176 protein-coding genes and 6 pseudogenes (2 of these 182 only partly in view) are annotated in these 230686 nt (G+C 59.9%); 83 read left to right on the top strand and 99 right to left on the bottom strand.

Annotated elements, in window-relative coordinates; genetic code table 11:
* A protein-coding gene (locus tag K0P33_RS16050; protein ID WP_242149458.1) for a 5-oxoprolinase subunit PxpA crosses the window boundary here: on the bottom strand, positions 1-81 show its 5' end (the start). 678 nt of this gene lie to the left of the window's left edge; the window shows 81 of its 759 coding nt (coding positions 1-81); its start codon is at positions 79-81; its stop codon lies off the left edge, out of view.
* A gap of 142 nt (positions 82-223) precedes the next feature.
* Here K0P33_RS16050 and K0P33_RS16045 point away from each other — a divergent pair, with 142 nt between their 5' ends.
* A complete protein-coding gene (locus tag K0P33_RS16045; protein ID WP_242149454.1) occupies positions 224-1141 on the top strand; it encodes a LysR family transcriptional regulator in 918 nt (305 codons plus the stop codon).
* 876 nt (positions 1142-2017) lie between these two features.
* Here K0P33_RS16045 and K0P33_RS16040 read toward each other — a convergent pair.
* Both K0P33_RS16040 and K0P33_RS16035 read right to left on the bottom strand, forming a co-directional pair.
* A complete protein-coding gene (locus tag K0P33_RS16040; RefSeq protein WP_242149451.1) occupies positions 2018-2974 on the bottom strand; it encodes an alpha/beta hydrolase in 957 nt (318 codons plus the stop codon).
* 26 nt (positions 2975-3000) lie between these two features.
* The gene (locus K0P33_RS16035) at positions 3001-3750 is read right to left on the bottom strand and encodes a 3-oxoacyl-ACP reductase family protein (RefSeq protein ID WP_242156056.1); all 750 of its coding nucleotides are present in this window, start codon (positions 3748-3750) and stop codon (positions 3001-3003) included.
* A 197-nt stretch (positions 3751-3947) separates the two neighbouring features.
* Here K0P33_RS16035 and K0P33_RS16030 point away from each other — a divergent pair, with 197 nt between their 5' ends.
* Positions 3948-4883 (top strand): LysR family transcriptional regulator, encoded by a 936-nt coding sequence (locus K0P33_RS16030; protein WP_242149448.1) that lies wholly within the window; start codon positions 3948-3950, stop codon positions 4881-4883.
* Here K0P33_RS16030 and K0P33_RS16025 read toward each other — a convergent pair.
* The gene (locus K0P33_RS16025) at positions 4865-5227 is read right to left on the bottom strand and encodes a hypothetical protein (RefSeq protein ID WP_242149446.1); all 363 of its coding nucleotides are present in this window, start codon (positions 5225-5227) and stop codon (positions 4865-4867) included. The two genes, K0P33_RS16030 and K0P33_RS16025, sit on opposite strands and share 19 nt — an antisense overlap.
* 300 nt (positions 5228-5527) lie before the next feature.
* On the opposite strand from K0P33_RS16025, the gene K0P33_RS16020 reads away from it, so the two are divergent.
* A complete protein-coding gene (locus K0P33_RS16020) occupies positions 5528-6589 on the top strand; it encodes an SDR family oxidoreductase (protein WP_242149445.1) in 1062 nt (353 codons plus the stop codon).
* A 144-nt stretch (positions 6590-6733) separates the two neighbouring features.
* On the opposite strand, the gene K0P33_RS16015 is transcribed toward K0P33_RS16020, so the two are convergent.
* The 3 genes from K0P33_RS16015 to K0P33_RS16005 all read right to left on the bottom strand — a co-directional run bounded on the left by K0P33_RS16015 (position 6734) and on the right by K0P33_RS16005 (position 9093).
* On the bottom strand, positions 6734-7411 hold the full coding sequence (locus K0P33_RS16015; RefSeq protein ID WP_242149442.1) for a glutathione S-transferase N-terminal domain-containing protein: 678 nt from the start codon (positions 7409-7411) through the stop codon (positions 6734-6736).
* On the bottom strand, positions 7408-8043 hold the full coding sequence (locus K0P33_RS16010; protein ID WP_242149441.1) for a TetR/AcrR family transcriptional regulator: 636 nt from the start codon (positions 8041-8043) through the stop codon (positions 7408-7410). The genes K0P33_RS16015 and K0P33_RS16010 overlap by 4 nt, the downstream gene beginning before the upstream one ends.
* Positions 8044-8220: 177 nt before the next feature.
* Positions 8221-9093: a patatin-like phospholipase family protein gene (locus tag K0P33_RS16005; protein ID WP_242149439.1), complete on the bottom strand. Its 873-nt coding sequence runs from the start codon at positions 9091-9093 to the stop codon at positions 8221-8223.
* Between the two features lie 322 nt (positions 9094-9415).
* Between K0P33_RS16005 and K0P33_RS16000 the strand changes: the two genes are divergently transcribed.
* The 3 genes from K0P33_RS16000 to K0P33_RS15990 all read left to right on the top strand — a co-directional run bounded on the left by K0P33_RS16000 (position 9416) and on the right by K0P33_RS15990 (position 11188).
* The gene (locus tag K0P33_RS16000) at positions 9416-10054 is read left to right on the top strand and encodes a cytochrome b/b6 domain-containing protein (RefSeq protein ID WP_242149437.1); all 639 of its coding nucleotides are present in this window, start codon (positions 9416-9418) and stop codon (positions 10052-10054) included.
* Positions 10051-10836 (top strand): molybdopterin-dependent oxidoreductase, encoded by a 786-nt coding sequence (locus tag K0P33_RS15995; RefSeq protein WP_242149436.1) that lies wholly within the window; start codon positions 10051-10053, stop codon positions 10834-10836. The genes K0P33_RS16000 and K0P33_RS15995 overlap by 4 nt, the downstream gene beginning before the upstream one ends.
* Before the next feature lie 70 nt (positions 10837-10906).
* Positions 10907-11188: a pentapeptide MXKDX repeat protein gene (locus tag K0P33_RS15990; protein ID WP_242149434.1), complete on the top strand. Its 282-nt coding sequence runs from the start codon at positions 10907-10909 to the stop codon at positions 11186-11188.
* An 89-nt stretch (positions 11189-11277) separates the two neighbouring features.
* Here K0P33_RS15990 and K0P33_RS15985 read toward each other — a convergent pair.
* From K0P33_RS15985 to K0P33_RS15975, 3 genes and pseudogenes are all read right to left on the bottom strand, one after another.
* Positions 11278-11800: pseudogene (locus K0P33_RS15985) on the bottom strand (OprD family outer membrane porin); the annotation flags it as partial.
* A gap of 84 nt (positions 11801-11884) precedes the next feature.
* Positions 11885-13390, bottom strand: a complete 1506-nt coding sequence (locus K0P33_RS15980; RefSeq protein WP_242149433.1) for a M81 family metallopeptidase — start codon at positions 13388-13390, stop codon at positions 11885-11887.
* Between the two features lie 26 nt (positions 13391-13416).
* Positions 13417-14826, bottom strand: a complete 1410-nt coding sequence (locus tag K0P33_RS15975; protein WP_347341780.1) for an MFS transporter — start codon at positions 14824-14826, stop codon at positions 13417-13419.
* Positions 14827-14875: 49 nt separating this feature from the next.
* Here K0P33_RS15975 and K0P33_RS15970 point away from each other — a divergent pair, with 49 nt between their 5' ends.
* A complete protein-coding gene (locus K0P33_RS15970; RefSeq protein ID WP_242149431.1) occupies positions 14876-15763 on the top strand; it encodes a LysR family transcriptional regulator in 888 nt (295 codons plus the stop codon).
* Positions 15764-16098: 335 nt separating this feature from the next.
* Here the strand turns inward: K0P33_RS15970 and K0P33_RS15965 are convergent, their stop codons facing one another.
* From K0P33_RS15965 to K0P33_RS15950, 4 genes are all read right to left on the bottom strand, one after another.
* Positions 16099-19689, bottom strand: a complete 3591-nt coding sequence (locus K0P33_RS15965; protein ID WP_242149429.1) for a patatin-like phospholipase family protein — start codon at positions 19687-19689, stop codon at positions 16099-16101.
* A gap of 405 nt (positions 19690-20094) precedes the next feature.
* Positions 20095-21447, bottom strand: coding sequence for a hypothetical protein (locus K0P33_RS15960; protein ID WP_094951077.1), 1353 nt, complete (start codon positions 21445-21447; stop codon positions 20095-20097).
* A 420-nt stretch (positions 21448-21867) separates the two neighbouring features.
* On the bottom strand, positions 21868-23238 hold the full coding sequence (locus K0P33_RS15955; RefSeq protein ID WP_094951076.1) for a heavy metal sensor histidine kinase: 1371 nt from the start codon (positions 23236-23238) through the stop codon (positions 21868-21870).
* On the bottom strand, positions 23235-23906 hold the full coding sequence (locus K0P33_RS15950; RefSeq protein ID WP_242149427.1) for a heavy metal response regulator transcription factor: 672 nt from the start codon (positions 23904-23906) through the stop codon (positions 23235-23237). The genes K0P33_RS15955 and K0P33_RS15950 overlap by 4 nt, the downstream gene beginning before the upstream one ends.
* A 146-nt stretch (positions 23907-24052) precedes the next feature.
* Between K0P33_RS15950 and K0P33_RS15945 the strand changes: the two genes are divergently transcribed.
* From K0P33_RS15945 to K0P33_RS15920, 6 genes are all read left to right on the top strand, one after another.
* Positions 24053-24556 carry a heme-binding protein gene (locus K0P33_RS15945; RefSeq protein ID WP_094951074.1) on the top strand — a complete coding sequence of 168 codons (504 nt, stop codon included), beginning with the start codon at positions 24053-24055 and terminating at the stop codon, positions 24554-24556.
* A 10-nt stretch (positions 24557-24566) separates the two neighbouring features.
* Complete coding sequence (gene uraH / locus K0P33_RS15940; RefSeq protein WP_242149424.1) at positions 24567-24977, top strand: hydroxyisourate hydrolase; 411 nt, start codon at positions 24567-24569, stop codon at positions 24975-24977.
* 389 nt (positions 24978-25366) lie between these two features.
* On the top strand, positions 25367-25831 hold the full coding sequence (locus tag K0P33_RS15935; protein ID WP_242149422.1) for a DUF393 domain-containing protein: 465 nt from the start codon (positions 25367-25369) through the stop codon (positions 25829-25831).
* 154 nt (positions 25832-25985) lie between these two features.
* Complete coding sequence (gene folE / locus K0P33_RS15930; protein ID WP_094951071.1) at positions 25986-26546, top strand: GTP cyclohydrolase I FolE; 561 nt, start codon at positions 25986-25988, stop codon at positions 26544-26546.
* Between the two features lie 36 nt (positions 26547-26582).
* Complete coding sequence (locus K0P33_RS15925; RefSeq protein WP_094951070.1) at positions 26583-27293, top strand: SDR family oxidoreductase; 711 nt, start codon at positions 26583-26585, stop codon at positions 27291-27293.
* A gap of 68 nt (positions 27294-27361) precedes the next feature.
* The gene (locus K0P33_RS15920) at positions 27362-27820 is read left to right on the top strand and encodes a PAS domain-containing protein (RefSeq protein ID WP_094951069.1); all 459 of its coding nucleotides are present in this window, start codon (positions 27362-27364) and stop codon (positions 27818-27820) included.
* Positions 27821-27870: 50 nt separating this feature from the next.
* On the opposite strand, the gene K0P33_RS15915 is transcribed toward K0P33_RS15920, so the two are convergent.
* Complete coding sequence (locus tag K0P33_RS15915) at positions 27871-28179, bottom strand: hypothetical protein (RefSeq protein WP_242149419.1); 309 nt, start codon at positions 28177-28179, stop codon at positions 27871-27873.
* 213 nt (positions 28180-28392) lie between these two features.
* Here K0P33_RS15915 and tssA point away from each other — a divergent pair, with 213 nt between their 5' ends.
* The 19 genes from tssA to K0P33_RS15820 all read left to right on the top strand — a co-directional run bounded on the left by tssA (position 28393) and on the right by K0P33_RS15820 (position 55248).
* Complete coding sequence (tssA, locus tag K0P33_RS15910) at positions 28393-29925, top strand: type VI secretion system protein TssA (RefSeq protein WP_263272782.1); 1533 nt, start codon at positions 28393-28395, stop codon at positions 29923-29925.
* Positions 29926-29978: 53 nt separating this feature from the next.
* Positions 29979-30476, top strand: coding sequence for a type VI secretion system contractile sheath small subunit (gene tssB, locus K0P33_RS15905; RefSeq protein ID WP_083358409.1), 498 nt, complete (start codon positions 29979-29981; stop codon positions 30474-30476).
* A gap of 4 nt (positions 30477-30480) precedes the next feature.
* Positions 30481-31968, top strand: a complete 1488-nt coding sequence (tssC, locus tag K0P33_RS15900; protein ID WP_242149412.1) for a type VI secretion system contractile sheath large subunit — start codon at positions 30481-30483, stop codon at positions 31966-31968.
* Positions 31969-32050: 82 nt separating this feature from the next.
* Positions 32051-32470, top strand: coding sequence for a type VI secretion system baseplate subunit TssE (gene tssE, locus K0P33_RS15895; protein ID WP_242149410.1), 420 nt, complete (start codon positions 32051-32053; stop codon positions 32468-32470).
* A gap of 7 nt (positions 32471-32477) precedes the next feature.
* Positions 32478-34190 carry a type VI secretion system baseplate subunit TssF gene (tssF, locus tag K0P33_RS15890; RefSeq protein ID WP_242149407.1) on the top strand — a complete coding sequence of 571 codons (1713 nt, stop codon included), beginning with the start codon at positions 32478-32480 and terminating at the stop codon, positions 34188-34190.
* Positions 34187-35167, top strand: coding sequence for a type VI secretion system baseplate subunit TssG (gene tssG / locus K0P33_RS15885; RefSeq protein ID WP_242149404.1), 981 nt, complete (start codon positions 34187-34189; stop codon positions 35165-35167). Before tssF ends, tssG begins: the two co-directional genes overlap by 4 nt.
* Entirely contained in the window at positions 35164-37785 is a 2622-nt protein-coding gene (gene tssH / locus K0P33_RS15880; protein ID WP_094951064.1) for a type VI secretion system ATPase TssH, read from the top strand. Before tssG ends, tssH begins: the two co-directional genes overlap by 4 nt.
* Before the next feature lie 91 nt (positions 37786-37876).
* Positions 37877-40444, top strand: a complete 2568-nt coding sequence (gene tssI, locus K0P33_RS15875; protein WP_242149402.1) for a type VI secretion system tip protein TssI/VgrG — start codon at positions 37877-37879, stop codon at positions 40442-40444.
* 14 nt (positions 40445-40458) lie between these two features.
* Positions 40459-42861, top strand: a complete 2403-nt coding sequence (locus K0P33_RS15870) for a DUF2169 domain-containing protein (protein WP_242149399.1) — start codon at positions 40459-40461, stop codon at positions 42859-42861.
* Positions 42854-43801: a pentapeptide repeat-containing protein gene (locus K0P33_RS15865; RefSeq protein ID WP_094951061.1), complete on the top strand. Its 948-nt coding sequence runs from the start codon at positions 42854-42856 to the stop codon at positions 43799-43801. The genes K0P33_RS15870 and K0P33_RS15865 overlap by 8 nt, the downstream gene beginning before the upstream one ends.
* 10 nt (positions 43802-43811) lie before the next feature.
* Positions 43812-44462 (top strand): DUF3540 domain-containing protein, encoded by a 651-nt coding sequence (locus tag K0P33_RS15860; protein WP_083358417.1) that lies wholly within the window; start codon positions 43812-43814, stop codon positions 44460-44462.
* A gap of 9 nt (positions 44463-44471) precedes the next feature.
* Positions 44472-44879, top strand: coding sequence for a DUF4150 domain-containing protein (locus tag K0P33_RS15855; RefSeq protein ID WP_242149397.1), 408 nt, complete (start codon positions 44472-44474; stop codon positions 44877-44879).
* Positions 44876-45523: a type VI secretion system lipoprotein TssJ gene (tssJ, locus tag K0P33_RS15850; protein WP_094951059.1), complete on the top strand. Its 648-nt coding sequence runs from the start codon at positions 44876-44878 to the stop codon at positions 45521-45523. Before K0P33_RS15855 ends, tssJ begins: the two co-directional genes overlap by 4 nt.
* A 40-nt stretch (positions 45524-45563) precedes the next feature.
* Positions 45564-46949 (top strand): type VI secretion system baseplate subunit TssK, encoded by a 1386-nt coding sequence (tssK, locus tag K0P33_RS15845; protein WP_242149394.1) that lies wholly within the window; start codon positions 45564-45566, stop codon positions 46947-46949.
* Entirely contained in the window at positions 46946-47614 is a 669-nt protein-coding gene (locus K0P33_RS15840) for a DotU family type IV/VI secretion system protein (protein ID WP_242149391.1), read from the top strand. The genes tssK and K0P33_RS15840 overlap by 4 nt, the downstream gene beginning before the upstream one ends.
* 1 nt (position 47615) lies before the next feature.
* A complete protein-coding gene (locus tag K0P33_RS15835; protein ID WP_242149388.1) occupies positions 47616-51293 on the top strand; it encodes a type VI secretion protein IcmF/TssM N-terminal domain-containing protein in 3678 nt (1225 codons plus the stop codon).
* Positions 51290-53995 carry an ATP-binding protein gene (locus K0P33_RS15830; RefSeq protein ID WP_242149385.1) on the top strand — a complete coding sequence of 902 codons (2706 nt, stop codon included), beginning with the start codon at positions 51290-51292 and terminating at the stop codon, positions 53993-53995. Before K0P33_RS15835 ends, K0P33_RS15830 begins: the two co-directional genes overlap by 4 nt.
* Positions 53996-53998: 3 nt before the next feature.
* Positions 53999-54643, top strand: coding sequence for a two component system response regulator (locus K0P33_RS15825; protein ID WP_094951054.1), 645 nt, complete (start codon positions 53999-54001; stop codon positions 54641-54643).
* 116 nt (positions 54644-54759) lie between these two features.
* Complete coding sequence (locus K0P33_RS15820) at positions 54760-55248, top strand: Hcp family type VI secretion system effector (RefSeq protein ID WP_083358425.1); 489 nt, start codon at positions 54760-54762, stop codon at positions 55246-55248.
* A gap of 23 nt (positions 55249-55271) precedes the next feature.
* On the opposite strand, the gene K0P33_RS15815 is transcribed toward K0P33_RS15820, so the two are convergent.
* The 5 genes from K0P33_RS15815 to K0P33_RS15795 form a co-directional block, all read right to left on the bottom strand.
* On the bottom strand, positions 55272-55907 hold the full coding sequence (locus K0P33_RS15815; protein WP_083358426.1) for a dTMP kinase: 636 nt from the start codon (positions 55905-55907) through the stop codon (positions 55272-55274).
* Between the two features lie 174 nt (positions 55908-56081).
* Entirely contained in the window at positions 56082-57314 is a 1233-nt protein-coding gene (locus tag K0P33_RS15810) for a phosphopentomutase (RefSeq protein WP_242149382.1), read from the bottom strand.
* Positions 57311-58618 carry a thymidine phosphorylase gene (deoA, locus tag K0P33_RS15805; RefSeq protein ID WP_242149379.1) on the bottom strand — a complete coding sequence of 436 codons (1308 nt, stop codon included), beginning with the start codon at positions 58616-58618 and terminating at the stop codon, positions 57311-57313. The genes K0P33_RS15810 and deoA overlap by 4 nt, the downstream gene beginning before the upstream one ends.
* Positions 58619-58628: 10 nt before the next feature.
* On the bottom strand, positions 58629-59894 hold the full coding sequence (locus K0P33_RS15800; RefSeq protein ID WP_242149376.1) for a NupC/NupG family nucleoside CNT transporter: 1266 nt from the start codon (positions 59892-59894) through the stop codon (positions 58629-58631).
* Between the two features lie 54 nt (positions 59895-59948).
* Positions 59949-60347 (bottom strand): cytidine deaminase, encoded by a 399-nt coding sequence (locus K0P33_RS15795; RefSeq protein ID WP_094951049.1) that lies wholly within the window; start codon positions 60345-60347, stop codon positions 59949-59951.
* 281 nt (positions 60348-60628) lie between these two features.
* Here K0P33_RS15795 and K0P33_RS15790 point away from each other — a divergent pair, with 281 nt between their 5' ends.
* Positions 60629-61171, top strand: a complete 543-nt coding sequence (locus K0P33_RS15790; protein ID WP_242149373.1) for a hypothetical protein — start codon at positions 60629-60631, stop codon at positions 61169-61171.
* Positions 61172-61410: 239 nt separating this feature from the next.
* Here K0P33_RS15790 and K0P33_RS15785 read toward each other — a convergent pair whose 3' ends face one another.
* The 3 genes from K0P33_RS15785 to K0P33_RS15775 all read right to left on the bottom strand — a co-directional run bounded on the left by K0P33_RS15785 (position 61411) and on the right by K0P33_RS15775 (position 64159).
* Positions 61411-61656: an Arc family DNA-binding protein gene (locus K0P33_RS15785; RefSeq protein WP_242149371.1), complete on the bottom strand. Its 246-nt coding sequence runs from the start codon at positions 61654-61656 to the stop codon at positions 61411-61413.
* A 203-nt stretch (positions 61657-61859) separates the two neighbouring features.
* On the bottom strand, positions 61860-63179 hold the full coding sequence (locus K0P33_RS15780; RefSeq protein ID WP_242149369.1) for an LLM class flavin-dependent oxidoreductase: 1320 nt from the start codon (positions 63177-63179) through the stop codon (positions 61860-61862).
* Between the two features lie 23 nt (positions 63180-63202).
* Positions 63203-64159 (bottom strand): ABC transporter substrate-binding protein, encoded by a 957-nt coding sequence (locus K0P33_RS15775; protein WP_242149367.1) that lies wholly within the window; start codon positions 64157-64159, stop codon positions 63203-63205.
* 318 nt (positions 64160-64477) lie between these two features.
* On the opposite strand from K0P33_RS15775, the gene K0P33_RS15770 reads away from it, so the two are divergent.
* Genes K0P33_RS15770 through K0P33_RS15755 form a run of 4 tightly spaced genes read left to right on the top strand, consistent with a single transcriptional unit; the run spans position 64478 to position 71286 of the window.
* Entirely contained in the window at positions 64478-66085 is a 1608-nt protein-coding gene (locus K0P33_RS15770; RefSeq protein WP_256589322.1) for an efflux transporter outer membrane subunit, read from the top strand.
* Between the two features lie 16 nt (positions 66086-66101).
* Positions 66102-67289: an efflux RND transporter periplasmic adaptor subunit gene (locus K0P33_RS15765; protein ID WP_242149361.1), complete on the top strand. Its 1188-nt coding sequence runs from the start codon at positions 66102-66104 to the stop codon at positions 67287-67289.
* A gap of 9 nt (positions 67290-67298) precedes the next feature.
* Positions 67299-70364: an efflux RND transporter permease subunit gene (locus K0P33_RS15760; RefSeq protein WP_242149359.1), complete on the top strand. Its 3066-nt coding sequence runs from the start codon at positions 67299-67301 to the stop codon at positions 70362-70364.
* A gap of 22 nt (positions 70365-70386) precedes the next feature.
* Positions 70387-71286: a LysR family transcriptional regulator gene (locus K0P33_RS15755; RefSeq protein ID WP_242149356.1), complete on the top strand. Its 900-nt coding sequence runs from the start codon at positions 70387-70389 to the stop codon at positions 71284-71286.
* 523 nt (positions 71287-71809) lie between these two features.
* Here K0P33_RS15755 and K0P33_RS15750 read toward each other — a convergent pair.
* Complete coding sequence (locus K0P33_RS15750; protein ID WP_242149353.1) at positions 71810-72751, bottom strand: cupin; 942 nt, start codon at positions 72749-72751, stop codon at positions 71810-71812.
* A gap of 279 nt (positions 72752-73030) precedes the next feature.
* Between K0P33_RS15750 and K0P33_RS15745 the strand changes: the two genes are divergently transcribed.
* The 3 genes and pseudogenes from K0P33_RS15745 to K0P33_RS15735 form a co-directional block, all read left to right on the top strand.
* A complete protein-coding gene (locus K0P33_RS15745; protein WP_094953879.1) occupies positions 73031-73900 on the top strand; it encodes an oxaloacetate decarboxylase in 870 nt (289 codons plus the stop codon).
* 550 nt (positions 73901-74450) lie between these two features.
* Positions 74451-75731 (top strand): terpene synthase family protein, encoded by a 1281-nt coding sequence (locus tag K0P33_RS15740; protein WP_242149349.1) that lies wholly within the window; start codon positions 74451-74453, stop codon positions 75729-75731.
* 162 nt (positions 75732-75893) lie between these two features.
* A pseudogene (locus K0P33_RS15735) lies at positions 75894-76004 on the top strand (OprD family outer membrane porin); the annotation flags it as partial.
* Between the two features lie 237 nt (positions 76005-76241).
* Here K0P33_RS15735 and K0P33_RS15730 read toward each other — a convergent pair.
* Positions 76242-77102: a LysR family transcriptional regulator gene (locus tag K0P33_RS15730; RefSeq protein ID WP_242149346.1), complete on the bottom strand. Its 861-nt coding sequence runs from the start codon at positions 77100-77102 to the stop codon at positions 76242-76244.
* 113 nt (positions 77103-77215) lie between these two features.
* Between K0P33_RS15730 and K0P33_RS15725 the strand changes: the two genes are divergently transcribed.
* The 6 genes and pseudogenes from K0P33_RS15725 (at position 77216) to K0P33_RS15700 (ending at position 83480) form a co-directional block, all read left to right on the top strand.
* Positions 77216-77629 (top strand): VOC family protein, encoded by a 414-nt coding sequence (locus tag K0P33_RS15725; RefSeq protein ID WP_094953848.1) that lies wholly within the window; start codon positions 77216-77218, stop codon positions 77627-77629.
* A 205-nt stretch (positions 77630-77834) separates the two neighbouring features.
* Positions 77835-78008, top strand: a pseudogene (locus K0P33_RS15720) (amino acid ABC transporter substrate-binding protein); the annotation flags it as partial.
* Positions 78009-78144: 136 nt separating this feature from the next.
* Entirely contained in the window at positions 78145-79428 is a 1284-nt protein-coding gene (locus tag K0P33_RS15715) for an amidase (protein ID WP_242149343.1), read from the top strand.
* Between the two features lie 94 nt (positions 79429-79522).
* Positions 79523-79681: pseudogene (locus tag K0P33_RS15710) on the top strand (beta-ketoacyl-ACP synthase II); the annotation flags it as partial.
* Positions 79682-79752: 71 nt separating this feature from the next.
* A complete protein-coding gene (locus K0P33_RS15705; RefSeq protein WP_094953846.1) occupies positions 79753-80133 on the top strand; it encodes a RidA family protein in 381 nt (126 codons plus the stop codon).
* Between the two features lie 1367 nt (positions 80134-81500).
* A complete protein-coding gene (locus tag K0P33_RS15700; RefSeq protein WP_242149339.1) occupies positions 81501-83480 on the top strand; it encodes a U32 family peptidase in 1980 nt (659 codons plus the stop codon).
* On the opposite strand, the gene K0P33_RS15695 is transcribed toward K0P33_RS15700, so the two are convergent.
* The gene (locus tag K0P33_RS15695) at positions 83458-84363 is read right to left on the bottom strand and encodes a DMT family transporter (protein WP_242149336.1); all 906 of its coding nucleotides are present in this window, start codon (positions 84361-84363) and stop codon (positions 83458-83460) included. The genes K0P33_RS15700 and K0P33_RS15695 overlap by 23 nt on opposite strands.
* A 109-nt stretch (positions 84364-84472) precedes the next feature.
* Between K0P33_RS15695 and K0P33_RS15690 the strand changes: the two genes are divergently transcribed.
* Positions 84473-84916: an Lrp/AsnC family transcriptional regulator gene (locus tag K0P33_RS15690; protein ID WP_094950531.1), complete on the top strand. Its 444-nt coding sequence runs from the start codon at positions 84473-84475 to the stop codon at positions 84914-84916.
* Between the two features lie 157 nt (positions 84917-85073).
* Here the strand turns inward: K0P33_RS15690 and xylB are convergent, their stop codons facing one another.
* The 6 genes from xylB to K0P33_RS15660 all read right to left on the bottom strand — a co-directional run bounded on the left by xylB (position 85074) and on the right by K0P33_RS15660 (position 91783).
* Complete coding sequence (gene xylB, locus K0P33_RS15685) at positions 85074-86534, bottom strand: xylulokinase (protein WP_242149333.1); 1461 nt, start codon at positions 86532-86534, stop codon at positions 85074-85076.
* Between the two features lie 16 nt (positions 86535-86550).
* Positions 86551-87543 (bottom strand): LacI family DNA-binding transcriptional regulator, encoded by a 993-nt coding sequence (locus tag K0P33_RS15680; RefSeq protein WP_242149331.1) that lies wholly within the window; start codon positions 87541-87543, stop codon positions 86551-86553.
* A gap of 21 nt (positions 87544-87564) precedes the next feature.
* Entirely contained in the window at positions 87565-88497 is a 933-nt protein-coding gene (locus K0P33_RS15675; RefSeq protein WP_094950534.1) for an ABC transporter substrate-binding protein, read from the bottom strand.
* 34 nt (positions 88498-88531) lie between these two features.
* Positions 88532-89524 carry a ribose ABC transporter permease gene (locus K0P33_RS15670; RefSeq protein WP_094950535.1) on the bottom strand — a complete coding sequence of 331 codons (993 nt, stop codon included), beginning with the start codon at positions 89522-89524 and terminating at the stop codon, positions 88532-88534.
* The gene (locus tag K0P33_RS15665; protein ID WP_094950536.1) at positions 89517-91049 is read right to left on the bottom strand and encodes a sugar ABC transporter ATP-binding protein; all 1533 of its coding nucleotides are present in this window, start codon (positions 91047-91049) and stop codon (positions 89517-89519) included. The genes K0P33_RS15670 and K0P33_RS15665 overlap by 8 nt, the downstream gene beginning before the upstream one ends.
* Positions 91050-91231: 182 nt before the next feature.
* Positions 91232-91783 (bottom strand): cytochrome b, encoded by a 552-nt coding sequence (locus tag K0P33_RS15660; protein ID WP_094950537.1) that lies wholly within the window; start codon positions 91781-91783, stop codon positions 91232-91234.
* Between the two features lie 157 nt (positions 91784-91940).
* Here K0P33_RS15660 and K0P33_RS15655 point away from each other — a divergent pair, with 157 nt between their 5' ends.
* From K0P33_RS15655 to K0P33_RS15625, 7 genes are read left to right on the top strand one after another with little or no spacing between them, the layout of a single operon-like run.
* Positions 91941-92618 carry a thermostable hemolysin gene (locus K0P33_RS15655; RefSeq protein ID WP_094950538.1) on the top strand — a complete coding sequence of 226 codons (678 nt, stop codon included), beginning with the start codon at positions 91941-91943 and terminating at the stop codon, positions 92616-92618.
* Positions 92608-94086 (top strand): AMP-binding protein, encoded by a 1479-nt coding sequence (locus K0P33_RS15650; protein ID WP_242149328.1) that lies wholly within the window; start codon positions 92608-92610, stop codon positions 94084-94086. Before K0P33_RS15655 ends, K0P33_RS15650 begins: the two co-directional genes overlap by 11 nt.
* Entirely contained in the window at positions 94083-94757 is a 675-nt protein-coding gene (locus K0P33_RS15645; RefSeq protein WP_094950540.1) for an iron-containing redox enzyme family protein, read from the top strand. Before K0P33_RS15650 ends, K0P33_RS15645 begins: the two co-directional genes overlap by 4 nt.
* Positions 94744-95553 (top strand): SDR family oxidoreductase, encoded by an 810-nt coding sequence (locus K0P33_RS15640; protein ID WP_242149327.1) that lies wholly within the window; start codon positions 94744-94746, stop codon positions 95551-95553. Before K0P33_RS15645 ends, K0P33_RS15640 begins: the two co-directional genes overlap by 14 nt.
* Positions 95550-96194 (top strand): tetratricopeptide repeat protein, encoded by a 645-nt coding sequence (locus K0P33_RS15635; protein WP_242149324.1) that lies wholly within the window; start codon positions 95550-95552, stop codon positions 96192-96194. The genes K0P33_RS15640 and K0P33_RS15635 overlap by 4 nt, the downstream gene beginning before the upstream one ends.
* A gap of 11 nt (positions 96195-96205) precedes the next feature.
* The gene (locus tag K0P33_RS15630; protein ID WP_242149321.1) at positions 96206-96868 is read left to right on the top strand and encodes a response regulator; all 663 of its coding nucleotides are present in this window, start codon (positions 96206-96208) and stop codon (positions 96866-96868) included.
* A complete protein-coding gene (locus K0P33_RS15625) occupies positions 96865-98241 on the top strand; it encodes an ATP-binding protein (protein WP_094950544.1) in 1377 nt (458 codons plus the stop codon). The genes K0P33_RS15630 and K0P33_RS15625 overlap by 4 nt, the downstream gene beginning before the upstream one ends.
* Positions 98242-98295: 54 nt before the next feature.
* On the opposite strand, the gene K0P33_RS15620 is transcribed toward K0P33_RS15625, so the two are convergent.
* The gene (locus K0P33_RS15620; RefSeq protein ID WP_094950545.1) at positions 98296-99369 is read right to left on the bottom strand and encodes an NAD(P)-dependent alcohol dehydrogenase; all 1074 of its coding nucleotides are present in this window, start codon (positions 99367-99369) and stop codon (positions 98296-98298) included.
* A gap of 363 nt (positions 99370-99732) precedes the next feature.
* On the opposite strand from K0P33_RS15620, the gene K0P33_RS15615 reads away from it, so the two are divergent.
* The 3 genes from K0P33_RS15615 to K0P33_RS15605 are packed head-to-tail and all read left to right on the top strand — an operon-like array spanning position 99733 to position 102713.
* On the top strand, positions 99733-101082 hold the full coding sequence (locus tag K0P33_RS15615; RefSeq protein WP_242149318.1) for a PAS domain-containing sensor histidine kinase: 1350 nt from the start codon (positions 99733-99735) through the stop codon (positions 101080-101082).
* Positions 101067-101450 carry a response regulator gene (locus K0P33_RS15610; RefSeq protein ID WP_242149316.1) on the top strand — a complete coding sequence of 128 codons (384 nt, stop codon included), beginning with the start codon at positions 101067-101069 and terminating at the stop codon, positions 101448-101450. The genes K0P33_RS15615 and K0P33_RS15610 overlap by 16 nt, the downstream gene beginning before the upstream one ends.
* Before the next feature lie 9 nt (positions 101451-101459).
* Positions 101460-102713 carry an EAL domain-containing response regulator gene (locus tag K0P33_RS15605; RefSeq protein ID WP_242149312.1) on the top strand — a complete coding sequence of 418 codons (1254 nt, stop codon included), beginning with the start codon at positions 101460-101462 and terminating at the stop codon, positions 102711-102713.
* 65 nt (positions 102714-102778) lie between these two features.
* Here the strand turns inward: K0P33_RS15605 and K0P33_RS15600 are convergent, their stop codons facing one another.
* Positions 102779-103777, bottom strand: a complete 999-nt coding sequence (locus tag K0P33_RS15600; protein WP_242149310.1) for a succinylglutamate desuccinylase/aspartoacylase family protein — start codon at positions 103775-103777, stop codon at positions 102779-102781.
* A gap of 103 nt (positions 103778-103880) precedes the next feature.
* Here K0P33_RS15600 and K0P33_RS15595 point away from each other — a divergent pair.
* Positions 103881-104420, top strand: a pseudogene (locus tag K0P33_RS15595) (TetR family transcriptional regulator C-terminal domain-containing protein); the annotation flags it as partial.
* Here K0P33_RS15595 and K0P33_RS15590 read toward each other — a convergent pair.
* From K0P33_RS15590 to K0P33_RS31335, 5 genes are read right to left on the bottom strand one after another with little or no spacing between them, the layout of a single operon-like run.
* On the bottom strand, positions 104376-105374 hold the full coding sequence (locus K0P33_RS15590; protein WP_242149307.1) for a DMT family transporter: 999 nt from the start codon (positions 105372-105374) through the stop codon (positions 104376-104378). The pseudogene K0P33_RS15595 and the gene K0P33_RS15590 sit on opposite strands and share 45 nt — an antisense overlap.
* Positions 105371-106069, bottom strand: a complete 699-nt coding sequence (locus tag K0P33_RS15585; protein WP_094950552.1) for an ABC transporter permease subunit — start codon at positions 106067-106069, stop codon at positions 105371-105373. Before K0P33_RS15585 ends, K0P33_RS15590 begins: the two co-directional genes overlap by 4 nt.
* A 6-nt stretch (positions 106070-106075) precedes the next feature.
* On the bottom strand, positions 106076-106780 hold the full coding sequence (locus K0P33_RS15580) for an ABC transporter permease subunit (protein ID WP_242149305.1): 705 nt from the start codon (positions 106778-106780) through the stop codon (positions 106076-106078).
* A complete protein-coding gene (locus K0P33_RS15575) occupies positions 106780-107634 on the bottom strand; it encodes a transporter substrate-binding domain-containing protein (protein WP_176462924.1) in 855 nt (284 codons plus the stop codon). The genes K0P33_RS15580 and K0P33_RS15575 overlap by 1 nt, the downstream gene beginning before the upstream one ends.
* 24 nt (positions 107635-107658) lie before the next feature.
* Positions 107659-109653, bottom strand: a complete 1995-nt coding sequence (locus K0P33_RS31335) for an aminotransferase class I/II-fold pyridoxal phosphate-dependent enzyme (protein ID WP_277933780.1) — start codon at positions 109651-109653, stop codon at positions 107659-107661.
* A gap of 203 nt (positions 109654-109856) precedes the next feature.
* Here K0P33_RS31335 and K0P33_RS15560 point away from each other — a divergent pair.
* From K0P33_RS15560 to K0P33_RS15550, 3 genes and pseudogenes are all read left to right on the top strand, one after another.
* Positions 109857-109996: pseudogene (locus tag K0P33_RS15560) on the top strand (LysR family transcriptional regulator); the annotation flags it as partial.
* Positions 109997-110154: 158 nt separating this feature from the next.
* Positions 110155-115149, top strand: a complete 4995-nt coding sequence (locus K0P33_RS15555) for a glycosyltransferase (protein WP_242149303.1) — start codon at positions 110155-110157, stop codon at positions 115147-115149.
* A gap of 71 nt (positions 115150-115220) precedes the next feature.
* Complete coding sequence (locus K0P33_RS15550) at positions 115221-116573, top strand: sodium:proton antiporter (RefSeq protein WP_242149300.1); 1353 nt, start codon at positions 115221-115223, stop codon at positions 116571-116573.
* Here K0P33_RS15550 and K0P33_RS15545 read toward each other — a convergent pair.
* From K0P33_RS15545 to K0P33_RS15535, 3 genes are all read right to left on the bottom strand, one after another.
* Positions 116564-116701: a hypothetical protein gene (locus tag K0P33_RS15545; protein ID WP_176462925.1), complete on the bottom strand. Its 138-nt coding sequence runs from the start codon at positions 116699-116701 to the stop codon at positions 116564-116566. The genes K0P33_RS15550 and K0P33_RS15545 overlap by 10 nt on opposite strands.
* Positions 116702-116712: 11 nt before the next feature.
* Positions 116713-116925 carry a hypothetical protein gene (locus tag K0P33_RS15540; RefSeq protein ID WP_242149297.1) on the bottom strand — a complete coding sequence of 71 codons (213 nt, stop codon included), beginning with the start codon at positions 116923-116925 and terminating at the stop codon, positions 116713-116715.
* A gap of 79 nt (positions 116926-117004) precedes the next feature.
* Positions 117005-117550 carry a hypothetical protein gene (locus K0P33_RS15535; protein WP_094950559.1) on the bottom strand — a complete coding sequence of 182 codons (546 nt, stop codon included), beginning with the start codon at positions 117548-117550 and terminating at the stop codon, positions 117005-117007.
* 463 nt (positions 117551-118013) lie between these two features.
* Between K0P33_RS15535 and K0P33_RS15530 the strand changes: the two genes are divergently transcribed.
* From K0P33_RS15530 to K0P33_RS15520, 3 genes are all read left to right on the top strand, one after another.
* The gene (locus K0P33_RS15530; protein ID WP_242149295.1) at positions 118014-119423 is read left to right on the top strand and encodes a circularly permuted type 2 ATP-grasp protein; all 1410 of its coding nucleotides are present in this window, start codon (positions 118014-118016) and stop codon (positions 119421-119423) included.
* Between the two features lie 2 nt (positions 119424-119425).
* Positions 119426-120376, top strand: coding sequence for an alpha-E domain-containing protein (locus K0P33_RS15525; RefSeq protein ID WP_094950561.1), 951 nt, complete (start codon positions 119426-119428; stop codon positions 120374-120376).
* A gap of 108 nt (positions 120377-120484) precedes the next feature.
* Positions 120485-120913 (top strand): nuclear transport factor 2 family protein, encoded by a 429-nt coding sequence (locus tag K0P33_RS15520; protein WP_242149292.1) that lies wholly within the window; start codon positions 120485-120487, stop codon positions 120911-120913.
* Between the two features lie 242 nt (positions 120914-121155).
* Here the strand turns inward: K0P33_RS15520 and msrA are convergent, their stop codons facing one another.
* From msrA to msrB, 3 genes are all read right to left on the bottom strand, one after another.
* Positions 121156-121851 (bottom strand): peptide-methionine (S)-S-oxide reductase MsrA, encoded by a 696-nt coding sequence (gene msrA / locus K0P33_RS15515; protein WP_242149288.1) that lies wholly within the window; start codon positions 121849-121851, stop codon positions 121156-121158.
* Positions 121852-121997: 146 nt separating this feature from the next.
* On the bottom strand, positions 121998-123758 hold the full coding sequence (locus tag K0P33_RS15510) for a cytochrome c biogenesis protein DipZ (protein WP_242149285.1): 1761 nt from the start codon (positions 123756-123758) through the stop codon (positions 121998-122000).
* Between the two features lie 35 nt (positions 123759-123793).
* Positions 123794-124294 (bottom strand): peptide-methionine (R)-S-oxide reductase MsrB, encoded by a 501-nt coding sequence (gene msrB / locus K0P33_RS15505; protein WP_242149282.1) that lies wholly within the window; start codon positions 124292-124294, stop codon positions 123794-123796.
* 376 nt (positions 124295-124670) lie between these two features.
* Between msrB and K0P33_RS15500 the strand changes: the two genes are divergently transcribed.
* Together K0P33_RS15500 and K0P33_RS15495 are read left to right on the top strand one after the other, a co-directional pair.
* Positions 124671-125381, top strand: a complete 711-nt coding sequence (locus tag K0P33_RS15500; RefSeq protein WP_094950567.1) for a response regulator transcription factor — start codon at positions 124671-124673, stop codon at positions 125379-125381.
* On the top strand, positions 125378-126844 hold the full coding sequence (locus K0P33_RS15495) for a HAMP domain-containing sensor histidine kinase (protein ID WP_094950568.1): 1467 nt from the start codon (positions 125378-125380) through the stop codon (positions 126842-126844). Before K0P33_RS15500 ends, K0P33_RS15495 begins: the two co-directional genes overlap by 4 nt.
* On the opposite strand, the gene K0P33_RS15490 is transcribed toward K0P33_RS15495, so the two are convergent.
* Together K0P33_RS15490 and K0P33_RS15485 are read right to left on the bottom strand one after the other, a co-directional pair.
* The gene (locus tag K0P33_RS15490; RefSeq protein ID WP_242149278.1) at positions 126807-127748 is read right to left on the bottom strand and encodes an alpha/beta fold hydrolase; all 942 of its coding nucleotides are present in this window, start codon (positions 127746-127748) and stop codon (positions 126807-126809) included. The genes K0P33_RS15495 and K0P33_RS15490 overlap by 38 nt on opposite strands.
* Positions 127705-128697, bottom strand: coding sequence for an AraC family transcriptional regulator (locus K0P33_RS15485; protein WP_242149276.1), 993 nt, complete (start codon positions 128695-128697; stop codon positions 127705-127707). The genes K0P33_RS15490 and K0P33_RS15485 overlap by 44 nt, the downstream gene beginning before the upstream one ends.
* A gap of 308 nt (positions 128698-129005) precedes the next feature.
* On the opposite strand from K0P33_RS15485, the gene K0P33_RS15480 reads away from it, so the two are divergent.
* Positions 129006-129194 (top strand): hypothetical protein, encoded by a 189-nt coding sequence (locus K0P33_RS15480; RefSeq protein WP_242149274.1) that lies wholly within the window; start codon positions 129006-129008, stop codon positions 129192-129194.
* On the opposite strand, the gene K0P33_RS15475 is transcribed toward K0P33_RS15480, so the two are convergent.
* A complete protein-coding gene (locus K0P33_RS15475) occupies positions 129187-131445 on the bottom strand; it encodes an ATP-dependent DNA helicase (protein WP_242149271.1) in 2259 nt (752 codons plus the stop codon). The genes K0P33_RS15480 and K0P33_RS15475 overlap by 8 nt on opposite strands.
* A complete protein-coding gene (locus tag K0P33_RS15470) occupies positions 131442-133088 on the bottom strand; it encodes a VRR-NUC domain-containing protein (protein WP_242149269.1) in 1647 nt (548 codons plus the stop codon). The genes K0P33_RS15475 and K0P33_RS15470 overlap by 4 nt, the downstream gene beginning before the upstream one ends.
* 203 nt (positions 133089-133291) lie before the next feature.
* Here K0P33_RS15470 and K0P33_RS15465 point away from each other — a divergent pair, with 203 nt between their 5' ends.
* Complete coding sequence (locus K0P33_RS15465; protein WP_242149267.1) at positions 133292-133516, top strand: YgdI/YgdR family lipoprotein; 225 nt, start codon at positions 133292-133294, stop codon at positions 133514-133516.
* A gap of 56 nt (positions 133517-133572) precedes the next feature.
* Here K0P33_RS15465 and K0P33_RS15460 read toward each other — a convergent pair whose 3' ends face one another.
* The 10 genes from K0P33_RS15460 to K0P33_RS15415 form a co-directional block, all read right to left on the bottom strand.
* A complete protein-coding gene (locus tag K0P33_RS15460; protein WP_242149264.1) occupies positions 133573-135003 on the bottom strand; it encodes a lipase in 1431 nt (476 codons plus the stop codon).
* A gap of 244 nt (positions 135004-135247) precedes the next feature.
* On the bottom strand, positions 135248-138355 hold the full coding sequence (locus K0P33_RS15455; protein WP_242149260.1) for an autotransporter serine protease: 3108 nt from the start codon (positions 138353-138355) through the stop codon (positions 135248-135250).
* Positions 138356-138521: 166 nt separating this feature from the next.
* The gene (locus K0P33_RS15450) at positions 138522-141479 is read right to left on the bottom strand and encodes an autotransporter serine protease (RefSeq protein WP_094950577.1); all 2958 of its coding nucleotides are present in this window, start codon (positions 141477-141479) and stop codon (positions 138522-138524) included.
* Between the two features lie 30 nt (positions 141480-141509).
* Positions 141510-142844 carry a TolC family outer membrane protein gene (locus tag K0P33_RS15445; protein ID WP_242149257.1) on the bottom strand — a complete coding sequence of 445 codons (1335 nt, stop codon included), beginning with the start codon at positions 142842-142844 and terminating at the stop codon, positions 141510-141512.
* A gap of 2 nt (positions 142845-142846) precedes the next feature.
* Entirely contained in the window at positions 142847-144160 is a 1314-nt protein-coding gene (locus K0P33_RS15440) for an HlyD family type I secretion periplasmic adaptor subunit (RefSeq protein WP_094950579.1), read from the bottom strand.
* A complete protein-coding gene (locus K0P33_RS15435; protein ID WP_094950580.1) occupies positions 144157-145911 on the bottom strand; it encodes a type I secretion system permease/ATPase in 1755 nt (584 codons plus the stop codon). Before K0P33_RS15435 ends, K0P33_RS15440 begins: the two co-directional genes overlap by 4 nt.
* A 102-nt stretch (positions 145912-146013) precedes the next feature.
* Entirely contained in the window at positions 146014-146382 is a 369-nt protein-coding gene (locus tag K0P33_RS15430; protein ID WP_242156053.1) for a protease inhibitor Inh/omp19 family protein, read from the bottom strand.
* Between the two features lie 50 nt (positions 146383-146432).
* Complete coding sequence (locus tag K0P33_RS15425) at positions 146433-147866, bottom strand: serralysin family metalloprotease (protein ID WP_242149255.1); 1434 nt, start codon at positions 147864-147866, stop codon at positions 146433-146435.
* Positions 147867-148233: 367 nt separating this feature from the next.
* Entirely contained in the window at positions 148234-149337 is a 1104-nt protein-coding gene (locus K0P33_RS15420; RefSeq protein WP_242149252.1) for a P1 family peptidase, read from the bottom strand.
* A 9-nt stretch (positions 149338-149346) separates the two neighbouring features.
* A complete protein-coding gene (locus tag K0P33_RS15415) occupies positions 149347-150711 on the bottom strand; it encodes an APC family permease (RefSeq protein WP_094950584.1) in 1365 nt (454 codons plus the stop codon).
* 199 nt (positions 150712-150910) lie between these two features.
* Between K0P33_RS15415 and K0P33_RS15410 the strand changes: the two genes are divergently transcribed.
* Positions 150911-151696, top strand: a complete 786-nt coding sequence (locus K0P33_RS15410; RefSeq protein ID WP_242149250.1) for a helix-turn-helix transcriptional regulator — start codon at positions 150911-150913, stop codon at positions 151694-151696.
* An 877-nt stretch (positions 151697-152573) separates the two neighbouring features.
* On the opposite strand, the gene K0P33_RS15405 is transcribed toward K0P33_RS15410, so the two are convergent.
* From K0P33_RS15405 to K0P33_RS15385, 5 genes are all read right to left on the bottom strand, one after another.
* Positions 152574-153515, bottom strand: coding sequence for an IS110 family transposase (locus K0P33_RS15405; protein WP_094953916.1), 942 nt, complete (start codon positions 153513-153515; stop codon positions 152574-152576).
* A 459-nt stretch (positions 153516-153974) separates the two neighbouring features.
* Complete coding sequence (locus K0P33_RS15400; protein ID WP_242149247.1) at positions 153975-155054, bottom strand: polyamine ABC transporter substrate-binding protein; 1080 nt, start codon at positions 155052-155054, stop codon at positions 153975-153977.
* A gap of 60 nt (positions 155055-155114) precedes the next feature.
* Complete coding sequence (locus tag K0P33_RS15395) at positions 155115-155456, bottom strand: cupin domain-containing protein (protein WP_242149244.1); 342 nt, start codon at positions 155454-155456, stop codon at positions 155115-155117.
* Positions 155457-155482: 26 nt separating this feature from the next.
* Entirely contained in the window at positions 155483-156889 is a 1407-nt protein-coding gene (locus tag K0P33_RS15390) for an FAD-dependent oxidoreductase (protein ID WP_242149241.1), read from the bottom strand.
* Positions 156890-156938: 49 nt separating this feature from the next.
* Entirely contained in the window at positions 156939-157748 is an 810-nt protein-coding gene (locus tag K0P33_RS15385) for a helix-turn-helix domain-containing protein (RefSeq protein WP_094953731.1), read from the bottom strand.
* Positions 157749-158007: 259 nt separating this feature from the next.
* On the opposite strand from K0P33_RS15385, the gene K0P33_RS15380 reads away from it, so the two are divergent.
* Positions 158008-158280, top strand: a complete 273-nt coding sequence (locus K0P33_RS15380) for a DUF1652 domain-containing protein (RefSeq protein ID WP_026013572.1) — start codon at positions 158008-158010, stop codon at positions 158278-158280.
* A 1302-nt stretch (positions 158281-159582) separates the two neighbouring features.
* On the opposite strand, the gene K0P33_RS15375 is transcribed toward K0P33_RS15380, so the two are convergent.
* The gene (locus K0P33_RS15375; RefSeq protein ID WP_242149239.1) at positions 159583-162033 is read right to left on the bottom strand and encodes a UvrD-helicase domain-containing protein; all 2451 of its coding nucleotides are present in this window, start codon (positions 162031-162033) and stop codon (positions 159583-159585) included.
* Between the two features lie 219 nt (positions 162034-162252).
* Between K0P33_RS15375 and K0P33_RS15370 the strand changes: the two genes are divergently transcribed.
* A complete protein-coding gene (locus K0P33_RS15370; RefSeq protein WP_242149236.1) occupies positions 162253-162948 on the top strand; it encodes a pirin family protein in 696 nt (231 codons plus the stop codon).
* 529 nt (positions 162949-163477) lie between these two features.
* Here K0P33_RS15370 and pgm read toward each other — a convergent pair.
* From pgm to K0P33_RS15350, 4 genes are all read right to left on the bottom strand, one after another.
* Entirely contained in the window at positions 163478-165121 is a 1644-nt protein-coding gene (pgm, locus tag K0P33_RS15365; protein ID WP_242149234.1) for a phosphoglucomutase (alpha-D-glucose-1,6-bisphosphate-dependent), read from the bottom strand.
* Positions 165122-165226: 105 nt separating this feature from the next.
* The gene (locus K0P33_RS15360; protein ID WP_242149231.1) at positions 165227-166633 is read right to left on the bottom strand and encodes a PLP-dependent aminotransferase family protein; all 1407 of its coding nucleotides are present in this window, start codon (positions 166631-166633) and stop codon (positions 165227-165229) included.
* The gene (locus tag K0P33_RS15355) at positions 166630-168063 is read right to left on the bottom strand and encodes a hypothetical protein (protein ID WP_242149229.1); all 1434 of its coding nucleotides are present in this window, start codon (positions 168061-168063) and stop codon (positions 166630-166632) included. The genes K0P33_RS15360 and K0P33_RS15355 overlap by 4 nt, the downstream gene beginning before the upstream one ends.
* Positions 168064-168780: 717 nt before the next feature.
* The gene (locus tag K0P33_RS15350) at positions 168781-169803 is read right to left on the bottom strand and encodes a zinc-dependent alcohol dehydrogenase family protein (protein ID WP_094953143.1); all 1023 of its coding nucleotides are present in this window, start codon (positions 169801-169803) and stop codon (positions 168781-168783) included.
* Between the two features lie 268 nt (positions 169804-170071).
* On the opposite strand from K0P33_RS15350, the gene K0P33_RS15345 reads away from it, so the two are divergent.
* Positions 170072-170986 (top strand): LysR substrate-binding domain-containing protein, encoded by a 915-nt coding sequence (locus K0P33_RS15345; RefSeq protein WP_094953142.1) that lies wholly within the window; start codon positions 170072-170074, stop codon positions 170984-170986.
* On the opposite strand, the gene K0P33_RS15340 is transcribed toward K0P33_RS15345, so the two are convergent.
* On the bottom strand, positions 170983-171891 hold the full coding sequence (locus tag K0P33_RS15340) for a LysR family transcriptional regulator (protein ID WP_242149226.1): 909 nt from the start codon (positions 171889-171891) through the stop codon (positions 170983-170985). The genes K0P33_RS15345 and K0P33_RS15340 overlap by 4 nt on opposite strands.
* Before the next feature lie 111 nt (positions 171892-172002).
* On the opposite strand from K0P33_RS15340, the gene K0P33_RS15335 reads away from it, so the two are divergent.
* On the top strand, positions 172003-172227 hold the full coding sequence (locus tag K0P33_RS15335) for a DUF2790 domain-containing protein (RefSeq protein WP_094953140.1): 225 nt from the start codon (positions 172003-172005) through the stop codon (positions 172225-172227).
* Here the strand turns inward: K0P33_RS15335 and K0P33_RS15330 are convergent.
* The 7 genes from K0P33_RS15330 to K0P33_RS15300 form a co-directional block, all read right to left on the bottom strand.
* On the bottom strand, positions 172224-173471 hold the full coding sequence (locus K0P33_RS15330; RefSeq protein WP_242149223.1) for an OprD family porin: 1248 nt from the start codon (positions 173469-173471) through the stop codon (positions 172224-172226). The two genes, K0P33_RS15335 and K0P33_RS15330, sit on opposite strands and share 4 nt — an antisense overlap.
* A gap of 39 nt (positions 173472-173510) precedes the next feature.
* On the bottom strand, positions 173511-174845 hold the full coding sequence (locus K0P33_RS15325) for an aromatic acid/H+ symport family MFS transporter (RefSeq protein WP_094953148.1): 1335 nt from the start codon (positions 174843-174845) through the stop codon (positions 173511-173513).
* Between the two features lie 52 nt (positions 174846-174897).
* Positions 174898-175659, bottom strand: coding sequence for a 1,6-dihydroxycyclohexa-2,4-diene-1-carboxylate dehydrogenase (locus K0P33_RS15320; protein WP_242149220.1), 762 nt, complete (start codon positions 175657-175659; stop codon positions 174898-174900).
* 10 nt (positions 175660-175669) lie between these two features.
* A complete protein-coding gene (gene benC / locus K0P33_RS15315) occupies positions 175670-176692 on the bottom strand; it encodes a benzoate 1,2-dioxygenase electron transfer component BenC (RefSeq protein ID WP_242149219.1) in 1023 nt (340 codons plus the stop codon).
* 10 nt (positions 176693-176702) lie between these two features.
* A complete protein-coding gene (gene benB, locus K0P33_RS15310) occupies positions 176703-177191 on the bottom strand; it encodes a benzoate 1,2-dioxygenase small subunit (protein WP_242149216.1) in 489 nt (162 codons plus the stop codon).
* Positions 177188-178564 (bottom strand): Rieske 2Fe-2S domain-containing protein, encoded by a 1377-nt coding sequence (locus K0P33_RS15305; RefSeq protein ID WP_094953134.1) that lies wholly within the window; start codon positions 178562-178564, stop codon positions 177188-177190. The genes benB and K0P33_RS15305 overlap by 4 nt, the downstream gene beginning before the upstream one ends.
* Positions 178565-178671: 107 nt before the next feature.
* Positions 178672-179619, bottom strand: a complete 948-nt coding sequence (locus K0P33_RS15300; protein ID WP_242155983.1) for an AraC family transcriptional regulator — start codon at positions 179617-179619, stop codon at positions 178672-178674.
* A gap of 515 nt (positions 179620-180134) precedes the next feature.
* On the opposite strand from K0P33_RS15300, the gene K0P33_RS15295 reads away from it, so the two are divergent.
* From K0P33_RS15295 to K0P33_RS15285, 3 genes are all read left to right on the top strand, one after another.
* Positions 180135-180416 (top strand): hypothetical protein, encoded by a 282-nt coding sequence (locus K0P33_RS15295; RefSeq protein WP_094953132.1) that lies wholly within the window; start codon positions 180135-180137, stop codon positions 180414-180416.
* Between the two features lie 101 nt (positions 180417-180517).
* Positions 180518-180775, top strand: coding sequence for a DUF6555 family protein (locus tag K0P33_RS15290; protein ID WP_094953131.1), 258 nt, complete (start codon positions 180518-180520; stop codon positions 180773-180775).
* On the top strand, positions 180751-181011 hold the full coding sequence (locus tag K0P33_RS15285) for a hypothetical protein (protein WP_242156166.1): 261 nt from the start codon (positions 180751-180753) through the stop codon (positions 181009-181011). The genes K0P33_RS15290 and K0P33_RS15285 overlap by 25 nt, the downstream gene beginning before the upstream one ends.
* 564 nt (positions 181012-181575) lie before the next feature.
* Here the strand turns inward: K0P33_RS15285 and K0P33_RS15280 are convergent.
* The 21 genes from K0P33_RS15280 to K0P33_RS15180 all read right to left on the bottom strand — a co-directional run bounded on the left by K0P33_RS15280 (position 181576) and on the right by K0P33_RS15180 (position 217508).
* Positions 181576-183294, bottom strand: coding sequence for a hydrogenase maturation protein (locus tag K0P33_RS15280; protein WP_242155982.1), 1719 nt, complete (start codon positions 183292-183294; stop codon positions 181576-181578).
* A 121-nt stretch (positions 183295-183415) separates the two neighbouring features.
* Entirely contained in the window at positions 183416-183799 is a 384-nt protein-coding gene (locus K0P33_RS15275) for a response regulator (protein ID WP_242155981.1), read from the bottom strand.
* Positions 183796-185013: an EAL domain-containing response regulator gene (locus K0P33_RS15270; protein WP_242155980.1), complete on the bottom strand. Its 1218-nt coding sequence runs from the start codon at positions 185011-185013 to the stop codon at positions 183796-183798. The genes K0P33_RS15275 and K0P33_RS15270 overlap by 4 nt, the downstream gene beginning before the upstream one ends.
* A 103-nt stretch (positions 185014-185116) precedes the next feature.
* Positions 185117-186211: a fimbrial protein gene (locus tag K0P33_RS15265; protein WP_242155978.1), complete on the bottom strand. Its 1095-nt coding sequence runs from the start codon at positions 186209-186211 to the stop codon at positions 185117-185119.
* Entirely contained in the window at positions 186208-188805 is a 2598-nt protein-coding gene (locus K0P33_RS15260) for a fimbria/pilus outer membrane usher protein (RefSeq protein ID WP_347341855.1), read from the bottom strand. Before K0P33_RS15260 ends, K0P33_RS15265 begins: the two co-directional genes overlap by 4 nt.
* A 34-nt stretch (positions 188806-188839) precedes the next feature.
* Positions 188840-189580: a fimbria/pilus periplasmic chaperone gene (locus tag K0P33_RS15255; protein WP_242155976.1), complete on the bottom strand. Its 741-nt coding sequence runs from the start codon at positions 189578-189580 to the stop codon at positions 188840-188842.
* A gap of 61 nt (positions 189581-189641) precedes the next feature.
* On the bottom strand, positions 189642-190184 hold the full coding sequence (locus tag K0P33_RS15250) for a fimbrial protein (protein WP_242155975.1): 543 nt from the start codon (positions 190182-190184) through the stop codon (positions 189642-189644).
* 250 nt (positions 190185-190434) lie between these two features.
* A complete protein-coding gene (locus tag K0P33_RS15245) occupies positions 190435-194043 on the bottom strand; it encodes a transporter substrate-binding domain-containing protein (protein WP_242155974.1) in 3609 nt (1202 codons plus the stop codon).
* 36 nt (positions 194044-194079) lie between these two features.
* Positions 194080-194706, bottom strand: coding sequence for a response regulator transcription factor (locus tag K0P33_RS15240; RefSeq protein ID WP_242155973.1), 627 nt, complete (start codon positions 194704-194706; stop codon positions 194080-194082).
* A gap of 138 nt (positions 194707-194844) precedes the next feature.
* Positions 194845-195972, bottom strand: a complete 1128-nt coding sequence (locus K0P33_RS15235; protein WP_242155972.1) for an EAL domain-containing response regulator — start codon at positions 195970-195972, stop codon at positions 194845-194847.
* A 253-nt stretch (positions 195973-196225) separates the two neighbouring features.
* Positions 196226-196990: a DUF6687 family protein gene (locus K0P33_RS15230; RefSeq protein ID WP_242155971.1), complete on the bottom strand. Its 765-nt coding sequence runs from the start codon at positions 196988-196990 to the stop codon at positions 196226-196228.
* Between the two features lie 220 nt (positions 196991-197210).
* Positions 197211-198437, bottom strand: coding sequence for a RhtX/FptX family siderophore transporter (locus K0P33_RS15225; RefSeq protein ID WP_242155970.1), 1227 nt, complete (start codon positions 198435-198437; stop codon positions 197211-197213).
* Positions 198438-198580: 143 nt separating this feature from the next.
* A complete protein-coding gene (locus tag K0P33_RS15220) occupies positions 198581-199900 on the bottom strand; it encodes a PepSY-associated TM helix domain-containing protein (protein ID WP_242155969.1) in 1320 nt (439 codons plus the stop codon).
* Positions 199897-200166, bottom strand: a complete 270-nt coding sequence (locus K0P33_RS15215) for a hypothetical protein (RefSeq protein WP_094951148.1) — start codon at positions 200164-200166, stop codon at positions 199897-199899. Before K0P33_RS15215 ends, K0P33_RS15220 begins: the two co-directional genes overlap by 4 nt.
* Entirely contained in the window at positions 200166-202304 is a 2139-nt protein-coding gene (locus K0P33_RS15210) for a TonB-dependent siderophore receptor (protein ID WP_242155968.1), read from the bottom strand. The genes K0P33_RS15215 and K0P33_RS15210 overlap by 1 nt, the downstream gene beginning before the upstream one ends.
* Positions 202305-202405: 101 nt before the next feature.
* The gene (locus tag K0P33_RS15205) at positions 202406-204091 is read right to left on the bottom strand and encodes an ABC transporter ATP-binding protein (protein WP_242155966.1); all 1686 of its coding nucleotides are present in this window, start codon (positions 204089-204091) and stop codon (positions 202406-202408) included.
* On the bottom strand, positions 204088-205815 hold the full coding sequence (locus K0P33_RS15200; RefSeq protein ID WP_242155964.1) for an ABC transporter ATP-binding protein: 1728 nt from the start codon (positions 205813-205815) through the stop codon (positions 204088-204090). Before K0P33_RS15200 ends, K0P33_RS15205 begins: the two co-directional genes overlap by 4 nt.
* Positions 205812-206876: a Gfo/Idh/MocA family oxidoreductase gene (locus K0P33_RS15195; RefSeq protein WP_242155962.1), complete on the bottom strand. Its 1065-nt coding sequence runs from the start codon at positions 206874-206876 to the stop codon at positions 205812-205814. Before K0P33_RS15195 ends, K0P33_RS15200 begins: the two co-directional genes overlap by 4 nt.
* A complete protein-coding gene (locus tag K0P33_RS15190; RefSeq protein ID WP_242155960.1) occupies positions 206873-212194 on the bottom strand; it encodes a non-ribosomal peptide synthetase in 5322 nt (1773 codons plus the stop codon). The genes K0P33_RS15195 and K0P33_RS15190 overlap by 4 nt, the downstream gene beginning before the upstream one ends.
* Entirely contained in the window at positions 212191-216459 is a 4269-nt protein-coding gene (locus tag K0P33_RS15185; protein WP_242155958.1) for an amino acid adenylation domain-containing protein, read from the bottom strand. Before K0P33_RS15185 ends, K0P33_RS15190 begins: the two co-directional genes overlap by 4 nt.
* Positions 216460-216614: 155 nt before the next feature.
* The gene (locus K0P33_RS15180) at positions 216615-217508 is read right to left on the bottom strand and encodes an AraC family transcriptional regulator (RefSeq protein WP_094951142.1); all 894 of its coding nucleotides are present in this window, start codon (positions 217506-217508) and stop codon (positions 216615-216617) included.
* 222 nt (positions 217509-217730) lie between these two features.
* Here K0P33_RS15180 and K0P33_RS15175 point away from each other — a divergent pair, with 222 nt between their 5' ends.
* The 7 genes from K0P33_RS15175 to K0P33_RS15145 all read left to right on the top strand — a co-directional run bounded on the left by K0P33_RS15175 (position 217731) and on the right by K0P33_RS15145 (position 228397).
* Complete coding sequence (locus K0P33_RS15175) at positions 217731-219386, top strand: AMP-binding protein (protein WP_094951141.1); 1656 nt, start codon at positions 217731-217733, stop codon at positions 219384-219386.
* 32 nt (positions 219387-219418) lie between these two features.
* The gene (locus K0P33_RS15170; RefSeq protein ID WP_242156051.1) at positions 219419-220138 is read left to right on the top strand and encodes an alpha/beta fold hydrolase; all 720 of its coding nucleotides are present in this window, start codon (positions 219419-219421) and stop codon (positions 220136-220138) included.
* On the top strand, positions 220138-220443 hold the full coding sequence (locus tag K0P33_RS15165; protein ID WP_242155955.1) for an isochorismate lyase: 306 nt from the start codon (positions 220138-220140) through the stop codon (positions 220441-220443). The genes K0P33_RS15170 and K0P33_RS15165 overlap by 1 nt, the downstream gene beginning before the upstream one ends.
* The gene (locus K0P33_RS15160; RefSeq protein WP_242155953.1) at positions 220440-221837 is read left to right on the top strand and encodes an isochorismate synthase; all 1398 of its coding nucleotides are present in this window, start codon (positions 220440-220442) and stop codon (positions 221835-221837) included. The genes K0P33_RS15165 and K0P33_RS15160 overlap by 4 nt, the downstream gene beginning before the upstream one ends.
* A gap of 711 nt (positions 221838-222548) precedes the next feature.
* Entirely contained in the window at positions 222549-223790 is a 1242-nt protein-coding gene (gene mexE / locus K0P33_RS15155; RefSeq protein ID WP_242155951.1) for a multidrug efflux RND transporter periplasmic adaptor subunit MexE, read from the top strand.
* A gap of 15 nt (positions 223791-223805) precedes the next feature.
* Positions 223806-226985 carry an efflux RND transporter permease subunit gene (locus K0P33_RS15150; protein ID WP_242155949.1) on the top strand — a complete coding sequence of 1060 codons (3180 nt, stop codon included), beginning with the start codon at positions 223806-223808 and terminating at the stop codon, positions 226983-226985.
* A complete protein-coding gene (locus K0P33_RS15145; RefSeq protein ID WP_242155948.1) occupies positions 226982-228397 on the top strand; it encodes a TolC family protein in 1416 nt (471 codons plus the stop codon). Before K0P33_RS15150 ends, K0P33_RS15145 begins: the two co-directional genes overlap by 4 nt.
* Positions 228398-228616: 219 nt before the next feature.
* Here K0P33_RS15145 and K0P33_RS15140 read toward each other — a convergent pair whose 3' ends face one another.
* Positions 228617-230686: the 3' portion of a hypothetical protein gene (locus tag K0P33_RS15140; protein ID WP_242155946.1), read on the bottom strand. 1227 nt of this gene lie beyond the right edge of the window; the window shows 2070 of its 3297 coding nt (coding positions 1228-3297); the start codon falls outside the window, past its right edge; it ends in the stop codon at positions 228617-228619.

Below are 230686 nucleotides of genomic sequence, written 5' to 3'. Positions count from 1 at the left end.
CAGTTCGTTGTCGACGCCATCGCCAATGGTCCATGGGCCGAAGCCTTCACCCATGTCCGAGTTGAAATCTACTGCTTGCATGACGCTTGCTCCTGACGCTTGTGACTTCATGCAGGCCAAGTTAAATTTCCACCAGCCCCTTGGGAAGATCTATTAACAGATAGGCCATCTTCTGAAAAACAGATAGCCTCAGAAAACAGCGTCTTCATCGACCGGAGTGTTCATGTCACTGACCTTGCGCCAGGTGCGCTATTTCGTTGCCACGGCCGAGATCGGGCAGATCTCCCAGGCCGCGATTCACTTGAATATTTCCCAGTCGTCGGTGACCACGGCGATCAAGGAACTGGAAGGCATACTCGGCACGCTGCTGTTCCAGCGCTCGGCACAGGGCATGAGCCTGACCGATGCCGGGCGGCACTTTCTGAACCGGGCCTATGTGATTTTGCGCAGTGTCGATGACGCGTTGAACAGCCCGTTGCCGGACATCCGCGCCAGCGGGGTGTTGCGCCTGGCGGCGAGCTACACGGTGTTCGGCTACTTCCTGCCGCACCATTTGCAGCGCCTGGAACACTGGCATCCCGACGTGACTATCGAGGTTCACGAACAGGAGCGACAAGCCATCGAACAAGGGCTGCTCGAAGGCCGGTTCGACATGGCCGTCGTGCTCACCGCCAACCTCACCCACCCGGATATTGTCTCGGAGACACTCTTCAACTCCGAACGCCGGTTATGGCTGCCCAGTCACCATCCATTGTGTGAGCGTTCGGCGGTCAGCCTTGCCGATGTGGCAAAAGAACCCTTCATTCTGCTGACCGTCGACGAGGCCGAACAAAGCGCCATGCGCTACTGGGAAAACGCTCGCCAGCAGCCGAACGTGCGTGTTCGCACCAGCTCTGTCGAAGCCGTGCGCAGCATGGTCGCCAATGGCAGCGGCGTGGCAATCCTTTCGGACCTGGTACACCGTCCCTGGTCGCTCGAAGGCAAACGCATCGAAACCCTGACAATCACCGACAAGGTCACTCCAATGAGCGTCGGCCTGGCGTGGCACCGTGAACGGGAGTTCAGCCCGGCGATGCACGCATTTCGCAATTATTTCCACGATGCATTTTTGGCGCCGCAACAGCTGTCTGCACGACGCTGAAAAAAGCCATAAGCCCTGCCCTCTTTTTGTTGTTTTTGACGATGAGCGTTATGAGCCATTTCCGTACTGTTTTGACGCAAAGATTTCGGCCGTGTGCTGTCATTCACGAACGACCGCTATCGGTCGATTCTGTTGAAAAGTCGGCGTGCGGATTCAGTCTCTTCTACAGAGCCGATCCATAACGGCCGTTCCATTATAGTTTCGGGCATCATAACGACCTTAAAAAACAGAACCTCGAATTATGAATCATGAATCATGAATCATGAATCATGAATCATGAACTTTGGCAGGAACCTAATGGCTGTCAGACCTTTTGTCTAGCCGGTGCTCAAGGTGATGGTGCGCGTGCGCTTATGCATTTGGAATGCGAAGTTAGTTTGGGAGGTCGAGACTGAAAGTCATTTCGAAGCGATGACTAAGTATTATGCGCACATGCAGTGGGGCGAATACCTGACGGACTTTTCCTTACAAGACATGACTTCCTACACAAAACTGGGCAGGGAAGGACCAGTCAAGATTCGGATAAAACTGCGGAGTCCTCTCTATCTGATAACCCGGAGAAACAGAACCCAGCGAAAGTTTGAGTCTTATCTGTTGTAACTGCCTCCCACCGTAAAACGGGAGACGGCTTCTGGCCGCTGTGTTTGCAGCGGCCTTTTTATGGACTCTATTAACCTACTAGCTATTTCCTCGCGCAGATGGGAACCTTCAAACCGCCCCCCACCCGTCGATTCGACAGCTTGTTTGTGAGGGACCTCGACAAACTCAAGCCAACAGCTCGGTATCCACCAGAGCCTAAGCGGTCCCAATACAATTGCAGGAGTCCAGCCGGAAATAGCTTCCACGCTGAGTGGAGTATCGTTGATCACCTTTAAATCATTTCCCGTCAAAAAAACCTACCACGAGCGGTTCGACCAGCGAAGGACACTCTTCCATCAACCAATGCCCACAGCCCCGCAGCACATGGCCTTGTACATTCGCAGCGTACTTATTCATCTGATCGATTTGAGTCTGGCCAAGGCTGCCGCGCCCGTCTCCCGCCACTGCCAGTAGCGGCATGCTCAGTTTTCCTTGAGCCAACAGCTCTTTGTTCTGCTGTACCGATTGTGGCAGTGCGCGGTAATACTCGAATGCAGCGTGCAAGGTTTGCGGCTTTGCATACGACTTTGCGTAAAGTCCCAGCAGCTCATCGGTAAACACTGACTGCTTTTCTGCATGTTTTTTGATGAAGTGAGAGAGAAACAGCTTTTCTTTGCCGGCGATTAATGTTTCCGCCAGCTTGTCGTCCGCTGAAAAGAAACTGAAGTGCCAAGCGGTCGACTCACCTTGCGGGGTAAATGCCGGAAAGTTATACATCAGTTCATCCGGGATGACTGACTCAAGATAAGCAACCTTGGCAATATCTTTTGGATGTTGCGCCAACATTGGGTACGTTGCCCAAATACCGATGTCATGCGCCATCAAATTGAACGGTGTGTCGGGGCTGAAGCGTTTGGCAAACGCGTAGAGATAGGGTGAGACTTCCTGCCCGCTGTAGGATGTCTTGAGCGGCTCAGACAGCCCTAGGCCAGGCAAGTCGACGGCGATAACCCTATACTTTTTCGCCAGCTCTGGCATGAGCTGGTGCCACTCGTACCACGACTGGCCGAAGCCATGGACCATCAACATTAAAGGCCCCCTTCCCCCTGCAACATAGTGCAGTTTCAGACCGTTAACGTCTTCAAATCCTCGCTCAAATCCCGCTGGGACCGGAAACTCCTCAGTCGCTTGCACGGCGAAGGAAAACATCAAGCTGCAGGCTGCAATAACCAAACCTTTGAGAACGTTATTCATAGTTTTCACTTTGTCGTTTTTAAGGATCAAGCAGCAAAGCCACCGTCAATGTTCAGACTGGCACCTGTGATAAATCCGGCTTCAGGGCCGGCAAGATAGGCAACAAAGCTGGCAACCTCTTCACTTTTTCCATATCGGCGGAGTGCCATGAGTTGTTTAAGTTGGCTGGCGACCTCACCATCGGCTGGGTTCATGTCCGTATCAATGGGGCCTGGCTGAACGGTGTTGACCGTGATCTTGCTGGGCCCAAGGTCTCGCGCCAGGCCTTTTGTGAAGCCCACGAGCGATGCTTTGGTCATCGCATAGACGGCACCACCAGCAATCGGAATTCGGTCGGCATTTACGCTGCCAATATTAATAATCCGCCCCCCAACCCCCATGTGGAGAATCGCTTCCTGGCTGGCAATAATCACGGCTCTCACGTTCACCGCCAGTGCAAGATCAATTTCCGCCAAGGTCATTTCTTCCAGTGCTCCCCACGGAAGGATACCGGCGTTGTTTACAAGTATGTCCAGCCCGCCAAAGTGCTTTGCGGCATGGCGCACTGCCTGCTGTAGCGCTTGCGGGTCAGCACTGTCTGCATGAATGGCGATAACATTGCATCCTGTAATGTTCAACTCATCTACCAGCTGTTGTGCTTCATTTCGGGAGGATCGATAAGTGAATGCAACAGCTGCGCCCTCTTGGGCCAGACGTTTAACAATGGCCGCCCCTATACCGCGGGATCCGCCTTGAATGAATGCAACTTTTCCGTGAAAGTCTTTCATAATATTCATGTTGCCAGCTCTTAATAAGGGGGGGCACGACAGGTTCACATCGTATGTTTTGTAATCGTTAATCAAGTAACTCCTTTGGCAAACTTGAGGGCTGTTTAAATACTGTTTCCGTACAGTTGAATTAGTCTATGCTGTTCGCGGAAGATGATTAAGTCTCCAAAATTCATGAGTCTCGGTCCCCAGCGGAATCAATCAGTATGCTAAAGAACCAATTTTTTGAGATTCAAAATTTCGTCGCCGTCGCTCAAGCAGGCAGCTTCACCTCTGCCGCCCAGGCGTTAGGGATGACGGGGTCAGCCCTTAGCAAAAGCATCCTGAGGTTGGAGACTCGCCTGGGAACCAAGCTGTTTCACAGAACCACCCGCAGAGTGACGCTGACCAATGACGGAGACGCTTATCTCAGCGACTGCCGAAACGCCATGGCGATCCTGGATGAAGCCGAAAACCGATTGGGCAGCGCGCAGCAGTTACCTGCCGGTCGCGTACGCATTGATTTGCCTACGGCCTTTGGGCGCAGGTACATCTTGCCTTCGCTGATAGACCTGTCGACACGTTACGAACAGTTGGAGCTGTCGATAACCTTCAGCGACCGAACCACAGATTTGATGGACGACGGGATAGACCTTGCAGTGCGCGTGGGACCGCTGGGTAATAATCTGGATCTTGTCGCTCGTCGATTGGGCGAGCATCGCCGTGTAATCTGTGGCGCGCCCTCCTATCTCGAACGGCGCGGTGTGCCCCAGGTTGCCGAGGACCTGAGGCAACACGACTGCGTCGTAGGGTGGCCTTTGGGCCAACGCCCCAGTTGGTTACTCAAAAATTCCGAAGGTGAGACTGAAGCGTATGAAATCCCGGTACGCCATGAAATAGGCGATTGCGAAGCCATCCTGGCTGCTACGGTGGCGGGATGCGGCTTGGCCCAAGTCCCCACATGGCTGGTAGAGGATCACCTGCGCTCAGGCTCGCTCGTGTCCGTGCTCGACGATCAAGCCGCAGACGCTATGCCTGTTCACGCCATTTGGATCAAGACACCCTACATCCAACCCAAGATGCGGGTGGTTATTGAAGAGTTACTCCAGTTGGCTCAGGTGCCAGGCAGTAGATTTCAAGTGAATCAGCCCGGCATCATATAAGCTCCCGGTGCCTCCGGAAGGTCGGTCAGCATGTCGTACTGCCTCGCAGCCCACTGTGTGCGCAGGCGCACAAAGTAAGGGTCGTCGTGAGTAATGCGATAGCTCTTCGCATCACTAAAGCTGTCTTTCCTGTACACCAACAAATCCAGTGGCATGCCCACCGACAGATTACTGTGCATGGTCGAGTCGAAAGAAATCAGCCCACAGCGCAGCGCCGTTCCTATCGACGTCTGATAGTCGAGAGAGAATGGGATCAGCAGCGCCAGAAAAATAAACGGCAACAGGCCGCCATAACCCAGCAGGCTGACGTGCTTTGGCAGAGAGGTTGAAGGCAACGCGTTCATTTGTATTCCTTGCAGTGAGCGACACTCAAGACTGTAGGCCCAAAAGTCCCGCTTGGGCGAGCTATTGATGGCGAGGTGGGCTACATGACTGCAGCGCTGGAAATTGTCGCGCCGGGCTGCAGGCACTCCTGGACGACCTGAGCTTTGAACGATTTAAGATCAGAGCTCCGTTGGCGCATGAAAAACCTGGCGATGTAGGTGTGTTCGACATCCGCTTACGACGGACGCCCATACGGATCCGGTTTAGGTTGAACCTCTGTTGCTTAGGTGGACTCCCAAATCTAAATCCAGGAGAAACGTATGACCCAGACAGCTTTGGTTGTGGGCGCCAGCGGCATCGTCGGCAGCGCCATCACTCAGTTACTCATCGACAACACGTGGCAGGTCGCCGCGCTCTCGAGGCACCCGTCGCAAGTGCAAGGCGTGATCCCCGTCGCGGCAGACCTTCAAGATCCAGCTTCGCTGGAACAGGCGCTCGCGGATCTGAAACCTACTCATGTGTTCATCACCACATGGTCACGGCAAGCCACGGAGGCCGAGAACATTCGCGTTAATGCCGCCATGGTACGCAACGTGCTTGCCGCCATTCGACCAGCCAAGAGTGTTGAGCACGTAGCACTGGTTACTGGCCTGAAACACTACCTCGGCCCTTTCGAAGCCTATGGTAAGGCCAGCCTTCCGCAAACACCGTTCCGCGAAGAGCAGGGTCGTCTGAATGTCGAGAATTTCTATTACGCCCAAGAGGACGAACTTTTCGCCGCTGCTGAAAAGGACGGCTTCACCTGGAGCGTTCATCGCCCGCATACCGTCACCGGGGTTGCCGTAGGCAACGCGATGAATATGGCAACCACCCTCGCCGTCTACGCCTCGATTTGCAAACAAACCCATCGCCCTTTTGTATTTCCAGGATCACGCGTGCAGTGGGACAGCCTCACCGATATGACGGATGCACGACAGTTGGCGAAACAACAATTGTGGGCGGCCACCACGCCGGCTTCGGCCAACCAGGCATTCAATGTCACTAATGGCGATGTGTTTCGCTGGAAATGGATGTGGAGCCGAATTGCCGAATACTTCGACGTGCCTGCTGCCGATTATCCCGCCTCACTCTCACCTCTTGGGAAGCAAATGGCTGACGACCAAGCCGTGTGGACGCAGATAGCCGCGGAGCACGGTTTGAAAGAAGCCGATATTGGTCGCCTGATATCCCCATGGCATACCGATGCAGACCTTGGTCGCCCCATCGAAGTCGTCACTGATATGTCGAAAAGCCGTGGAATGGGCTTCACCGCCTACCAGGCGAGCGATCAAGCATTTTTCGATGTGTTCGACACACTACGCGAGATGCGCTTGATACCCTAGGTCGTGCCGCAACGGACAAAGCACTGAGAATAGGTAAAGACCGCAAGGTGCGGGCCCCTTTTAGAGGCCCGCAGTCTTGAACCGCGCACATTGCTCAACTTTTACCAATGCGCACTGGAGCAATGCCGTGCGCAAGCGGTGCGTCTACTGAGTAATCTGAGGGAACATTGCCTTACGCGCGTCAGCATCCATCTCGGTCTTGTAACTGTGCTGGGTCTTCAGTTCTTCGGTTCGTTGTGCTGCCGGTCGAGCATTGATGCCATCAAGGAGCCGTTTTACGTTTGGAAGTTTTACCCAAGCGTCATTACCTAGGATGAAGGGTACCGCGCGCGCCCACCCCCATACGGCCATGTCCACCAGCGTGTACTCACTTCCGAGCATGTAAGGCTGTTTGGCCAGGTGCTCGTTGATAATCGTCCAGTGACGCCAGGCTTCGAAGGTGTAGCGGGTAACGGCGTAGTCTTTTGGCTCGGGTGCGAAGTGCTTAAAGTGGACAGCCTGTCCAGAGTAAGGGCCGATGCCGGTCGCGACGAACATGAGCCAGGAATACATCTCACCTCGCGCCTTGAGATTGTCAGCAGGCAGGAACATCCCGGTCTTTTCGGCTAGATAGAGCAGTATGGCGTTGCTGTCGAATACCACGTTGTCACCATCAACCAGAGCCGGTGTCTTGGCATTCGGATTGATCTTAAGAAACGCCGGATCGTGCTGTTCACCCTTGCGCGTATCAACAGGGATGAGTTCGTACTCAAGGCCTGACTCCTCCAAGAAAAGCGCAACCTTGGCGGGGTTAGGAGACGGGTGATAGTAGAGCTTGATCATAGTGACTCCGTGCAGTGGTTTTCAGTGAACATCGCTAAAGCCAAGGGAGGAAGACCAAGGCTTTTGATTGCAATACTAATGGCGTCTGTTACACACGCAGGATCGGGATTAATCCGAGCCAAAACTCGAATGCCCAGTAACACACTGAGCAAATGATGCGCGCCCTGCTTCGCATCAATCTCGACAGAATCGACAGATTGCATGAGGAAGGTTTGCAGGCGGCCTTCAAAAAAACTGCGAATGGACTCGAACTCTTCTGCGACGGCCTGTCGCAAATCCGTGTCTTCTGCATTTGCTTCGAGGGCAGAATTCACCAGCAGACACCCACGCTGAAAAGGATCGTTCAGTGTGCGACTCAACACCTCTGCAAAGAACCCAGTTATGGCCATTCCAGCGTTTGGCAGAGCTTCAAGACGCCGAATTCGATCACGCACACTGCACTCTAGATAGTGCACGAGGGCGCGACGATAAAGACTACGTTTGTCGCCAAACGCGTTGTAAAGGCTTGGCTGATTGAGCCCTGTGCGATTGACGAGGTCTCGGGTCGAGGTGCCCTCGTAGCCTTGCGTCCAGAACGCTTCAACGACTGCTGTTAAAACAGTCGACTCATCGAATGTACGGGGACGGGCCATGGTTTTCGCACGCGTTTGAGAACTGTCGTTGACCATAGCACAGGTTTTGTATCGGTCACTACAAAATAAATCCCACACCGCCGAGCTTCATTGACCAGAGATGCGCACGGAAGAGTGTTCGAATGGAAGAACACGAACTGGTCAATTTCGGTAGACCTGCCTTTTGAGAGGCGAAGATCACTCTTTACCAAAATGATGAGTATGGGCGAGTAACGAATCGGGTATCCCGTCGCGAATCAATACGCCCTCTTCTATCCAGGCTTGGGTTGACTGATAAGCACGCTGCAGCAATTGGTCTGTCTGGTTGAAGTCGAACACTGAAGCGTCCAGTGGGCACAACGGCGGGACGACATGGATGGCTGCGCGTGCGCGGTACAACTCGATGTCACGCACCAGTTGACGCATGCTCATCAAATTGAGCGTGTGCAAGGCCAGCGCAACGAGTCCACTGGGCGGACATGGGCAGGCACAACCGAATCCGGTAGGAAGAACCAGAACCCGTGTTGCCCCCAATGCCACCGCACTGGCAATCGGCGTATTGCTGCTGACTCCGCCGTCGACCAGGAACTTTTCTCCGACTCGCACGCTGGGAAACACAAGCGGAATCGCAGCGCTAGCGAGCAAAGCCTGTTCAGCACTGCCACTGGACAGAAGCTCTTCGGCACCGCTGAGCAAATTGGTGGTGACGACATAAAGCGGTAACTCGGTGTCTTCGATCAATTTGACCGGCAGTGATCTGCTCACTAAACGATGCAATGCGGATGCGCTCAGCAAGTGCCCACGTCGATTAACAATACCCTTGAGGGTATCGAACGCCGAGAACGGAAACACATCTGACTTACGCAGACTGCGCCAGAAGTCCGCGAGTTCGCTCACGCCTTTGGCATTCGGTCTGGCTGCGAAGTAGGCACCGTTGATGGCGCCGACCGAAGCTCCAACCACCAGGTCGAATGAAACCTTAGCCTCAACGAGCGCCTGTAACATGCCGACTTGAACCGCGCCAAGGCTCCCACCACCAGCAAGTACAAGAGCAGTCTTTTCAGTTGGCATAAACGTACCCTCATCGATAACGCCCCTCTGACGTTACAAGCCTAGCTGGCTGGCGACATTGGCTACGAGAATGATTTTGACTCTACGTAAGCCCATCAATGCTGCTTCGAGCTTTGAGTCCACTCTTCGACGTGTTCAGCTTTTTTATTAAGGCGTCAATTTGTCGGGGTCAATTCAAGCTTTTCGGATGGATGCTACCTGCCTGAGAGGCATATTGGACGTACGGAACGCTTCGCCCACCTCGAAGGAGCGTCGTGTTTTGAATGAGCGTCTACACTCGATCAAATGGTTATGACGTTATTCCTATTTGGAGTCTCCTCCAATGCAAGCCGCACCTGACACAACCCGTGCTGCTCCTGTGGCCCCACAAAGCAGCCATCCAGCCTGGTTGAGATTGGCCCATTGGCTAAACGCTTTGGCGGTGTTGGTAATGGTCACCAGCGGATGGCGTATCTATAACGCCTCTCCCCTTTATGACTTTAATTTCCCCAAGTCGATTACCTTGGGTGGTTGGCTGGGGGGCGCGTTGCAATGGCATTTCGCAGCAATGTGGATGTTGGTCGTCGTCAGCCTTTTCTACTTACTTTTCAATCTTTTTAGCGGCCGCCTGTCGCGACGTTTTTTTCCTGTATCACCTAAAGGCTTTTTTCATGACCTGTGGTCTGCACTTCATGGGCGATTGGGGCATGACGATATTGGCCATTACAACCACGTGCAGCGTGTGGCGTATCTGTTTGTGATGCTCGACATTACAGTTCTGGTGGTTTCCGGGTTGGTTCTGTGGAAGTCGGTTCAGTTTCCGCTACTACGTGAACTGCTGGGCGGCTACGACAGCGCTCGGCATGTGCACTTCATTGCGATGTCTCTGTTGGTGGCATTCATCGCAGTGCATTTGGTGATGGTCGCGCTGGTTCCAAAGACGTTATTGGCCATGATTGCCGGCCGCAAGGAGCGCGTATGAGCAAGCGTGAGCAACGCCCAGGGCTGGATGAGTCGTCCATTTTGAAGGATGCACGGAAAATTATTTCGCTCCAGGTCGAAGATCGCTCACGGCGCTCCTTCCTGCTGCGTAGCTTGACCTTGGGCGGTGTCGCCATGCTGTCCGGCTGCAATATCACCGATAACGATCACGTTGAAACGGCGCTGTCCTCCATGTCGCGCTTCAATGACAGGGTGCAGGGCTGGCTGTTCAACCCGAACGCCATGGCCCCCACCTACTCAGAGTCGATGATTACGCGGCCATTTCCCTTCAATGCCTTCTACGGCGTCGACGAAGCGCCTGCCGTCGATGAAGACACCTACCGATTGGAAGTAACCGGCATGGTCGCCGACAAGCACAGTTGGAGGCTTGAAGAACTGCGTGCCATGGCCCAAACCGATCAGATCACCCGGCACATCTGTGTCGAGGGCTGGAGCGCCATTGGCCGATGGGGAGGCGTGCGCTTCAGTGATTTCCTCAAGCGCATTGGCGCCGACACCGACGCAAAGTACGTCGGCTTCAAATGTGCTGACGATTACTACACCAGTATCGACATGGCCACGGCGCTGCATGCGCAAACGCTGCTGACGCTGACCTACGACGGTGCCGTACTGCCGCGTGAATATGGCTTCCCAATGAAGCTGCGCATGCCTACCAAGCTTGGCTACAAGAACCCAAAACACATTCAAGCGATTTTCGTCACTAATACCTATCCGGGTGGTTACTGGGAAGACCAGGGCTACAACTGGTTCGGTGGTAGCTGACGCCTATGGCAACCCCATTGCGCAGCCCCGGCTGCGCTTATTCGCAACCTGAGTCTCAAGGAGCTTCACTATGAAAAGGTTAACTACTGCAATCCTAGGTATTTGCCTGGCAGCGGGCGTCGCGGTTGTACACGCCGAAGATACGATGAGCAAAGACACGATGAAGAAGGACGCGATGTCCCAAGATACGATGAAAAAGGACACGATGAAAAAGGATGAAATGCACAAAGACTCCATGGGTAAGGACACGATGAAAAAAAACACCATGGGCAAAGACACCATGAAGAAAGATTCCATGTCCAATGACGGCATGAAAAAAGACGACATGAAAAAGAATGACATGTCTCAGTAACGCGGGGCATCGCAGGAAAATTATACTGCGTCTGGAAAACCCGCCTCGGCGGGTTTTCTCGATGGCGCTTAAAGGTGCAATTTCAGGGGGTTGCTTTCAAGCGTACCGCCCATAGCGGCGAGCCCCGTCTGATCCGTTGAACCGCGATCCGTTGCGTGTTCAGTTCGCCCACCCGTCAGGGTCAGATCCTTGAACTCGCTCGAGGTGATTTGGCCACCCTCGAAGGTTTGTGGAAGCAGCCGCCATCGTTGGCGACCAAAATCGGAAGTTTTCGAGATTTTTGACTTTACCGGTCAGTACCAGCCGGCCCCACTCGTCGACGGCGTGGTTGTCACTGTCCGAAGGAATCATAGAGCTGCCGACGTGGCGTCCCTTGCCAGGGGCCAGGGTAAGACCCAGCAACCCCAGGGTATCAACACCAAAACCATCGGTATATCCCGACATGAACTCAAATATTAAACCCTGAGTCCACTCTTCGGTTTTCGAAGGGGCTGCGGTGCCATCACGGTTGTCGTTATTGAAGTAGAAGTTCCTCACTCCCAAGGCTGCGCCGCTATCACTTAGGAAGTCAGCAAACGCCTGGCTACTCAGGGCAATGCTGCCAAACACCAAAGGGGAGTATTTTTTATCCCGGCGAACGTCCCCTTACGCCGTTTACGTTAATGCCGTTCAATACCTAACGTTAGATTACGGTCATTAGTCGCGGTATGCAGGGCTGTGGAATGAAGGCCCATTTGGTTTTAACCGGATTCCCTCACGAAGTCTTTTCCATGGAATGTCCGCAGGATCAGCTGTCATGGGCCCAGGCGCTTTGGCAACGAGTACGTGGTCGGCAATCGGCGCGAAATCTGCCCGAAAATGAACAGAGCTTTTGTTGATCAGTACACTCATTTGCTCGGGTTCAATACCTGCGATCCGATACAAGTTCCTGTCCAGCATCTGACATTTACCAGAGCTGACAGCAACCCTCACTCCCTCGATTTTCAAGCATGCAACAGGCCCAACATCAACCTCCATACCATTCATCATGGGGCCTGCAAAACGACAGCGGCCATCGGATAGATGCATTACTTCAAAGCGCCCCTGCAGGGGGCTATCACCGGGTACACCCGACTGTCCCCCCAGCGCTATTTCAATGAAACCACCTACCCCGGCGGCAATGGCGGACTGAACTGCTGCCGGGTCATAAAGCAACCCAACGGCGGCGTTAGTAGCACCGTGTTTTATGAGTGCTTTAAGCATTCCCGTCGTATTCGAATCCCCGCCAGCTCCCGGGTTATCTTGAGTATCGGCAATGACGATTGGACGCTGGGCGGTTTCTGCTAATGCCATCGCTCGGAGCACGGCTTCATCCGGGAGCAGGAAAGGTACTTCCCACTGATCCTCCTCCCCTACTACCTTTTTATAAAGGACAGCGACAGCAGCCTTGATCTCTTGCCTGTCCGTTCCATAACCCCAGATAACCGGCCCACACTCCTCGAAATCAGCGGCCGGAAAGCCTGGAGTAAATGACAGTGAAAGGCCTTCGGACTCAAGGAGTTCTAACTGATCGTAAAGGCTTCGTGCTGGATCCATGAGCGTGCACATCCCGTTTATCGGGATCAAAAAAGGGAGTCGCAGGCTTTCGCAATGCAGTTTTCCCGACCGGAGCCGCAAATCAAGTAATTTGGCAGCTCGTGCGCCAGTATCAGCCATATCCACATGGGGATAGGTACGAAATGCAACCATTGCATCTGCGTGATTGAGCATCAACTCAGTAACATTAGCGTGTAAATCCAAAGATACGACTATCGGAATATCCTGGCCGACGACATCTCGTAGCCGAGCCAGGAGTGTTCCTTCTCCGTCGTCCGTATGTTCGGCAACCATAGCCCCATGTAAGTCTAGATATATACCGTCGATTGCTTCGTTTGCAGCGGCCTTTATGATTTCATCGGTAATGCGGTCGTAGGTCTCTTGTGTAACATGCGCGGATGGACTGGCTCCAGCCCAGATCACCGGGACTACTTCATAGCCCAAGCGCTCTGCTTCAATCAGAAACCCGCCTGCCGGAATATTAACATTCCGAAGCTCCAACATCTCAACGCCTCTTACCATCTGAGGAAAACCTTCACCCCTGACAAAATTCTCATATTCAGCTTTAGAGGGCGCGAACGTATTTGTTTCATGTTGAAAACCAGCGATCAGAATTCGATATGTCATGGCTATTAAACGCCTCGTTGAAATTTTTAGGCCGGCTGTGTAATGCAAACTTTTTGCTGAACACGTTGCGGCTTGTTGGCGGCAAGTATCAACGAACCCACTATTAGAATTGCAGCCATGACCAGAAGACCTGAATCAGAGTTGCCAGTGATGGACTTGGCATAACCGATCACCGTGGGACTGAGAAACCCGCCCGTTAACCCAATGGTGTTAATAACTGCGATACCACCCGCAGCAGTGTCACCTTTGAAGTATTGCGAAGGAATTGCCCAGAACACTGTATAAGCAACCCACATCATGGTCGTAGCCAGCGTCAAGAAAGTGAGTGCAAAAACAAACTCATTCTTGTAAATCACAGACCCCATTAAACAAATGGCTGCAACTAACGCCGGTACAGCGGTATGCCAACGCCGCTCAAAAAAGTAATCTGATGTACGACCAAAGACCAACATCCCTGCCATCGCACCCACATATGGAATCGCTGAGTACAGGCCGATCTGCATGACACCTTGAACGCCTGCATCCTTCAGAATGGATGGCAGCCAAAAGCTCATGGTATAAATTCCGCAAATCAAGCAGAAATAACCAGCCGCCATTAGATACACACGTGGGTCTTTTAACACTTGTACAAAAGAATGGTGGGCTCCCTGCCCTTCACCGATATGCGCATTCAGCACTTCTTTTTCACGCGCACTCAACCAAGGCGCGACCGAGGGTTTATCGCTAAGAACTTTCAGAGCTATGAGACCTAACACTACAGCCGGTAATGCCTCCAGAAAAAACATCCACTGCCATCCGGCTAAGCCGTGGAAACCTGCGAATGTGGTCATGATCCACGCGGACAAAGGCGCCCCAAATATGCCGCCCAGTGGCCCCGCGAGCATAACGATTGCCATCACTCTGCCTAACCGTTCACGGCCATACCAATAGGTAAGGTAAAAAATCATTCCGGGAGCAAAACCCGCCTCAAAGACTCCGAGGAAAAAACGCAGCACGTAAAATGATCTCTCGCTTTCGACGAACACCATGCATGCAGATGTAATGCCCCACAAAATCATTACCCGGCTGAGCGTCCTGCGCGCTCCGATCTTGGGCAATAGCAAATTGCTAGGGGTTTCGAACAGGGCGTAGCCTATGAAGAAAATCCCGGCACCAAGTCCATAAGCAGCGTCAGATAAACTTAGATCGCTTTGCATCTGAAGCTTGGCAAAGCCCACATTTACCCGATCCAGATACGCCACCACGTAACATAGAAGCAAAAAAGGTAATAACCGCCAGTCTATTTTCCGATATATGGTCGATAGCTCGCTCGATAGATTGATGCACCTTTGCATACTGCCTCCGCTGTAGGCGTTTTTATTGTGCGATTGATATTCAGGCGGAATGGCAAGGCAAGCAACAGCAACTTTTTGATGGTATCGTTGCTCTGAGGGCAACAGTCATGCAAAGGCAGGATTTTTTGTGAGAGATCTAAATCAACGCCGAATGCGGTATTTCTATGAAGTTCTGTCCAGCGGCTCCATTCGAGGGGCAGCCGAAAACCTGAACACGGCACCTTCCGTTATCACCCGGCAAATTCAACTTCTGGAAGAGGAAGTGGAAACGGTATTGTTTGAAAGGCAAGCACGTGGCGTGGTTCCCACTGAAGCAGCCCACCTTCTCTTGGAGTTCTGGCGCGGCTGCCAGGCACAACAGGAGCATTTTGAAGACCGCTTGCGAGGCTTGAAGGGGTTAAGGGAGGGTGAAATCCGCATCGTTACCAGCGAGGGGTTCATCGACTTGCTGATCGACAATGTACTGAGGGATTTCACTGCCACCTATCCTGGTATTCGTATCAGCCTGGATGTGCTTCCCGTCAAGAGCGTTCTGGAGGAGGTAGTTCAGAGCGCAGCACATATTGGCCTCGCGTACAATCCACCTGCGCATCCTGAGGTCACCTACCGCGCATCATCACAGCAACCTGTTCGATTGCTCATGCGATCAAACCATCCGCTTACGCGCCTCAGTGAACCTCTGAAATTCGAAGAGATAATGCGTTACCCATTAGCAGTGATGCCTCTTGAATACGGGTTAGGGCAAATTATTCAGCTCGTATCACATACAGAAAACCTATCCATCCAGCCGGCCATGGTGACGAACTCCCTCACAGCCCTACGACGCTACGTGATGAGTGGAGATGCCGTAACGATGATGAGCGAATTCTCTGCCTTTAACGATACGATCAGCGGAGATTTGGTCACTCGTTCAATCGATCATCCACTGTTCCAAAATATACATGCTCGCCTTCTAGTCAAACTAAGAAAACCCCAATCCGTGGGCGCAGAAGAACTTATAAAATGGATTAAAGAACGGATATTTATATTTAAGCAATAAAAGCCAACGATAAATTTATAAAATATCAGACCAATAATATTCTTCAAGGTCACATAAAAATCTTCAAAGCCATCACTATGGCTGGCAAATATCCTGTGTCAGAGAAGCGACGCTGCCTCAGTCTGGTCATACAATCCGCAGACGTTGCAACGCATCCAGGTGACGGGCCCAACATGGCGTCGACCCGACTGATCCCCGAGGTCATCTATCCCGTGGCGCGCCCAGGAGTTGTTGGTAGCCATGTGCGATTTTTCGCACTCTCCCGGCCTGGGCCAGCCTGGAGAACGGTGCGTACAACTCTCTGATGCCCGCACCGATATAACACAGCGCCTGCGTCAGTCCACCTTGGTCGAAGGAGGTAGCCAGACTTCAATCACACCTTTCTGGCCCTTCAAACCATCGGCCAAGGGAGCGACGATCCATGACTTCGCAGCGTCGATGGATTTCAGCTGGTTGGCACAGTCCTGTGAGGCTTGATCGTGATAGATCACTGTGGGCACTGAATAAGGCGTGGGGGCTCGGCGGTTCGCCCGCCGTGCGCTATCCACGACATCTTCCACAGGCGGGACTGAAGCGCCAAAGCTTCTCCAAGGCTCGCGCAGCGATCTGGCAAAATCCCGCAATTGAGGGCCATAGATTTGCAAGTAGACCGTATTGCCTTTGCAGATATTTGTTGTGTTCGCCAGCACGGAAGGCTCGGTCGTAGTCGTATTGCCCTCTTGAGGCGCAGCTTCCTCCGACATAGGCGAAGACGGCTCCAGCTCGGCGGGTGCTGGTACTGGTTCTGGTTCTGGTTCTGGTACGGGTTCTGGTACCGGGGCTGGGGCTGGGGCTGAAGAAGCCAGCTCGGATTCGCCTTGATCAACAGCGCTACGCCCAGGCGCCCAACAGTTCGCTGATGTAAGGGCCGTAGACGTGTAATCACGAATCCAGTACTGCGGCTCGCACTTAACCCTTGGCTCTTCTTGCAGGCACGCCGAGAGCGAAAAGTCATCCAGAAGCACTGTGCAGGAAGGGTGCGGGGATAACGTCTGCTTGCACGCTTGCTTGGTACGGCTGACCATCAGTTTCATCAATGGAGACTGCCGAAACGCATCGAGGTTATAGGCCGTACACGCCTTGTCGCCAGCCCGTAACAAGGCGGTCGCCATTTCCCCGAGCGGGTCATTGTCTGAAGAGACAACTGATCGGCCGGGGGGCGGCAGCTTGCCAAAAATATCGGTGAGTTCCTTGAGAGCAACGGGTTCGATTTCCCTCTGATCAACCCTGTGTGTCAGCTCAGAGTTGATCGCCTGCCAGCCAGCAAATCCAATGGAGGCCACCGCACCGAGACTGATAGAGGCCGTCACCGCACCCGTCGAAGCAATTCGCGATGAGAGTCGTTTGGAGGAAAATCGCAGCACCATGGCTCCGTCGCTTTCCTTGATCAGGATTGCCCCGTCGTCGTTGACAAAGTAATTCCTGGCGAACGCTGGCATGTCCTGCAGTTGCTCCAGATCAAGGTTGCGCCCCAGGGTTTGCCCAAGCTGGAAATAGCTCTCCCATTGCGCTTCGCTGAAAGACTGGTCGGTGGTCGGTTCCTGAGGAAACAAAGGGTTGTCAGACTTGAAATTAACCAGGTCAACCGGTGCCCCATTGCTCATGTTCGGCTTGACGATGATCATGTACCCGGAACGCCCGGTACGACGGTAGTCGATGCGGGCCAACGCCAGGCACGCTTCACTGTCAGGCGAAGCCAGTTCATTGAGCGAGCCGAATACCGCAGGCAGGTCTCGATCTGGTTGCCGGGGACGCAGAAAGGTAATCTCGGCCTGTAAATCAATTCGTGCCTTGCGCACCAGATTTTCCAGGTCGCCAAAGGCGTAGCGGGGATCGGCGCCACAATCGGCTACAACAATGACCTCGCACTCTTCGCGTAGCAACGCATAGGCCGCCGTGTTTTCAAAGTGCCCTCCATCGCTGAGAAACCAATCCTGACGCCGATCGCCGTCAAAACGCCCAAGTAATTCGCTTAGCAGCTGTCCATACTTGCCAACTCGTGGAGCCGCTGGTTGACCGCCCATACCGTGACTGTCCCACCAATACCCCAAGCGAATGCCGGACATCATCAACAGCGCCGCGATACCTGAACGGGTAGATTTACCGAGCCCTGGAGCGACGGCGGCACCGGAGATTGCTATCCATGCCCCCAAGCTCAATGACTGAGCCAGATTCCCGGGGTGCCAGCGATCGCTCCCGTGCATCAGGCACCCGCCGGGGCCAACGGTCAGTAGCGAGCCTTTTCTATCCTGATTGAACAACCCCCCCATCGGATCTTCGGTCTGGTTGACGCATACATTGATCAAGTGCACCGGCCCGCCGCCCTTGTGAGGTTGATAAGCAACCATACTCAAGTCATCGCCGTCATCCACCTGAGTAACCCGCAGTGGCAGAATCTGGCCGTCAGCAGGTGCGACACAGGACATCGACGACGTATTTTGCGCTTGAAACCTGTTGGGGTTGGCGGCCCCCAGATAACTACGCATCAAGCGGGCACGATAGAACGCATAGAGCGAAGATCGGTTGAGGAAGTCACGATTGGCAGCCGAAACTAAAACCATCAGTAACGGGGGAATGGTCAGCCAGGCGAGGTATTGCCAAGCCAATGAGAAATGCAGCCCCCCCAGGGACGAGTCGAACAGCACATTCGTGGTTGCCCGATGCAGCACACTGATCCAGAACACCAGCAAGGCACCGGTTAGAACAAACCCAAGTACATTGATCACCTCGATGACCACTCGCCGAGTTCCCGGGACCAGGCTTTTGGGCAGGTCAGAAATCATTGGCATGGCGGCCCTTAATGCGACCGTAACCAAGGCCAACATTCCCCCTAGCTGCCCTTGCGATGTTGGGTTTGAGTTGGTTAGAGACCAGGCCAGAAAATCAACCATGCCGAGAGCCAAAAATGCTACGGCGATCTTCAAGGTGACCGCCAGCGCTTGAGTCAGGCCATTGCGGGTACGGTCTGGATCTTTTTCGGACTTAATGCTCAAGCCTGTAGCAAAGAGGATTCCCAGAACCCAGGCGCCCATCAGCGCAAGCGCCACCGTGACCAATTCCGCAGGTAACTCCAAGCTACCGGTCCAGAGTGGTATGGCGTTGTTCAGCAGGGTGGTTGAATGACGTAGCAGAATCACAATGCCGACAACGGCCATTAGCGCCGTTATCAGGCGCTGCACGCCCAGGCTCTGCCCTTTGCGGGTGGGCAGCGCCCAATAGGTACAGGAAAGAATTGCGCCGATCCAAGCCAAGGGCACCAGTCCGATCCAGAGTGTGGGCCAACCGGATAACAAACCGATCAGATGCCGATCAAACCATGGCACAGGCGCGCAACCGCCACCCGGGGCAAGGCAATCGACCCATTGCCAGACAGCAAGGTCCAGACTGACCAAAAAACCACCGAGGATGATTGCCAGAAACGCCAGTTCAACATGCACGCCCAACAAGTTTCGACCGAAGTTCGCCGCGGCGAACAGAATGTCCTTCAGACCTCGGGGAATCAGGTAACGTCCGTTGGCACGCAGCCAGACTGCAAACCAACGCGTCTGCGCCTGTGCCAGTTCTTGCTCCAGCCTTAACGGGTCGGGCGTACTGGACTGCCCTTCGTTGTGGAACAGTTTGCCGATGGTCGAACCGATGTAGCCGCCACCGGATACGGTCGACATCAGATCGAAACGATGGAACAGTTCTTTCTCCGCCAACGCTTTGATCAAGCCGAAACAAAAAGTCGCACTACGAATCCCCCCGCCTGACAACGCTAACCCCCAAGGGCGAACCGACAGTGTTTTTTTAACATCCTCAGGCAAATTTTCACGTCGTATCTGATACAGGGCTTGTAGATCTACTCCCTTTTCATCTTTGTGCGACGAGATATTGTCATTCGTCATATTTTCACTCCTTGTCAGGCGGCGTAGATGATTGAAGTCCTATCCAAGCGTAATAGGCGAGCACGCTGATATCGACTTCTAACACTCAACTTACTTGTTTAACGCGACACTACCCTGCCGCGCCCCAAACTATTGATTAGTTCACTATAGGTGAGCGCGATACTGCTTTTATAGTTTTTCGAAGAAAGCGTTAGCGCCAATAGTTTGGATGGGGACGACATAAAATACTGTGTGTAAACGCTGTGTCACACAGGCGCGACACGACAACAACACTACTCATGGATTTCGATACGCTGTGAGCGCGGGATGAACGGGCCGACAGCGTCTTACATCAGTATTGATTAGCCTGTTTGACCGGGCAATTACCCCTTATTGCCCGGCCGATTTAACCTTTGGCCTACCCTCTCATTGCCCATTGGTCTTTATGAAATGCCGGTCACTTTCAGGGAGCGTCGATAGAAGAATCATCTGTTTGAGGAATTCTATGATTTGCGGCTCACCGATATCGTTGTGGTTCTTGATCAAGTCACCGCTCACGCTCACGTTCATATAGGGATTTCTATCTCCCAACTGAGTGCGCTCTAGAGTGAGGCCCGCAATCGTTAACCGTGTACTCGGTTGTCCACCGGCTGCCCAGGCTTTCATAAGGGGTTGTGTATCGGGATGACCAGGCGCTGCCTTATACAACTCATGGGTGATGTAGGGCTGGTAATGCCCGACAGTCGTGAGGTTCTTCTTGTCCCAACCATCTCTCTCGAACACCGTGTTAAAGCGTCGGCCCAAAGGAAATAATACTCCGGTGGCATCGTCCGCCTTAGAGGTGAGGATCACTTCTACTGGCAACTGCTGCGCGGGGAACCAAGTGCGGCGGGAAACGATATCGTGCAAGCCTGAGTAGCGTTGGGCTTCAAATGCCGGATTAATCAGCACCACTAGGTTGCCGAATCCCTCTACGTCCAGCTGACAGCCGTAGTCGCCCCCCTTTGTGCGTATGGCACGGTCCTCAAGGATCTGCCCAATGGACGACTGCACCACCAGCCCACCAAAGCTGTGCCCGATGACAACCAGTTTGGTTTGACTGGTTATATCCTGTCCTGCGGCGATATGTTTTCCGCAGCGGTTTTCCTCAGTGGACTGGGTATTCCCGGCGCCGCTTTTACTCTTGGCTTCGAATGCAGCATCGCGGGCCTTGCTGTCCTGGGTACGCTTGATTAGTTCTATTCGGCTGAGCAGTTCAGTCACTTCCCCGTGGCCTACCTTCTCTGCAGTATTTTTGCGATCCCAGAAGGTCACGTTATTAATCGGACCTAGCGCCAGAGAGTCACCTCGCCAACCGACATAAACGCCGGCGACCTCCCTGGCAGGTCGTCCAGAGGCAGCCTCTGCCACCGCTAGGTTAGCCAACACGGTACGGAACGTGTTGATATTGCCATCTCCCTCCTCTGACGAGTGGTGCCAGCCATGGACGAAAACCACTATCAGTAAGTCCTTGGCGGCGGCCTCAGTATTCAGTTGATTGATCACGGCCTCCATCCCCTGACGCTGCCACAGATCGCCCTGATCGTTAAATTCGACAAAGCCTAGAAGATAGTCACCTGGAGAGGCGCTGGTGCCGGCGTGCCATTGCAGAGTTGCCTTCGAGCAATCCGCCTTATTTGTTGCACATAACGTGTTCTCAGTTCGATACGGCATATACGGTGCGCAGGCCCCAAGGACCATGACTAGGCACAGAGTGGCGGCAGCGGCGATAGGCTTCATTGGCAGCTCCTGTATCGGCGGTAATACTGTAGAAGAAGCACAGGCTCCCGAAAGTACCGTCGTGTTCGGGCAGTCTTGCCAAAGTCGACAAGTCACTCACTTGGTTATATTCAAGAGCGCTCATTTTCTCAGGCACTGGCCACTTCCATTACTTGGCTTTGGATTCAACGATAGAAGCAACGGATATCCAAGATTAGTGTTTTTTGCGATATACATAAGTCCAGATCAGCACGATCTGTAGCGCGTACATGAGCTACGTACAGAACTTTTTCGAGTCTAAGCGTGGGGCGCGCCTACGCGTTCCAACACTCATCACCTGAACTTAACAGGGTTGCATCCCATGCCTTTACAGGTAGATGAGCTTTTCGAATAGATCCTAAGGTTCTGCCAGTTGTCTAGCGACAGTGACTACAAGACCACTCAATCTTTTCGAATAGGAAACTCCAAGCGAAAGCGCGTTCCTGATTGACTGCTATCTACGGTCACCCGGCCGCCATGCAGGTGCATGATTGAGCGAACGATCGCTAACCCCAAGCCACCAGAATCGTCCGGCTGATTACGTGACGGGTCGCACCGGTAAAAGCGTTCAAACAGTCGAGGTAGATGTTGCGCTGAAATCGGCTGGCCTTGGTTGTGCACAGTGACTTCAATCCTGTCCTCACACATCACACTGCTAATCGTCACGGGCGCAGCGCGAGCCCCATAACGCAGTGCGTTGGCGAGCAGGTTAGCCAATGCTCGACGGATCAAGGCCGGGTCAGCCCGCAACTGATCATGGGCTTGATTGATTAGCGTGACATCACGCTCTTGCGCCACGCCTTCAAAATACTCACACAGTTGCCCTACTAGATCGTGCAGGTTGATGAACTCATCACTTACAGATGCATGCGACTGCTCAGTACGCGCGAGAAACAGCATGCTGTCGATCATTCGCGCTAGACGCTCATACTCTTCCTGATTGGAAACCAACAGGTTCTGATAGTCCTCGATTGAACGACCATACCTCAGGGATTGTTGGGTATGCCCCATCAGGTTAGTGAGCGGGGTACGCATCTCATGGGCGAGGTCCTCTGAGAATCGTGATAGCTGGGCGAACCCGTCTTCAAGGCGTGCAAGCATTTTATTAAGCGCTTGGCTGAGCGCTTGCAGTTCACTCAGTTCGTTGAACTCATCCAGCCGCAGATGCAGATGGTGTACATCAATTGCGGCAGCGCGCTTTGCCAGCAGGCGCACAGGTCGTAAGCCTCGCTGACTGACCCACCCACCGAGCACAAAAGCCAGCAGCGCGCCGAGGGACATCGCGAGCCAAAGCTTGAGTCGGTAAGCGCCCAGCATCTGCTCGCGCTCACTCAACAACTTGCCAGCGATCAGGGTCAAGCCGCGACCACCCTGCATGACATGCTGCCAGGCAAACCGCACCGACACTGAAGAGTGGCCGTCACCGAGCTGAGCCTGGGCTGCGGCAGGTAACTTGGGCAAGCTCATGCTTACGGGGTTGATCTCGATCAGCACCTGGCCAGTGTCATCGACAATCCACAGCAGATTGTCGCGATTGCCCAGCATGTTTTCGTAGAGCTTGGACCGATTTCTGAGTTGCTCGATGCTGACACTGTCGTTGATCAACGCCTGCATGCGCTCCAGGCGCCCAAGCAGGGCCTGGTCATCGCGCCATGCGATTTCTCGCTGTAACGACTGATATAGATAGAAACCAATGGTGCCCAGCAGCAGCGCACTGACTAACGCGAACATGACCGCCAGGCGCAAGCTCAGGGCACGCGGAAACAGGTTCAGGATTGCACCTCAAGCATGTAGCCGATGCCACGCACGGTGTGTATCAATTTAAGCGGGTAAGGATCGTCAACCTTGGCGCGCAGTCGTCGGATGGCGACATCGACCACATTGGTATCACTGTCGAAGTTCATCTGCCAGATCTGTGAGGCAATCAACGAGCGCGATAGCACCTCCCCTTCCCGACTGAGTAGCAGGTGCAACAGGGCAAATTCCTTGTTGGTCAGGGTCAGGCGTTCACCCTGACGCGTAACCTTACGTCGCAACAGATCCAGGCTCAGGTCTGCAACCAAGAACTGCTCGACCTCACGGGGCGGCCCCCTGCGCAGCAGGGTACGTACGCGTGCCAACAACTCGGCATAGGAAAAAGGCTTGACCAGGTAATCATCGGCCCCTGACTCAAGCCCCTTGACCCGATCCTCCACAGAGTCCCTCGCGGTAAGAAAAAGCACCGGGGTTTGCCACTTGCGACGAATAATTTGAAGCAATTGCCATCCGTCCAGGCCCGGCAGCATGACGTCCAGAATGATCAAGTCGAACTCACTTTCCTGCGCCAGATACTGGCCCTCCAGGCCATCCAAGGCGACCTCAACCACGTAGCCCGATTCAGTCAGGGCTTTACGGAGGTAATCCGCTGTTTTCGCTTCATCTTCAACGACCAAGATACGCATCTTTTCCTCCCAAACAGGCGCATAGGCTAGCGCGCCCGACCGATTTGGCACATTACATCTTGGTAATCATGAGGCAATCATTCTGACGGAATGCACGGGTCATCATGTCTGGCGATGACTCAGCCAGACAAAACAAAGGAAAAAGCATGCGTATAAGCCTATCGACCTCATTGCTGATGTCACTCGCAATGAGCTCTGCGCTCGCCGTTGCAGCCCCGGACCAAGTTGTGCAGCGCAACGACGTGTCACTGGCAATGGCCAATGATTTGCTAAATGCCGCGCTGGCCGCTTGTCATGCCGATGGGCGTACAGGTGTGGCTGCAATTGTCGACCGTGGAGGCAATTTAGTCGCCCTGCAGCGCGACGATGACGTTGGCCCACATAACACATTAGCCGCCCAACGTAAGGCCTATACCGCCCTATCGACCAAGACGCCAACACGACTATTGGCAGAGCGTGCTCGCAGTACACCCGATGCTGAAAACCTCAACACCGTGGATGAGCTATTGCTGCTGGGCGGCGGAGTGCCGTTGTTGTTTGAAGGGCAAGTCATTGGCGCTATCGGAGTGGCCGGTGCCGGCGGGGCAGCATTCGATGAAGGTTGCGCATTAGTCGCGATCAACAAAATTTTACCTGCTGTTAAAAACTAAGGACATCATCATGACTGTATTAAAAGCGCTCTTCGCTGGCGTTGTATTGAGTGTCGTCTCGTCACTGGCGTCAGCGGCAGCAAACCCGCTCAGCGTGCATGTACTCAACTTACAAGATGGTTTGCCGTCGCCGGGTGTCAATGTCACGTTGGAAAAACAGGACGGCAAGCGCTGGGACATGCTCAACAGCGCTGCGACAAACGAGCAAGGTCGTATTCCCGGGCTGTACCCCGATGGCCGGGCTCTGGAGAAAGGCACCTACCGTGTCACCTTCAAAACCGGTGAGTGGTTCAAAGCTCACAAAATCTCAAGTTTCTTTCCGGAGGTACCGGTCATTTTTGAGGTAGACGGTACCCTTGCGCACTACCACATCCCATTGCTGCTCAGCCCCTACGGTTTCTCTACCTACAGAGGGAATTGAGTTTCTACCAGACACAGAGACAAGGCCGCCCCTGATTTCATGGGCGGCATTTCTGCTTAATTATTTTGCATCACCCTCTTGACCGTGACCTGCATCGCACCGTTGGACCCATTCACGTCGTAGCTGATGATTTCAGCCCTTCGCCGCGAACCTTAATGGGCCTGGCCAACGCCATCACGCCCCGCTTTGCTGATAATCGCCGGTTGGGAGCGCCCCCTGAACGTAAACACCTTCGCATAGCTTGCCGCCACGAACCTTGATATCGAAGGCACCGCCGATCCCTTCACAAAACTGGGATTACCGTCCGAAGCGCGGTGAAAGAACAGTGCCCATTGTCAGTCTGTTTATTTCGGCATATCTTGTGTAAAACTTATACAAGGTCATGGTCGATGTACAATAAAATGAATTGGCCGCTGACGCTGTACTTTGACGGTGAATGCCCGCTGTGTGCGCGCGAAATCAAGCTCCTGCGCGGACATGCCGTAAAGGATCGACTGCTTTTTGTGGACATCAGCAGCGGTGCATTCGACGCCAAGGCACTTGGGTTTACGTTCGAGCACATGCAGTCCTCGCTGCACGCCCGTTTTGCTGATGGACGCTGGGTAACCGGTCTGGACGCCACCCTTTGGAGCTGGCGAGCTGCCGGTTTGGGTTTTTGGGCAACGCCACTGACGTGGCGTGCATTGCGCCCGTTGTTTGAGTTCGGCTATCGCCTCTTCTGCCGCTTACGTCCCCATTTGGCGTGGTTACCTCACCCAGATAGTGGCCGTCGCTGTCTCGATAACCGTTGCGCGGTGCCGGCGCCCAAACCCGCGTCAGACGGGCAGCCCACGTTGAAAAAAAAGCAGCCCTAGAAAGCCTCGCCTTGTCATGGCCCCGACAAAAAGCCTGGGTCATGGCTGATCTGGCGAACCCTGTGTTATCTGCGTCAGATCGTGCGCAGCAGATACTCTCCCACCGCCAAGGATTGCCGACACATCAAGCGCAGCAAGGCTGCGAGGAATAAAGATGAACCCATCATTAGCCGAACATTACCGTGAAATTCTCGTCGGCGTAGGCGAGAACCCTGAGCGTGAAGGACTGCTGGACACACCCAAGCGCGCAGCCAAAGCGATGCAGTACCTGTGCAATGGCTACACAATGAATCTGGAGGAAGTGATCAATGGCGCATTGTTCGAATCGCAAAACGATGAAATGGTCATCGTGCGCGACATTGAACTGTATTCATTGTGTGAGCATCACATGCTGCCCTTCATCGGCAAGGCTCATGTAGCGTACATCCCCACCGGAAGGGTACTGGGCCTGTCAAAGGTGGCCCGAGTGGTGGATATGTTCGCCCGTCGCCTACAGATCCAGGAAAACCTTACCAAACAAATTGCCGACGCCATTCAGCACATCACCGATGCCGCCGGCGTGGCGGTGGTCATTGAGGCGAAGCACATGTGCATGATGATGCGGGGCGTGGAGAAACAAAATTCGGTGATGACCTCATCGGTAATGCTGGGCGCCTTTCGCGAGTCCTCCGCTACGCGTCACGAGTTCCTGCAACTGATAGGACGACTGGGTTAACACCAACAAATCGCATCAGACCGCAGGAGAGCCTAGATGAACAGTCCCTTCAAAATGAACTCCCTTGGTGAGGGCTACCGTGCCCTCGTGATAGGCGCCAGCGGGGCGCTCGGCTCGGCTTTTTGTGAGTTGCTCAATCAGGACCCGCGGTGTGCGTCTGTGCGTGAGTTGGGGCGCAACAGTGTTCCATGCCTCGATTTGGAGGATGCCGACAGTATCGCCAGAGCGGCAGCCGAATTGACTGAAGAAGCACCGTATCAGTTGATATTACATGCCGCAGGCCTGCTCCATCGCGACGAAATAAAGCCTGAAAAAAGTTACTCCGCGATTGATGCCGATGCGTTGCAGTCGGTATTTCAAGTCAACACGTTTGGGCCTGCTCTGGTTTTGCGTCACTTCCTGCCCTTGCTGGACGCTCATGGCGCAATGGCGATGCTTTCTGCCAAGGTAGGCAGCATTGGCGATAACCGCTTGGGTGGCTGGTACGCCTATCGTGCCTCCAAGGCAGCACTGAACATGCTGATTAAAACGGCCGCCATCGAACTGGCACGAACGCGGCCTCAGACCCGCTTGTTGAGTCTTCATCCTGGCACCGTCATTTCGGGCCTGTCACACCCCTTTCGTGGTGCCTCTGCAGCCAGGCCGGCCAGCATTGCTGCCCACGAGTTGTTATCTCTGATTGACCGCTTGGCGCCTGCCGACAGCGGTAATTTCTTCGCTTATAACGGAGAGCGCCTTCCCTGGTAGCCGGGCTGAAAAACGCTCAAAACGCCCAAGTTGCCCTAGAATGATATGAAACTCACCGGGCCCTGAAAATGATAGACGCAGAACTGCTAAAACTGATGGTTGAAACCTCGAATGACGGTATCGTAATTGCCGAGCAGGAAGGCGATGAGAACATCCTGATCTACGCTAACCCCGCCTTCGAGCGCCTGACGGGCTACAGCATTGACGAAATTCTGTATCAGGACTGTCGCTTCCTGCAGGGTGATGACCGAGACCAAGCGGGCTTGGCCGTTATCCGCGAGGCAATAAAGATGCATCAGCCTTGCCGGCAAATCATCCGCAACTATCGTAAGGACGGTAGTGCTTTCTGGAATGAGCTGTCGATTACTCCAGTATTCAACGACGCGGATCAACTTACCTACTACATCGGCATCCAGAAGGACGTTAGCGTCGAATTTCAGACTGGCCAGCGCGTGCGCGAACTAGAAGCAGAAATCGCAAGCTTAAAAGCTCAACTGGCTCAATCGCAATGCGAACCCGGACGCTGATCACGCTTGAATGGCGGCCTGAATGAATACTCAATTCACCTCAGCAACCGCTATTGCTCGGGGAATGGCAGTGGCGCATCCCCATCACGGGGCACGGCAAAAACATTGAGTGTCATCGCCACAAATGCGTAGTAACCGTAGACACCTATCAACTCGACTACAGCAGGTTCGCCAAACGTACTGACGGCGTCGGCGTACAGCGCATCATCAACACGACGATACTCATAGATCGCCTTCCCAAGACGATAAACGATAGGTTCGTCATCTCGCTGGAACGCGGGCAAAGCCTGCTGTTTGAGAGATTCGATTTCGCGCTTAAACGATTGATCATCTAAAACCAGAACACTGGGTGTGCACATCTTGCCCACTACTCGCTAATGACGTTAAGTCAAAATTCTGGCGACTCGACATCACCGCACGTACACCAAGCTCTCCCGCACTTTCAGGTCTTTACCTGATGGGAGAACTCCACCCCGCCCCCTATTTTACTGCCTTGCCGTCCAGTTCCAGGCGCTTTGCGCCAGGAGCCTCGGGCGACTCTTTCTAGCAGGCGGTGGGAGGCACACGAACCGATGCACAGTGATCAGCAACAGAACGGCTCTTCGCCTAGCAGCGGGCAACCTCTGAAAAGTGACAGTTTGCGCGACAGCGCCATGTTTGCAGCGGCACAGGCCGAAATCGATAAGCTCAATAATATTCACGCGGTTGAACCCGTGGATTGGCAGCGGTTGTCGACGCTCTGTGAGCTTGTTCTCAACAACGAAGGCAAGGACCTGCGGGTTGCCATTTGGCTGTTGTGTGCATGGACCAAGTTGCGTGCAATGGCAGGACTCTGCGCGGGTGTGCACCTGCTTAAGGAGATCGTGTGCCTGCATTGGGACGCCGTGACGCCACCCTCTTCGCGTTTGCGCGCTCGGCGTAATCACGCCCAATGGCTGATCGAGTGGTTGGACAAGACCTTGGTAGAACCTTTCAAACCGCTGGACAGGCTGGCGGCTGAGCGCCTGATCAGCGATTGGGATGCAATCGATGCGTTATGGCGTATGAAGGACGACCAAGCGCCCAGCTTTGCCAAATTGCGTCGTCGCCTGGAACAAATACCCTGTGTTGAGGCGCAGGCGCCCCAACAAGTCACAGTGCAGCCAGCTCAAGAGCCCGAGGTTGCTGACGTCCCAATCAGTGCCCTCCCCGCACTGGCCGCGTCGGACGTAACCTTATTGGACAGCGGTGACGCTATCAACACCATCGACAGCAGTGTCGAGAAGGTGTTCGAGTTGCTGGGCCCGGTGCAGTCCCACTGCATGGATCAGTTTCCCCTACTGCCGTTGGCCTATCGGCTGAATCGTCAGGCGGCGTGGATCACGCTCGACGAGCTGCCTCCCAGCCAGGGGCAGGCAACTCGCCTGCCAGCTCCGCCGCTCACGCTGCGAGACAGTGTCCTGCGTTTGCAGAGCAGCGCGAAGCCGTTGGAGGTGGTGCGCTTTTGCGAAGCTCGGCTCAGCAGTTATCCGTTTTGGCTCGACCTGAATCGCGTCAGTCACGCAGCGCTTGTGAAGGCTGGGGCCAGTGCTGCTGCCAGAGCCTTGGCGCTGGAGGTGCAAGGGCTGGCGGCCCGACTTCCGGGAGTGGTCGAGTTGACCTTCGCTGACGGTACGCCGTTTGCCGATGGCCCCACCCGGGCGTGGCTGGAAAGCCTGGCGCCGTCTACCCCCGTGGTGCCCGCAAACGATCGCATTGAGGCCTGTATAGACGCCGCGCGACACATGGCCAATGAGGGGCGGCTTAACGATGGCTTAGCCGAGCTTCAGCGCTGCATTACCTACACCGCCAGTGCGCGCGACCGTTACAGGCTGCGCGCCTCGCAGTGCGTACTGGTTTATCGGTACGACCCACACCCGGATCTGTGCATTGCGTTGGAGGGGCTGCTGGCGCAGGCCGACGAGCTCAACCTGGAGCAATGGGAGCCGGAACTGATCAAGCCACTGCTGCAAATGATGCTTGAGCACAGCGCCTCGCTTGAATGGTCCCGGCGCTTGTCGCGCCTCGATCTCGACGGCTTCTGGCGCAAGCGCTGTGGGCAACGTGCGGATTGCGCCAACGACTGAACCCGTGACAAGACGCGACCGCGTGTGCGAGTCGCCCACTGAGGAGAAACACCATGGCAAGTGACGGTTCTGTCGCGCCTAAAGAGCGCGTCAATATTGTCTACAAACCGGCGACAGGCGATGCCCAGGAGCAGGTCGAGCTGCCGCTCAAACAACTGGTCATTGGTGACTTCACCCTGCGTGAAGACGACACCCCTGTCGAAGAACTCAAGCCTATTCGGGTCGACAAGGACAACTTCACCGACGTGCTCAAAGGCCAGAACCTGCATCTGCAAATGTCCATCGCCAACTGCCTCTCGGAAGACGCTGCGCCGGATGAACGCCTGGCGGTGAATCTGACGTTCGAGTCGATTCGTGACTTTGAGCCGGATGCGCTGGTGGAACAGGTACCGGAACTCAACCAATTGATTGCCCTACGCGACGCACTTAAAGCTTTAAAAGGCCCATTGGGCAATGTGCCCGACTTTCGCAAGGCGCTACAGGCGTTGATCGAGGACGAAGGTGCACGTGCCCGCTTGCTCGGTGAGCTGGGCGTTGAGGAAAAGGAGTAGAGCCATGACTCAAGAAGACACCCAGACCCCGGCCGCGCAAATGCCAGCCACGCAACAGCCAGGCTCGCTGCTGGATCAATTGATCGAAACAGCCCGCATAAAGCCCGGCGACGAAGCCTACTCCGTGACGCGTCAAGGTTTGGAGGCGTTTGTCGCACAACTGCTTGAGCCCAGTCGCGCGGTTGAAAAAGTCAGCGCCAACCTGATCGACGACATGATTGCTGCGCTGGACGCCAAGCTGTGCCGTCAGGTCGACGCAATCTTGCACGATGAGCGTTTTCAAAAACTTGAGTCGTCATGGCGCTCGTTGAAATTCTTGGTTGATCGCACTGATTTTCGTGAAAACAACCGCCTGGAAATGCTCAGTGTGGCCAAGCAAAAACTCCTCGATGACTTTGAAGATGCGCCGGAAATCACCCGCTCGGGCCTGTACAAGGTGGTCTACAGCGCGGAGTTCGGGCAGTTCGGCGGCCAGCCGTTCGGCGCCATTATCGGCAATTTCGAGTTCAGCCCTGGCTCGCAGGACATCAAGCTGTTGCAGTCCATCGCGTCGGTATCAGCCATGTCGCACGCGCCATTTATTGCAGCAGCAAGCCCGCAATTCTTTGGTGTCGACAGCTTCTCCCAACTGCCCAACCTGAAAGACCTGCAGGCGGTTTTCGAGGGGCCGCAGTTCACTAAGTGGAATGCGTTTCGCGAGAGTGAAGACTCGCGATTCGTAGGCTTGACCTTGCCGCACTTCTTGCTGCGTACGCCTTACGGAGAAGAGACGGTGCCGGTCCGCAAGTTCCGGTACAACGAAAACGTCACGGCCAGCAACCGCGACTTCCTGTGGGGTAATGCGGCCTTCGCGTTTGCCAGCCGATTGTCCGACAGCTTCGCGCAGTATCGATGGTGTGCCAACGTCATCGGCCCGCAAGGTGGCGGTACGGTCAGCGACTTACCGATCTACAACTACGAAGCGATGGGTGAGGTGCAGACCAAGATCCCCACCGATGTGCTGATCTCCGAGCGACGCGAATTCGAGCTGGCCGAACAGGGTTTTATTGCGCTGACCATGCGCAAAAACACCGACAACGCCGCGTTCTTCTCCGCCAACTCTTGCCAGAAGCCCAAATACTTCGGCAATGACAAAGAAGGCAAGGATGCGGAGTTGAACTACAAGCTCGGCACGCAGCTGCCTTACATCTTCGTGGTCAGCCGCCTGGCTCACTACATCAAGGTGATCCAGCGCGAAAACATTGGTGCCTGGAAAGAGCGCGGCGACTTGGAGTCAGAACTCAACGGCTGGATCCGTCAATACGTCGCCGACATGGACAACCCAGCCGTGGGCGTGCGTAGCCGCCGGCCATTGCGTCAGGCGCAAATCAGCGTCAACGACGTCGACGGCGACCCGGGCTGGTACCGGGTCAGCCTCAAGGTCCGGCCGCATTTCAAGTACATGGGCGCCTCGTTCACCTTGTCGTTGGTCGGCAAGCTAGACAAGAGCTGAAGGCCCGCTGTTGCGCACGCTGCGGTCATTCGCCCTGACGATGGCCGCACCCTTTGAATGATGAGTTTATGAGGCCTCGGTGATGAAAGAAAAACGCCTGCTGGAACGCATTGGCGCCCTGCAGTTGGGCAGCGAACGCTCCCACCTGACCCAGGCTCAAGTGCTGCTGGACTCACTGATGGCGCATCTGAGTCGAATCCTCAACACGCGCCAAGGCAGCGTGCCGATAGACCCGGAATTCGGTGTGCCCGACTTCACTAACCTGGCCGGCAGTTTCGCCACTGGAGAAACCACGCAAATCATCGAGCATATGACACGCATGGTTGCGCGTTACGAGCCCCGCCTGAAATCCCCCTGCATCACGCTGGCCGAACACGGTCGCGAGGTACTGTCGTTGCGCTTCATGCTCGATGGACTGGTGGCGATCAATAATCGCGACATCCCCATTCACCTGTCGACCCTCGTCTCCTGTGACGGGCGTGTCTCACTGTCGATGCGCTAGGTGGACCATGCAGAACATCTACTATCAGAGTGAACTGAATAACCTGCGGCATCTGGCCGATGAGTTTGCGCAGCGCAACCCTGCCTTGGCGCCCTTGCTCGGCAATGGCTCGGCAAGCGATCCAGATGTAGAACGTCTGCTCGAGGGTGTGGCCTTTCTCACGGGCATGGTGCGTCAGCGACTGGACGATGAGTTTCCCGAATTTGTCCAGGAGTTGGCGCAGTTGCTCTATCCGCAGTACTTGCAGCCACTGCCGTGCATGACGCTGTTGCAGTTCGCGCCGCGTACGCCGCTCTCGCAGACCCTGCCTATCGACAGCGGATGCGAAGTGGCTTCCGTACCCATTGACGGCCATCGCGTGCGCTTTCGTAGCACAATGCCGGTCGACCTTGAGCCCGTCACACTCACCGGTGCGCGCTGGGACGGCGGTACCGCAGAGGGCCGCAGCCTGGTGCTGGACCTCGCGCTGACAGTCGCGCCCAATGACCTGAACACCGACAGCCTGACCTTCTACCTGGGGGACCCCTTCAGCGAAGCCTGCGCCCTCCTCCGCCTGCTGGACCAGCATGTGCGGGAAATACGCATCCAGGGTGAAGGCCTGCCGATGACGGTGCTGCCGGCAAGCTACATCCAACCCTGTGGATTTGATCGCGAGCACGCGCTGCTGCCCTATCCGGACACCGCGCACCCTGCTTACCGTGGCTTGCAGGAATACTTCGCGCTGCCGGAGAAGTTCCTGTTTGTGCGCTTGAGCGGTTTGCAGCGCTGGCGCAACCGAGGCGAGCGCACGCGCATGAGCATCAAACTGGTGTTCGACAAGGTGCCTTCTTGGGCGCCGCCAATAACCGAAAACAGCTTCATGCTCGGGGTAACACCGGCGGTCAACCTGTTCACCCAGGACGCGTACCCGCTGCGGGTCGATCATCGGCAAGCCGAATATCGCATCCAGCCTTCGAGCCAGCCCCAGCGCCAGCGCTTACGTATTCATTCGGTGCTGAGTGTCAGTGCTTACTCGGGAACCGGCAACGAAAAAACCTTGAAACCCTTTCACACCATTTACCAGCGCGATGCGTTCAACCTGCGTATACGCCAAGCCAGCAATGACATACGTGACTACGAGCACTTTATCAGCCTGCCGTATGCCGACCGCAAATCGCCGGAAGACCTCACCCTGTCGATTTCGCTCCTGTGCACCGACGGCCCAGCGCCGGAAAGCTTGCATCCCGGAGACCTCAACCAACCGATGGATAACACACCGGCACGCGTCACCCTGCGCAACATTCGCGGGATAACCGCCAGCCATCCGCCCAAATATCAGGACCCGTTGCTCTGGCGCATGCTGTCCCAGTTGAACGCCAACCACTTTAAGCTGCTGGATGCCGATTACCTCAAGAGCCTGCTCAAACTCTACCTCCCAAGTGCGGATGAAAGTGGGCAAGACGCCAATAACCGGCGCATCAATGGCATCGAAAAAGTCCTGGCCACTCAGGAGCGGCGCTTCATCAATGGCCTGCCCATCGAAGGTACGGTGGTCCATTTGCAGTGCCGCGGCGACCACTTCCTTGGGCCTGGCGGGCTCTACCTGTTTGGCGTAGTGCTTGATGAGTTCTTCGCAGGCTGTGTGGCGCTCAACAGCTTCGTGGCACTCAAGCTGTATGACAGTGTGAACCAAGAGACACTCTCATGGCCGGCGAAAATCGGTCGGCAACGCCTGCTATGACTCAGGATCCCCTGCTGGCCAAAGGTCGCGACTATGCTTTTTTCCAGGCATTGCGCTTGCTGCGCCTGCGCTTCCCAAACGATGAGGCCTTCAGCGACGGCGTGCGAATACGCCCAGACTTGGGCTTGGGGTTCCCCGAGTGCGACGTTTTAGCCATCGACCAAGACCCCAGTGGGCGCTACCACCTGCAAGCCAGCTTCTTTGGCCTGTATGGCGTGACGTCGCCGCTGCCGACGTTCTATACCGAAGACTTGATCGACGAGCAGTTACAAGGCCATAGCGCCGGCCGCGACTTTCTCGACATATTGCACGCCGCGCTGTACCCGCTGCTGTTTCGTGCCTGGGAAAAGCATCGCCTGTGGATGGCGATTGGCGAGCGGCGTGACCTTGGGCGCCTGAACCTGGTGCGCTCGCTGATTGGCCTGGCAGACGCCGACCCGCAGTGGCGCCAGCAGGCGCCGCAATTATTGCGCTACGCCGGCATTTTCAACCAGTTCCCACGCTCTGCACTGGGTTTGGAGCAACTGCTGCGCAGCACGCTGGACGGCGACCCCGTAGAGGTCGTGCCCTGTGTGCTGAGCCATGTGCCGATTGATGACCAGTCCCGCTGCCGGTTGGGTATGCAGAGCAATGTGCTGGGCCAAGACAGCCTGCTGGGGCAACAGGTCAGTGACCGCAGCAGCACCTTGGATATCCGTATCGGCCCACTGGACGCCTTGCGTTTTCACCTGCTGATGCCAGGTGCCACGCTCTACAAACGTATCGAACGATTAACTGCGTTGTACCTGCATACCCCGGTCAACTGTCGGCTGGTATTGAGCCTCAAGCCCGCACAACAGGGTGGCACCCGTTTGGGGGACGGCTGGCACCGCCTGGGTACCAACACTTGGCTCGGCCACACGGTCAATCAGGGCAAGGCGGTATTCATGCTGGCCGGGACGCAGAGTCAGAGCGCCCAACCGAGGAGCGAAAAATGATCCAGGTAGAACTCAAGCCGCTGTTTGCAAGGCTCAACAGCTTCAGTAGTCAAGCACTGGAGAATGGCGCCGGCATGACGCTGGCGCGCGGGCATTACGAGATTACCCTCGAACATTTCCTGCACCCGTTGCTGCAAGACCCACAGGCCGATGTTGCGCTGATTCTGGCGTATTTCGAGGTGGACGCCTTGCGCCTGTCAGCTCAGATTGACGATAGCCTGGCGCAGTTCAAGCAGGGGAACCCTGGACGCCCGGTGTTTTCACCGCTGCTGACCGAATGGGTGCAAGACGCCTGGATCGCGGCATCGCTGATTGTCGGCAGCCCTTGCATCCGTACCGGAACGTTGCTGCTCGCGCTGATTACGCGCCTGGGCTACTACACGGCGGGGACCCGCTACGGCGAACTGCTCAAGGGTATTTCACGCGAGCGCCTGAGTAATGCGTTTGCCGATATCGTCGCGGGTTCCAGCGAAGGCCCATTAGCGCAGCTGCAAAGTGCGTCGCTGGCCGGCGGCGCGTCTGACGCCGGCGCCGGGGTCAATCGCGAAGACACCCTTGCACGCTTCTGCGAAGACCTTACCGCCAAGGCTGCCAGTGGTGGCATTGACCCGGTGTTCGGGCGCGACCAGGAAATTCGCCAGATGGTCGATATCCTCGCCCGGCGCCGCAAGAACAATCCCATTGTGGTCGGCGAGCCCGGCGTCGGTAAATCCGCCGTGGTCGAGGGCCTGGCACTGGCGATCCACCAAGGCGATGTGCCGGACTTTTTGCGCACGACTCGGTTGCTGAGTCTTGATATGGGTTTGCTGGAGGCCGGTGCCAGTGTCAAAGGTGAGTTTGAGCGTCGCTTGCGTGCCGTTATCGACGCGGTTAAGGCGTCCACTGTGCCGATCATTTTATTTATCGATGAAGCCCACATGCTGATTGGTGCCGGTGGGGCCAGCGGTGGTTCTGACGCCGCCAACCTGCTCAAGCCTGCGCTGGCCCGGGGGGAGCTGCGCACTATCGCCGCGACCACTTGGAGCGAGTACAAGAAGTACTTCGAAAAAGACCCTGCCCTCGCCCGCCGCTTCCAGGTGGTCAAGCTGGACGAACCGAGCGTGGCCACCGCTGTGCTGATTCTGCGGGGCCTCAAATCGCACTATGAAACAGTCCATGGCGTAAGCGTTCGCGATGATGCCATGATCGCCGCCGCCGAACTCTCCGACCGTTATATCACCGGTCGCTTATTGCCCGACAAAGCTGTGGATTTGTTAGACACGGCCAGTGCGCGCGTGCGTATTGGCCTGGACACGCGGCCCGCCGAGCTGGAACGCCTCGAGCGGCAGCAGGCGGCCTTGTCGCGTGAGCGCGAGGCCCTGGAACGCGATCGAAACCATGGCCATCCCGTAGACCCAGGGCGCGTACAGGCCATTGAACAAACACTGACTGAACTGGTTGTGGCGTACCAAGCGCTGGAAGTCCGCTGGCACGCTGAGCGTGCTGCGGCGTATCGCGTCCTTGAGCTGCGCGCACAGGGGCCACTCGTTAACGGCGCCGGCGCGGCATTGACCGAGGCCAGTGACAGGCTCAAGCACTTGCAAGGTGACGACCCACTGCTGTTTACAGAGGTCAACCCTGACGCCATCGCCAACGTTGTATCCGACTGGACCGGCATTCCCCTGGGCAAGGTTCTACGTGACAGCGCTGGCGGCGTAATGGCGCTGGCGGACAACATAAAAACCCGCATTCATGGCCAGGATGCTGCCGTCCAGAGCCTTTGCGACATATTGAAGGCGGCGCAGTCGGGCCTTCGCGATCCGCAACAACCATTAGGCGTGTTCCTGCTTGTGGGCCCTTCCGGTGTCGGCAAAACTGAAACCGCACTCGCAGTGGCCGATCACTTGTTTGGCGGTGAGCATGCGCTGACGACCCTCGCCATGAGCGAGTTTCAGGAAAAGCATACCGTGAGCCGCCTGGTAGGCTCGCCGCCAGGCTATGTGGGGTATGGCGAAGGCGGTGTGCTGACCGAAGCCGTGCGCCGCCGCCCCTACTCGGTGGTGCTGCTCGACGAAGTCGAAAAGGCTCATCTGGAGGTGGTCAACCTGTTTTATCAGGTATTTGACAAGGGCAGCCTGTGCGACGGTGAAGGGCGGCACATCGACTTCAGCAACACCGTGATATTTCTCACCAGCAACTTGGCGAGCGATGAAATCAGCGCGTTGTGCGCCGGCGATCGCCCGAGTGCCGACGCGCTTGTGGAGCGCATCCGACCCACGCTGTCGTTGCATTTCAAACCAGCGTTGCTGGCCCGCATGACCATCGTCCCCTACTTCACCCTGCAAGCTGAGCACCTAGTGAGCATTGTCGACTTGAAACTTGCGCGACTGGCTGCGCGCCTGCTGTCGTCGGCCAAAGTGCGCCTAAGCTTCAGCGCGTCGGTAGCCCGCACCCTGGCCGAGCGCTGCACGAGTGGGCAAAACGGCGCGCGCAACATCGACTTCATCCTGCGCACCAGCCTTACACCGCGGCTGTCGGACGTGCTGCTGGCGGCGTTGGCCGAACAGCGCGTACTCGCCGCCATCACGGTCGATGTGAACGTCAACGGTGAGTGGCTGATCGAGTCCGTGGCCAGCTGAACAATCAGGTCTTTACCCGAGCGCTAAAAAAACGAGCCCGCCCTACAGTGGCCCCGTGACTCGATTGCGCAGGTAACCAGGAGTTCAGACCATGACATCGACCGAGCTACCACTGTGCACGTTCCAAAGTGACGCGCTCGCCCTCGAACATCTGCTGGTTGCCAGCTGGCAGGGTGAAGATCTGTTATCGCGGCCGTATCGCTTCGAGGTGGTACTGGCGTCACTGGCTCCGTTGCTGAACGAAGACGCCATGCTCGGCGTTCCCGCACACCTGACGCTGTTTGACACCTTGGGCGCGGCGCATCCGTACCATGGCATCGTAACGTCGGTGGAGGTGCTGGACGCCGACGAGCTCTACCACTATTGCCGCGTGGTACTGGAGCCACGCATGAGCCGCTTGCGCCTGCAACGCTTCAGCGAAATCTGGCTGGATAAAAATCTGCCGGAGTTGGTGCGTGACATTCTCAAGCATGCCGACCTGACGCATGAAGGCCAGGGCTCGGACAGCACCAGCACGCAGGTCTTCGATTTCGACCTGCGCTTGCGGGACGACGACATTCCTCATACCCAAGCCAGCTTTACCTGCCAATACGAAGAGTCGAGTTTCGACTTTCTCTCTCGCCTGTTGGAATACAGCGGCTGCTACTACTTCTTCGAACAACAGGCTGAACAGGAAGCCCTGATCATTTGCAGTGACCGCAGCGCCCAACCCAGGTCCTTGATGCCGGTGCGCTACCGCCCCTTGGACACCGCGCTGAACAATGATCTGCAAGCGGTCGCCCACAGCTTCATTCGTCGTACCGTGGTGCAGCCGGCGCGCGTGGTGCTGCAAGACTTCTCCGCCAGCAACGCACAACGGTCGTTGCACAGCACCGCACCCGTGGCGGCCGGCTGCGTCGCCGGCAACGACCAGGCACCGGGCCCATCACCCGCGTTCAGCGGTGAATACGGTGTGTATGGCGAGCATTTTGGCAGTAACGATCAGGGTCTCTGGCTGGCGCAACGTCGCGCCCAGGCGTTGGGTTGCCGGCATCGGCTGTTTCAGGGCAGTGGTCATGTTGTCGGCCTTCGATCGGGTCGCTGCATGGCACTCACCGGCCATACCCACCCGGGTATGAATGCGGTCTACCAAGTGCTTGAGGTGCACCACAGCGGTCATCAACCTCTGCCTGCGACAAGCGACGATAAAGCACCCCGCGATACCCTGGTGCGCTTTGTGGTGATCCCCGCCGAGGTGCAGTTCCGACCACGCCTGGATACCCAAAAGCCCAACGTCGTCGGCGTGCTCAGCGCCGTGGTGGATGGCGACGACTGCGGCAAGCCGCTGCTCAACCAGCACGGTTGCTATAAAGTCCGCTTCCCCTTTATTCGCCATCAAAAGCCTGGCACGCGAGGCTCGGCGTGGCTGCGCATGGCGTCGATGTCTGCCGGCTCCAGCCATGGCATGCACTTTCCGCTGCTCAAAGGCAGCGAAGTGCTGGTGTCATTCCTTGGCGGCGACCCGGACCGGCCGATTATTGTCGGCAGCGTGCCGAATTCGGAAAACCCCAACCGGGTCAATGAAAAAAACGCCACCCAGAGTGGGCTGTCCACGGCGGGCGGGCACTTTCTGGCGATTGACGACCAACCTGGCGCTGCTCACATGCAAATGGGCGCGCCTGGCGGCAGCACCACCTTGACCTTGGGCAATGGCGAAATCGCTGGCGCACAACTGCGTACCAACGCGCATTTACACTTGACTTCGTCTTCGCTTCACCACGAGGTGCCCGGCGTATATTCAATGTCCATGGGCACCGGTGAGCCACCGCCAGCCAGTGGCAGCGGCCCAGAACCGGATGCCACTGAGCCGGCGCAGCCACCCGAGCCAAAAAAACCGCTGGGCAACCTCAACACAGGTAGCCATTGGGGTGGCCCGAGCTGGCTCAACCTCGGGGCCAAGGCCGACTACAGCAACGCCCCTACATTCTCGGCCGCACTCAAGACCGCTACCGTCCAGTCGGACGCCAGCTTTGGCGCACTCAAGCTCAGCCTCACTGGACAAGCAACTTCTGTGGCCATGAATACGTCAGGCGTCAGCGCTTCAATGTCGTTTAACGGGATTGACTACACCTATTCGACGACCAAGAAAGACTGCTCGAAAGTATCCGATCAAAGCGTGCTGATCACCCGCCTGCAAAGCTCGGTTACCCAACTGCGCGGGGACCTGCGGGATGTCGAAGTCAAGACCTATAACATGGCCGCAAACGAATCAATCACCCTGGTCTGTGGGGACAACTCCATCGAGATGAATGCCTTGGGTGTTCGGATTGTCGCTGGCCACATCCTGACCCTCAAAGGTGACACGGTCATCGAGGGAAATGCCTTCGTCAACGGCAACCTGACTGTCCACGGCAAGACCACGACTGAAACCGCAACGGTCTCGCGCACACTCAGCGTAGACACTGCCAGTGTGAATACCCTCAATGCTGACGCAGCGACGTTCAGCACGCCCTATATCCCACCTGTTCCTCTGGAAGTGCAGGCCCGGGCCGCGGAAAAACAAGCCGAGTTCGACGCCCTGTCACAAACAGTCAAGGGCTTGACGGAAAGTCTCAATATGGTCGCCAACCTGGCACTCGAACCGGTGGAAAAATTCAGCCCGCTGGACTTGCCAGTCTGACGAAGGAGCTGACCATGCATCTGACCTATCCCGATATCAGCCTGTTGACCCTGGCCCGCCAACAAGGCCCGCAGCCGGCGAGCCTGACGATCACTGTGGGGTTGCTTTATGACCGCGACCACCCAGTCATCGCCGCTGAACACGCGCTGCCCTGGCTCAGCGAACGCTTCGCCAAGCAACCGTTCGACAGTGGCTTGAAGAAGGCCCGTGGTAGTTTCGCGGTCCACGGCAGTGCCTACCCGCTGACGTCCGAGCAGCAAGAACAGGGCATGGCGGTGCGCGTGCGGGTGGCAAGCATCAGTAAGATTCTGCACCTGCATCCGCCGCGGACTTGGCAGCGTGGTGTGGCCGGTGTTATGCCACGCACCACAGGCCCGCTCCTACCTTTGCCATTGGACCTGCACCATGCCTTCGGAGGGGCCGGCTGGGCGGACAATCCCGACGGCAGCGGTTATGTGGCTGATCCTGACAGCTGTGTGGGCACCTCGTTGCCACAAATCGAAGACGCACTTTCGCCCATGAGAGTGCCAGGGCAGACCCTGCCAATCGCCACCTTGGGCCCTCTGCCGCCGCATTGCCTGGAGCGTCGTGAGTGGTGGGGAACCTGCGATGCGCAATGGACCGCGCGTCGTGCGCCCTACCCACCACTGGATTGCGATGCCCGCTGGTTTGATGCGGTGCCCCAGGACCAATGTGCGCCTGGCTACTGGAGCGGCAACGAAGACTGGTGCGTGGAGGGCATGCACCCGCAGCACCCGCAGGTCAGTGGTTCGTTGCCGGCGTTGCGAGTACGTCTATTTGTGAAGCGAACGGCGCTTGCGCACGAGGTCGAAGAGCCGACTGTGCACCTCGACACGGTTTGGCTGTTCCCCGACGTTGAGCGGGTTTTGCTGCTGTACCGGGCCGAGGTCAGCGTGGCCGATCTTGACGGCGCCGATATTGCCCAACTCGGCGCACTGTATGAGTGCGCTGGCGCGCCCTGCGCAACCGTCGCCGCCTGCTGCGAAAAACTCTGGCCTTGCGTTAAACCGACGGCTGCGGCGATCCCAGCAGCACGGGAAACCGTCGACAAAGAGGTGATTATTCGCCGTATGCAGGCCTCGATTGACGCCCGTTACGCGACCTTCGCCGCCGAACAAGGCAAGGTACTGGAATGCGCCGCCAACCTCGGCAAACGCTTCGGTAAAACCTTGAACCGGGCCGACTACCCGGCCACTGCCCCTGACCTCGCGGCACTGATGCCACAGCCTGCGGCCAAGACCCCGGCGTTCGACCCGATGGCGCTTAAGGCGCGCATTCATACCGCTATTGAACACGCTCACGCGGCGGCCGAGAAGTTCCTGGACCAGACGGCGAGACACCTGAACATGCACCCCGAGGCGCTGCGCCAGCAGATCAAGCACGCCGAGCAAAGCGCCTCGCCCGCCCTCAAGATTGACCCATTGTCCAGTCTTGACTACCTGTCGCTGTCGCCGCAGCACAAAGCCTCATTGCACACGCAACTGAGCGCCGGCTTGCAACAGATGCGTGAGACAGAACAGCACATCAAGCAGACAATGCACGCACTGCGGGCAAAGTTACCGGGGGCCATTCCAGGCGCCAATCCGCTAAGAAACGCACCACCACCGACTGCCCACGGCGACCACATCATACCCAAGGCCGAGCCATGGACTCGCGCGTTACTGGAGGCTGCCCACACCCGTGGCGAGCACCTGGAAGGCGCGCATTTTGTCGACCTTGATCTGTCTTCCAGCGACTTGGCCGGCGCCACGTTGCAGCGCTGCGTGTTTGATCGCTGCGTACTGACTGGCGCTCAATGGCTGGGCGCCGACCTGACCGGCAGCATCCTGCGACATTGCGACCTGCGCCATATCAACCTACGCGACGCGCAGTTAGCTAAAAGCCGCTTCAACGCTTGCCTGTTGGACCATGCGCAGCTGGGCGGCGCCAGCCTGCAATCAGCGGCGTGGTCAGCGGTCAAGGGCCAAGACATTGACCTGACCAATGCCAAGGCCGCTGACCTGCAACTGGACCTGGATTGCCAACTGCCCGGCATTCGCCTGGACCACGCAGATCTCGCCAATGCCAGCCTGCAAGGCGCCTCACTGGTGGGCGCGAGCCTGCGTGGCTGCGACCTGCAAAACGCGCTACTCCACCAGTGCGACCTGCGCAGCAGCCACGGTTATCGCCTGTGCGCCCGCAATGCCGACTTCACTGGCAGCAACCTCAGCCACATACAGTGGGTGGGCGCCAACTTGCAGCAGGCCCGCCTGCGCAAAGTCCGGCTGGAGCAGGCCGACTTGCGCGACAGCAATCTGCATGCGGTGGCCAGCGAAGGCGCGCGAGGTCTTGGAGCACGCTTGCAGGGTGCTGTATTGAGCTATTGCCGTTTACCCGAGGAACTCAACAATGTCTGAACCAATGACCGCCGAACAGCTGCGCGCACGCATCGCTGAAGGCGGCGTACTGCGCGACCTCTGCCTGGCCGGCGGTGACTACCGGGGGATTGCTTTGCGCGATGCGCGCTTTGAGCAAGTCGATGCGCGTAATGCTTGCTTCAACGGCGCCGACCTCAAGGCCTGTACCTGGGTCGACTGTCAACTGGCGGGAAGCCACTTTTGCGGCAGCCATTTGCGTCAGGTCGACTTCAGGAATTGCCAATTCGATGGGGCAAACTTTGCCAAGGTTACGCTCGAAGGTGGCCGCTGGTTACGGTGCGAGGCCGTTGGATTGAGCCTCAGCGAAGCTAATGCCAGCAACCTCAGTTTTGTTGACTGCGCATTTTCAGTGCCCAACTTACGCGGCAGCGTCATGCGTCAATGCCAACTGGACCATATGAGCCTGTGTGATGCCGATGCCAGCTCAGTGCAATGGCATCAAGTGCGCGTGACCGACAGCCTGCTGCGCAACCTCTACATGATCGACGCACACCTTGAGCAATGTGCATTTGATCGCAGCAGCCTGACCGACATTGACCTGAGCCATGCCGAAACCCGCGCGCTGTCGCTGTACCAATGCCAGGGGACACGAGTGCGCTTCATCGCCACTAACCTGCTGCAGGCGATCTTTACCGACGCGCAGTTGAACGCTGTCGACTTCACCGACTGTGGGTTGATACAGGCCAACTTGAACGGTGCGCAGCTGCCCGGCGCACGCTTCTTGCGCGCGCGTCTGCGCTACGCGCAATGCATCTGTCTGCGTGCCCGTGGCGCCGATTTCACGGATGCCGATCTGTTTGGCGCCAACCTGCACGCCGCCGAACTGGACAACTGCCAGTGGCAAGGGGCACGGCTCGACGACATCTACCCTACCGACCCGCTACGCCTGGCCGCTGATTGCTGGCAGCCGACGCTGTAAGGAGAACATCATGCCACCGCACGTCCAGCCGCACAGTCAATACACGGCCACCTTGCACCATGCCCGGATCAATGCCCTGGAGGGTGAGCGTTTCGGCGTCGTCAGTAGCGACGGGCGACGTTTCTGGCTCAAACCCGCAGCCGGGTGCCTGCTACACCCGGCACTGGGCGATGCGGTGCTGATCTGCGTGGAGGGTGCGAGCGGCTACATCCTTACCGTGCTGGAGCGCGACAGCACCACGCCCGCACGCTTGAGTGTGGACGGCGACCTGCACCTGCAACTGCCAACAGGTGCGTTGCAGGTGCAGGCACGGGACGGTATCAACCTGGACGCCGGCGCCGCACTCGCCGTGCACAGCGCCAGCGTCCTGTTGCACAGCACCCACGCCTGCCTGACCACTAAAACGCTGCAGGTCAGCGGTGAACGCGCCGACAGCTATTGGCTGCAACGCCATGACACTGCGCTGCACGCGCACCAATACGTGCAGGTGCACACAGCGGAGTTCGGCGACAGTCGGCGCCGCGTGGAGGGGCACGAAGACCTGTACGCAGGCTCGGTCAGCCAGCAGGTGAAAAACGACTGGCAATTGCGTGGCGAAACCCTCGACCTGTTCGCCGACAGTACTGTCGCGCTGGATGGCCAGCGCATCAAACTCGGTTAGGAGCTCCCTATGTACATGCTGACCAATGATGGCGCGGTGGCAACCGCCACCGCACCCGACATGTGTAATACACCAAGCCCGGCCGGGCCTGTACCAATGCCTTATCCCAACATTGCCGACACCAGCATGGCGGATCCCGGTGGCTTGGTTGCAAAAGTGCTGGTGATGGGCATGCCGGCGATGAACGTGATGAGCAAAGTGACAGTCAGCAATGGCGATCAGGCGGGCGCCGCAGGCGGCCTGGTCAGCGGCAGAATCATGGGTGAAATGACCTTCCTCAACGCCAGCACCTGCGTGATGGTCGGCGGCAAGCCTGCCGTACGGATGACCTGCCTGACCGGCCATAACGGCGCGCCCCAGAATACCGTGGGTATGGTCAGCGCCCCCGGCCAGACTAAGGTCTTGGTGTTGCGATGAACACTGTTGCGCTGAAAACTGCTGCGCTGAAAACGATTGGCGTGCTGTGGCTCGTCCTATTCCTATTGCTCAGCGCCTGCAGCAGTAACGCCCTGACACCACAGCAACAGGCGCTGAGCGAGCTGAAATGGAATTACGCCGATGACAGCATTGAATTGACGCTGACCGCCGACAAAGATCTCAACCAATACGACGGCCAGCCACACTCGCTCCTGTTGGTCGTGACCCAGTTCGCTCAACCTAACGCCTTCAGTGCCTATGCCGGCAGCAGTCAGCAACTGAGCAAGCTGTTGCTGATGCCCAGCGCACCGCCGGACCTGATTGGCCTGACCCGCCTGTTTATCGAGCCCGGCCAAACCCGTACCGTGCGCCTGCCACGCCTGGAGGGCGCAAAAATGGTCGGTATCAGCGCCGGCTACGCCCACTTGGACCCGCAGCGCAGCGTCAAGCTCTACCGCATTGGCGTGGACGTGACCTCTACCGGGTTCTTCAGCAAAACCTGGTCAGCCTGCCCCAAACCCCTCGCCATCCATCTACTGCTTGGGCCTGACGCGCTATTGCGCAGCCAGCAAAGCCGGCTGGCGAAGCCTGCCACCGAGCAGCCCGTCGAAGGCGAAATCAGCTTGCCTGGCGTGAGCCAATGATGGCTGTTGCGCGTGTTTCCTCTCTCTGTCGAGGTGCCCTATGAACATCGACAAACCGCTTTACTGGCATCAAGGCCTGTTCCTGCAACCGCAGCACTTTCAACACAATGACGCACGCCTGGAAAACCTCATGACCAGGCACCTGGCCTGCCTGCAACCGCATGCCTGGGGGCTGGTATCGATGCGCTTGAGTGAGGCGGCACTGGCGTCCCGTCAATGTCGAATTGAACAGCTGTCGGTGCGGTTTACCGACGGCAGCCTGGTGGAGTACCCCGGTAATGCCATGCTGGAGTGCCGCCCACTGGCGCAGGCAGACTTTGCCCGTGACAGCCGCACACTGTATGTCGGCCTCAAGCGCAGCCAGCCGGGCGAACCTGACGCGCAGGTATTCGAAGACCTGCAAGACGCCGAAAAAGCCAGCGTGCGCTTCGCGGTGAGGGCCGACCCGCAACCCCTGAATGATCGGCACGCAGAAGCCCCCGAAGCGCTGGTACGGCAAATGTGCTACGTCTTGCGCTTATTCTGGGAAGAGGAGCTGGACAACCTCGGCGCCTATGAGCTGTTGCCTGTCGCGCGGTTGGAGCACGACGGTGACCGCATTCATTTGTGCGAACGTTACATCGCCCCTTGCGTGATGATCGGTGCCTCGCCAGCGTTAATGCAAACGTTGCGCGATACCCGTGACGAATTGGTCAGCCGAGCCCGACAGTTGGAGGTCTTCAAGCAATCAGGCGATGCGCGTTATGGCGACTTCGATGCCGCACACACGCAAAATTTGCTCGCATTGGTCACCCTTAACCGTTACGGCCCACTGCTGACGCATTTTCTGGAAACACCGCAAGTTTCACCGTGGCAGGTGTATGGGACGCTGCGCCAGTTGGTGGGTGAACTGAGTGTGTTCAGCGAGCGCTGCGACATGCTGGGGCAAACCGCCGATGGCCGTTCGTTGTTGGCGCCCTATCACCATGAAGAGTCCGGCCAGGCCATCACTCTGGCGGCTGGGTTAATAGGCCAATTGCTTAACGAGATCAGCGTCGGCGCAGAACTGCTGGTGCGGTTGCTGCCCTGCGATGGGTTGTTCCAGAGCGCCCTGCCTGACGCCTTTGTTGGCCCGCGCCACCGCTACTATCTAGTGGTGCGCAGCGAGGGTGATCCGACGCGACTCGCGCAGAACCTGGAACTGGACGGCAAGCTGGGCGCCCCGCAGCACATGCCTGACCTGATCAGCCGTGCATTACCGGGGGTTGAACTGATTTTCCTGCACGTGCCGCCGCAAGGCATGCCCCGCCGGCCCGGAGCCCTCTATTACCGACTGGAACCACTGAGTGACGCCTGGGAAAAAATCTGCAGCGCGCAGGCCGCCGCGCTGTTTATGCCTGATGCCCCGGCAGACTTGTTGGTAGAGCTGGTGGCGGTACGCGCATGAACGAAAGTCGCTTGGCCGACTGCTGGGTCGGCATCTTTGAAACCACTCATGGCGTCATCGCCGATCCCGCTGCGTCGGCGGCCACCGCGAAAGCAACCCTCACCCACCAGCTGGACCTTGCGGTCGATCGCGCCCGTGAGCTCGGTTACCTCGAAACGTGGGTGCGCGAATCACTGTTTTCGGTCGTGGCCTGGGTGGATGAAACGGCAATGACCACCCTGTGGTGCGGCGCCGTCGACTGGCGTCGGTCGCCCTTACAGCGCCACTACTTTTCTACCACACGGGCTGGGGTCGAGTTTTTCCAGCGCTTGCAGGCGCTACCGGAGGATGCCGGGCCGGTTCGCGAGGTGTTTGGCCTGGCCCTGCTCGCGGGTTTCGCCGGTCACTACGCAACGCGCCCAGGCGATGAACTGGCCGACTTTCGCCGCAAATGCCTGCAACGCATTGCCCGTGACGGCCAGATGCGCACGCTGGACGCGTCCAGCAGGTTATTTGCCCCGCCGTCATTCGGTGCCACAGCCGCGCGCGCGCAGACGCGTCGGCGAGTGCCCATGTTGGTGCTTGTCGCGTTGATCGTGATTCCGCTACTGGGCCTGGCAGCCCTTTACATCGGCCTGGACAGGCCGCTGGCAACGGCTGCCGCGATGCTGATGGAGACCCATTGAAATGTTGAAAAAAGCGCTAGTGGCGGTGTTCTGGATGGTCGCGCTGATGACGCTGGGGTGCGCCTGTTGGGTAGTCGTGGTGCTGTGCGGCTGGCCACTGTGGTGTTTGCCGTTGATGGTCATTGGTGTGTTGTCTGGCGGCTGGTTGCTGTTGTGGACCGTGCGGCAATGGCAAGGTTGGCGCCTGCGCAAGCACCTGCAGCGTGACCTGCCGGACCGCGTCGCGCCCCTCAGCCCCGATGTCGATCAGTGCTGGAACGACGGTGTGCGCTTGCTGCGCCAGTCGCGTTTGGGCCGCTCGGGCTATTTTGGCTCGGCACTGCATGCCCTGCCCTGGTTCATGCTGCTCGGTGATACCAGCAGCGACAAAAGCACACTGCTGGCCCATAGCGGCTTGGCTACGCCGTTACGTTCAGCTCGGCATAAGGTTCTCAACTGGTGGTTCTTTGAACATGCGGTGGTACTCGACCCCGCCAAACCCTTGCTCGACTGCGCCAGTGCCTGGAAACGCCTAATGGTACGCCTGGCACGTTCACGGCGGCGCGAGCCGTTGAACGGCGTGATTCTGGCGATTGCGATTGAGCGTCTGCAAGAAAAGAATAACGCTTACCTGCAAGCGCTTGGGCAGAACCTGCGTCAGCAGGTGGATGACCTGGTGACGGTGTTCGGAGCACGCCTGCCGGTGTACCTGGTGCTTACAGGCGCTGAGCGCATCGAAGGCATGCACGAATGGGCCGCCAGTCTCAATCAGGATCAACGCCAGCAGGCACTCGGTCTGCTGGCCGACGCGGGCGATGCAGATGCCCAGGGGTTTCTGGACAAGGTACTGGGGGAAATCAATCGTCGTCTCTTCGAACTGCGTATCGACCTTGGCCAGCGCGGGTTACCCAGTGCCCAGGCGCTGCATGTGCCTGAGCGCGTTGGTGCGCTGCGTCCGGCCCTCGAGCAATTGTTGTTACCCGCGTTTGACCGCAACCCGTACTGCGCCCCGCCGTTGTTGTCCGGCCTGTTTTTAACCGGCCAAGGTGTCGATGAAAATGGCAGCCCGGTCGGCTGGTTCAGCCGTGAGCTGTTTGACCGAGTGCTGCCTGTGCAACGCTTCGCGTATCGCTCCATCGACGGTTGGCGGCACTGGCGTCGTTGGTCAGGGCATGCAGCCATCGTGCTGTGGTTAGTCGCTTGCGGCGCCCTGGCCACGCTGCTGATTGACTCCAGCAGCCATGTGCGTCACGAACTGGACCTGATGACTCAGGAATGGCCGCGCACCCGCGCTTTTGGCAACGGGCTGGACCAGGATCTGCAAACCTTCCAGCAGCAGCACCAGTTCATCGAGAGCCTTGAGCATGAACTGGCCCCGAGCTGGAAGCGCTGGCTGCCGTTCCACCACCGGGTCAGTCAAGTGATCGGCTACGACCGCGCGCAGTACGTCACCGCGTTCGACAATAACGTGCAGCGTCCTTTGTTCATGAAACTGCTGCCTGATCAGTTGCAAGCGATTGCGACCAGTCACAACGACACACTTATCGCCAGCTACGCGGAGCTGTTGGTACGGCAAATCAACTTGATCAATGCGCGGCTCGTCGGTGGTTCACTGGATGCCTTGCCGGGGCCGGGCGAACAATTGCTGCCGCTGCTGGGCCAATTGCTACCCGACCAGGTGCCCAGTGCAACGCAGGCGCGCTCGTTGAGTCACAGTTTCAAAGCTTATCTGAGGTGGCAAACCGACGAGCACGCCTTGGTTGAAGAGCGTGCCAACGCCCTGCGCCAGCTTAACGGCCTGGGGCTGGCCACTCGGTCGTTGTCTTGGCTGGAGGCCTGGGCGGACCAGCAGTCCCAATTGCCCAGCCTTCGTTATTCTGACTTCATGCAGGTGCCACCCTCTGCCGAAGCGGCCCTGCCCCGGGCGTTCACCGTTGAGGGACGCAATGCGATTCTGGGCTTCATTGATGAGTGGGTCTGTGCGATGGGCAATCAGGCCGAATGGAAAAATCAACGTGAGCATTTTCTTGTTCAGTATCAAAATGACACGCAGGATGCCTGGTATCGCTTTATCGAAGGTTACCTCTCGATGAATCCAGCTGATCGGGACAATCAAGCTCAATCGCGCGACATCCTCAGCACTGTTGGCACAGCGCGTGAGCCCTCCCGCCAACTGCTGCAACGCACCGCCGCGCGTGTCGCACTGATCCCGGTGGCCAACCGCAGGCCCTGGGCACAGTTGAGCGTGCACGTGAACCGTCTGCTTGAACTGGCGCAAACAGCGCCTGCGTCGGGTCACGCCAGCCTGCTTGGCAACTTACGCACCGCGAATGACCTGGGTAGCGACGTGCTCAAGGGCAGCGTCAGCAGCGGTTCCGTCGCAAAGGGCGTGGATGCCGTGAACACCGATATGAGCCAGGCAAAAGCGCTCAGCCAGTTCAACCAAAAGCTGCAGGCGGTGGCGACCGACCTGCGCAAGAGTGATGCACAAGCGTTCCAGGTGGCCCTAGATAATTGGGGCTATGGCAATGATCCGTCGATCAAATCCGCGGGCCTGTGGGAAGCACAGGACCTGCGCGAAGGATTGCGCCGACAACTGACACAAGGTGACGCGAGCGAGCCGGTCGTGTGGAAACTGGCTTTCGGTGGCCTGGACTTTGCGATGGACTATGCCGGGCAGGTTGCCGCTTGCCAGTTGCAGCAAGACTGGAACAGCCAGGTATTGAGCGCCGTGGCGGGTGTGCACGACCCGGTGGTGTTGACTGACACGCTGTATGGCGAGCGCGGTGAAGTGCCCAAGTTTCTCACAGGCCCGATCAAGACCTTTATCCAGCAGGATGCACAGGGTTTCAAAGCGGTTACTGCATTGGGGCATAAAGTGCCCTTCAACGATGGGTTTCTCACCTACGCCGGGCGCCTGCAACATGCCCAGTCGGACCTGGCAGTGGCCAAGCGCCAAAACGCTGCGCAGCAGGCTGAACGCCAGGCGCAACGACAAAACCTGCAAGCTGCGCAAAAGGCGTTGCAGGCACAGCAAGCGACATTGCAGCCGCAGCTCAACCTGCCAGCCAATGCCGCCGTGGTCGGCATCCAGGCGACGCCCGTGTCGATCAACCTTGGCGCCAGGCAATTACCCCAGCAAACCCGACTGACATTGCAATGCAGCAGCCACTCAAACGTGCTGGATAACTTTAATTTCCCTACCAGTACCGACTTCACGTGGGCGCCCGGGGCTTGCGGCGATGTCAGCCTGCAGGTACGGTTTGCACATTACACACTGACTAAACATTGGCCCGGTGCGCAGGGGTTCATCGACTTTTTGCAGACGTTTGCCAGCGGTCAGCGCACCCTCACCCCTGACGACTTTCCCGAGCAGCGTGACCTGATGGCCAGCGATAACATTACCCACCTGACACTCACCTACCGCTACACCGGCGCCGACAGCTTGTTACGTACCGAACAACAAGCTCAGGCGGCGAGTAGCCAGGCCAAGGCGATTGATGAACAGTTGAAGACCATCAATGACCAACTGACGGCCATGGATGCCCAGGACGCGGCAGAGACAATGGGCGAAGCCGCGCAGGGCAGCATTACCGAACGGCGGTTGGCTGCGCAGCGCCCCCCGGCGCAGATTGCCTACTGCCGGGCGTACGCCCCTGAGCCTGGATTTTCGTCCACCCTCAAGGCACCGCCTGAATGAAAGCGTTATGGCGCAGGTCCCTGGCGTTGCGCATCACCTGCGCGCTGGTAGTAGTGCTGGCGGGCAGTTGGTGTGTAGCAACCGGGCTGAGTGCGTGGCGTGTCTACCATCAACTGGAGCGTGAGTCACTGCAGGAGCTCAGTCAACGCGTGGAGCTGATCACTCGCGTCGACAACGATGATTTGCAAGAGGCCGCCGATGGCGCGCGCAGGTTATTGCGACTATGGCGCAGCCCGGTGAGCGAAGAACTCGACATGCCGTCACCGCGCAGCACGCTTTACTGGCTTTCCGACCCGAGTGCCAAGCCGTCGACGAAACTGCCCCGTGCCGCTGTGGCTGCGGAAGCCTATGGCGCTGCGGGTCAGTCGATGATTGTTGATACGTTTTTCTACTTTCCAGGTGTCGGCGCGGCCTTTTCCACGGGCCCCTACCCCATCAAAGGATTCACCGCCAGCCGTGCCACCTACCTGCGAGACTTGAGTAAACGCCTGCCCGATGCAAAGGCCGACATCGTCTGGGATGGGCCTGTCTATGATGCCCATACCGGGCAGCAACTGATCACCGTGGCCGCTATAGGCCGCGACAAGAACGGTAAGGTGGAAGTCATTACCGGTTATGACCTGCAACTCAATGACCGTTTTGCGCGCATGTCGCAGTTACTGCGCGGGTACAACGGCTTCATCATCGACCACACGGGGCTGCCCATCGCATCGCTGCCCGCAGGCGCACCCAGAGACTACCAGTACCTGACGACGCCGTTACCGGGCCTGGACATACATGGCACCTTTCCTCAACAGCTTAAACTCAGCCATGGCACTGCGGTGGTCGCGCGCCTGGACGTACTGGATTGGTACCTGGTGTCGCTTTACCCACGAGCGCGTCTGCGCGCCAACACCTTGCAACTGATCATGAACGAAGCGCCGTTTGCCATCATCGGTCTGGTGCTGTTGACGCTGGGCTTGCTGACCGTACTGCGCCAACAACTGGCACGCCCGCTGGCCGGCTTCGCCCAGGCCATTGAAGAAACCCGCCACTCCGATGACCTGACACGCCGCTTGCCGGTGGTACGTGACGATGAACTGGGGCGTTTTGCCCGCGCCTATAACGACCTGCTCGACACCGTTCACCGGGAGCGCCTGGGGCTTGAAAGCCAAGTACAAGCACGCACTTGCGAGTTGCGTGAAGCGTGGCAGAGCGCCGACCGGGCGAATCTGCTCAGGGGGGAGTTCCTGGCGAACATGAGTCACGAAATTCGCACCCCGCTCAACGCGATCATCGGCATGAGCCATCTGCTCGCTGACACGTCTGCGGGCGCGCCAGAGCGGCGCTTCGTAGCTTCTATCCGCGATAACGGTGATGCGCTGCTGGCACTGATCAACGACATTCTTGATTTCTCCAAAATTGAGTCGGGCAACCTCACCGTGGAGCACACGCCCTTTGACCTGGCGGCGCAGGTTGCCGAGGCGATCAACGTGCTTACGCCGCGTGCTCAAGAGAAACGCCTGCGCCTTAGCGTGCACGTCGCCGGCGATGTGCCGACTGGCGTCAAGGGCGACCCGCTGCGCTTGCGCCAGATACTGCTCAACCTGCTCGGCAATGCCATCAAGTTCACCCCGAGCGGTTCTGTGCGATTGCTGGTGTGGAAGGGTTCGGAGGGCAACGTGGGTTTTAGTGTCGAAGACACAGGTATTGGTATTGCCGAGGATAAGCAGGCGCAGATTTTCGATGCTTTTCGCCAAGCCGACGCCTCGACCACCCGTGAGTACGGCGGTACTGGGTTGGGCCTTTCAATCAGTCACCGCCTGGCGCAGCTCATGGGCGGCGAGTTAAGGGTCAAAAGCGCACCGGGCAACGGCTCGACGTTTACCCTTGTGCTACCCCTGCCGCCCCTGGCCGCTGATGAACCTATCGTAGCGCCGGTACGCGAGGACATGGACACGCTGTGTGGCCACGCTTACCAACTCAACGTTCTGGTGGTTGACGATGTGCCGACCAACCGTGAAATCGCCTGCCTGTATCTTGAGCGGTTCGGGCATCGCTATCAGTGCGCGAGCAATGGAGAGCAAGCCTTGCAACTGCTGGGCAAAGTGATCTTCGACGTGGTCTTGATGGACAGCCAGATGCCGGTAATGGGTGGGGTGGAAACCATCCGCAAATTACGCTCGGGTGCGTACGGCGTGCTCGACGAAGAGACGTGGGTGATTGCACTGACAGCGAATGCCATGACGAGTGACCGCGAAGAGTTCCTGCGCCAAGGCGCCAGTGCCTACCTGGCTAAACCCGTGTTGCCAGGCCAACTGTTCAGGGCGCTGGAGAGCGCCATTGCCTGGCAGATCAAGCGCGGCATGGAGCTTGCGCCCATGCCCGTGGGCAACATCAACCCCCAGCAGAGTAATACCGCTCACGTCTCACCCACCTCACCGCTCATGACGCCGCGCCTGCGCGAACTGTTTCGTGTCGACACCCAGCGTTTACTCGGTTTGATGCGCACGGCCTGCGATGCGGCTGATCATGCTGAGCTCGCGCATCTGGCACACACGCTCAGAGGCACCTGCGGGCAATTTGGCGAACAGGAACTGGAGCATCTCGCCCGCCTGCTTGAGGACAGTACAGAACAACAATACGCTAACTGCGAAGCCGCTTTGCGCAGTCTTGAAACTGCGTGCGCGCGGCTGTTTTGCAATAACGCCCTCAAAGGATGACCTATGGCTGACTATCGGATCGTGGTAGTAGATGACCACCCATTGATGCGTGAGGGTTTGCGTGCCCTGCTGCTTGATGTACCTGGAATCAGGATCGTCGGCGAAGCCGAGAATGGCCGCCAGGCATTGGATGTCTGTCGCGCCCTGGAACCGGATTTGCTGCTGCTGGACCTGAACATGCCGGTGATGGACGGCATTTCCGCATTACCGCTTATACGCCAGCGCTGGCCGAGTATTCGCATCCTGGCCCTCACCTCGCGTCTCAGCGAGCAAAACGCCGCCCTCGCGCTGGATGCCGGCGCTGATGGTTACGTGCTCAAAAACAGTACCAGTGACGTGCTTGTCACGGCTATTGCCACCTTGCTCACGGGCAAGCCGTTTCTGGATGCGCATTTAAACACCGACCAGGTCGCTGCACTGCGCGCCAACAGCAGCACACAATCAGGCATCACTCTGACCGATCGCGAACGCCAGGTGCTCAAATTGGTGGCTGAGGGCGCGCGCAACCGCGATGTTGCCGAACTGCTATGTATCAGCTTGAAAACCGTCGAAACCCATCGTTTGAACTTGATGAAAAAACTCGATGCGCACAATGCTGCGGACCTTACTCAATGGGCATTCAAGCTGGGCGTGTGCATCCAGGAGTGATTCAGGTATTCACCGGAGGGTGGCGGCTGCCAGCCCTCAGTAATCTGACTCCATCGCGAAGCGGCTCGAGGCCCATCGCGTATGTTCACCTCAATGAATGAACTGGAGTACTCGTTATGCCAATGCCCTGCTATCTCACACTGGAAGGCCAGAACCAAGGCAAAATCGAAGGTTCGACCAAAGTCCAGGGCCACGAAGGCAAGATCCTCGTGCAGGCCATAGACCACACCATCGAAATACCGAAAAACCCTCAAACCGGGCTCCCGACAGGCAAGCGCGTGCATGGCGCAATGACCCTCACCAAGGAAATCGACAAAGGCTCGCCCAAGCTTTTCCAAGCGCTGACGTCTGGGGAGCAAATGAAAACTGTGTCCCTGGAGTTCTATCGCATCTCGCCTAAAGGCACTGAAGAGAAGTACTACACGGTAAAGCTTGAGAATGCGGTGCTGGTGTCTATGAAGTCATGGACGCCTAACTGCCTGGACCCGAACAACAAGCAAATGGGCCACATGGAAGACCTGGCGTTTACCTACGAAAAAGTCACCTGGACGTACGAGCCCGACGGTATCGAAGCCGAAGATTCGTGGTTGGCGCCTAAGGTATAGGAAGACAACGAAGGCTACGGCGACTAGCTCCGCGTAGCCTTCGCCCGCATTCGCAGGACGCTGTAGATCTCAGCAATCACCTGAGCCGTGGCGTCCTCGATCGTTGTTTCATTACGGCATAAAACCCAGCCTTGATCGGTCATCGCGCGCTCGAACGCCTGCGTACACGCGACATGTTCTTCCAGCGTATGGATCACCGTACTGCTCAGCCCGCGCCGTCGTCCGGCTGCCCTCGCCCATGAAATATCAGGGGCGGTGACAACGCCGACATGCAGGTCAGGCACTCGCACATTTCGATCAATATTTAACTGCAGAATGTCTGCAAACCGCACGATTCGGCGAAACGCTGCATCGGAGGGGTACCAGCGATCAATCAAGATGATGCTACCGGGTGGCTGTTTAGTCAGTACGTGCTGGGAAATCCAGGCACGGCTATCCGCAAAGCGCTCACACACCCTCAACTCCAAATCCCGGTTGGGGTTTCTGACGAGTGCGTTTACGAGAGCCATTGTTTCAGCCCTATGGGGATCGCTTTTTTGCTCGCTGAGTCGGATCACCTTTTGGTTGCCTGCCCTCAGTGCTTGGGTAACGGCCTCCAAAAGCGTGGTTTTGCCCGTTCCCTTGGGCCCATCGAGAGAAACAAATAGTGGACGACTCATACTTCACATAATGATTGATAGCGGGTTTAGTTACCCTGTTCGTCCGCCCGACCGCTGGGCGTGATGACGCGAACCGAGTGCAGCGCCCATATGAACAGACATTACTGAAGGCGTCGATCATCAATTGGCAAACCCGCTATCAAGCTACCCCGCCCGATTCCAAAGCAGGCGGACTCAAGGATGATCCCTCAGCAAAAACGAGGTCCCCCACGCCAGCGGCGCCAACTCCAAATGCGCCGCCAGCGTCTGGCCAATATCGGCAAAGCTGCCGCGCTCGCCCAACCAGCCTGCTGCCACGCCTGCACCGTACGCCAACACGGGCACATGCTCGCGGGTGTGATCGCTGCCAGGCCGAGACGGGTCGCAACCGTGGTCGGCGCTGATGATCAGCAACGTTTGCGGGTCCATCAACGCCAATAACGCCGGCAGCCTGCGGTCGAAAGCTTCCAGCGCGGCAGCGTAGCCGGCCAGGTCGCGGCGGTGGCCGTAGAGCATGTCGAAGTCGACGAAGTTGGCAAACACCAGGCTGTTGTCTGGCGCCTCCCGGAAGGCCTTGAGTGTGGCATCGAACAGCGCATCGTTGCCGTCGGCCTTGTACAACCGGCTGATGCCGCGGTGCGCGAAGATATCGCCGATTTTGCCCACCGCATGCACGCTGCCGCCGGCTTCGCACACGCGATCAAGCAGCGTCGGCGACGGCGGTGGCACCGTGTAGTCGCGGCGATTGCCAGTGCGGCGGAACTCGCCCGCGTGCTCGCCGGTGAACGGTCGAGCAATGACCCTGCCGACGGTGTATTCATCACACAAATCGCGTGCGATTTCACACACCCGGTACAGCTCATCAAGCCCGAAATGGCTTTCATGAGCGGCGATCTGCATCACGCTGTCGGCCGAGGTGTAGCAAATCGGCTGCTTGCTGCGGATGTGTGCCTCACCCAAGTCGTCCAGCACTGTGGTGCCTGAGGCGTGGCAGTTGCCCAGGATACCCGGCAACCCTGCCCGCTCAATCAGGTCGGCCAGCAACTGTGGCGGGAAGGAGTCGACCGGCCGCTCGAAATACCCCCAGTCGAACAACACCGGCACGCCCATCATCTCCCAATGCCCGGAAGGCGTGTCCTTGCCTGACGATTGCTCCCGCGCATGGCCGTAGGCACCGACCGGTGCCGCGTCTCCCCAGTGGCCCGGCAACGGTCCATCACCACTGGCCGCCGCTGCGGCCCCCAACCCCAACCGCCCCAGATTCGGCAGGCACAACGGCCCCTGGCGCAACGGGCCATTGGCTTCGCCACGGGCACACGCCTGGGCGATATGGCGCAAGGTGTCGGCGCCTGCATCGCCAAACAGGGCCGCGTCGGCACTGGCGCCGATGCCCAACGAATCCAGCACCAACACGATGGCCTTGCTCATAGCATTGCCTGGATCAAGTCGCGTGCGGCCAGGCGTTCACCGCCTAGCCGGTAGGCTGCGCGCAAGGCGGATGCGCCCTGCCCGGCCTGCTCTTTAGTGCGTGCGTGTACCCAACCCAAAGGCCGTTGCGCGCTCACCTGTTCACCAACAAAGGCCAACTCGCTGAAGCCGACGGACAGGTCCAGCACGTCGTCGGGATGACTGCGCCCGCCGCCCAATGCCACCACCGCCAAGCCCACCGCGCGGGTGTCGATCTCGGTGACGCAGCCCTCCTCCTCAGGCCACACCGGTACCGACACGGCGGCCTTGGGTAAATGCGCTTCGGGGTTGCCAGTAAAACCCTGCGGGCCGCCCAGTGCACTGACCATGCGCTCGAATCGCTGCAAGGCTGCCCCGCTCTCCCAGGCCTGATGCAATTGATCACGGGCGTGAGCGTCGTCCCTCGCAATACCGGCCATCGTCAGTACTTGAGTAGCCAGCGCCAAGGTCACCGCCCACAAGCGTTCACTGCGCACCTCGCCCTTGAGCACGGCGACCGCTTCGGCAACTTCCAGGGCGTTGCCGGCACTGCGGGCCAGTGGCTGGTTCATGTCAGTGATCAGCGCGCGGGTGTTGACCCCAGCGCCGTTGGCCACTGCGACGATGCTGGCGGCCAGCGCTCGCGCCTGTTCCGGCTCGGCCATGAAGGCGCCGTTGCCGGTCTTCACATCCATGATCAAGACGTCGAGGCCGGCGGCGAGTTTCTTGCCGAGGATCGACGCAGTGATCAGGTCAATCGACTCCACCGACCCGGTCACATCGCGGATCACATACAGGCGCTTATCCGCGGGCGCCAGGTTGGCGGTCTGGCCGATAATGGCGCAACCGACCTCGGCCACCACCGCGCGCAGGCGTTCAGGGCTGGGTTGGCAGTCGTAGCCGGGGATGCTTTCAAGCTTGTCCAGGGTGCCGCCGGTGTGCCCCAGGCCTCGCCCGGAAATCATCGGCACGTAACAGCCGCAGGCCGCCAGCAACGGCGCCAGCAGCAGGCTGATCATGTCGCCGACGCCACCGGTGGAATGCTTGTCCACGATTGGCCCGGGCAGGTCCCACTTCAGCACTTGGCCGGAGTCGCGCATCGCCTCGGTCAAGGCCAGACGTTCACTCACGTCCATGCCCTTGATGAATACCGCCATGGCGAACGCGGCCACCTGCCCATCGCTGAGGCTGCCGTCGGCAATGCCGGCGACAAACCGTTGAATGTCCATCGCACCAAGCGCATGCCCGTCGCGTTTACGCCGAATCACTTCTTGTGGCAACCACATACCGTGCTCCTTACAGCGAAATGAAAAAGCCGACAATCGCCGCACTCATCAGGTTAGAAAGCGTGCCGCCGATCATGGCCCGCAAGCCCAGCCGCGCCAGTTCCTGGCGACGTTGCGGGGCGATACCCGTGAGGCCGCCCAGTTGAATCGCAATCGAAGACAGATTGGCAAAGCCGCACAGGGCGAAGGTGACGATCACCTGGGTGTGGACCGACAACAGCGGCACACCGGCTTCGGCGGCCTTGGCCGGGGTCAGGTAGTTAGCCAGGTCGGCATAGGCGACAAACTCGTTGAGCACCAGTTTTTCACCGATAAAACCGCCGGCCAGGACCGCCTCATGCCACGGCACCCCGAGCAGAAAAGCGAGGGGCGCCAACACATGCCCGAGGACCAGTTGCAGGGTCAGCTGCGGGTAGCCAAACCAGTTGCCCGCCCAGCCCAACAGCCCATTGAACAGCGCAATCAACGCGATAAACGCCAGCAACATGGCGCCGACGGACAAGGCCAGGCGCAAGCCGACCTGGGCGCCCTCGGCGGCGGCGTCGATGATATTGGTGGGGCGATTCTCAGCCTGGCCCAGTTCCTCAATCACCTGTTCGGTGCAGGCCGCTTCGGTTTCCGGCTCCATGAGCTTGGCCATCAACAGGGCCCCCGGCGCCGACATGAAACACGCCGCGATCAGGTACTTAAGCTCCACGCCCAACCCGGCATAGCCCAGCAGCACCGAGCCGGCCACTGCGGCGAAACCACCGACCATCACCGCGAACAGCTCAGAGCGCGTCAGCTTGGCAATGAATGGCCGAACCACCAGCGGCACTTCCGACTGGCCGATGAAAATCGCCGAGGTCACCACCATCGACTCGATGCGACTGGTACCCAGCAACAGGCGCAAGGTGCCACCCACCAGCCGGATGATCCAGCCCATCACGCCGATGTAATACAGCACCGAGATAAAGCTGCCGAAGAACACGATCATCGGCAAAACCCGGATGGCGAACACAAACCCGCCACTGCCGAACACTTCAAACATGTGCGGCGAACTCAGGCCGCCGAACAGAAACTCGATGCCTTTGTTCGCGTAAAGCTGCAGCGACGCCACCGCCCCCGACAGCGAGGCCAGCACCGTCTGGCCCCACGGCACGTACAGCGCAAAAGCACCGATCAAGACCTGGATCAAAAACGCGACCGAAACCGTGCGCCAGTTGATCGAACGTCGCTGGTGAGATAAAGCAATGGCAATGAGAATAAGGGTCGCTATTCCGACAAGACTGATCATGCAGGCGTCTCAACAATGGACCACGCGGATGCAGACCCGAAGGCCTGCCCAGGATTAGAAAGCGTCGAAGGCGCCCGGCAGCAATTGCTCCAGGGTCCAGGTACGCGTGGCGGCCGGGTCACTGCCCTGACAAATCACCACTGCATCCTTGGCCATCAACTCCAGCATCACCTGGCGGCAGGCACCGCAAGGGCTTATCAGTGAAACGTTGGGTGCATAAACCGCCATGGCCTTGAAACTGCCTGGCGCATGGCCCTGGCTGATGGCGCTGAACAACGCGCTGCGCTCGGCACAGTTGGTCAGCCCGTAGGAGATGTTCTCCACGTTGCAACCCTGTACCACCTCACCGTCGGCAGTCAGCAACGCCGCGCCGACCGGAAAGTGGGAGTAAGGCGAGTACGTGCTCTGGGCGGCACGCTTGGCCTGTTCCATCAAACGCTGTTCAATTGTCATTCACAGGGTCATCCCATCTTATTGCGAGCACGTCCAGGGCGGTCGTGACGCTATTGTGTTGTTATTTAAATAACAATTGATGTGAATATTCAATCTTTTTTTTGCGCTTGTGAACAAAGGTACGCGCCGAAGCCCTTGGCTGCCTCAAGTGCACGCGCATATGACGTAGACAGGAGTTGTAGCTCTGTTGGCTCGCAAGGATGTAAGCCTAAAACCCTTCGTTTTCCGACGGCACAGCATAAATACTGATAAATTTTACAATGGAAAATTCGGAGGCCATCATGAGCATTCAAGTCACGGTACTAAAGGGCGTTTGCATCCTGACGATGGGGGCTATAGCACTCGCCGCGCGCGCAGAGACGTCGGAACAGAGCTATCTGTGTAAGGCGCAAGAAACGCTACTGTTCGGATGCGACTCCGGCCCGAAGATGATCTCGGTGTGCGCATCGCAGGGTTTCTCAGCGACAACAGGCTATGTGCAATACCGATTTGGTACGCCCGGCAACATTGAGTTGAGCTATCCCGAGAAGCTGAGTCCACCGAATGGTCATTTCTGGTTCAGTTCTACGGGCTACTCAGGGGGTGGCGAGGCACATCTGCGCTTCATCAATCGTGGGGTAACCTACGCCGTTTTCGACCGTATGGTGCGCACTAACTTTACCCCTGGGGAACCCAACGACCCTGACATGAGCGAGGGAATAGTCGTGCGTCAGCAGGGCAAGAAAGCGACAAGTCGACTCTGCACTTATTCCGAAGGTGGCATTCGCGCGCAAGCATACACAACCATCGAACGTGAAGACTTCGACGATAACCTGGTTCCGTAAGCGGGAAGTCAGCGAACCGAACTCGGTTTCACCCACGCACTCAGGCGCGGCAAGAGCCTGACCGCGGCCTGGCTAAACGCCTTGGTTGAGCGGGTGTTTTGTGGCGCGGGAGTGTTCGGCAACCAGGTCACGCAATCCATGCGAGGTAAAGAACCTGGTTGCCAAACACGAATTCAGTTTGCAGCTCAATCGGCCCAGTGTGTTTAGGACGGCTCTTAAAATCCAATAGCCCCCGCGCTCTACCGGGAGGCAGGCAATTGTTTGTGCAAACGCTCAATTTCCTCCTCGAGCGTAGCAATGTGCTCAAACAATACCGCTTTAAGTTTATCGTCAGTGGCGACTAGTCGGGTTGCTGAAAAGGATCCCTCAAGCCTCCCGACAATCTCATTATTCATGCTTCGCCTGTCGGCCTTTGCAGTGGTCTTAATTTTTGCGTGAAGCTCACTTGGAAGGCGGACGATAAAAGCCTCAAGGTTGTTCGACATGTGGCGCTCTAGCTGCTGTAAAGAAGAAATAGCATATGAATATCATTCGGCGGATTTCTTTAGGAACTTTCTGAAAAATGCGGCTGATTTTTCCTCAATCCTCAGAGTCGCTCTCCCCGTCCCTACACAGCAGCCTCAATCGGTAGAAATCCGCAAGCGCCTTGACCCATTCGGCGCGGTGTACATGACCCCGTCCGACGGTTTCAGCCGCGAAACCTCGCAATCCCCAACCCCAAACTCTCGCGCAGCGTCGTCCCCTCATACGCCGTGCGATACACCCCACGCGCCTGCAGCAACGGTACAACTTCCTGCGTAAACCGCGTGAACTGCTGCGGATGCCCAATATAGATATTGAACCCATCCACCGCCCGCGCCTGGAGCCACTCCTCCATCTTCCGCGCAACCGTATCCGCCGTCCCCACAAACGCCCCCGGGCGTAGTTGCCGTCCAAACTCCACCGCCTGGCGCAACGTGAAGCTTTTCTCCCGCGCCTGATCAGCGATGCGTTTGGCATTGGTGAAAAAGCTGCTGCGTGCGGCCTCCAGGCTCTCTTGCGGAAACGGAGCATCGAGGTCGTACTGGCTGAAATCATGCCAGCCGAAATTGCGCCCGAACTCCTTCAGCGCCAGCTCAAAACTGTGATCGACCTGATGATAGTGCTGCTCGATTTCACGCGCCTGCGCGTCGGTGTCGCCTACATAGATCTCGGCACCGGGCATCACCAATAACTGCTCCGGGTCGCGACCGTGCTGCGCCGCCCTGCCCTTGATATCCCGGTAGAACGCCTGGCCCTGCTCAATGCTCGCCGCGTGGGTGAAGATCACATCGGCGGTGGCGGCACCCAGGTCGCGGCCTTGCTCTGAATCACCGGCCTGGAAGATCACAGGCTGGCCTTGCGGTGAGCGTTGGATGTTCAGCGGGCCGACCACCGAAAAGTGTTCGCCCTTGTGGTTCAGGCTGTGCAGTTTGCTGGGGTCGAGGAACTGCCCGGTCGCACGGTCACGCACGAAGGCGTCTTCCTCGTAGGAGTTCCACAGGCCCTGCACCACTTGGACGTGTTCGGCGGCGCGGCCGTAGCGGGTGTCGTAGTCGTAGTGCTCGTCGCGGCTGTAGTTGCCGGCGGTGCCGGCGTCTCCGCTGGTGACCACGTTCCAGCCGGCGCGGCCTTTGCTGATCAGGTCGAGTGAGGCCAGGCGTCGCGCGACGTTATAGGGCGAGTTGTAAGAGGTCGTCAGCGTACCGACCAGCCCCAAATGCCGCGTGGTGACGGCCAGCGCGGACAGCAGCGTCAGCGGCTCCAGGCGATTGAGGTAATGGGAGGGCGAGCCCGGTGTGATGAACTGGCTGTCGACGATAAACATCAAGTCGAACAGGGCTGCCTCGGCCTGGCGGGCAATGTCGATGTACCAGTCCACATTGACGCTGGCGTCGGCCGGCAATTGCGGGTCTAGCCATAGGTTGTGGCGGCCCGGCCCGCCGCAACCCATGGTCAAGGCGCCGAGTTTGAGCTGTCTTTTGGTCATGGCTGAAATATTCCTTGAAGCGTTCAGGGCTGGGTTTTGGCGACGGCTGGCTGCAAGGAGGCCGTGAAGGAGTCGTCGAACAGGCTAGCTGCCGAGTAAGACTTGACCAGGCCCTGGTTTGCGAAGAAGTCCACGGTCTTTTGCGCGTCTACCGGCGATTGCGCCGTGAGCGGTTCGACCGTGGTGCGCGCGCGGGCAAACCAGGCGCGGGCGATGGCCGCATCGGCGCGGGTGCGTTTGGCCCAGGCATCAGCATAGGCGTCAGCGTTGGCCGGGTTTTGGCGCGTCCAGTCGCGGGCTTTTTTCAGGCGCTGGAGGAAGTCGCTGATTTGCGCGCGCTTGGCATCGACAGCCTTGGCGTTAGCGGCAATAAAGCTCTGGGCCGGGATCAAACCTTCAGCGGTTGCAAGCACCCGCGCCCCTTGGCGTTCCTGTTGCGTGACGTAGGGTTCCCAGGTGGCGATGACGTCAACCGAGCCACCTTCCAGCGCATGGGAGGCGTCCAGTGCGCTGAGGTAGCGCAGTTCGAGTGAGTCGCGCGGGACGCCGGCTTTGTCCAGCGCAGTGAGCAACAATTGCTGGCTCCATGAACCCTTCCACACCGCCGCACGCTTGCCGGCAAGATCGGCCAGGCTGTGAATCGACGAGTCCTTTCTGACCAGGATGGCCACGCCTTCGAGGTTTTGCCGGCTGACGGCAATCACCTTGATCGGCGCGCCCAATGCGCCCAGGAACAGCACCGGCGCATCACCGAGCAGGCCGATATCCAGGCTGTTGGCGTTGAGTGCTTCGGCAACCGGCGAGCCTGCGGTGAACTGCTTCCATTCAAGTGTGTACGGCAGGTTTTCAAGCACGCCCGCCGCCTCCATCACGGCTTGGGCGTTGTAGCTTTGGTCGCCCACCACCAGCGTTTGCGCGTTCGCGGTCAGGCACAGCACAGTGGCAGCCAACCCGGCCGCCAGTTTTGTCAGGTAACGCACGTTCGTCTCCAGATGCCTGGTCAGGCATGCAAGTCGATCCGCGCGTGCGGTCTCGGCAGTGTTCGTAGGGGTTCATACGATGCGGTTATAAATAGCGCGTGTAAAATACTGATAACGCATAACGTAATTCATAAATAATGCGGCTCACGCATTTTCAGCGCATGGGCGATGCGCCTGCACATTGCGCGGTGCCTGGCGCCGCCTACACTGGTTTAAACCCACGCAGCCCGCGTTGTTTTTCAGTGGCTTCGCCGGATGTACCAGCACGTTTTTGCTCAACCATAAAAGCAGTTAACCAACTGATTAATCAGAGTAAATATGAAAGATCAGCTTCGGCGGCGTGCATCAGCGGCAGCAAAAGCCCGCACCCCATCTCGACATTCATACCTTCTGGCTCCGCTGAGCCTGCTGTGCCTCGCCCTCGCCGGCTGTACCGTCGGGCCTGATTTCTCACGGCCCGATGTGCCAGCGAATGCCGACTATTCACGCGAAAAACTCACCCGCACGGCCCAGGCGGATATCGACCCCGGTGGCGCTGCGCAGCGGCTGATCGCCGGGATGGATATTCCCGGGCAATGGTGGACGCTGTTCCGTTCCCCAACACTCAACGCCCTGGTCGAAGAGGCCCTGCGCGCGAACCCGGATGTGAGCGCCGCCCAAGCAGCATTACGCCAGGCCAACGAGCGGGTGTATGCCGACCAGGCGTCGCTGTTTCCCTCGGTGAACGGCAACGTACAGAAAGCCCGTGAGAAGGTCTCGGGCGTCACGTCAGGCATCTCCGAATCACCCATTCTCACCGTGAGTTCTGCGTCGCTGAGCGTGTCGTACGCCCCGGATGTGTTCGGCGGCACGCGCCGGCAAATCGAATCCACCACCGCGCAAGCCGAGTACGAGCGCTTCCAGCTTGAGGCGACGTACCTCACGTTAACTTCCAATGTGGTCAACACCGCCGTCAGCCTGGCGTCGTTACGTGATCAGGTCGCCGCCACTGAAGAAATCATCAAACTGCAGGGCGGCCAGCTCGACCTGCTGCAAGCTCAGCGCCGGCTGGGCGCCATCGGCGACAGTGACGTGCTCACGCAGCAAACCGCTCTGGCGCAAACCCGTGCGACCTTGCCGCCGCTGCAAAAGCAATTGGCACAGACCCGCAACCAGTTGATGGCGTACCTCGGGCGCTTTCCGAACCAGGATCAAGGCGAGCGATTCAACCTGGCTTCCTTGCACTTGCCGGAAGAATTGCCGGTCAGCCTGCCCTCGGCCATCGTTGGCCAGCGCCCGGATGTGCGTTCAGCGCAGGCGCAACTGCATCAGGCCAGCGCCAATATTGGTGTGGCCGTCGCCAATCAGTTGCCGCAGTTCAGCATTACCGGGGCGTTGGGCTCTACAGTGGCGAGCGGGACCAAATTGTTTTCATCGGGCAGCGGCGTCTGGAGCCTGGCCGGTTCTATCACCCAACCGATCTTTGATGCCGGCGCACTCGAACACCGCAAACGTGCGGCCGTGGCCGCTTACGACGAGTCGGCCGCGCGCTATCGCGGCACGGTGATTACTGCGTTCCAAGATGTGGCCAACGCGTTGCGGGCGCTGGAGGCGGATGCCGATGCGCTCAATCAACAGGTCGTGGCCGAACGCTCCGCGCAAGCCAACCTGGACCTGGTGCAAGCCCAGTTCCGCCTCGGCGCGGTGGCGTATATCAACTTGCTCACGGCCCAGCAAACCTACCAAAACACCGTGCTCGCGCGCGTCAAAGCCCAGGCCGCCCGCTACAGCGACACCACAGCGCTGTTCCAGGCATTGGGTGGCGGCTGGTGGAATCGCACGGATGTGGACCCCGCCACTAAGGGCAAGCCGGACCGCTTCGGCCTGCCGTCGTGGCAAGAGATCATGCCAGCCAGCAATAAGGCTGCACCTGAATTGAATCATTGAAACAGTGAGAACCCCCATGGCTGACGTTCAGACTGCCTCTGCCCTGCCCCCCGAGCCCGGCGTACCGCGCAAGCGTCGCCTGTGGCGGCCGATGCTGATCATGGTCGCGGTGGTACTGGTGATCGTCGCGATCATTGCCGGGGTGAAATTCGTGCAGATTTCAGCGCTGATCGCCCAATCCAAAGCGCCGCTGCCTGCCGCCGTGGTGACGGCCATGCAGGTGCCGTTCAGCGATTGGCAGCCGAGCGTTTCCGCCGTGGGCTCGATGAAGGCGGTGCGCGGCGTGGACGTGACCACTGAAGTCGGTGGCATCGTGCGCACGATTGGCTTCAAACCCGGGCAAGAGGTGGCAGCCCAGGCGTTGCTGGTGCAATTGAATGCCGACTCGGATATCGCGCAATTGCACGCCTTGGAGGCGACTGCCGACCTGGCCGGCATCGTGCTCAAGCGCGACAAGGCGCAACTGGCGGTAAACGCCATCTCCCAAGCCCAAGTCGACACCGACACCGCCGACCTGAAAGCCAAACTCGCCGCCGCCGAACAACAGCGCGCGCTGGTGGCGAAAAAAACCATTCGCGCACCGTTTGCCGGGCGCATCGGCATTACCAGCGTCAACCCCGGGCAATACCTCAACCCCGGCGACAAAATCGCTACGCTGCAGACCTTTGACCCGATCTACATCGACTTCAGCGTGCCACAGACCCAGCTGGCGGCCATCGCCATCGGCCAAGGTGTGGCGGTGACGGCTGACGGCCTGTCCAACCAAACTTTCAGCGGTCGGATCAGCACCATCGACACCCAGTTTGACTCAACCACGCGCAATGTCACCGTCGAAGCCACCGTAGAGAACCCCAAGCAAAGCCTGGTACCGGGCATGTTCGCCCGCGCGGTGGTCAACTCGGGCACCACCCAGCGCTACCTCACTGTTCCGCAAACCTCGGTGACTTACAACCCTTACGGCACCACGGTGTTCATCGCCACGTCGAGCAAAAATGACAAGGGCGAGGAAGTACTCACCGCACAGCAAACCTTCATCAAGACCGGGCCGACCCGTGGTGATCAGGTCGCGATTTTGTCGGGCGTGAAGGAAGGCGATCTGTTGATTACCAGCGGCCAGATGAAGCTCAAAAATGGCTCGCAGGTAAAGGTCGATAACAGCGCCGCGCCGCTGAATGACCCCGCGCCGACTCCTCAAGAACACTAAAGGTGGCCCATGAAGCTTACCGATACCTTTATTCAGCGGCCGGTCTGGGCCGTGGTGGTCTCGCTGTTCATCCTGATCCTGGGGCTGCGCTCGATCTTCGAACTGCCGGTGAACCAATGGCCGCGCACCGAAAACACCGTGGTCACCATCACCACCGCCTACTATGGCGCGGATGCGTCCACGGTCGCGGGTTTTATCACCCAGCCACTGGAGTCGGCGATTGCCCAAGCCCAAGGCATCGACTATTTGTCGTCGACCAGCATCACCGGCGTCTCGACCATTACCGCCACACTGCGGCTGAACTACGACGCGAGCAAGGCACTCACCGAGATCAACACCCAGGTCAACTCGGTCAAGAACCAGCTGCCGGCCCAGTCCCAGGAGCCGGTGCTGACGATTGCAGTCGGGCAGACCACCGACGCCATGTACCTGGGCTTCTACAGCGACACGCTGGCCACCAACAACATCACCGATTACCTGGTGCGGGTGGTCAAGCCCAAGCTGGATTCGATCCAGGGCGTGCAAACCGCAGAAATCCTCGGCGGGCGCCAGTTCGCCCTGCGCGCCTGGATGGACCCGGACAAACTGGCCGCGCATAACGTCACGGCGCAGGACGTGTCCACCGCCTTGGCCAACAACAACTACCTGTCTGCCGTCGGCTCGACGCGCGGGCAAACCGTGACAGTGGACCTGACCGCCGGCACCGATTTGCACACGGTGGATGAATTCAAACGGCTGGTGATCAAACAGAAAGGCGATGCGCTGGTGTACCTGGAGGATGTGGCCACCGTGACCCTTGGCGCCGAAAGCTACGACAGCAGCGTGGCGTTTTCCGGCAAGCGTTCGGTGTTCATCGGCATCAAGGCGGCGCCCACCGCGAACATCCTGACCGTCGCCGACAGCGTGCGCGAAGCCTTCCCCGAGCTGCAATCGCAACTGCCCGCCGGCGTGCGTGGCGAGATCGTGTATGACTCCACGGCGTTCATCAATACCTCGATTTACGAGGTGGTGAAGACCTTGGTCGAGGCGATGCTCATTGTCTCGGTGGTCATCTACCTGTTCCTCGGTTCGTTCCGCGCGGTGATCGTGCCGCTGGTGGCGATTCCGCTGTCGCTGGTCGGGACCTTCTTCATCATGTACCTGCTGGGTTATTCAATTAACCTGCTGACCCTGCTCGCGCTGGTGTTGGCGATCGGCTTGGTGGTGGACGACGCGATTATCGTGGTGGAAAACGTCGACCGGCATATCAAGGAAGAAGGCAAAGGCGTACTGGAAGCCGCGCTGATCGCGGCGCGGGAACTGGGCGGCCCGATCATCGCGATGACCGTGGTGTTGATTGCCGCGTACGTGCCCATCGGCCTGCGCAGCGGGCTCACCGGGGCACTGTTCAAGGAGTTCTGTTTCTCGTTGGCGGGTGCCGTGACCGTGTCGGCCGTGGTGGCATTGACGCTGTCGCCGATGATGACCTCCAAGCTGTTCAAAACCGGGCAGGAAGAAGGTCGTTTCGCGCGCAAGCTCGACCAGTACTTTGACTGGCTGCGTGGGCGTTATCACCGCGTCCTGTCCGGCGGGCTGGATATCTGGCCGGTGCTGGTGACCTTTGGCTTTGTGCTGTTCCTGCTGGTCGCCGCCAGTGGCATGACCGCCAAAAGCGAACTGTCGCCCACCGAAGACCAAGGGCTGGTGTTCATGCAGATCAAAGGCGCGCCGACGGCTTCGCCGCAGCAGATGGAGCGCATTGCCGACCAGGCCTTCCAGATCGCCAACAAAGAGCCTGAATACGCGCAGATGTTCCAACTCACCGGCTTGCCCATCCTCAACCAAGGCCTGGGCGGCGTGCTGCTGAAAACCTGGGATGATCGCACGCGCTCCCAGGCCCAACTGATACTCGACCTGCAGCAAAAATGGAACCAGGTGCCGGGCGCGACCATTGCGGCCTTCCCGCTGCCGTCGTTGCCGGGCGCCCAGGGTTTGCCGGTGCAGTTTGTGATCACCACCACCGATTCGGTGGAAAACCTCAATGAAGTCGCGCAAGCGGTGATGGCCGAAGCGCAAAAACAACAGCTGTTCTGGTTCGCTGACATGGATTTGAAACTGGATAAACCCCAGGCACGGCTGGTAGTCGACCGGGAAAAAATCGCAGCGTTGGGCATGACTCAGGCAGACGTCGGCGCCGCGCTGTCTGCGGCGTTGGGCGGCAACTACGTGAACTACTTCTCGACCGCCGGGCGCTCGTACAAAGTCATACCCCAAGTGCTGCAGGTCAACCGCCTGAACCCGGAGCAGATTCTCGACTACTACATTCGCACACCGGCAGGTGCCATGATCCAGGCCCGTACGGTGGCGCATATCGAGACCTCGACGCAGCCCGAATCGATCAACCACTTCCAGCAGCTCAACTCGGCAACGCTGTCAGGCGTGAGTGGCGTGGCCCAAGGCGAACTGCTGGCCAAACTCAACACGATCCTCGCCAACGTGGCGCCCTCGGGCTACACCTCAGACTTTGCCGGCGAGTCACGCCAGTTCATCCAAGAGTCAGGTGGCTTTTTCGGGTTGCTGATGTTCTCGATCCTGATCGTTTACCTGGCCCTGGCCTTCCAATTCGAGAGCTTCCGCGACCCGGTGGTAATCCTGTTCTCGGTGCCGCCCGCCCTGTTTGGCGCCCTCGCCTTCATCACCATGGGTTACGCCTCGATCAACGTGTACACCCAGGTCGGCCTGGTGACGCTACTCGGTTTGATCACCAAACACGGGATTCTGATCGTGCAGTTCGCCAACGAATTGCAGCGCGCCGGCCACAGCAAGCGTGAAGCGATTGAAGAGGCCGGGGCCGTGCGTCTGCGCCCGATCCTGATGACCACGGCGGCAATGGTGCTGGGCGTAGTGCCACTGGTGTGGGCCTCCGGCGCCGGGGCTGCGGGGCGACATGATATGGGGCTGGTGATCTTTGCCGGGCTGTCGATTGGTACGCTGCTGACGTTGTTTATGGTGCCGGCGATGTATATGTTTATTGGGGAAACGCATCGTCAGGAAGCTCAGCAGACACTCCCAGGCTCAGACTTGAGGACAACATAAACCTAAGCCCGGCAGGTCACTTTTGGATTATTTCACCGCGCTAACCGCCTTTGTCGAAGCCGCCGAAGGCAACAACTTCTCGCGTGCAGCCGAGCGGCTCGGCATCAAGGCTTCAACCGTTTCCCGCTACGTGAAGGACCTTGAACAGGACCTGGGCATCGCCTTGTTCAACCGCTCGACACGCACGCTGCACCTGACCGAAGGCGGCCAGACGTTTTTGATGCACGCGCACAGGGTGCTGGATGAACTCGAACAGGCGAAGGCGGCGACGTCGGCGCTGAACCAGCAACCGCGCGGGGTGCTCAAGCTCAACTTGCCACCAGCGTTTGCCCGTCACCATATCCTTCCCGTGTTGAAGGCGTTTCTGACTCGCTACCCGCAGATCAAGGTAGAGCTGATGTTGGAGGAGGCGCAGGTCAACCTGATTCATTCGGGCGTGGATTTGGCCATCCGGATTGGCGCGCTGGCTGATTCCACGCTCAAAGCGCGCAAGATCTGCGCTGGCAAGTACCTGTTGGTGGCAAGTCCGACCTTTTGCGCTGTGCACCCTGCCCCGTCAATGCCGGCAGAGCTGGCCCGCCTGCCCGCCATACTGAGTAAGCATGATTTTGCGTTTGCCTCCTCCGATGAAGTAGTGCCGCTGGTGCATAACGACTGTATCCGTATCAACGACCTCGATGCGCAACTGATCGCGGTGCGCCAAGGTCTGGGTTTTGCCCTACTGCCTGACTGGTTGGTGGCCACCAGTATTGAAGCGGGAGCCCTACAGGTGTGGCTGCCACAATGGAACATCCTCGGTGCTGAGCAGGAATTTTCTGTGTGGTTTGTCTATCCGCCCAAGCGAATCGTGTCGTCTAAGGTCAGGTGCTTTATCGACTTCATCGTTGAGCAGTTGGGCGAAACACCTTATTGGCAACGGTAGATCTGTCCGTCTGCGGGTCTAGCGGGACGCGGAGCGTCCAGGGCGGCATTCCCACGCAGAGCGTGGGAACGATCGTCACTGCTACTGCATCGCAGGCAAGCCCGCTCCCACATTGGGATCTCAGTACATCAGGCCGAGAGTGTACTGCCGTACTTTTGCCCTGCTTTTGCTTCTACCACTCAGGTCGGCTACTAGGCCGCCGTGCTCTGCTTTTGATCTTGATCTTGATCTGAGGCGCCCCGTTAAACCACGCTGGCCGAACGCAGGCTTTGGAGCGTGGGTAAACCGGCAGGACGCCGGTTTAGCCGCGATGGGCCAAGGATGGCCCATGGCGGCGGCCCACGCTCCAAAGCCTGCGTGAGGGCACACCGAGCCTAAGCGAGGTGCCGAGTGGTGGGGCAAGAGCCTTTTGGTTACTTTTGGGCTCTTTCAAAAGTGACCCGCCGTAAGGGCGGAACCCTACGAAGCCGTTACCGCAGCAACGGATATGCACCCATATCGCCCCAAAGAAACGCCCCCCCCATCAACCAAAGCGAATATCCAACGCGCGCAAGTAAGTCTGCAACCCAGCATCCTGGATAGGAATCAGAAATGCTTCAGTATCAGACTCATTGAAGTGAGCGTGCCAGTACCCCGGCGGCGTCACAAACGCCAACCCCGGCGACCAATCAACACGTACCGGGTTGCGAATCTGCCCGTCGGCATCCAGTTCAGTGCCTACCAGCGAGTAGCAGCCCGTGGGACAGTCGATAATGAAATCCAGTGCAATCGACTGGTGCCGGTGTGGCTTCTGAATCGAGCCGGCCGGCAGAATGCCGTACATGGCCCACAACACATGGGTCACGGTTCGGGTCTGTGGAAAGTTGCGATTCCCCAGCAGAATGCTGATACGGCTGCGGTCCTGAGCACGCGGATCATCCGCCGCTTCACGCAATTTCAAGTTGGCCAGAGCGGCAGGATACAAGGTCGGCACAAAGCGGTCGGTGCTGCCCGTCACGCCCAGGTAGCGCAACAACGGCTCATCGTGCACGTAGTACAGACGCGCATCCTGCAAGGCGCTGAAGCGCGCTTGCAGCAAACCAGGCAGCGCGATAAAGCAGCCGGTAGACCAGGCAATTTCATGCTCGCCCTGCACAACGTTGCCCTCCCCCGCGATCACATAAAACACTTGCGAAGTCGCATTCGGGTGCAGCTCCAGAGACTCACCGGCGTTCAGCCGAATAAAGTTGGCGCACAGCCCTGGCCCGGTCGCCGGGCCCTCGCAGCCCAGCGCATCGCTGAGGTCAAGCGCCACGACTCGCGACGGGCCGCTGTCATACAGCGAGGCCGGAAAGCTGTGGTAAGGAATACGCGTAATCAGATTGGCACTGATCGGGTTGGCGGCCTTGCTGTATTCAAAGTATTCGGCGTCCACTTGTGTGCTCGGCACATCAGGGGTCAGGTCAGGCTTGAATTCGCTGTTCATGGTTCACCTCAGTCTTCGGCTGGTTTGAACCCACTATAGGCATTGCGCCCACAGGGATTAAGCACTCAGGTGGCACAGCAGTTGTGCAGGATGGGGCAGCTATGCCCTTTGACGGTGCAGCAGGCGCGTCCATCGCCTAAGCGTGAACCGATGAACCCTGTCCTCGGCGCCTGCCTCATACTCAAACGTCATAATCCCCCGTTCGTGTGCGTGGTAATCTGGCGTCACCATGAATAGACATTGATCGTCACTTGACGATGACCAGAGCCAGGAAAGAACATGCCAAAGATTTCTCACTCAGCACTGCGCCGCAACTTCCGTGAACTGCTTGCCAAACAAATCTGCGTTGAAACCGCTTCCGTCTTCGACCCCATGTCCGCGCGTATCGCCGCCGACCTGGGTTTTGAAGTCGGTATTCTCGGCGGTTCGGTCGCATCGTTGCAGGTCCTCGCGGCACCCGATTTTGCGTTGATCACCCTGAGTGAGTTCGTCGAACAGGCCACCCGCATCGGCCGTGTGGCCCAACTGCCTGTCATCGCCGACGCCGACCACGGTTACGGCAATGCCCTGAACGTGATGCGTACCGTCGAAGAGCTTGAGCGCGCCGGCGTGGCGGCACTGACGATTGAAGATACGCTGTTGCCCGCGCAATTCGGGCGTAAATCCACCGACCTGATTTCGGTCGAGGAAGGCATCGGTAAGGTCAAGGCCGCCCTCGAGGCGCGGGTCGACCCGCAACTGTCGATCGTCGCGCGCACCAACGCCGGCGTGCTGCCGACCGAAGACGTCATCGCCCGCACCAAAGCCTATGAAAAAGCCGGCGCCGACGGCATTTGCATGGTCGGCGTCAAAGACTTCGACCACCTTGAAAAGATCGCAGAAAACCTCACGGTGCCGTTGATGCTGGTGACCTACGGCAACCCGCAGCTCAATGACAGCGAACGCCTGGCCGCGTTGGGTGTGCGCATTGTGGTAGCCGGGCATGGCGCCTACTTTGCGTCGATCAAGGCGACTTACGACAGCCTGCGTGCGCAACGCAAGTTGACCAGCAGCACCTCGAACCTCAGCGCGACTGAACTGACGCATACCTACACGCTGCCGGAAAGCTATGTAGCGTGGGCGAAAGAGTTCATGGATGTGAAAGAATAAAACCCTGCCCCAAACCGTAGGAGAGTCGCCAGACTCTCCACCTCCTTTTCCCCTCAGGGTGATGATCTCGATCCAGGTGATTGGCGACAACATGCCATTGCATCTGCCGCGTCGAGCTGAATTCCATACGCCCGCTGATCATCAATAACTTCCTGCATTCGGCCACCGTCCTCGCGTACAGCCGGACGTCCAGGCGACGGGCTCGCCCCTGCCTTCGATATACTCTTTAAGCCTAGGCGTTATTGCTATTTATTTTCGCCAAATACTGGCACTCGCTCTTGAACAGACCAATACTCCCGAAACCATAACGTCCCCTCTCCCCTCGCTTAACCACAACTAAGCGAGCTGCCAAATGTAGTAGCTGGCAACCACGTGGGTGCCCCCGCTGTCTGGGTGAAGTACGGCATGGGCACAGCACTGCGCCCTGGCATGTATGGTTACATCGAGGGCTTACTGCATCTGGTCAAATTAAAAAAGCATTGACCTGCTCGACATAAATACTCAAAGCCTTGAAACATTACCTACATGAGAACAACGGCGAGTGGCAGACATGACAGTCAACCTCAATAAGAAGATGGCCCCGTTTGGAAACGTCTATGAAAACAGACCAGGACAACCATCAGAATTACTGCAAGGCGTCTACTTTTCGATGTATGACTTTCGCTTTTATGACAGCAATGGCCATCATTTAAATGAGCGTTGGGAGGCCTACAGCACAAATAAATTTGAACTAAGCTTCGATTTTGGCGAATGCACCTCGCCCTCGGGTGAACATGTAACGATTGCAGGGCGCATTATCACCCCACTTTCTTTGAAGGCACTGATACAGCAACGTGAACCGGCAAGCACGGAAACAATCCAAGCGTATCAGGAAAAATGTTACGCCTGGATGACGGCGTGGGGGTTCAACACCAGCGATTCAATATTCAGCAAAGCCACGGCTATCGATTATGCTCTAATCAGTATTATTTGCGCTCCGGACATTCCGCTTGAACGCCAACGAGTCCAGCTTATTTTTTGGGTTGTCATTTTTCTATTCGATGACATCATGGATAACTTCGCCCACTTCAATGACGGGCAGCTGATCACCATCAAAAAAAATTATGAATGCACGGAAGTATTTTGCAATATTATGAAAGGCAGTATTTTAACTGTTGAAGACGTCACCATAGATCATACGTGCTACCCCTATTTTATACCGCTGTGCCATGCATTATTGGACTACAGGCAAGAAATAATAAACGCCACAGCGCCCTTGGGCGATGCGAACCATTTCATTGACTCCTGGGTCGTGTACATGCGCAGCGTCGTGTGGGGGACTGCGGACACTACTGCAGGTGACATCGAGCTTGGCAACACAGATTCAGGGTTTGCTACGAGGGCCTATTTCTTCAAACGCAGCATGACAATTGGAATAGTACCCAACTTTGAATTGATATGCCTGCTGCGGGGCTTTTCACTGCCAACTGACATTCGAGAAAACCCTCTGTTTTTATACTTAAACCATCATCTAAGCCTGTACACGTCATTTGTCAATGATGTCGTGTCCTTGAAGAAAGAGCTGATAAATGGAGAAACAGAAAATTTCGCCTTATTGTATCGAGATCACGGCACCCCCCAGCAGCACGTTAATGAGGCGGTCCGTCACTTAAACAACTTTGTCGTTGATTATAATGAAATTGCGAAAAGGCTATTGTTAATCTGGCCTGACGATGACAGCCTGCCAACGTACATCGCCTATGGAAGATGCTGGATGATTGCCCAGTGGCAATGGATGACGCTGATTAACAGGTATAACGTCCCACCCTTGGACTGCCATATTATTTTATAAGCGGCGTTTAATCAGCCGTGGAGTAGCAAAGCATTTTTGCGTCTCACCGTCACCAACCTCATCTTGAGCCTACCGCGCAACGAGGCGAACATCAGCGCTATTGCCTTCCAGCCGCTTGAGCTGCCGATGCTCAGCGCTGAAAAAATCCGCCGTAGAGCCTGCGGCGAACAGTTCAGGGGCGTGCGTTATGACCTCAACATGGCCAGCTTCGGTATGCCCGGCTTGAGCTTCATGACCCGCTACGTCAACGGCGCCGACATCAATGACACCCGAGGCGGTGCCATCGCCGCGAAAGCACGCTAGCTGAAAGTGCTGCACCTACTTATAAAGCAACCGATACAGCATAAACCTGGAAGAGCCGACCAGCGATAACACTGATCAACCGCTAGAACTCAAGAAACCTCATGGAATTGGCGAAAAATACTGTGCCGCGGACCTTGCTGAGCCCTGTCGAATCTTTGGATGATGCGCAAACAGCTATTCAATAAAAAACATGATCAATAATGAGTTTTAGTCTGTTGAAAGTACTTTGTACAAAACACTTAACATGTTTGGCCGATCAGTCTGAACATGGCTGATCAGCACAATCTCTCTGTCATACCGATCAATGCCTACCCGGTCCACAGCGCACTTATGGCCCCACTGTTCAAAGCCGGACCAGTACGGCACAAGGCTGACGCCAAGACCTTCGGTTACCAGCATGGCAATTGTCTCTAATGCGTCCAGATCCACCAGGGGCGTCGGCATCAAGCCATTGTCAGCCAAGTAACGCTCAGCATGTCGTCCGCCCCACGAATCTGGATCGTACCGAATGTATGAGTGGGTTTGCAGTTGAGTAAGGATACTGTCCGAGGACTTTTCCTTCGATAGGAAAACCAGCGGTTCCTTTCGTAGTGGCACCCTATGCAAAGCTTTTGGCAATTCAAAGGGCGGAGCTACCAATATGGCAGCGTCCAGTTCGCCTGAGAGAAGTGCTTGATACAACGAACGCGATGTTCCCGGCACGATGACCGGCTTGAGGCCTGGCGCTAACTCAGTCAGGGCCCGCAATGCTCCGGGTAGCAAGCCGGTCAGAACGGTCGAAATTGCGCCTATTCTCAACTGTCCCGTAAGCCCCTCCACGTCGGCGTCTCCCGCCAGTAGCGCTACCTCGCGAACGATGCGTTTAGCTCTGGCCAATAGACCAAGACAGGCTTCACTCGGCTTGGCTGCGTGTCCGACGCGAGACAGTAGTTCAAAGCCGAGTTGCCGTTCGAGTGCGAGAATTCGCTGACTCACCGCTGCTGCCGTCAGCCCTTCGACGCGCGCGGCATGAGCGATGGAACCGCATTCCACGACAGTGACGAGGCTTTTCAGATAACGCGTATCCATAAGAAATTCTTTTGATGGAAGTAAAAATTACATGCTATCTCTTTTCATAAAACCAGCACAAGCTTCGGCCGGTCCAGTCATTTACACCTTTCGGTGATTTTTAGGAGCAACCGATGCAGTCGATTTTTCATTTTGCGTATCACGTCCGCGACTTGGAGCTTTCCCGCCAGTTCTACTGCGATTTGCTGGGTTGTGAAGAAGGTCGTAGCACCGAAACATGGGTAGACATCAATTTTTTCGGGCATCAATTATCGTTGCACTTGGGCGAACCATTCTCTGTGAGTAATACAGGAAAGGTAGGCGACCATAGGGTGCCGATGCCCCATTTTGGCGTGATATTGAAAATGTCAGATTGGAGTGCTTTAAAAGACCGCCTGATCGAGGGCGACGTGAACTTTGTTCTCTCACCTAACCTCCGTTTCCCAAGAGAGCCCGGTGAACAGGCAACAATGTTCTTCCTCGACCCTGCCGGGAATCCTATCGAGATAAAAGGATTCGCTGATTTGGAATCAGTTTACGCAACTTGAACGTGTTCCTGACAGCGCAATACCCGTAACGGTCAACCTTAAAGAGGTGACTGAAGTTCAGATGCATTCACACGATTAATTCGTCGAGCGCTTGCGCGCATTCGACAACACTCAAGCGTCTGATAAAAACAATAACGCTCTACAAACTTGAGGTATTGGAATGAATGTTTTCAAACTCACTTGGGTTGCACTAACTGCAGCGTCCATGATTGGCGTCAGCAGTGCAGCTCTCGCAGGTTCCACGCTGGACGCCATTCAGAAGAAAGGTTTCATTCAATGCGGCGTCTCCGATGGGTTGCCAGGTTTCTCCGTTCCGGATTCTACGGGCAAGATTGTTGGTATAGACGCCGACGTCTGTCGTGCCGTAGCCGCAGCAGTTAGCTGAATACATAGGCGGGTTCTGTTGGGTGCTACTCGGCGAACACCCATTGGAGATGTAACGCGAAACTCAATCAGTTGGTTGTAAGACAGCCATTTAATCAGCCGTCGGGTTATCAGTGCCCCAAAGGAACGATATGCACAATTTTAGTAATTCTGATGCCACTGCCATTGCGAAATGGGTACGTTCCGATGTCGTGATCGCAGAGACGGTAGCTGACCATTTTCTTGAACGTGTCGAGTCGCGCGAGCCGAGCATAAACGCTTTCGTTTCTTTCGACCCCGACGGGGTGCGCACTCAAGCGGGTCAATTAACAACGACTAGCGAGAAAGGTCTCCTGGCAGGCGTTCCAGTGGGGATCAAGGATAACTATGACACCGTGGATCATCCCACCCGTTTTTACTCTTCTATCTATGATGACAACTGTCCATCGCGTGACGCGCATGTCGTCTCACTTCTGCGCCAGGCCGGAGCAGTCATTATGGGCAAGACCCACACCACCGAATTTGCTTACATGCATACCGGCCCTACCCACAATCCACATGATCTTGACAGAACCCCTGGAAGTTCCAGTGCCGGATCGGCAGCGGGGATGGCGGCTGGTTTTTTCCCGGTCGCTTTGGGGACGCAGACGGCCGGATCATTGATAAAACCCGCATCCTATTGTGGACTTTATGCCTTCAAGCCTTCGTATGGGTTGGTTTCTCTTGAGGGGATCAAACCATTAGCGCCAAGTTTCGACACCGTGGGTTGGTATGGCCGCTCCGTTCGTGACCTGGATCTGATGGCTCAAGTCTTGATTCCTGGTTTTCCGGAGCGCACTCATGAAAGCCATTTACGGTCGTTCGGCTTTTGTCGTACGGCCCGTTGGGATCAGGTGGACAAGGACGTAGCCAAATCACTGGAGGCCGCTGTAGAAGATCTGCGATCGGCAGGGCATCAAGTAAGCGAGGTACTGCTGCCCGAGGAATTTTCCGCTGTATTTGATGACCATCTGCTGATAAACGATTGCGAGGGAGCCCGATCACTCTCCCCGGAACTGCAAATGCATCCGGACAAACTGAGCATTGAACTGCTAGCCATGTTCGAGCGCGCTAGTCTGACAACCTGGGAGCAAGAGTCAGCGGCAAAAAGGCGTTTAGCCAAGTTGGCCCCCGTTTTGGAAGAGATATTCAAGCCTTTTGACGCAGTCTTAGGTGCGAGCTGTGGCATCGTCGCCCCGTTGGGCCTCGGAGCCACGGGACCTTCCGACTTCATCAAGTTTTGGATGGCATTTGGATTGCCGCAAGTCAATATCCCTCTCGCTCGGAAAACCGGGGCGCTTCCCGCAGGGCTTCAAATGATCGGAGGATTTAGAAACGACAGCACTCTGCTACACGCGGCTGAGCAGGTTGATGCAGTGCTGAGGGCGACCCGCTAATAGGTTGAGGCAGGTTGCGCCAGTTGCGGATGCGCGGCATTAGCGTGATGCCCAGCAGATGGGTGAATGTAAAAGCGATCTTCACCGTACTTGCGCCCCGGTGACGCTCAACCTGGAAAACCCGGATGCCCTCGCCGACGGCCTGGACAGGGTGCGCGGCGAAGCGCGGCCCATGCCGATGGAATACGCGCCGTCCAATGGCTTCGGCTTTGGTGGCGTGAATGCCGGCGTGCTGTTCCGCCGTTGGGTGTAACCCAAGGTTTGCCCCTGCCTTAGTTTTCGGGGACCATGGCGCCTTTCTGTTACAGCTAACCAGAGGCGCCCATGGCCAACCACGACCTGTCTTACACCCCCGATCCGGATGCCGACTCGATTTCTTCCGACGTCGTCGGCTTCAACGGCATCCTGGTCTCCACCCAGATCCCTACCCGCGCCGATGGCAGCCTGGAACTGGGCGACATCACCGTGCAAAGCGAATGCACCCTGCAAGCGCTGAAAGTCGCGCTGGAGAAAGCCGGCAGTTCCATGGACCGGGTTATGCATCTGACCATCTACCTCACCGACATGGCTGACCGTGCCGCGTTCAACGAGGTCTACAAGCGCTTTTTCGCCAAACCGTGGCCGGTTCGTGCGGCCTTGGGTGTGGCTGCACTGGCCGTGGAAGGCATGCGTGTAGAAGTCACTGCGATGGCGGCCAAGGCCTGAGTGTTCACCAGCAATACAGATCAAATGTGGGAGCTGGCTTGCCTGCTATGGCGGGCTGTCAGTCGATACTGCTTTGACCGATGTATCAGTCATCGCAGCATAGGTATTTACGCAACTCTTTAAGTTGAGCTTAGCCTGTGAGGGGTTAGGTGGATTGAGTACATATCCGTTGCTGCGGTAACGGCGGCTATTGGTTCCGCCCTTACGGCGGGTCACTTTTGGAAAAGAGCCCCAAAAGTAACCAAAAGGGCTCTTGCCCCACCACTCGGTGCCTCGCCTAGGCTCGGCATGCCCTCACTCCGGCTTGAATCCGTGGGCCGCCGCCATGGGCCATCCTTGGCCCATCGCGGCTAACCCGGCGTCCTGCCGGGTTACCCACGGATTCAAGCCTGCGTTCGGCCATCGTGGTTTAACGGGGCGCCTAAGATCAAGATCAAAAGCAAGATCAAAAGCAAAAGCAAAAGCACGGCAGTACACTCTCTGCCTGATTTACTGAGATCCCAATGTGGGAGCGGGCTTGCTCGCGAAGGCGGTGGGTCAGTTACACATGAGCTGGCTGACCCACCGCCTTCGCGAGCAAGCCCGCTCCCACAATTTTGACCGAGTTTGGCTGCCAGCACTGCAGTGCTCTGCTTTTCTGTGGGAGCTGGCTTGCCTGCGATGCAGGCACCTCGGTCCATCAAGTACACCGAGTTGATGCCATCGCAGGCAAGCCAGCTCCCACATTAGATTGAGTTCAGTTTCAAATATCAGGTCGGCTGTCAGGCCGCCTCAGTTTTGCTTTTGATCTAACCACTCAGGTCGGCTACTAGGCCGCCGTGCTCTTGCTTTTGATCTTGATCTGAGGCGCCCCGTTAAACCACGCTGGCCGAACGCAGGCTTTGGAGCGGGGGTAAACCGGCAGGACGCCGGTTTAGCCGCCATGGGCCAAGGATGGCCCATGGCGGCGGCCCCCGCTCCAAAGCCGGAGTGAGGGCACACCGAGCCTAAGCGAGGTGCCGAGTGGTGGGGCAAGAGCCCTTTTGGTTACTTTTGGGGCTCTTTTCCAAAAGTGACCCGCCGTAAGGGCGGAACCCATAGCAGCCGTTACCCAAATAACGGATATGTACCCAGCACCCCCGCGACAACCAAAGAATTCAGCCCATAAAAAGATGTGCAGATACCTATGCTGCGATAGCATCAACCGGCTATCCCTGACGTACCGAGGTGCCTGCATCGCAGCAGTGCGGCGATTCGACAAGCCAGCTCCCACACTGTATCGGCGTCGCCTTCGCGCATTCGGCCTGATAGCCCTGTGGTAGATGCCGGTCAGGCATTTCAGAGCTACAATGCACGCCTCGACCGTGACAAGCCTGACTAAAAAAACTATGTCCTTGCCCAAGCATCACCTGGAATTGCTCAGCCCTGCCCGCGATGTCGCCATCGCGCGCGAGGCTATCTTGCATGGCGCCGACGCCATCTACATCGGCGGCCCGAGCTTCGGCGCCCGCCACAATGCGTGTAACGAGGTGAGCGATATCGCTCAACTGGTCGAATTCGCCCATCGTTACCACGCCCGTGTGTTCACCACCATCAACACCATCCTGCATGACAACGAGCTGGAACCTGCACGCAAGCTGATTCATCAGCTGTACGACGCCGGTGTCGATGCGTTGATCGTGCAAGACCTGGGCGTGATGGAGCTGGATATTCCGCCGATCGAGCTGCACGCCAGTACCCAGACCGATATCCGTACCCTGGGCCGTGCCAAGTTTCTCGACCAGGCCGGTTTCTCGCAGTTGGTCTTGGCCCGTGAGCTGAACCTGCAAGAAATCCGCGCCATCGCTGATGAAACCGATGCCGCCATCGAGTTCTTTATCCACGGTGCCCTGTGCGTGGCGTTCTCCGGGCAGTGCAATATCTCCCACGCGCAGAATGGCCGCAGCGCCAACCGTGGCGACTGCTCCCAGGCCTGCCGCCTGCCGTACACCTTGAAAGATGATCAAGGCCGCGTCGTGGCCTTTGAAAAACACCTGCTGTCGATGAAAGACAACAACCAGAGCGCCAACATTCGCGCGCTGGTCGAAGCCGGTGTGCGCTCGTTCAAGATCGAAGGCCGCTACAAGGACATGGGCTATGTGAAGAACATCACCGCCTATTACCGCCAGCGCCTCGACGACGTGCTCGAAGACCGCCCGGACCTGGCCCGCGCTTCGAGCGGCCGTACCGCGCATTTCTTCCTGCCCGACCCGGAAAAAACCTTCCACCGTGGTAGCACCGACTACTTTGTCAGCGACCGCAAGATCGACATCGGCGCGTTCGACACGCCAACCTTCACCGGCCTGCCGGTGGGTGTGGTGGAAAAAGCTGGCAAGCGCGACTTGCAGGTCGTCACTCATGAGCCGCTGTCCAACGGCGACGGCCTCAATGTGCTGGTCAAACGCGAAGTGGTGGGTTTCCGCGCCAACATTGCAGAACCCAAAGGCGAGTTCGAAGAAGACGGCGAGAAGCGTTACCGCTACCGCGTCGAACCGAACGAGATGCCGGCCGGCCTGCATCAACTGCGCCCGAACCATCCGCTGAATCGCAACCTGGACCATAACTGGCAACAGGCCCTGCTCAAGACCTCGGCCGAACGCCGTATCGGCCTGGCCTGGGTGGCACGCCTGCGTGAAGATCAGTTGGTGGTAACCGCGATCAGCGAAGAAGGGATCAGCGCCAGCGTCACCCTGCCCGGCCCGTTCGGTGTGGCCAACAAGCCGGAACAGGCGCTGGACACCTTGCGCGATCTGCTTGGCCAACTCGGCACCACCGAGTATCACGCCACGAACATCGAGCTGGACGCGCCGCAAGCGTTCTTCATCCCCAACTCGCAGCTCAAGGCATTGCGCCGTGAAGTGATCGAAGCGCTGACCACTGCGCGGGTCGCGGCTCACCCGCGCGGTGGGCGCAAGGCCGAGACCTCGCCGCCGCCGGTGTACCCGGAAGCGCACTTGTCGTTCCTCGCCAACGTCTACAACCAGAAAGCCCGTGACTTCTATTACCGTCACGGCGTGAAGCTGATCGACGCGGCCTTCGAAGCCCACGAAGAAACCGGCGAAGTGCCGGTGATGATCACCAAGCACTGTCTGCGGTTCTCGTTCAACCTGTGCCCTAAACAGGCCAAGGGTGTGACCGGCGTGAAGACCAAGGTGGCGCCGATGCAGCTGATTCACGGCGATGAAGTACTGACCCTGAAGTTCGACTGCAAACCGTGCGAAATGCACGTGGTGGGCAAGATCAAGGGGCATATCCTGGGCTTGCCACAGCCAGGCAGCGGCGTGGGCCATTTTGACCCAGAAAATATCATCTTTCAGGGCACGCACTAGCCCTTGGGGAGCGGGGCCACCACCAGCCCCGCTGCAACCCCGCTGCCGCCAGCAGAATCGCCGCAACCCCCAGCCATTGCAGCCAACCCAGGCGATGCCCAAAGGCAATCCAGTCGACAAAAATCGCCGCAATCGGGTAGATGAACGACAGCGCGCCGGTAATGGCCGTCGGCAGTTTCTGGATCGCCCCGTACAACAACACATACATCAAACCGGTGTGCACCACGCCCAACGTGACCAGCGCAGCCCAGGCATGGGGCGCTGCAGGCAAGCTGTTCCAAGGCACTAACGGCGCCAGCAACAATGCGCCCGTAATCACTTGAATCAACGCCATCAAGTGCGGCGGCACTGCCTTCAGGCGCTTGATGATCAGCGCCGCAATCGCATACAAAAACGCCGCGCCCAGGGCCAGGGCGATACCCGCCAGATAATCCCCGCCACCGCTCTGCTGCTCGCCATGGGCGGTGACAATCGCCAACATGCCTAGGAACGCCACGCTCAACCAGGCCAGTTTTTGCAGCGTGATCTTTTCCCCGAGAAACACCGCCGCCAGCACCACCAACATGAACGGCTGCACGTTGTACACCGCCGTACTGATCGCGATGGAAGCACGGGAATAGGATTCGAACAGCAGCAACCAGTTGCCCACAATGGCCACGCCACTGAGCATCGCCAGCCCAAGCTTGGCCCAGCTGAGCAGGTCCAGCCGCAGGTAGCCCAGCAGCGCACACACCAGCAACAGCGTCAGCGCGCCGATCACACAGCGCCAGAACACCACTTCGATCACCGACACACCCGACACCAGCACAAACCAACCAATGGTGCCCGAGATCAGCATGGCGGCGACCATTTCCCACGACCCGCGACGAATAGATGTGTCCACGATGGAAGCTCCTCAAGTGAGGCTCAATTATGGCAATCTGCTGGTCAGCGGCTCCAGCGACTAAAAAAGGCAAAACCTCGAAATCACCTTTTCTTATTAGGCACACGGCATGATTGACACTATCGACCAGAAACTGATCGCAGCTTTGATGGATGACTCGCGTCTGTCGCTCAAGGCCCTGGCGGGTATCACCGGGCTGTCTTCGCCCAGCGTCGGCGAACGCCTGCGCCGCCTGGAAGAACGCGGCGTGCTGACGCACTACACGGTCGATATCGACCCCAAGCACTTCGGCTACCTGCTGCAGGCCATCGTGCGCATCCGCCCCTTGCCGGGCAAGTTGCAGGAAGTGGAGCGCCAGATCCAGGCGATTCCCGAATTCACCGAGTGCGACAAGGTCACCGGCGAGGACTGTTTTATCGCGCGGCTGCACGTGCGCACCATGGACCATCTGGACACGTTGCTCGACCGGATCAACGCCTATGCCGAAACCAACACCGCTATCGTCAAGAAAACCCCGGTTAAACGCCGATTGCCGCCGCTGGTTGATGAGTGATCCTGTGTCACTAACGCAATGACCGGATCGCTATTGTGTCAGGGACGACCTCGCTGGACCGCGTACTGCGCCGGTTGGCCAGTCATACGGCTTGATCTACTGTGGCGAACGGGCTTGCCACAACAAGCACGCTAGCCACAGTAGAAGCGGCAGTTTCTCAAGCCAGCAGCGTCTTCGCCGCCGTCAACAACCCTTGGAACTTGCGATACCGGGCTTGCAACACCGGCTGCTGAGCCAGGTCAGGCCAATACCTGGCCTTGACCGGCATCCCTGCCTCCAGCAGATGCGCCCCCTCGCCAATCGCCAGAAACCCAAGTTTCGCCGCGCCAATACACGCACTCAGTTCACTGCCCTGCAAGGTGAAAATCTCCCGCTGCAGAATGTTCGCCAGTAACTGCGCCCAGTACTCGCTACGCGCCCCGCCGCCCACCAATGCACACGCGCCCACGCTGGCACCCGCAGATTGCACGGCGCGCAAGGCATCCAGCAAGCCAAACCCTACGCCTTCCATCACCGCATAACCGAGCATTGCCGGTGTGCAGTCATGGCCCAGGCTCATAAAACCGCCGCGCAGCAAAGGGTCGTTATGCGGCGTGCGTTCACCGGCGAGGTACGGTAGAAACAATGGCGTATCCAATGGCACCGGTTGGCCGATCGGCAACTGTACCTGCACTTGGTCCAGTAACGTTTGCTCATCCGGCATGCCGGTCAGCCGCGTCACCCAACGCAAGCAACTGGCGCCGGCGAGCATCGCGCCCATGGTGTACCAGCGGTTGGGCAATGCGTGACAGAAACTGTGCACCGCACTGGCCGGGTTGCCGGCGGCGTGATCGGTGATCGCAACAATGGCCGCGCTGGTGCCCAGGGTGATGAAGCCGTCACCGGCATTGATCGCGCCGATGCCGACGGCGGCGACCGGGTTATCGCCGCCGCCACCGGCAATCACCACGGCGGGCGACAGGCCCAGCCCGGCTGCCGTCACGCGCCCTGCCACCGCGCCACCTTCCACTAGCTGGGGCATCTGCGCAGGTGCAAGCCCGGTGGCGCGTACCATCGGGGTAAACCATTGACGGTGCGCCACATCCAGCCACAGTGTGCCGGCGGCATCGGACATGTCGCTGATGCGCTCACCACTCAAGCGCAAGCGCAGGTAATCCTTGGGCGACAGAATGCAATCAATCGCCTGGAACACCTCGGGCTCATGCTGTTGCAGCCACAGCAGTTTCGGCGCGGTCAGCCCGGCCATCGGCAAGCTACCGGTGACCTCGGCAAAGCCTGGGCCGAGTTGTTGCGCTTGGGCGACAGCGCGCGAGTCGTCCCACAGGATGGCCGGGTACAACACGCGGTTGTCATCCCCGAGCAACACCGCCCCGTGCATCTGCCCAGACAATCCAATGCATGCCACACGACTGAAAGCCTCATGTGTGCGCAACTGGTCGAGCGCCTGCAAGCAAGCCTGCCACCAATCTTGCGGCGCCTGTTCAGACCAGCCGCTATGGCGCCGGGAAACACTCAGGCGCACACCGGTATGGGCCAACACGGCGCCGCTGGCGTCCATCAGGATCGCCTTGAGTTCCGACGTGCCCAGATCAATACCGAGGGAAACAGGACTGCTCATACGTGGTTCATTCCGATCAAATACAGCCACATGAATTACGGTATTGCAGGCTCGGCGCCAGGCGCACGCTGTGTACCGGCGCGGCTGGCGTGGCCATGCGTTGCAGCAGCATTTGTACCGCGCGCGCGCCCAGCTCCTTGACCGGTTGAGCAATCAAGGTCAGGCGCGGCACGAAAAAATCCGCCCAGTCAAAATCATCAAAGCCCACCAGGGCGATCTGCCTCGGCACCTCAATCTGCGCGTCACGCAGGGCGTGCATGGCGCCCAGCGTCATCAGGTTATTGCCTGCCATGATCGCCGTCGGCGGTGCTGCCAAGGCCAGCAACTGCGCAGTCGCGGCCCGTGCCGGTTCACTGCTGGAGCCGCCGTTGACCAGCAACTGCGGGTCAAACACCAAACCAGCCGCCTGTAAGGCAGCCCTATAACCCGCCACGCGTTCATCGGTCGTGCCAAGCCCCGCACGCCCGGCAATAAAGCCAATACGCCGGTGCCCGTGCTCAATCAAGTGCGCGATCAGGGCCTGGGTCGACTGGGTATTCTCCACCCCGATCTGGTCAAACTGCGCGCTCATCATGCGGTCCACCAGTACCGTCGGCACTTGATTGGCCTGCAAATATTCCAGAGCCTTCGTGCCGGTGGACGGTGCCAGCAGAATCCCATCGACGCGCCGATGATGCAGCGCTGTGACCACCCGCAGCTCCTGCTCCGGGTCGTCGTGGGGCTCGACAAACAGCATCATGTAACCGTGCTTGGCGCATTCAGTTTCAATCGCGTGCACGGTTTCACTGAAGTAATGGTTGGACAGCGCCGAGATCGCCACGCCTATCGTGCTGGTGCTCGAACGGGCGAGCGAGCGCGCCAGGGTATTGGGGATGTAACCCAACTCGGCGATCGCGCGCTGTACCGCCTGCACCGTGGCCGGGCTGACCTTGCGCGTGCCGTTCAACACGTGGGACACAGTCGACGTCGACACACCCGCCCTGCTTGCCACGTCATCCATGGTGACCACGACGCTTTCCTCTTCAGTGAATCAATGTTTACTCGACCAGCCGCTGTAAGTAGCCACGTTGTCGCGGGTGATCAGTTTTGGCGTAAGCAGGATAACCGCTTCGGCCGGGGCTTTGTCATTGAGCAAGTCATTGCCCACATTCACCGCTGTCTGCGCCATGGCCCACGGGTCCTGGCTGGCAGAGGCCTGGATTTGCGTGTCAGTCTTCAGTGCATTCTCGATATCCGGCGCACCGTCCACCGAGGTGATGAGGATGGCGCTGCGTTTGAGCTGCTTGGCCGCCAAATCACTGCCAATCGCTTGCGGGTCGTTGATCGCAAACAGGCCGTCGATTTTCGGGAAGCGCGTGAGGTAGCCCTGCATCACGTTCAGGCCGCCTTCGCGCGAGCCTTTGCCGTCCTGGTCATCGGACAGCACCTTGATGTCTGGCGCCGAAGCCAATGCAGCCTTGCAACCTTTGACGCGGTCCGTCACGGCGGTGACTTGCGGGCCATTCTGAATGATCACATTGCCCTTGCCCGCCAGCTTGTCCACCAGGAACTGGCAGGCCAGCTTGCCGGCTTCAACGTTGTCGGTTTGCACCGTGGCATTCACGCCTTTGGCGTCCACATCCACGGCCACCACGACGATGCCGGCACTGCGGGCTTTCTTGATCGCCGAGGCCATGGCCGATGGGTCGACGGCGTTGAGCAGGATCAGGTCAACCTTGGACGAAATGAAATTGTCGATCTGCGAAAATTGCTTGCTCAAGTCATAGTCGGCCGACACCGAGGTCACCTTGACGTTGGGGTTCAGCTCTTTGGCTCGTGCAGTGGCGCCGTCGGCCAGGGTCACGAAATACGGGTTGCCGAGCGAGCCCATGCTAATGCCCAGGGCTTTGAGTTCACGGGCTTGCACGGCGTTTGACATCAAGGCAGCCAAGGCAATAACGGGAAACAGGCGTTTAAGGTTCATGCGGGTCTCTCTTGTGATTGTTGTAGGAGTGAACTCAGGTGCGCGCACCGGACTGGCGATAGCGATCCAGCGCCACCGCGCCGATGATCACGATGCCCTTGATGATGTACTGCCAGATGTCCGACACGCCCAGCAGCACCAGGCCGTTGGTAAGTACCGCGATAATCAGCGCGCCGATCAGCGTGCCGCCAATGGTGCCGACGCCGCCGGTAAAACTGGTGCCGCCCAGGATCACCGCGGCAATCGCATCCAGCTCATAGGATTGCCCCAGTTGCAGGCCGTTGGCCGCGAACAGGCGCGAAGCGCTCATCACCGCGCCAAGCCCGGCCAATGCACCGGACATGGCGTAGACGAACAGCAAGACTTTCCACACCTTGATCCCCGACAGCCGCGCCGCCTCGGGGTTGCCGCCCACTGAGTAGATCTGCACGCCCATGACGGTACGGCGCAGGATGAACCACGACAGCACCACCACCGCCACCGCGATGATCACCAGCCACGGCACGCCGAGCACCGAGTCATTGCCGATAAACGCAAACGGCAGGTCGGGGTTGAACACGGTCTTGTCATCCGCCAACAAGCGCGCCAGGCCACGCATGGCGGTCAGTGCACCGAGGGTGACGATAAACGGTGGCAAGCGCATGAAGGCGATCAACCCGCCATTGACCAGGCCCAGCAACAGGCCGAAACCGATGCCGGCAGCAATCCCGAACATGCCGAACTGTGGCGACATCGAGGCCTGCAACGCGACCACAGCGGACGCCGCGAGAATCGCGCCGACGGACAGGTCAATGCCCGCCGTCAGAATCACAAAGGTCATGCCCGCCGCCAGCACCACATTCACCGAGGCTTGCTGGGTGATGATCGACAGGTTCTGCACGGTGAGAAAGTTCTCACTGGCCAGGGCAAACCCCACCAGCAGCAACACCAGCACCGGCAACATGCCAACGGTGCGCATCAGCTCACGAACGCGCTCCGCTTTGCCGACGGGCGCGAGGGTCAGTGTGTTGTTGTTTGAATCAGCCATGGGCAGCCACCTGATCGCCACCAGTGGCGAGGTCAATAATGCGTTCTTGGGAGATGGCGTGGCCCGAAGCCCCGCCGACTTCGGCCACCAACTGGCCTTCGCGCATGATCAGCACGCGGTCGCACGTGCCGATGATTTCCGGCAGCTCGCTGGAGATCACCACAATGCCAACGCCCGCCAGCGCCAGTTGGTTGATGATGCGGTAGATCTCGGACTTGGAGCCGATGTCCACGCCCCGCGTCGGTTCGTCGAGGATCAGCACATGCGGCTTGACCTCCAGCAGCCGTGCTAACAGCACTTTCTGCTGGTTGCCGCCGCTCAAGGCGCCGACATTGACCTTGCCCGATGCCACCCGAATCGACAGCGACTTGATCGCGTCATTTGAACGCTGCGCGGCATGGCCGCGATCCAGCACGCCACCGGCATGCGCGTCCGGCACACAGGCGCACACGTTGATGTTATCGGCCACGCTCATGTCCAGGAACAGGCCCTGGGCCTTGCGGTCTTCAGTGAGGTAAACCACGCCCGCACGAATCGCGTCCGCCGGGTTACGCAGTTGGGTGACGGTTTTGCCGACCACTTCAAGGGTGCCGGAGGTGCGCGGGTCGGCGGCGAAGATCAGCCGCGCCAGCTCCGTGCGCCCTGCCCCGACCAACCCGGCAATGCCCAATACTTCACCGGCGTGCAGGTCGAAGCTGCAATTGCGCACGCGCTTGCCATCGGCCATGTCACGCACGCGCATCACCACGTTGCCGGGGTTATAGGCGGCGTGTTCCTTCTTGTAGAAACCGGAGAGGTCGCGGCCCACCATCATTTTCACCAGCACTTCGGCCGACAACGCGTCGCGGGTCAGCTCGCCGATGTACTGGCCGTCGCGCAGCACCGAGACCCGGTCCGACAACTCATAGATCTCAGCCATGCGGTGGCTGATGTAGATAATCGCCAGGCCCTGGCTGCGCAGGTGCTTGATCAACGCAAACAGGCGGTCGGTCTCACGCGATGACAGTGGCGTGGTCGGCTCGTCCATTACCAGGATCCTGGCGTGGGCATGCAGCGCGCGGGCGATTTCGACCAACTGGCGCTCGGCAATCGACAGGCTGCTCACCGGCGTGGTGGGTTTGAACTCGGCGCCCAGGCGTTGCAGCACCTCGACGCAGCCGGCTTGCATGCCCTTGCGGTCGATGGTCCAGCCGCGCCGCAGTTCGCGGCCCAGGTAGATGTTCTCGGCCACGCTGAGGTTCGGGCACAGGCTCAGTTCCTGGTAGATCACGGCGATGCCGAGGGTCTTGGCGGTGGCGGGGTCGAAGGTGGCGACGAGCTGGCCGTCGATGCGGATTTCACCGCCGGGGTCGGCCTGGTAAGCGCCGGAGAGGATTTTCATCAGGGTCGATTTGCCGGCGCCGTTCTCCCCCATCAACGCGTGAATTTCACCGGGGTAGACCTTCAGACCGACATTCTTGAGCACGCGCAAACCGTTGAAGGTTTTGCTGATGCCCTGCATCTCAAGCAAGGGTTCAAGGCTCATGGATGAGCTCCTGGCATTATTATTTTTGTAGGCGAGTGCCGCCGACTCTATGCCAGATACATTTGCTTACGCAAGCGCTTGCGTGTGCCGTTTATCGTTTGGTTAAACGTTTCATCAAGCGCAGAAGTGATAAATCTCTGTTGGCTGAAAGCTCGCGCGCAAGCTTTCAGCCATCAACGTTTTCAGCGCCCGTAACGCTTGGGCAGCATGCGCACCAGGGTGTTGTCATGCACCCAGTAATGGTGGAACAACCCAGCGGCCGCATGCAGGCCGATCAACCAATACCCGGTGCTGCCCAGCCACTCATGCCAGTGTTTGAATTGCTTGGCCAGGTCCGGGTCCGGTGCTACCAACGTCGGCAACGCAAACTCAAAATACGGCACCGGCTTGCCGGCAGCGTTGAGCATCAGCCAGGCCAACAACGGCGTCACAATCATCAAGCCATACAGCGCACAGTGCATCAGGTGCGACGCGGCCGTCTGCCACAGAGGCGGACGGGGCAGGATCGCCGGACGGGGCGCCAGACGCCCCAGTAAGCGCAGCCACACCAGCACGAAAATCGCGATCCCGAAGAGCGAGTGAGCCCCCAGGAACAGTCCCTTGAGCGCGTTGCCTCGCGGCAGCAGGCCTTTGATTTCAATGCAGGTATACACGCCGACAAACAGCGCCAGCATCAGCCAGTGCAGGGTCATCGAGAGTCTCGCGTAGCGCGGTGTCAGCGGATTTTGAGTCATGGGGTACAAACCTTCTGCGTGAATGGTGGCGCTACCCTGCCGCCCCAGTCTTAAGGCAGTCTGAAGATCGGCAAACCGATCATTTTCACCACCTTCAGACTTCGTTAAGAAATGCCTTTGATACTCCTCCCAACATCACGTGGGAGGCGTACCGCCAATGCCCGATATCGATTGGAAGACTTCTTTGCCCCTGCTGTTCGGCCAGGCCGACAGTGCACAACTGCGCCTAGCCCGCGCCCTGCCCCACGACCCACAGCGCCCGGCATTCGAGGCGTTTATCCAACAGCGTTTTCGCATTGCCCATGGCGCCGACATCCGACACTTCATGCCTCAGCTGTTTGGCGTCAGCCAGGCTAACGGCGACCTGTGTGCGGTCGCCGGGGTACGGCTGGCAGGTGACGAGCCGCTGTTTCTGGAGCGTTACCTGGACCATCCGATCGACCCGCTGATCAGTGCCGCCGCCGAGCAAACGGTAGAGCGCCACGCCATCGCCGAAGTCGGCAACCTGGCCGCCAGCGACACCGGCAGTGCGCGCCTGAGCATCATCGCAGTGACCTGGTTACTGGCCATGGGCGGCCTGGAGTGGGTGGCGTTCACCGGCAATATCGGCCTGGTCAACAGCTTCCACCGCCTGGGGTTGAAGCCGGTCACCCTGTGCGCGGCCGACCCGCAACGCCTGGGCGATGACCGCCATCACTGGGGCAGTTACTACGAAAGCCAACCCTGGGTGCATGTCGGCAATATCCGCGCCGGGTTCATCCACTTGCGCAACATGGGCCTGTTCTCACGCCTTGGGTTGCCCACTACCTTTGAGGACACCAGCCATGTCGCCTGAAACCCGCCGCTTCCACGCTGTGCTGCGCGGCTATGCCGAACGTAACGACGGCGCCATCGCCCTGTGGGGCGATACGTTGAAAATGGATTACACCTCACTGTTTGCCGAGGTTGCCTATCGCCAGCAACGCCTGCGTGATGAAGGCGTGAACGTGGTCGCCTTGGCCTTGGACAACGGCGTCGATGCCATGCTGTGGGACTTGGCAATACTGTTCGAGGGCTTGACCTGCCTGACCCTGCCGCCGTTTTTCAGCCCTGCTCAGCGTGCCCATTGCCTTGAACAAAGCCATGCCGAACGGGTGATCGCCGAGCCGTATCTTGAGGCTGAGCTGTTGGCCGCCGGTTACCACCAAGGCGGCGACTTCTGGTGCAAAACCTTTGCAGACCGCCCTTCGATGCCGTCGGGCACGGCCAAGGTGACATTCACCTCCGGCACCACCGGGGCGCCCAAGGGCGTATGCCTGAGTGCCGATAGCGTGCTGCGGGTTGCTCGCGAGTTGCACCAGGCCAGCCACGCCACCGACCCACGTCACCACTTGGCGCTGCTGCCCATCGCGATTTTGCTCGAAAACCTCGGTTGCTACGCCGCGCTGTATGCCGGCGCCACCTTGAGTGTGCCCAGCCAGAGAAGCCTGGGTATCCAGGGCGCCAGTGCGGTGGACGCCGCGCAATTGCTCGGTTGCCTGGCGGAGCGTCAGCCCCACAGCCTGATTCTGGTCCCGCAATTACTGCTGATGTTAGTCATCGCCGCCGAACAGAAGGCGTTCAGCCCGCGAGGGCTGCGCTTTGCTGCGGTGGGTGGTGCGCGCGTTTCCAAAGCCTTGCTGCACCGGGCACAACAGTTGGGCCTGCCGGTGTTTGAAGGTTACGGGCTGTCCGAATGTGCCTCGGTGGTATGCCTCAATCGCCCCGATGCGCAGCGCCCGGGCAGCGTCGGCCGGCCCCTGCCCCACGTGGAAATCCGCTTGGCCGAAGACGATGAAGTGCTGATCAAAGGCTCGACCTTGCTCGGCTACCTGGGTCACAGCGAACAACCCGAGCAGTGGTGGCCCAGCGGCGATCTGGGCGCCTTCGATGAAGACGGCTTTCTCTACCTCAAGGGCCGCAAGAAACATCAGTTCGTCACCAGTTACGGCCGCAACGTCAACCCAGACTGGGTCGAGGCCGAATTGACCCAAGGCGGCGTCATCGCCCAGGCGTTCGTCTATGGCGAAGCCCTGCCCGAGAATCACGCGTTGCTCTGGCCCCATAGCAACACCTGCACCGACGCCCAACTGGCCGCCACCGTGGCCACAGTCAATAGCACCTTGCCCGACTACGCCCAAGTGCATCAATGGACGCGCCTGGATGAACCCTTCAGCGCCGCCAACGGTTTGCTCACTGCCAACGGCCGGCCACGGCGCGACGCCATCGTCGCGCGTTATCAAACCCAACTGTCTACCGCACACAACGAGGAAACCCCATCGTGAATTTTTTCGACACGCTGCAAGAGGCCACCCAACAGGAACGCCAGGCACTGTTCAGCCTGCCGATCATTCGGGATGCGCTGGAAGGTAAAGTCAGCCTGGAGAGCTATCGCGCGTTTCTTGCCCAGGCCTACTACCACGTTCGTCATACCGTGCCGTTGATGATGGCCTGTGGCGCGCGCCTGCCCTCGCACTTGGAATGGCTGCGCAAGGCCGTCTGCGAATACATCGAGGATGAATATGGGCATGAGCAATGGGTGCTCAATGACATCCACGCCTGTGGCGGCGACAAGGATGCGGTACGTGACGGGCGCCCGGGTTTGCCTATCGAACTGATGGTCAGTTACCTCTATGACCTGATCGCCCGCGGCAACCCGGTGGGTCTGTTCGGCATGGTCAATGTGCTCGAAGGCACCAGCATCGCCCTGGCCACTCACGCCGCCGGCAGCATTCGCGAACGCCTGCAACTGCCTGCCACGGCGTTCAGTTACCTCAGCTCCCACGGTTCCCTGGACATCGGCCATATGGAAACCTACCGCCGCTTGATGAACAGCCTGCAAGACCCGGACGACCAGGCTGCCGTGATCCATGCGTCAAAAGTGGTGTACGCCCTTTATACCGACATGTTCCGCAACCTGCCGCGTATCGGGGAGGCTGCTCATGCGCCTGTCTGATGCCCGCGTCGTGCTGACCGGCGCCAGTGGCGGTATCGGCCTGGCGATTGCCGACGCCCTGTGTGCCAGCGGGGCGCAAGTGCTGGCCGTGGCACGCCATCGCGCACCGCTGGAGCCCTTGCTCGACCAATACCCGCAGCAGCTGTGTTGGGTGAGTGCCGACCTGACCTTCCTCGCCGACCGCCGCAAAGTGCTGGCCGCGGCCGAGGCCATCGGCGGTGTCAACCTGCTGATCAACGCCGCCGGCATCAATCACTTCGCCATGCTTGAGCAGTTGGACGACAACGAAATCAACGGCATGCTGGCGTTGAACATCACCGCGCCGATCTGCCTGACCAAGCTGCTGTTGCCCCTGCTCAAGCAAGCCGAGAGCGCCATGGTGGTGAACGTCGGTTCCACCTACGGCTCCATCGGCTACCCCGGCTATGCCACTTACTGCGCCACTAAGTTTGCCTTGCGCGGGTTTTCCGAGGCGTTGCGCCGGGAGTTGGCCGATACGCGGGTGGGTGTGTTGTACGTGGCGCCGCGCGCCACCCATACGCGCATGAACAGCCAGGCGGCGCAGGCCTTGAACACGGCCCTTAAGTCCAACGTCGATGACCCGCGCATCGTCGCGTCGGCCGTGACCCAGGCAATCGCCAAGGATCGTCGCGATCTGTACTTGGGCTGGCCGGAGCGCTTCTTTGTGCGCCTCAACAGCCTGTTGCCGAACCTGGTCGACCGTGGCTTGCGCAAGCAATTGCCATTGGTACGTCGCTTGAGCGACAAACCCGTGAATAAGGATCTAAATCCATGAAACGTCTTTTCGTTGCGCTGCTGCTCACCGCCCTGAGCCCCTTCACCTGGGCCCTGGATGCGGGCGATCAGCAGCGCCTGGCTGACATCCAGACGCGCTGGGCGCATATTCAATACAACCTGCCCGAGGAGCAGCGTACCCAGGCCTTTGAACAGCTCGCCACCCAGGCGAACGCTTTCACCCAAGCCCGCCCCCAGGCTGCCGAAGCGTGGATCTGGGCCGGGATTGTCTCCAGCAGTTGGGGCGGCGCCCAAGGTGGGCTCGGCGCATTGAGCAAGGTCAAGGCAGCCAAGGTCGACCTGGAAACAGCACTCGCGCTAGACCCCAAGGCCCTGCAAGGCTCGGCCTATACCAGCCTGGCGGCGCTGTACGACCGTGTACCCGGCTGGCCGATCGGCTTTGGCGACGCCGACAAGGCGCAACAGTTACTCAAACAGGCCTTGCAACTGAACCCGGCGGGCATTGATAGTCTGTATTTCTGGGGCGACCACCTGTACCGGCAAAAACGCTATGGCGAAGCCCGGGACGCCCTGCGCAAAGCCTTGCTGGCCGCGCCACGGCCAGGTCGGGAAACTGCCGATACCGGACGCCGCAAAGAGATCGAAGGCTTACTGGCCGACGTCGACAAGAAACTCAACTGACAGGAGTCCATGTGCGGCTATTACTGATCGAGGATGATGTAGCGCTGGGCGAAGGTATTCACCAGGCGCTGGTGCGTGAGGGCTACACCGTTGACTGGCTGCAAGATGGCAGCAGTGCCTTGCATGCGCTGCTCAGCGAAACCTTTGATGTGGTCGTGCTCGATCTGGGCCTGCCGCGCATGGATGGGCTGGAAGTATTGCGTCGCCTGCGTGACAGCGGCGCCAACGTGCCGGTGCTGATCCTCACGGCGCGGGATGCCACCGAAGACCGCATCGCCGGGCTCGACGCCGGTGCCGATGACTACCTGATCAAACCCTTCGACCTGGCCGAACTCAAGGCACGCCTGCGGGCGCTACTGCGCCGTAGCGCCGGGCGTGCGCAGGTACTGATCGAACATGCGGGCATTTGCCTGAACCCCAGCACGCAACAGGTCAGCTACAACGGCGCAACCGTGCTGCTGACGCCCAAAGAATATCAACTGCTGCACGAACTGCTCTCGCCGCCCGGGCGCGTCATGACCCGCGACCAGTTGATGCAGTTGCTCTACGGTTGGAACGAAGAAGCTGAAAGCAACACCCTGGAGGTGCACATCCATCACCTGCGCAAAAAGTTCTCCAGTGAGCTGATCCGCACCGTTCGCGGCGTTGGCTACCTGGTGGAGGAGCGTCGATGACGTCGATTCGGCGGCGCACCCTGACGTTGATCATCGGCCTGCTGCTCTCCGGGTTATTGGTGATCAGCGCGCTTAACCTGCATGACAGCAACCACGAAATAGCCGAAGTCTACGACGCCCAACTGGCGCAGAACGCGCGCCTGCTCCAGGGCGTCATGAGCATGCCGCTGGCCAGTAAAGATCAGGCTGACCTGTATCGGGCGTTCAACAAAGCCTTGGGCGAAGCCATACCCAAGGTGGACGGGCACCCTTACGAAAGCAAAATCGCTTTTCAAGTGTGGAGCCCCCAGGGTGAACTGATGGTGTTTACCGCCAGCGCCCCCTCATTTGCCACGCCGCCCGCCCAACCCGGGTACAGCAATGTCAACGACCTCAATGGCCGTGAGTGGCGCGGCTTTGTGCTCAAGGACAAAGACACCGGGCTGCGGATCTGGGTAGGAGAACGCGACGACGTGCGCTCCGACCTGGTAGGCCGCATCGTGCGCCACACCTTGTGGCCCAATGTATTGGGTAGCCTGATCCTGGCTGCGATGGTCTGGCTGGCCATCGGTTGGGGGCTCAAGCCGCTGGCCAATATGGCCGCCACCTTGCGCGCACGGCATTCCGGCTCCCTGGAACCGATGCAACTGACCCCGCTGCCCATGGAACTGGAACCGATGCAAGCCGCGCTGAACCGCATGCTGGCACAGATCCAGGAAGTGCTCGGCCGCGAGCGGCGCTTTATCGCCGACGCCGCCCACGAAATGCGCACGCCCCTGGCGGTTTTGCGCGTGCACGCGCAAAACCTGTTGGAAGCCGGCACTGAAACCGAACGGCGCGAGTCCCTCGCATTTCTGATCACGGGCGTCGACCGCACCAGCCGCCTGGTCAACCAATTGCTGACCATGGCCCGTCTGGAGCCCAGCGCCGGGCAACCACCGGTGCAGGCCATCGACCTGGCGACCACCGTGCGTGACACGCTGATTCAGTTGACGCCCTGGCTGCTGAGCAAGGGCCTGGAATTGGTGTTTGACGTAGATGATGCGCACTACAGCGTGAGGTCCGAGGCGTCCGCCATCAATATCGCCCTGACCAATCTGGTGACCAACGCGGCAAACTTCTCACCGGAACACGGGGTGATCACGGTGGGCCTGCGCCAAAACACCGGCGGTTTCGAACTGAACGTGGATGACCAAGGCCCCGGCATTGACGAGAACGAGCGCGATCGGCTCTTCGAGCTGTTCTACAGCAGGGGCAATGCCGAAGGGGCAGGCTTGGGGCTGACCATCGTACAGACCATCGCCCAACGTCTTGGGGGGCATATCAGCCTGGATAATTTGGCTGACGGCGGGTTGAGAGCCTCCCTGCAGATCCCGCGATCACTTGACGAATAACCCCAGCCACTTCGCGAAGGCTTGCCCGAGCGTTAGCCGCCTATGCGCAGGTCTTCAGGGGGTAATCGCGACTTTCATGACGCCGTCGCGCTGGTGGGCGAACAGCTCATAGGCGGCCTCAATATCGTCAAGTTTGAAACGGTGCGTCACCAGCGGCGACAGATCCACCCCGCCGCTGGCCACCACGGCCATCAACCGGCGCATGCGTTCCTTGCCGCCGGGGCACAGGGTCGACACGATGCTGTAATCCCCCAGCCCCGCCCCAAACGCATCATAGGGAATACGCAAGTCACTGGAGTACACCCCCAGGCTGGACACGCGCCCGCCCGGACGCAGCACCCGCAATGCCGACTCGAACGTGCCTTGGGTGCCCAGGGCCTCGATGGCCACATCCACCCCACGGCCGTCCGTCAAGGCCATGATCTGCTCGACCACATCGCCTTTCTTGAAGTCGATGATATGGGTGGCCCCCAGGCCTCGGGCCACGCCCATGCGTTCAGTGACGCCGTCGACGCCAATGATCATCGACGCGCCCTTGAGCCGCGCGCCCGCCACCGCGCACAGGCCGATAGGCCCCAGGGCGAAGACTGCCACCGTATCGCCAATGCTCACCTCGCCGCGCTCGGCGCCGGAAAAACCGGTGGACATAATGTCCGGGCACATCAGCACCTGTTCGTCGCTCAGGCCATCGGGAATCGGGCACAGGTTGGCCAGCGCATCAGGAACCAGCACGTATTCGGCCTGGCAGCCGTCGAGGGTATTGCCGAATTTCCAGCCGCCGGCGGCGCGAAAGCCATGGCGTGTGTCGGGGCCGTCTTGGGAGCCGCAGCCGCACAGGCAGGCATAGCTTTGCCCGCTGGGGGTGATGGCGCCGGCGATCACCCGCTGGCCCTCGACAAAACCGCGTACCTGGGAGCCCAGGCGTTCAATCACGCCCACCGGCTCATGGCCGATAGTCAGCCCTTTGGCCACCGGGTACTCGCCGCGCAGGATATGCACGTCGGTGCCGCAAATAGTCGTGGTGGTGATACGTACCAATGCGTCCAGCGGACCAACTTCGGGAATCGGTTTGTCGTCTAGAACGATGCGGTTTTTTTCAACGAAAACAGCGGCTCTCATGGTAGCCATGGGGTGATCTCCTGCTCCAGGGAATACCAGACTGCGCCGTGATGGGGCCGTGCACGTTGATCATGATCAACAATCCCGCGATTGCCCTGTGCAATTGACCGGGCATTGGGTGCCTGGCCCATTCCTTGGGGTTCCACAGCGTTACCGACCCCGATGACAGTACCCGGATCATCCGTAGCGTGGCGCTCTGAGCATGACGATAGCGGAACGTATGAGTGCATTCGTACGGCGCTGAGCGCAGCATCTGCTATTGTCCAAAGACCTCATCTCCTGCTCGTCGCCTTGGCGCGATCTTCTGTGAGCATGCTCTGCGCCATCACCATTCGATGATGGCGGGCCTGAAGTTCCCGGAACGCCACCGCGATGGATAAAAGCCCCACCGACCGACCGCTGGAACCGCAATCGCGGGCCGAAAAGATCGTCGAGTTCAAACGCCAGAAAACCCTGCTCAAGACCGGCGCCCTGCAGGACGCAATCTTCAACAGCGCCTATTTTTCCAGTATCGCCACCGACGAAAAAGGCGTGATCCAAATCTTCAATGTCGGCGCCGAGCGCATGCTCGGCTACGCCGCCGAAGACGTGCTGAACCGCGTCACCCCTGCTGACATTTCCGACCCCGCCGAGCTGATCACCCGCGCCGCCGCTCTCAGCCTGGAGCTGGACACGCCCATCAACCCAGGCTTTGAAGCCCTGGTATTCAAAGCCTCACGCGGCATCGAAGACATTTACGAGCTGACCTACATCCGCAAGGACGGCAGCCGCCTGTCGGCGATGGTCTCGGTGACGGCCTTGCGCAATCGCCACGACACGATCATCGGCTACCTGTTGATCGGCACCGACAACACTGCGCGCAAACAGGAAGAAGCCGAACGCAAAGGCTTCGAACGTGCGCTGGAAGAAAAGAACCTGGAGCTGGAACACGCCAACCACATGAAGTCCGAGTTCCTCGCCACCATGTCCCACGAGCTGCGCACGCCACTGAATGCGGTGATCGGTTTTTCCGAGGCCTTGAAGGACGGCTTGGTCGGCGACATGAGCGAGGTGCAGCGCGAGTACATCGGCGACATCTTCACCAGCGGCCAGCATCTGTTGTCGCTGATCAACGACATTCTCGACCTGTCCAAGGTCGAGGCCGGGATGATGGACCTGGAGCTGGAGGCGGTTGAACTCGCCGGCTTGCTGGCCAACAGCTTATTGATCGTGCGCGAGAAAGCCGCGCTGCAACGCATCCAGTTGAAGCTCGAATGTGAGGGCGATTTCGGCACCCTGGAACTGGACCTGCGCAAGACTAAGCAGATCATCTACAACCTGCTGGCCAATGCGGTGAAGTTCAGCGAACACGGCGCCTCGGTGACCCTGGCGGTACGCGAGGTCAGCCACGCTCAGGTTGGGCAGATTCCCGGCGATTGGCCGACCCACGGCTTCGCCCTGCAACCCAGCAGCCACGAGCGCTTTCTGGAATTGAGCGTCAGCGACACCGGCATCGGTATCGCCGAAAACGACATGAGCAAGCTGTTCAAGGCGTTCAGCCAGATCGACAGCAGCCTGGCGCGCAAATTCGAAGGCACGGGCCTCGGGCTGGCGATGGTCAAGCAACTCACCGACCTGCATGGCGGCAGCGTCGCCGTCGCCAGCCGCGAAGGCGTGGGCACCCGCTTTGTGGTGTGGCTGCCCTTGCATCGTGCGCCGGAGGCCACATGGCCGAAATCCTGATCGTCGAAGACAACCAGGCGAATATGCGCCTGGCGCGGTTATTGCTGGTCAATGTCGGTCACACGGTGTTGTGGGCGGCGGATGCCGAGACCGGCCTGACCCTGGCGCGGGAAAAACAGCCGGCGCTGATCCTGATGGATATCCAGCTGCCCGGAATGGACGGCCTCGCCGCCACCCAATTGCTCAAGCAAGACCCCGACACCGCGCACATTCCGGTGATCGCCCTGACCGCCATGGCCATGAAGGGAGACCGCGAAAAAACCCGGTTGGCCGGGTGCGACGCCTACATCATCAAGCCGCTGCGCTACAAAGAGCTTTACCAGATCATCGACAGCCTGCTGCAACAACACATCAGCCCTCTTACATGAGTCCTCTCCATGGCCAGCCAACCCGCAACGCTATTGATCGTTGATGACGAACCCCAGGTTCGCAAGCTGTTGGAAACCCTGCTGCAACACGAGGGCTACCAGACCCTGAGTGCCGCCAGCGGTGAGGAAGCCTTGCAGTTGGTGGCGCAACAGCCGCCGGACCTGATCCTGCTGGACATCATGATGCCGGGCATGGACGGCTACGAGGTGGCCAGTCACTTGAAGGGCAACGAAACCACGGCGAGTATTCCGATCATCATGCTGTCGGCGCTCAGTGAGTCGAGCGCACGCGTCAGCGGGCTGGAAAGCGGCGCCGAGGAGTTCCTCAGCAAACCGGTGGAGCGTGTCGAATTGTGGCTGCGGGTGCGCAACCTGCTGCGGCTCAAAGCGCGTGGCGATCAGTTGAAGATCCATAACCTGATGCTTGAGCAACAACTGCAACGGCAAACGCCGGAACCGGCAGGCATGAGCGTGCACGACCTGGCGCGCCAGGACCTTGAAAACGCCCTGCGTGAGGCGGTTCAAACTCATCAGTTCACTGTGCATTACCAACCCAAGGTCGAGCTGCTCGGCGGCCAGATCTGCGCCCTCGAAGCGCTGCTGCGCTGGGAGCGCCCAGGCTACGGCGCGGTCTCCCCTGCGGTCTTCGTGCCCGTGCTGGAAAGCCTGGGCTTGATCGTGCCGGTTGGGCGCTGGGTGATCGAGACTGTCTGCCAACAGATCGCCGTGTGGCAACGCAACCTCGTTGGCGCCGTCGAGGTCTCGGTCAACGTCTCCGGGCATCAATTGATCGAGGGCGACCTGATTGCCGATATTGTGCAGATCCTCGCCGGAACCGGGGTTGAAGCGCATTGGCTGGAAGTTGAACTGACCGAAAGCTCGCTGATGGAAAACACCCATCACACCATCACCAGCTTGCAGCGCCTGCGGGCCATGGGGGTGAAGATTGCTATTGATGATTTCGGCACCGGTTATTCAAGCCTGGCCTATTTGCGCCGCTTTCCCATCGACACTTTGAAGATCGACATCGCGTTTATCCGCGAAGTCACCACCAACCCGCAGGACGCGGCCATCACCCGCACCATTATCGAACTGGCCCACAGCCTGGACCTGCGCGTAGTGGCCGAGGGCGTGGAAACCCAGGAACAACTGGCGTTTTTGAAGGCCGCTGGCTGCGATCAGATTCAAGGTTATCTGTTCAGCCGGCCGTTACCTGCAGCAACCCTGGAGCGTCTGCTACTGGAGCGCCTGCCGAGGGAGTGAGAGCCCTTGATCAGCCCCCGGCAACTGTGGCGAGCGGGTCTGGTTGCCACAATCGGTTTGACCCGCTACGGGTCCAACACACCGCCACTGTAACTATCCGATAACCGCGTCCCCGTGAACTTCGCGACCACCGACCCCTGCGCCACCAACCGCTCACGATGCCCGGTCACCATCCGCCCAGTTTGCGCCGCATGCAAAATCACTTCTGATGCCGCATCGCCAGGGCGGCCAATGATCCGGGCAAACCGCTGACCTTCTTCGACCTGATCACCCAGGCCTATTTCAAACACCAGCACCCCGGCGCAGGGCGCGAAGATGGTCTCCATGCAGCCCATGTCCACCACATCACCTTGCCATTCGCTGATAGCCGCGACCTCATCAATCACCCCGTTGATGCACAGCCACGCCCACAAACCATCGGCATCCTGTTGCGCCAGGGCATCGCTGACATCCGCTTGCCCACGCAACTCGATAGTGGCCGCCAAGCGCGGCGAACTGTGGTTAAGGATGGTTTCTTCAAAGGAGCCATCGCCGCCGTCCTCCCAGACAATCACCACATCCACCCGCAACGCCGCCGCCAGCGCCAACCCTTGCTCCGGCCAAAAGCTGCGATGGATATACAGATAAGGCAGCGCCTCATCGTCAGTGTGCAAATCCAGCACCAGATCAGCATCGGCGGCCAGTTCTACCAGGCTTTTTTGCCACTGCGCCACGTTGCTCGCCGGGCGCTGCATGGCCAGGGATTGATCGAAGGCACGGTTAAAATTCTGCCCGGTAGCCTCATGAAAGCGCCCCAGCAACTTGCCCTGGCGAAACTGGCCGATACCCAACGGGTTGGCCTGTGGCACCAGCGTGACGCTGCCTTTGAGGCGGCCCTGCTCCTGGCAAGCCTGCAAACGCGGCAGCAACTGGTGCAGCACCAGCATCCCGGCGATTTCATCGGCGTGCACGCCCGCTTGCAGGTGGACCGTGGGCCCACTGCCGTCGCCCTCAAAACGCCAGGCGCCGATGTGCAGCACGTTACCGGCATCGCCTGCTACCTGCCACGAAAGGTCTTTTGCCATGCCTTGCCCTCCTCTCATCATTTAATCGCTAGAGATTGAACACACGTTCAACTAACCTGAGCAGACTGTTTTTCAAAGCTGGTCTTCAACCAAAGGCATTCCCGTGACCATCGACCCTCCCAAACTGCGCCGTGCCGACCCCGATGAACGCCGGGACTTGCTGATCGCCGCGACCCTCACCAGCCTTTCCCGCGACGGGCATGCCGGGATTTCCGTGCGCAAGATCGCCGCCCAAGCCGGTGTTTCCGTAGGCTTGCTCAACCACCATTTCGGCACCATCGATGCACTCATTGCCGAGACCTACCACAAACTCGCCAATGAACTGACCAGCGCGCTATGGGCGCAAGTCGAGCTGGCCGAAGGCGCCGCCGCACGTTTGGATGCGTTTCTCAGCGCGTCCTTTTCACCACGGGTCATGGACCCCGACCTGCTCGGCGTGTGGGTGGTGTTCTGGAGCCTGATCCGCCACTCGCCCCACGTAAACCAGGCGCATGAAAACAGTTACCGCGCCTACCTGGCGCTGATCCAGCAATTGCTGGACGACCTCGCCCGCAGCGAAAACCTGGTGATCCACGACAGCCATCTGGCCGCCATCGGTCTATCGGCGATGCTTGACGGGCTCTGGCTCGAGGGGTGCCTCAACCCCGGCACCTTCAGCCCCGCCAACGGCCTGCACATCTGCCGGTGTTGGGTACAGGGGTTGCGTTACGGCGCATTCGGCGCCGACCACGTCTTGTGATTCGGGGTGGCGCGCACTGAGCATCGCCAAGGTGCCGCTGACGGCAATCAGCACCGCGCCGAGGATCAGCGACACATCCATCGACGTGCCCCAGATCAGGCTCGATAACACAAAGGCCCAGATCAACCCGGTGTACTCGAACGGCGCGAGCAAGGTCGCCGTGGCGCGGCGGAAACTGGCGAACAGCAGGAATTGACCGATACCACCGACCAGACCTGCCGCCAACATGCCCAGCCATGCCGGTGTGGGCGCCGGGGTATGGGTCCAGGGCAAGGTCACTGCCATGCAGATGACGAACACGCCATTGGTGATCAGCATCTGTTCCAGCACTGAGGTGGTCGGGTCGACCTGGCGCAGCTGGATATAGGTGAACGCCCAACACAATGCGGCGGCCAGGGTCAGCGCGATGGGCAACGGATCAACCATATGGCTGGGGCGACAGGCGATCACCACGCCGACAAAACCGATGATCAGCGAGATCCATTGGCCCCGGCTGGCGCGCTCCTTGAGGATCAGCGCCGCGAGCAGCGTGACCATGATCGGCGCGGAGAAATACAGCGTGGTCATTTCCGCCAGGGTCAGGTCCTTGGCGGCGGTGTAATACAGCAACCACGCCAGCAGCGACAGCACGCCACGGATGATCAGCAGCTTGCGGCTGACCGAGGTCCACGCACGCCGCAACAAGCCCATGCGCCCGGCCATCACACACGCACCCACCACCACCAGGCTGCGCCAGAACAGAATGCTGAACACCGAATAATCGGCCACCAGCCACTTGATCACCGCGTCCTGCAACGCCAGGAACGCGTAGGCCAGTGAGCACAGGGCAATCCCTTGCAATGCGCGGTTCTGGTTCATCCCACCGACCTGCGCAACGGTGTGCCGCGCCGTTCGGCGATGGCGTAGACGCCTTCGATGAGAAAGGTCAGGCACAGGTAAACCCCGGCCACCAGCAGCAACGGCTGATAGATTTGCAAGGTCTGCGCCCGTACCACGTTAGCCGCGCCCAAAAGATCGACCACGGCAATCGTCGAGGCCAGTGCCGTGGACTTGAGCAACATCACCGTCTCCCCGGCCAGGGTCGGCAACAGCAACCGCATTGCCCGTGGCAGGCGCACCCGCAGCAACGCCTGGCGCGGCGTCATGCCAAACGCAGACGCCGCCTCCATCTCGCCCTTGGGCACTGCCAGCAAGCCGCCGCGAATCACTTCACCCACATAGGCACCCACCGACAGCACCAGGGCGAACACGATGTACCAGTAACCGTCGCGCAAAAACGGCCAGAGGAAGCTGCCACGTATCATTGGAAACTGCGCAAACACGCTGCCCAACCCGTAGTAGAAAATGTAGATCTGGATCAACAGCGGCGTGCCCCGCAACACGCTGGTGTAGGCCAGCGCACCCCGCGCCAGCCACTTGCGCCGCGACAAGCGCGCCAGTGCCACCAGCACCGCCAGGGTAAAACCGAGCACTGCCGAGATCGCCAGCAGCGACAAGGTGGTCTGCAGCCCCTTGGCGATCAGCCCCGCGTAGTAACTTATCCACTCAGGCATGGCGACTCACTCGACAACCGGCATCCAGCGACGAATACGTCGCTCCAGGCGCCCGGACAGGTAGTTGGAAGCCAGCGTCACCAGGTAGTACAAGACGGCGGCCGTGAGGTAGAACAGCAAGTATTGGCGTGTGGAACCCGCCGCCTGCTTGGCGGTGTACAGCAGTTCGTTGGTGCCGACCACGCTGATCAAGGCGCTGTCCTTGATCAGGTTGATCCACAAGTTGGACATGCCCGCCAAGGCGTACGGCGCCATGATCGGCAAGGTGACCCGGCGAAACAGGCCAAAGCCGCTGAGGCCAAACGCCCGTGCGGCTTCGATCTGGCCGTGGGGAATCGCCAGGATCGCTGCACGGAAAATCTCCGAGGCATAGGCGCCCTGCACCAGCCCCAATACCAGGACCGCCACCAACGGGCCGCTGATATTCACCTGCTCGAACCCCAGCCACAGCATCAGCGCGTTAAGGCCCATGGAGCCTACGTAGTACAGCAGCAGGATCAGCAGCAGTTCCGGCACCGCGCGAAACACCGTGGTGTAGCCGCGCATCAACAACGCAATCGGGCGCGGCGCGCTGAGCTTGGCGCAGGCCACCACCAAGCCAATCAGCAACCCTACGACAAAGGAGCCTGCTGAGATTTGCAGGGTCATCCATAACCCTTTCAACAGCGCGTTGCCCCATCCCTGGTCACCAAAGCTGAGGAGATCCAGCATTATTCGGTCTTCTGGGCGATTTGCTGATATGGGCTGTCACAGGTCTTGCTGACAAACGCCGGGGTGTCGCTGCGTTTGCACGGGCTGACCGACAGGCCGAAGTAATGCTGGGACAAATCGTCATAGGCCTTGCTCACCAGCAACTCACCGATAGCCTTGTCGAGGCGGGCCTTGAGCGCGGTGTCTTCCTTGCGCAGGCCGGCGCCGACCCCACGGCCGATAATCGGGTCATACGGCACGCTGGCGATATGCGCCAAGGCGCTGGCCTCTGGGGTTTTGACCATCATGGCGATGGCGGTGTCGTCGGCCATCATGTAGTCAATGCGCCCGGCAATCAGGTCGGCGTTGGCCGATTCCTGGGTGTCGTAGTACTTAAGGTCGGCGATGTTCTCATAGTACTTTTTCAGGTAATTCGCGCTGACGGTGGAGATCTGCACGCCGATCAACTTGCCCTTGAGCCCCGCCGGGGAAACCTCGACTTCACTGCCTTTCGGGCCTGCTACACCGAGCAGCGAGTCGTAATAGGCACGGCTGAACGCGATCTGTTTTTCACGCTCATCGGTGACCGACATCGAGGAAAAAATCACGTCGATCTTCTTCGCCAGCAGCGACGGGATGATGCCGTCCCACGCGACTTCCTTGATCTGGCACTCAGCTTTCATGCCTTCGCACAGCTTGTGGATCAGGTCCACTTCAAAGCCGGACCACTGACCATTGCCGCCCTTTACGGTAAACGGTGGATAGGGTTCCGCCGCCACTGCGAACACGATGGGTTTCTCTGCGGCCTGGGTAAACCCTGCGGCCACCATCAACACTGCACTGCTCAACCACGTTGCCATGCGTCTGGATTTCATGATTTGCCTCGTCTTTTTTTGGTGTTAGCGAGTTTGATGCGCGTTGACGAACTGCCGGCAACGCTCACTGCGTGGGTTGATAAACACCGAGTCCGGCGAGCCGGTTTCCTCGATCATGCCTTGGTGCAGAAAAGCCACTTTGGAGGACACATCCCGGGCGAAGGCCATTTCATGGGTGACCAGGATCATGGTGCGGCCTTCTTCGGCCAGCGAGCGGATAACGCGCAGCACTTCGCCGACCAGTTCCGGGTCGAGGGCTGACGTGGGTTCGTCGAACAGCATGACTTTGGGACGCATGGCCAACGCGCGGGCAATCGCCACCCGTTGTTGCTGGCCGCCGGAGAGAAACGCCGGGAACTCGTTGCGCTTGGCGGCCAGGCCCACGCGGTCAAGCAAGGCTTCGGCCCGCTCGATCGCCTCGGCACGGCTTTCGCGCAGCACTTGGGTCGGCGCTTCGATGAGGTTTTCAAGCACGGTGCGATGGGGCCACAGGTTGAAGTTCTGGAACACCATGCCCAGGGTCGAGCGGATGCGCACCAGTTGCTTGGCGTCGGCCACCAGTGGCGCGCCGGGAGCGCCGTAGTTCAGCTTGATGCTTTCGCCATCGACGTGAATGCTGCCCTGGTCCGGCACTTCGAGCATGTTGATGCAGCGCAGCAAGGTGCTTTTGCCCGAGCCACTGGCGCCGATCAGCGAGATCACCTCGCCTTCGTGGGCGGTCAACGAAATGCCTTTGAGCACATCGATATTGCCAAAGCGTTTATGCAGGTCGATGACTTCAATCATCTTCTTGGCTTGGGCCGGTTGCACCACCTCGACCTTCGGCGCCGCCGCGATACGCGGCTCACTGGCCAGCTTGGCGACGAACGCGGCAATGCGTTGGCAGGCTTGCGCCAGGTGTTCTTCACCGAGGGTGAAGGACAAGCGCACAAAACCTTGCGCCGGCTCACCAAAGGCGGCCGCGTCCAGCACCGACACGCCCGCTTCGCGGAACAAGCGCCAGGCAAAATCCAATGAGCCCAGGCCAGTGCCGCGCACGTCCACCAGCACAAACATGCCCGCTTGCGGTGCCTGCACCTTGATCCCCGGGCACGCACTAAGGCCCGCGACGACCAGGTCACGGCGGCGCCGGTAGATTTCGCGCATGCCCAGCGTCACCTCGTCATGGGCCAATACCGCCGCTGTGGCGGCTTCCATCACGAAGCCGGGCAAGCCGTACAGCATGCTCAGCACCAGGGTTTCTGCGTGCACGACCATCTGCGGCGCGGCAATGATCCAGCCGATTCGCCAGCCGGTCATGGCGTGGGATTTGGACAAACTGCCGATCACGATGCACCGCTCAGCCATGCCCGGCAATGCGGCGAGGCTGTGGTAGTGGCCGTCGAACACCAGGCTTTCGTAAACTTCGTCCACCACCACCCACAGGTCATAGGCGATGACCAGGTCGGCAATCGCTTGCAGTTCTTGCGGGTTGAGGACTACGCCAGTGGGGTTGTTCGGGTTGGAGAAAAAAATCGCCCGGGTGCGCGGCGTGATGGCGGTGGCGAGCAACTGGGCGTCCAGGCGAAACCCGGACTCCGGCGAACACGGCACGCGCACAAGCGTCGCACCACTGGCCTTGAGCGTGGCTTCGTAGGTGACGTACATCGGGTCGAGCACCAGCACTTCATCACCGGCTTGCAGCAGGCACAGCGAACTGATGAACAACGCGTTCTGCGCACCGGGCACGATGATGACGTTTTCGGCGGCTACTGGCCGCGACAGGGTCTTGCTGTAGCGCGTGGCGACGGCATCGCGCAATGTCGGGCGGCCGGGGATTTCGGTGTAGTGGGTGTCGCCGCCGCGCAACGCACTGACGGCGGCGTCGGTGATAAACGACGGCGTGGCGAAATCCGGGTCACCGACGCTGAGGATGATGATGTCTTCGCCCTGGCTGGCTGCTTGGTACGCCGCGTGGTGGATGTCCCAGGCGGCTACGCCCTGCCCTGCAATTCGTTCAACGAAGGGGGAAAACCGCATGCCAGAGCCTCTCGTTCCAGAAGAAAAAGCGCGAACCCGTTTGCATGCAAAAGGGTGGATGCGGTCAACATAGTTCAAACTGAACAGTCGTTCAATGGATAGATTTGGGTGGGTGTCGTTTATCGTCCAAATAGGTCGTTGTGGTGACTTTTGAGCCTATTGCTCAGCGGTCTTTTCGTGGCAAGCCAAAGCCATTGGTGGAAGTGCTCGCGGACTGGGCCTGCATCGGCCAGCCGCTATGCATGTACTACCCCAGCCGCCGCCAGTCGCCGCCAGGGCCGCGTCAATTGATGGACATGATTCGATAAAAACCATCGGTTCGCCGTTAATCGAAACACACTGAACTTGAGGCCGGAGCCTCTCCTGGCAGGGCTGAAACACAGGGCAACGATATAATCAGTCGGGCAAGGGAATTAATCCGACGCTGGCGCTACGTAAGGGAAAAGCTTCGGTAGCTATCCACGCCGAGACCGTATTCCCTAACGCCAGGTATCAGACCTTATGAGCAGTGTGTCCAATCGCATTACCGAGCGCGCTCCCCACTTACTTGCCCCGCTCACCGCCCTCTCGCCGCCGCTGTCCAGGCAAAAGCGTGACGCACCTTCACCACAAGAGCCCGAGGTCACCACTCGCACCCGAGGAGACGCTGAGTTATCAGTGCAATATCAGATTGCCCTGACCCTGGCCGGCACGCGTAAAGAAGTCAACGACCTCGAACACATTCCGCCCCATTCCACCTTCGGCCAATGGTGGCAGCATTTGCATGACGCCTTCCAATCACCCGACGTTCAACAGTGGATTCGCAGTGTGGGTATCGACACAACATCGATAAAACTCGATCCCAAATCAGGTCAAATCTCCTTCACCCTCGAGCGCCCTCTCGACCCGTTGGAGACCTTGCGCACGGTCGGTCAAGACGATAGCCAGTGGGCCGCCGTCAGCGGTCCGATCCTTCAGGCTGCTCGTATCATCAGCGCGCAGCTCTCGTTCGCACCACCGGTCAATACCCCAAGCGAACCGGTTCCGTGGCAGATAATCGGGCAGTTTTATCAAGAGCCACAAAGATTGACGTTATCCGGCATGCTCAGGCGTGCGGACGAAATTCACCAGGATCAGAACTTTAAACCCCTCGACCCAACCCGCTTTGCGGACGTGATCAAGTCGCGCAGTGAGGATGCCCTCCAAAACCAGAAAGCGCTTCTGGGCGACATTCGCAACCGGCACCTGGCTGGCGAAGCCTTGCAGAGCCTGGCGACGGCCCTGGAGAATGGCAGCAAACAGGCGGGGCACATCCAGGCTGAACTGCAGCAAACCGTGCATTTATCCGCCGACGGTACCTATCGGCCAACGGGCACCGGCGCACCCAACGAAGTCAGCCTGCAGCAACTGCTGTTGGATCATGGCTGGGACATCCCTACCACCCATGAACAGGTGGTGAACCTGGCCAACGCCCTGACCGCTGCGCCCCCCAAGCCTGCCCGCCAGGGCGACCTGGGTGGCGCGTTGAGCTGGCCGATACCGCTTGATCAGGCAAGCCAGGACCAACTGAGAGCGGCTATACGCACAGGTAAGCTCGGCGGTATCGCGTTGAGCCCCTTCAAAAACGTGCTGGATTACCTGCTCAACGGCAGGCCAATCTCTACGCAGGAGCAGAACAATCCGCGACTATTGATCGAACACTTGATCAACTCGCCCAGAGGCATTGCACTGGGCAACGCCCTTGAGGATTCATTCGCGGCACGCTCGGTTAAAGGCAGCGCCAGCGACTGGCTGCTCGCGGCATTAAGCGTGGGGAGCAAGGGTGACACCGGTGGCGCAACGGAAATCGAGGGCTATCGGCTGGTGTCAGTGGCCAACCACAACAAATCCGCGTCGGCGGTGGTCGAGGCGCTGGCGAATCATCTGGAGGCTCGCGGCATAGCCAGCTCCCCGCAAACCGCACGGGCACAAGCCCACTTCATGCTCGCCAGCCGAGCCCCCGCGTTTTTGGTCAAGGACATCCCCAAAGACCTGGGGGTAGGCACCCACAGCTGGGTCAGCTTCACCACGGCGGTCGCGCGCATAGAAGCGAAAGCGCCCGGTGCGACCGCCGGTATGAGCTATGCGAACGTCATGCTCGCCGCCAGCATTGCACCGATCACCGATGAAGAGCGCCAGGTTGAGTATGCCGCTCAGAACCAGGCGATCAAGGAATGGGCGGCGCCCAATGGCATCGACTATCCGACAACCGATACTGCACTGGCCGACGTGCACAAGGCGTTCAATACGCAGCTGCGTGAGCTGAGCGAGGCCGCCACCACGCCCGCTATCGACATGCCGACTACCGTCGCCATAGCGACCAAACTGTTGAAAGAAAAATGCCCGGGCATGGACCCAGCGCTCTTCGAAAAAAAATGTATCACCTCCAAGCCCTCCAACCGGCACTTTCCGGGGCCTTATTCACTATTGGATCTGGTTATCAATGGCAGGGCGCTGGTGGGCGCACCACCCGACTCGAACAGTGACTGGGGCCCAGCTCGTGGTGTGTTGGACGTCCTGACGTTTGGCGGTCTTAGTACTCCACCTGACGGCACACCTGCGGCATGGGTCTCATCCTCCAATGAGGTCAAGATCAACGAGTTGCTGCCAAAGCTCAAAGAGCTGCCCAGCCCGCTGAAACAGTTTGATGAGGACTTTCAGAAATACGCCGACGCTGTCAAAAAGACCACGTCGGCACAAATCAAACATCTGATCTCAAAACTGCCGCTGGAAGACAGGCTAAACCTGGAGTTCGGCGAAATAACCGTGCGCAAAGAACGTGAATACTACAACCCTAGTCACGTTTTGAGGACTGAAGAAGGCGTTGTGCTGGTTCGCACGCAACGCATGATCAATGGCGTTCCCAACGTCACGATGTATGCAATCGATCGGCTGAAGGGTACCGTCACCCGGCGGCCAGACCAGACGTTTGGTGTGAAAGAAACCTATGTTTGGGGCGAAAAGCATAAAAGATTCGACTCGATAAAGCCCACAGGCCAGCACCCGCCGGGGATAACGGATGAACGCCAAGGTGACCACAGTGTGCCCATGAGCTTCACCAGCGCCAGAACCCAATACCTCGTTGATTCCATACTCGGGGACATGGAGCTGCCTGCGGTACGCCAATACGCCAAGGGTGCAACAACCTTTGACACGGAAGTTCCGACCTACAAGATCGTTCAAGAGATTGCGCTGAACCTGATCCCGTTCAGGTCCGCCATTGTAAATTTCAAAGAGGGCAAGGTTCTCGAAGGTGCTGTCGACCTGGCCTTCGATATCTTTGGTTTCGCGGTCGGCCTCGGCGCCGCCGCCAAGGGCGCGAAAGTAGCCTTTGCCGGTGCGTCCGCGCTTTCCAAAGCCGGTCAGGTGTTCAAGATTGTCGGCCGGGCTGCCGTTGGCGCACTTAACCCCGTGGGCGGTATTGATGACCTGGCACGGGGTATTTACAAGGCTGGGCGCTTTGTGATCAGTGATACCCATAAGACTGTCAAACAACTGCGTGCCGCCTCTTCGGGTGTCAATCTGCTTGAGTTGGCAAAACAAGCCGATATCGCTGAAGGCACACTCAAGGCGGCCAATGGCGTGCACAGCGGTAAATTCCTGGCCAAATTCGACGAGGAAAGCCAGCAGTGGTTTCGCTTTAATCCACGCACACAGGAGATGTATAGCGACCCGCTGCCGAATTTTATCCCCGACCTGCCCACTTCAAACGACGTTAATAGTTTGCACGCAATCGGCAGCTATGACGCCGTAAAGGCCGCCAGCCAGCAGCACGGACTGGCGGCCACCGGTACGGTCAAGGTTGGGCAAGAAACTGTCGAGGATACTGTCGTCATGTCGCAGGGCAACTGGCATCGATACGACGCCTTGAACAAACAACCCATTTCCCCCCCGGTGACAAATTTCACCCCCCGCCGGATAGCGGCCAACGGCGAGGTCAGGTCACTGGACGCCGACCTTCTGGGTTATGAATCCAAATACGTAGCGCCGGGCGAGTTAGCGACCAAGGGCTTACAAGGCAATGTGTTTGTAGGTCGTAGCAAAAAAGAATACGTGAAGGTCGATGGGCTGCTTTATGAGTCTCGATTGAAGGCTGGGCGCCGCGTCATCCGGCATCCGACAGGCGCGGGGCCTGATATACCCGTTAGAGATCTGGGTGCTAGCGGATGGGAGCCCGCCACAAGGTCTGCCCGGCTGCTGGGAGGCGCGGGTAGCGACCCTGTACGTTGGAATGTTGGCAACGGCATTTTCGCGGTGCCGATGGATGAGATTAAAATCGCGAAAAATTCAGCTGCGCCGTTCTCGCTTAACTATCAGGGCGTCGATCGTAACGTAACCTTCAACAGTGTTACCGGCACATGGATGGAAAAACGTCTCATCGACGGTAGCGATCAAGTACAGCCTATCTATTACTGGAGAGCTGGAAAAGGCGAGTGGAAAGGCGGAACACTTGATGAACTTTCGAAGGCCAAGAAACAGGATTCTAAAACGTACAAACTGGCTGATGTTTCAGCACCGGTGGTGGTGAGCATCCCGAAAGACTTAAAACCGCTGCCCAAGCAACTGCACTATTTTTGGGCCGGTCAGGAGATGCCTCAACTCAGGATCGACACCCTGGCCCAAAACGCTGCCCAAGCACCGGGGTTCAAATCCATTCTTCATGTTGATGCCGACAGCCCGGCTATTTTTCAGCAGATAAAGACCAACCTGCAGAGCAAGGTTCCCGGCCTGACCGTCGTGAATCTGCGTGAGGATGAGGCGTTCAAACAGGTCATCAACAGCGAGCTCTACACCTATTTTCGGCAAGGCCAAGGGAAAAACCTGGCCGCCGCTTCGGATGTGGCCCGCTATCCGATCATGAATAAACATGGCGGCGTGTATCTCGACACCGATGATGTCATTAGTGCCAAAATCAGTGCCGACCCACTGGTGGCAGGTGCGAACGATGTTCTGCTCGGTGCGCCGAACGTGCATTCGCTCACCGACTACAAGACCTTCTACAACACCAGCAATTTTGCAACTCGACCGGGTAACCCCGTGATTGAAAACATGATCACTGAGATGAACCAACGGTTCACTGCGAATAAAGCCTACTTCGCGGCCAATCGACCGAGTGCTGCCCGAGGGGCAGATGGCCGGGTTAACTTCACCCCCGAGTTCCGCAATTATGAGCAAAAAATATTCGAAACCGTAGGACCGACTATGTTTAACGACGTGCTCAAGTCGAAAAGACCGGATATGTACGATCTAGGTATTGATGGGCTGACGAAACAAGCCGAGGTTATCGATGCCACGCTCGTGACGAAGGGCCCGACGGTCGACATCAAAAAAGAGGTTCTTGACGCGTACGCAAGAAATGGCATTGAGCCTCCGATCCTTCTGGATAACAAAATAAAGAAGGTGAAGGAACATTACTTCCCGCTTCACCATCGGTTCAACGTCAAAATAGGCTCCGACCACTCGTGGATCGATACCTGATAGAAGTACATTGAACCTGCACCCGGCCGTGGTCCTCCAACGTGGATAGACCCCGGCCTGGTGCACGCTCGATGACGTTTATTTTATGGTTGGCCGTCTTGGGCGCCGTGTTGCTCACACTCGCCCTCACCTCCTCCTACCTGCGCTGGATGCCGGTGACCACCTCGGCGGTGTGCCTGCTGCTGGGCGTGGCAATCGGCCCACTCGGTGTCGACCTGTTGCACCTCGATATCAAAGGCTCCGCACGCTGGATGGAGCACCTGACCGAAGTCGCGGTGCTGTTTTCCCTATTCGTCAGCGGCCTGAAACTGCGCCTGCCGCTCAGGCACCGCACGTGGCGCGTCGCATTCGGCATGGCCGGGCCGGTGATGCTGTTGACGATTCTCGGCGTGTGCCTGGCGCTGCATTACATGTTCGCGTTGCCTTGGGGCGTGTCGTTGCTGGTGGGCGCCATTCTTGCGCCGACCGACCCGGTGCTGGCCGGGCTGGTGCAGGTCAATAATGCCCAGGACTATGACGCGCTGCGCTTTGGCTTGTCCGGTGAAGCCGGCCTCAACGATGGCACGGCCTTTCCCTTTGTTATCTTCGCGCTGCTGTTTATGCAGCACGGCGGGTTTGACGGTGACTGGTTCGGTGGCTGGGTGTTGAAGAACCTGTTGTGGGCGGTGCCGGCCGGGCTGTTGATGGGCTACTGGATGGGCCGTGGCATCGGACGTGTGACGCTGTGGATGCGCATCGCCCATGCAGACAGCACGTTGTCGCCCAACGATTACCTGACCCTGGCGCTGATTGCGCTGGCCTACGTGGCGGCTGAAGCGGTGGGTGGCTACGGCTTTCTGTCGGTGTTCGCCGCCGGGCTGGGCTTGCGCCAGGCCGAGTTCAAATCCACCGGCAACTCACAGACGCCGTCAGAGCATTTGGCGCTGCCGGTGGTGGGCCATTTGGAGGTGGAACCTGCGCGCGCCTTGAAAGGTGATGTCAGCGAACTTGCCGATACGCAGATCGCCGCCGGCGTGATGATGGGCGACATGCTGTCATTCGGCAGCCTGGTAGAGCGCTCGATGGAAGTGTTTCTGGTGACCGTGCTGGGGATTGTACTGGCCAGCCATTGGGATTGGCGCGCACTGCCGGTGGCGGCATTGCTGTTCTGCGTGATTCGCCCGGTCAGTGTGCTGGCAATGCCCTGGGGCAACCTGATCGATTACCGGCAACGCGGCTTGATCGGCTGGTTCGGCATTCGCGGCATCGGCAGTATTTACTACCTGTTCTACGCGCTCAACCACGGGCTGATCGGCACCAGCAGCGCGGTGGCGGTGAACCTTACGGTGTCAGTGATCGCCTTGAGCATCGTCGTTCATGGCCTGAGTACCCAGCCGATGCTGGCGTGGTATGAACGACGTGCCAAGGTGAACACTCAGTCTTGATTCTCGGTATGGCCTACATCCGCGGCGTCGTCCAGATCGTTCAGCGGCACTTGTGCATCGTCCATCAATGAACCCGGGTCTTCGTTGCCCGGGTCGTTGAGTTCTTCGTCGTCGAGTTCGTGGGACATGAGCGTCTCCTCTAACCGCCTTGGGTGTCGATATCAGCGTCGGTTTCAGGCTTGGCCTCAGGCGTAGGCTTGAAGTCTGGACTGTAGTCGTTTTCCTTGGCTTTGGGGTCGCTGGCAGGCTTTGGGTCTTTCGGCGCGTCGACGGCGGTGCCGGGTGCCGGTTCGCCACCGTCGATGGCCGGGTCATTGCGGTTGCTGACTTGGGGATCGTTGCTGGTATTCATGGGTCACCTCTTCGCAGTTTTGGAAAACACAGGCTGCGTATAGGTAAGGTCGTGCGCAGAGTCATGAAGTTCAAATTGCTTAAGACACCGGGTTATCGACCTGGATATAAAACGCATAGGCGCCGAGCAATACCCAAAACACCATGAATAGCCACGGCGCGCGCATGGAGAACAGCAGCGACTTGCGATAGCCCTTGTGGGATGACTCGGTCTCGCAGAACAGCGGCGAATCGTCATAGGCCAGGCCCATTACCGGCTCGCTGCGTAGCAGTTCACTCTGCTTGTAGTGCCAGTGATCAATGATTTCGTACGCGGCGCGGATACCTGGCCAGGCATTCAGGGAGCTGAGCACGCCAAGGGAGGCCAGGAATACCGGCACGATCAAGGTGAAGAACTTGCCCCACTCCGGGTTCAGGTTACCCATGCCGGAGACAAAGGCGATGACCAGGAACGACTGCGCGGTGAGGTAGGCGTCGGTGCGGTTGGCCAGGATGGTGGTTTCGTACTGGATCTCGCGGCGGTAGAAGTCGAGACGGTCCTTGGGTGAACCAAAGATCTTGGCGTTGTGTTCGCTGTGATCGGTCAGGGCCGCTTCGGGGGTGTTGGGAGAGATGATTCTGGGCACGACGGTGCTCCGCAAGGTTTCGAGTCTCGTTAGAAGAATCGGGCCTGGGCGAAGTTCAAGTTTGTTCATGCACCATTGTGGAACATCCCTTGCACCCTTGTAGTGAACCCGGTGTTTTGACGAGCAGGCTCATTGTGGCGAGCGAGCTTGCCCCGCGCTGGGCTGCGTAGCGGCCCCAAGAAAAAGCGGGAGCGCTGCGCACTCCAACGCGGGGCAAGCCCGCTCGCCACAGGATTAAATCAACCCAGCCCCCCATTCCGGCACACGCATTGCTTTATCCATTCATCTGCCCGGATACAGGAGCATTCGTTACCCCCCGACCCAGAGCCGACCCCATAAGAAAGTAAGGACCAGGCCTGTTGGCACCATCAGCCACGGGCTCATAAAAAAATGCGTTTTTTTGCGGCAGTGCCAACCAAGCAACTTGCCAACCAAGCAATGCAGGCACTGACAAGGTACTGGAATGGCTCGATCTTTCTTTGATGAAATGAATGACGCAGATGGCGTGTGCCGTGCGCATTATCAGGATTTCTCCCGCTGGCTGGCCAACACGCCGCCGGAACTGCTGGCCCAACGGCGCCGCGAAGCCGATTTGCTGTTCCATCGCGCCGGTATCACCTTCACCCTCTACGGCGACGAGCAGGACACCGAGCGCCTGATCCCCTTCGACATCATCCCCCGCAGCATCCCTGCCAGTGAATGGAGCGTCATCGAACGCGGCTGTATCCAGCGGGCCAATGCGCTGAACATGTTCCTCGCCGACATCTACCACGACCAACGCATCATCAAGGCCGGGATCATTCCAGCGGACCAAGTGCTGGGCAACGAGGGTTATCAGAAGGCCATGGTCGGGTTGGACCTGCACCGCGACATCTACTCGCATATCTCCGGTGTGGACCTGGTGCGCGACGGCGACGGCACCTACTACGTGCTCGAAGACAACCTGCGCACACCCAGCGGCGTGAGCTACATGCTCGAAGACCGCAAGATGATGATGCGCCTGTTCCCTGAGGTGTTCGCCAAGCAGCGCATCGCGCCGGTGGACCACTACCCCAACCTGCTGCTCAAGACCCTGAAAAGTTCCAGCCGCCTGGACAACCCCAACGTGGTGGTGCTGACCCCGGGCCGCTTCAACAGCGCCTTCTTCGAACACGCCTTCCTTGCACGTGAAATGGGCGTGGAGCTGGTGGAAGGCGCCGACCTGTTCGTGCACAACCTCAAGGTGTTCATGCGCACCACCGACGGCCCCAAACCGGTGGACGTGATTTACCGGCGCATCGACGACGCCTTCCTCGACCCCAAAGCCTTCAACCCCGATTCGATGCTCGGCGTGCCCGGCCTGGTGGCGGCTTACTGCGCGGGCAACGTGGTGCTGGCCAATGCGATTGGCACTGGCGTGGCCGATGACAAGTCGATCTACCCGTATGTGCCGGAAATGATCCGCTTCTACCTGGATGAAGAACCGATCCTGCAAAACGTGCCGACCTTCCAGTGCCGCAAGCCGGATGAACTGTCCCATGTGCTCGCGCATCTGCCGGAGCTGGTGGTCAAGGAAACCCAAGGCTCGGGCGGCTACGGCATGCTCGTCGGCCCAGCCTCCACCGCCGCCGAGATCGAGGACTTCCGCCAACGCATCAAGGCACGCCCCCACGCCTACATCGCCCAACCAACCTTGAGCCTGTCCACCTGCCCCACCTTTGTCGAAAACGGCATCGCGCCACGGCACATCGACCTGCGCCCATTCGTGCTCTCAGGCAAGGAAACCCGCCTGGTGCCTGGCGGCCTGACGCGCGTGGCGTTGAAGGAAGGCTCGTTGATCGTCAACTCGTCGCAAGGCGGCGGAACCAAGGACACCTGGGTGGTGGAGGGCTGAGTATGTTGAGTAGAACCGCCGCAGATCTGTACTGGATGTCGCGTTACTTGGAGCGTGCCGAGAACCTGGCGCGCATGCTCGAAGTCAGTTACTCGCTGTCGTTGATGCCCCAGGCCGGGCGCAGCGATGGGCTGGACGAACTGGCGATGTCGTTGCTCAGCAGCGGCACCCTGGAGAGTTACCTGGAGCGTCACAAACAACTGGACGCGATGCGCATGCTGCACTTCTTCGCCCTCGACGAAGAAAACCCCGCCAGCATCTACAACTGCCTGCGCGCCGCCCGTGGCAATGCCCACGCGGTACGCGGGCGGATCACCGCCGACATGTGGGAAAACCTCAACGCCACCTGGCTGGAAATGCGCAGCATCGCCGCCGGCGGCCTGGCGCGCCATGGCATCAGCCACTTCTGCGACTGGGTCAAGCAGCGCTCGCACCTGTTCCGGGGCGCGACCTCGGGCACCATCATGCGCAATGACGCGTATCGGTTTATTCGCCTGGGCACCTTTGTCGAGCGCGCGGACAACACCTTGCGCCTGCTGGATGCGCGCTATGAGATGTTTGGTGAAGAGTCGGAAGAAGTCAGCGACTTGTCGGCACGCGGCTATTACCAGTGGAGCGCCCTGCTCCGCGCGTTGTCGTCGTTCGAGGCGTACACCGAGCTGTACCCGAATGCGTTGAATGCACGCTCGGTGTCGGAGTTGCTGCTGTTGCGCAGTGATGTGCCGCGATCGTTGCACGCGTGTATCGAGGAGCTGAGCCATATCCTGGCCGACCTGCCCGGCAGTTATGGCCGAACGGCGCAGCGTTTGGCCGCCGAGTTCGAGGCGCGGCTGCGTTATACGGGCATCGACGAAATCCTGGAAGACGGCTTGCACAGCCGGCTCACGGACTTTATCGACACCGTGCGCGAACTGGCCCGGGCGATTCACAGCTCATACCTTGAAGTGGTGTGAGTGCATTGCAGTCACTTAACTGTCAATTCGGGTGATTGACCCTGCTTTGTTACCGCTCTTATGTTGGGCAGGTGAAATGCCTTCCCATCATAAGAACAGGTACCGAACATGTCCGAACTGACACTGACCCCCGCCGCCGCCCAGACCCTGCAACGCTGGCACGCCCTGTTGGCAACGCGCGACCTAACCTCCCTGCCTGAACTGCTGGCGCCTGAGGCGGTGTTCCGCTCGCCCATGGCGCACACGCCCTACCCTGGCGCGCCGGTGGTGTCGATGATCCTCAATACGGTGATCAAGGTGTTTGAGGACTTTACCTATCACCGTGAGTTGGCCACCGGCGATGGGCTCAGTGTGGTGCTGGAGTTCAGCGCGCGGGTGGGTGACAAGCAACTCAAGGGGATTGATCTGATTCGCTTTAATGAGCAGGGGCAGATCGTTGAGTTTGAAGTGATGGTGCGGCCGTTGAGTGGGTTGCAGGCGTTGGGGGGAGAGATGGGACGGCGGTTGGCGCCTTATCTGGCAAAAGCCAAAGGTTAAACATGTGGGAGCGGGCTTGCCCGCGATAGCGGTGGCTCAGTTGCATGGGTTGTGGCTGAACGGACGCCATCGCGGGCAAGCCCGCTTTGCGGTGTTTGTTGGGCTGATGATTGTTCCCACGCTCTGCGTGGGAATGCATCCTGTGACGCTCCGCGTCAGGTCTTTAAAAGCGGACGCAGAGCGTCCATTGCGGCATTCCCACGCGGAGCGTGGGAACGAGCGCTCATTGGGTTTTGGGGTGGTTATTGGTTTTTGACCAGCACCGGTTCTGCGCGGTATTGGTCCGGGAACAGCTTTTTGAGTTGCGCCACTTTTGGCAGGTCGTTGATCACGATGTAGGGGTACGACGGGTTTTCGGTGAGGAAGTCCTGGTGATAGGACTCGGCCGGGTAAAACGCCTTGCCCATCTCCACTTTGGTCACGATGGGTTTATCGAACGCTTTGGCTGCGTCCAGCTGTGCGATGTAGGCCTGGGCGACTTTTTGTTGCTCGGCATTCTGCGCGAAAATTTCCGAACGGTATTGGGTGCCGCTGTCCGGGCCCTGGCGGTTCAGTTCGGTGGGGTTGTGGGCCACTGAAAAGTAGATCTGCAGCAACTTGCCGTAGCTGACTTTGCTCGGGTCGTAGGTCACCGAGACCGACTCAGCGTGGCCGGTGTCGCGGTTGCTGACCGATTCGTATTGGGCGGTGTTAGCTGCGCCGCCGTCGTAGCCGGAGACCGCGTTTTTCACGCCTTGCACGTGTTGGAACACGCCTTGGACACCCCAAAAGCAGCCACCGGCGAAGACCGCGGTTTGCAGGTTGCCGGCGTTGGCGGGCAGGTCCAGGGCCGGTGGCGCGAGCATGACCGCGTCGTCAGAGGCGCCAAAGGAGAAGGCTGAGCTTTGGCCGACAAAGGCGGCGAAGGCAAGGGCCGGTAAGAACTTAAGCAGTTTCATTAAACTCACTCCAGAACACGGTTGAATGTGGGCGCTGGCTTGCCTGCGATAGCGGTGTAACTGTGTCAGATGCGTTGGCTGACTTGCCGCCATCGCAGGCAAGCCAGCGCCCACATTTATTGGGTTTTCACGTCAAGATTGATGGGTTAGCCGAAGGTGAAGGCATACGCCGACACGTGCGGGTCGAGAAATTCGATACTGAAAGTGCGGTCCTTGACCCCGGCGGGCTGGCGTACCAGCTGGTACAGGCGTTGTTCGGTCACCGTACCGCTGCCATCCGGCGCCACATCGGTGCCGTGTGCGGCGCCTGGGGCCTGGCCGTCAATCGTCACGTTGAAACGCACCGGCTTGCCATCGGCACCCGGGCCCAGCACCAGGTGCAGGTCACGGGCGTGGAAGCGGTAGACGATGCGCCCGCCGGCCTGGTCGAGGGCGGCTTGTTGGCCGCCGACGTTCCATTGGCCTTGCAGGGTCCAGTTGTTCAGGGCCAGGTTGCTGGCGGCCGGGTAATCCACCACCTTGTCGGTGCCCAAAGTGGCGGTGGTGACGAAGTTTTCCGCACGCTGGAAGCCCAGGTAGGTTTCCGGCGACTGCACTTCGTTCATGTCCGGCGCTTGCTGCACGCCCTTGGCGTCGGCCTCGATCAGGCCGCCGGCAACGTTTGTTGCACCGGCTTCACGCAGCAGCTGCTGAATAACCCGCTCCGACTCGGCGTAATCGCCTTCGCCAAAGTGGTGATAGCGGATCTGGCCCTTGGCATCGGCAAAGTAATGCGCCGGCCAGTACTGGTTGTTGAACGCGCGCCAGACTTTGTAGTTGTTGTCGATCGCCACCGGGTAGGTGATGCCCAAATCCTTCATGGCTTGGGTGACGTTGCCCACGTCGCGCTCAAAGGCGAATTCCGGGGCGTGTACACCGATCACCACCAAGCCTTGGTCGCGGTATTTCTCGGCCCAAGCTTTGACGTAGGGCAAGCTGCGCAGGCAGTTGATGCAGGAGTAGGTCCAGAAATCCACCAGCACCACTTTGCCTTTCAGCGCTTGGGCGGTCAGTGGCGGGCTGTTGAGCCATTGCACAGCGCCATCCAGCGACGGCAGCGTGCCTTCGATCGGCAGCGCGTCGTTGTGGTTGGCGGCCGCCATCATTGCGCCGCCGGCCATCATCGCTCCGCCCTTCTGCTCAGGCTTGGCGCTGAGTGTGTCCACCAGGCTTTGTTCCAGGCCACCGGTGGAGGCCGTCGACACGCGCGCCAGCACGCCGGTGTCCAGGCCCAGGGCGATGGCGGCCACACCGGCCAACATCAGCGCGCCAAGGCCACGGCGCAGCCATTCACCGGCACCGAGGGAGCGCTTCATAAAGCCAAAGACTTTACCGCCGACCAACAGTGCCAAGGCCAGGGACGTGGCAGCTCCGGCGGCGTACGCCAGCAACAGTAAGGTCGTACCGATGCTGGCGCCCTGTAGCGCCGCGCCGGTGAGCACCAGCCCCAGGATAGGCCCGGCGCACGGTGCCCAGAGCAAACCGGTGGCCACGCCGATCAGGAACGAGGCGCCCGGACGCGGTTTGGCATCGGCCCCAGCGGCTTCGGACAGGCGACTGCCGGCGGCTACCAATGGCCGCGTCAGGCGTTCCGACAGTTGCGGCAGCAGCAGCGTGAGCCCGAACAGGGCAACGCACAGCAACGCGAGCCAGCGCCCGTATTGATTGACTTGCACCACCCAACCGCCGCCCACTGCCGCCAGTGAGGCCACCAGGGCGAACGTCACCGCCATCCCCGCTAACAGCGGCAAGCCACTGCGCATAAACGGCTGCCCGGTGCGAGCGAAGACAAAAGGCAGAACAGGCAGGATGCACGGGCTGACAATTGTCAGCACGCCGCCCAGATACGCGAGAACCAGAAGCCACATGGGATCGACCCTTATAGGTGTAAGAAAACATCGGCTTAAACCGCCGTGAACGTCATGGCCACGCCATTCATGCAATAACGTAGGCCGGTAGGTGCCGGGCCGTCGTCAAATACATGCCCTTGGTGACCGCCGCACCGGCGGCAGTGAATTTCCTTGCGCACCACGCCGTAGGAAGTGTCGACGTGGCTGGCGACGGCGTTGTCCAGCGGCTGCCAGAAGCTTGGCCAGCCGGTGTGGCTGTCGAACTTGGTGCTTGAGGAAAACAGCGGTAAGGCGCAGCCGGCACAGGCAAAGGTGCCGGTGCGGTGTTCATCGTTGAGTGGGCTGGTGTAAGGGCGTTCGGTGCCCTCCTCGCGCAGCACGGCGAATTGCTCGGCGCTTAGCAGGCTGCGCCATTGGGCCTCGGTGTGGGTGACTTCGAAGGTTTCGGCGGCTTCGACTTCGGTGACCATGTTGAGGTGTTTGAGCAGGCCGCCGGCCAGGACGGCGACACCCAGGCCGCCAGTGGCTAGCAGTATTTGTCGGCGTGAGTACATGGGGGTTTCCTCATTGATGGCGGGCGCGGAACCTGTGGTGAGCGGGCTTCATTTGAAGAGCGGGCTTGCCCGCGAAAGCGGTGGGTCAGTCAACATCCATGTTTGCTGGGCCGACGTCATCGCGGGCAAGTCGAATCGTCGCACCGCCGCTCCCACATTTAATCTTCGCTGCTTTGGGCATTGCGTTCGCTTAACTGAACGGCATTAGGGCAAGCCCGCTCGCCACAAAAGCTCGCTCGCTCTTGCAATGGGGTCATCCTGGGCCTTGGGTGGTCGCGAAATCCTCACGCAGAGTTAAACAATTCGTGATAACTACACTGTTGCAAAACCCGCACAATGCGCGGACTACAAGCCAAGGTTTTTAAAGGTTTTCAGCATGGATCAGCCCAAACGTGTCCTCGTGGTCGAGGACGATGCCCATATTGCCGACTTGATCTGCCTGCACCTGCGCGACGAGCAGTTTGAGGTGGTGCACAGCGCCGATGGCAACGAAGGCCTGCGCCTGCTCGAGCAAGGCGGCTGGGACGCGCTGATCCTCGACCTGATGCTGCCCGGCGTCGACGGCCTGGAAATCTGCCGCCGTGCCCGCGCCATGACGCGCTACACACCGATCATCATCACCAGCGCACGCTCCAGTGAATTGCACCGCATTCTTGGCCTGGAACTGGGCGCCGATGACTACCTGGCCAAGCCGTTTTCGATGCCGGAGCTGGTGGCGCGGGTCAAGGCGCTGCTGCGCCGGGTTGATGCCATGGCGCGCAACTTGAAGATGGACGCCGGCAGCCTCGACCTCGGCCAGCTGTTCATCAACCCGCTGACCCGCGACGCTACCCTTCAAGGCCAGCGCCTGGACCTCACGCCACGGGAATTCGACCTGCTGTATTTCTTCGCGCGCCAACCGGGCAAAGTCTTCTCGCGCATGGACCTGCTCAACGCCGTGTGGGGCTACAGCCACGAAGGTTATGAACACACCGTGAACACCCACATCAACCGCCTGCGCGCCAAGGTCGAGGCCGACCCGGCCAACCCGGTGCTCATCCTCACGGTGTGGGGTCGGGGCTACAAGTTTGCCGAGAGTTCGCCATGAAACTGACCCTGACCCAGCGCCTGTCGGTGGTGTTCGCCGTGTTGCTGGTGATCTGCAGCGGCACCTCGGCATGGCTGCAGGTGCGCTCCAACCACATGCACGAACTGGAAGTGGTGCAAGGCCTGTCCCGCGACCTGGCGGCGCACATCGCCCGCGACACGCAACTGATGGACGCCGACGGCCTCAAGCCCGACGCAGTACGCAACCTGTTCAGCCAGTTGATGCTGGTCAACCCCAGTGTCGAGGTGTACTTGCTCGATATCGACGGGCGCGTGGTCGGGAATGCCGCACCCGCAGGGCATTTGCTGCGCGATAAGGTCGATCTGGCGCCGATTCGGCGCTTCTTGAGCGGCGCGATGCTGCCGATCCTCGGCGACGACCCGCGCAGCGTCGATGGGCGCAAGGTGTTCAGCGCCGCGCCGCTCAAAGCCAACGGCCAGCAAACCGGATTCTTGTACGTGGTGCTGCTGGGCGAAGCCCACGACGTGTATGACGCCAAAGATGCCACGGGCATGGCGTTGAAAATCGCCCTGTGGTCCATCGGCCTGGTCGCCCTGCTCTGCCTGTTGGCCGGCCTGATTGCCTTCGCCTGGATCACCCGACCGCTGCGCCAGTTGACCGACAAGGTCGGCCAGTTCGACATCAACGGCGCGCCCGAACCCGCGCAAATCAACCGCCCCAAACTCGACAGCGGCGATGAAATCGCTGTGCTCGACCACGCCTTCGTACAAATGGAAAACCGCCTGGGCGAGCAATGGCGCGCCATCACCCAACAGGATCAGGAACGCAGGGAAATGGTCGCGAATATTTCCCACGACCTGCGCACGCCGCTGGCGTCACTGCACGGTTACCTGGAAACCCTGAGCCTCAAGGACGCCAGCCTCAGCCCCGAAGAGCGCCGGCGTTACCTGGGCATCGCCCTGGACCAAAGCCGTAAGGTCGGCGGGCTGGCCCAGTCATTGCTGGAGCTGGTGCGCCTGGAACATGGTTTCGTGCAGCCGGTGATCGAAGGCTTTTCACTGCCGGACCTGGTGCAGGACATCTTCCAGAAATTCGAACTCACCGCCGAAGCCCGGTCCATCAAGCTTATCGCCACCCTGCCGCGCCAGGTGCCGACAGTACTGGCCGACCTGGGCTTGATCGAACGCGTGCTGACCAACCTGCTTGATAACGCTTTGCGTCACACACCGCTAAACGGTGAAGTCGAAGTGATCCTGTCACCCGAGGCCAACAGTGTGGCGGTCACCGTCAGTGACAGTGGCCCAGGCATTGATGCCGAGCTGCGCGATGGCTTGTTCCTGCGCGCGTTCACCATCGGCGGTGCGCGCCGCGATGGCGGCCTGGGCCTGCGCATCGTGCACCGTATCCTGCAATTACACGGGCGCAGCATCCAACTGGTGGACCGCCCCGGGCATGGCGCGACCTTCAGGTTCTCGCTAGAAACGCGAGCATCAGCGCGTTGACCCGCTGGGCCTGCTCGTTCTGGACCCAGTGACCGCAGTTGGCCAACACCTGCTGTTGCAGGTTGGGCACTGCGTCGGGCATGCGCTTGAGGGTGTGGGCTTCGAACACACCGACCGGGTCGCGGTCGCCAATCAGGAACAACGTGGGTTGCAGCACTTGCTGGCCCGCCAGGCACTCGGTGCGCTGCCAGTTGCGCTCGAAGTTGCGATACCAGTTCAGCGCGCCGCGAAAACCGTGCTTGCTGAAGGTTTGCACGTAAACGTCCAAGTCCGCTTGAGCACACCACGGCGGCAGTGTGCCGGGGGCCGAGACGCCTTCGAGCAAGGTGGCGTTAGCCGGCTTCTTCTGCAGGAACACATCCTGATCCTGCATGAACAGCCGCAGCGTGCGTTCGATGTCGGCATCCAGTTCCCGCTCGGCTACGCCCGGTTCCTGGAAATACAGGATGTAGTTGAAGCGGTCGGCATACAGCTCACGCATGATTTCGATTACCGGGCGCCGGGCACGTCCGGCAAACGGCACCGACATCGTAATCAAGCGGCTGACCCGCGCGGGTCCGAGCAATGCGAGGTGCCACGCCACCACGGCGCCCCAGTCATGGCCGACCATCACCACCGGTTGATGGCCGAAATGGTTCATGGCCTGTTGAATATCGGCGCACAGCGTCAGTAAGTCGTAATCGGCGATCCCGGCAGGCGCACTCGATTCGCCGTAGCCACGCATTTCAGGCACGAACACCCGATACCCGGCAGCGACCAGCGCGGGAATCTGCTCGCGCCAGGAATGCCAACACTCAGGAAACCCGTGCAGCAGCCAGATAGGCTGACCATGCTCGGGGCCGGCGATGTGAACGCTTAACTCAATACCGTTGACCTGGATCCTCTCGTGCTGGATATCGCTCATCACTGGCTTCCTTGTGACTGATGCTGTGGGTGTTGTGGGTGTTATGTAGGGCGCGCTCACGGTATTCACGTGGCGAGCAATTCATCTGGCGCTTAAATGCGCTGCTGAAAGCGCTGTCCGACTGATACCCCAACGCCTGGCCGATACTGGACACACTGCTGCTCGAGGTGTTCAAAGCCTTTATCGCCAAGTGCATGCGCCAGTGGGTCAGGTACTCCTGAGGCGGCATCCCGACGTGCTGCTTGAAGTGCAAGGCAAACGTCGAACGGGACTGATTGGCGATACTGGCCATTTCGCTCAACGTCCAACGCCGCGCCGGTTCGGCGTGCACTTGCGCAAGTACCGGTGCCAGCCGTGGGTCGGTCAACGCCGCCAACCAGCCTTGAGTGCTGGCACCCAAGGAAGATTGATAGAGCCGCAGGATTTGCACCAGCATCATTTGCGCCAAATGCTCGGTCATCAATGCCGCGCCGAGTCTTGGGCTGGCATATTCCAGGGCAAGCCGCTCCAGGCACCAGCGCAATACGCCGGCCTGTTCGGACCTGGCGCTGATACGCACCACCGGCGGCAACCCATCGAGCAACAAACGCGCGTCATCACCGTAGGTGAACAGCCCGCCAATCAGAAACAAATCCACGGTGTCGCCCAAGCTGGCGATGCCGCCCACCGCCTCTCTGTATACGTCGCGCGCGTCAATGCCCTGCCGTGCAAGGTTGCTCGACAATCTCCACGGGCGATTGTGTGTCAGTAAAAAACAATCGCCCTCACTCAAGGCAATTGGCACCGGCTCGCCCTCCACTTCCAGCCAACACTTGCCTTCCACCACCGCATTGAACTTGATGCCCTCCGGCGCCGGGAAATTCACCGCCCACGTGCCGCCAGCCTTCAAGCCCGCAAATAACGTGCGGTGGCTTTTCAAGAGGGCCAACACTTCGGACAGGGTATCCACAATAAAAACCTCCGGACGATCGCGATAGAAACACAGACTTTAGGGCATTCCGCGTCCGGCCTCCAAAGAAGAACGTAACCCTCCCCCAAACGGAGAAGCGTTATGACGCGTAAACAAGCCCCCATCAACAGTGGTTTCAGTGCCAGCACCACCGCGCTGCAAGCGTTGGCCGCTAAAGACTTGCGCGGTATGACAGCCATCGTCACCGGCGGTTACTCCGGAATTGGCTTGGAAGCCACTCGTGTACTTGCAAGTGCCGGAACGCAGGTGATCGTTCCTGCGCGTGACGCGCAAAAGGCGCAGCGACGATGGTGTGGTGTGGCGTCAGCCCGCAACTTGAGGGCATGGGTGGCCTGTATTGCGAGGATTGTGAGGTTGCCGCGCCTACTGAAGATCACACCCAGCGCAGCGGCATTCACGCCTGGGCCATCGACCCTGAGCAAGCCGAACAGCTCTGGGCGCTGAGCGAACAACTGAGCGGCGTCACGCTTAAATGACGGGCGCCCACCAGCGCGGCAACAACTGCCGCACCCGCGCCTCGCCAAAGCGGTCATCAATCAACATCACTACACCCTCGTCCTGCTGGCTACGGATCACCCTGCCCGCCGCCTGCACCACTTTCTGAATGCCGGGGTACAGGTAGGTGTAGTCGTAACCGGAGCCGAAGATCGAGGCCATGCGCGCTTTCATCTGTTCGTTGATCGGGTTCAGTTGCGGCAACCCGAGTGTGGCGATAAACGCCCCGATCAAGCGCGCGCCCGGCAGATCGATGCCTTCGCCGAACGCGCCGCCCAGTACGGCAAAGCCGATGCCCTGACTGTGCTGGGTGAACTGATCCAGGAATGCTTGCCGTTCGGCCTCGGCCATCCCGCGTGACTGCAACCACAGTGCAATGTGCGGATGTCGCTCGGCCATCAACTGCGCCACTTGTTGCAGGTAATCGAAACTTGAAAAAAACGCCAGGTAATTGCCGGGCCGTTGCGCGAATTGCGCGGCGATCAGTTCGACGATTGGCGCCAGCGAGGCTTGGCGATGCACAAACCGCGTCGAAATCGCATCGATGATGCGCACCTGCAATTGCTCGGCCTTGAACGGCGATTCCACATCGACCCACGCGGTGTCCGCCGGCAGGCCGAGCAAGTCGGCGTAATAGTGCCGAGGGCTCAAGGTCGCGGAGAACAGCACGCTGCTGCGCGCGGCGGTCAGCCTGGGGCGGATAAATTCGGCGGGCACTACGTTGCGCAGACACAGGGTCGAAGCACTGCGCTTGCCACTGAACTGGCGCTTGCTGATATCAAAGATGAAGTGTTCGTTGAACAGCTCGGCGACCTTGGCAAATTGCAGCGCCTCGAAATAGAACGCTTGCAGGTCGCCACTGAGGGCTTCGGGGTGGTCGTTGAAGTAGTCGCCCATGGCGCTGGCACACAGGCTCAGGGCCTGGAGGAGTTTGTCGGGCTTGTTGGCATAAGCCTGGTACGGCGCGAGCTGGTCCTTGTGCAGGGCGTTCCATTCGCGGTTGAGGCGTTGCAAGGGTTTCTTCAATGGCTCAGGTGCGATATCGCGCAGGGTCTTGAGGCTGTATTGGTCGAGGCTGGCGCTGTACATCGAACGCGCACGCTCCACCAGGTTGTGGGCTTCGTCCACCAGCACGGCGGCGCGCCATTGGTTCAGCTGGGCCAAGCCGAACAGCATGGCACCAAAGTCGAAATAGTAGTTGTAGTCAGCGACCACCAGGTCGACCCAGCGCGCCATTTCCTGGCTCAGGTAATACGGGCAAACGTCATGGGCCAGGGCCACCTCGCGCAGGTTGCGCTGGTCGAGCAGGCGCACCTGGGAAGCTGCCGTACGCGCGGCCGGCAGGCGATCGTAAAAGCCCTTGGCCAACGGGCAGGAGTCGCCGTGGCAGGCTTTGTCCAGGTGTTCACAGGCTTTGTCCCGCGCCACCAATTCGAGCACGCGCAGCGGCAAGTCGGGGCTGCTGTCGTACAGCACTTGGGCGGCATCCAGTGCCAATTTGCGCCCCGGGGTCTTGGCGGTGAGGAACAACACTTTATCCAGTTGCTGCGGCGCCAGGGCCTTGAGCAGCGGGAAGATCGTGCCCACGGTCTTGCCGATGCCAGTGGGCGCCTGGGCCATCAGGCAGCGGCCGGTGCTGACAGCCTTGTAAACCGACTCGGCCAGCGCGCGCTGGCCCGGGCGAAAGTCGGCATGGGGAAACGCCAGGGTTTGCGCGGCGCTGTTGCGTGCGTCGCGGTGCTGCATTTCCTGGCGCGCCCAGCCTAGGAACAGCGCGCATTGCTGGTTGAAAAACCGTTCGAGGTCGGCCGCCTGAAAGCGCTGGTTGAGCAGGGTTTCGCCTTCGCCGACGATGTCGAAGTACACCAGCGCCAGGTCGATTTCGCTAAGGCCGAGCTTTTGGCACATCAGCCAGCCGTACACCTTGACTTGGGCCCAATGCAGTTGCCGATGGTTGGCCGGCTGGGCGTCGAGGTCGCCGCGATAGGTTTTCACTTCTTCCAGGCGATTGCTGTCGGGGTCGTAGCCGTCCGCCCTGCCCCGCACCTTGAGCTGCTGGTATTCACCCTCCAGGGCCACTTCGTTCTGATAGTGCGCGCCGCGCCGCGAGGCCACGGTGCGGTGGCCGACAATGCCTTCCTGGGCGCTGGGCGACGGCGTGAAGCGCAGGTCGAGGTCGCCGACCTTGGCGGTGAACTCACACAGCGCTCGCACCGCAACGCTGTAGCTCAAGCGGGCTGCGCCCAGCGTACATAACAGACAGTGACCGGCATCTGGTATTCGCCACAGAACTCCAGCCAGCGCAGTTGGTTGTCTTGCAGGCGATCGCCGGGGCCTTTGACCTCGATCATGCGGTAGGTCTTTTGCGCGGGCCAGAACTGGATCAGGTCGGGCATGCCGGCACGGTTGGCGCGAATGTCCAATAGCAGCCGCTCAAACCAGTAGCGCAGGTGTTCGGCGGGCAAGCAGTCCAAGGCCTGTTCCAACAGTTCTTCACTGAGCAGGTTCCAGAATACGAAGGGCGACTGAATGCCCCATTTGTCCACGTAGCGCTGGCGGATGGTGGTCTTGTAGCGCTCGTCCCCCAACTGCTCGAAGCAGGCGGCGAACAACACAGCGCGGCGCTGATGAAAGTCCTCGCTGTGCAGGTCCACCGGCCCACGCTGGAACGGGTGAAAAAACGAGCCAGGCAATGGCGCAAATATCGCCTCCCAGCACAACAACCCGAACAGCGAGTTAATCAGCCCATTCTCGACGTAATGTACCGGTGCATCGGGCTCGCTCAGATGCGCCTGCACGCAGTACTCCACCGACATCAGCGGCTGTGGAATTTGCAGTGCCAAATCCAGGCGCGTGACGGGCCGCGGCTTGACCTTGGGCAGTGCCGGCTCGCCCAGTTTACGGCGCAGGCGTGGCAGCACTCGCAACAGATGTTGCTGCTCGGCGGCGCTTTCCGGCGCCTGTTGCGCGGCGCACGCCAGGGCCATGGCCTGGGCGTAATCCTCCTGGCGCTCGAGCACACGAATCAGACGCGAGCGCGCGCCGGGATAAGCGCAATGGCGGTAGATCTGCTGCGCCATGTCCAGTTCGGCGCTGCGTTCGCAATACTGGCCGATTTGAAACAACAACTTGGCGCGGCGTTTTTCCAGCCACGGGTTGTCGGTAGACAGCGTGGCGATTTGCGCCAGCACAGCGTCCAGCGCCTCACCGGTTTCAAACGCCTGCTGGCATTGATGCAGAAACAGAAACCCCACAACGTCGTCACGCGTGCGCAGGCCACGGGACTCGGCGCAAAACTCGACTTTTTCATAGGTGTAGATGCCCAGGTCCGCCAGCACGAATTCCGACCAGTCCTGATGCAGGTTGCCGAAGAACATCAGGCGCAGGCGGTCGCACAGGTCCATCACGGTGAGGCTATAGAGCGCATCGCCGAGGTCCGGGCACCACTGGGCAAAGCTGCGTTGCTGCGGGAACTGCGCAGCCAGCGGCTCCAGCCAGTCGGCCTTCTTGGCCTTGGACTGGTCAATCCATGGCTTGAAGGCCGCGAGGACTTCGCCTTTTTGCAGCAGCGCAAACAGCGCCTCAAAGCACAGCGTGCCCTGGTCACTGACCCAACCCTGCTCCACCAGCGCCAACACGGCGGCGCGGGTGCAGCCGATCTCGAGGTAATTGAGTTTGCTCGCACGAAAATGCACGCCCTTGCGCATCACCATGCGCACCAATAACGCCTGGGACGCTTGCGGCAACCTGTCAAATTGCTGAATGAAATGCGCTTCGTCCGCGTCGAGCAAATCGGCATAGCGCTGCCCCAGCCAGTGCAGCACTTGGCGGAAGTTATGCAGGTAATACAAGGGGTCGTCGAGGGGGTTGGCCATGTCGCGCGCCGTTCAAATACTGGTTATGCATACAGATTGCCGTCGTAAACCACTTGTTGCAATCGGTAATAGATAAATGGCGCACGCAACTTTTCTTATAAAAGTGATCAGATAGCTCTGTTGATGGCGTAACATTTGCGGCCCGCCCCATACGCAGCGGGACTTTCTAGAGTAAAAGCTTTCCAAGGTTAAAGGTAAGGGTTATGAACATGAAGAATTTGGGTCTGCCACTGGTTGCACTCACTTTTCTGCTATTGACCGGTTGCTCAACGCAAACCGTGGTGACATTGCAAAATGGTACGCAGTATTTGACCAAGGACACCCCAAACACCAAAACAGTCGATGGCTTCTACGAATTCACCGATATCGCCGGCAAGCACGTGCGCGTCAAGGCCGATGACGTGGCGACGGTACGCAACGGAAAGTGATAACAAACAGCCCCGCAGATGCGGGGCTTTTTGTTGCAGGCTTCAGTAACGGTTGATCAGCCGATCACTACGCCATCCGTCCACAGGCCGCCATGCCCGACGCCGACCAATGTCACCGAGTCGGCGCCAAACGTGAGCACCGTGTCCGCGCCGACCACCTTGGCGTGGTCGCGCAGGTCGGTGCTCCCTTCCACGTCCTTGAACACCAGCTTGTCGGTGGGCTGGTAACCAATCACGCGGTCGTTGCCAAAGTGGCCACTGAACAGAAAAGTGTTATGCCCACTGCTGTCGCGGATCGTGTCATTGCCTTTACCGCCCTCGATAAAATCGGCGCCCTTGCCGCCCTGGATCAGGTCGTTGCCGTTACTGCCGATGATGAACGTATTGCCCTTGTGTGGTTCGGCATTGCGGTTCAGGTCCTGCACCCAGGTGTTGGCCCGCGCCGGGTCGGACAGGTTGGCGACGATCACCGTGGAGTCGCGGGTCATCTGGTCGTAAAAGCCGGACTCGAGGATGCGGGTCATCCCGTCGCCATACGCCGTGGGTAAGTGCGAGACCCAGGTCGGCAGGTTGACGATGGAAAACGGGAGCACATTCCACAAGGTCGAGGCGTAGTGGTCGTTGAAGTTGACGATGTTGTCGGTCGTCGACTCGTGGGGTTTGTCGTGCACGCCCAGGGACGACAGGTTGAACGACGAGCCGTTCAACGCGCGGAACACCGGGTCGTTTTCATAGCCGATATTAAGCACCTTGTCGCTGGCGCTCTGGGTTGGCGAGGCGTAGGCCACGTAGTTGGAGTCCTTGTAGAACCCCGACCATTTATTGCTGCTCAAATCCGCCATGCTGTTGACCGCCAGGCCGCCCAGGCTGTGGCCGCTGACCACCACGTCCTTGCCGGTCAAGCCATGGGCGCCGGCAAAGTCGGCGACGTTCTTGAGCAAACCACTAAAGGCTTCACCGGCGTAGTTTTTCGCGTAATCCTTGGGGCCCAGCGCTGCAAGCAGGTCGCTGATCAAGTCGCCGATGGAGTCGCTGATCAAGGTTTCCCGCGGCCCCGAAGTGCCACGAAAACCGATACCGATTTCCAACAATTTGCCGGCGTCATCGTACTTGCCGAGCACTTCGACCTGCGCGCTGGTGTAGCCGGCCTTTTCGCCAAAGAACGTGCCCCGCGCATCAACCTTGCCACCGTACCCGAGGGCGCTGGCGCTGATCGGCGTCCACCCGGCTTTCTGCACGGCCCCAAGCGCAGCTTTTTCCGAGTCGGGGTTCCACGCAATGCCCGGAATCAAACCTTGTGAGTCCGTGCTGCCGAGCAACGCACCGACCAACGTGGCCGGCAGCCCGAGCCCCAGGCCGTAGTGCTGATAACCCACGGCAAAGCCGTTATCGAGGTTGTGATAGGCATACAACGTGATCGCCATGGCATCGGCGAACAACGCTTTGGAGCCCTCGGCTCCGAGGTTTTTATAGTCAAAAATTCCCATGGTACTGCCTCTCTGTTGTTGGATTTGTAGAGAAAGCGAAAACACCTTTTAACTGCGGGCTTGCCTGCAATGACGGCCTCCAGGCCAACGAAAATCTCCCTGTTACCTCTCAATCCAATTGTGGGAGCGGGCTTGCTCGCGAATGCGGTGAACCAGCCAATGAATCCATCAACTAACACACCGCTTTCGCGAGCAAGCCCGCCCCACATAAAACCCGGCCCCACATTCAGCAGGTCGTGCTTGTTTAGAACGCCCAGTCCAGGCTCAACCCCACCCCGTGCACTTTCTCCTTACTGGCCAGCAGCCCGTTGTAATCAAAGTTCAACCGCGCATCCTTGCTCAACGCCAGGCTCACGCGCGCGCCTACCAGCGCCGCATCACGCACCATCGGTGCACTTTCCACCGCAAACGAAGGCCCACCCGAGGCAAACGCCAGGTGCTGCTGCGAATCGGTGCTGCTCAAATTGTGCTGCCAACCCAAGGTGCCAGACACTTCCAACTGCTGGTGATCATTCACATTGAAGGTCTTCAACGCGCGCACACCCAGGGTGCTCAACACCACATCGCGCGTGTCGTCATGACCTTTCAACGCTGCAGCATCACCCTTCTCGGTAAAACCATCAGTATTGAGATGCACGTACGCCAAGTTGGCAAACGGCTCCAGGGCCAGCGGTTGCAGGTTGACGCGGTACGCCGCCTCACCGAACACCTGGGTGCTGCTCGCATCCACTTTGACTTTTTGCTTGCCGGCCACTTCACCGTATTGCAGGTCGCGCTTCACATCTGCACGGTGCCAGCTGTAGGTCGCGCCGCCGCTCAAGCGCCAGGCGCCGATCTCATGCCCGGCGTAAGCGCCGAAGTGGTAGCTGTCCACCGAAGCACGGCTATGGCTGCCGTCGCCCATATTCAACGAGGTGTCGCTGTAGCCGGCGACCAAACCGATACGGGTCGCTTCGTCCAACGCACCATCAACCCCGGCGAGCATGCCGCCCAGTGATGTGGTGTAGCCCGCTGTGTCGCTGCGGCTGTCGGTCTTGCCCCACGCGCCCAGCGCCTTGACCCATACGTTGCCACGGCTGTCGACAGTCTGGCTGCTTGCGCCCATCTCACCATTGCGCAGGCGCTCGCCCACTGCTTCACGCACGTAACGGCTGTCGTTGACCAATGCGCTCTGCAACGCCGGGTAAACTTCACCCGACAGTTGCTTGAACGCGCCTTGTGCCGAGGCCGCATTCGGCGCCAGCAGCAGGCTTTCGTACACCGCATTGCCCGCGCCCAACTGCTCGGCAGCCGCCGCGACCGCGCGCTGGTTCGGCGTAGCCGCCACACTGGCGAAGCTGTTGGTACGCGCCACGTCCAACTGCACACCGTTGGCCGCGTAGTTCAACGTGCCACCAATGAACAGGTAATTGGGCAGTACCGCACCAAAACTACCGGTAATGCCGCCAGCGGCTTGCAGGATGTTGTACTGGCGACCCACCAGGCTCTGGGCCTGCGCGTTGGTCAGCAGCGTCGGGCTGTTTTCCAGGGCCAGGGTCACGGTGCCGCCGTTGAGCGTGGCCGTGCCACCGGCAACGATGCGGTCGCTGCTGGTCGGCGACAATTGCACCGCGTAGGTCGAGCCGGCGTCGAAGGTCACATTGCCCGCCACGTTCAGCGTGCCGATGGAATTACCCGGCGCCACGGTGCCGCCGCTTTTGGCAGTCAGCGAGCCGATACGCCCCGAGCCACCGAGTACGCCGCGCTGGCTGACCGTCACGTCGGAGGTGACCGAGCCATTGATCGCCAGCAAGCCTTGATTGACCAGGGTCGGGCCGCTGTAGGTGTTGTTGCCGGTGAGCACCAGCGCGCCGATGCCCTGCTTGGTCAGGCCGCCATGGCCGGCGATGTTATTGCTCCACACGTCCAGCCCGCAATGCACGTCGGTGCACAGGCGCTGGGTCGGTTTGCCGGCATCCACCACAGCGCCAATCCCTGGCAAATCCGCAACGAATTGCCCACTGCCATACGCGCCGTCGATGCGGAACTCGGCCGGAATATCCTCGGCGGTGATGAACATGCCCGGGCCGTTGACCGCCTTGCCCAGGTTGATCATGCCCCAACCGTACAGCGAGTCGATGCCCGGCGCGCCGAGGTCGGTGGCGGTGGTTTTCAGCACGGTGGAGACCTGCTCGCCGCTCATGTACGGGAAGCGCTCCATCAGCACCGCCGCAGCGCCTGCCACATGCGGCGCGGCCATGGAGGTGCCATTTTTGTTGGCCCAGTCGGTGGTGAGGTTTGAAAGATCGGTGCCGTTGATGATCGAGCTGTAGATCTTGGTGCCGGGCGCCGACACGCAGAAGCTGGCCGCATAACCGCAACGCGTCGAGAAGGTGCTGATCACATACGGATCGGCGCTAGCGGTGTCCGGGTTTTGCTGCAAGGCCGCGACCGACAGCCAGTTCGGCGCGATCTCCGGCACAAAGTACGCAAGGCCCGATATCGCATCCGGGTTGTTGCGGTTGTAGTCGTTACCGGCGGCAAAGATGGTCAGCACGCCGCTGCGAGCCGCGTCGATTGCGCCCTGGTAAGCGCCACCGGCAATCGTGCCGAGGATCGGCCGGATATTATTGAACTGCGCCTGCGCTTCATTGACCGTGAAGTTGGGAAACGCCGGATCGCGGCCGCCCTTGGCGTACTGGTCACCGATGCCGATGCCCCAACTGTTGTTGATAATCCGTGCGCCGCTGGCCACCAGCCCGTCCCAACCGGCTTTGTACACCGCGCCGTCGTTGCCCAGGATGATCCCGTCTTCCGGGCCCGGGTCGCCGTTTTCCGCCGTGATGATTTGCGCATTGAACGCTACGCCATGCATCGGCCCGCCATCGCGGTTACCGGCGGCAATCCCGCCGACGTGGGTGCCGTGGTTACCCAGCTTGCCGTTGGAGTCCTTGGACGGCGTGCCGTCGTAGCGGAACGCATCGCCGGCCTTTACCGGAATATACGGGTCGGTGTATTGGCGAATGCCCTCGGTGACAACCGTCACCACCTTGCCGGGGCTGTTGAATTCCGGGTGCTGGGCGTACACCGGTTGGTCGAAGATCCCCAGTTTGACGCCCTTGCCGGTGTAGCCGGCGGCATAGGCCGCGTCTGCATGCACCGCGCCCAGGCCCCAGTCGGCCTTGAACTCATTGCTGCGCCAACTGGCAGCGTCGCCCAACTTGCCGGTTTCCACATAGGGTGCGGCCTGGGCGGTACCCAAGCTTGCCAGGCAGCACAGCAACGCACCGTATGGCACGCAGCTCAAAGCCTTGAGCGGGTAGCCCGGGCCGGTGTGAGTGGCGGTGATTAACCCTGACGTACGTTTTTTCACGGTGACCTTCCTTAGTTTTCTTATTGCACTTTTTTGGAAATCCAACCCGATCGTTCCCATGCTCCGCGTGGGAATGCAGCCCAGGGCGCTCTGCGTCCAAAGCGTGACGCAGAGCGTCACATAAGGCATTCCCACGCGGAGCGTGGGAGCGATCATCGTCTTGAACTCAGAACTGCCAGTTCAGGCTCAACCCCACGCCTTGGGTTGTCTCGCGCCCACCCAACTGCCCGTGGTAATCGAGGTTGACCCGCGTGGCCTTGCTCAGCGCCAAGCTGGCCTGCACCCCAACCAACGCCGCATCGCGCAGTAACGGCGAACTGCGCACGGCAAATGAAGGCCCGCCAGCGACAAACGCCAAATGTTCTTCCGATTCAACCGCGGTAAGGCTGTGCTGCCAGCCCAGCGAGCCGGACAGTTCCAGCTGCTGATGGTCATTCAACGGCAGGGTTTTCAATGCGCGCACACCGAGGGTGCTGAGCACCGCATCGCGCCGATCACGGCCACGCTCCAGCGCAGCGGCGTCGCCTTTTTCGTGGAATGAATCACTGTCCAGGTGCACATACGCCAGGTTGGCGAACGGCTCCAGCGCCAGCGGTTGCAGGTGAATGCGGTACGCCGCCTCGGTGAACAGCTGGGCCGTGCGTGCGTCCAGCTTGGTCTTTTGCTTGCCGCTGACTTCACCGTATTGCAGGTCACGTTTCACATCGCCGCGATGCCAGCTGTAAGCACCACCGACGCTCACGCGCCAGTCGCCCAGCTCGCGCCCGGCATAGGCGCCGAAGTGGTAGCTGTCGATGGACGCCGAGGAATGTGTGCCGCTGCCCAGGTTCAACGAGCTGTCGCTGTAACCGGCGACCACACCCACGCGGGTCTGCTCGTCCAGCGCGCCATCAACGCCAGCCAACAGGCCGCCGATAGACGTGGTCGAGCCTGCCGTTTCGCTACGGCTGTCGCTCTTGCCCCAGGCCCCAAGCGCCTTGAGCCACAGGTTGCTTTCGCCGTTCGCGGGCACATGGCGCAAGCGCTCGCCGACTGCATCGCGCAGTTGCAGGCTGTCGTTGATCAGCATCGCGCCAATCGCCGGGTAAATTTCGCCGGACAACTGCTGCAAGCCTTGCCGAGCGGTGGCAACGGAATCGGACTGCAACAGGCTTTCATACACCGGGTTGCCCGCGCTCAGTTGCTCGGCAGCGGCGCCGACAGCGCGCTGGTTACGGTTGGCGGCGACGCTGGCAAAGGTCGCATCGTTGCGCCCCACGTCCAGTTGCACACCGTTGGCCGCATAGTCGAGGGTGCCGCCGAGGAACAGGTAGTTGGGCAACACCTGACCAAACTGGCCCTGGATACCACCCGCCGCTTGGAGGATGGTGTACTGGCGGCCGATCAGGCTTTGCGCCTGGCTCTGGCTCAGCAACGTAGGGCTGTTTTCCAACGCCAGGGTGACGGTGCCGCCGCCCAGTACGGCTTTGCCACCGGCGACAATACGGTCGCTGCTGGTGGGCGTCAGTTCCACGGCATAGGTGGAACCCGCGCCCAGGTTCACATCGCCTGCCACGTTCAAGGTACCCACGGAATTGCCCGGTGCCACGGTGCCGCCGCTGTTCACCGACAAGGCGCCGATACGCCCGGAACCGCCGAGGGTGCCGCTGTCGTTCACGGTCACCGCCGAGGTCAGCGAGCCGTTCACCGCCAGCAGGCCGCCATTTACGCTGGTCGCGCCGCGGTAGGTGCTGTCGCCGCTGAGCAGCAAACTGCCGGCGCCGGATTTGATCAGGCTGCCTTCATACACGCGGTTCGCGGCGGCTTGGTCACGGGCGCTGCCGACCGCGTAGTCGGTCTGGTCCTGTTGGCTGGCAGTCGCGCCCACGCCGTTTTGCCAGCCCTTGTCGATCAGGGTTTGCTGCCAGGCCGTGTGCTCGGCGCGGTCTTCGGCCTGGCGCTGGAGCAACGCCTGGTCGGAGATGCCATTGCTCCACACATCGCCCTGCCCGGCCGCCAGGCTGACGTTCATCGGGCCGAGTAATTGCCCCGGCCCGTGCATCGCCCGGCCGAGGTCCGGCACGCCCCAGCCCACAGTGGTGTTGGGGGCCTGGGTGATCGAACCGTCGAGTTGCGTGGCGGTGGTCAACAGCACCTGCAACGCCTGCTCGTTGTTCATGTACGGGTAGCGTTCCATCACCAGCGCCAAGGCGCCCGTGGCGTGGGGTGCCGACATCGAAGTGCCGGACTTCACGCCATAGCCGCCACCAGGAACCGTGCTGTTGATCAGCGCGCCGGGCGTGGAAATACACCAGTACTTGGCAATGCCGCACTTGTTGTATTTCTGGTTATTCGCCTTGTCCAGGCCCGACACGGCCAGCCAGTGGCCTTCCAGTTCCGGCTGGAAATACGGCAGCGCCGAACGCACGCTGGCATTCGCGTAGCCGCTGTTGCCGGCGCTGAACACATTGATCACGCCGGCCTTGGCCACGTCCGCCGCTGCGTCCAGCCAGGTGCCCTGGTTGTAATGCTGGGCGTAGGCGGCATGCAGGCCGCCGAGGGTCTGGTAGCTGACATCCGAAGGCTGGCTGCCCCAGCTGTTGTTGATGGCGCGCACGCCGGAATCCACCAGCGCGGTGTACACCGCCTTGAAGTATTTGGGGTCCGGGGTTGGGCCGAACAAGAAGCTGTCATTGGCGTTGGTGTTGCCCACGTAGAGTTGCGCGTTGTAGGCCACGCCGTGCATGCCCACGCCGTCGCGCGCCGCGCCCATGGTGCCGGTGACGTGGGTGCCGTGGGAATCGTTGTTGGGGTTAAGCGCACCCGTGGTGCTGAACGGGCTGCCATTGACGTAAGTGCCAGTGGCCGTGACTGGGTGGAAGCGGTCTTTGGCGGCTTCCGGGTGATCAGCATCGAACCCGGAATCCAGCGCGCCGATTTTCACCCCGCTGCCGCTGATCCCGGCGGCGTAGGCCTCATCGGCCTTCATGCGACCCAGGCCCCAGTCGCTCTGAAACTCAGTGGACCGCCAGCTGGCGGGGTTACCCGGTAAACCGGTCTCGGTGTATTGCGCCTGTGCCGCAACGGACAACAGCAGCAAGGAGCCTGCGGTAAACGGTTTGAAGCGGGATGAGTCGGTGATCATCTAAACCCTCCTTATTGTTTTTATACGTGCTCATTTCACCGGGCCGAAGGCCTCATCGACTTTCGCTAGGTCGGTGTCGCGCAAGTTGCCCGCGTAGTAGTGCAATTTGGTCCAGGCCATCAAATAGTCGTACCGCGCCTGGGCCAGGTCGCGGCGGGTGCTGTAAAGCTGCTGCTCGGCGTTCAGCGCATCGAGGTTGACCCGCTCGCCACCGAGGATGCTTTGCTTGGTCGACACCACCAGCGCCTCGGCCGAGGTCAGGGCTTTTTGATACGCACGCAACTTGCTCACCCCCGACAGGCACGCACTGAATTGGCGGCGCAGCTCGATCAGGGTTTCGCGGGTCTTGCCTTCCAGCTCGTACTCGGCCTGTTCCATGCCGCGGCTGGCCTGGCGGGTGGACGCCGAGATGCCGCCACCGGCATACAACGGCATGCTGACTTCAATGCCAATGGTGTTGGTGTCATAGCGCTGGTTGTAGGTGTTGCCGCTGTCGGACTCCTGCTGACGCGCGCTGGCATACGCGGTGATCTTCGGCATGTGGCCGGCGCGGTTGCGTTCCACTTCATAACGCGCCACTTCCACGGCCTGACGCTGGGAGGCGAGCGTGGGGTTATTGCTGATCGCCAGTTCATGCCAGGTGTCGTAGTTGGCCGGGGTCAGGGTGAAGGCCGAGAAGCTTTGGTTCAGCGGCGCCAGGTCTTGGATGTTGACGCTCTGCACACCGATCAACGCGCCCAGTTCGCGCAAGGACGCATCCTGCTCATCCAGCGCCTGGATCTCTTCGGCGGTGGCCAGTTCATACCGCGATTCGGCTTCGAGAATATCGGTGCGCGTGCCCTCGCCCTGCTGGAACAGGTGCTGGTTTTGCTGGAACTGTTGCTCGAAGGCCTTCTTTTTCGCGCGGGCGATGTCGATCTGGTCCTGGGCGAACAACGCCTGGGTGTAATAGCTCAGCACTCGCACCAGCAACGCCTGGCTCTTGTCGCGAAAGCTTTCATCGGCAAACAGCGACTGGGCCACGCCCTTGCGGTAGTTGGCATAGGCTTCGTAGTCGAACAACGGCTGTTGCAGGCTGAAAGTCGAGCCGTAGCTGTTGTAGTTGCGGTCATCGCGGTACGTACCGCCGCGCCCGTCCGGCAAATGCGCCTCGGAGTTGTTGCGGCCTTTGTTGTAGTTGTACGACAGCCTGGGCAAGAGCCCGGCGCGGCCGATGGTGCGGTTTTCGAGGCCGGCGTCGCGCTCTTTGATCGCGCCGAGAAACACCGGATCGTTGCGCAAGGCTTGCTCATACACATCAAACGGGCCCATGGCGGCTTGGGCAGAGCCGCAAATCAACATCAGTGAAATGAACACAGGTTTCATGCTCATTCCTCAGTCAACGCGGAGCCGGCGCGATCGAGCAGCGGCTTGAACAGGTAATTGAGCAACGAGCGCTCGCCGGTGCGCACGAACATCTCGGCGGGCATGCCCGGCTTGATCACCAGGCCGTGGAGTTTTTCCAGTGCGGCCTCGCTGACCGTGGTGCGCAGCACGTAGTACGGCTGGCCGGTTTTTTCATCGAGCATCTGGTCAGCGGAAATCAGGCTGACCTCGCCTGGTACACGCGGCGTGCGGCTCTGGTTGAAGGCGGTGAAGAGGATATCCACCGGCAGGTGCGTGCCGACCTTGTCCACCAGGTGCACGGGCAAATGCCCTTCGACTTCCAGGCGCGTGCCCTGGGGCACGATTTCCAGCAGGGTTTCACCCGCACGCACCACGGCGCCTTCGGTGTGCACGCTGAGGTTGACCGCAATGCCATCGGCCGGCGCGTTGATTTCACTGTGCTGCAGGTCGAAACCGGCCGAAGTCAGTTGCTGCTCCAGGGTCAAACTACGCAGTTGCGCGTCGGCCAGTTGGCTGCGCACTTCCTTCTGATACTCCTCGCTGTGCTGCTGCAGCTTGAGGCGTGATTCAAGGATGCCCTGCTCCACGCGGCCGCTTTCACCGGCGTTCTGCGCCAGGTCCTGTTGCACCTGGGACAGTTGGCGCTGGTAATCGAGCAAGCGATTGCGCGGGATATAGCCGTTGTCGGCCAAGGGCTGCAGGTTGGCCAGCTGATCGCGCAGGGATTGGGCCTGGGCGGCCAAGTCACTGCGGGCGCGGCGCATGCCATTGAGTTGCGACGTGGCGCCGTCGATATTCGCGCGAATCCCGGCTTGTTCACGGGAAAACGCCTCGCGGCGGCTGCTGAACAGTTGGCGCTGGCCTTCAAGTACCAGGGCCAGGGCCGGCTCGGGGTTGGCGCTCAGTTCGGCCGGAAAGGTGATGCTGGAATGGTTGTCGCGCTCGCTCTGCCAGCGCGCCACGCTGGCCCAGGCCATGCGGTACTGGGCTTGCAGCGATTGCACATCGGCCTGGTTCTGGGTCTGGTCGAGGCGAAACAGCGGCTGGCCCTGTTTGACCCACTCGCCCTCCTTCACCAGGATCCGGCTGACCACGCCGGGGCTGAAGGTTTGCACGGCCTTGCGCTTGCCCGACACCACCACCGTGCCCTGCACCGGGATGCCTTGGTCCAACGGGGCCAGGCTGGCCCAGAGAAAGAAGCCGCCGGCGCCGACAATGGTCAGCAGCCAGCCCATTTTTACGAAAAAACCGGCGTCGCGTTGTTCAAAACGAGGCTCAACAGTAAGGCTGCTCATGCGCCTGGATTCCTTCCGGCTTGGTACTGACGGCTAAGGCTCACACCGGCCTTTTCTCGTGGTGCTTCCTGCTGCTGGCCCGACAACGCGCGCAGCACTTCTTGGCTTGGGCCGAAGGCCTGCAAGTGGCCTTCGCTGAGCACCAGCAACTTGTCGGCCTGGGCCAGTGCCGAGGAACGGTGCGTGACCAGCACCACGCTGCTGCCCTGGGCTTTCATCTGCACGATGGCGCTGGCCAATGCGGCTTCGCCGACGGTGTCGAGGTTGGAGTTGGGCTCATCCAGCACAATCAAGCGCGGGCCGCCGTACAGCGCGCGAGCCAGGGCCACGCGTTGCTTCTGGCCGCCGGACAGGCCGCCGCCGTTGTCGCCCAGCACAGTGTCGTAGCCTTGCGGCAGGCGCAGGATCAGTTCATGCACACCGGCCTGTTGCGCCGCTTGCACCACAAGCTGCGGGTCGGCGTCGCGAAACCGCGCAATGTTGTCGGCGATGCTGCCGCTGAACAGTTCGATGTCCTGGGGCAAGTAGCCGATATGCGGGCCGAGGTCATCACGGTCCCAGCGGTGAATGTCCGCACCGTCCAGGCGCACGGTGCCGGCCAGGGTTGGCCACACGCCTACCAGCACGCGGGCCAGGGTGGATTTACCCGAGCCCGACGCGCCGAGCACGCCAAGCACTTCGCCCGCGCCGAGGCTGAAGCTGACCTGATGCAAGGTCGCCATGCGCCGCCCAGGTGGGCCCGCGCTGACCTGTTCGAAACTGACCTGGCCCTTGGGCGCAGGCAGCGCCATGTGTTCGACTTCCGGCGGGAATTCACGCAGCAATTCGTCGAGCCGCTGGTACGCCAACTTGGCCGAACTCCACTGCTTCCACACCGCAATCAACTGGTCGATGGGGCTGAGCACGCGGCCCATGAGGATGGAGCCGGCGATCATCATCCCGGCGGTCATTTCGCCCTTGATCACCAGGAAGGCACCCAGGCCCAGCACCAACGATTGCAGGCACAGGCGCAAGGATTTGCTCAGCGAGGTGATCACCGAACCGGTGTCGCTGGCCTTGTTCTGATAGCCGAGAAATTGCGAGTGCACCACGAACCAGCGCTTGCGCAACGCGCCGAGCATGCCCATGGCCTGGATCGTCTCGGCGTTGTGCAGATGGCTGGTGGCCAACTGGGTCGACTGCTGGGAAAACCCGCTCGCCTCGCCCAACGGCTTTTTGGTCAGGTATTCATTCAGGCAGGCCAGCGCGATCAGCAGCACCGCACCCGCCGTGGCCAGCACGCCGAGCCACACGTTGAAGAGAAAAATCACAAACAGGTAGATGGGAAACCACGGCGCATCAAAAAACGCGAACAGCGCAGGTCCCGTGATGAATTGGCGGATCGCGGTGAGGTCGCCCAGCGATTGCCCGGCGTGCCCCTGGCCACGTTGCAGGTTGCGTTCAAACGCGGCTTTGTAGACGCGCAAGTTGAAACGCCGCTCCAGCTGGCTGCCGATGCGGATCACGATAAAACTGCGAATGACTTCCAGCGTGCCGATAAACGCGAAGAAGCCCACGACCATCAGCGTCAACATCACCAGGGTGGTTTCATTCTGGGAGGACAACACACGGTCATACACTTGCAGCATGTAAATCGACGGCACCAGCATCAACAGGTTAATCAATGCGGTGAAAAAGCCGATACTGATCAAAATACTCTTGTATTCACCCAACGCCCTGAATAAGGGCGCAACCGCATGGGACTTCGCCATATCTTCTGATCTTCCCTGAAGCAAATTACGCACAACAGTTGCCCGAACCCTGGACAAGGGCGGCCAACTATTAAAATCGAGTTATATGCTTATAACTTTTAATTAAGGTGTTCGTTGCAGCACAACTTCCGGTATCGACGCCGTGTGGCCTTTATATTCACCGTCTTTTTCACGATTTAAATGGATAATGCCGGTGCCTTGGGCATTCATCAGCCAGATGCCGTCCGGGGTCGGCAACCAAGTCAGGGGTTTATCCCCCAGCCATTGTTCAGCGCAGACGACATCACCGGCCAGCGCGTTCGGCTGGTCCAACAGGTCCAGCGCGCACACCTGATCCTGCTGGTGCAACTGCCAGTGGCCGGCCAACTGGGCGGTGGTGGGTAAAACAAGACTGCTAGCCATTGCATGGGCTCCTGCCGACACGAACAACACCTGCGAAGCACAGGCGATCAAATGAGAAAAACACGGCATTTTCTGCTCCATCCTAGAGCGCGGCGCCGGAGCGCCGCGCGCTTTTTACATCACGCTACGATGTCGCTGGCAACTGCCTGGCCAACGGTGGTGACGAGGAAATCCGCCACGCCGTGCCCGGAGAAGTCCACGGCCAAGGTGCCCAGGTTAGTACCCGAGGCATAGCTCAGCACAGCGTCGCCGGCGTGGCCGGTGAACGCGTTGACGAAGGTCAAGCCTGCACCTTTGGTGATGCCGGACAGGTCGATCTTGTCCGAACCCGAGGTGAAGTCAAAGATCTTGTCGGCAGCACCAGGCTTGGAGTCGGAGCTGGCACCGAACACGAAGGTGTCATTGCCGGCGCCGCCCCACAGTTGGTCCGCACCGCCACCGCCGTAGATGATGTCGTTGCCGGCACCGCCTTTGATGAGGTTGGCTGCGTTGTTACCAATGATCAGGTCGTTGCCCGAACCACCGAACGCGTTCTCGACGGTGACGCCCTTGGCGATGGACACGTTGCCCACCAGGCCGCCAACGTCGGAGAACGAGGCCTCATTGAGGTTGATCTTCTGGTTCTGGGTAAAACCGGAGAAGTCCAGGGTGTCGTTGCCGCCACCGTCCCATACCGAGAACACCAGCTTGTCGGCATTGGATGTGGCGCTGTAGAAATCACGCCCGGTGTTGGAGTTGAACCCGTAAGTGGTGTCACCGGCGCGGGTGTTGTAGTTGGCACCGTAGAGCTTCTGGATCGCGGCGATGTCGTCGATCAGCGGGCCTGAGGCGTAAGCTTCGACGCCGCCTTTGGTGAAGTTCTGGTTGGTATTGCTCTCGCTCCAGTAACTCATGACGCTGTAGCCGCGCGTGTCCTGTCCATAGTCCGCGTTTTTGTAGGTCGGGTTGCCGGTCCCGGCGTTGTAGTCGCCAGGGTGCGCCAGGCCCAGGGTATGGCCGATTTCGTGGGTCAGGGTCTGCCGGCCATAGTTGTTCAGGTCCGGGGCCTTGTTCGGCGTGTAGCTGCTGTTGGTCAGGTACCACGACGTGCCGTCGTAGCCTGCGCCGGTGCCGGGCAGGTAAGCGAAGGCTGCAGCGCCGGCCTGGCCGCCGCTGTAGTTGCCGAAGGTCATGTGTGTGTCACCGCCCGAGGCGCTTTCGGTAAAGCTCACGTTGGCGACATCCGCCCAGGATTGCATGGCCAATACGGCCTGTGCTTTCTGCTGGGTGTTGAACTGGCTGAACCCGGAGATGCCATGTTTGTTCATGGTCGCCGAGCTGGCCGAGGTGAGGAAGGTGTAGGTCAGATCAATCTTGCCGTTGTGGTTCACGTCCTTGTAAGCGGCGCCATCGCGCAGCAGGTGGTCCGCTGCCTGGTCCACGGTAAAGGAGGGTTTGCCATTCACCGTGAGGTTGCCGCCACGGTCATACTGATGGCTAAAACTATCGATTTGCGAGTAAGCAGTGCTGGCTTGCGCGGCAGACACGATAGCTTTGTCTTTTACTTTTGACATAAACGTACTTCCTTGTTTGCAAGTGCATCAGTCTTTGGTCGATAGGAACCTCGCGGACGAGATCGTCCCATCACTCACCTCTTTTGAAGGCGTATCGAAACTGACACAACTTGAAATCTTTCGTCTACACATATTTCCGCAGCGAAAATGTGACACAGATTCAACTTAAGGAAGACCCGGGCAGTGTTTATTGGGGGCAATTGCTTTTGCCCATCGGCGGCGCACTGGGTGTTATTTAAATATTAAATACAGGTAAAGCCGCTCTAATTGAGCGGCCCACTTAAATAGTGGATCCACTATATTGTCACGGTGTCATTGGCAACATTAAAGAGCCACTACTTAGACTATTAATTAATGTTGTCCCCTATTACCGGGCCACACTCCAGCCGCTCTTGTGTAATGCCGCTAATAATGTCTCGCTCGCAAGCCCCGGCACCTTGACGCCTTCGTCGGTGCTCATGGCCTCGCCGGCCAGTATGGCGTTGATGATCGCCTCCTCCACCGCCTCCGCCGCCGCGCTGAACAGCGGCGAAATATGGTCGTTATTGACCATCTGCAACGCGGTGCTCAACGGCAAGCCTTTGCGCCCGTAATCCGCCGGTGGCAGGTTCTGGTTGCCGGTGGCGAACGCCAGGAACAGATCGCCGCTGGAATCCTCGGTGCCGCCACCCGTGCGCGCAATGCCAATGGCGGCGCGCTGCGCCAGGCGCTGGCACTGGTGCGGCAATAACGGTGCGTCGGTGGCGATGATCACCACAATCGAGCCCATGCCCGGCGTACCGCGCTCGGCAAACGGTGAAGGAATCTCCATCAAATGGCGGCCCACTGGGTAGCCATCGACCCGCAGCTCCTGGCGCTTGCCATGGTTGGCCTGCACCAGCACGCCGACGGTCCAGCCGCCCTGCGCGGCTGGCAAGCGCCGCGACGCGGTGCCGATGCCGCCCTTGAACTCATGGCAGATCATCCCGGTGCCACCGCCCACCGCGCCCTCCTGCACCGGCCCGCTTTCGGCATTGTCCAGTGCCTGGCGCACATGCTCAGGCTTGACGTGCTGACCCCAGATATCGTTGAGCAGGCCGTCATAGGTTTCCATCACCACCGGCATGCACCAATACACCGCCGGGTCCGCCAGGCGCTCGCGCTCCAGGGCGATCAAGGTGTCACGCACAATACCGATGCTGTGGGTGTTGGTGATCGCCACCGGCGTGGTCAGCAGCCCCGCCTCGCTGATCCACTCAAGGCCGGTGGCATCGCCGTTGCCATTGAGTACGTGGTAGCCGGCAAAACACGGCTGCTGGCGCGCCTCACCCGCGCGCGGCTGCACCAGCGTGACGCCGGTGCGCACCTGTTTGCCGTCGATACGCGTCTTGAGCGTACTGTGGCCGACCCGGACACCGGGAACATCGGTGATGGCATTCAATTCGCCGGGCGTGCCCAGCCCCAACGTGATGCCCATTTGACGTGCGCGCATACCCACTCCTTACAATTTCTGATACGCCGGACTCGACCGGCCACTGATGCAATACAAAATCACCGACAACGCCAGCAAGCCGATGATGATCATGATGTCGCGCATGGACGCCGCAGCGATCAGGGTCACCAACAGGTAGCCCGCGCCCAGCACGGCCAGCAAAGCCGGCAACGGCCACAACGGCATGCGATAGGGATGCTCGCGATCACGCAGCAACACCCGGCTCATCAGCGCGCTCAGCGCCACCACCAGGTACACCAGCATGATCAGCAACACACTGAACGAGGTCAGGTCCGCCAGGTTGGAGCTGAAACTCAGCAGCGCAGAGGGAACCGCCAGGAACAGTGTCGCCAGCCACGGCGAGTCCCAGCGCGGGTGGATCCGCGTAAACAGTGTGTTGATGCGCGGCGTCCACAGCGCGTCGCGGCCACTGCTGAACACCACGCGGCCAATCTGGATAACGATAGCCACAATCGCGTTGAACACGGAGAGGAAGATCCCCGCGCTGACCAAGCGCGACAAGGTTTCATTGCCATGGCTGGTCAGCAGGTAACCGATGGGGTCCGGGCTGCTGATCATCGCGCTCAGCGAGGGCGCGCCGATCAACAGTGCGGCGATCGGTACCAGCTCGATCACCACCACCAACCCCAGTGACCACAGCACGGCCTTGTGCACGCCTCTGCCGCCGCACTTCATGTCTTCGGCCAGCAATACGGCCGGGCCGTAACCGTTGTACGAGAACAGGCCGATGCCGACGGCACCGACCACCAACGCCCACGGCGCCAGGTGCAACACGCCGTTTTCGACGATTTGCGGCTCAAACAGCACGCTGGCCGGCTGTACCGGATTACCGAAGCCGATAAACACGATTACCAGCAACGCCGCGACTTCCAGCAGCAAGCACGTGCCGGTGATCCAGGCATTGAGCTTGATATTGAGGATGCCCAAGGCGTAGCTGCACACCACGATCACCAAAGCGACGGTTTGTGAGTCGAATTGGGTCCCCAGGGCAGTGTTCAGGTAGGTCGCGGCGCCCGTGGCCAAGACCGGTGGGATAAACAGCAACATCACCAGCACGGTCAAAAAGGTCGCATAACCGGCCATGCCGCCAAACACCCGCTTGGCGTACACATACTCACCGCCGGCGCTGTTGTGCGCGCGGCCCAGTTCGGCGTAACAGAAAGCGAACATCAGCGCGAGCAAGGCGGCCATCACAAACGCGAGGAATACACCGCTGCCCGCTTGCTGGATGGCAAACGGCGCAATCACGAACACGGAACTGGCCGGCGTGACCGCGGAAACGGTGATGGCCACTACATCGAAAACGCTTAGGGTGGGTTTGAGCACGCCATTTGGCGCGTGGGAAGCACTCATATCGTTATCCTCTGTCGTTGTTTTTGGTAGGAGGCAGAAACGAAAGGTCGGGCTTTTGCGGGATATGTTTCCCACTGGATGACGGCAAAAGTAAACGCTGCGTTTACGCAGGCCAATTCCCCTATTGGCGTACTCCCCTTGACGGTACGCGTTAAAAGCCGAACCCTTGGCCGATCTTTTGCTGGCGGGAGCCCGTTACATGAGCCTGTTCAGAGAGGTCGGCATGCACGCGGGCCTGGGCCGCACCGTCGCGCACATCGGCACCGAACGGTTCTGGAAGCAGTTGGTGCTGTTGCTGCACCAATGCCTGCCGTTCGATAACGCCCTGGCGATTTTCTACCCGCTGGATGGCCCGCCCCAGGCCTTGGAAGAATACGACGCCCAGCCCAGCAGCAAACCAGCGTCGATGTTGGTGTACCTCAATGGCTTGTATTTGCTCGACCCGTTTTACCAGGCTTGCCGCGAGGGCTATGCCAGTGGCGTGTACCGCCTGGAGGAAGTGGCGCCGGACCACTTTCGCCAAAGTGAGTACTTCCTCAACTACTTCCACGACAACGTGCTGGAAGACGAGGTGCAGTTCATTCTGCAATTGCCGGGTACGGGGACCTTGTCATTGTCGCTGGGCATGCAGCGCCGCTTCAGCTGTGAACACACCGGGCTGATGACCACGCTGGCGGCGTGGGTGCTGCCGTTGATGCAGCAGCATTGGCAGCAAAGCACCCAGCGCGCACCGGCCATGGACAGCCAGATCCGCGATGCGCTGAGCCATTTCGGCAGCGGCGTGCTCTCGGACCGCGAACTGGAAGTCGCACGGCTGGTGCTGCGCGGGTTCTCGTCCAAGGCCATGGCTGAACGCCTGAAGATCTCGCCGGACACGGTGAAGGTGCACCGGCGGCATCTGTACGCGAAGCTGGATATTTCGTCACAGCCGGAGCTGTTTTCGTTGTTTATCCAGTCGTTGGGGCATGATTTGGAAAATCCCTGATTGCGCGCGCGTTTGTGATGAGCAGGCCGATTTTGGCTGGCGAGCTTCTTTAGGCGAGCGGGCTTGCCCGCGAAAGCGGTGGGTCAGTCAACATCCATGTTTGCTGGGCCGACGTCATCGCGGCATAGGTATCTACACATCTTTTTATGGGTTGAATTCTTTGGTTTTCGCGGGGGCGCGGGGTACATATCCGTTGCTGCGGTAACGGCTGATATGGGTTCCGCCCTTACGGCGGGTCACTTTTGAAAGAGCCCAAAAGTAACCAAAAGGCTCTTGCCCCACCACTCGGCACCTCGCCTAGGCTCGGTGTGCCCTCACGCAGGCTTTGGACCGTGGGCCGCCGCCATGGGCCATCCTTGGCCCATCGCGGCTAACCCGGCGTCCTGCCGGGTTACCCACGGATTCAAGCCTGCGTTCGGCCATCGTGGTTAACGGGGCGCCTCAGATCAAGATCAAGATCAAAAGCAAGAGCACGGCGGCCTAGTAGCCGACCTGAGTGGTTGAAGCAAAAGCACAGCAGAAGCACAGCAGAAGCACAGCAGAAGCAGATCTGCTTTTCTGTGGGAGCTGGCTTGTCGGACCGCCGCACCGCTGCGATGCAGACACCTCGGTGTATCAGGCATAACCAGTTGATGCCATCGCAGGCAAGCCAGCTCCCACATTTGATTGAGTTCAGTTTCAGAGATCAGGTCGGCTGTCAGGCCGCCTTGGCTTCGCTTTTGATCTTGATCTGAGGCGCCCCGTTAACCACGCTGGCCGAACGCAGGCTTTGGAGCGTGGGTAAACCGGCAGGACGCCGGGTTAGCCGCGATGGGCCAAGGATGGCCCATGGCGGCGGCCCACGGATTCAAGCCGGAGTGAGCAACCGTGTCGAAATTCAAGCCATTTCAGCGAAATGCTTTTGATCGCGCACCATCGCATTCAAGATCGTCAGCAGCTTTCTCATGCATGCAACCAGCGCTACTTTCTTCGTCTTTCCTGCAGCAAGCAGATGGTTGTAGAACCTCTCGATCACCGGGTTATGGCTCTTCGAGGACAAGACGGCCATGTAAAGCACACTTCGAACCTCAGCTCGACCACCCCATATCCGTCTACGCCCTTTGTAGAGGCCGCTATCGCAGTTAAAAGGCGCCACACCAACCAAGGCAGCCACTTGTTTGCGATTAACCTTGCCCAGCTCCGGAACCATCGCCAGCAGCGAAAGTGCGAGCACGTTGCCAACACCAGCGACCTCGCGTAGCAAATCATAATTGGCCTTCCAGACCGGGGAAGCCTTGATGGCTTCGTGCAAGTCATCGTCTGTGCTTTTAAGCCGCTTTTGAAGCCAGGTGATATGTGCCTTGATGTCTCTTCGAAGTGCCTTGAATACCGCCTGCTTCAGCCGAGACTCCTCCGCCACGATCATGTCGATGAGTTGGCGGCGTCGAGTGAGTAGATCTGCCAGCTCACGAGTGTGTTCATCTGGCATCTCTCGAATCTCGGGTTTGACCGCCTGGGCAAACTCCGCAATCACCTGGGCATCCAGAGCATCGGTTTTAGCCAACCGACCGGTAGCTTTGGCGAAATCACGCACCTGGCGGGGGTTGACGACAACGACTGGCAGTCCCGCAGCGCAAAGCTCCGCAGCCGCAAGCCGCTCATATCCCCCAGTTGCTTCCAACACCACCAAAACCGGCTCCTGAGCCTTGAGATGTTTAGCTAAACGCTGGATATCTTCTTGAGTATTGAAAAACTGTTCGACTTGGCCAGTGGTGCTGACAAATGAGTCGAGCTTGTTTTTGGAAACATCAATTCCGACAAACGCAGAGTCATGGTCCATGGTGTTTTCCTCACGTCCAACCTTGCAGAATCGGGCTTCGCGCCCTGGCAACCGTTCGGACTAGTTTAGGAAGGAATCTGCTTCGACCCACGCTCACTCACGATCTCGAAATCCGAGGGCATAACGGTCTGAAGCAGATGAAAATCATCTTACAAGGGTACACCGAGCCTAAGCGAGGTGCCGAGTGGTGGGGCGAGGACCTTTTGGTTACTTTTGGGTCCTTCCAAAAGTGACCCGCTGTAAGAGCGGAACCCTAGGTAGCCGTTACCGCAGCAACGGATATGTACTCATATCTACCTAAAAACCCGGTCAAAAACTTAGCGCAACACAAAAAGTTGCGTAGATACCCATGGTCATCGCGGGCAAGCCCGCTCCCACATTTAATCTTCGCTGCTTTGGGCATTACGTTCGCTTAACTGAACGGCATTAGGGCAAGCCCGCTCGCCACCACAGGTAAACCTATCGCCCGGTACGAATGGTGTTCCACACCCGCGTACGAATCCGGTCGATGTTCAGCGGCATCGCCTCCAGCGCAAACAATTTGCCCATCATTGCAGGCGTTGGGTACACCTTGGTGTCGGACTTGATCGCCGGGTCCACCAGGCTGTCGGCCGCGGCGTTGCCGTTGGCGTAGTGCACGTAGTTGGTGATGCTGGCCATCACGTCCGGGCGCAGCAGGTAGTTCATGAACGCATAGCCGGCTTTTTCGTTAGGCGCATCGGCGGGCATGGCGACCATGTCGAACCAGATCGCGGCGCCTTCCTTGGGAATGTTGTAGCCAATGTTCACGCCGTTCTTGGCTTCCTTGGCGCGGCTCTCGGCCTGCAGGATGTCGCCGGAGAAGCCGACGGCTACGCAGATGTCGCCGTTGGCCAGGTCGGCGGTGTATTTCGAGGAATGGAAGTACGCCACGTATGGCCGCACTTTCATCAGCAAATCTTCAGCCTTTTTGTAGTCCTCGGCCTTCTTGCTGTGGTGCGGCAAGCCCAGGTAGTTCAGCGCTGCCGGCAGCAATTCAGGGCCGTTGTCGAGGATCGCCACCCCGCACTTTTGCAGCTTGGCCATGTTTTCCGGCTTGAAGATCAGGTCCCAGGAATCCACCGGCGCGTTGTCGCCCAGCACCGCCTTGACCTTGTCGATGTTGTAGCCGATGCCGGTGCTGCCCCACAGGTACGGGAAACCGTGCGTGTTGCCTGGGTCGTTGTTTTCCAGGGCCTTGAGCAGCACCGGGTTGAGGTTTTTCCAGTTCGGCAACTGGCTCTTGTCGAGTTTTTTCAGGGCGCCGCCCTGGATCTGCCGAGCCATGAAATGGTTGGACGGGAACACCACGTCGTAGCCGGATTTGCCGGTCATCAACTTACCGTCGAGGGTTTCGTTGCTGTCGTACACGTCGTAGGTGAAACCGATGCCGGTTTCTTTCTGGAAGTTCTTGGTGGTGTCCGGCGCGATGTAGTCCGACCAGTTGTAGATCTTCACCGTCTCGGCGGCCTGGCTGATAGAGGCCACCAACATCAAGGGCAACAGGGCAATGGCTTTCATGGTTCGATTTCCTGGCGGTTTTAGGGCTGTTTTTATGGCAGGCGATCAAGGATCAAAGCGTTACAGAATCAATACGTAGGTCTTGCGCACGGTCTCCTGGATGTCCCAGATTCCGGTGCTGTTGGCCGGCAACATCAGTGCATCACCGGCTTGTAGGTGGACGATTTCACCGTCGTCAGGGGTGAAGGTGCAGCGGCCCTGGATAAAGTGACAAAACTCCTGGGATTTGATCTGCCGACGCCAGCGGCCTGGGGTGCATGCCCAGATGCCGGTTTCGACGCCGTCGTTGCGCTCCACGCTCAGGGTCGAGGCCACGGCGATGGGCTCGCCCAAGGGCACGGCCACCGGTGACGAATCCGGCAAGTGGGCGTTCAGCGCGTCTTTAAATTGAGTGATGCTCATGGGTTTTCCCGTGTGAGTGAAACGGCTTAGTGCATGAAACCTTCCATGAACCCGGCTACGCCGGTCGCCAACGTGCGGCGCCAAGGCGCGGTGTTAGGGTTGGCTAACACCTGGTCTTCATGGACAAAGCTGCGAATGATCGCGTTGTAGCCCAGCCAGCGGCAGGGCTCAGGCTCCCAGGCCTTGAGCGCGTCCAGGCCACGCTCGCGGATCACCCAGGGCTGGGTGGTCAGTGGCGTGTCGAGACCCAAAATCAGATCGGCCAGGGTGCGGCCACCCAGGTTGGTGGCGCCTACGCCCTCCCCGCCGTAACCGCCGGACAACGCGATGCCGGTCTTGTGGTCGCAGAGCATGTGTGGGCGGAAGTTGCGCGACATGCCGAGGTTGCCGCCCCAGGAGTGGGTAATCTTGACGTTTTTCAGCTGTGGGAAGAGTTCGCCGAACAGGTAGCGACGCAGCTGCACTTCGCTGTCAGTCAGGTCGAAGTTGTGGCGCAGCTTTGCGGCGAACTGATAGCCGCCACGCGCGCCGAACACCAGGCGATTGTCGGCTGAACGCTGGCCGTAGGTGACCTGGCGACTGCTTTCGCCGAACGCCTGACCGTGGCTCAGGCCGATTTCGTCCCAGGTACTGGCCGGCAGCGGCTCGGTGGCCACAATCAGGCTCTGTACCGGCAACTGGTAGCGCCCCAAAGGCGGCAACGTCGTGGCATAACCCTCGACCGCCGGCACCACCCAAGCGGCGCGCACACAGGCTTTGGCTGTGCGCAGGCTGCCAGACTGCCAGTGGGTGACTGGGCTGTTTTCGTAGATCGTGACCCCCATGCTCTCCACCACGCGCGCCAGGCCGCGCACCAACTTGGCCGGGTTGATGGTCGCGACGTGGGGTGCATAGATACCGCCATAAGGCTTGGCGATGCGGATCTGTTCGGCCAGCTGTTGCGGGCTCAGCCAGCGGTAATCGTCTTCGGTCAGGCCTTGGGCATGGAGTTTGTCGAGGTAGCGGCGCAGGCTGCCTTCCTGCTCGGGGTAGCGCGCAGCGCAATACAACGCGCCACCCTTGCGGTAATCGCAGTCGATGCCCTCGCGGGCCAACACCTGCGCAACTTCATCGGGAATGCCGTGCAGCAGGTCAAAGGAGGCGCGGCGCTGTTGCGGCGAGAGGCTGGCCAACAGCCGGTCTTCGCCGAGCAAATTACCCATCAGCCAGCCGCCGTTACGGCCAGAGGCGCCGAAACCTGCGGTCTGTGCTTCGATAATCGCGATGTTCAGCTCGGGCGCCTGGCGTTTCAGGTAATAGGCGGTCCACAGGCCGGTGTAACCGGCGCCGATAATGGCCACGTTGACGTCAAGGTCATGCGTAAGTGACGGCCTGGCCACCAGCGGGTCATCCAACTGGTCCATCCATAAACTGATATTGCGCCATGCCGGCATGCCAAGCTCCCCTACCTCGTTTCGATAGGCTGGATCCTAGAGCGCGGGGTTATGGGCTGTCTTGCGCGCGTGCACGCAGAGAAATTTGTTTGACGTAAGCCTTGGGCGATTGGCCGGTGTGCTGGCGAAACGCGCTGTAGAACGCCGACAGCGAATTGAAACCGGCGGAGAATGCCAGGTCATCGACCTTGATCGGTGGCTGGGCTTTATCCAGCGCGGCCAGCAAATGCTGGAGCCGGGCCTGGTTGACGTAACGGTAGAAGCTCTGCCCGAGCACCTGGTTCAACAGGTAGGAAATCTGATTGCGGCTGTAGCCACACTCCTTGGCAACCCGCTGCAGGTCCAACTCGGGGTCCAGGTAGGGTTGCTTGAGTTCGAAGTATTGCTGCAGGTCTTTGGCCATATGCCCCAACTGCTGGGGCGACAGGCCCAGGCGGCTGACCGTGGGGCGCATGGCCTGGGTCGGCTGCTCGTGCACCAGGGACGCGTATTCATTGACCCGCCAAATCAGCCCATCGCGCACGGTGATGGCTTCGCTGGTACGAAACGACACCAGGCCCTGGCCGCCGCGCAAGGTAATGCGGTACTGGATGAACGCGGTGTCGCCGTCGGCGCGGATGCGGTCAGTGTGCTCGATCGCCTCGTCGGCGCCACGCGGCATGCTGGCTTGCAGATACTCGCGCAGTTCAGCGTAACCGATGACGCGGTTCTGGAAAAAGTCGTGGTACTGGATTTCAGGGTGGTAGTAGGCCATCACGCCATCCAGGTCGCGATGGCGCCAGCACAAGTGGTGACGCAAGACCAACTCGCCGGTGGCTTGGGTGTTCTGGCAATCATCGGCGGGGGCGATGCTGGGCATGTAGGGCTCTACGACGGATAAAACAGCTGAGAGTGCCGGATTTTACCAGTGTGTGCAGGCGTCAAAAGGCACATCTGAGTAGTGGCGTTTCGCCTAGTTTGTAGTAGGAGATGACGCACATCAAATTAATCGAAAACAACTGCCGAACGGACTCAAAAAAGTCACCTTGAGCGTGCGAACGAGTGCTATTTTTGATGTTCTTCGACGCCAAGACCCGTGAAGGTCGTGGCCCCCTGCAGCGAGCTAAAGGAAGCGCTCAATGAACAAGGTGGGCAACATGAATAAAGTGACGTTCCCGAACGCCTGCCAGCTGATGCGCTGGCATTTTCATCCGATGGGCTTTGAGGGGAGCATGGACGCCCCCGGCAGCATGGTCGCCCGCCTGTTCGACCGGGCCAGCGGCGAGACATTGATCGCCATTGCTGGCATCCCTTGCGCCACCGTGATGAATGCCGCCGATGTGGAGCGCATCATCGAGGCGGTAGAGGATGAGCTGGAGTGTTTTGTACCGCCGCTGTCGTTGCGCGCCTGAGGCTGATTTGTCAGGTGATGTCTATCTAATGTGGGAGTGGGCTTGCGATGGCGTCATCTCGGCATCACTGATAAACCGAGGTGCTGCCATCGCAGCATAGGTATCTACGCAACTTTTTGTGTCGTGCTAGGCCGATGACGAGTTTTTTAGGTAGATATGAGTACATATCCGTTGCTGCGGTAACGGCTGATATGGGTTCCGCCCTTACGGCGGGTCACTTTTGAAAGAGCCCAAAAGTAACCAAAAGGCTCTTGCCCCACCACTCGGCACCTCGCCTAGGCTCGGTGTGCCCTCACTCCGGCTTTGGACCGTGGGCCGCCGCCATGGGCCATCCTTGGCCCATCGCGGCTAAACCGGCGTCCTGCCGGTTTACCCACGCTCCAAAGCCTGCGTTCGGCCAGCGTGGTTAACGGGGCGCCTAAGATCAAGATCAAAAGCAAGAGCACGGCGGCCTAGTAGCCGACCTGAGTGGTAGAAGCAAAAGCAGGGCAAAAGCATGGCAGCACACCTTTTGCCTGATATACCGAGATCCCAATGTGGGAGCGGGCTTGCTCGCGAAGGCGGTGGTTCAGTCAGCTTATTTGTAACTGACACACCGCCTTCGCGAGCAAGCCCGCTCCCACAATTTTGACCGAGTTTGGCTGCTGGCACCGCTGTGCTCTGCTTTTCTGTGGGAGTTGGCTTGTCGGATCGCCGCACCGCTGCGATGCAGGCACCTCGGTGTATCAGTGACAACCAGTTGATGCCATCGCAGGCAAGCCAGCTCCCACATTAGATTGAGTTCAGTTTCAAATATCAGGTCGGCTGTCAGGCCGCCTCGGTTTTGCTTTTGATTTAACCACTCAGGTCGGCTACTAGGCCGCCGTGCTTTTGATCTTGATCTTGATCTTGATCTTGATCTGCTTTTGATCTTGATCTGAGGCGCCCCGTTAAACCACGCTGGCCGAACGCAGGCTTTGGAGCGGGGGTAAACCGGCAGGACGCCGGTTTAGCCGCGATGGGCCAAGGATGGCCCATGGCGGCGGCCCCCGCTCCAAAGCCTGCGTGAGGGCACACCGAGCCTAAGCGAGGTGCCGAGTGGTGGGGCAAGAGCCCTTTTGGTTACTTTTGGGGCTCTTTTCCAAAAGTGACCCGCCGTAAGGGCGGAACCCATATCAGCCGTTACCGCAGCAACGGATATGTACCCAGCCCCCCGAGACAACCAAAGAATTCAACCCATAAAAAGATGTGTAGATACCTATGGCCACCGCGGGCAAGCCTGGCTCCCACAGAAGCCAGCGCTCACATTGAAATTGCTTTCACTCACTGACCGCGCTGATCGTTGAAAAACGCTTTCTTCCCATCTACTCGCTCCGAAGCCCTGGGCACATTCACGCCCTGGCCTTCCGGCTTTTCCACATACCAATAGCAATGGCTCGCCGCCCGGGTAATGCCGACATAAGCCAGGCGCAGCACTTCGTCTTTTTGCGCAGTGTCATACGGCTCGCTGTCACCGTCCTTGCCCAGGCCCGCCATGCGGTAGACCTGGTTCTTGTAAGGCGAACTGGTCACATGCTGGCAATCCCCAAGCAAAAATACTGCGTCCGCTTGCAGGCCTTTGGCGCTGTGATAGGTCAGTTGTTTCAATCGGCGCACCGCGGGCGGCAAGCTAGAATCAACATTAATAACAGACTGAATATGCTCTTGAATCAATAACTTATCGCTGCTTTTTCGATACAGCATTAAGACCGATTCGCCCTTTTGGTAATGCTCCAGCAACTGCCGGCCTAACGCAGCATCGTCCCTTTCCAATACCGTTACCGGCACTAACGCCTTGGGTTCACCACTGGCCTTGGCCTTTTTGCCGGGGATTGCCGGTGCGGCGCGCACGATATGCTCGGCGGCATCAATGACGTGCTGGTGGCTGCGGTAGTTCTCGCTCAGCATCACACGGGTGGTGCTGGGTGACGGGAATTCCTGGTTGAACGCCATAAAGTACTTGGGCGAACTGCCGCGCCAGCCATAAATCGACTGCCAGTCATCGCCCACACACAGCAGTGATGAGCGTTGCGCGCCCCGGCCCACGTGCATCGCCGGGCCACGGCTGCGAATTTCGCGCAGGCTGGCGCGAATCCACGAGACGATCTGCGGCGATACGTCCTGGAACTCGTCGATCATCAGGTGCGACATCGGCCGCAGCAGTGGATCGCTGAGCAACTTGAGGTTTTCCGGGGTGTTCTCGCCGAACAGCGAGAACATGCGGTTGTAGGTCATCACCGGCGGCACCTGATCGAGCAGATGGTCTTCCAGGGCTTTCCAGAAAATGCTCAGGGCTTCAAAGAAGAACCGGTCCGGGTCGTCCTTGGCGAAGCTCATCTGGCCGACGGCGGTGGGTACGTCCAGCCCGAGGTTCTCGATAAAGCCGGCCGCCATGACAAAACTGTCCAGCAGCGGCGCCGAGGCCAGCTCGCCTTTGACCTTGTAGTCAAAGCCAGGCCCGGCGCTGGCGTCGCCGGCCAGACTGCTTAAAAGACGCTTTGAAGATTCGTAACTATCTATCCATATCAATGGCTTACGACAGAAAGCTTGAAACAACGTGCGCTTTACCGCCCATTCTGCACGTACCGACAGCTTCGAATTGGGTCGGCTTATCTGGGGGTTCTCTCGCGAATCGAAGCCCAGCACCACCCAGGCATCCAGCTCCGGTATGTAACCGTGACAATGAAATTGCGCGCCATTGATTTCGAAGGTCTGCCGGCTTGGTTCGATACCCTTGATCGGCCAGGCACCGGCGCGAAACCACAGGTCTTCGATCACATCGCAGAGTTCTTCATCGCGCTTGGCCGCCAGTTCGGTCACGGCTACGCGCTTTTGCACATCCGGGTGGTCACGCTCGAGCTCCCTGAGCTGCAGGCCCTGGCGCGCCAACGGCGTAATCAGCTCGCGAAAGCGCGCGTGTTGGCCATGCAGCCGGTGGTAGCAGGCATTCATTTGTTGGCGCTGGGCGTCACTGATGCGCAGGTCGAAGGGGTTGCTGTCGGCGTCTTCGAAGCCACTGCTGAGGTTTTCAAAGGCTTGCAGGCGTTCAAAGCCCGGCAAGCTGCGTACCATCGGCAAAATGCGCGAGTGAAAGGTCCGCACCACGGCCTGAGCCTCTTTAACGCCAAGGGGTTGGCCCCACAGGCTGAGAATCTCCATGAGCTTGTTGATGAAGTCCTTACGCGACTCGCGGGTGAAGGTCACCACGGTCATCGAGCTCAGTTCAAAGCCCAGGTAATGGGTGAGCAGCAGGATACGCAGGACCAGCGAGGTGGATTTACCGGCACCCGCTCCCGCAATCACCGAGGTCGAGGGCGTGTCACTGAAGATCATCTTCCATTGCGCCGCACTCGGCTGCGCATGCGCCGGCAGCAAGCGCGCCACGTCGGCCTTCATGCGCTTCTTCACGTCTGTGGTGAGCGGCAGCCGCCAGTCGTCGAACAGGCTGTCATCCACGCCCGGCGCTCGGTGTTCATCGGGGCGAAAGTCGCGGATCAGCAACACCTGCCGACCTTCCTCGATACCGTCGGCCTTGCCCTCGCGATAGCCATATTCCACACCGGCCTCGTGCCCGCTGCGAAAACCGTCGGCCTGGCCGTGCAGCCAGGAAAACCGATGCTGGGCACGTAAACGCGTCAGGCCATGCCCGAAAAGACGCGCAGCGAGCCGTTTCAGCAGAGGCATCTCGGCTAATGGACGAAGTTCGGGGGGCAGATCAGGCGTTTGTTGCGGCACGCGGACTCCAGCGATGAGGTTGGTTTTGGCGAAGGTGCCATGGTCGCCGGAATCGGCGCTCAGTTCCAGCCAATTGCTTTGACGTCATGCAGTTAGGCGATGAAGTGAAAGTCAAAACGCCAGCAACCCATCGAATTAATGGATTGGAATCAGGCATTTTTTACGCTTTTTATCGATCATGCTCTGCTGGATCATGGGCACCATCAACAGGAGACCCTCATGCTCGAACTTCGACCTTTCAACACCCTCGGCGGCGCCCATCATGGCTGGCTTGACGCCCATCACCACTTTTCATTCGCCGAATACCACGACCCCAAGCGCATGCACTGGGGCAACCTGCGGGTATGGAACGACGACATCATTGCGCCCGGCACTGGCTTCCCACAGCACCCGCACCGCGACATGGAGATCATCACTTATGTGCGTGAAGGTGCCATCAGCCATGCCGATAACCTGGGCAACAAAGGCCGCACTGAGGCCGGCGACGTGCAGGTGATGAGTGCAGGCACTGGGATTGCCCACAGCGAATACAACCTTGAAGCCACGCCGACCAAGATCTTCCAGATCTGGATCATTCCGAATGAAGCCGGCTTGCCGCCTTCCTGGGGTGCCAAACCTTTTCCCAAAGGTGACCGCGAGGGTTTTGTGACCTTGGCCAGCGGCAAAGCGGGTGACAGCGAAAGCCTGCGCATTCGTGCCGATGCGCGCTTGGTGGCGGCCAACCTGAAAGCGGGGGAAAGTGCTGAATATCACCTGGACAGCGGGCGCCGCGCGTATCTGGTGCCGGCGACGGGGGTGATTGAAGTTAATGGCTTGCGTGCACAGGCTCGGGATGGTGTGGCGGTTGAGGATGAGCAGGTGTTGCGGGTGACGGCGATTGATGACAGTGAGATCGTGTTGGTCGATTTGGCTTGATCTTCGGTCTGGGGCTGGGGCGCTGGGGCGCTGGGGGCATATCCGTTATTTGGGTGATGGCTGATATGGGTTCCGCTCTTACAGCGGGTCACTTTTGGAAAAGAGCCCCAAAAGTAACCAAAAGGGCTCTTGCCCCACCACTCGTTGCCTCGCCTAGGCTCGGCATGCCCTCACTCCGGCTTGAATCCGTGGGCCGCCGCGATGGGCCATCCTTGGCCCATCGCGGCTAACCCGGCGTCCTGCCGGGTTACCCACGGATTCAAGCCTGCGTTCGGCCATCGTGGTTTAACGGGGCGCCTAAGATCAAGATCAAAAGCAAGAGCACGGCGGCCTAGTAGCCGACCTGAGTGGTTAGATCAAAAGCAAGTCGAGGCGGCCTGACAGCCGACCTGATATTTGAAACTGAACTCAATCTAATGTGGGAGCTGGCTTGCCTGCGATGGCATCAACTGGCTATGCCTGATACACCGAGGCGCCTGCATCGCAGCGGTGCGACTTGCCCGCTCCCACATTTACAGCTGGGTGTCAGTTACTCGGAAATGGCCCCGTCCACCAACATCTGCGCCTCTTCCACCAACTGCTTAAGGTGATCTTCACCAATAAAGCTCTCGGCATAGATCTTGTAGATGTCCTCGGTCCCCGATGGCCGCGCAGCGAACCACCCGTTTTCGGTCATCACTTTCAAGCCGCCAATCGCCTGGTTATTGCCCGGCGCATGGCTGAGGATCTGCTGGATGCTCTCCCCAGCCAACTGCGTCGACGTCACCTGCTCAGGCGACAGCTTGCCCAGCAAGGCTTTCTGCGCCGGGGTGGCCTTGGCGTCGACACGAATCGCGAACGGCTCGCCCAAAGCGTCAGTCAGCCCACGGTAGATCTGGCTTGGGTCCTGACCTTTACGCGAAGTCATTTCCGCTGCCAGCAAGGCCGGGATCAAGCCGTCCTTGTCGGTGCTCCACACGGTGCCGTCCTTGCGCAGGAACGAAGCCCCAGCGCTCTCTTCCCCGCCAAACCCCAGCGAACCGTCGAACAGACCATCGGCAAACCACTTGAAGCCTACCGGCACTTCGTACAAACGACGGCCAATACGCGCAGCAACACGGTCAATCAAGCCACTGCTGACCACGGTCTTGCCCACGGCCGCATCAGTGCGCCAGTCGGGACGGTTCTGAAACAGGTAGTCGATGGACACCGCCAGGTAGTTGTTCGGCGCCAACAGGCCGCCGGACGGGGTGACGATGCCGTGGCGGTCGTGGTCCGGGTCGCAGGCAAAGGCCACGTCGAAACGCTCCTTGAGGCCGATCAAGCCTTGCATCGCATAGCTGGAAGACGGGTCCATACGGATCTGCCCATCCCAGTCGACGCTCATGAAGCGGAAGGTGGAGTCGACTTCGGTGTTCACCACATCCAGGTTCAAACGGTAGTGCTCGGCAATCGCCGACCAGTAGCGCACCCCTGCTCCGCCCAACGGGTCCACGCCCAGGCGCAGGTCGGCGCTGCGGATGGCGTCCATGTCGATCACATTGACCAGGTCGGCCACGTAACTGTTGAGGTAGTCATGGCGATGGGTAGTATCGGCCTTGAGCGCCTGGGCATGGGTGATGCGCTTGACCCCGGCGAGTTTGTTAGCCAGCAGTTCGTTGGCCTTAGCCTCGATCCACTTGGTGACGTGGGTATCAGCCGGGCCGCCGTTAGGTGGGTTGTACTTGTAGCCGCCGCTTTGTGGCGGGTTGTGCGACGGCGTAATGACGATGCCGTCGGCCAAGCCACTGGTGCGGCCACGGTTGTAGCAGATGATGGCGTGGGAAATCGCCGGGGTTGGGGTGTATTCATCGCCTTCGGCCAGCATCACGTGCACGCCATTGGCGGCCAGCACTTCCAGGGCACTGGCCCCGGCCGGTGTCGACAGCGCGTGGGTGTCCAGGCCGACAAACAAAGGCCCATTGATGCCTTGGGCTTCACGGTACAGGCAGATGGCCTGGCTGATGGCAAGCACGTGCCATTCGTTGAAGCTCAGTTCGAACGAGCTGCCACGGTGCCCGGACGTACCAAAGGCCACGCGCTGGGTGGAGATCGCTGCATCAGGCTGGCCGGTGTAATAGGCCGTGACCAGTCGCGGGATATCCACCAGCAACTGAGCTGGCGCCGGTTTGCCCGCAAAAGGACTGATTGTCATGCATAAACCTCGAAAAGAAGGATTTTGAGAAAAACGACAGTTTACTGGGAGTTGGACTACTGCGCGACGCTATCGATCCTACGCTCACAAGAGAAATTTCATTCGCTAATCGATTTGAGCCTGCCGCAGTGCCTCGCCCAGTGCCGCCAGCACAACTTCCAGGCTGGGCTGCCCGTGGAAGGTATGGCTCAAGCGCACATGTTGGTGGTGCAGGCCGCCGACGCTGAACAGTTCCCCAGGCGCCACGACCACCTGCTGTGCCAGCATTTGCTGGAATACCTCGCGCATGTCCACCGCACGGGTGGAGCCTAGCCAGAAGGTCGCACCACCGGCGGGCATCTGGTAGGTCACGTGTTCACCCAACTGCTGGTCCAACTGCTGGCTCATGTCCAAGGCCTGCTCACGCAGCAGCTGGCGCAAGCTGCGCAGGTGCAGGTCGATTCGCCCGCTGTGATAGACGCGTGCAATGGCGCGCTGACGAATCGAGGACAGCCGGAACGAGCGCAACAGGAACTGACGTTGTAATTCGCTGCTCATCTGCCGGGTCAGCACATAACCGTAAGGCGCCTCTGGCCCGAGTATTTTTTCGAAGGAGGAAAACACCACCAGCCGCTCAGGGTTGACCAAATCGCGCAGGGCAACAGGCGGTGGCTTGAAACTCAGCTCACCATAGGTGTCGTTTTCCAGCAGCCAGCAACCGTAATGATCAAGCAGCTGCGCCACGTCCAGGCGCTCGCGTGGCTGCATGGCAACCCCCGACGGCAGGCTGACCGCTGATGACAGCAACACCAGTTGCACTGTCTCCCCGCGTAACATCCCTTCGAGCGCCGCCAGGTCCAGGCTGCCATCCACCGCCCAAGGCAACTCAATGATGCGCACACCGGCATCTTGCAGCAGGCGCAGAATCAGCCAGTCACAGGGCGACTCCACAATCACCGTGGAGCCCGGCAGGTCCAGCACTTCGATGAGAATCTCCAACACGCCACGCAGGTCGGCGCCGATATACACGTCATCGGCATGCCAGCAGCGAGTGGGCGACGAGGTGTAGCGCGCCGCCAATGCCGCTCGCAGCTCCCACACCCCGCAAGGCTGGGACCAGGCCTGCAAGTGGCGCGGGTACTGGCGCACAAGCTCGCGCTCCAGCCGTAGCAACGTCGCGTCCAGGGAGACCAGCAACGTAGGCTCATCGCTACTGAGCACCACCATCCCAGGGCGCCGCGCGGCCACGTAGAGGCGCTCGAGCAAATCCCCACTTGGCAACGTCGAAGGGCTGCCGGCGAGGGGCCAGGCGTAATAGCCTGACTTGGCCACCGAATACACCCGGCCCTCTTTCTCCAGCAGTGAGTACGCATACTGAATGGTGGAAATCGAGACATTCAGGCGCTGGGACAACTGGCGCAGCGACGGCAGTTTCACGCGGGAGTCGGTACTGACCTCGTTGATCAGGTTGATCATGTAGCGATAGACCGCCTGATAGGCGAAGTCCGCCTGCCGCTCACCACGCAGCGTCATCGCCCGGACAGCTGGAAGGCCAGTTCGCCGTCAGCCATAGGCCGTTCATGACGTGGGCTGCGTGCAGTTGCGCCGGGAACCAGCGTCGTCGGCCGTTTGCGGTACAGGTGCTGGAGCAACGGTAGCGGTACCCCGCTGGTGTCGGCGAGCCACTGCTGCAACATCTCGGCGGCAGGCTTGCCCTGCAACACCTTGTGCAGTTCAGGCAAGGCCACCAGCATGCCCGGATGGCACTGGCGCAAATAGCCTTCCAGCCGTTCGCCATGATGGATGAAGGGCGAAAACAACAGACAGATCAGTTGGCCCTCTTCCAAGCCGAAGAACTGTTCGGCACATTGGGTCGCCAGCACGCGTCCTTCGCGACTCATGGCTTGGGTTATCAGCGTATCGGGAATCTGAAGATCACGCAGGTACTGCGCGGCCTGTAGAAAGAACCCTTCGACACCCTCTTCGTAATCCAGCTCCCGCAGGCATTCCGCTTGCAGGCCGCGCAGGTGCGCCATCAGCAACGGGTTGGCAACCGTAGGGTGGCTGAAATGAAAGCCCAGCGGGTCCGGGTTATAGGCCATGAACTCGGTAAGCAAAGGCGCGCACGTGCGGTCAACGCCCTCAAGCAGGTCGGCAATGCCGATGGAGGCCAGGTTGCGATGCCCACCCGGGCTGGCGTTAGCCTTGGGCACACAGTGCTCGCCGAACAGGTCACGGTAGAAGCCTTCGCTCCATTCGTCCATCCGCGCGAACAGCCCGTTGAGCGATGCCGGCTTGTCGGTCGCCAGCGTAGCGCCTGCGGCCTGGGCGGTCTTTTTCAGCCAGGCGAGGAGCTGGCTCTGTTTGCGCGCGGAATCGCCGCTGGCCACGGCATGCACCCCGCCGTTCCACGCGGTGACACGCTGATAGAAATCCCCCAGGGCCAAGTAGGTGTCATTGCACAGTGTTGCGCAGATATCGCCGGAGGTCAGATGCCCTATCATCAACCTATTGCGCTGGCTGGTTTCACAGCCGACGCTGGACAACGGGCGCTGGTAGTTAAAGGGCAGCACCTGTTGGTTTTCCACCATCAGCAGCTCAACCCGTTCGTCATCGTGGAAAAACAAACGGCTGTAACCGCGATGGATCGTATCGAGGGTGTCTTGGGTCATGCCGGTGTGGCGCAACGTGGCAACCCGCAGCTGGAACGTCCTCGGCGCGCGCCCGGCAATACTCAATTGTGCGGCGCGCAGCATGGCCAGGGTGTAGCTGCTGACCTCCCCGCCGCCATGGGCTACCAACACCTTATAATCCCCTATCTGCTCCATGCCCCCTGCGGCCACGACAATACGCTGGATCAATAATTGAAGTGCTGTGCGTTCTGCGCGGGTAAAGTACCCAATCAAACGCTGCTGAACTTGTTGATAAACATAATTCATAGCCTGGTCGTGAATAGCGCTCATAGCTGTACTACCTGAGTTGAAATATCAGTTTCGAATAACGACAGAACGTAGTTGTTCGACTTATTGCGTCTGTGAGAATGTCGCCCGCGGCGAATGCTCGCGATGTATAAACACTAGCACCCCGCAACAAATCGACATAGGCTGGTTACTCGACTCCCCATGGGGCATCCATTGCTCCCGATGGCCTTATCGTCAAGCATCTAGGCCGTTTACGGCAGAGATCCTAGGAATCTTCCGACAGCCTCCTACGCCACCTTCACCCTGTATTAAAAGACTCATCCGACAAATATAACTCGCCAAACTTTAATCCTCGTTTGTGTACCGCTTGAAATCCGCCTTGAAAGTACCCGCCTGCGCGTGCACGCGCAGGCACTGAACTATTAGTTAGAGGAAGTACCTGCAGCTGTATCAGCAAATCAATCATTACTCAGTCCTTGAGTTGAAAGTGAAGACTCAATTATCAGGACTGAAATTATGATTAACAGATACAGAACTTGGCAGAAAACCAGTTCAGATAATAATCAAGCGATACACCGATAACGCAGACACAACAACGCCGCGCTGAATTTCAGGGCGGCGTCAGGGGGAAAGGTATCGTTTACAGGACCAAACGGCATTGGCACGCTTCAAACAGTGTGCGAGTTAAGCCCTGTCAAATGGCGCATTTGCCCCATACACACGGGGTTTGGAATACTCCTTTGCGAATATTCCTACACCTCAAACAGCTTCAACCTGCAATGCAACTCGCTCGCGGCACGGGCATTCGTCCATATAACGGTGCGCTTCCACGAACTGGTTGAACGCAAACACCGTGGTTTTAAGCGGCACCAGCACGCGATCAGCCGTCAGTTGGTTGATATCACGCAAGGCACGCTGCAACGCAACCTGGTCTTGAATGATGCCAAGCTCCGGCTTGCCGGTGAAGTTGCCGATGCAGTGCACAAAGAACTGAATGTTCTTCTGGAAGGCGGCGCAGGCCGGGAATGGCGTCTGGTTGCCACCTTGCAGGCCATAAAGCACCAGGCTGCCACGCGGTGCCAGTACATCACCGAGCAGCGACATTTGCGGGCCGCCCAAGCCATCGAACACCACGTCTACGCCGCGATTATCGGTGAACTTGTTGATCTGCATAAGCAAATCCTGTTCTTCAGTGACGATCACCTTTTCCGCGCCCAGGGACAGCAGGTACTCACGCTCGGCACTGTCTTTGGTCGCGGCAATCACCCGCACGCCCAGGGCTTTGCCCAGTTGCACGAACGAGGGGCCAGAGCAGTGACTCGCGTCGGTGACCAAGGCGAATTGGCCGGGTTTGACCCGCGCCAAGTCCACGTAGGCAAAGTAGGCAATCAGCAGCGGCGTGTAGTGCACGCTGGCTTCAATCGGGCTCAAGACGTCCGGATAGCGGGTCAAGGCTGAACGGGGCAGGACGATCTGTTCGCCATACACCGGATAATCATTGGGGCTCTCGGCCGGAAAACTGGCCACTTTATCGCCCACTGCCAAGTCATCCACGCCGTCGCCGAGGGCTACAACCACCCCGGCCATCTCGTGGCCAAGGCCGGACGGCAGACGTGCATGGGAAGACGCCAGGTTCTGGCGCCATAGAATGTCATACCAGCTGATGCCAATCGCCTCGACACGCACCTGCACTTCGCCCGGTGCGGGCTGCGCGGCTACATGCTCTTCGCACTTGAGCACCTCGGCCGGACCAAACTTGTGAAAACGAATCGTGCGGGACATCGCAAACCTCGTCAAAGTAACCTCTAATGCCATGAACTCTATCTGGGCTTTCCAGGTAAGGCCACCGGTCGCCGTTAATAGTCGACATGCTTGTCATTGATTCCGCAACTGAGGTATTGACCTCAGCTATCGTAGGAAAACTCAATTATCTTGTGCAGAGTACCAGCCTTTCCCCGTAAGATTCATGCCGGTCATGCGTCTACATGGAACCCAAGGGCTCTGTAGGTGGCCGCTCTCGTCAAGTAAGCTGACTCTTCCAGGACACAAGATGAACCGTAACGACCTGCGTCGTGTCGACCTTAACCTCTTGATCGTATTCGAAACCTTGATGCATGAGCGCAGCGTGACCCGTGCCGCCGAGAAACTGTTTCTCGGTCAGCCGGCCATCAGCGCGGCCTTGTCGCGCCTGCGTGGTCTGTTCGATGACCCGCTGTTTGTACGTACCGGGCGCAGCATGGAACCCTCGGCCCGCGCCGTGGAAATCTTCGCCCTGCTCTCTCCCGCGCTGGACTCGATTTCCACCGCCGTGAGCCGCGCCGCCGAATTCGACCCGGCCACCAGTACGGCCGTGTTCCGTATCGGTTTGTCCGACGACGTTGAATTCGCCCTGCTCCCCCAGTTGCTCAAGCGCCTGCGCGCCGAAGCCCCCGGCATCGTGCTGGTGGTACGCCGCGTTAACTACATCCTGATGCCGGGCCTCTTGGCTTCTGGCGAGATTTCCATCGGCGTCAGCTACACCGCCGACCTACCAGCCAACGCTAAACGCAAAGTACTGCGCCGCAGCTTGCCGAAACTGCTGCGCGCCGACAGCGTGCCCGGCTCGCTGAGCCTGGACGACTTCTGCGCCCGCCCCCACGCGCTGGTGTCGTTCTCCGGCGACCTGAGCGGGTTTATCGATGAAGAGCTGGAAAAGCTCGATCGCAAACGGCACGTGGTCCTCGCCGTGCCGCAGTTCAACGGGTTGGGCACCTTGCTCGCCGGCACCGATATTCTGGCGACCGTGCCGGACTATGCGGCCGAGGCGCTGACCTCAGCAGGCGGTTTGCGCGCAGAGGACCCGCCATTGCCAGTGCGTACGTTCGAACTGCATATGGCCTGGCGTGGGTCGCAGGATAATGACCCAGGCGAACGCTGGCTGCGGTCGCGGATTCAGATGTTTTTTGGCGACCCCGACAGCCTCTAAAAATCCTCGGCGTAATCGCCCAACAGCACCGGCAGTTGCTCGCGTAACCACTCCACCCAGGTGCGTACCTTGGCATCCAGAAACCGCCGCGACGGGTACACCGCGAAAATACGCCGTTCGCGCAGTTTGTAAGCCGGCAGCAACCGCACCAGCGAGCCGTCCTGCAGGGCTGCGTGGGCGCTGAAAAACGGTAACAGGCTGATGCCCATGCCCTCTTGTGTCGCCTTGACCATGGCGTCGGCGACGTTGGTTTTGAAGGTGGTGCCGGGCGCAATGGCAATGTCGCCCGCTTCGCCCGGGAACAGCCATTCGTCCTCCTGAAAGTCTCTTAAATGCAGGCGCCGGTGCTGCAGCAGCTCAAGCGGATGCTCGGGCACGCCGTGTTTGGCCAGGTAGCCGGGGGCTGCGCAAGTCACGCTGAATAACTGGCCGATCGTCTGGCTGACCAGGGCCGAATCCGGCAACGCATGGGCGATGCAGATGACCACGTCGTGCCCTTCTTCAAGGGGGTCCGGGTTGTGCTGTGAAAGGGTCAGCGCTATGGACACGTCGGGGTAGTGCTCACTGTAACGGGCGATCAACGGCGTGATCAGTACGCCCAGCCCGCTCATGCAGTGCACCCGCAAGCATCCGCGCGGGTTGAGGTGGGCGCCGCTGGCTTCGGCGGTGGCGGCGTTGATGTCGTCGAGAATGCCTCGGCAGCGCAGTAGGAAACGCTCGCCTGACTCGGTAAGGCGCAAGCGCCGGGTTGTGCGCTGCAGCAGGCGCGTTTGCAGATGCTGTTCCAGGTCGCAGATCAAGCGGGACACTTGCGCGCCGGACAGCGCCAACACCTCTGCTGCCGACGCAAAACTGCCGCGGTCGACAACCTGGGCAAACACCCGCATACCATTGAGCAGATCCATCAGCGTTGCACCTTGATTGCTACGTAATACGTACGAGTCATTTACCGGTTCGCGGCTTTAACCCCGCGCCGGAGCCACTACACTGGACCCTACTGAACAGAGGGCCACAGCATGAACATCAGATTTCTAAGCCTTATCTTGCTCTTCACTGCCACCGGCGCTTTTGCCGCCGGCGGCAATGACAGCCCGGCGTTGGATATCCAGCACGTGGTGTCCACCACCGCGGTACCCGGCAGTTGCCAAGTGGAGCCGGCGACCCTGGTGTACCTCGATAGCCAGGGCGCCCGCCACACCGTCACCTACACGGTGATGGGCACCTGCCAGGGCGGCGTTTAAAGCAGCTTCCAGGTGTAACTGAGGATCAGCCGGTTCTCATCGATGTCGCTGCGGTAGTTGGAACGCGCCATCACATTGCGTACGCGAATACCCAGGCCACTCAATACGCCACTTTGCACGGCATAACCGATCTCGAGGTCACGCTCGCGGTCCTTGCCCTCATAGCCCGCGCCGGTGGTCACGTTGTCGCCGGTGATATAGCGCACCGTGGTCGTCAACCCCGCAATACCCAGCGCCGCAAAGTCGTAGTCGTAGCGCACCTGCCAGGAGCGCTCGTCGGTATAGGCGAACTCGTAGGTGGGCACCTCGTTGCCCAGCGGCGTGATATTGGCAAACACGCGTGGGAAGGCGCTGTCGCCGTACATCGCCTGATAACCCACATAGAAGGTGTGGCCGCCACGCTTGGCCGACAGCAGCGAGAAGAACGCCTGGTTGTCGATTTTGCCGAGCAGTTTGTCGCCCTCCTCTTGCGCATCGTAGTAACCCAGGTTGGCGCCCAGCACCCAAGCCCCTGCCGGTTGGCTGTGCTTGAGGCCGATAAAGTTCTGGGCATAGATGTCGTTGAGCTGACCATGCCAGAGGCTGACGCTGGTGCGATTGCCGTTGAAGGCATAGTCGCCGCCGACATAGTTGAACGCGTCACTCTTGGCCCCGCGCTGCGGCACATGGCCGAGCATGGCGATCATCTTCTCGTCACCGGCCTCATTGCGCAGGCTGGTAGTGGTCAAGTGCCCGGCCTGCAGCGTGAGGCCGCTGATCTCGCTGGAGCTCAGACTCACCCCCTGGTAACTCGGCGGCAGCAGGCGGATGTCACTGAAGGCCAGCACCGGCAGGTTGGGCTGTAATTCACCGGCCTTCAATTCGGTTTTAGAAAAGCGGGCCTTGAAGGTCAGCCCGAGGCGGCTGTAGTCATCGGCGGCACGGCCATCGTCCTTGACCGGCAGCAAGCCGGTATTGGCCCGATCCGGGCTGCTGTCGAGCTTGAGGCCCAGGGTGCCCTGCGCATCCAGGCCAAAACCCACGGGCCCAGGGGTATAGCCGGATTTGTAGGTCAGGATAAAACCCTGGCCCCACTCTTCGGCCCTGGATTGCTTGTTGGCGCCGACGATGTCCGAGAAGTCACGGCTGAAGTAGTAGTTACGGGCCTGCAAGGTGGCTGTGGAATCCTTGAAAAAATCGCCCTCGTCAGCCGTCGCCGCAAGGGGCACGCCCAACAGGGCGTGCCAGATACGTTGTGTGTTCATGTCGTTGCTCTTAGTTATTGTTATCGACGGTTTGGGAGGTCACAGCGTCTGGGCGGCCGGCAAGGCCGCGATGGAGCGCCGTTCGTTCAGGGCGAATACGCTCATCGCCAGTGCGGCAATGGCACCGGGTATGGCAAACACCATGAAGTTCAATTGCAGGGGCAACTCGATCGCCATCAGTGCGCCGCCCAGCAGCGGACCGACAATCGCGCCATTACGCCCGATGCCGGAGGCCCAACCCAAGCCGGTGGCGCGAATCGACAAGCCATAGAGCTGCGCCGCCCCGGCATACAGCAGGATTTGCGTGCCGATAGTGGTAGCGCCCGCGACGAAGATCAGCAGGTACAGGACCGGCATCGGGCTGTTAATGCCCAGCAGGCTGATGGATACCACCGCGGCGATAAAGAAGCCGATCACGACTTTCACTAGGTTCAGCCGATCGCCCAAACGACCGCCGACAAGCGCCCCGGCCATACCGCCCAGGTTCAGGGCAATCAGGAACGACAGGCTCGACCCCAGGCTGTAACCGGCGCCTGCCATCAGCTTGGGCAGCCACGAACTCAGGGCGTAGACCATCAGCAGGCAGCAGAAAAACGCAGTCCATATCATCGCCGTGCGTAAGGCCAAACCATGGCGGAACAGCTCCACCACCGAGGCGCCTTTGCCTTTGCTGTCGGTGACGACCAGTTCATCTTCGGCATTGATTACAGTGCCCGGCGACAGCCGATTAAGCAGCGCCCGTGCCTGATCCACACGGCCCTGGCGGATCAGAAAGCCGATGGACTCGGGCAGCCAGTACACAATCAGCGGCAACAGCAGCAGCGGGATGACCGCGACAAAAAACATCGACTGCCAGCCATAGCTCGGCAGCATGAAAATCCCCACGCTGGCTGCAAGCATCCCGCCCAGGGAATAACCGCTGAACATGACGGCCATCAAGGTGCTGCGCACTTTTTTTGGCGCATATTCGTTGATCAGCGCCGCCGCATTGGGCATCAACCCGCCGCAGCCGAGCCCGGCGATAAACCGCCAGATTCCGAACTCGGTGGGGCTTGTGGCAAAGCCATTGATCACCGTGGCGATGCTGAACAACGCGAAGCAAAATACGATGCCTTTCTTGCGCCCGAAGCGGTCCGCCAGGGTGCCGAAGATCAGCGCCCCAAACATCATGCCGAACAGCGCATAGCTGCCCAGCGCGCCGGCCTGCAAGGGGGTCAGCCCCCACTCGCGCATGATCGACGGCAGCACCACGCCGTAGATAAACAAGTCATAACCGTCAAAGATCAACAGCAAGGCACACAGGCTCACGACCAGCCAGTGGAAGCGGTTGAACGGCGCATTATCAATAATTGAATGAACATCATGGGTACGCATGGCAGTGCTCTCTTTTTTGTTTTTGTGAGTCAGTGTCTGCAGGAACAGCGGGTCAGCCGAGGTCGCCACCGCCTACCGGCAACGTCACGCCGGTGATATAGGAGGCTTCGTCAGAGGCCAGAAACAGAATCGCGCAGGCTTGTTCGTCGATGCTGCCGTAGCGCTTCATCGGGCTGCTGTTGAGGGTCTGGTCGACAATCTGTTGGTACCACACGCGTTCCTGCTCGCTTTGCGGCTGGCTGTTGCGCGGGATGCGGCGCGGCGGTGCCTCGGTGCCACCGGGCGCGGTGGCGTTGACGCGGATGCCACTGCCGGCGGTTTCCAGGGCCAGGCAGGCGGTCAGGGCATTCACCCCGCCCTTGGCCGCGCCATAGGGCACGCGGTTGACCCCGCGTGTGGCCACCGACGAGACATTGACGATGGCGCCGCGGCCCTGTTCCTGCATGTAGGGCAACACGCAATGGCAGCACCACAGCGTGGGGAACAGCGAGCGGCGCACTTCGGCTTCAATCTCACCGACGGCGTAGTGTTCAAAGGGTTTGGCCCAGATAGTGCCGCCGACGTTGTTGACCAGAATGTCGATACGCCCGAACCGCGCCTGGGCGGCGGCCATCACCCGTGCGCACTCGGCGTGTTGTTCCAGGTCGGCGGTGAGGGTCAGCGCCCGCTCCTGCTGCAATTCATGCACAAGCTCGGAGCGATCGACCGCGACCAGCCTGGCGCCCTCCTCCAGCAAACGCTCGGCGACACGCCGGCCGATGCCCTGGGCTGCGCCGGTGACCAGCGCAACCTTGTTGTTGAAACGTGGATTCATGGGCATGTCCTCAGGCGGCATCGCTGCTGGCGATGGCGTTAGCGGTGAACTTCTCGTAATGGAAACTGGCCGGGCTCACGCCTTGCTGCTTGAAGTGCTGGCGCACCGCATCGACCATCGGCGGCGGGCCACACAGGTACACGTCGACGTCACCGCCGTTGAGTGCCTCAGGGGCCATGTGCTGGGTGACATAACCCTGGCGCAGGTGGGCGGTTTGCGGGTCGGCCACGCAGGTCACCACGCTTAAATTGGGCAGCCGCGCCGTGAAGGCCTCCAGCGTCTGGATCAATACCAGGTCCTGATCTCGCGTCACGCCATAGATCAGCGTGATCGGGCGGCTTTCCTCACGCTGCGCAAGTGCTTCAAGCATCGATAGGAACGGCGCCAGGCCGGTGCCGCCGGCCAGCAACAACAACGGCCGCACGACCTCACGCAGGTAGAAACTGCCCAAAGGCCCGGTCATGGGCACGCTGTCACCCGGGCAGGCGCGCTCCAGCCAGCCGCTCATCAAACCGCCAGGCACGTGCTTGATCAGAAAACTTGCACGCGTATCGCCGGGGCGGCTGCTGAACGAATACGAGCGCGTCTGCCCGCTGTCGGGGACGCCGATATTCACGTACTGGCCAGGCAGAAAGACCGGCACCTGATCCAGCTCGAAACTCACCTGCAGCGCGGCATCGGCATGCCGGGTAATGCTCGCCAGCGTCGCGACAAACTGCGCGGTGCCGGTCTTGCAGACGCTGGACGGCACTGGCACAGCGATCACGCAGTCGGACTGAGGCACCATCTGGCAGGTCAGCACTTGGCGTTCCTGGGCTTCATCTTCGCTCAAGGCGTCTTCGATGTAGTCGTCGCCCAGGTCATAGGCGCCGGTTTCGCAGCGGCACTTGCAGGTACCGCACACGCCGTCCGAGCAGTCCATCGGCAGGTTGATGCGTTGGCGAAAGGCGGCATCAAGCACCTTTTCACCCACCTTGCAGTCGATGAAACGGGTCACGCCATCCTCGAAGTTCAGGGCAATGGCATAGGTCATGGCGGTGTCCTCAGATGTGGTAGATGTCAATGACCTGGTGGATGTAGTCGTTTTTCAACACCACCTTCTTTCGCGTGATCAGCGGCTGTTCGACGCCGATGTCGAGGCAATAAAACGAGGTGCCGAAATAGCTGTCCGTGGTCTTGTAGCGATGGCTCAGGGTTTGCCAGTTAAAGCGCAACTCCACCTGCGCCCCGTCGTCGGCCAGCACCTCCAAGTTGGTGATCATGTGCACGGTACGTGGCTCGGGCGTGCTGGCGCTGGAGCGTTCAGTCTTGATCCGGAAGATGCGGTCTTCCAGGCCGTCACGGCTGGGGTAGTAGATCAGCGAGATTTCACGTTGCGGGTCTTCGGTGAGGGTGTCGTGGTCGTCCCAGGCGGGCATCCAGAACTCCACCGTGGGCGAGTAGCACGCCAGCCATTGATCCCACTGACGGTCGTCCAGCAGGCGCGCCTCGCGGTAGAGAAAGTCCAGCAGGCAGTCACGGCGCAGGCTCATGGCTGCACCTCACGGTCGCTGGCTATCAGCCCTTGCCTCTCGCGCTGGATCGCACGCTGCAGGCTCTGGGCCCAGTGCGCATGCTGGCGCACGAACAAGCCCTCGTCTTCGGTTTTAACCCCGCTCAGTTGCGGGTGCATGCCCATGGCCAGGGCGTTCTCGTCGGCCCCTTCCACCCACTGCTTGGCGCCACGGCTAAGGTCATTCCACAAGCTGCTCGCGCCCTGGTAACCGGTCTGGCAGGCCCGAAACTCTTCCAGGTCATCCGGGGTGCCCATGCCGCTGACGTTGAAAAAATCTTCGTACTGGCGGATACGCGTCGCCCGCTCCTGGGCACTTTCGCCGATGGGCGCCATGCAATAAATCGTCACTTCGGTTTTGTCGACCGCAATGGGCCGCACCACGCGGATCTGCGTCGAAAACTGGTCCATCAGGTACACATTGGGATAGAGGCACAGGTTACGGGTCTGGTCGACAATAACGTCGGCACGCGCCTGGCCCAGACGCTCAGCCAACTCGGCACGGTGGGCGTGCACCGGGCGCACCTCGGGGTTGAGCAGGCGCGTCCATAGCAGGATATGCCCGTGATCGAAGGCATAGACGCCGCCCAGGCTTTTCGACCAGCCATTGGCGTCGACAGTGCGCGTGCCTTCGGCCTCGTAATTGCGCCGGCCCATGGTCGCCGAGTAGTTCCAGTGCACGGAGCTGACGTGATAACCGTCGGCGCCGTTCTCGATCTGCAGCTTCCAGTTGCCGTCGTATACATACGACGAACTGCCGCGCAGCACCTCCAGGCCCAGCGGGGCCTGGTCGATCATCTGGTCGATGATCACGCGGGTTTCGCCCAGGTAATCGCTCAGCTCCGGCACGTCTTCGCCGAGGCTGCCGAACAGAAAGCCACGGTAGTTTTCAAAGCGCGCCAGGCGCTTGAGGTCGTGGGAGCCATCGCAGTCGAAGCTGTCCGGATAAGCCCCAGTCTTCGCATCTTTGACTTTGAGCAGCTTGCCGGCGTTGCTGAACGTCCAGCCGTGAAAGGGACAGGTGAACGACCCTTTGTTGCCTTGTTTGCGCCGGCAGAGCACGGCGCCGCGATGTGCGCAGGCGTTGACCAGGCCATGCAGGACGCCCTGTTTGTCGCGGGTGATGACCACCGGCTGACGGCCGATCCACGTGGTGAAGTAGTCGTTGATCTCGGGCACCTGGCTTTCGTGGGCCAGGTAGAGCCAACCCCCTTCGAAAATGTGCTGCATTTCCAGGGCGAACACGTCGGGGTCGGTGAAAATGTCGCGGCGGCAGCGGAACACCCCGGTAGCGGGATCTTCCTGAACGGACTCGCGCAGTTGGCTGGCGAGGCGGTCGAGTTTACTGATCATGGGGCAGGCCCTCCGTTTTTCTTGTATCAGGCGTCCCCACCGTAGTTGTTTGCCCTACGCCTCGATATCCGGTTTCTGCACATCACTGTCCACTTGGCGCATACCACTTATCGATGACGTTTCCAGGTCTGCGATGGCAGCTCGCCAAAGCGTTTGCGATAGGCCTCACTGAAGCGCCCCAGGTGCATGAAACCATGGTCCAGCGCCACCTCCGTCACACTGCGCGCGGTGCTCAGTTGCAGGCGCGCGTGCACTCGTTCGAGCTTGCGCCGCCGCACATAGTCACGCGGCGACAGGCCAACCTGGCGCTCAAACAGGCTGTACAGCGACCGTTCGCTGACCTTCGCAACCGCCATCAGTTGCTCGACGCTGATGTCGTCGGCCAGGTGCTGCTCGATGAACTCGCGCACCGCCTCAAAGCCACCGCCTTGCGCCGCCTGAGGGACCACCCGCAGCACATTGTTGGCGAGCAGCGCCAACAGCTTATTCGCCACGATGCGCTCATACAGACTCTGCATCTGCGGCTCAGCGGCGTTTTCCGCCTCATGGCAGATCAGCCCCAGTAACTGCAGGAAACCATTCATTTCAGTGAGTGCGTGGCGTGCCGTCGCGAAGCGGATGCCCGACTGCGGCAGCGTCCAGTGCTGCTCAAGGCAAGCGTTTTCCAGCAGCCGCACCGGCAATTTGATGATGAATTTTTCGCAGTCGGCAGAATAGGTCAGGTCCACCGGATCATCCGGGTTGATCAGCAGGATCTCGCCCGCGCCCAACACCTGTTCCTCGCCACGGGAGTTGGAGCGGCAGTGGCCACTCAGCAAAATCTGCAAGTGATAGATGGTTTCCAGCGCCACCGACGTGACCCGCACCGGCGCGCCGTAGCTGATGCGGCACAAGTCCAGGCTGGAAAACGTGCGATGGCTGATACTCGCCTGCGGCCGCCCCTTGGGGGGCAGGCGAATGCAGTGGCTGCCGACATGCTGGTTGACGTAGTCCGACACCGCATAGGCATCGGCCCCCTGGAATATCTGGCTGCGCTCACTCAATAGCACGGTCATGGTTGCGCCTCTTTTATAGTTATTGGGCTTAGGCTGACGCCTGGGGTATGGGGCGTCCAATATGGATAAGGTCTGAATGAATACCCTGGAGGTATCGTCACATGGGCTGCGGCCGTGTTTCCGGGGTGCGTCGGGGGTAGGTTTGAGGTGAAGATGGCGATTTCATACTTTGAAACAATACAATCAGGGTCAGCACCCACGCAAAGATCGTGCGCAACCAGGTGCTGAAACCCACCTGCATTGCGGTAGGCACCGGCACTTAACGCCAGGTTGGCGCCGTGGATATGGCGGAGGTTCTCGGTGAACGGGTACAGGGCAAGGTAGCGCGAACGCACCGACTCACCGTACTCGCTCCAACTGTCTGGCACACCAAGGCTTTTCGGTCACTCCGATGGAACGATACATCGCCTCGCCGCCTCTACCCACTAGGTAAGCCAACGCGCGGAGCGCAGAGGTTGCGCTCGCAAAAGATCAACGCGGTTGAATCCGCCAGCCACTAAAAAAGGACAGCCACCATGTCGTACGATTTTCAAGGCATCGCCAATGTCATCACCGCCTCTCGGCACATGGGCACCCACTCGGATGAGCACCTTAATGAGTCGGTCAGAATTCAACTGACCAGCAGCGGCAAACCCACCCTTGCACGCTTGAGTTTCGACAGGCCACTGCAATGGCCTGGCCACCCCAACTTTGTCGCGGTCAACTTGCCGGACGGTTCATCTGTCGGTGGTGTGATCGCCGAAATTGAACGTTCGACTGATGGCCCTGGCTGGGTGACGTTTACAGTGGATGACTGACACCGATTCCCTGGCATCGCAACGACCGTCGCATTGTCAGACAATTTTTTGAATCTTTTTTGACGCCAAATATCTGTACTTCATGAGCATCAGGAGTCCTCATGAACGCGAGCGAACTGTTTACTATCGAATATCAACTCCACGGCGTGACGAAGTCTTTTATCGTCCGCGCACCGCAGATGAACAATACGGAAGCTTGGCACTGGGCCAGTTGCGATGCGGGTGTGGCAGTGATACCCAGGTTTGGTCAGCACACGATAAAACGTCTGACTAAACCGATCGCAGAAAAATATGGAATCACTGAGGTGCGCTGGAGCGGCGCAGCGGCAATCCAATGGATGGAGGGACTTACACCGTGATCAGCCAGACCTTTGAGTACACGGCCAAGCAGGCACTGGAAGACGAAATAGCGCAAAACACCAAGATGTTTTTCGAAGCGGACCGGCTTGATGCACACGCCTACAAGCTCATCGAAGCCTACAGCGGCGACGCGGTGACCTGGTCGCGCTTCACCCAAGCCAAGCGCATAGCAGACGCGCAGCGCACCGCCGCTTACCATGAGTGGATGCGTATAAAGCGCGCTGCGCGGGGCTGAAGATCAAAAGCAAAGCCAAGGCGGCCTTACCGCCGACCTGATCCTGGCAGCTAAACTCGGTCAAATTGTGGGAGCGGCGGTGCGACGTGCTCGCGGAGGCGGTGTATCAGTTACACATGTGCTGACTGACCCACCGCCTTCGCGAGCAAGCCCGCCCCCACATTTAGATCTCAGTACATTCAGGTAGATGTGTGCTGCTTTGCTTTTGCTCTGCTTTTGCTTCAACCACTCAGGTCGGCTACTAGGCCGCCGTGCTGTAGATTTTGATCTTGATCTGACAGGCCCCGTTAACCACGATGGCCGCACGCAGGCTTGAATCCGTGGGTAACCCGGCAGGACGCCGGGTTAGCCGCGCTGGGCCAAGGATGGCCCATCGCGGCGGCCCACGGATTCAAGCCTGCGTGCGGGCATGCCGAGCCTAAGCGAGGCACCGAGTGGTGGGGCAAAGCGTTTTTTGGTTACTTTTTTAGGCGTTTGTAAAAAAGTGACTCGCTGTAAGAGCGAAACCCTAGGTGGCCGTTACCGCAGCAACGGATATGTACTCAATCTACCTAACCCCCACCATCAACCCACCAACGCCGTCTCGCGCGCCAATGCCCATGCCGCCATCAACCGCTGCGGGCTCTGGCAGGCTTTACGCTTGTACACAAAGTTGCGGCACTTCTCAGCGAACTGTTGGCGGTTGTGCACCATGTCTAACTGCATCTGTACCAGTTCGAGCTCTCGGCAACGTTCAATCTGTGCCAGATCCATCGTAGCTTTGCGTGTGCGGGCTAGAACGTATGCCTCATCGCTCAGCGCGCTGCTGGCCTGTTGCAAAAGCCACTGACTGAAGGCCTGCGGGCAACGTGGGCCGATGGCCTGGACCATCCCGTATTGCTGGGCCTGGAGGGCACTGATCGGCAGGCACTCTTCGGTGAGCTTATGCGCGATTTGACTGCCGACAGCCCGCGGCAGGCTGTAGGTCCAGTATTCAGAGCCATACAGCCCCATGGTTTTGTAATGAGGGTTGAGGACGACACCCTCGCGAGCCAACACAATGTCGGCGGCCAACGCCAGCATTACGCCGCCCGCGCCGGCACTGCCGGTCAGACCGCAGACCACCAGTTGCCTGGCCGTGAGCAACTCCTGGCAAACATCGTCGATGGCCTGAATGTTGGCCCAGGCTTCCAGCCCCGGCACCTTGGCAGCCTGGATAACATTGAGGTGCACCCCATTGGAAAAGCTCCCACGCCCGCCCTTGATCAACAGCACCTGAGTGTCTCGCGCCTTAGCCCAACGCAACGCAGCCACCAGCCGCTGGCAGTGTTCGGTGCTCATAGCACCGTTGTAGCACTCAACCGTCAGTTCGCCGACGTGACCGAATGCTTGGTAACGAATCGGTTGATAGGCCAGCGCATTGAACGTCTGGTGGGCGATCGAGCTGTCCAACACCGGGACGTCTGCCAACCCCTCAGCCAGCACATGACGTGCCGGCCGCTTGAAGGTCTCCTCCCCTGGCTGGGCTTTGCGTTTGAGCGAGCCGATCCACAGGCTGTGATCGCCGGCGGCAACCAGTACCGCGTCGTCCTGTACTGCGAGGATGTCGCCCGGCGTGCCGTGGCGTGAATCCAGATGCGCATCGTACAGGTAATACTGCCCGCCCTGGAGGCTTGCCAACACGCCGGGCTGGCCATCGGCGGCGTCGATGCTGCGTTTGATGAAGCGTGCACAATCCAACCAACTGAAGGTGCGGTCAGCCTGGGTCATGTTTGGCTGCAAACGCCCGATCACATGGGCTTGCGTGTAGTCGAGCGGCACCGGGACGAAACCCTGGGTGAACTTTTCCACCACGTCGCGGATGCAAACGATCGCGGCGTCACTCACTGGGCCGTTGTACAACTCAGATTTGCGCACCTCGCCAGGCATGTCGAATTCACACGTCGACCAGATCGGCCCGGCGTCCATTTCCTCCACCGCCTGCAGCGCCGTAACGCCCCAGCGCCTGAGCTGCTGGGTGATGGCCCAGTCCAGCGCGCTGGCGCCACGGTCGCCGACGATACCCGGATGAATGATCACCACCGGGCGCTGCGGGTTGCGCCATAGCTGCTCTGGCACGCGGTCTTTCAGAAAGGGGCAGATCACCAGGTCGGCGCCTGAAGCCTCGACCTGCCGGCACACCGTGGCTGCATCCGTGAACACTACAACGCTGGGGTCGTGACCCGACTGGCGCAAATCCAGCCAGGCGCGCTGGGTCAAACCGTTGAACGCCGAGGATAACAATAGGATCTTCAATGACCGCATGGCTGACTCTTCCTTGAGAATGCGCGGCCAGAGGCGCTCCTTGAGCCGTCCCTGGCCTTTGATGGAAGCGCAAGGTTAGAGGGCCTGCCGGGAAGGTCACCTGATCAGGATCAATCTTGTGTCAGCGAGCCACCTGATTGTTGATCAACTGCTTGATCGGCCACCCTGCGGGCAGGGCCAAGGTGCTCAGGAAAATGCGCGGGTCGGTGTGATTGGCAAACTCAAGCCAGCGGTATTCCGGCAGGTCATAGATTAGAGCGGTGTGGATCAAGGGATGGTCGAGGCAAAACGCTGACAGGTCGAATCGGTGCCCAGCTGACAAGGCCGCATTGATCAGCACAATATCGAACCCTGCCTCGCCATACTCCAGCAGCCTGAGCATTTCTGCCAGGCTGCAGACCGGTGCAATGGCGTAATAGCCATGATGGTTGAAATCGCGTTCCAGTCTTAAACGCTGCGGGTGTTCTTCATCAGCAATCATTATGCGTGTGGTTTTGTTGATCATTGGCTGCCGCCCATTTGCCCGAGCGCGCCGTCATTGCGCTGCAACCAGCGCAACAGATCGGCCCCCGGCATGGGCCGGGCGTGCCAGTAGCCTTGGCCCTGGGTGCAGCCCAATTCCACCAGTGCCTGTTGCTGCTCAGCAGTCTCAATGCCTTCGACCACCACCGCCATTCCCAAGGTATGGCCAAGCGCAAGGGTGCTGCTGATGACTGCGCTGCAACGCGGCTCGTGCGCAAGGCCACGGACGAACTCGGCATCCAGTTTGATTTCGTTGAACGGTAACTGGCATAGGCGCTGTAACGAGGAAAACCCAGCGCCAAAATCGTCAATCGATAACTGACAGCCCATCATGCGCAGACGCACCAGGTTCTCAAGACACACGGCCGGCACTTCCAACAAGCCGCTTTCGGTCAATTCGAAGGTCACACTGCACCCCGGCGTCTGGTACTGGGCCAGTATCTGTTTGACCTGGGACGTCAACTGCGGATTGCTCAGCTGTGAGGCGTGCAGGTTGAACGCCACATTCAGCGATACGCCCTGGCTCCTGGCTTGCCATTGCAACGTCAGCGCCTGGTGCATCAAGGTAAACAGCAATTCATCCAGCAAACCGCAGCGCTCCACGGTGGGCAGAAAGACAGCCGGCGACAACACGCCTTTTATAGGGTGATTCCAGCGCACGAGGACTTCAGCACCCAGCGCCTCACCAGTGCGCAAATCAAACTTGGGCTGGTACCAGCCCTCCAGTTGCTGGTCGAGCAACCCCCGTCGCACCGACGCCTCGCTGGCCACACCGGTACTCGCAAGCGGCGACAGCTCGACAGGCAACGGATTGAGGCAAGCCGTGAGCAGTGGCCCAAGCGCCTCAGCCTGCAGCGGCTTGCCAACTTCCCCCAGCATACGCAAGCCGAGCGACTGCCCCATCTGGCCCACCGCACGCCGTACATCACAGGGCAGGCCACTGCCGATGATGATCGCACCCAACTGCCCACTGCCCCCGGCACGTTGAATAAACTCCACGCCATCCATGCCTTCCATTTGCAGGTCGCACAACGCCACATCCACCGGCCCCGTCGCGGCCAGGATGGCCAGGGCCTCGGCACCGTTGCTGGCTTCCAGCACCTCGTGACAGCCCAGTTGCCTCAACAGGCTGACGGCCACGGAGCGTTGGAATAGATGGTCCTCAAGTACCAGGACGCGCAATGGAAGGTAAGGCATGAAAGTTCGCTCGGGAGGGCAATGCAAGTACGTCCATGTTCCGGGAGTGACGTGGATGAGTCGTGTCGAAATATCCGTATCTGCGTAGGACGTTTCCCAGGGCTCAGTAATAGTTGATGGTAAAGGTCGCCGTGGCATTGGCCGGGCCGGCAGTGATGTCGCTGGCGGTCTGAATGTAGCGGGCGGTCAACGGGATGGTGTAGCTGGCGCCCTCCTCGGCACGTGTGGTGATACCGCTGCTGCGCAAGCTGGCCAGGGATATCGGCACGCCATTCTGGTCGCCGACTTGCACACCCACCCCCGTGGCGGCGGGGTCATCACCCGCAGCGCTGGGGTTGAGGCTGAGGATGCCCTGCGACGCATTGATAGGCGCGCGAGTCGGATCTAGGCGTACTTGCAGCACGTTGTTTTTGCGCGAGTCGAGGTTGCTGGGGATACCGTCACTGTTCCAGCGTGGCCCGGAGTTCTGGTAAAAACCGTGGAATGCCGGGCAGTTGTTCAGCGCGATGGAGAAGTCCTTCCATTGCGTGAAGGAGTCAGGGCCCGAGAACTCCGTGAGCTTATGATCGCCCATCGGCACGCTGAAATCCGGTGTAGAGCAGGTGCGCGAGACGATGTTGATGCTGCCGGAAAAGTTGATCCGTTGAATTTCCAGACTGTTACTGCTGACCCGCTGCTGGAGCATGGTTGGCAATGACGACCCCTGAATCGTTCCCGGAGACACGTCGCCGATTTTTATGAAGGACATATCAAAGACCATAGAGTTGGTAGCGTCAATTGCGCACGGATTGGTTCCGCCCCCACAGTTCGTGCTGGTAGTGGTAAAAGGCAGGGCCTGGCCCGCGTACCAAATAGCCACGCCGATCCCAGGCACTCCGGTCTGATAAACATGGCCGCCATAGGGCGTACCCACCCAACCGGATAACGCCAAGGGCGTAACCGACAACGTGCGTCGCAACTCAATGATATAGCCGCCGGCGGAACACCCGATCTCGAACTTGACCGCCGACGAGTAGGTCTGCCGATAGATTTCAGCGCCCAAGGGGACATCCCGGCCCACCGTCAAGTTGCCACCCAGCAACGGTTGTGTGCGCATCTGGCTGCCGGTCGTGGGGGCGGTGTAGGTGCAATTGGCCATCGCCGCGCCCGCTACCAAAGACAAACCTCCTACTGCAAGGACGCGCTTGAAAAGCTTCATTTTTTCTCTCCTGCGCCGCTCACAGAAGCAACGCGATTATCAGATTGAACCACCGAGCACACGGCATCCACTTGCCGCAGTTGCTTGCCGTCGCTGGTGCCGGGAGGCAAAGACAGCGCACATTGCTGGCCTGCCTGGTTGCCCCAGTTGATAAGCAACTGGCGGGTACCGTCCTTGACTCGGGCGTACAACTGCCCGCCTTGACCGACCACGCCCACTGATACGCCACGGTCATCCGTCACGCTGGCACCGAACGGCAGCGGGCTGCCGGAGCTCAAGGTCACATTGAGCAACAGGGCCTGGCCGTCGCGGGTACCGTATTTGAGGGCGACCACCGCGCCGGCGCGCGGCGCCACTTGTTGGCTGGTTTCATTGAGTTCGACGTTCAACGAGGTGCCTATCGGGTCAATGGCCACTTCGTTCAACGCATAAGGCCGCAGGTAGGGCACCACGGCATTGCCACGGCCATCAAGCTTGAGGCCGGGGAAGCCGACCACTTTGGCGCCTTCCGCGCCTTCGGCCGTGACCACCGCCATGGTTTCGCCGCGATAGGGCGTGAACGTCACGCCGTTAGGGTGGGCGACCACACTGCCGCTGGCATTCAGGGACAGGCTGTCATAGCCCTCGCCACGGCTGAGCGTCGCGCCGACCACGGCTTTAGGGCTGGTGTACTGGCCGTTGACCGAGGTACTGTTGGAACCCGTGGTGCCTTCATGGCTGCCGGTCAGGCTGTAGTTGTATTGGCGATCCTCGCCGGCGGTACCGCTCAGGGTCGCTTGTTCGCTGTACTTGCCCTCATTGTTTCGAAGCAGACGCGTCGACAATTGCGGCTGGTTGGCCGTAGAGCCAAACTCCAGCGGCATGCTCAGGGTAAACAGCAGCGTGTTATCCATCTGTGCCAGGCCTATGCGGCTGCGGTTGGCACTGACGCCATAATTGATCCGTCCAGCCTGCTTGTTGTAGGTGAACTGGTACTGCACATTCCGGCCCGGCTGGTTCCAGTAGTCTTGCGAAAAGCCGCTGAACGTCACCTGCCCCATCGCCCCCAAGCTCTGGCTGGCGGTCAGTGTTAATCGGCTGCGTGGGCGAGCGAAAAGGCCGGTGTCGAGGCCGTTGCGCTCAGCATCCAGCAATAGCGTGGCGTCGCTGAAGTCCAAGTATTTTTCGGTCGAAAACCGAGTGGCCGCCACGGCAAAGTTACTGCCGGTGCTGAGGATGTTTTTGCTGTAGCTCATACGCACGCTCTGGCCGCTGTCCTGCCGTTCTTTGAACTGGGTCTGGGCCTGAGTCACGTCGATCGACATCGCGCCGATCGGTGTACTGAACGCCAGGCCACCCAGCAGCGAACGATAATCGTCGCTGGCTTGGCCGCCGGTGTAGCCAGTGAAGATATTGCTCAGGCCCAATTGATAAGTGCCCTGCACTAACTTTGCCTGGCTCGACGTGAAGTTGCTGCGGGTCTCACCGGCGGTGACGCTATAGCGTGAAGTGCCCGGGCGCAGCAGTTGCGCGGCGGCGGCGTACGGCACGATGAAGCGCTGTTCACTGCCATCGGCTTCATAGACGGTCACCTCCAGGTCGCCGCCGTAGCCGGTGGAATTCAAATCATCAATCACAAAGGCGCCGGGTGCCACAGTGGTTTCATAGAGCAGGTTGCCGGCCTGGCGTACCGCAACCCGTGCGCCAGTGCGGGCAATGCCGCGAATCACCGGCGCATAACCTCGCTGGGATTCGGGCAACATCCGATCATCAGTGCCCAGTTGCACGCCGCGATACGCCAGGGTGTCGAAGATCTCGCCACTGGTGTTGGACTCGCCCACGGTCAGTTGGCTGCGCAAGCGGGTCACATCACGCTGAGCGTAGGTATTGAGGACCTGGTAATTCTGCCCGGTTTCCTTTTGCCAGCTCATTGAACCGTTATGGCGCAAGCGCCAATCGCCGAGGTTTAAGCCGGCGTTAAGCGACAGGTAAGCCGAATCGTAATTACCAAAGTCCGTCCTGTTGTGATTGCCATTGAAGGTGTAGCTCAGGGTCGCGGCCGTGACGCCACGGTCCCACAGTTCCGGGCTGACATAGCCCCTGGCATCACGGCGCAAGGCGATTTGCGGAATGCTGATGTCCAGCTGTTGGCTGGACGGCGAAAAACTCGCCGTGGCGCCTTCGATCAACTGGCTGATGTCCTGGCACGTTGCCCCACTGTCCAGGCTGGCCAACGCCTCAACCGACAGCTTGAGCATGTCCACGCCGACCAGTTCCAGCAAGCCGCGATTGAAACAGACCACCGGGTTGCTGCCATCCTCAGCGGCATTGATACGAATATCCTGGCGGCTGACCAGTTTGCCGTTGATCGCCATGTCGGCGCGGTATTCGCCGGGCAGTACCGGGTTGCCTTTCTCGTAGTGAGTCAGGTCCAGGCTGCGGGAGTCCTCGGGTAAAAAGGCATCGTTGAATTTCACGTCTTCAGCCCATACGCCTTGAGCACTCAACACCCCGGGCAACAGTGCCAGAGCCTTGAGGATCATCGCGGTCACTGGATTGAGGGCAAAGCGGGGTTGCACCTGTGGGCAGTTGCCCAGGTGTGGGATTGTGGTCATAAGTTACTCGTGCGCAGGAACGGTCGCGTGAAGATCAGGGCTTAAGCGGCTGCTTGATCGGCACCAGTGCGCCGTAGTCGTTGATGGCGTCGAACTCGACCTGAGCGGCAGCGCCCGGCGCTGACTTGAGCGTTGGCAAGGCAAACACGGTGCTTTCACCAGGGCCAACCATGCCGCCTTCAACCTGGTAACGCTGGGTGCCCGCCACCAACGTCAATTCCGCCAGGGACACGTGGTAAACCGTTGGGTTGAACGCATGCAGAGCGTAGCCCGCACCCTCGGCAATCACTTTCCATTGCACCTCTTGCGGCGCATCGCTGGCGCTACCTGCCAGGCCGTCGGGGCGGTAGAAAATTTTGATCCGGGATCGAAAAGCCATTTGCAACACATTCATATCCACCGAGCCATCGCCCTTGGGTGGGATCTCCAGGACGTTGAACCAGAACACCGATTCTTTGTTGGCCGGCAACGGCGCACCGGTGAACATCAGGCGCAGGCTCTGGCCTTTGTTCGGATCGATACGCGAGACCGGTGGCGAAAGCACAAACGGCGCCTTGGAACTGGTCGGGCTGGACTCCACATCCCCGGTGTCGACCCAGGCCTGCACCAGTGCAGGCACCAGGCCGTTATTGTTGAGTTTCACGGTGATTTCTTTCTGCCCGGCCGGGTACACCAGGCGAGTCCCGGTGATCACCACGCCTGCCATGGCCTGGGAACAGACCAACGACGCCAGGATCAGCCAGGCACTGAATCGAACTTTTTTAACACAAGACATAACACACCTCATTAGCCAGACGTCGGCGCACCGGGTCACGGTGCGCAGACATGAACGCGGCTTACTCGTAATCGATGTTGAAGGTCACGGAGCTGAGCACGGTGCCGGGTTCTGCTGCACCGGTAGCGAAGTACTGCACGGCGTAGTCCATACGCACGCCGCCAGAAGCCAGGGTGTTACGGGTAGTGGCGGACTGGGTGTCGAAGCCCGCCTGAATGGCTTTGTCGGTGACAGCGTCGAGCAGTTGCAACTGCACTTCCTTGGCGGTGCCGGTGGTGTTTTTCAGGTTACCGGTGGCGACGTCGACGGTGGTGCCGAAGTTGAAAAATGCAGATGCCTTAGTTGCCGCACCTACGCAACTGCTCAATGCGATTTCAAACTTCTTCTTGCCCTCTGTATCGCCAGCTTTCTTCAGCAGGCCGACGGAAATGGTCGGAAGCGTTACGGTGGCGATAGCCGGGCTGACTACACCATCAACGGTAACAGTGCAGGTCTGGTCGAGCAGGTTGCCGGCGAAATTGATCGTGCCGTCACCCGCAGCATTGGCGAACTGAGCAGCAGATACACAAACCAGGGCCGCGAGCGAAAGTACTTTAGTTTTCATGGTGCGATTCCAGAAGGAAGAAGGTAAGGCCGTCGCTAAGCCGAGTGAGTTGCCAGACCGCGGACGCGGTCTGCATCTACGTTGTGCGACGGGGTTCATCTTCCGGGTATGACCACCCGCATCGCGTAGTACCCATCTCCCCGCCATGTAGGAAATTTCCCAGCAGAAATCACTTCGCCCGACACCCGCGCACACAAAAAAACCGCATCGAGATGCGGTTTTCGGTGGCAGACAACGTAAGGCGAGCGCGTCAGGTCTGGTACTCCTCCAACTGCTGTTCCAAGTGCTCCATGGCCTGTTGCAAGTCATCTACCGCTTCAGTAAGCACCGCCGAGTTGAGCCCATTGCACGCGGTTTCCAGCGCTTCACAGGCCAGAATCAGGCGCTGCGCATTGATGATCCGCGCGCCCCCTTTGACTCGGTGCGCCAAATCGGCCAGGCCGCTCAGGTCATGCTGGGTGAACAGCTGCATCAAGCGGCTCATGTCTTGCTCGTTGCTGGTGGCCAAATCCTGCAACAGACTGTTGATGGCACTGGCATCGCCACGGCTGAGTTGTTCCAAGGTCGTCAGGTCAATGCGCTCGCGGGCCTGCGGGTCTTCAGGGCGCAATGCTTGAGAAGGCATCCGGTCCCGGGGCACTTGGTTGGCCAGGTGCGCAGCAAGGTCCTTGAGGCCGATGGGTTTGAACAGGCAGTCATCCATCCCCACCTCAATACAGCGGTCGCGTTCCTCGGGCAGCGCGTTGGCGGTTAAACCGAGAATCAACCCCCGCGGCAGTCTTCGAGCCTGCTCCTCATCCCGAATTGCCCGCGCCAGTTCATAGCCATTCATCAACGGCATGTTGCAGTCGGTAATCACCGCGTCAAAATGTTCGGCGCGCCAGGCGCGCAGGCCATGCGCACCGTCCTCGGCATCGGTTACCCGGTGGCCGAGAAAGTGCAATTGCTGGGACAACAGCAAGCGGTTGGCCGGGTAGTCGTCGATCACCAGGATATTCAGGGCCCGCATCGACTCTGCAAGCGACGACTGCACCACCGGTACTTCGTCCAGCGCCGGCAGTGTGGGCAAGCTGACGCGCACCTCAACCTGCGTGCCCTGCCCCAGTGTGCTGGTCAGGGTCAGGCTGCCCCCCATCATTTCGCACAATGTGCGGCTGATCACCAGGCCCAATCCGGAACCCGCCCGGGCCGATTGCGCATTATTGCCAGCCTGCTCAAATGGGCTGAACAGGCGTTGCTGGTCCTGGGCACCGATACCACAGCCGGTGTCCTCGACCCTGAGGCTGACGGACAAGCGTTCGTCAGTGCCATCCGGCTCGGCCGTTAGCCGCAGCCGTACCTGGCCCTCGCCGGTGAACTTGATCGCGTTGCTCAACAGGTTGGAGGCTATCTGCTTGAACCGCAGTGGGTCGACCAGCACCTGGCGGTTGGCAGCCGCGTCCAGATCGAGGACCAGGCGCAGCTGTTTCTGCCTGGCCAACCCTTCGAAAATCCGCGCCACCGACTCCACCAATTCGCGCAGGTTGGCGCGCTCCGGTGCTAGGGACAGGCGCCCCGATTCAATCCGTGCAATATCCAGGATGTCGCCGATCAGGTCCAGCAAGCCTCGCGCAGCACCTGAGGCGACATCAATTGAGAAGCGGTCGACAAAGCCTTGATCGGCTTTCTTCAAGGCCAGTTCCAACATGCCGATAATCGCATTCATCGGCGTGCGAATCTCGTGGCTCATGGTCGCCAGAAACGTGGTCTTGGCCAGGTTGGCCGCATCAGCTCCCTGCTTGGCCTCGCGCAAGGCCTCGAGCAGGCTCTGGCGTTCACTGATGTCGATCCAGCCGCCGATCATCCCGGTGACCTGGCCATCGCTGCCGCGATACGGCAGCATCCAGTGATAAATCGTCAGCACATTATCGGGGGCCATGGTCAAGCTGCGGTCCTGCACCCTCGGCACGCCCTCCTCCATCACCTGCAGATAGTCCGCGTGATAGGCCGTCGCCTCACTGACGGTACCCAGCACCCCTTCTAACACCGTCTTGCCGAGCACCACCTCACGGGGCACACCAAAGACTTGCAGGTAACCGCTGTTACACATCATCAACCGCGCCTGGCGGTCACGCACATAGATCGGGTGCGGTGTGCCGTCGATCAGCACGCGCATGAATTCCAGCTGGTCGTTCAGTGCGCTCTCCGCCTGCTTGCGTTGGCGCATCAACACCCGCAAGTACGCGATCCACCCCAGGGCAACCAACAACAACAGTGCCGCCACCGCAAAACCTTGAATAATCACGGTTCGGTTGCGCAGCCAGTAACTGTCATCCACGGCAATTTCGCTGCGCCAGCGATTGGTGACCTCGTCCATTTCTTCGGGAGGAATGCTCAGCAGTGCTTTTTCGAGAATCGAATACAGCTCCAGGGAGCCGCGCGAGGTGGCGAACGCGGTGCGTGCCGATTGCGTACCCACGGTGCTGGTGATGCGTAACTGGTCGCGGTACTGGCGAGAGATCATGTAACGGGCAATGATCAATGAATTGACGGCGGCATCCGCTTTGTCACCGGCAACCAGTGCCATCGCTTCTTGGGCATTGAGCGCCGGCACCAAGGTAATCTGCGGGTACTGCTCGATGAGCAGGTCACGGACCGGGCTGCCCTGGATCACCGCCAGGCGCTTGCCTGCCATATCATCAAGCGTGCCGGGGCCATCGGCGCCGACTCGACTGACCAGCACGTAAGGTGTACTCAAGTACGGGCGGGTAAAGCGCAGTTGGCTTTCACGCTCGTTGCTGGGGGTCAGGGTCACCAGCAGGTCGGCCTCATCACGGCGGACACTCTCAACCATTGCAGCCACCGAGTGCACGCGTTGCACCTCGAACTTCAACCCGGTGCGCAAGGCAACCTTGGCCAGTATATCGGCGCTGATCCCACGAAACTCACCGTCCTCATTGACGAAAGACACGGGCAGGTAGGTGTCATCAATCGCCACCCGCAAATGTGGGTGCGCGCTCATCCAACGCTGCTCGCTGGCGCTGAAATTCAGTGATGTGCGCCCCGGAATGCTGGCGCCGCCGGCACTCCAGCGACGCAGGATACTCATGCGATCGCCGACAGGAATCGCCGCCAAGACACTGTTGAGGATGTGCAGCAAACGTTGATTAGTGCGGTCCACGGCGAATGCAAAGCTGCCGGTTTCCACGGAGGAAAAATCGGCCAACTGCACATTGTTCAAGTAGTTCTTGTTGATCAGGTAGTACGCACTGATCGCGTCGCCCAAATACACATCGGCATTGCCGAAGGCGACGGCGCCAATGGCACTCAACGTCGAGGGGTATAACTGCAGGGTGGCTTTGGGATAAAGCGCCGTGATCACGTCGGGGGGCAGGTAGTGATACAACATGGCGATTTTTTTGCCCGCCAGGTCTCGTGTCAGCGACTGGGCCGCACCGACCTGGGTAACCAGGGTAGGCACGTCCTCGGCGTAAGCGTTTGACAACTGCACCTCGGCATCGGCCGCCTCATAGCCATTGGCGGTGCCGAGCAGGTCGACTTCACCACGTTTGAGCGCTTGAATGACCTCAGCACGGGAGGCGTATCGACGCACTTCCACGCGGGTGCGCAACAACTCACTCAATAGCTGCGCGTAGTCAGCCGTCAGCCCTTCATAGTCACGGCCGTTGTTTGATATGCCAAACGGCGCATAGTCAGGGGCCGACGCTCCCAGCACCAGCCCGCCCTTGCTTCTGAGCCACTCCCAATCCTGTGTGGCCAGGGACACCTCATAACCATCGACATGTGAGCGCCCCAATACACGCAGAGTCTCCACTGGCGCTTGCGCCTCGGCGCCTGCACTCAAGACGCTGCCCAGCAAGATTACTATCCACCCTATGCGCAAGAACACTCCCGTTCAGACCAGGTTATTACGTTTGGCGAAGTCAGCGAGGTATACCACTGACTTGACATTGAGCTTCTCGATCAAGCGGGTCTTGTAGGTGCTGATAGTCTTGTTGCTGAGCAGCATTGCATCGCCGATTTCCTTGTTGCTCAAACCGTGGGAAAGCTGTTGCAAAATGGTCAGTTCACGGTCCGACAGGGACTGGATCAACTGCAGGTCCGTGGCTTCGACATCACTGCGCCGCACCGAACTGGTTGCCAGGTTAGGGAAGAACGTATAGCCGCCCATGACGGCCTCAATCGCCTTGACCAGCTCCTCCAAATCATGGGTCTTGGAAACAAAGCCAGCTGCGCCGGCCTTCATGCAACGCATGGAGTAGAACAGGGCCGACTGAGAGGTCAGCACCAGGACCTTGCAGTTCAGGCCCAGGCCACTGATCCGCGTGATGACCTCCAGGCCATCGAGCTTGGGCATGCCGATATCCAGCACGATCAGGTTGGGTTCATGCTCGCGTGCCATCTGCACTGCATCCACGCCATTATCGGCCTCGGCCACCACCTCAAAGTTTTCCTGCTTCAAGAGCATTTTGACGGAGGAGCGAATAAACGGATGATCGTCCACGACTAACGCTTTAAACATATGAGCCTCTGAACACACCCGGCGCACGCCGGTAACCAGCCGATCCATGGCATTAAAAAACAATAGGGACGATGAATGACCTGCGTAGCTCTCAAAATACACGAGCCTCGTCAAACTGTAGGAGATTTCTCAACTATTTCAGCGAATAACTTTGACCGCCAAACAATTCGCCCGGTGCTCGTCGAGCCAGGGCAACAGGCGGTAACCTGCCATCGGTCGCGCCAGATAAAAACCTTGGCCAAGCTCACACCCCATGGCAACCACCCCGTTTCGGATTTTCTGGCTGCTGACGCCCTCGATCACCAGGCTCATGCCCACTGAAGTAGCCAGTGCCAGGGTGCTGGCGATCATGGCCTGGCTGGCGGGGTCATCCACATGGCGGACAACTTCGCCATCGAGCTTGAGCTGGTTGAACGGTAACCGGCAGAGCAATTTCAGCGAGGAAAAACCCTGGCCAAAATCATCAACGGACAGGCTGCAACCAAGCATTCGCAGGCGCAGCAGGTTTTCCTGGATACGTGGTGAACTGTCCAGCAGGCCGTTTTCCGACAGTTCGAACAGCAAGGTCGACCCAGGAAAACCGTAGCGATCGATGGCCTCTTTTATGCGCCCCACCAGTTCATTGCCAAACAACTGCGAGGCGTGCAAGTTGAACGCCAACTCCAGTTGCACCTGCTGGCGGCGCAGCACGCCCAGCAAACTCAGGCCTTGCTCTAAAAGCTGCAGGAACATTTGGTCGATCAAGTCATACGCCAGCACCGCTGCAAGGAAATCGGCTGGCAGCAACACACCCCGGGCCGGATGCTCCCAGCGCACCAAGGCCTCGACGCCGGCCAGCGCCCCCGTGCGCATCCAGAACTTGGGTTGGAACCAGGCACGAAACTCTCCCAGGGCAAGGCCTCGGCGAATCTCCTCCTCAGTGGGAAGGTTTTTTTGCAGTGGCGCGCACACCACTGGAGACCGGCGGTAGGCATAGCGTAAAAGCATTTTGCGCAACGCCCATAATTGCAACGGAGACCTTAAGACCCCCAGCAGTTGCAAGCCAGACAGTGTGCTCATCGGCACCAGCGCGCGACGCAGCTCCGGCCCCAGCTCACCGCATAAGACCACCGCCTGCACCAGGCCAACCCGACCGGCAATACGCAGAAATTCCAGACAGTCGTAGCCACGATCAGCCAGATCGCAGAGCACGATATCGACCCCACCCGCCTCCTGCATGAGGACCATGGCCTGTTCAGTGTCACCTGCCTGAATGACATCGGGCATGCCCAGTTTGTCGAGCACCTTAATCAGAACGCTGCGCTGAAATTGATGGGTTTCCAAAACCAAAACGCGAGGGTAGGCCATGCTCGTCAATCACTGTGCAGCTGCGAAGACGCTGATAGTGGCGGGTCGCGGTCAGACTCAGCGAGAGAAGCATCCCCTTGACTCGTAGGAAATTTCCGACGGAAGCCAGCGATGCGGAAATTGGCCAACCCTCCTCATCGGTCGCCGTCATCCAGCGAACTCAGCCCTGCGATCAACGCCTCAAGCACTGCGCGAACCCTGGGCTGCGCGTGACGGTTTGCAGCCCAGGCCAGTTGATCTCAAAGCCCGTGATCGCCAGATGCGGTAATACCTCGGCCAGATCGATAGCCGCATATTCGACCAGCCGCGTGTCGGGGTGGCTCAACAGGCGCTCACTGCGCGCCAGGTGATCCATGCCTTCAAGATAGCAATGCGCGTAATGTTCGGTGTGCTCCAGCACGTGCTCCACGTTCGGCAAAACGGCTTTGTAGATCTGCAACAGGGCCGTATCGGCATCGAGCGTGCCGGGCGGCTTCGCCTGTGCCGCCAGCGCGTTAAAGGTAAAAGCCGTCCTCAGCGCCTGGGGTGACGTGCCCCTGGAGAAGTCGCCGAGCCTGGCTACATCGATCAACAATTCCTGGTGCCGCAGCGCGCTGGCAGGCGCCAGAAACGCATAAATGGAGGCCAGCCCATCCAAGTCAAAGTGATCGCAGGTGACAATGCTCGCCCCGTCCACGCCAGCGCCTTCGCGCAGACAGTGGAAAGCACTTTGCGTTGACAGGTTGGCTTTATAACGCGCTGGTGTGTGGTTCGATGACCAATGTGAAAGGGTCAGTAATGTCGCTGCGTTATCAATCGAATCCAGTGAGATATTCGGCACCTGGGCGGTTTGCCCCAGCGGTAAATACCGGAACGGGCTGTCACGGTCGATACCGATGGCGCTGGGCAAATCAATGAAGTGGTTGTTGATGATCCCGATCGCCCGCCCGCCCAGCACTCTGGTTTCAAGGTTCAGCAGCTGTGCAGCAAGAACTGCAGCTATTGCGCGCCGCCATGGGCGACAGCGCCAGGGTCGAGCGCTGCGAGCACCTGATCTCCGGGGATCGGCGCGGCGTCTATAACATTCAGCCCCGCCAGTGAACCTCGGTGGCTCCAGCGACCATTGCCCCCAAAGGCATTAGCTCATGCCACCTGCACAGGGGTCGCAGACGTTCGGTTCAGCCAACCACCTGCACCCGCGGGCCTCGGCGCGACACATTCAACGCCACCCCCAACGCCAACACCGCCATCACAATCCCCGCAAGAAACCCACCGCTATACCCCGCCTGAGCCGTCAACCCAACGAGCAACGTCGAAGACAACATCTCGCCCAAATCCCGCGTGCTTTGCACAGCCGTCATGTCCGTGCCCGCCTGATCACTTTGGGCGGCAAAGGCCATGGACGCGGTCATGATCACCACCGACGTGGCGCCGGTGGCAAACGAGCCCAAACCCACCGCCAGCCAGATCAAGCCAGTCTGCGTGGCAAGCAGGCCGGTGGCTTGCAACAGCCAGGTCAGTGCGGCCACGCCAGCCATGCCCACCGCCAGGATGAAGGTCGGCCACAGGCCCAGCACACGAATCAGCCAAGCGCCGCCGCCGCAGCCGAGCACGACAGTGACCGTGCCGCCGCTCATGCCCAATTGGCCGATGGCCTGTAGGGACCAACCGGCGTCATTCAGGAACAGTTTGGACAAGCCGAACCCCGAGACCGAGGTCATTGCCGACAGCAAGGCCAGCACTACCAGCGAGACTGCCTTGGGCCGTTTGATAAACCGCCACAACGAGGCGTGGGCCACGTCCGGCTGTTTGTCCTTGGCCGGTGCGACGTGCAGCCAACCGACGCACACCAGACTCAGCAACGGCACCAGCGCCAGCACACTGAATGCCGTGGTTTGCCCCAGGTAGCCACTGAGCAGCAAGGTGCCGGCGCCGCCGACAAAAAAGCCGACCATGGTGCCGCCGACCTGAATGGCGTTGATGCGCGCGAGCATGTTGCCGGTGAAGTACTCGGCGGCCATGCCGTCGGTGGCGATGTCCTGGGTGGCGCTGGCCAGCGAGGCGACAATCAGCAAGCCCACGGCGATGCCTGCGGTTTCCACACTCAGGCCGATGCTCGCCAGGGTGGCGATGCACAGCAGCACCAGAATCTGCATCGGTATGATCCAGCTGCGCCGCCGTCCCAGGCGCGGGCTCCAATGGTTATCGACCTGGGGCGCCCAGATGAACTTGATCACCCACGGCAGGCCCACCAACGGCAGGAATGCCAGCGCATGCAGCGCGGCGCCGTCATGGCGCAGCAGGGTCGGCAAGGCGTCCATCGCGATGCCGAAGCAAATGCCCTGGGACAGGTACAACAGGGCGAAGGTCAACACCATGCGCCAATGTTTCAACAGATCCAACATACGAGTCTCCCCTCAGGCAACGTTAGCGGCGGCAACCCGTGCCGCACGCGTAAAAGCAATCAAACGGCGCAGTGCCAACAAGGCACTGGCGCCACACAGCAACAACACAAGATCAATCGGCCATAGCGGCAGGCTGCCGTGCTTCAAGCTCCCCGCCAGGTGCAGCACACTCGCCGCGACAAAGGCCAAACCCGCCACGGCCAACAACAAGTGCAGCGGTTGACGGTTTGGCGGGACGACACACGCGAGCAACACGCCCAGTTGCCGATACCCAGCGCCCCGGCGCACAGCAACACGGCAGTGGCCGTCAGCAAGCCGCCGCCACCACCGACCACCAGGCGCAACAGCACCTGCCAACCGGCGCCAGCCTTCAGGCGGCGGCGTTCCAGCCACAGGTAAACACCGCTGAGCACCAGCACCGCCGCTGCCAAGGCCATGGCGAAATGCACCGCACGCAGCAGCGGCCCGGCATAAGGCACCCAGCGGTAGTCGGCAAAGTGCAGCGGCTGTACCGCAATGAACGCCTGCAACCACAGGCCGCGACCGCTGGCACTGCTGGTGCCCAAGGCGAGGCCGTCATCGCCGCGATAGGTGTGGCGTTCAAATACGGCGGTGCTGGGCACGCCTTGTTGGATGCCGCTGACTTCCACCCACGCGCCCGGCTCGCCCCAGTGGTGCAAGGCGAGGTTTTGCGCAAAGAAACCCGGATGGGCGACGGCGTCCCGGCGCAGCAACTGATCGAGATCAACCGGTGCCGCCCCCGCCTGTGGGCTGACCTGCGGCGGTGCGCCCAGCAACTGCATAAAGGCTTGCTGCGGCGCGCCTGAAAACGCCTGCCCCGCCAAGCCCAGCGTGCCCAGCGCGCCGAGGCCGGACAGCGCGCCGGTCACGCCGAACAACAGCAGCCACGGCCCGCACCAGCGGCCGATCAGGCTGTGCAAGTCATGGGCGAACACCCGCGCACCACGGTCACGACGCAGGCGTTTGAGGTCTTGCAAACGCCCACTGTGCAATGCGCTGCCCGCCCAGATCATCAGCAACAGCACCACGCCCAGCAGGCTGACCAGAATCCTTCCAGGGAAGCATATGAACAGGCTTTTGTGCAGGTTGAACAGGATGTCAGCTGCGTTGCCCGACGCCAGTTCACGACCATTGGCCGGGTCCAACGCGACACTGCAATCCTTGGGCGACCCGCACAGCTCGACCACCGAGTGGCTGCGATCCGGCAGGCGAATGCGCAATTCACCCAATCCCAGGCCACGCTCACCGGCGATATCCAGCCATTGCGCCAGCGGCAACGCCGGGCCTTGCGCCAGCGCCGCCGGGCCGCGAAACCAGGCGCGCAGGTCTTCATGGGCCATGCTCCACGCGCCGCTCAGCAGGATCACAAACAGCACCACGCCAAACACGCCACCCACCCCGGCGTGCACGCGCTGCACAAGCGCCCTCGGTGCGCCCATCATGACCAAGTTCCATCCCACAGCAGCCAGGGCGTAAACAGCAGCAGCCAGGCACTGGAGCGCAACACCAGCCGCTTGCGATCCGGTGCTAGCAGCGACCACAACAGCACCGTCACCAAAAAGCCCAAACCCAGGAACACCCCGGCATACAGGCGCTCCAACCCGCCGCCCCACGGGTAATGCCGCGCCAGCAACACCGCCAGTTGCAAGCTGCTGAGCACACTGCCGGCCAATGCCAGGCTGATGCGTAGCGGCCAGGGGCCAAGCATCAGAACGTGCCTCGCAAGGTCATGTTGAGGCTGCGCGGCTCGCCGTAGCGGTTGTTCCAATTCACGTTGGACAGGCTCTGGTAGTACTTGCGATCCGCCAGGTTGTTGCCATTGACCGAGGCCGTCCAATGGTCATCGATACGGTAGGCGACCCGCGCATTCAGCAAGGCATAACCGCCCTGTTCCAGCGTCACCGCGCCGGATTGTGCGCTGTAATCACTTTGCGCCTGCACACCGGCGCCGACGCTCCAGCGCTGGTCCTGCCACGGCAATTCGTACTGGGTCCAGATCCGCGCCATATGGCGCGGGGTGAACTCGGCATAGCGTTCGCCCGAGGCGTTGGTGGTGTCCTTGAGGTACTCGGTGGTGGTGTAGGTGTAGCCGGCGGAGACGTTCCACTGCGGGGTGATATAGCCGGTACTTTCCAGCTCGAAGCCCTGGCTGCGCACTTTGCCGCCACTGATGTAATAAGTGTTTGGCCCCGCACCGGGGTGCTCGGGGTCCACCTGTGGGTTGTTTTCCAAGTCGATACGGAAGACTGCCAGCGACACATTCAAGCGGCCATCGGCCAACTCGCCCTTGATCCCGGTTTCGTAGGTCTTGCCCTCGACCGGCTTGAGCAGGTCGCCGCTCCAGGTTTGCCCGGTCTGCGGCTGGTACACCTCGGCGTAGCTGGCGTACCACGACCAGTTCTGCGCGAAGTCCCAGATCAGGCCACCATACGGCGTGATTTCGCGGCCAGGGGTGAAGTGGCTTTTCGGCGCGTCCTGGTCCCACCAGCTGGCGCGGCCACCGATCACCAACGTCAACGGGTCGAACAATTTGTAGCGGGTCAGCGCGTAGACGCCCTTGGAGGTGGTGGTGGTCGAACCCGGCGAGGTGTAGGCGCCAATCCCGGGGTTGGGCACGCTGCTCGGGTCCCAGCGATACACGTTCACCGGCAGATTCAGGGCCGTGGTGAACGGTGCGGTGTGCTGCTCGGTCTCACCCTGACTGTAATGGGTGCCCAGCAGCAACTCATGGCTGCGCCCGAACAACGAATACGGGCCGTTGACCGAGGCATCCACGCTCTTCTGGGTGCTGTTGAATTTGTACGCGCCGCTCATCAAGCTCGCACCGTCGCCGGTTTGCGGGTCGATGGCACCATAGGCACCGGCATACCGCAGGCTGGAGTCGGCGTCCTGGTATTCGGCCGCGACCTTGGCTTTCCAGTCGTGATCGAGTTGCTGCTCGAGGGAGCCGAACACCCGGCGCGTGGTCCACTTGAAGCGGTCCCAGTCCACATCCAGGTAGGTGGAGCGCGGCAGGTTCAGGCTCGAACCGTCCTTGGCCATCGGCACGCCGGCCATGTTGGTCACCGAATCGATGGTCTGGTATTGCGCCCCCAAGGTCAGCAGCGTGTCGGGGCTGAGGTCGAACTCGGTGATGCCGTAGAGCAACTGCGTGTCTTGCTTGCCGACGTCGTAAAAATAGTCGCGGTCCTCATAAGCCGCCACCACACGCCCGCGCACGTTGCCGGTTTGCGTCAACGGCCCGCCCACATCCACTTCGCCACGGTAGCGGTCCCAACTGCCGCCGCTGAGCAAGGTGCTGGCGGCGAATTCCTTTTGCGGGCGCTTGCGCACCAAGTTGACCGTGGCCGCCGGGTTGCCGCTGCCGTGCAGCAAACCGTTGGAGCCACGCAGGATCTCGACGCGCTCGTACACCGCCATGTCCTGCGGCGAGCTGGCGGTTTCACCAAGCATCGCCGGTACGCCATCGAGTTCGAAGGAGTTGATCTTGAAGCCGCGCACGTAGTACGCGGTGGTCAGCAACTGGAACGGCTGCACCGTCACGCCGGTGGCCTGCTGCATCACTTCGTCGAGGCTGAACAGGTTTTGCTGCTCGATGCGCTCGTGGTCGATCACACTCACTGACTGCGGGGTTTCACGCAGCTTGAGCGGCAGCTTGCCGATGCTGGTCACGCCCGGCGACGTCACATCGCCGGAGATGTCCTCACCGGCAATTTCGACATTGCCCAACTGCACGGCGGCAATCGCCTGCGCCAATGGGCTCAACCCCAATACCAGCACAATCCCCAAGTGTGCCCCGTTACGCTTGAAACCCCGCCCAACCTTTGCTGCTCCCCGGTGTGACATTGCCCCGCCCCATTATCGATAATAATTCGCATTAGTATCGTTTAAACGAAGTAAGCGACTTTTCGATTTAGGGACTTTTTCAATTGATGCCCGGCGCTTCATCACACGCGATGTTGTTCAACAAACCGTGCATACCACGGATGGGTGGCCAGCAGATGCTCATGACTGCCGCAACCGCTCACACAACCGCCCTCCAGCACCAGAATCTGATCGGCATTGCGCACCAACACCGGGTTATGCGACACCAACACCAACGTGCGCCTGCCATGCAACGCCTGCAGGCTGCGATTGACCCGCGCCTCACTGCGCGCATCGAGGCTGGCAGTCGGTTCGTCAAGCAACAGGATCGGCGCCTGCGACAACAACGCCCGTGCCAGGCCAACCCGTTGCCGCTGCCCACCCGACAGCAACGCACCGCCCGGCCCCACTTCACTGTGCCAACCCTCCGGCAGGCTGGTCAGCACCTCATCCAGTGCCGCGTCCGTGGCGGCTTGCTGCAGTTGCGCAGGCGTGGCGTGCGGCCGTGCCATACTCACATTCCACAGCACGCTGCCGGCAAACAGGCCGCCGTCCTGGAAGACTTGGGTCATGTGCTCGGCCAAGGTGTGTTCGCTTAAGCTGCGAATGTCCACCTGGCCGAGGCGCACTTCGCCGGTCTGTGGGTCCATGCCCCGACCGAGCAGCGCCAGCAATGTACTTTTGCCCGCCCCCGACGGGCCGACGATCGCGGTGAACGTACCCGCTGCGCAATGCACGTCGAGGTCTTTTAGCAGGTGCTCGCCGCCTTCGCCGAAGCTGTTCAAGCACTGCCCCTCCAGGCTCGCATCCTGGGGTTGCTCGCCGGGTTGCGGGCTGTGCAGCGTCGGTGCCGCGAGTACCGCCAGCGCTTGGGACAATGCCTGCCAGGCCATGCGCAAGGCCTGATCCAGGTAAGCCAGTTGCGACAACGGCTCGATAAAACGCACCAGCAACACCAGCACGGCCACCAGCAATACGCCAGATAAATGCCCTGCCGCGACAGCCAGCACGCCACCGGCCAGCACCAGCGAAAACACCAGTTGCACCGCCGTCGTAAAGCCCAGGCCTGCGGGTAACGCGCGGCGGTTGAGTCGCCGTGTGGCCTGGTGCTGCTCGTGCAAAGCCGCGCGCAAGGCCAACTGGCCCTGGCTGGCGTCGCCGGCGCTGCGGATCAACGCCTGCTGCTGGGCGAAGGTTTGCAACAGCTGCGCCGCGTGGCGATCCACGGCCTGACGCTGCTGCTCTAGCTCCAGGCTGCGCCGCCCGGCCCAACGCAACAGGGCAAACAGCGGCAGATAGGCCAACACCAACACCAGCGCCAGGCGCGGCTCAATAAAGAACAGCCCGAGCACCACCACCGTGGGCGTCACCAATGCGCTCACCAATGGCGTCAGCAAGTGCGCGGGAATGCCCATGCTGTTGAACACCGGCCCGCGCACCAACCCTTCCAGCTGGCCACGGCGGGTCAACGGCAAACGCGGCAGATGCTGCACCAACTGCGAGACCAGGCTCGCCGCCAACCCTGCACCCGCCAGGTAACCGCGCCGCTGCGCGACATAACTGACAACCGCCTGAAGCAGCGTCAGCCCCAGCAACAACAGCACGCTTTGCTGTACAGCCGCGCCCTCAAACCAAGCCAATATCAGCGGCACCAGCGCCAGGCCGGCCAAGCCATCCAGTACGGCGGCCAGCAGCATCCAGCCCAAGGCCCCGCGTAGTGCGCGCCGAGCCAGTTCGGGCAAATGATGCAACGGCGTAAAAAAACTCATGACACAGGCTCCAGTTGATCAGCGTTCAAGGTTTGCTCGTTCCAGAGCTGGCGGTACAGCCCGTCCAAGGCTAAAAGCTGCGCATGGCGCCCGCGCTGCACAATGCGGCCTTCACACAGCACCAGAATCTGCTCGGCATGGCGGATCGTTTCCAGGCGATGGGCGACGATCAGCCGCGTACGCCCGGCCGCCTCGTCTTGCAGCGCGGCACGTAAAGCGCGCTCGGTGTGTGGGTCGGTAGCGGATGTGGGTTCGTCGAGCAACATGACCGGCGCGCTCGACAGCAGCGCCCGCGCAATCGCCAGGCGCTGCAATTCGCCGCCGGACAAGCGCACGTCTTCGTCCACCACGCTGGTGTAGCCCTTGGGCAAACCCATGATCCAGCTGTCCAGGCAGGCGGCCTGGGCGGCGGCGCGAATCTGCGCCTCACTGGCGTTTGGTTGGTACAGCGCGATGTTCTGCGCCAGCGACAAGCGCAACGCACCCGCGTGCTGGAACACCAGCGCCAACTGCTGCTGCAATTGGCGGCTGGCAATCTGCCGAACATCCACCCCGCCCACGCGGACTTGCCCGCTGCTCACGTCCATAAAGCGTGCGATCAACCCGGCCAAGGTGCTTTTACCCGCACCGGACGGGCCCACCAACGCGGTGGTGGTGCCGGGCTCCAGACGCAGATTGATCGACTGGAGTATCGGCACGTCACCCTGGGAAAAACTCACATCAAGCATCTCCACACTGGCGTCGCGAGGTGATTGCGGCGCGTCGGGTTCGCTCAGCGGCGGCGTACTCAATACCGCCTGTAAACGCCGGGCACTTTCGCGCGCTTTGTTCAGCGCATCGAACCCATGCCCCATCGCCAGCACCGGCGCGGCCATGGCGCGCACCAACAGCACGAAACCGCAGACCTGCGCCGCGCCCACGTCAGCCACCCCCACCAGCAATGCGCCAAGCACCACCCACGCCAACAGCCACGGCGCGCTGAGCAGCACTTGAATCAGCGCCGCCAGGTGCCCGGCACGGCTCACCCAATGGCTGAAGCGCTGGTCAAATTGCTGCACCGCCTCCTGCACGCTGCGATGAATGCCCGCATCCGGAAATTGCCGCACCAGGCCCAAGTTGCCGGCGAACTGGCTGTAGTCGCTGAACAAGCGCTGGATCGCGCCATTGCGCTGTGCGACATCTTCACGGTAATGCGCCGAACCCAGACGCCAATAGCCCAGCACACCCAACACCAGCGGCACCAGGCACCACAGCGCCAGTGCGCTGTTGCTCCACAACAAATACGCGAAGGTTGCCAGGGGAATCAGCAGCAGGTTGACCAAGTCAGTCGGCGCATGCCCAACCAACTGATGCAGCGCCCGCACATCCTGCTCGGCATAACGGGTCACGCCTTCGGGCCCCAGCCGTGCAAACCAGCCCAACGGCAGCCGTTGCAGGTGCTCGGCCAGGCGCACGCGCAGGCGGTCGCACAGGTCAGCATCGACCTGATGCGTCAGGTGCAGGGCCAGGGTCTGGCCGCACAACCACAGCGCAGACGCGACCACCGCCAGCACCACCCAGGCCATTGTCGAAGGTGCCAGCGGCGGTGCCTGGCGCAGGCTGTCGGCCAATTGCGCCAAGGCAATCAGCGGCAGCAGTGAGCAAATACCGGCGACCGCCTGCAAGGCAATTGCCAGGCATAAGCGCCCGCGAAACGGGCGCAACAGTTCACTCAAGTGGCTCATCGAGCGTGCTCCAAGGCCTGGGCCAGGCTGGCGGCAGGCAACGTCAGTGGCGGCTGCTGCGGAAAGCCGAGCGCCGCCGTGAGCTGTTGCCACAGCCCGAGCACTTCCACGCTGCGCTGTTGCAGGCGCGCGAGCCCGGCGCCGGTAATCAGCGGCTGCACTGCACGAGCCGCCGCCGCGGGCCAAATCCTGCGGTACACCTGCGCCCAATCCGGCGCGGCGGCTTCCAGCACTTCGGCGCACGGCAAGGGCTCACTGGGCAACGGCCCACTGGCCAGGGGCCCGAACAGGTCAAACAGACCGTCGGCGTCTTCCGTCGGCGCACGTACAGCGGGCATCCACAGCAACGGCCCATGGGGCGATGCCAACAGCAAGGTGCCGCTGTCGGTGGCGATGCTGAGGCGCTGCAGCAGCTGCATGCGCCCGTCATCATTGGCCGCCAGCTCATTGAGCACGCGCAGCGACACCGGCACCTGCGCCATCACCAGGCTGATATCGCGCCAGGCCGACAGCGGCGGCGCCACGCAATCGAGCGACCACGGTCCCACCGACTCCAACACCGCCGCCAGCACGTCCAGCGTCGCGTAGCTGACCTGCACCGCGCAGCTGGCGTCGATATGGCGAATGCCTTGCTGGCGATGCAGTTGCCGCGCCAGCTCGATAAACCGCGCCACGCACGGCAACTGCGGGTAGAAACTGTTGAGCAGGCAACGCCGTTGCAGGCGGTTCGCGGTGCGCAGCACGTCGTGCAGTTCTTGGGGCAGCAACGGGTGTTCGATCAGCACATCGATGCCCCGCTCCATCAGCGCCTGCGCCAGGGCCGGCCCCTGCTCGCCGCGCGCTGCACCGCCCACCGCAACGCACGCCAGGCGCGTATCCGCAGGCACTTGGTCCAACGCATCGAAACTCGGCACGTGCAAATGACGCGCCAGCGCCTGGGAGCGACGACTGCCCTGCCCCAGCACACCGACCAGTTCCAGGTGTTCAGCGGCGGCGACACCCGCTGCGTAAAACTGGCCGAAGCGCGAGCCGACCACCAAGGTTTTCAAACGGGGCGTCATGGGTATTCCTCCAGCAAATAAGCACTCAGGCCGGCGTTCAAGCACTCGAAATGATTGCCGCGCAGGGTTGCTACCGTCAGCGGGCCCAGCGACGCCGCCTGCCACCAGGCCTGCAAACTGGCCTGGTGATCGGGGATCATCGGGTTGGCAACACTCGGCACAAACAAGCGAATGGCGCCCACGTACGGCGCGCCATCGCTGTAGTGACTGGCATGAACGGAATGCACAAACACCCGATACAACTGCTCATCGGCGATGCCTTGGGCGGCCGCGAGCACGCGGGCTTTGAGCAAGCCCACGTCCAGGTTAAGAGGCGCCGACTGTTGCAGTTGCTCAGCAGACGGCAAACCGAGTGCCGCGGCGTCCAGCCCCAAGGTGGCCGCGAAGCTGTGGAGCATCAGTAATTCATCGCCCACGAGGTAGGGAATGCGGTAGCTGGAAACAATGTCCAACTGACGCACCTCGGCGCCCAGTTGCAGCAAGGCCTTGGCCAGCTCCAGGGCCACCAGACCACCGGAGCAATAGCCGAGCACATCGAAGCTGCGTCGGCCGCTGTCCCACAGGGCCTGGGCGTAGCGTTTGCCCAAGGTCGCGTTGATATGCTCCGGTGGCAAGCTCAGGTAGTCGTCGCTGTCGTGCACCGCCAGCCCCAGCAACGGGCCGCTATCGGCCAGTTCGGCGATCAACCCGCGATACGGCAATAGCGTGCCGAGCCCTTCGTGCACCAGCACGCGCGCGGTGCCTTCGCCGCCGATCAGTTCGGTTAAAGCATCCACGCGCCTACGCCCGCCTAGCGGTGCGCGGCGCGTATCAAGCGTCGCGGGCGCGGTCGGCGTTTCACTGCTCGATTCACTGCGCAAACGCTGGGCCAAGCCTTCCGGGGTCGGCTGGCTCAGCGCCCAGCGCAACAGACGGTCGAAAGGTTGCGCCTGGGCCAACGGCTCCTGTTCGCGCAGGCCCGCGATCAACTGCGCGATGAGCAACGAGTCGCCGCCGGCCGCAAAGAAATCCTGATCCGCAGGCAACCCGCTGCAATCAAGCACCCGCTCCCAATGCAGGATCAGCTGCTGCACCAGCTCATCCGCCACTTCAGCTTTCGCGCGGCGCACCGGTTGCAACTGGCGTTGTTCGGCCTGGGTGGTCAAGGCACGCCGGTCGATCTTGCCATTGGCGGTGACCGGCAACCGGTCGAGTACGCGCACTTGCGCCGGCACCATGTAACGCGGCACCCGCTCGGCGATGAACGCCAGCAAGGTCTCTGGGCTGAGTAACGGCCGGTCGGTTTTTACCCGTGCGACCAGCACGTCGTAACCCAGCAGGTTCAACACAATGCCCGCCGGCGCCAGCGCTTGCGCCTGATCGCCCGGCTCGCTGTTCAGCCATGCCAGCCACTGGCCGGTGTGCACGAACAGCTGCCCATTGGTCGCGCGTATATCCTCGGGCGTCTCCATCATCAGGCTTTGGCTGATGCTGATTTCTCGGTGTTCGCGCGTCAGCTCCTGGATCACCAGCCACGCGTCGGCCTGCAACAGTTGGCGTAGCCCGGCCAGCAGGCGGGGTGTGTCCAAGGCATTGTTGAGTGCGCCCGAGCTCAGCAGCAGGTCCACGGAACCGGCGGGCAAGCCCTGTTCGCAGGTGGGCTTGTTCATGTCGAACGGCATGAAGCGCACCCATGGATACGCAGCAAAACGCTCGCGCGCCGCGTTAAGGAAGTAGCTCGACACGTCGGAAAACACATAGTCGATCTGCACCCCGGTCGCTACCAAGGGCGCCAGCGCAGGGATAATCAGCGCGCTGGCCGCGCCAGTGCCGGCGCCCACCTCCAGGATGCGCCAGCGGCGTTGTTGCTGGCGCGAGACAATCGCGTTCACCGCCTCAGCCATGGCGCGGTGCAACACCTGGGCATGCTGGCCACGGCTGTACATGGCCTGGGCAATGTGCGCCGAGCCCTGCGGGAACATCAGGCTCGCCGGGCTCAGGCGCCCGTCGAGTTGCTCGGCCAGGCGAGTCGCGCTGCCGCGCAGATAGTCCACCAGTTCCACCGGCCACAGGTGGGGCGGCGCCAGTCGGGCGAACTGCGCCCAGGCCTCGTCTTGATCCAGGTCGGCTGACTGGCAGTGCCAGCCGTCACCATCGATGTGCAGATAGCCGCTGTCGACCAGCAACGTCAGCCAGTGTCGCAACAAGCGCTGCTGGGCAGCTGTAATGTTCAACGCCTGACACAGCGACGCAAAGGCCACGTGTTGCCCGGGCACCAGCACACCACTGCTCGCCAGCCATTGCAGCAGCGAGGCGTCTGCGGCCCGGTCCAAAGCAGCCAGTGCGGCCTCGATGTCAGCACGCGGGCCGAAATCGGCGTGTTCAAGTGTGTGACACGGCTGGCGCATGACCTCGTTGAGTTCATCGCGCAAATGGGCCGCAGGCGCAGTGGTCTGCAAGGTGACGAAACTGCACAACGACCGTTCATGACGCTCGCCCAGCAATACCGTGGTACTCGCGCCAATCTGCGGGTGGGCCAGCCACGCCGCATCGACTTCCGCCAGTTCGATACGGTGGCCGCGAATCTTCACCTGGTCATCCTGGCGCCCTAGAAACTCGATCAGGCCGTCATCACTCAGGTAACGCCCTTGGTCGCCGGTGCGGTACAGACGGCGCCCGCTGGCGTGGGTGATAAAGCGTTCGGCGCTGCGCTGCGGGTCTTCGGCGTAGCCTAAGGCCAGGCCGAGGCCACCGATATGAATCTCGCCGCGTACGCCCACCGGGCATTGGCGGCCGAGGCTGTCGAGCACCTCCAGGGTCTGGTGCTTGAGGGCGCGGCCGTAGGGAATGCTCGGCAAGGTCGTGTCCGCCGGGCGGATGGGATGTTCCACCGACCAGATCGCTGCTTCGGTGGCGCCGCCCAGGCTGAACAGTTGGCTGTCGGGCCAGCGTTGCCACCAGCGCGTGGGCAGCGTGGTAGGAATCCAGTCGCCCGACCACATCACACAGCGCGGCCCGGGAATTGCCGCCGGCTCGGTCTCCAGGTAATCCACCAGCATCTGCCCCTGGGCCGGTACCGAGTTCCACAAGGTGATGGCGTGTTCGCGCATCAATTGCGCCCAATGCGACGGGTCGGCGCCGCGCGCAGGATCGGGCAGTGCAACCTGCGCGCCGACGGCTGTGGCACCGAAGAAGTCGTACACCGACAGGTCGAAACTCAACTCCGCCAGGCCCAGCACGCAATCGTCGGCCGTCACCGCGTAACGCTGGTTGATGTCGTCGAGGGTGTTGACCACCGCGCCGTGGCTGAGCATCACGCCCTTGGGTGTGCCGGTGGAGCCGGAGGTGTAGATGATGTAGGCCAGCTCCTCGGCAGCGACCTCTAACGGTTCGCGGGTTGGCCAGTGCTGATCGGCGTAGAGGCTGTCGATGGCAATGCGTGGCAGCGCCAGCGTGTCCGGCAGACCCTGCGCTTGCAGGGTGATCACCGCTGCAATACCAGCATCGCGCAAGATCGCTTCACGGCGCAGGGCCGGCTGGCGAATGTCCACCGGCACATAGGCGGCGCCCATCTGGGTAATGCCCAACACCGCCATCAGTTGCCAAGCGCTTTTAGGCAGCATCACCGCCACCCGCGCACCGCGTGCAACGCCGAGCTGTTCAAGCGCTCCGCGCACAACCGCGGCGTGTTGAGCGACTTGGCGATAGCTGTAGCGGCCGTCGCGGTCGCTGATCACCGGGGCATCCGGTGTGCGCAGTGCTTGTTGGGCGAAGCCTGTGGCGATGTTGCGCGCCGGGGCACTGGCCCGGACCTGCGGATTGGCCCGTTGCGCAGGCAGCACAATGTCGCCACGAGCCTGCCACACGTGCGGGTCAACGGCCAGGCGGCGCAGCAGGTCGACGTAGGCGTCGAACATCTGCGCAGCCATGCCCTGCGGCAGCACGCCGACGCGCACGTCCCAGCCAATCTGCAAACCGCCGTATTGGTCGCTGACTTGGCAATCGATCCACACCTGCGGGGTCTGGCTGATCATGTAGGTGGGCGGCTGCAACAGGCGCCCGGCATCGCCGAGCAAGCGCTCGACGCTGCCAATGCCACTGGTGAACACCACTGGCATCAGGTCGGCGCCACGCCCTTGTACCCGGGCCAGTTCGCGCAACACGTCAACGCCGGTGAAGCGGCTGTGATCAAGGTCATCGAACAGCTGCGCGCCGATACGCCGCGCGCGCTGCACAAAACTTGCGCCATCGGCGCCGTGCACGGCGAGCAGGCTCAGGGCGGTAAAGTCGCCGATCACCTGGCCCAGTTGTGGGTGCAAATTGGGCCGGTTAAGCACGGTGAGGTTCAGGCAAAAGTCCGCGCTTTGGCTCCAGCGCCCGATCACCTCGGCGAACGCGGCCAGGGTCACGCCCGCCGCACTCAGGCCTTGGGCGCTGGCGAGGGAACACAGTGCGTTCCAATGCTCGATGCTCAGTGCGCCATGGTGATGATCGAAACGCATGGAGTTCAGGCCCGCGTGCTCACTCAGCGGCAGGTCGGGGCGCCCGGGCAACTTGTCCAGGCGTGCCAGCCACCAGGCTTTATCGGCGTGCCAGGCAGCGCTGTTGCGGGCTTGCTGTTCGTGCTCGAGGTAGTCGCGAAACGTCGCCTCCAGCACCGGCCAATGGCGCGTTGGTTCCAGATAGCGCTGGTGCAGTTCCACCAGCAACAGTTGCAGGCTGGCATAGTCGAGCAAGGTGAAATCCACCGAGCAATGCAGCACGGCCTGCTCACGCCCCAGGGTCACTTCGGGCAGCAGGATCGGCCATTGATCGAGGGCATGGCAGGCATGGTCCAGGCGTGTACGCACCGCGTGCAGGTGGGCGTCGAAGGCTTCAGTGCTGGCCTGACGCAGGTCATGCACTGGCAATTTTTGCCACGCCACCTGGGCCTGCACGCATTGGCGGCTGTTGTCCTGGACGACCGCGCGCAGCATCGGGTGGCGCTGCACCAGAGCGTTCCAGGCCTGCGTCAGTTGTTCAGTGTCGACATTCGCCGGCCACGGGTATTCGACGTACAAGTGGCAGGCGTTGCCGCCGTAGTCGAACGCCGGGTTGCGCCCCAGCACATAAGCGCCCTGCACTGCGCTCAAGGCGAAGGGTTGCAGCGCATGTTCCGGCAGCGCTCGCCAGTCTTGCGGCGAGAGGTGCACCATCAACGCCTCACGCTGGGCGCGAATACGCTCGGCCAAGGCTGAATCCAAGGCACCTTCAGGCGCGCGAAAATGCAGTTTGCCTTCGGTGGCCCAGAGTTCGATCTGGCGTTCGCGGCAGATGTGCAGCAGATCATCCAGGCTCATAACACGCCCTCCTCGATGGCCACGTCATTGCTACGCACCAGCAGCGCGGCCATGCCCGCGAGCGTCGGTTGCAGATAGAAATCGCTCATGCGCAGGCTCACGCCCAGCCGTTCGCGCACGCTGGCGAGCAACCGCGTGGCCAGCAGGCTGTCGCCGCCGAGGCTGAAGAAACTGGCTTGGGCGCTGTGCACCGGCCGCCCCAGGATGGCTTCCCAGCAGGTCGCCAGCGGCAGCAATTCGCAGCTCAGTGCGGCGCCTTCATTGTTGATGGGTTGCCTGCGTTGCAAAGCGTCGCCGAGGCTGGCTTGCAGGCGCGTACGGTCTATTTTGCCGTTGGCATTCAGGGCAAAACGCGGCACGCACCACAGGTGTTCGGGGCGCATCGCCTTGGGCAGGCGTTGTTGCAGCCAGTGGTTGAGGCTTTCGCAGGTCAAGGATTCTTCGGCTGCCTGGGCGCTCACCAGCAGCATCGCGGGGTTTTGCCACAGGCTCTGCAGGTGGGTGAAGCCGCTCTGGCCGAGCAGCCGCGTCAGTGCCTCGGTGCCCGGCAATAGCGGCTCACGCTCATCCAGCAATGCCGCACTGACCAGCCGTAATGGCGAGTCACGCAGCAGGTCGGCCAACAACAGTTGGCCGTGCGGTTTGAGCAGTGCCTGCGCCAGGTTCAAGCCGTCAGCCGGCTGGGCATAACTGTGCAACGCCGCGAAGCTGATCACCACGTCGTACTGCGACCAGTGCTCGGCAGGCAACACACCGTCTACCAGCAGCTGGCTCGCCACGCGCTGGCGCTTGCCGGCACTGGCGGCCAGCAGCCCCGGGCTGGTCTCGAACAAGGTCAATTGCAGGTCGCGCGAACTGGCAGGGTTCAGCCATTGGTCCAGCAACTGCCCGCCACGTACATCCAGCACGGCCACCTTCAACGGTGTGCCGCGTTGTTGGAGTGCGCGGCTCATGGCGTCCAGTACTTGGCGGCCTGCCGGCAGGTTCAAGGCCATGGCCTGGGGCGCCAGCAGCGGATCGAACAGCACCTGCGCCGCACCGCCTTCAGTGCGCAGCAGCACCTGCAATGCGCCGACCATGCTGTGCAGGTCGGCGTCGCGCCAGCCCAATTGTGCCAATGCATCGCTCAGGCTGATGGACTCGACGTAGTGGCCGAGCCACTCGCGCCAGGTGTCGAGCAACGGCGTGGGTGGCGGATCTTGCAGCAGTCGTTGCAGCAGCTCAGCGGTGACTCGTTTTTCTGCCGCCAAGTTGTCATCGAGCATCGAATGCGCCGGTAGCGCTTGAACAGGCACACAGCCTGGGTTGATCACCACAGCGGCGCCAAGGCTGGTGTTCAATACGGCGGCGCAAGCGCTATCGATCAGCGGATGAGCCGTGAGCGCGGCTTCAATTTCGCCCAATTCGATACGTTGCCCACCCACCTTGACCTGCTGGTCCATGCGCCCGAGAAATTCAATAGTGCCGTCATTCCAGAAGCGCCCGCGATCGCCGGTGTGGTACCAGCGCCCGCGATCATCACTGCGAAATCGCTGGGCGCTGAGCACGGGGTCATTGCGATACCCACGGGCTAGGCTCACGCCGCCAATCAGCAGTTGCCCGACCACCTGGTCCGGCACATCCCGCCCGTTGGCGTCCACCACTCGATACGCCTGGCCGGCCAAGGGCTTGCCATAAGGTATCGACGGCCAGTGCTCGGGCACTTCATCGATGGGTTGCAGGTTGGACCAGATACCGGCCTCGGTAGCGCCGCCTAGGCCATACACCCGACAGCGCGGCGTGGCCTGGCGACGCAGGCGGGCGGCGAGGTCCAGGGCGATCCAGTCACCCGACAGCAACACCGCCCGCAGGCTTTGGTACTGACAGTGTTCAATGCCGATACCGAGAGCCATTTCCAGCAAGGCCGGGGCCGAATTCCACAGACTTACGCCGTGCTGGCTGATCAACTGCGACCAGCGCATGGCATCGCGAGTTTCCTCCGGTTGCAGCAGCACCAGGCGTGCGCCCTGCCCCAGCACGCCAAACAGGTCGTACACCGACAGGTCGAAATCCAGCGCCGAAACGGCCAGCAGGCAGTCCGGTGGCGTGACGTGCAGTTCGGCCTGCAGTGCGTCAATCGTGTTGACCGCCGCCGCGTGGCTGACTTCCACACCTTTGGGAATGCCGGTGGAGCCGGAGGTGTAGATCACGTAGGCGCTGGCTTGCGGCGAAGTTTTTTGCGCTGCCGCCAATGGCGCGCATTGCGCCAGTTGAGCCGGGTCGAGCCACTGCAACGCGCTGCCCGTTGACGGGTGCTCGGCAATCACACGGGTGATACCCGCCGCCGACTCGATCAGGCTGCGCCGTGCGGGGGGTTGTGCGGTGTCCACCGGTACGTAGCAGCCGCCGGCCGCCAGCACGCCGAACACCGCAGCAATCTGCTCAGGCCCGCGCGGCAGGCACACTTCCACGGCTTCGCCCTGGCGCATCCCAGCGTCGAGCAGACCGGCTGCCACGCGCAGGGATTGGTCCGCCAGTTCTTTATACGTCCATTGTTGCGTGCCACAGATCAGCGCCACCGCGTCGGGTTGTTGGGCGCTTTGGCGGAAAAAGTCTTCGAGCAAACCACGCCCCTGCTGCAGCGACGGCACGCTGTTCTGGCGGTCACGCCGTGCTTGCTGCGCCAGTGGCAACAGCACCGGTTGCGGCTGGTTCCAGTCACTGTCGGCAAGGCGCTGCACCAGTTCGATGTAGGCGTTGAACATGGCTTCCAGCACGCCTTGCGGGAACAATTGGGCGATGCTGTCCCAGGCCAGCAGCACGCCGTCTTCGACCCGATACAGCTGGTGATCGAGCCACACCTGGGGGGTTTGCGAGAGCATGTCGTGCAAGTCGCCGAACACCTCGCGAAAGCTCGCCGGTACAAAGCCCGAATCGCTCAGGTTGCAGGAAAACACCACCGGCGCGGAACGTGGGTGGCCTTGGCGACGGCCTTCACGCAGCACCTCCAGCGCGGGAAACGCCGCGTGGTCGATGGTGGCGTGCAGGTCGTGCTGGAAACGCCGGGCGCCTTCGGCAAACGGCAGGTGCGGCGCGTCTTCGCAGGCCACCAGCAACAAGGTGGTGAAGTCCGCGATGACCTGATCAATCGCGTGTTGGTCATCATGACGGTCGAACAGCGGCACGTTGAGCAAAAAGTTCGGGTGTTCGCTCCAGCGCGCCAATACGGCGTTGAAGGCGGTGGCGAACACGCAGGGCAAGGTCAGCCCATGGGCGGTCGCCTGGCGTTGCAGGCGCTCGGTTTCGGCCGTGCTGAGCACGAAGGCCTGGCGGCTGAAGCGTGGCGCGCGGACCGATTCCGGCGCGCACGCCAACGGCAATGCTGGGCCGTCGGGCAACTGTCCCAGGCGCTGGCACCAGTGCTCACGGTCACGCGCATAGGCGTCGGCACGGCGCTGGCGGCGACGGCTCAGGTAGTCGGCAAAATGCAGCGTGGGCGGTGGCGCCAGCGTGGCCGGTGCCTGATAGGCCTGGCCCAGTTGCGCCATCAACAGGCGCAGGCTTTCCACATCGACGGCCAGCAGGTCGACACTCAACCAAACGCGGTCACGGCCACCGGGAAACTGCACCAGGCCGACCAGCATCACCTGCCCTGCTTCCACCGCCAGGCATTCATGCGAGCGCCAGTCACGCAATGCGCCCCAGGCCTGTTGTGCGGCGGCTTCTGACAGCTGGCGCCAATTCTGGTGGTCGAACACCGGCAGTTCGGTCGCGGCGAGAATCCGCTGGCGACCGTCGTTGAAGCTGGCGCGCAACATCGGGTGGCGCGCCTGCACACACTGCACCGCCGTGTGCAGGCGTTGCGGGTCGATGCCCTGGCAGTCGAACTCCAGCCACGCATGGCAGCTGATATTTCCCAGCACTTCGGCCGACCCGCGCCCCAGCCAGTAAGCCTGTTGCACGGCGCTGAGTTCAAAGCTGTCATCCGGCGCTGCCAACGGCGCCGCGGCGGCCACCCTGGCCTGCGGGACCTGGCCCTGCAGCAAGCCGAGCCAGGCCGACAGGCAGGGTTCGGCGCTGAGTTGGGCAAAGTCGATGTGCACGCCGTGGCTGCGCAGGCGCTCCTGCAAATACATCAGGCGGATGGAATCCAACCCGCAACCCAGGAGGTTTTCCTCATCGCCCAGGCTATCGATCTCTGCCACCGTGGCGCCCAGCAACTGGGCGAGGTGTTCGATCAGCCATGCGCGCAATGAGTTTGTGTCTGCTGTTGTCAGCTCGCTCATGAAAAGCTTCCTGTGACCCGTCTAGATAAAATCCCTGGCCCTCCAAGATGGAAGCCATTCTCAATTGGAACTCTATCGCAAGCGGGTTTTCAGAAAGCGCTCAGGGCTTTAGATACACGGGCCTTTTCATTCGATTCAGAGACACCGGCCGGCGTTTAACGGATCTCGCTGGGCGACACGCCGTAGCGTTTACGGAAGGCGATGGAAAAATGTGCCGGGCTGAAGCCCACGCCATAAGCGACGGTGGAAACGTTGCTCTCCTCGTCACTGAGCATCCGGTGGGCTTCACTGAGGCGATGTTCGTGCAGGTAGCCGAACACACTGGTACCGAACACTTTGCGAAAGCCTGCCGTAAGTTTGCGCGGGCTCATACCCACGTGGCTGGCCAGGGCGTTGAGGCTCGGCGGTTCCAGCAGCGAGCGCACCAAGCGGTCGCGTGCGGCATGCACGCGCTCCACGTCCGAGGAGGTGATACGCAGTTTTTGTTCCGGCTGCCCGCGCTCACCGAGCAGGAATTGCGCGCTCAACGCGGTCAATTCCAACGCCTTGCCGCCCAGGTACAACGAGCGGCTCGGGCCCTGCATCGGGCACGTTGCAATCTGCGTGGCCAGTGCCTGCATCGCCCGCGGCGCAGGGCGCACCATCATGTACGGGTCGCCGCCGCTGCTGGTCAATAGCTTGCGCGGGGCCATGCCCAGGTGGCGGTCGAGGGATTCCAGGTCCAGTTGCACGATGGTGTAGCGCAACGGCGTGGAAGTGCCGTAGATCTGCGACGAGGTGAACTCGCCGTCATTGACGATGGTGCACAAGCTGGGGCCCTTGATCGATTGCTCGCTGTGCCCGGGGATGCGGCACGACAGCTCGCCACTCTGCACCAGGATCAGCTTGAGGCCGCGTTCCAGCGGGTCTTCAACCCAGTTTTCGCTCTGTGACCACAGCGTGCCGGTAACCAAGGTCATGTGCGGTTCCAGGTAGACCGTGCCGGGTTGGTTGCCCTTGGGCTCGGCCTGCGTCTCTTGGTGGCTGGGGGCGATGATCGTAATAGTCATTGGGTTTTCCCTTGATCCTTAAGGCCATTACGCGGGCCTGACCTGAATGAGGAGGAGGCTTTTAAAGCGTAAACCGCCCTGTTTAAAGCCACTGTGTATTTCATCTAATGAAAAAGTCACGGGGCCGAAAGCCTTGGCGTTGAGAAGCTGTCGGCAAAAGACAATGATAATAGATCTCATTTAGGCATTTGTAGCCATTTATTTCTACAAATAGGGGATTCCATGTCATTGCACACCTGCGCACGCGATTCAGACACTTTTGGCGACGCGCCCGAGTGGCCCGCCGCATTCGCCGAACGCTACCGCCAGGCCGGTTATTGGCAAGACCAGACCTTCGCCCAAGCCTTGGATGCCGTGGCTGCACGCAGCCCATCGGCCATCGCGATCACCGACGGCCCCTTGCACCTCAACTACCGCAGCCTGGTAGAGCGCTGCCGACGGCTGGCCGCTGGTTTGCGTGGGCTGGGTATTGAAGCGGGCGACAACGTGGTGGTGCACTTACCCAACGGCTGCGCGTTTATCGAGGTGTGCTTTGCGTTGTTCCGCCTCGGCGCCCGGCCGATCCTCGCCCTGCCCGCCCACCGCCAGCACGAAATCGGCGGCTTTTGCAGCTTTGCCCAGGCCTCGACCTACATCGGCTGTGCTCAACTCGACGGTTTTGATTGCCGCCAGATGGCGCGCCAATTAGTCGCGGCCAACCCACATTTGCGCCAGGTGGTGATTGATGGCGACGCGCAGGAATTTACCGCGTTGAGCGCGTTGTATAACCGTGAACCGCTGGAACTGGACGCCGGTCGCGCCGACGCGGTGGCGTGTTTTCAGCTGTCAGGCGGCACCACCGGCACGCCCAAGTTGATCCCGCGCCGCCACGCCGAATACCTCTATAACGTGCGCGCCAGCAGCGCGGTCTGCGGCCTGGATGCGCACACGGTGTACCTCACCACCCTGCCCATGGCGCACAATTTCACCCTGTGCTGCCCGGGCGTGATCGGTACGTTGCTGGCTGGTGGGCGCGTGGTGTGCACGCGTCGTAGTGACCCTGAAAGTTGTTTCGCACTGATCAGCGAACAGCGCGTCACCGTCACCGCGCTGGTGCCGCCGCTGGCGATGCTGTGGCTCGACGCCCAAGCCCAGCGTCAGGCCGACCTGTCGAGCCTGCGCCTGCTGCAAGTCGGCGGCGCGAAACTGCTCAGCACCGCCGCCGCACGCGTCACACCGACGCTAGGCTGCACCTTGCAACAAGTGCTGGGCATGGCTGAGGGCTTGCTGTGTTTTACCCGCCTGGATGACCACCCCGACCAGCTGCTGCATACCCAAGGCCGTCCACTGAGTGCCGACGATGAAATACGCATTGTTGATGAACAGGGCCAACCGGTGCCTGAGGGTGAAGTCGGCGAGTTGCACGTGCGCGGGCCGTACACCATTCGCGGCTACTACCGCCTGCCCGAGCACAACGCCAAGGCGTTCACCGCCGACGGTTTCTATCGCAGCGGTGACCGGGTACGGCGCACCGCCGAGGGGTACCTGGTGGTCGAAGGTCGCGACAAGGACCAGATCAACCGCGGCGGTGAAAAAGTCGCCGCCGAAGAAGTGGAAAACCTGCTGATCAACCACCCTCAGGTGCATGACGCCGCGTTGGTGGCGATGCCCGATGCGGTGCTCGGCGAATCCACCTGCGCCTTTATTGTCGCCCGCGACCCGGCGCCGTCGGCCTTCGCGCTCAAGCAACATTTACGCGGCCAGGGGCTGGCGGCGTTCAAGGTGCCGGACCGGATTGAATTCGTCGCGCAGTTCCCGCACACCGGCGTCGGCAAAATCAGCCGCAAGGACCTGCGCGAACGCCTGCGCGATGCCTGGCTAGAGAGTGCCGCGTCGTGAACCGCTGGGTTCGGGCTTACCGGCTTACACCGATGCCGCGCTGGCGCCTAGTGTGTTTCGCGCATGCCGGCGGCAGTGCGAGTTTCTTTCGCGACTGGGTCAGCGCCCTGCCCGCCGATATCGACCTGTTGGCCATCCAGTACCCGGGCCGCGAAGACCGTTTCAGCGAGCCCTGCCTAGCCGACATGCAACGCCTGGCCGACGGCGCCGCCCATGCATTGCAGGATTACGCCGACCGGCCGCTGGCGTTGTTCGGCCATAGCCTGGGCGCGGTGGTGGCGTATGAAGTGGCTGCGCGCCTGGAGCAACGCGCAATCGCCGTCGACCACCTGTTCGTGTCCGCCCACCCGGCGCCGCATCGCCAGCGCGGCGGGCAGTTGCACCTGGGGCCAGACGCGGGGTTGCTCGACGATGTACGGCGCCTGTCCGAGCAGCCTAACCCTTTACTCGACGACCCGGCCCTGTGCGAACTGTTCCTGCCAGGCCTGCGCAATGACTACCGCATCGTTGAAACCTACCACTGCCCGCAACCACGGCCACTTAACAGCCGCATCGAGGTGTTCTACCCCGAACAAGACCCGGAAATCGAACTGGATGAAGCCACGGCCTGGCAAGCCGCCAGCCGCCAGCCACTGCACCTGCAGCGCTGGCACGGCGAACACTTTTACCTGATCGAGCAGCGCCAGGCGCTCATCGACGCCATCGCCGCGACGCTGCTGACCCTATCGCCCGCCCTGAAGGAAACCTGTTGATGAAAACACCCGACGCCTGTGATGGCCTGCCGGACATCCGTTACGCCATCGATTCACTGGACCACCAGATCATCGAACTCATGCGTCAACGCATGGCTTACGTCAAAGCCGCTGCACGCTTCAAACCGACCGAAAACAGCATCGCCGCGCCCGAACGCGTGGCCCAGATGCTGGCGCAACGCCGCGCATGGGCCGAACAGGCCGGGTTGGACCCGCACTTCATGGAAACCCTGTTCGCCCAAATCATCCATTGGTACATCGGCCAGCAAGTGTTGCACTGGCGCGCAACGAGAGCACCAGCATGAAGGCCGTTGCGCAGCTGGAGGGCCATGCCGCCGGACTGACCGAAGTGTTTGAGTGCGCCCGCCAGCGAGCTATCGAACACGGCGAAGCGGTGCTGGCCAGTTACTCGATGAGCGTGCCGACGTTGGACCTGCTGGAACTGTTCGCCAGCGTCGACCAGCCAGACGCGCAATGCTTGTTCTGGCGCGCACCGGAAGACGACAAAAGCCTGTTTGGCTGGGGCGTGGCGGCGCAACTCAGCGCCAGCGGCGAGCAGCGTTTTGCCTCGGTGGACGCGCAATGGCGGCACTGGCTGGAACATGCGGTGAGCCATGGCCCACGTGCGCCGGCAGTGTGCGGCGGCTTTCGCTTTGATCATCAAGTCTCGGCCAGCAGTGCCTGGCACGGCTTCGGCGATGCCTCACTGCTATTAATGACGCTGCTGCTGGTGCGCGACGGCGATGCCTGCTGGCTGCTGTGCCAACAGCGGATCGAGCCCGACGATGATGCGCAGCGCTGCTGCGAGCACGTGTTGCACGAATGGAACGTGCTGATGGACCGCTACGTGTCCGGCCCTCGCGCCACGGCGGCGCTGCATCACACCCGCGACCACAGCCTGCCGCGCGCCTGCTGGGAAAGCAAAATCGCCCAGGCCCTGGACGTGCTACGCGACACGCCGTTGAAAAAAGTGGTGCTGGCGCGCGAAGTGCTCAGCGAGTTTTCCCAGCCGATCAGTGCCGGGCGCACCTTGGCCGCCTTGGCGAGCAACGACCCCAGCGCCTACCTGTTTGCCTTCCGGCGAAAGCAAGCGTGCTTTATCGGCGCCTCGCCCGAACGCCTGGTGAAACTGCACGACGGCCACTTGCAAACCCTGGCGCTGGCGGGCACTGCCCGTCGCGACCCCAACCCCGAGCAGGATGCGCACCTGGCGCAAGCGCTGCTCGACTGCGAGAAGAACCAGCACGAACACGCGGTGGTGGTGCAGATCATTCAACGCGACCTGGCGCCCTGGGTGCAGCCGTTGCACCTGCCTGCCGCGCCGCACATCAAGCGCCTCAGCCGCGTGCAGCACCTGGCCACGCTGATCGAAGGCCCGCTGCGACCGCAGTGCAGTTTGCTGAAAATGGTGTCGATCCTGCACCCGACACCCGCCGTCGGCGGCCACGAACGCCAGCAGGCGCTGGAACATATCCGCGAGTTCGAGGGCTTTGACCGCGGCTGGTATGCCGCGCCACTGGGGTGGCTGGATGCCCAAGGCAATGGTGAATTTATCGTCGGCCTGCGCAGCGCCCTGTTGCACGGCAACCAGGCCCGCCTGTTCGCCGGGTGCGGCATTGTCGAGCATTCCGACCCGGCCTGCGAATACGAGGAAACCTGTATCAAACTGGCGGGGATGCGTGCGGCGTTGCTGGGGTGACTGCACGCCCAGTGCTTGAAGCAAGACCTGTGCAGGCCTACCCTGCACACGGAAAAACTCACCTCTTGAGTCAGGCAGACTTCGTTCGTCCAAAACCGCTCGATCACTCACATCACTTCTTTCGGCGCAAAGTTGGTAGTGACACGCCCCTTCATCCCGAGAATGCTGCTCCAGACCACCACAGGCAAGGCGACTGAACGACCGTATTCAAGTCTGGAACCCAAAGATGGCCCGATCGTGGTGCTGGGCGAGGCTGGGATGGGTAAGAGCAGGCTGCTTGAACAACTTAATAAAGACCGGTCCACGAGGCGAAGGCACTCGAATAGCAACCCTGCGAATTCAGGCCAGACCTGCTACTGATTGATGCCCTTGACCAATACCCTGCCAGCACGCGCAGTGAAGCACTCACGAAAACTCTGTCGCGCGACAGGACGGCCTAAGCGAATTAACGGAGCGTTTACCCACCACGCCCCGCCGTTCTCTGTGCACTAAAAGCGCCTACCCAAGATCAAGGCTAGCTTCTTGCACCCTGCGCAACAATCTTTTGTCATCAATCCCATTGATAGCACCCTAACGAAACCCGCATTCTAGAGGGCTAATCCCACGCTTATATCATTCCGAATGATAGTTACCTTTGTTTCATTCGATTCGTGACATAGCACCCCGCCGCGCATGATCCGCCCATCTCAAATACATCGGCGGATGCACCTCATGGAACAGTCACTCAAACATTTGCGCTTCCCCTTGGCGATCTTGGCCGTAGTGGTGATGAGCGCGTGCGGCAAGAGCCCGGAACAAGCGGCCGCCATGCCCCCTGCGAAGATCAGTGTGGCCAAGGTGCTCGAACAACCGGTCAACGAGTGGGATGAATTCACCGGTCGCCTGGAAGCGCCGGAGACCGTGCAGATTCGTCCGCGCGTGTCCGGCCAGATCGACCAGGTGGCCTTCACCGAAGGCGCCTTGGTCAAGAAAGGCGATGTGTTGTTCCAGATCGACCCGCGTCCGTTCCAGGCTGAAGTGCGCCGCCTCGAAGCCCAGCTTGCCCAAACCAAAGCCGCCGCCACCCGTAGCGATAACGAAGCGCAACGGGGCGACCGCCTGCGTCAGAGCAATGCGATTTCCGCCGAACTGGCCGACTCGCGCACCACCGTCGCCCAGGAAGCTCGCGCCGCTGTCGCCGGGATTCAGGCGCAGTTGGACCTGGCCAAGTTGAACCTGAGCTTTACCCGCGTTACCTCGCCGATCAGTGGCCGCGTCAGCCGTGCCGAAATCACCGCCGGCAACTTGGTCACCGCCGACGTCACCGCGCTGACCAGCGTGGTCTCCACCGACAAGGTCTACGCCTACTTCGACGCCGACGAGCGCGTGTACCTCAAGTACACCCAACTGGCGCGCGAAGGCCGCCGTGGCGCGACCACGCCGGTGTACCTGGGCCTGTCGAATGAAACCGGCAACCCGCACTTGGGCCAGATGAACTTCATCGACAACCAGGTCAACCCGGCCACCGGCACCATCCGTGGTCGCGCCGTGTTCGATAACAGCAAAGGCGAATACACCCCAGGCCTGTATGCGCGCTTGAAGCTGGTCGGCAGCGGCACCTACTCCGCCGTGCTGATCAACGACGAAGCCGTCGGCACTGACCTTGGCAAGAAGTTCGTGCTGGTGATGGACGGCGACAAGCCGGCGTACCGCTCGGTGGAACTGGGGCCGAAGATCGAAGGCTTGCGCATCGTGCGCAGCGGTTTGAACAAGGACGACACCATCGTCGTGAAGGGCCTGCAGCGCATTCGTCCGGGGTCGCCGGTTACACCGGAAACCATCCCGATGGCCAGCAAGGAAACCCTCGCCGCCTTGGCACAACAACGACAAGCGCTTGAAGCCAGCAACCTAGAGCAAGTGGCGCCGGATAAAGCCGCGCCAAAAGTTGCCAGCGTCGCGACTCCACGCGGTTAAGGGATACAACTCAAGATGAATTTTTCCAAGTTCTTCATTTCGCGGCCGATCTTCGCAGCGGTGCTGTCGCTGTTGATCCTGATCGCGGGTGCAATCTCGCTGTTCCAACTGCCGATCAGCGAATACCCGGAAGTGGTGCCGCCAACGGTCGTGGTACGTGCCAACTTCCCGGGCGCCAACCCTAAAGTCATCGGTGAAACCGTGGCCGCTCCGTTGGAGCAAGCCATCACCGGCGTCGAGAACATGCTGTACATGTCCTCGCAGTCGACCGCCGACGGCAAGCTGACCCTGACCATCACCTTCGCCCTGGGCACTGACCTGGATAACGCGCAGGTGCAGGTCCAGAACCGTGTGACGCGCACTCAGCCGAAACTGCCTGAGGAAGTGACCCGCATCGGTATCACCGTGGACAAGGCCTCCCCTGACCTGACCATGGTGGTGCACATCACCTCCCCCGACCAGCGCTACAACATGCTCTACCTGTCCAACTACGCCATCCTCAATATCAAAGATGAGTTGGCACGCCTGGGCGGTGTGGGCGATGTGCAGTTGTTCGGCATGGGCGACTACTCCCTGCGTGTGTGGCTGGACCCGAACAAGACGGCCTCGCGCAACCTGACCGCCACCGATGTGGTGACGGCCATTCGCGAACAGAACCGCCAGGTGGCGGCTGGGGCATTGGGCGCGCAGCCTGCCCCCAGTGACACCAGCTTCCAACTGTCGGTCAATACCCAGGGCCGCCTGGTCACTGAGGAAGAGTTCGAAAATATCGTGGTTCGTGCCGGCGCTAACGGCGAAATCACGCGCCTGAAGGACATTGCGCGGGTGGAGTTGGGTTCCAGCCAATACGCCCTGCGTTCGTTGATCGATAACCAGCCGGCCGTGGCGATCCCGATCTTTCAGCGCCCTGGCTCCAACGCCATCGACATCTCCAATGAAGTGCGCGCCAAGATGGCGGAGCTCAAACAGAGCTTCCCGCAAGGCATGGATTACCGCATCGCCTATGACCCGACCGTCTTCGTGCGCGGCTCCATCGAGGCCGTGGTTCACACCCTGTTCGAAGCGCTGATCCTGGTAGTGCTGGTGGTGATCCTGTTCCTGCAAACCTGGCGCGCCTCGATCATTCCATTGGTGGCGGTGCCGGTATCGTTGATCGGTACGTTTGCGGTGATGCACCTGTTCGGCTTCTCACTCAATGCGCTGTCGCTGTTCGGCTTGGTATTGGCCATCGGCATCGTGGTGGACGACGCCATCGTGGTGGTGGAGAACGTCGAGCGCAACATTGAATTGGGACTGGAGCCGTTCCCGGCCACTGAAAAGGCCATGACCGAAGTGACCGGCCCGATCATCGCGACCGCGTTGGTACTGTGCGCGGTGTTCATTCCGGCGGCCTTTATCAGTGGCTTGACCGGGCAGTTCTATAAGCAGTTCGCCTTGACGATTGCGATCTCGACGGTAATTTCGGCGTTCAACTCGCTGACCTTGTCGCCCGCACTGGCTGCGGTACTGCTTAAAGGTCACAACGCACCGAAGGACGGCTTCTCCAGGTTCCTCGACAAGATGCTGGGTGGCTGGTTGTTCAAACCGTTCAACCGCTTCTTCGACAAAGCCAGCCATGGTTACGTCGGTACTGTGCGCCGGGTGATTCGCGGCAGTGGCATTGCACTGTTCCTTTACGCTGGCCTGATGGTTTTAACCTGGCTGGGCTTTGCTCACACGCCGACCGGTTTCGTACCGGCCCAGGACAAGCAGTACCTGGTGGCCTTCGCGCAATTGCCGGACGCCGCGAGCCTGGACCGTACCGAAGATGTGATCAAGCGCATGTCCGACATCGCCATGAAACAGCCCGGCGTGGAAAGCGCTATCGCCTTCCCCGGCTTGTCGATCAACGGTTTTACCAACAGCCCGAACAACGGCATCGTGTTCGTGACCTTAAAGCCGTTCGATGAGCGTAAAGACCCGAGCCTGTCGGCAGGCGCGATTGCCGGTGCACTGAACGGCAAGTACAGCAGCATCGAGGAAGCCTACATGGCGATCTTCCCTCCGCCGCCGGTACAGGGCCTAGGGACGATTGGCGGCTTCCGCCTGCAGGTCGAAGACCGTGGCAACCTGGGGTACGACGAGCTGTACAAAGAAGTGCAGAACATCATCACCAAGAGCCGTGGCGTACCTGAGCTGTTCGGCCTGTTCACCAGCTACACGGTCAACGTGCCCCAGGTCGATGCTGCCATCGACCGCGAAAAAGCCAAGACCCACGGCGTGGCGGTCAGCGACATCTTCGACACCCTGCAGATCTACCTGGGTTCGTTGTATGCCAACGACTTCAACCGCTTCGGCCGTACCTATCAAGTCAACGTGCAGGCTGAGCAACAGTTCCGCCAGGATGAAGACCAGATCGGCCAACTGAAAGTGCGTAACAACAAAGGCGAGATGATCCCGCTGGCGACCTTTATCAAGGTCAGCGACACCTCGGGGCCGGACCGCGTGATGCACTACAACGGCTTTATCACCGCTGAAATCAACGGCAACGCCGCACCGGGCTACAGCTCCGGCCAGGCCCAGGCTGCGATTGAAAAACTGTTGAAAGAGGAACTGCCCAACGGCATGACCTACGAGTGGACCGACCTGACGTATCAGCAAATCCTCTCGGGCAACACGGCGCTGTTCGTGTTCCCGCTCTGCGTACTGCTGGCGTTCCTGGTACTGGCCGCCCAATACGAAAGCTGGAGCCTGCCACTGGCGGTGATCCTGATCGTACCGATGACGCTGCTGTCGGCCATTACCGGGGTGATTATCTCGGGCGGCGACAACAACATCTTCACGCAGATCGGCTTGATCGTACTGGTAGGCCTGGCGTGTAAGAACGCGATTCTGATCGTCGAGTTCGCCAAGGACAAACAGCAAGAAGGCCTCGACCCGCTCGCTGCGGTACTGGAAGCCTGCCGTCTGCGTCTGCGGCCGATCTTGATGACCTCGTTCGCCTTCATCATGGGTGTGGTGCCACTGGTGTTGTCCAGCGGTGCCGGTGCCGAGATGCGCCATGCCATGGGCGTAGCGGTGTTCTCCGGGATGATCGGCGTGACCTTCTTCGGTCTGCTGCTGACGCCAGTGTTCTACGTATTGATCCGTCGCTATGTGGAGCGCGGCGAAGCGCGCAAAGCGGCCAAGGCCTTGAAGCTGGAGACACAGCAATGAGTGTGAAAGTCTTTCTGCCGAGCTTGCTGGTCCTGGCGCTGAGCGCCTGTGCCGTCGGCCCGGACTACAAAACCGAGCAATTGGAGGCGGCCAACATCACGGCCGCCGCCGACACCAAAAGTTATGACCACGCCAAGTACGAAGGCATCTGGTGGCAGCAGTTCGACGACCCGACCCTCGACCAACTGGTGACCCAGTCGTTGAACGGTAACCGTGACTTGCGTGTGGCGTTTGCCCGTCTGCGCGCGGCCCGTTCCATTCGCGATGACGCAGCCAACGACATCATGCCGGTGGTCACCAGCCGTGCCAGCAGCGACGTGGGCAAAGGCCAGATCCCGGGCCAGACCACCAAACGCGTGAACAGCGAGCGCTACGACCTGGGCCTGGACATGGCCTGGGAAGTGGATTTGTTCGGCCGCATTCGCCGCAACCTGGAAGCCAGCGATGCTGAGCAGCAGGTGGCCGAAGCCGACCTGTACCAACTGCAAGTCACCATGATTGCCGAACTGGTGGACGCCTACGGCCAGCTGCGCGGTGCGCAGTTGCGTGAACGCATTGCCCTGGACAACCTGAAGAACCAGCAGGAATCGCGCACTATTACCGTCAGCCTGCGTGATGCCGGCGTCGGTGATCAGCTCGATGTGGAACGCGCCGATGCGCGTCTGGCCGCCGTTGAAGCCAGCGTGCCGCAACTGCAGGCCGAGCAAGTGCGCGAGCGGAACCGCATCGCCACCCTCCTCGGCCAGCGCCCCGACAAGCTCACCGTGGACCTGAGCCCCAAAGACCTGCCGGCGATTGCCAAGGCGTTGCCGATCGGTGACCCGGGGCAACTGCTGCAACGGCGCCCGGACATTCTCAGCGCTGAACGCAAACTGGCCGCCGCCACCGCGCGTATCGGCGTGGCCAAGGCTGACCTGTTCCCACGGGTCAGCCTCAGCGGTTTCCTCGGCTTTACCGCCGGGCGCGGTTCGCAGATCGGCTCGGCCGCAGCGAATGCCTGGTCCCTGGGCCCGAGCATTACCTGGGCGGCGTTTGACCTGGGCAGCGTGCGCGCACGTTTGCGCGGCGCGAACGCTGAAGCCGATGGCGCCCTGGCGACCTATGAGCAGCAGGTGTTGCTGGCGTTGGAAGAATCGGAAAATGCCTTCAGTGATTACGGCAAACGCCAGCAGCGCCTGGTCTCGCTGATCCGCCAAAGTGAGTCCAGTCGCGCGGCTGCCGACCTTGCGGCGATCCGTTATCGCGAAGGCACGGTGGACTTCCTGGTGCTGCTCGACGCGCAACGTGAGCGTCTGGCCGCTGAAGACTCCCAGGCCCAGGCCGAAGTGGACTTGTATCGCGGGATTGTCGCGATCTACAAGGCCCTCGGTGGCGGCTGGCAGCCGGACACGGTCGTCGCCAGCAGCAAGTGATGTAAAGAGCTCCTTTGGTTGGTCGCATCCAGCCAATTTTTAGCCCTGCGGTCCATTCGGTCGCGGGGCTTTTTTTGCTGATGATTTCTTGAAAGGTCATGAGATGAACCCTTTGGGTTCGGTGTTGCAGACGTTCGACGATTGTCGGTGTGGCGCAGCGTACCCCGTTTAAACGGGTTAAGGGTGAGCATCCCTGCTCGAACAAAAAAACCTTACTGTTTAAGTTGTCAGCGGAACAACACTGGCGACTGACACCGTTGGCGGCGACTGCTGGAAAAAATCAACCGTGCCATTAACGGTATTGAGTAAACTGGTGTTCTCCAATAACGTTTTACCCTCTTTAAGGGCGCTCAACGTTGGGGACGTCCTGATTAAACCCTGGCTACCTTTACGGCTACCACCCATCACGTTTTTGAGCGTGGCGAGTCCTTTCGCCACGATTTTAGGCGTCCCCACCCCCACACTTCTGACGCCCATTGCACTGAGGCGAATGATCGATTTCGTTGTGCCGACAACGGCCCCAGGAAGATTAAGCATCGATAGCACTGTCTTACCAATAGTTGAAAGTTTGGACGCTATTGCGGCGCCCTTGGCGACGCCGCTGACAGCACCGGACACCACGAACAGAGCGCCTACAGTCTCCACGCCTAGCCCGATAGCGCCCATGGCAACGCGACGGCGGTCGCCTGACGAAATCTCTTCAATATTGCCTTTGAACGGGATTAGGGTATTGATAATAAAGCTATCGATGGCATCCAAACGCTGCTGAATGGCCTCGTTATACGTCACGCCTAATGCTTGATTCAGCATAAACTGCTGGTTGACAAGCACGTCCTCCTCTCGCAACACCTTAAGAAGGTCAGTTGTCCGTTTCGACGAATAGGTATTCGGCAAGTCCCCTGAGAGGGCCCGATTCTTTACGGCTGGAAAGTGCCCTTTGACGTCAATATCAACCGGCAGCGTCGGGTTACTGCGCTGGCGCATGATGTACCCAAAGGCGTTGGTACCTGAATCGCTCATGTGCTTCATGGCGTCAATCAGATCCGGGCGCTCCACGTACTCTTGCGTCCTGAGGAGCAACTCATACACGTTGGCGCCCGCCGCGTCCTTGAGGAATAAAATAGGCCCTATTTTTTCCTGGGCCTGTTCTTGAGTGAGATCACCGTCTTGAGTCGAGGCGCCATAGACGGTGACCTCACCAAACGCCAACCGCCTTCTGTCTTCTACAGGCATTTCGCTAATCAGCATCTTGGTTGCAATGAAGTTTGCACTTGCAAAGTTGACCATCCCACGACTGAAGGGATGATGAAACACATCGTGGATCGGCTTCAGGCCCATGAGTTTTGTTTTTAACGTCTCAAATAGCTGTTTATCCAGAGGATCAACAAATTTCCACGCTTTGGTGTTTATATTTTCAGCCGTCAATGCGCCTGACAGATATAAGTCCTTGAGGGAAGCCGGTCCTGCGGCTTGCGCGAGTGCAGTCCCTCCGGACCCGCCTAACCATTGACTGAGCGTGTCCGCAAACAAATCGATCACCCCGGAAGAAAGTAACGAACTCGTCTCAACTATAACCGTTGGTTTATTCAGAAACGTACTAAAGCCGGGCGCCACCCTCTCTAGCTCTTTTTCGCCCGCTTCAAAACGGGTTTTAAGGAGTGGTTTGGCGGTATCAATATTAGTCGCCATTATGCTGCTGTCTTCCAGGCGGTCACTGTAAGCAGTCAGCGCGGCCTTGAGTGCCGCAGGCGAGTAATCATCCCTGTCGGTCACCACCCCTTGTGCCAGGGCCCAATCGTAAATAGGCCCTGCATTTTCCATTGCTTGCAGTTGTTCGTGTTCAGTTGAGAGAGGCGTCAGGAGGGCGCGTGAGCCGAGCTGTTCAGCGCTCATCAGGCGCGAACTGCCTTGGGAAGCCATTTCCACCAGTGCGGTTTGAACGCGAAGGCTGACAAGTGGCAACGTCCCCACACGTACTTTATCTGCCCCCTTTACCAGAAACTCGGGAGCCGCGGTCGCCAACAACGCATGTGTGACCAATATCGCTTGCTCAAGGGGCAGCTTCTTCTCTTTGACCAGGTGCTGTTCAAGCTCAGTACGCACCTCGAAGAGTGTTTTTCCGGTATTGGACGCTGAATACAGGTTGTAGCCAGCAATATGATTGCGTTGCGCACCCAGCGTTGGGTCTATGACGAGCAAATCACGGGTCATGATCATCTGTTTGCGATAGCTTGGCGAAGCCTCCCCGGTCGCATCGGATGGATCGTCTTTTAATGCCGTAAGAATGGG

This window comes from Pseudomonas sp. ArH3a, from assembly GCF_022648765.1.
Lineage (GTDB): Bacteria > Pseudomonadota > Gammaproteobacteria > Pseudomonadales > Pseudomonadaceae > Aquipseudomonas.
The sequence above is the reverse complement of the archived record's forward strand: the minus strand, read 5'-3'. Positions and strand labels throughout refer to the sequence as shown.

Coding starts and splice junctions, on each gene's coding strand:
- K0P33_RS15960 (WP_094951077.1), bottom strand. CDS start 21,447: ATGAAGCCTATCGCCGCTGCCGCCACTCTGTGCCTAGTCATGGTCCTT.
- K0P33_RS15770 (WP_256589322.1), top strand. CDS start 64,478: ATGAAAGATCAGCTTCGGCGGCGTGCATCAGCGGCAGCAAAAGCCCGC.
- tssE (WP_242149410.1), top strand. CDS start 32,051: ATGAAAGAAAAACGCCTGCTGGAACGCATTGGCGCCCTGCAGTTGGGC.
- K0P33_RS15620 (WP_094950545.1), bottom strand. CDS start 99,369: ATGGCTACCATGAGAGCCGCTGTTTTCGTTGAAAAAAACCGCATCGTT.
- K0P33_RS15935 (WP_242149422.1), top strand. CDS start 25,367: ATGTACAATAAAATGAATTGGCCGCTGACGCTGTACTTTGACGGTGAA.
- K0P33_RS15265 (WP_242155978.1), bottom strand. CDS start 186,211: ATGAAGCTTTTCAAGCGCGTCCTTGCAGTAGGAGGTTTGTCTTTGGTA.
- K0P33_RS15275 (WP_242155981.1), bottom strand. CDS start 183,799: ATGATCAACAAAACCACACGCATAATGATTGCTGATGAAGAACACCCG.
- K0P33_RS15320 (WP_242149220.1), bottom strand. CDS start 175,659: ATGAATCCACGTTTCAACAACAAGGTTGCGCTGGTCACCGGCGCAGCC.
- tssI (WP_242149402.1), top strand. CDS start 37,877: ATGACATCGACCGAGCTACCACTGTGCACGTTCCAAAGTGACGCGCTC.
- K0P33_RS15175 (WP_094951141.1), top strand. CDS start 217,731: ATGTCATTGCACACCTGCGCACGCGATTCAGACACTTTTGGCGACGCG.
- K0P33_RS15980 (WP_242149433.1), bottom strand. CDS start 13,390: ATGACATATCGAATTCTGATCGCTGGTTTTCAACATGAAACAAATACG.
- K0P33_RS15540 (WP_242149297.1), bottom strand. CDS start 116,925: ATGAATACCAGCAACGATCCCCAAGTCAGCAACCGCAATGACCCGGCC.
- K0P33_RS15165 (WP_242155955.1), top strand. CDS start 220,138: ATGAAAACACCCGACGCCTGTGATGGCCTGCCGGACATCCGTTACGCC.
- K0P33_RS15500 (WP_094950567.1), top strand. CDS start 124,671: ATGGATCAGCCCAAACGTGTCCTCGTGGTCGAGGACGATGCCCATATT.
- K0P33_RS15520 (WP_242149292.1), top strand. CDS start 120,485: ATGTCCGAACTGACACTGACCCCCGCCGCCGCCCAGACCCTGCAACGC.
- K0P33_RS15820 (WP_083358425.1), top strand. CDS start 54,760: ATGCCAATGCCCTGCTATCTCACACTGGAAGGCCAGAACCAAGGCAAA.
- K0P33_RS15990 (WP_242149434.1), top strand. CDS start 10,907: ATGAAAAGGTTAACTACTGCAATCCTAGGTATTTGCCTGGCAGCGGGC.
- K0P33_RS15700 (WP_242149339.1), top strand. CDS start 81,501: ATGTCCTTGCCCAAGCATCACCTGGAATTGCTCAGCCCTGCCCGCGAT.
- K0P33_RS15220 (WP_242155969.1), bottom strand. CDS start 199,900: ATGATGGGCGCACCGAGGGCGCTTGTGCAGCGCGTGCACGCCGGGGTG.
- K0P33_RS15445 (WP_242149257.1), bottom strand. CDS start 142,844: ATGAAACCTGTGTTCATTTCACTGATGTTGATTTGCGGCTCTGCCCAA.
- K0P33_RS15750 (WP_242149353.1), bottom strand. CDS start 72,751: ATGAACAGCGAATTCAAGCCTGACCTGACCCCTGATGTGCCGAGCACA.
- K0P33_RS15390 (WP_242149241.1), bottom strand. CDS start 156,889: ATGCCGGCATGGCGCAATATCAGTTTATGGATGGACCAGTTGGATGAC.
- K0P33_RS15380 (WP_026013572.1), top strand. CDS start 158,008: ATGAACAAGGTGGGCAACATGAATAAAGTGACGTTCCCGAACGCCTGC.
- K0P33_RS15765 (WP_242149361.1), top strand. CDS start 66,102: ATGGCTGACGTTCAGACTGCCTCTGCCCTGCCCCCCGAGCCCGGCGTA.
- K0P33_RS15575 (WP_176462924.1), bottom strand. CDS start 107,634: ATGAAATCCAGACGCATGGCAACGTGGTTGAGCAGTGCAGTGTTGATG.
- K0P33_RS15295 (WP_094953132.1), top strand. CDS start 180,135: ATGTCGTACGATTTTCAAGGCATCGCCAATGTCATCACCGCCTCTCGG.
- K0P33_RS15790 (WP_242149373.1), top strand. CDS start 60,629: ATGAGCATTCAAGTCACGGTACTAAAGGGCGTTTGCATCCTGACGATG.
- xylB (WP_242149333.1), bottom strand. CDS start 86,534: ATGAGCAGTCCTGTTTCCCTCGGTATTGATCTGGGCACGTCGGAACTC.
- K0P33_RS15200 (WP_242155964.1), bottom strand. CDS start 205,815: ATGAGCCACTTGAGTGAACTGTTGCGCCCGTTTCGCGGGCGCTTATGC.
- K0P33_RS15255 (WP_242155976.1), bottom strand. CDS start 189,580: ATGTCTTGTGTTAAAAAAGTTCGATTCAGTGCCTGGCTGATCCTGGCG.
- K0P33_RS15330 (WP_242149223.1), bottom strand. CDS start 173,471: ATGAACACACAACGTATCTGGCACGCCCTGTTGGGCGTGCCCCTTGCG.
- K0P33_RS15950 (WP_242149427.1), bottom strand. CDS start 23,906: ATGCGTATCTTGGTCGTTGAAGATGAAGCGAAAACAGCGGATTACCTC.
- K0P33_RS15965 (WP_242149429.1), bottom strand. CDS start 19,689: ATGACGAATGACAATATCTCGTCGCACAAAGATGAAAAGGGAGTAGAT.
- K0P33_RS16035 (WP_242156056.1), bottom strand. CDS start 3,750: ATGAATATTATGAAAGACTTTCACGGAAAAGTTGCATTCATTCAAGGC.
- K0P33_RS15160 (WP_242155953.1), top strand. CDS start 220,440: ATGAAGGCCGTTGCGCAGCTGGAGGGCCATGCCGCCGGACTGACCGAA.
- pgm (WP_242149234.1), bottom strand. CDS start 165,121: ATGACAATCAGTCCTTTTGCGGGCAAACCGGCGCCAGCTCAGTTGCTG.
- K0P33_RS15780 (WP_242149369.1), bottom strand. CDS start 63,179: ATGACCAAAAGACAGCTCAAACTCGGCGCCTTGACCATGGGTTGCGGC.
- K0P33_RS16005 (WP_242149439.1), bottom strand. CDS start 9,093: ATGCCAACTGAAAAGACTGCTCTTGTACTTGCTGGTGGTGGGAGCCTT.
- K0P33_RS15435 (WP_094950580.1), bottom strand. CDS start 145,911: ATGGCGAAGTCCCATGCGGTTGCGCCCTTATTCAGGGCGTTGGGTGAA.
- K0P33_RS15670 (WP_094950535.1), bottom strand. CDS start 89,524: ATGGCTGATTCAAACAACAACACACTGACCCTCGCGCCCGTCGGCAAA.
- K0P33_RS15870 (WP_242149399.1), top strand. CDS start 40,459: ATGCATCTGACCTATCCCGATATCAGCCTGTTGACCCTGGCCCGCCAA.
- K0P33_RS15810 (WP_242149382.1), bottom strand. CDS start 57,314: ATGAGCAAGGCCATCGTGTTGGTGCTGGATTCGTTGGGCATCGGCGCC.
- K0P33_RS15395 (WP_242149244.1), bottom strand. CDS start 155,456: ATGAGCATCACTCAATTTAAAGACGCGCTGAACGCCCACTTGCCGGAT.
- K0P33_RS15545 (WP_176462925.1), bottom strand. CDS start 116,701: ATGTCCCACGAACTCGACGACGAAGAACTCAACGACCCGGGCAACGAA.
- K0P33_RS15235 (WP_242155972.1), bottom strand. CDS start 195,972: ATGCCCGATGTCATTCAGGCAGGTGACACTGAACAGGCCATGGTCCTC.
- K0P33_RS15325 (WP_094953148.1), bottom strand. CDS start 174,845: ATGCGTACCCATGATGTTCATTCAATTATTGATAATGCGCCGTTCAAC.
- K0P33_RS15655 (WP_094950538.1), top strand. CDS start 91,941: ATGCCCGATATCGATTGGAAGACTTCTTTGCCCCTGCTGTTCGGCCAG.
- K0P33_RS15555 (WP_242149303.1), top strand. CDS start 110,155: ATGAGCAGTGTGTCCAATCGCATTACCGAGCGCGCTCCCCACTTACTT.
- K0P33_RS15730 (WP_242149346.1), bottom strand. CDS start 77,102: ATGGATACGCGTTATCTGAAAAGCCTCGTCACTGTCGTGGAATGCGGT.
- K0P33_RS15215 (WP_094951148.1), bottom strand. CDS start 200,166: ATGCTTGGCCCCTGGCCGCTACGCATCAGCCTGGCATTGGCCGGCAGT.
- K0P33_RS15625 (WP_094950544.1), top strand. CDS start 96,865: ATGACGTCGATTCGGCGGCGCACCCTGACGTTGATCATCGGCCTGCTG.
- K0P33_RS15915 (WP_242149419.1), bottom strand. CDS start 28,179: ATGTGCACACCCAGTGTTCTGGTTTTAGATGATCAATCGTTTAAGCGC.
- K0P33_RS15855 (WP_242149397.1), top strand. CDS start 44,472: ATGTACATGCTGACCAATGATGGCGCGGTGGCAACCGCCACCGCACCC.
- K0P33_RS16010 (WP_242149441.1), bottom strand. CDS start 8,043: ATGGCCCGTCCCCGTACATTCGATGAGTCGACTGTTTTAACAGCAGTC.
- K0P33_RS15335 (WP_094953140.1), top strand. CDS start 172,003: ATGAACATCAGATTTCTAAGCCTTATCTTGCTCTTCACTGCCACCGGC.
- tssJ (WP_094951059.1), top strand. CDS start 44,876: ATGAACACTGTTGCGCTGAAAACTGCTGCGCTGAAAACGATTGGCGTG.
- K0P33_RS16045 (WP_242149454.1), top strand. CDS start 224: ATGTCACTGACCTTGCGCCAGGTGCGCTATTTCGTTGCCACGGCCGAG.
- K0P33_RS15650 (WP_242149328.1), top strand. CDS start 92,608: ATGTCGCCTGAAACCCGCCGCTTCCACGCTGTGCTGCGCGGCTATGCC.
- K0P33_RS16020 (WP_242149445.1), top strand. CDS start 5,528: ATGACCCAGACAGCTTTGGTTGTGGGCGCCAGCGGCATCGTCGGCAGC.
- K0P33_RS15830 (WP_242149385.1), top strand. CDS start 51,290: ATGAAAGCGTTATGGCGCAGGTCCCTGGCGTTGCGCATCACCTGCGCG.
- K0P33_RS15795 (WP_094951049.1), bottom strand. CDS start 60,347: ATGACAATTGAACAGCGTTTGATGGAACAGGCCAAGCGTGCCGCCCAG.
- tssK (WP_242149394.1), top strand. CDS start 45,564: ATGAACATCGACAAACCGCTTTACTGGCATCAAGGCCTGTTCCTGCAA.
- deoA (WP_242149379.1), bottom strand. CDS start 58,618: ATGTGGTTGCCACAAGAAGTGATTCGGCGTAAACGCGACGGGCATGCG.
- K0P33_RS15280 (WP_242155982.1), bottom strand. CDS start 183,294: ATGCGGTCATTGAAGATCCTATTGTTATCCTCGGCGTTCAACGGTTTG.
- K0P33_RS15600 (WP_242149310.1), bottom strand. CDS start 103,777: ATGGCAAAAGACCTTTCGTGGCAGGTAGCAGGCGATGCCGGTAACGTG.
- K0P33_RS15740 (WP_242149349.1), top strand. CDS start 74,451: ATGACAGTCAACCTCAATAAGAAGATGGCCCCGTTTGGAAACGTCTAT.
- K0P33_RS15490 (WP_242149278.1), bottom strand. CDS start 127,748: ATGAGCGATATCCAGCACGAGAGGATCCAGGTCAACGGTATTGAGTTA.
- K0P33_RS15240 (WP_242155973.1), bottom strand. CDS start 194,706: ATGTTTAAAGCGTTAGTCGTGGACGATCATCCGTTTATTCGCTCCTCC.
- K0P33_RS15580 (WP_242149305.1), bottom strand. CDS start 106,780: ATGCTGGATCTCCTCAGCTTTGGTGACCAGGGATGGGGCAACGCGCTG.
- K0P33_RS15690 (WP_094950531.1), top strand. CDS start 84,473: ATGATTGACACTATCGACCAGAAACTGATCGCAGCTTTGATGGATGAC.
- K0P33_RS15345 (WP_094953142.1), top strand. CDS start 170,072: ATGAACCGTAACGACCTGCGTCGTGTCGACCTTAACCTCTTGATCGTA.
- msrA (WP_242149288.1), bottom strand. CDS start 121,851: ATGAAACTGCTTAAGTTCTTACCGGCCCTTGCCTTCGCCGCCTTTGTC.
- K0P33_RS15860 (WP_083358417.1), top strand. CDS start 43,812: ATGCCACCGCACGTCCAGCCGCACAGTCAATACACGGCCACCTTGCAC.
- K0P33_RS15270 (WP_242155980.1), bottom strand. CDS start 185,013: ATGCCTTACCTTCCATTGCGCGTCCTGGTACTTGAGGACCATCTATTC.
- K0P33_RS15460 (WP_242149264.1), bottom strand. CDS start 135,003: ATGGGAATTTTTGACTATAAAAACCTCGGAGCCGAGGGCTCCAAAGCG.
- K0P33_RS15705 (WP_094953846.1), top strand. CDS start 79,753: ATGGCCAACCACGACCTGTCTTACACCCCCGATCCGGATGCCGACTCG.
- K0P33_RS15550 (WP_242149300.1), top strand. CDS start 115,221: ATGACGTTTATTTTATGGTTGGCCGTCTTGGGCGCCGTGTTGCTCACA.
- K0P33_RS15760 (WP_242149359.1), top strand. CDS start 67,299: ATGAAGCTTACCGATACCTTTATTCAGCGGCCGGTCTGGGCCGTGGTG.
- K0P33_RS15385 (WP_094953731.1), bottom strand. CDS start 157,748: ATGCCCAGCATCGCCCCCGCCGATGATTGCCAGAACACCCAAGCCACC.
- K0P33_RS15150 (WP_242155949.1), top strand. CDS start 223,806: ATGAATTTTTCCAAGTTCTTCATTTCGCGGCCGATCTTCGCAGCGGTG.
- K0P33_RS15355 (WP_242149229.1), bottom strand. CDS start 168,063: ATGAGCGCTATTCACGACCAGGCTATGAATTATGTTTATCAACAAGTT.
- K0P33_RS15995 (WP_242149436.1), top strand. CDS start 10,051: ATGAGCAAGCGTGAGCAACGCCCAGGGCTGGATGAGTCGTCCATTTTG.
- K0P33_RS15525 (WP_094950561.1), top strand. CDS start 119,426: ATGTTGAGTAGAACCGCCGCAGATCTGTACTGGATGTCGCGTTACTTG.
- K0P33_RS15745 (WP_094953879.1), top strand. CDS start 73,031: ATGCCAAAGATTTCTCACTCAGCACTGCGCCGCAACTTCCGTGAACTG.
- K0P33_RS15465 (WP_242149267.1), top strand. CDS start 133,292: ATGAACATGAAGAATTTGGGTCTGCCACTGGTTGCACTCACTTTTCTG.
- K0P33_RS15180 (WP_094951142.1), bottom strand. CDS start 217,508: ATGACTATTACGATCATCGCCCCCAGCCACCAAGAGACGCAGGCCGAG.
- tssG (WP_242149404.1), top strand. CDS start 34,187: ATGACTCAGGATCCCCTGCTGGCCAAAGGTCGCGACTATGCTTTTTTC.
- tssF (WP_242149407.1), top strand. CDS start 32,478: ATGCAGAACATCTACTATCAGAGTGAACTGAATAACCTGCGGCATCTG.
- K0P33_RS15615 (WP_242149318.1), top strand. CDS start 99,733: ATGGATAAAAGCCCCACCGACCGACCGCTGGAACCGCAATCGCGGGCC.
- K0P33_RS15410 (WP_242149250.1), top strand. CDS start 150,911: ATGAGCCTGTTCAGAGAGGTCGGCATGCACGCGGGCCTGGGCCGCACC.
- K0P33_RS15420 (WP_242149252.1), bottom strand. CDS start 149,337: ATGCGCGCACGTCAAATGGGCATCACGTTGGGGCTGGGCACGCCCGGC.
- K0P33_RS15640 (WP_242149327.1), top strand. CDS start 94,744: ATGCGCCTGTCTGATGCCCGCGTCGTGCTGACCGGCGCCAGTGGCGGT.
- K0P33_RS15430 (WP_242156053.1), bottom strand. CDS start 146,382: ATGCCGTGTTTTTCTCATTTGATCGCCTGTGCTTCGCAGGTGTTGTTC.
- K0P33_RS15360 (WP_242149231.1), bottom strand. CDS start 166,633: ATGACGCTGCGTGGTGAGCGGCAGGCGGACTTCGCCTATCAGGCGGTC.
- K0P33_RS15825 (WP_094951054.1), top strand. CDS start 53,999: ATGGCTGACTATCGGATCGTGGTAGTAGATGACCACCCATTGATGCGT.
- K0P33_RS15585 (WP_094950552.1), bottom strand. CDS start 106,069: ATGCCTGAGTGGATAAGTTACTACGCGGGGCTGATCGCCAAGGGGCTG.
- tssB (WP_083358409.1), top strand. CDS start 29,979: ATGGCAAGTGACGGTTCTGTCGCGCCTAAAGAGCGCGTCAATATTGTC.
- K0P33_RS15590 (WP_242149307.1), bottom strand. CDS start 105,374: ATGAACCAGAACCGCGCATTGCAAGGGATTGCCCTGTGCTCACTGGCC.
- K0P33_RS15510 (WP_242149285.1), bottom strand. CDS start 123,758: ATGTGGCTTCTGGTTCTCGCGTATCTGGGCGGCGTGCTGACAATTGTC.
- K0P33_RS15260 (WP_347341855.1), bottom strand. CDS start 188,805: ATGACCACAATCCCACACCTGGGCAACTGCCCACAGGTGCAACCCCGC.
- K0P33_RS15190 (WP_242155960.1), bottom strand. CDS start 212,194: ATGAGCCTGGATGATCTGCTGCACATCTGCCGCGAACGCCAGATCGAA.
- uraH (WP_242149424.1), top strand. CDS start 24,567: ATGACTGTATTAAAAGCGCTCTTCGCTGGCGTTGTATTGAGTGTCGTC.
- K0P33_RS15400 (WP_242149247.1), bottom strand. CDS start 155,054: ATGAAAGCCATTGCCCTGTTGCCCTTGATGTTGGTGGCCTCTATCAGC.
- K0P33_RS15530 (WP_242149295.1), top strand. CDS start 118,014: ATGGCTCGATCTTTCTTTGATGAAATGAATGACGCAGATGGCGTGTGC.
- mexE (WP_242155951.1), top strand. CDS start 222,549: ATGGAACAGTCACTCAAACATTTGCGCTTCCCCTTGGCGATCTTGGCC.
- K0P33_RS15925 (WP_094951070.1), top strand. CDS start 26,583: ATGAACAGTCCCTTCAAAATGAACTCCCTTGGTGAGGGCTACCGTGCC.
- K0P33_RS16015 (WP_242149442.1), bottom strand. CDS start 7,411: ATGATCAAGCTCTACTATCACCCGTCTCCTAACCCCGCCAAGGTTGCG.
- K0P33_RS15970 (WP_242149431.1), top strand. CDS start 14,876: ATGCGGTATTTCTATGAAGTTCTGTCCAGCGGCTCCATTCGAGGGGCA.
- K0P33_RS15610 (WP_242149316.1), top strand. CDS start 101,067: ATGGCCGAAATCCTGATCGTCGAAGACAACCAGGCGAATATGCGCCTG.
- K0P33_RS15605 (WP_242149312.1), top strand. CDS start 101,460: ATGGCCAGCCAACCCGCAACGCTATTGATCGTTGATGACGAACCCCAG.
- K0P33_RS16030 (WP_242149448.1), top strand. CDS start 3,948: ATGCTAAAGAACCAATTTTTTGAGATTCAAAATTTCGTCGCCGTCGCT.
- K0P33_RS15920 (WP_094951069.1), top strand. CDS start 27,362: ATGATAGACGCAGAACTGCTAAAACTGATGGTTGAAACCTCGAATGAC.
- K0P33_RS15440 (WP_094950579.1), bottom strand. CDS start 144,160: ATGAGCAGCCTTACTGTTGAGCCTCGTTTTGAACAACGCGACGCCGGT.
- K0P33_RS15250 (WP_242155975.1), bottom strand. CDS start 190,184: ATGAAAACTAAAGTACTTTCGCTCGCGGCCCTGGTTTGTGTATCTGCT.
- folE (WP_094951071.1), top strand. CDS start 25,986: ATGAACCCATCATTAGCCGAACATTACCGTGAAATTCTCGTCGGCGTA.
- K0P33_RS15865 (WP_094951061.1), top strand. CDS start 42,854: ATGTCTGAACCAATGACCGCCGAACAGCTGCGCGCACGCATCGCTGAA.
- K0P33_RS15350 (WP_094953143.1), bottom strand. CDS start 169,803: ATGTCCCGCACGATTCGTTTTCACAAGTTTGGTCCGGCCGAGGTGCTC.
- K0P33_RS15340 (WP_242149226.1), bottom strand. CDS start 171,891: ATGGATCTGCTCAATGGTATGCGGGTGTTTGCCCAGGTTGTCGACCGC.
- tssC (WP_242149412.1), top strand. CDS start 30,481: ATGACTCAAGAAGACACCCAGACCCCGGCCGCGCAAATGCCAGCCACG.
- K0P33_RS15660 (WP_094950537.1), bottom strand. CDS start 91,783: ATGACTCAAAATCCGCTGACACCGCGCTACGCGAGACTCTCGATGACC.
- K0P33_RS15300 (WP_242155983.1), bottom strand. CDS start 179,619: ATGACCGTGCTATTGAGTGAGCGCAGCCAGATATTCCAGGGGGCCGAT.
- K0P33_RS15205 (WP_242155966.1), bottom strand. CDS start 204,091: ATGAGTTTTTTTACGCCGTTGCATCATTTGCCCGAACTGGCTCGGCGC.
- benB (WP_242149216.1), bottom strand. CDS start 177,191: ATGAGCCTGCGCCGTGACTGCCTGCTGGACTTTCTCTACCGCGAGGCG.
- K0P33_RS15305 (WP_094953134.1), bottom strand. CDS start 178,564: ATGATCAGTAAACTCGACCGCCTCGCCAGCCAACTGCGCGAGTCCGTT.
- K0P33_RS15370 (WP_242149236.1), top strand. CDS start 162,253: ATGCTCGAACTTCGACCTTTCAACACCCTCGGCGGCGCCCATCATGGC.
- K0P33_RS15450 (WP_094950577.1), bottom strand. CDS start 141,479: ATGATCACCGACTCATCCCGCTTCAAACCGTTTACCGCAGGCTCCTTG.
- K0P33_RS15675 (WP_094950534.1), bottom strand. CDS start 88,497: ATGAACCTTAAACGCCTGTTTCCCGTTATTGCCTTGGCTGCCTTGATG.
- K0P33_RS15195 (WP_242155962.1), bottom strand. CDS start 206,876: ATGACGCCCCGTTTGAAAACCTTGGTGGTCGGCTCGCGCTTCGGCCAG.
- K0P33_RS15425 (WP_242149255.1), bottom strand. CDS start 147,866: ATGTCAAAAGTAAAAGACAAAGCTATCGTGTCTGCCGCGCAAGCCAGC.
- tssH (WP_094951064.1), top strand. CDS start 35,164: ATGATCCAGGTAGAACTCAAGCCGCTGTTTGCAAGGCTCAACAGCTTC.
- K0P33_RS15210 (WP_242155968.1), bottom strand. CDS start 202,304: ATGTCACACCGGGGAGCAGCAAAGGTTGGGCGGGGTTTCAAGCGTAAC.
- benC (WP_242149219.1), bottom strand. CDS start 176,692: ATGACCTATGCCATTGCCCTGAACTTCGAGGATGGCGTGACCCGTTTC.
- K0P33_RS16000 (WP_242149437.1), top strand. CDS start 9,416: ATGCAAGCCGCACCTGACACAACCCGTGCTGCTCCTGTGGCCCCACAA.
- K0P33_RS15815 (WP_083358426.1), bottom strand. CDS start 55,907: ATGAGTCGTCCACTATTTGTTTCTCTCGATGGGCCCAAGGGAACGGGC.
- K0P33_RS15840 (WP_242149391.1), top strand. CDS start 46,946: ATGAACGAAAGTCGCTTGGCCGACTGCTGGGTCGGCATCTTTGAAACC.
- K0P33_RS15495 (WP_094950568.1), top strand. CDS start 125,378: ATGAAACTGACCCTGACCCAGCGCCTGTCGGTGGTGTTCGCCGTGTTG.
- K0P33_RS15225 (WP_242155970.1), bottom strand. CDS start 198,437: ATGTTGGATCTGTTGAAACATTGGCGCATGGTGTTGACCTTCGCCCTG.
- K0P33_RS15290 (WP_094953131.1), top strand. CDS start 180,518: ATGAACGCGAGCGAACTGTTTACTATCGAATATCAACTCCACGGCGTG.
- K0P33_RS15835 (WP_242149388.1), top strand. CDS start 47,616: ATGTTGAAAAAAGCGCTAGTGGCGGTGTTCTGGATGGTCGCGCTGATG.
- K0P33_RS15725 (WP_094953848.1), top strand. CDS start 77,216: ATGCAGTCGATTTTTCATTTTGCGTATCACGTCCGCGACTTGGAGCTT.
- K0P33_RS15405 (WP_094953916.1), bottom strand. CDS start 153,515: ATGGACCATGACTCTGCGTTTGTCGGAATTGATGTTTCCAAAAACAAG.
- K0P33_RS15285 (WP_242156166.1), top strand. CDS start 180,751: ATGGATGGAGGGACTTACACCGTGATCAGCCAGACCTTTGAGTACACG.
- K0P33_RS16040 (WP_242149451.1), bottom strand. CDS start 2,974: ATGAATAACGTTCTCAAAGGTTTGGTTATTGCAGCCTGCAGCTTGATG.
- tssA (WP_263272782.1), top strand. CDS start 28,393: ATGCACAGTGATCAGCAACAGAACGGCTCTTCGCCTAGCAGCGGGCAA.
- K0P33_RS15145 (WP_242155948.1), top strand. CDS start 226,982: ATGAGTGTGAAAGTCTTTCTGCCGAGCTTGCTGGTCCTGGCGCTGAGC.
- K0P33_RS15665 (WP_094950536.1), bottom strand. CDS start 91,049: ATGAGCCTTGAACCCTTGCTTGAGATGCAGGGCATCAGCAAAACCTTC.
- K0P33_RS15785 (WP_242149371.1), bottom strand. CDS start 61,656: ATGTCGAACAACCTTGAGGCTTTTATCGTCCGCCTTCCAAGTGAGCTT.
- K0P33_RS31335 (WP_277933780.1), bottom strand. CDS start 109,653: ATGCGGTTTTCCCCCTTCGTTGAACGAATTGCAGGGCAGGGCGTAGCC.
- K0P33_RS15185 (WP_242155958.1), bottom strand. CDS start 216,459: ATGAGCGAGCTGACAACAGCAGACACAAACTCATTGCGCGCATGGCTG.
- K0P33_RS16025 (WP_242149446.1), bottom strand. CDS start 5,227: ATGAACGCGTTGCCTTCAACCTCTCTGCCAAAGCACGTCAGCCTGCTG.
- K0P33_RS15170 (WP_242156051.1), top strand. CDS start 219,419: ATGCCGCGCTGGCGCCTAGTGTGTTTCGCGCATGCCGGCGGCAGTGCG.
- K0P33_RS15480 (WP_242149274.1), top strand. CDS start 129,006: ATGGTGTGGTGTGGCGTCAGCCCGCAACTTGAGGGCATGGGTGGCCTG.
- K0P33_RS15945 (WP_094951074.1), top strand. CDS start 24,053: ATGCGTATAAGCCTATCGACCTCATTGCTGATGTCACTCGCAATGAGC.
- K0P33_RS15415 (WP_094950584.1), bottom strand. CDS start 150,711: ATGAGTGCTTCCCACGCGCCAAATGGCGTGCTCAAACCCACCCTAAGC.
- K0P33_RS15635 (WP_242149324.1), top strand. CDS start 95,550: ATGAAACGTCTTTTCGTTGCGCTGCTGCTCACCGCCCTGAGCCCCTTC.
- K0P33_RS15470 (WP_242149269.1), bottom strand. CDS start 133,088: ATGGCCAACCCCCTCGACGACCCCTTGTATTACCTGCATAACTTCCGC.
- msrB (WP_242149282.1), bottom strand. CDS start 124,294: ATGTACTCACGCCGACAAATACTGCTAGCCACTGGCGGCCTGGGTGTC.
- K0P33_RS15800 (WP_242149376.1), bottom strand. CDS start 59,894: ATGATCAGTCTTGTCGGAATAGCGACCCTTATTCTCATTGCCATTGCT.
- K0P33_RS15715 (WP_242149343.1), top strand. CDS start 78,145: ATGCACAATTTTAGTAATTCTGATGCCACTGCCATTGCGAAATGGGTA.